General features: G+C 65.2%; 182 protein-coding genes and 1 other RNA gene (2 of these 183 cut by a window edge). 114 read left to right on the top strand and 69 right to left on the bottom strand.

From position 1 onward, the window contains the following. The 6 genes from CEY08_RS02255 to ltaE form a co-directional block, all read left to right on the top strand. Positions 1-1,200 carry the 3' portion of a propionate--CoA ligase gene (locus CEY08_RS02255; RefSeq protein WP_063641974.1) on the top strand. The gene continues 690 nt to the left of window position 1, outside the view, so 1,200 of the gene's 1,890 nt are visible here — the last part of the coding sequence; its start codon lies beyond the left edge, outside the window; its stop codon occupies positions 1,198-1,200. Then, positions 1,197-1,604, top strand: a complete 408-nt coding sequence (locus CEY08_RS02250) for a GlcG/HbpS family heme-binding protein (protein WP_042792413.1) — start codon at positions 1,197-1,199, stop codon at positions 1,602-1,604. The genes CEY08_RS02255 and CEY08_RS02250 overlap by 4 nt, the downstream gene beginning before the upstream one ends. Then, the gene (locus CEY08_RS02245) at positions 1,601-2,941 is read left to right on the top strand and encodes an MFS transporter (RefSeq protein ID WP_076815800.1); all 1,341 of its coding nucleotides are present in this window, start codon (positions 1,601-1,603) and stop codon (positions 2,939-2,941) included. Before CEY08_RS02250 ends, CEY08_RS02245 begins: the two co-directional genes overlap by 4 nt. Positions 2,942-3,166: 225 nt before the next feature. Then, positions 3,167-5,146 carry an acetate--CoA ligase gene (acs, locus tag CEY08_RS02240; RefSeq protein ID WP_063641970.1) on the top strand — a complete coding sequence of 660 codons (1,980 nt, stop codon included), beginning with the start codon at positions 3,167-3,169 and terminating at the stop codon, positions 5,144-5,146. 152 nt (positions 5,147-5,298) lie between these two features. Continuing rightward, a complete protein-coding gene (locus tag CEY08_RS02235; RefSeq protein ID WP_088607575.1) occupies positions 5,299-6,186 on the top strand; it encodes a DMT family transporter in 888 nt (295 codons plus the stop codon). A gap of 37 nt (positions 6,187-6,223) precedes the next feature. Then, positions 6,224-7,234, top strand: a complete 1,011-nt coding sequence (gene ltaE, locus CEY08_RS02230; protein WP_063641965.1) for a low-specificity L-threonine aldolase — start codon at positions 6,224-6,226, stop codon at positions 7,232-7,234. A 1-nt stretch (position 7,235) separates the two neighbouring features. On the opposite strand, the gene aptA is transcribed toward ltaE, so the two are convergent. Together aptA and CEY08_RS02220 are read right to left on the bottom strand one after the other, a co-directional pair. Then, positions 7,236-8,582, bottom strand: a complete 1,347-nt coding sequence (gene aptA, locus CEY08_RS02225; RefSeq protein ID WP_088607574.1) for an omega-aminotransferase AptA — start codon at positions 8,580-8,582, stop codon at positions 7,236-7,238. Between the two features lie 190 nt (positions 8,583-8,772). Next, positions 8,773-9,654, bottom strand: a complete 882-nt coding sequence (locus CEY08_RS02220; RefSeq protein ID WP_042792418.1) for a GntR family transcriptional regulator — start codon at positions 9,652-9,654, stop codon at positions 8,773-8,775. Positions 9,655-9,814: 160 nt separating this feature from the next. Between CEY08_RS02220 and CEY08_RS02215 the strand changes: the two genes are divergently transcribed. Genes CEY08_RS02215 through CEY08_RS02195 form a run of 5 tightly spaced genes read left to right on the top strand, consistent with a single transcriptional unit; the run spans position 9,815 to position 16,154 of the window. Further along, on the top strand, positions 9,815-10,921 hold the full coding sequence (locus CEY08_RS02215; protein WP_076815798.1) for a C45 family autoproteolytic acyltransferase/hydrolase: 1,107 nt from the start codon (positions 9,815-9,817) through the stop codon (positions 10,919-10,921). 49 nt (positions 10,922-10,970) lie between these two features. After that, positions 10,971-12,542 carry an ABC transporter substrate-binding protein gene (locus CEY08_RS02210; protein WP_076815796.1) on the top strand — a complete coding sequence of 524 codons (1,572 nt, stop codon included), beginning with the start codon at positions 10,971-10,973 and terminating at the stop codon, positions 12,540-12,542. 6 nt (positions 12,543-12,548) lie between these two features. Next, entirely contained in the window at positions 12,549-13,493 is a 945-nt protein-coding gene (locus tag CEY08_RS02205) for an ABC transporter permease (protein ID WP_063962438.1), read from the top strand. 7 nt (positions 13,494-13,500) lie between these two features. Beyond that, entirely contained in the window at positions 13,501-14,322 is an 822-nt protein-coding gene (locus tag CEY08_RS02200; protein ID WP_042792420.1) for an ABC transporter permease, read from the top strand. Continuing rightward, on the top strand, positions 14,319-16,154 hold the full coding sequence (locus CEY08_RS02195; protein WP_232033756.1) for an ABC transporter ATP-binding protein: 1,836 nt from the start codon (positions 14,319-14,321) through the stop codon (positions 16,152-16,154). The genes CEY08_RS02200 and CEY08_RS02195 overlap by 4 nt, the downstream gene beginning before the upstream one ends. A 9-nt stretch (positions 16,155-16,163) precedes the next feature. Here CEY08_RS02195 and CEY08_RS02190 read toward each other — a convergent pair whose 3' ends face one another. From CEY08_RS02190 to CEY08_RS02175, 4 genes are all read right to left on the bottom strand, one after another. Further along, on the bottom strand, positions 16,164-16,508 hold the full coding sequence (locus CEY08_RS02190; protein ID WP_042792421.1) for an antibiotic biosynthesis monooxygenase family protein: 345 nt from the start codon (positions 16,506-16,508) through the stop codon (positions 16,164-16,166). Then, entirely contained in the window at positions 16,505-17,653 is a 1,149-nt protein-coding gene (locus CEY08_RS02185; protein WP_126389655.1) for a cytochrome P450 family protein, read from the bottom strand. The genes CEY08_RS02190 and CEY08_RS02185 overlap by 4 nt, the downstream gene beginning before the upstream one ends. 18 nt (positions 17,654-17,671) lie before the next feature. Continuing rightward, positions 17,672-18,532, bottom strand: a complete 861-nt coding sequence (locus CEY08_RS02180; protein ID WP_088607573.1) for an NAD-dependent epimerase/dehydratase family protein — start codon at positions 18,530-18,532, stop codon at positions 17,672-17,674. Positions 18,533-18,607: 75 nt separating this feature from the next. Then, entirely contained in the window at positions 18,608-20,254 is a 1,647-nt protein-coding gene (locus CEY08_RS02175) for an electron transfer flavoprotein-ubiquinone oxidoreductase (protein WP_042792423.1), read from the bottom strand. 113 nt (positions 20,255-20,367) lie between these two features. Between CEY08_RS02175 and CEY08_RS02170 the strand changes: the two genes are divergently transcribed. From CEY08_RS02170 to CEY08_RS02160, 3 genes are all read left to right on the top strand, one after another. Further along, the gene (locus CEY08_RS02170; RefSeq protein WP_042792425.1) at positions 20,368-20,817 is read left to right on the top strand and encodes an acyl-CoA thioesterase; all 450 of its coding nucleotides are present in this window, start codon (positions 20,368-20,370) and stop codon (positions 20,815-20,817) included. Positions 20,818-21,013: 196 nt separating this feature from the next. After that, positions 21,014-21,712, top strand: a complete 699-nt coding sequence (locus CEY08_RS02165; RefSeq protein WP_076815792.1) for a CoA transferase subunit A — start codon at positions 21,014-21,016, stop codon at positions 21,710-21,712. Between the two features lie 11 nt (positions 21,713-21,723). Continuing rightward, positions 21,724-22,377, top strand: coding sequence for a CoA transferase subunit B (locus CEY08_RS02160; protein ID WP_042792427.1), 654 nt, complete (start codon positions 21,724-21,726; stop codon positions 22,375-22,377). A 45-nt stretch (positions 22,378-22,422) separates the two neighbouring features. Here CEY08_RS02160 and CEY08_RS02155 read toward each other — a convergent pair whose 3' ends face one another. Further along, a complete protein-coding gene (locus CEY08_RS02155) occupies positions 22,423-22,881 on the bottom strand; it encodes a GNAT family N-acetyltransferase (RefSeq protein WP_076815790.1) in 459 nt (152 codons plus the stop codon). A 216-nt stretch (positions 22,882-23,097) separates the two neighbouring features. Between CEY08_RS02155 and CEY08_RS02150 the strand changes: the two genes are divergently transcribed. The 9 genes from CEY08_RS02150 (at position 23,098) to CEY08_RS02110 (ending at position 34,343) form a co-directional block, all read left to right on the top strand. After that, the gene (locus CEY08_RS02150; protein ID WP_042792429.1) at positions 23,098-23,973 is read left to right on the top strand and encodes a MurR/RpiR family transcriptional regulator; all 876 of its coding nucleotides are present in this window, start codon (positions 23,098-23,100) and stop codon (positions 23,971-23,973) included. Then, on the top strand, positions 23,970-24,950 hold the full coding sequence (locus CEY08_RS02145) for an isoaspartyl peptidase/L-asparaginase family protein (protein WP_042792430.1): 981 nt from the start codon (positions 23,970-23,972) through the stop codon (positions 24,948-24,950). The genes CEY08_RS02150 and CEY08_RS02145 overlap by 4 nt, the downstream gene beginning before the upstream one ends. A gap of 44 nt (positions 24,951-24,994) precedes the next feature. Next, a complete protein-coding gene (locus CEY08_RS02140; RefSeq protein ID WP_076815788.1) occupies positions 24,995-26,881 on the top strand; it encodes a dipeptide ABC transporter ATP-binding protein in 1,887 nt (628 codons plus the stop codon). 66 nt (positions 26,882-26,947) lie between these two features. Then, the gene (gene gsiB / locus CEY08_RS02135) at positions 26,948-28,501 is read left to right on the top strand and encodes a glutathione ABC transporter substrate-binding protein GsiB (protein WP_042792432.1); all 1,554 of its coding nucleotides are present in this window, start codon (positions 26,948-26,950) and stop codon (positions 28,499-28,501) included. 89 nt (positions 28,502-28,590) lie between these two features. Beyond that, positions 28,591-29,511 (top strand): glutathione ABC transporter permease GsiC, encoded by a 921-nt coding sequence (gene gsiC, locus CEY08_RS02130; RefSeq protein ID WP_042792433.1) that lies wholly within the window; start codon positions 28,591-28,593, stop codon positions 29,509-29,511. Between the two features lie 7 nt (positions 29,512-29,518). Further along, positions 29,519-30,418: a glutathione ABC transporter permease GsiD gene (gene gsiD / locus CEY08_RS02125; protein WP_042792434.1), complete on the top strand. Its 900-nt coding sequence runs from the start codon at positions 29,519-29,521 to the stop codon at positions 30,416-30,418. A 78-nt stretch (positions 30,419-30,496) separates the two neighbouring features. Further along, positions 30,497-31,657, top strand: a complete 1,161-nt coding sequence (locus tag CEY08_RS02120; protein WP_076815786.1) for a DmpA family aminopeptidase — start codon at positions 30,497-30,499, stop codon at positions 31,655-31,657. A 20-nt stretch (positions 31,658-31,677) separates the two neighbouring features. Beyond that, positions 31,678-32,538, top strand: a complete 861-nt coding sequence (locus CEY08_RS02115) for a M55 family metallopeptidase (RefSeq protein WP_042792435.1) — start codon at positions 31,678-31,680, stop codon at positions 32,536-32,538. A gap of 14 nt (positions 32,539-32,552) precedes the next feature. Next, positions 32,553-34,343 (top strand): aminopeptidase P family protein, encoded by a 1,791-nt coding sequence (locus tag CEY08_RS02110; protein ID WP_076815784.1) that lies wholly within the window; start codon positions 32,553-32,555, stop codon positions 34,341-34,343. A 70-nt stretch (positions 34,344-34,413) separates the two neighbouring features. Here CEY08_RS02110 and CEY08_RS02105 read toward each other — a convergent pair whose 3' ends face one another. Continuing rightward, on the bottom strand, positions 34,414-35,415 hold the full coding sequence (locus CEY08_RS02105) for a hypothetical protein (protein WP_076815782.1): 1,002 nt from the start codon (positions 35,413-35,415) through the stop codon (positions 34,414-34,416). A gap of 241 nt (positions 35,416-35,656) precedes the next feature. On the opposite strand from CEY08_RS02105, the gene pyrG reads away from it, so the two are divergent. The 4 genes from pyrG to ftsB all read left to right on the top strand — a co-directional run bounded on the left by pyrG (position 35,657) and on the right by ftsB (position 39,570). Next, positions 35,657-37,309, top strand: a complete 1,653-nt coding sequence (gene pyrG, locus CEY08_RS02100) for a CTP synthase (RefSeq protein ID WP_063641916.1) — start codon at positions 35,657-35,659, stop codon at positions 37,307-37,309. A 203-nt stretch (positions 37,310-37,512) separates the two neighbouring features. Continuing rightward, a complete protein-coding gene (locus CEY08_RS02090; RefSeq protein WP_042792438.1) occupies positions 37,513-37,797 on the top strand; it encodes a DUF1330 domain-containing protein in 285 nt (94 codons plus the stop codon). Between the two features lie 4 nt (positions 37,798-37,801). Then, the gene (gene eno, locus CEY08_RS02085; protein ID WP_042792439.1) at positions 37,802-39,088 is read left to right on the top strand and encodes a phosphopyruvate hydratase; all 1,287 of its coding nucleotides are present in this window, start codon (positions 37,802-37,804) and stop codon (positions 39,086-39,088) included. Positions 39,089-39,156: 68 nt separating this feature from the next. Beyond that, positions 39,157-39,570, top strand: coding sequence for a cell division protein FtsB (ftsB, locus tag CEY08_RS02080; protein WP_063641914.1), 414 nt, complete (start codon positions 39,157-39,159; stop codon positions 39,568-39,570). Between the two features lie 36 nt (positions 39,571-39,606). Here the strand turns inward: ftsB and CEY08_RS02075 are convergent, their stop codons facing one another. The 14 genes from CEY08_RS02075 to CEY08_RS02010 form a co-directional block, all read right to left on the bottom strand. Further along, positions 39,607-40,341, bottom strand: a complete 735-nt coding sequence (locus tag CEY08_RS02075; protein WP_076815778.1) for a pilus assembly protein TadE — start codon at positions 40,339-40,341, stop codon at positions 39,607-39,609. Between the two features lie 91 nt (positions 40,342-40,432). Next, positions 40,433-41,362 carry an Hsp33 family molecular chaperone HslO gene (hslO, locus tag CEY08_RS02070; protein ID WP_063641910.1) on the bottom strand — a complete coding sequence of 310 codons (930 nt, stop codon included), beginning with the start codon at positions 41,360-41,362 and terminating at the stop codon, positions 40,433-40,435. Positions 41,363-41,435: 73 nt separating this feature from the next. After that, positions 41,436-41,957: a gamma carbonic anhydrase family protein gene (locus CEY08_RS02065; RefSeq protein ID WP_042792443.1), complete on the bottom strand. Its 522-nt coding sequence runs from the start codon at positions 41,955-41,957 to the stop codon at positions 41,436-41,438. A gap of 22 nt (positions 41,958-41,979) precedes the next feature. Next, on the bottom strand, positions 41,980-43,674 hold the full coding sequence (locus tag CEY08_RS02060) for an acetate--CoA ligase (protein WP_042792444.1): 1,695 nt from the start codon (positions 43,672-43,674) through the stop codon (positions 41,980-41,982). Positions 43,675-43,800: 126 nt separating this feature from the next. After that, positions 43,801-44,673, bottom strand: coding sequence for a UDP-2,3-diacylglucosamine diphosphatase (locus CEY08_RS02055; protein WP_088607571.1), 873 nt, complete (start codon positions 44,671-44,673; stop codon positions 43,801-43,803). 126 nt (positions 44,674-44,799) lie between these two features. Further along, entirely contained in the window at positions 44,800-45,708 is a 909-nt protein-coding gene (locus CEY08_RS02050; protein ID WP_076815776.1) for a DUF2167 domain-containing protein, read from the bottom strand. Positions 45,709-45,849: 141 nt separating this feature from the next. After that, a complete protein-coding gene (locus CEY08_RS02045; protein ID WP_042792446.1) occupies positions 45,850-46,365 on the bottom strand; it encodes an RDD family protein in 516 nt (171 codons plus the stop codon). 524 nt (positions 46,366-46,889) lie between these two features. Beyond that, the gene (locus CEY08_RS02040) at positions 46,890-47,078 is read right to left on the bottom strand and encodes a hypothetical protein (RefSeq protein WP_006389355.1); all 189 of its coding nucleotides are present in this window, start codon (positions 47,076-47,078) and stop codon (positions 46,890-46,892) included. A 259-nt stretch (positions 47,079-47,337) separates the two neighbouring features. Next, positions 47,338-49,053, bottom strand: a complete 1,716-nt coding sequence (locus CEY08_RS02035) for a THUMP domain-containing protein (RefSeq protein ID WP_084738610.1) — start codon at positions 49,051-49,053, stop codon at positions 47,338-47,340. A 36-nt stretch (positions 49,054-49,089) separates the two neighbouring features. Further along, complete coding sequence (locus CEY08_RS02030; RefSeq protein ID WP_170946302.1) at positions 49,090-49,518, bottom strand: CopD family protein; 429 nt, start codon at positions 49,516-49,518, stop codon at positions 49,090-49,092. 97 nt (positions 49,519-49,615) lie between these two features. Then, the gene (locus CEY08_RS02025) at positions 49,616-51,067 is read right to left on the bottom strand and encodes a bifunctional 2-methylcitrate dehydratase/aconitate hydratase (protein WP_076815774.1); all 1,452 of its coding nucleotides are present in this window, start codon (positions 51,065-51,067) and stop codon (positions 49,616-49,618) included. A gap of 69 nt (positions 51,068-51,136) precedes the next feature. Further along, positions 51,137-52,330 carry a bifunctional 2-methylcitrate synthase/citrate synthase gene (gene prpC / locus CEY08_RS02020; protein ID WP_076815772.1) on the bottom strand — a complete coding sequence of 398 codons (1,194 nt, stop codon included), beginning with the start codon at positions 52,328-52,330 and terminating at the stop codon, positions 51,137-51,139. 92 nt (positions 52,331-52,422) lie between these two features. Continuing rightward, positions 52,423-53,313, bottom strand: coding sequence for a methylisocitrate lyase (gene prpB / locus CEY08_RS02015; RefSeq protein WP_042792449.1), 891 nt, complete (start codon positions 53,311-53,313; stop codon positions 52,423-52,425). A gap of 251 nt (positions 53,314-53,564) precedes the next feature. Continuing rightward, positions 53,565-54,554 carry a malate dehydrogenase gene (locus CEY08_RS02010; RefSeq protein ID WP_063641901.1) on the bottom strand — a complete coding sequence of 330 codons (990 nt, stop codon included), beginning with the start codon at positions 54,552-54,554 and terminating at the stop codon, positions 53,565-53,567. A 391-nt stretch (positions 54,555-54,945) separates the two neighbouring features. Here CEY08_RS02010 and CEY08_RS02005 point away from each other — a divergent pair, with 391 nt between their 5' ends. The 8 genes from CEY08_RS02005 to CEY08_RS01970 all read left to right on the top strand — a co-directional run bounded on the left by CEY08_RS02005 (position 54,946) and on the right by CEY08_RS01970 (position 62,099). Beyond that, positions 54,946-55,725 (top strand): GntR family transcriptional regulator, encoded by a 780-nt coding sequence (locus CEY08_RS02005; RefSeq protein ID WP_042792450.1) that lies wholly within the window; start codon positions 54,946-54,948, stop codon positions 55,723-55,725. Positions 55,726-55,846: 121 nt separating this feature from the next. Next, positions 55,847-56,260: a succinate dehydrogenase, cytochrome b556 subunit gene (sdhC, locus tag CEY08_RS02000; protein WP_013392307.1), complete on the top strand. Its 414-nt coding sequence runs from the start codon at positions 55,847-55,849 to the stop codon at positions 56,258-56,260. Next, the gene (sdhD, locus tag CEY08_RS01995) at positions 56,260-56,643 is read left to right on the top strand and encodes a succinate dehydrogenase, hydrophobic membrane anchor protein (protein WP_013392308.1); all 384 of its coding nucleotides are present in this window, start codon (positions 56,260-56,262) and stop codon (positions 56,641-56,643) included. Before sdhC ends, sdhD begins: the two co-directional genes overlap by 1 nt. A gap of 15 nt (positions 56,644-56,658) precedes the next feature. Next, complete coding sequence (gene sdhA / locus CEY08_RS01990) at positions 56,659-58,425, top strand: succinate dehydrogenase flavoprotein subunit (RefSeq protein WP_208025194.1); 1,767 nt, start codon at positions 56,659-56,661, stop codon at positions 58,423-58,425. Positions 58,426-58,443: 18 nt separating this feature from the next. Further along, entirely contained in the window at positions 58,444-59,160 is a 717-nt protein-coding gene (locus CEY08_RS01985) for a succinate dehydrogenase iron-sulfur subunit (RefSeq protein ID WP_042792452.1), read from the top strand. 134 nt (positions 59,161-59,294) lie between these two features. Next, positions 59,295-59,555, top strand: coding sequence for a succinate dehydrogenase assembly factor 2 (locus CEY08_RS01980; RefSeq protein WP_042792453.1), 261 nt, complete (start codon positions 59,295-59,297; stop codon positions 59,553-59,555). 19 nt (positions 59,556-59,574) lie between these two features. Further along, positions 59,575-60,885 (top strand): citrate synthase, encoded by a 1,311-nt coding sequence (locus CEY08_RS01975; protein WP_042796842.1) that lies wholly within the window; start codon positions 59,575-59,577, stop codon positions 60,883-60,885. Between the two features lie 101 nt (positions 60,886-60,986). Further along, positions 60,987-62,099 (top strand): hypothetical protein, encoded by a 1,113-nt coding sequence (locus CEY08_RS01970; RefSeq protein ID WP_076815770.1) that lies wholly within the window; start codon positions 60,987-60,989, stop codon positions 62,097-62,099. Positions 62,100-62,122: 23 nt separating this feature from the next. Here the strand turns inward: CEY08_RS01970 and CEY08_RS01965 are convergent, their stop codons facing one another. The 3 genes from CEY08_RS01965 to mdeB all read right to left on the bottom strand — a co-directional run bounded on the left by CEY08_RS01965 (position 62,123) and on the right by mdeB (position 67,895). Next, positions 62,123-62,575: a DUF2214 family protein gene (locus CEY08_RS01965; RefSeq protein ID WP_063961443.1), complete on the bottom strand. Its 453-nt coding sequence runs from the start codon at positions 62,573-62,575 to the stop codon at positions 62,123-62,125. Between the two features lie 134 nt (positions 62,576-62,709). Further along, positions 62,710-65,007, bottom strand: coding sequence for an NADP-dependent malic enzyme (locus CEY08_RS01960; protein ID WP_063641896.1), 2,298 nt, complete (start codon positions 65,005-65,007; stop codon positions 62,710-62,712). Positions 65,008-65,213: 206 nt separating this feature from the next. Further along, positions 65,214-67,895, bottom strand: a complete 2,682-nt coding sequence (mdeB, locus tag CEY08_RS01955) for an alpha-ketoglutarate dehydrogenase (RefSeq protein WP_076817942.1) — start codon at positions 67,893-67,895, stop codon at positions 65,214-65,216. A 225-nt stretch (positions 67,896-68,120) separates the two neighbouring features. On the opposite strand from mdeB, the gene CEY08_RS01950 reads away from it, so the two are divergent. Further along, a complete protein-coding gene (locus CEY08_RS01950; RefSeq protein ID WP_042792456.1) occupies positions 68,121-70,169 on the top strand; it encodes an OPT family oligopeptide transporter in 2,049 nt (682 codons plus the stop codon). Between the two features lie 31 nt (positions 70,170-70,200). Here CEY08_RS01950 and CEY08_RS01945 read toward each other — a convergent pair whose 3' ends face one another. The 4 genes from CEY08_RS01945 to CEY08_RS01930 form a co-directional block, all read right to left on the bottom strand. Then, positions 70,201-71,433 carry a M20 family metallopeptidase gene (locus CEY08_RS01945; protein ID WP_076815768.1) on the bottom strand — a complete coding sequence of 411 codons (1,233 nt, stop codon included), beginning with the start codon at positions 71,431-71,433 and terminating at the stop codon, positions 70,201-70,203. A gap of 5 nt (positions 71,434-71,438) precedes the next feature. Continuing rightward, positions 71,439-73,208 carry a 2-oxo-4-hydroxy-4-carboxy-5-ureidoimidazoline decarboxylase gene (gene uraD / locus CEY08_RS01940; protein WP_076815766.1) on the bottom strand — a complete coding sequence of 590 codons (1,770 nt, stop codon included), beginning with the start codon at positions 73,206-73,208 and terminating at the stop codon, positions 71,439-71,441. Positions 73,209-73,219: 11 nt separating this feature from the next. Next, positions 73,220-74,164, bottom strand: coding sequence for an allantoinase PuuE (puuE, locus tag CEY08_RS01935; protein WP_076815763.1), 945 nt, complete (start codon positions 74,162-74,164; stop codon positions 73,220-73,222). 328 nt (positions 74,165-74,492) lie between these two features. Then, positions 74,493-75,509 (bottom strand): 1-aminocyclopropane-1-carboxylate deaminase, encoded by a 1,017-nt coding sequence (locus CEY08_RS01930; RefSeq protein ID WP_042792460.1) that lies wholly within the window; start codon positions 75,507-75,509, stop codon positions 74,493-74,495. Between the two features lie 182 nt (positions 75,510-75,691). Here CEY08_RS01930 and CEY08_RS01925 point away from each other — a divergent pair, with 182 nt between their 5' ends. The 13 genes from CEY08_RS01925 (at position 75,692) to CEY08_RS01865 (ending at position 92,016) form a co-directional block, all read left to right on the top strand. Continuing rightward, positions 75,692-76,162 (top strand): Lrp/AsnC family transcriptional regulator, encoded by a 471-nt coding sequence (locus CEY08_RS01925; protein ID WP_063641881.1) that lies wholly within the window; start codon positions 75,692-75,694, stop codon positions 76,160-76,162. A gap of 329 nt (positions 76,163-76,491) precedes the next feature. After that, on the top strand, positions 76,492-79,359 hold the full coding sequence (locus tag CEY08_RS01920; protein ID WP_063641879.1) for a 2-oxoglutarate dehydrogenase E1 component: 2,868 nt from the start codon (positions 76,492-76,494) through the stop codon (positions 79,357-79,359). A gap of 101 nt (positions 79,360-79,460) precedes the next feature. Further along, positions 79,461-80,690 (top strand): 2-oxoglutarate dehydrogenase complex dihydrolipoyllysine-residue succinyltransferase, encoded by a 1,230-nt coding sequence (gene odhB, locus CEY08_RS01915; protein ID WP_042792463.1) that lies wholly within the window; start codon positions 79,461-79,463, stop codon positions 80,688-80,690. A 117-nt stretch (positions 80,691-80,807) separates the two neighbouring features. After that, positions 80,808-82,235 (top strand): dihydrolipoyl dehydrogenase, encoded by a 1,428-nt coding sequence (lpdA, locus tag CEY08_RS01910; protein WP_042792464.1) that lies wholly within the window; start codon positions 80,808-80,810, stop codon positions 82,233-82,235. A 76-nt stretch (positions 82,236-82,311) separates the two neighbouring features. Next, positions 82,312-83,403, top strand: coding sequence for a cell division protein ZapE (zapE, locus tag CEY08_RS01905; protein ID WP_042792465.1), 1,092 nt, complete (start codon positions 82,312-82,314; stop codon positions 83,401-83,403). Positions 83,404-83,513: 110 nt separating this feature from the next. After that, the gene (locus CEY08_RS01900) at positions 83,514-84,047 is read left to right on the top strand and encodes a sigma-70 family RNA polymerase sigma factor (RefSeq protein WP_082884689.1); all 534 of its coding nucleotides are present in this window, start codon (positions 83,514-83,516) and stop codon (positions 84,045-84,047) included. Continuing rightward, entirely contained in the window at positions 84,040-84,984 is a 945-nt protein-coding gene (locus tag CEY08_RS01895) for a FecR domain-containing protein (protein ID WP_076815761.1), read from the top strand. Before CEY08_RS01900 ends, CEY08_RS01895 begins: the two co-directional genes overlap by 8 nt. A gap of 158 nt (positions 84,985-85,142) precedes the next feature. After that, complete coding sequence (locus tag CEY08_RS01890) at positions 85,143-87,578, top strand: TonB-dependent siderophore receptor (RefSeq protein WP_232033896.1); 2,436 nt, start codon at positions 85,143-85,145, stop codon at positions 87,576-87,578. A gap of 104 nt (positions 87,579-87,682) precedes the next feature. Then, entirely contained in the window at positions 87,683-88,315 is a 633-nt protein-coding gene (locus tag CEY08_RS01885; RefSeq protein ID WP_076815757.1) for a DUF4198 domain-containing protein, read from the top strand. Positions 88,316-88,338: 23 nt separating this feature from the next. Next, positions 88,339-88,620, top strand: coding sequence for a DUF3649 domain-containing protein (locus CEY08_RS01880; protein WP_042792470.1), 282 nt, complete (start codon positions 88,339-88,341; stop codon positions 88,618-88,620). Continuing rightward, the gene (locus CEY08_RS01875; RefSeq protein WP_076815756.1) at positions 88,617-90,290 is read left to right on the top strand and encodes a PepSY-associated TM helix domain-containing protein; all 1,674 of its coding nucleotides are present in this window, start codon (positions 88,617-88,619) and stop codon (positions 90,288-90,290) included. The genes CEY08_RS01880 and CEY08_RS01875 overlap by 4 nt, the downstream gene beginning before the upstream one ends. Next, positions 90,287-90,610 carry a DUF3325 domain-containing protein gene (locus tag CEY08_RS01870; protein WP_076815753.1) on the top strand — a complete coding sequence of 108 codons (324 nt, stop codon included), beginning with the start codon at positions 90,287-90,289 and terminating at the stop codon, positions 90,608-90,610. The genes CEY08_RS01875 and CEY08_RS01870 overlap by 4 nt, the downstream gene beginning before the upstream one ends. A gap of 56 nt (positions 90,611-90,666) precedes the next feature. Then, entirely contained in the window at positions 90,667-92,016 is a 1,350-nt protein-coding gene (locus CEY08_RS01865; RefSeq protein ID WP_076815751.1) for a tryptophan--tRNA ligase, read from the top strand. A gap of 29 nt (positions 92,017-92,045) precedes the next feature. Here the strand turns inward: CEY08_RS01865 and CEY08_RS01860 are convergent, their stop codons facing one another. Together CEY08_RS01860 and tex are read right to left on the bottom strand one after the other, a co-directional pair. Further along, a complete protein-coding gene (locus CEY08_RS01860; RefSeq protein WP_042792473.1) occupies positions 92,046-92,552 on the bottom strand; it encodes a hypothetical protein in 507 nt (168 codons plus the stop codon). Between the two features lie 278 nt (positions 92,553-92,830). Then, positions 92,831-95,200 (bottom strand): RNA-binding transcriptional accessory protein Tex, encoded by a 2,370-nt coding sequence (gene tex, locus CEY08_RS01855; RefSeq protein ID WP_063961355.1) that lies wholly within the window; start codon positions 95,198-95,200, stop codon positions 92,831-92,833. A 216-nt stretch (positions 95,201-95,416) separates the two neighbouring features. Here tex and yoaA point away from each other — a divergent pair, with 216 nt between their 5' ends. Further along, entirely contained in the window at positions 95,417-97,513 is a 2,097-nt protein-coding gene (gene yoaA, locus CEY08_RS01850; protein ID WP_076815749.1) for a DNA repair helicase YoaA, read from the top strand. Between the two features lie 37 nt (positions 97,514-97,550). Here yoaA and CEY08_RS01845 read toward each other — a convergent pair whose 3' ends face one another. Further along, complete coding sequence (locus CEY08_RS01845; RefSeq protein ID WP_076815747.1) at positions 97,551-98,762, bottom strand: MFS transporter; 1,212 nt, start codon at positions 98,760-98,762, stop codon at positions 97,551-97,553. Positions 98,763-98,860: 98 nt separating this feature from the next. On the opposite strand from CEY08_RS01845, the gene CEY08_RS01840 reads away from it, so the two are divergent. Beyond that, positions 98,861-99,802, top strand: coding sequence for a GlxA family transcriptional regulator (locus tag CEY08_RS01840; protein WP_063641856.1), 942 nt, complete (start codon positions 98,861-98,863; stop codon positions 99,800-99,802). A 46-nt stretch (positions 99,803-99,848) separates the two neighbouring features. Here CEY08_RS01840 and CEY08_RS01835 read toward each other — a convergent pair whose 3' ends face one another. Beyond that, positions 99,849-100,607 carry an outer membrane protein assembly factor BamD gene (locus tag CEY08_RS01835; protein WP_232033895.1) on the bottom strand — a complete coding sequence of 253 codons (759 nt, stop codon included), beginning with the start codon at positions 100,605-100,607 and terminating at the stop codon, positions 99,849-99,851. A 137-nt stretch (positions 100,608-100,744) separates the two neighbouring features. Between CEY08_RS01835 and CEY08_RS01830 the strand changes: the two genes are divergently transcribed. The 11 genes from CEY08_RS01830 to CEY08_RS01780 all read left to right on the top strand — a co-directional run bounded on the left by CEY08_RS01830 (position 100,745) and on the right by CEY08_RS01780 (position 111,286). Continuing rightward, positions 100,745-101,743 carry an RluA family pseudouridine synthase gene (locus CEY08_RS01830; protein ID WP_042792478.1) on the top strand — a complete coding sequence of 333 codons (999 nt, stop codon included), beginning with the start codon at positions 100,745-100,747 and terminating at the stop codon, positions 101,741-101,743. Next, positions 101,731-102,495, top strand: coding sequence for a peptidoglycan editing factor PgeF (gene pgeF / locus CEY08_RS01825; protein ID WP_076815745.1), 765 nt, complete (start codon positions 101,731-101,733; stop codon positions 102,493-102,495). Before CEY08_RS01830 ends, pgeF begins: the two co-directional genes overlap by 13 nt. A 124-nt stretch (positions 102,496-102,619) precedes the next feature. Then, on the top strand, positions 102,620-104,254 hold the full coding sequence (gene phaC, locus CEY08_RS01820; protein WP_063641841.1) for a class I poly(R)-hydroxyalkanoic acid synthase: 1,635 nt from the start codon (positions 102,620-102,622) through the stop codon (positions 104,252-104,254). A 75-nt stretch (positions 104,255-104,329) separates the two neighbouring features. Further along, positions 104,330-105,067 (top strand): 3-ketoacyl-ACP reductase, encoded by a 738-nt coding sequence (locus CEY08_RS01815; RefSeq protein WP_042792480.1) that lies wholly within the window; start codon positions 104,330-104,332, stop codon positions 105,065-105,067. A gap of 117 nt (positions 105,068-105,184) precedes the next feature. Next, positions 105,185-105,751, top strand: a complete 567-nt coding sequence (phaR, locus tag CEY08_RS01810) for a polyhydroxyalkanoate synthesis repressor PhaR (protein ID WP_042792481.1) — start codon at positions 105,185-105,187, stop codon at positions 105,749-105,751. 163 nt (positions 105,752-105,914) lie between these two features. Next, positions 105,915-106,970: a linear amide C-N hydrolase gene (locus CEY08_RS01805; protein WP_232033894.1), complete on the top strand. Its 1,056-nt coding sequence runs from the start codon at positions 105,915-105,917 to the stop codon at positions 106,968-106,970. A 167-nt stretch (positions 106,971-107,137) separates the two neighbouring features. Beyond that, positions 107,138-107,674: an iron transporter gene (locus tag CEY08_RS01800; RefSeq protein ID WP_042792482.1), complete on the top strand. Its 537-nt coding sequence runs from the start codon at positions 107,138-107,140 to the stop codon at positions 107,672-107,674. A 32-nt stretch (positions 107,675-107,706) separates the two neighbouring features. After that, a complete protein-coding gene (locus CEY08_RS01795; RefSeq protein ID WP_088607570.1) occupies positions 107,707-108,030 on the top strand; it encodes a cupredoxin domain-containing protein in 324 nt (107 codons plus the stop codon). Between the two features lie 14 nt (positions 108,031-108,044). Continuing rightward, the gene (locus CEY08_RS01790; protein WP_076815739.1) at positions 108,045-108,896 is read left to right on the top strand and encodes an FTR1 family iron permease; all 852 of its coding nucleotides are present in this window, start codon (positions 108,045-108,047) and stop codon (positions 108,894-108,896) included. 39 nt (positions 108,897-108,935) lie between these two features. Next, the gene (locus CEY08_RS01785) at positions 108,936-110,333 is read left to right on the top strand and encodes a 4Fe-4S binding protein (RefSeq protein WP_063961345.1); all 1,398 of its coding nucleotides are present in this window, start codon (positions 108,936-108,938) and stop codon (positions 110,331-110,333) included. Between the two features lie 80 nt (positions 110,334-110,413). Beyond that, complete coding sequence (locus CEY08_RS01780) at positions 110,414-111,286, top strand: PhzF family phenazine biosynthesis protein (RefSeq protein ID WP_076815737.1); 873 nt, start codon at positions 110,414-110,416, stop codon at positions 111,284-111,286. A gap of 103 nt (positions 111,287-111,389) precedes the next feature. On the opposite strand, the gene CEY08_RS01775 is transcribed toward CEY08_RS01780, so the two are convergent. From CEY08_RS01775 to cphA (CEY08_RS01755), 5 genes are all read right to left on the bottom strand, one after another. Further along, complete coding sequence (locus CEY08_RS01775) at positions 111,390-111,728, bottom strand: BON domain-containing protein (RefSeq protein ID WP_013392352.1); 339 nt, start codon at positions 111,726-111,728, stop codon at positions 111,390-111,392. Between the two features lie 69 nt (positions 111,729-111,797). After that, a complete protein-coding gene (locus CEY08_RS01770; RefSeq protein WP_006389411.1) occupies positions 111,798-111,962 on the bottom strand; it encodes a DUF1328 domain-containing protein in 165 nt (54 codons plus the stop codon). A gap of 27 nt (positions 111,963-111,989) precedes the next feature. Then, positions 111,990-112,190 (bottom strand): CsbD family protein, encoded by a 201-nt coding sequence (locus CEY08_RS01765; RefSeq protein WP_042792487.1) that lies wholly within the window; start codon positions 112,188-112,190, stop codon positions 111,990-111,992. 599 nt (positions 112,191-112,789) lie between these two features. After that, complete coding sequence (gene cphA / locus CEY08_RS01760; protein WP_063961343.1) at positions 112,790-115,360, bottom strand: cyanophycin synthetase; 2,571 nt, start codon at positions 115,358-115,360, stop codon at positions 112,790-112,792. A gap of 63 nt (positions 115,361-115,423) precedes the next feature. Then, a complete protein-coding gene (gene cphA, locus CEY08_RS01755) occupies positions 115,424-118,039 on the bottom strand; it encodes a cyanophycin synthetase (protein ID WP_076815735.1) in 2,616 nt (871 codons plus the stop codon). A gap of 262 nt (positions 118,040-118,301) precedes the next feature. Here cphA (CEY08_RS01755) and CEY08_RS01750 point away from each other — a divergent pair, with 262 nt between their 5' ends. Both CEY08_RS01750 and CEY08_RS01745 read left to right on the top strand, forming a co-directional pair. Further along, entirely contained in the window at positions 118,302-120,587 is a 2,286-nt protein-coding gene (locus CEY08_RS01750; protein ID WP_063641826.1) for a cyanophycin metabolism-associated ABC transporter, read from the top strand. Positions 120,588-120,608: 21 nt separating this feature from the next. Continuing rightward, positions 120,609-121,079: a cyanophycin metabolism-associated DUF1854 family protein gene (locus CEY08_RS01745; RefSeq protein ID WP_042792491.1), complete on the top strand. Its 471-nt coding sequence runs from the start codon at positions 120,609-120,611 to the stop codon at positions 121,077-121,079. Between the two features lie 3 nt (positions 121,080-121,082). Here CEY08_RS01745 and CEY08_RS01740 read toward each other — a convergent pair whose 3' ends face one another. Further along, the gene (locus tag CEY08_RS01740) at positions 121,083-122,219 is read right to left on the bottom strand and encodes a GNAT family N-acetyltransferase (protein ID WP_076815732.1); all 1,137 of its coding nucleotides are present in this window, start codon (positions 122,217-122,219) and stop codon (positions 121,083-121,085) included. Between the two features lie 98 nt (positions 122,220-122,317). On the opposite strand from CEY08_RS01740, the gene CEY08_RS01735 reads away from it, so the two are divergent. The 4 genes from CEY08_RS01735 to CEY08_RS01720 all read left to right on the top strand — a co-directional run bounded on the left by CEY08_RS01735 (position 122,318) and on the right by CEY08_RS01720 (position 125,936). Then, positions 122,318-123,139, top strand: a complete 822-nt coding sequence (locus tag CEY08_RS01735; protein ID WP_076815730.1) for a ferritin-like domain-containing protein — start codon at positions 122,318-122,320, stop codon at positions 123,137-123,139. A 9-nt stretch (positions 123,140-123,148) separates the two neighbouring features. Further along, entirely contained in the window at positions 123,149-124,393 is a 1,245-nt protein-coding gene (locus tag CEY08_RS01730; RefSeq protein WP_170946301.1) for a lytic murein transglycosylase, read from the top strand. Between the two features lie 116 nt (positions 124,394-124,509). Continuing rightward, positions 124,510-124,929, top strand: a complete 420-nt coding sequence (locus tag CEY08_RS01725; protein WP_076815728.1) for a YidB family protein — start codon at positions 124,510-124,512, stop codon at positions 124,927-124,929. A 20-nt stretch (positions 124,930-124,949) separates the two neighbouring features. Continuing rightward, complete coding sequence (locus tag CEY08_RS01720; RefSeq protein ID WP_076815726.1) at positions 124,950-125,936, top strand: DUF4434 domain-containing protein; 987 nt, start codon at positions 124,950-124,952, stop codon at positions 125,934-125,936. Between the two features lie 49 nt (positions 125,937-125,985). Here CEY08_RS01720 and CEY08_RS01715 read toward each other — a convergent pair whose 3' ends face one another. From CEY08_RS01715 to CEY08_RS01670, 10 genes are all read right to left on the bottom strand, one after another. Beyond that, positions 125,986-126,738 (bottom strand): SapC family protein, encoded by a 753-nt coding sequence (locus CEY08_RS01715; RefSeq protein WP_232033755.1) that lies wholly within the window; start codon positions 126,736-126,738, stop codon positions 125,986-125,988. A gap of 15 nt (positions 126,739-126,753) precedes the next feature. After that, positions 126,754-145,554 carry a filamentous hemagglutinin N-terminal domain-containing protein gene (locus tag CEY08_RS01710; RefSeq protein WP_076815722.1) on the bottom strand — a complete coding sequence of 6,267 codons (18,801 nt, stop codon included), beginning with the start codon at positions 145,552-145,554 and terminating at the stop codon, positions 126,754-126,756. A gap of 31 nt (positions 145,555-145,585) precedes the next feature. Next, a complete protein-coding gene (locus tag CEY08_RS01705) occupies positions 145,586-147,325 on the bottom strand; it encodes a ShlB/FhaC/HecB family hemolysin secretion/activation protein (protein ID WP_167380348.1) in 1,740 nt (579 codons plus the stop codon). Positions 147,326-147,713: 388 nt separating this feature from the next. Continuing rightward, a complete protein-coding gene (locus tag CEY08_RS01700; RefSeq protein WP_076815718.1) occupies positions 147,714-150,038 on the bottom strand; it encodes an NfrA family protein in 2,325 nt (774 codons plus the stop codon). After that, positions 150,035-151,738, bottom strand: coding sequence for a glycosyl transferase family protein (locus CEY08_RS01695; RefSeq protein ID WP_088607569.1), 1,704 nt, complete (start codon positions 151,736-151,738; stop codon positions 150,035-150,037). Before CEY08_RS01695 ends, CEY08_RS01700 begins: the two co-directional genes overlap by 4 nt. 18 nt (positions 151,739-151,756) lie before the next feature. Continuing rightward, positions 151,757-153,970 carry a cellulose biosynthesis cyclic di-GMP-binding regulatory protein BcsB gene (locus CEY08_RS01690; protein ID WP_088607568.1) on the bottom strand — a complete coding sequence of 738 codons (2,214 nt, stop codon included), beginning with the start codon at positions 153,968-153,970 and terminating at the stop codon, positions 151,757-151,759. 34 nt (positions 153,971-154,004) lie between these two features. Further along, on the bottom strand, positions 154,005-155,159 hold the full coding sequence (gene wecB / locus CEY08_RS01685) for a non-hydrolyzing UDP-N-acetylglucosamine 2-epimerase (RefSeq protein ID WP_042792497.1): 1,155 nt from the start codon (positions 155,157-155,159) through the stop codon (positions 154,005-154,007). Between the two features lie 146 nt (positions 155,160-155,305). Further along, entirely contained in the window at positions 155,306-156,010 is a 705-nt protein-coding gene (locus CEY08_RS01680) for an SDR family NAD(P)-dependent oxidoreductase (protein ID WP_063641794.1), read from the bottom strand. 30 nt (positions 156,011-156,040) lie between these two features. Further along, positions 156,041-157,366, bottom strand: a complete 1,326-nt coding sequence (locus tag CEY08_RS01675; RefSeq protein WP_076815716.1) for an MFS transporter — start codon at positions 157,364-157,366, stop codon at positions 156,041-156,043. Positions 157,367-157,453: 87 nt separating this feature from the next. Next, positions 157,454-159,067: an FAD-dependent monooxygenase gene (locus CEY08_RS01670; protein WP_076815714.1), complete on the bottom strand. Its 1,614-nt coding sequence runs from the start codon at positions 159,065-159,067 to the stop codon at positions 157,454-157,456. Positions 159,068-159,186: 119 nt separating this feature from the next. Between CEY08_RS01670 and CEY08_RS01665 the strand changes: the two genes are divergently transcribed. Then, positions 159,187-160,083: a LysR family transcriptional regulator gene (locus tag CEY08_RS01665; RefSeq protein WP_063959895.1), complete on the top strand. Its 897-nt coding sequence runs from the start codon at positions 159,187-159,189 to the stop codon at positions 160,081-160,083. A gap of 33 nt (positions 160,084-160,116) precedes the next feature. Here CEY08_RS01665 and CEY08_RS01660 read toward each other — a convergent pair whose 3' ends face one another. From CEY08_RS01660 to fabG, 8 genes are read right to left on the bottom strand one after another with little or no spacing between them, the layout of a single operon-like run. After that, positions 160,117-161,673, bottom strand: a complete 1,557-nt coding sequence (locus CEY08_RS01660) for a class I adenylate-forming enzyme family protein (protein WP_076815712.1) — start codon at positions 161,671-161,673, stop codon at positions 160,117-160,119. Positions 161,674-161,676: 3 nt separating this feature from the next. Beyond that, a complete protein-coding gene (locus CEY08_RS01655; protein ID WP_063641782.1) occupies positions 161,677-162,504 on the bottom strand; it encodes an enoyl-CoA hydratase/isomerase family protein in 828 nt (275 codons plus the stop codon). Positions 162,505-162,563: 59 nt separating this feature from the next. Then, entirely contained in the window at positions 162,564-163,694 is a 1,131-nt protein-coding gene (locus tag CEY08_RS01650; protein ID WP_063641780.1) for a CaiB/BaiF CoA transferase family protein, read from the bottom strand. 31 nt (positions 163,695-163,725) lie between these two features. Further along, positions 163,726-164,463, bottom strand: coding sequence for an IclR family transcriptional regulator (locus tag CEY08_RS01645; protein WP_042792504.1), 738 nt, complete (start codon positions 164,461-164,463; stop codon positions 163,726-163,728). A gap of 49 nt (positions 164,464-164,512) precedes the next feature. Next, positions 164,513-165,667 (bottom strand): acyl-CoA dehydrogenase family protein, encoded by a 1,155-nt coding sequence (locus tag CEY08_RS01640; protein ID WP_042792505.1) that lies wholly within the window; start codon positions 165,665-165,667, stop codon positions 164,513-164,515. A 45-nt stretch (positions 165,668-165,712) separates the two neighbouring features. Then, positions 165,713-167,845 carry an acetate--CoA ligase family protein gene (locus CEY08_RS01635; protein ID WP_076815710.1) on the bottom strand — a complete coding sequence of 711 codons (2,133 nt, stop codon included), beginning with the start codon at positions 167,843-167,845 and terminating at the stop codon, positions 165,713-165,715. Further along, on the bottom strand, positions 167,842-168,330 hold the full coding sequence (locus CEY08_RS01630; RefSeq protein WP_042792506.1) for a MaoC/PaaZ C-terminal domain-containing protein: 489 nt from the start codon (positions 168,328-168,330) through the stop codon (positions 167,842-167,844). The genes CEY08_RS01635 and CEY08_RS01630 overlap by 4 nt, the downstream gene beginning before the upstream one ends. Before the next feature lie 39 nt (positions 168,331-168,369). Then, entirely contained in the window at positions 168,370-169,122 is a 753-nt protein-coding gene (fabG, locus tag CEY08_RS01625; protein ID WP_042796847.1) for a 3-oxoacyl-ACP reductase FabG, read from the bottom strand. A 176-nt stretch (positions 169,123-169,298) separates the two neighbouring features. Here fabG and CEY08_RS01620 point away from each other — a divergent pair, with 176 nt between their 5' ends. From CEY08_RS01620 to CEY08_RS01590, 7 genes are all read left to right on the top strand, one after another. Then, positions 169,299-170,264, top strand: a complete 966-nt coding sequence (locus CEY08_RS01620; RefSeq protein WP_042792507.1) for a Bug family tripartite tricarboxylate transporter substrate binding protein — start codon at positions 169,299-169,301, stop codon at positions 170,262-170,264. 82 nt (positions 170,265-170,346) lie between these two features. Then, positions 170,347-171,330, top strand: a complete 984-nt coding sequence (locus tag CEY08_RS01615) for a Bug family tripartite tricarboxylate transporter substrate binding protein (RefSeq protein WP_076815708.1) — start codon at positions 170,347-170,349, stop codon at positions 171,328-171,330. Positions 171,331-171,384: 54 nt separating this feature from the next. After that, positions 171,385-172,245, top strand: coding sequence for a MaoC/PaaZ C-terminal domain-containing protein (locus tag CEY08_RS01610; protein ID WP_076815706.1), 861 nt, complete (start codon positions 171,385-171,387; stop codon positions 172,243-172,245). Between the two features lie 18 nt (positions 172,246-172,263). Further along, positions 172,264-173,793, top strand: coding sequence for an AMP-binding protein (locus CEY08_RS01605; RefSeq protein WP_076815703.1), 1,530 nt, complete (start codon positions 172,264-172,266; stop codon positions 173,791-173,793). 30 nt (positions 173,794-173,823) lie between these two features. Beyond that, on the top strand, positions 173,824-174,963 hold the full coding sequence (locus CEY08_RS01600; protein WP_088607567.1) for an acyl-CoA dehydrogenase family protein: 1,140 nt from the start codon (positions 173,824-173,826) through the stop codon (positions 174,961-174,963). 37 nt (positions 174,964-175,000) lie between these two features. Then, positions 175,001-176,158, top strand: coding sequence for an acetyl-CoA acetyltransferase (locus CEY08_RS01595; RefSeq protein ID WP_042792512.1), 1,158 nt, complete (start codon positions 175,001-175,003; stop codon positions 176,156-176,158). Between the two features lie 2 nt (positions 176,159-176,160). Continuing rightward, positions 176,161-176,571, top strand: a complete 411-nt coding sequence (locus CEY08_RS01590) for a Zn-ribbon domain-containing OB-fold protein (RefSeq protein ID WP_076815701.1) — start codon at positions 176,161-176,163, stop codon at positions 176,569-176,571. Positions 176,572-176,640: 69 nt separating this feature from the next. Here the strand turns inward: CEY08_RS01590 and ssrA are convergent. The 5 genes from ssrA to ompA form a co-directional block, all read right to left on the bottom strand. Then, positions 176,641-177,029: a transfer-messenger RNA gene (ssrA, locus tag CEY08_RS01585) on the bottom strand. Positions 177,030-177,118: 89 nt separating this feature from the next. Then, positions 177,119-178,297: an MFS transporter gene (locus CEY08_RS01580; RefSeq protein WP_076815699.1), complete on the bottom strand. Its 1,179-nt coding sequence runs from the start codon at positions 178,295-178,297 to the stop codon at positions 177,119-177,121. A 343-nt stretch (positions 178,298-178,640) separates the two neighbouring features. Continuing rightward, positions 178,641-179,315, bottom strand: a complete 675-nt coding sequence (locus CEY08_RS01575) for an HAD-IA family hydrolase (RefSeq protein WP_042792517.1) — start codon at positions 179,313-179,315, stop codon at positions 178,641-178,643. Then, positions 179,312-180,040, bottom strand: coding sequence for a bifunctional 2-polyprenyl-6-hydroxyphenol methylase/3-demethylubiquinol 3-O-methyltransferase UbiG (gene ubiG, locus CEY08_RS01570; RefSeq protein ID WP_063641766.1), 729 nt, complete (start codon positions 180,038-180,040; stop codon positions 179,312-179,314). Before ubiG ends, CEY08_RS01575 begins: the two co-directional genes overlap by 4 nt. A 156-nt stretch (positions 180,041-180,196) precedes the next feature. Continuing rightward, positions 180,197-180,778, bottom strand: coding sequence for an outer membrane protein OmpA (gene ompA, locus CEY08_RS01565; RefSeq protein ID WP_042792519.1), 582 nt, complete (start codon positions 180,776-180,778; stop codon positions 180,197-180,199). A gap of 414 nt (positions 180,779-181,192) precedes the next feature. Between ompA and gyrA the strand changes: the two genes are divergently transcribed. The 15 genes from gyrA (at position 181,193) to cysM (ending at position 197,730) form a co-directional block, all read left to right on the top strand. Further along, positions 181,193-183,862, top strand: a complete 2,670-nt coding sequence (gyrA, locus tag CEY08_RS01560; protein ID WP_042792520.1) for a DNA gyrase subunit A — start codon at positions 181,193-181,195, stop codon at positions 183,860-183,862. Next, on the top strand, positions 183,862-184,992 hold the full coding sequence (gene serC, locus CEY08_RS01555) for a 3-phosphoserine/phosphohydroxythreonine transaminase (protein ID WP_042792521.1): 1,131 nt from the start codon (positions 183,862-183,864) through the stop codon (positions 184,990-184,992). Before gyrA ends, serC begins: the two co-directional genes overlap by 1 nt. After that, positions 184,985-186,070, top strand: a complete 1,086-nt coding sequence (gene pheA / locus CEY08_RS01550; protein WP_042792522.1) for a prephenate dehydratase — start codon at positions 184,985-184,987, stop codon at positions 186,068-186,070. Before serC ends, pheA begins: the two co-directional genes overlap by 8 nt. Positions 186,071-186,081: 11 nt before the next feature. Beyond that, positions 186,082-187,203 carry a histidinol-phosphate transaminase gene (gene hisC / locus CEY08_RS01545; RefSeq protein ID WP_063959889.1) on the top strand — a complete coding sequence of 374 codons (1,122 nt, stop codon included), beginning with the start codon at positions 186,082-186,084 and terminating at the stop codon, positions 187,201-187,203. Continuing rightward, positions 187,200-188,102, top strand: coding sequence for a prephenate dehydrogenase (locus CEY08_RS01540; protein WP_042792524.1), 903 nt, complete (start codon positions 187,200-187,202; stop codon positions 188,100-188,102). Before hisC ends, CEY08_RS01540 begins: the two co-directional genes overlap by 4 nt. 5 nt (positions 188,103-188,107) lie before the next feature. Continuing rightward, the gene (aroA, locus tag CEY08_RS01535) at positions 188,108-189,430 is read left to right on the top strand and encodes a 3-phosphoshikimate 1-carboxyvinyltransferase (protein WP_076815697.1); all 1,323 of its coding nucleotides are present in this window, start codon (positions 188,108-188,110) and stop codon (positions 189,428-189,430) included. A 13-nt stretch (positions 189,431-189,443) separates the two neighbouring features. After that, entirely contained in the window at positions 189,444-190,133 is a 690-nt protein-coding gene (gene cmk / locus CEY08_RS01530) for a (d)CMP kinase (protein WP_076815695.1), read from the top strand. Positions 190,134-190,328: 195 nt separating this feature from the next. After that, on the top strand, positions 190,329-192,041 hold the full coding sequence (gene rpsA, locus CEY08_RS01525) for a 30S ribosomal protein S1 (RefSeq protein WP_026382780.1): 1,713 nt from the start codon (positions 190,329-190,331) through the stop codon (positions 192,039-192,041). A gap of 3 nt (positions 192,042-192,044) precedes the next feature. Next, the gene (locus tag CEY08_RS01520) at positions 192,045-192,404 is read left to right on the top strand and encodes an integration host factor subunit beta (protein ID WP_013392394.1); all 360 of its coding nucleotides are present in this window, start codon (positions 192,045-192,047) and stop codon (positions 192,402-192,404) included. A 139-nt stretch (positions 192,405-192,543) separates the two neighbouring features. After that, on the top strand, positions 192,544-192,858 hold the full coding sequence (locus tag CEY08_RS01515) for a LapA family protein (RefSeq protein WP_042792525.1): 315 nt from the start codon (positions 192,544-192,546) through the stop codon (positions 192,856-192,858). Positions 192,859-192,914: 56 nt separating this feature from the next. Continuing rightward, complete coding sequence (lapB, locus tag CEY08_RS01510; RefSeq protein ID WP_042792526.1) at positions 192,915-194,129, top strand: lipopolysaccharide assembly protein LapB; 1,215 nt, start codon at positions 192,915-192,917, stop codon at positions 194,127-194,129. Beyond that, positions 194,126-195,067 (top strand): D-glycero-beta-D-manno-heptose-7-phosphate kinase, encoded by a 942-nt coding sequence (gene rfaE1, locus CEY08_RS01505; RefSeq protein WP_076815693.1) that lies wholly within the window; start codon positions 194,126-194,128, stop codon positions 195,065-195,067. Before lapB ends, rfaE1 begins: the two co-directional genes overlap by 4 nt. Next, positions 195,064-196,053 carry an ADP-glyceromanno-heptose 6-epimerase gene (gene rfaD / locus CEY08_RS01500; RefSeq protein WP_076815691.1) on the top strand — a complete coding sequence of 330 codons (990 nt, stop codon included), beginning with the start codon at positions 195,064-195,066 and terminating at the stop codon, positions 196,051-196,053. Before rfaE1 ends, rfaD begins: the two co-directional genes overlap by 4 nt. 190 nt (positions 196,054-196,243) lie before the next feature. Continuing rightward, positions 196,244-196,738: a ComEA family DNA-binding protein gene (locus CEY08_RS01495; protein WP_076815689.1), complete on the top strand. Its 495-nt coding sequence runs from the start codon at positions 196,244-196,246 to the stop codon at positions 196,736-196,738. Positions 196,739-196,821: 83 nt separating this feature from the next. Next, positions 196,822-197,730: a cysteine synthase CysM gene (cysM, locus tag CEY08_RS01490; protein WP_042796849.1), complete on the top strand. Its 909-nt coding sequence runs from the start codon at positions 196,822-196,824 to the stop codon at positions 197,728-197,730. 103 nt (positions 197,731-197,833) lie between these two features. Here cysM and CEY08_RS01485 read toward each other — a convergent pair whose 3' ends face one another. After that, a complete protein-coding gene (locus CEY08_RS01485) occupies positions 197,834-198,814 on the bottom strand; it encodes a Bug family tripartite tricarboxylate transporter substrate binding protein (RefSeq protein WP_063959885.1) in 981 nt (326 codons plus the stop codon). Next, positions 198,811-199,587, bottom strand: a complete 777-nt coding sequence (locus CEY08_RS01480) for an IclR family transcriptional regulator (RefSeq protein WP_063641740.1) — start codon at positions 199,585-199,587, stop codon at positions 198,811-198,813. The genes CEY08_RS01485 and CEY08_RS01480 overlap by 4 nt, the downstream gene beginning before the upstream one ends. 67 nt (positions 199,588-199,654) lie before the next feature. On the opposite strand from CEY08_RS01480, the gene CEY08_RS01475 reads away from it, so the two are divergent. Further along, positions 199,655-200,704, top strand: coding sequence for a cyclase family protein (locus tag CEY08_RS01475; RefSeq protein ID WP_042792531.1), 1,050 nt, complete (start codon positions 199,655-199,657; stop codon positions 200,702-200,704). 40 nt (positions 200,705-200,744) lie between these two features. On the opposite strand, the gene mltB is transcribed toward CEY08_RS01475, so the two are convergent. Next, positions 200,745-201,899, bottom strand: coding sequence for a lytic murein transglycosylase B (mltB, locus tag CEY08_RS01470; protein ID WP_063641738.1), 1,155 nt, complete (start codon positions 201,897-201,899; stop codon positions 200,745-200,747). Positions 201,900-201,909: 10 nt separating this feature from the next. Here mltB and CEY08_RS01465 point away from each other — a divergent pair, with 10 nt between their 5' ends. The 6 genes from CEY08_RS01465 (at position 201,910) to aspT (CEY08_RS01440) (ending at position 210,143) form a co-directional block, all read left to right on the top strand. Next, the gene (locus CEY08_RS01465; RefSeq protein ID WP_082884687.1) at positions 201,910-202,833 is read left to right on the top strand and encodes a histone deacetylase family protein; all 924 of its coding nucleotides are present in this window, start codon (positions 201,910-201,912) and stop codon (positions 202,831-202,833) included. 71 nt (positions 202,834-202,904) lie between these two features. Continuing rightward, entirely contained in the window at positions 202,905-203,654 is a 750-nt protein-coding gene (locus CEY08_RS01460) for an electron transfer flavoprotein subunit beta/FixA family protein (RefSeq protein ID WP_076815687.1), read from the top strand. Positions 203,655-203,656: 2 nt separating this feature from the next. Continuing rightward, positions 203,657-204,586: an electron transfer flavoprotein subunit alpha/FixB family protein gene (locus tag CEY08_RS01455; RefSeq protein WP_042792534.1), complete on the top strand. Its 930-nt coding sequence runs from the start codon at positions 203,657-203,659 to the stop codon at positions 204,584-204,586. A 196-nt stretch (positions 204,587-204,782) separates the two neighbouring features. Beyond that, entirely contained in the window at positions 204,783-206,474 is a 1,692-nt protein-coding gene (aspT, locus tag CEY08_RS01450) for an aspartate-alanine antiporter (protein WP_076815685.1), read from the top strand. A gap of 109 nt (positions 206,475-206,583) precedes the next feature. Next, positions 206,584-208,416, top strand: coding sequence for a bifunctional aspartate transaminase/aspartate 4-decarboxylase (locus CEY08_RS01445; RefSeq protein WP_076815683.1), 1,833 nt, complete (start codon positions 206,584-206,586; stop codon positions 208,414-208,416). 26 nt (positions 208,417-208,442) lie between these two features. Then, the gene (gene aspT / locus CEY08_RS01440; protein WP_076815681.1) at positions 208,443-210,143 is read left to right on the top strand and encodes an aspartate-alanine antiporter; all 1,701 of its coding nucleotides are present in this window, start codon (positions 208,443-208,445) and stop codon (positions 210,141-210,143) included. Here the strand turns inward: aspT (CEY08_RS01440) and CEY08_RS01435 are convergent. Beyond that, positions 210,140-211,075, bottom strand: a complete 936-nt coding sequence (locus CEY08_RS01435) for a LysR substrate-binding domain-containing protein (RefSeq protein WP_042792538.1) — start codon at positions 211,073-211,075, stop codon at positions 210,140-210,142. The two genes, aspT (CEY08_RS01440) and CEY08_RS01435, sit on opposite strands and share 4 nt — an antisense overlap. 95 nt (positions 211,076-211,170) lie before the next feature. On the opposite strand from CEY08_RS01435, the gene CEY08_RS01430 reads away from it, so the two are divergent. The 14 genes from CEY08_RS01430 to CEY08_RS01365 all read left to right on the top strand — a co-directional run bounded on the left by CEY08_RS01430 (position 211,171) and on the right by CEY08_RS01365 (position 226,171). Beyond that, positions 211,171-212,376, top strand: a complete 1,206-nt coding sequence (locus tag CEY08_RS01430; protein ID WP_076815680.1) for a CaiB/BaiF CoA transferase family protein — start codon at positions 211,171-211,173, stop codon at positions 212,374-212,376. Next, positions 212,373-213,140 carry an enoyl-CoA hydratase/isomerase family protein gene (locus CEY08_RS01425; protein ID WP_076815678.1) on the top strand — a complete coding sequence of 256 codons (768 nt, stop codon included), beginning with the start codon at positions 212,373-212,375 and terminating at the stop codon, positions 213,138-213,140. Before CEY08_RS01430 ends, CEY08_RS01425 begins: the two co-directional genes overlap by 4 nt. A gap of 65 nt (positions 213,141-213,205) precedes the next feature. Further along, positions 213,206-214,180 carry a tripartite tricarboxylate transporter substrate-binding protein gene (locus CEY08_RS01420; protein ID WP_076815676.1) on the top strand — a complete coding sequence of 325 codons (975 nt, stop codon included), beginning with the start codon at positions 213,206-213,208 and terminating at the stop codon, positions 214,178-214,180. Between the two features lie 10 nt (positions 214,181-214,190). Next, the gene (locus CEY08_RS01415; protein ID WP_076815673.1) at positions 214,191-216,017 is read left to right on the top strand and encodes an acyl-CoA dehydrogenase; all 1,827 of its coding nucleotides are present in this window, start codon (positions 214,191-214,193) and stop codon (positions 216,015-216,017) included. 151 nt (positions 216,018-216,168) lie between these two features. Beyond that, positions 216,169-216,810, top strand: coding sequence for a peroxiredoxin (locus tag CEY08_RS01410; protein ID WP_076815671.1), 642 nt, complete (start codon positions 216,169-216,171; stop codon positions 216,808-216,810). Positions 216,811-217,082: 272 nt separating this feature from the next. Then, a complete protein-coding gene (locus CEY08_RS01405; RefSeq protein WP_223306523.1) occupies positions 217,083-218,063 on the top strand; it encodes a sulfate ABC transporter substrate-binding protein in 981 nt (326 codons plus the stop codon). A gap of 24 nt (positions 218,064-218,087) precedes the next feature. Beyond that, the gene (cysT, locus tag CEY08_RS01400) at positions 218,088-218,978 is read left to right on the top strand and encodes a sulfate ABC transporter permease subunit CysT (protein ID WP_076815669.1); all 891 of its coding nucleotides are present in this window, start codon (positions 218,088-218,090) and stop codon (positions 218,976-218,978) included. Continuing rightward, complete coding sequence (gene cysW / locus CEY08_RS01395) at positions 218,975-219,874, top strand: sulfate ABC transporter permease subunit CysW (protein ID WP_063641715.1); 900 nt, start codon at positions 218,975-218,977, stop codon at positions 219,872-219,874. The genes cysT and cysW overlap by 4 nt, the downstream gene beginning before the upstream one ends. A gap of 25 nt (positions 219,875-219,899) precedes the next feature. Further along, a complete protein-coding gene (locus CEY08_RS01390) occupies positions 219,900-220,964 on the top strand; it encodes a sulfate/molybdate ABC transporter ATP-binding protein (protein ID WP_076815667.1) in 1,065 nt (354 codons plus the stop codon). Then, the gene (locus CEY08_RS01385) at positions 220,961-221,704 is read left to right on the top strand and encodes a phosphoadenylyl-sulfate reductase (RefSeq protein WP_063641711.1); all 744 of its coding nucleotides are present in this window, start codon (positions 220,961-220,963) and stop codon (positions 221,702-221,704) included. Before CEY08_RS01390 ends, CEY08_RS01385 begins: the two co-directional genes overlap by 4 nt. A 41-nt stretch (positions 221,705-221,745) precedes the next feature. Next, positions 221,746-222,654 carry a sulfate adenylyltransferase subunit CysD gene (gene cysD, locus CEY08_RS01380; RefSeq protein ID WP_042792549.1) on the top strand — a complete coding sequence of 303 codons (909 nt, stop codon included), beginning with the start codon at positions 221,746-221,748 and terminating at the stop codon, positions 222,652-222,654. 41 nt (positions 222,655-222,695) lie between these two features. Next, positions 222,696-223,994, top strand: a complete 1,299-nt coding sequence (locus CEY08_RS01375; protein ID WP_076815665.1) for a sulfate adenylyltransferase subunit 1 — start codon at positions 222,696-222,698, stop codon at positions 223,992-223,994. A 209-nt stretch (positions 223,995-224,203) separates the two neighbouring features. Then, the gene (locus tag CEY08_RS01370; RefSeq protein WP_076815662.1) at positions 224,204-225,628 is read left to right on the top strand and encodes a PA0069 family radical SAM protein; all 1,425 of its coding nucleotides are present in this window, start codon (positions 224,204-224,206) and stop codon (positions 225,626-225,628) included. A 72-nt stretch (positions 225,629-225,700) separates the two neighbouring features. Next, complete coding sequence (locus CEY08_RS01365; protein WP_076815660.1) at positions 225,701-226,171, top strand: hypothetical protein; 471 nt, start codon at positions 225,701-225,703, stop codon at positions 226,169-226,171. A gap of 90 nt (positions 226,172-226,261) precedes the next feature. On the opposite strand, the gene CEY08_RS01360 is transcribed toward CEY08_RS01365, so the two are convergent. Continuing rightward, the gene (locus CEY08_RS01360; protein ID WP_063641705.1) at positions 226,262-227,134 is read right to left on the bottom strand and encodes a DMT family transporter; all 873 of its coding nucleotides are present in this window, start codon (positions 227,132-227,134) and stop codon (positions 226,262-226,264) included. Positions 227,135-227,431: 297 nt separating this feature from the next. Here CEY08_RS01360 and rplS point away from each other — a divergent pair, with 297 nt between their 5' ends. Beyond that, a complete protein-coding gene (gene rplS, locus CEY08_RS01355; protein ID WP_006218237.1) occupies positions 227,432-227,812 on the top strand; it encodes a 50S ribosomal protein L19 in 381 nt (126 codons plus the stop codon). A 123-nt stretch (positions 227,813-227,935) separates the two neighbouring features. Continuing rightward, complete coding sequence (locus tag CEY08_RS01350; protein ID WP_042792551.1) at positions 227,936-228,667, top strand: CoA pyrophosphatase; 732 nt, start codon at positions 227,936-227,938, stop codon at positions 228,665-228,667. A 73-nt stretch (positions 228,668-228,740) separates the two neighbouring features. On the opposite strand, the gene rsgA is transcribed toward CEY08_RS01350, so the two are convergent. Then, on the bottom strand, positions 228,741-229,655 hold the full coding sequence (gene rsgA, locus CEY08_RS01345; RefSeq protein WP_076815658.1) for a ribosome small subunit-dependent GTPase A: 915 nt from the start codon (positions 229,653-229,655) through the stop codon (positions 228,741-228,743). Continuing rightward, on the bottom strand, positions 229,652-230,686 hold the 3' portion of the coding sequence (locus CEY08_RS01340) for a M48 family metallopeptidase (RefSeq protein WP_042792553.1). Its footprint extends 216 nt past the window's final position; the window shows 1,035 of its 1,251 coding nt (coding positions 217-1,251); its start codon lies off the right edge, out of view; it ends in the stop codon at positions 229,652-229,654. The genes rsgA and CEY08_RS01340 overlap by 4 nt, the downstream gene beginning before the upstream one ends.

Here is a 230,686-nt window from a genome sequence, read left to right as displayed (position 1 = left end):
GAGTCCTCGGAGCCCAGCTATATCCTCTATACCTCCGGCACCACGGGCAAGCCCAAGGGCGTGCAGCGCGATACCGGCGGCTATGCCGTGGCGCTGGCTTCGTCCATGGAGTACCTGTTCGACGGGCGCGCCGGGGATACCTTTTTCTGCACCAGCGACATCGGCTGGGTGGTGGGGCATTCCTACATCATCTACGGTCCCTTGATCGGCGGGCAGGCGACGGTGCTGTATGAAGGCACGCCAGTGCGTCCGGACGGCGCCATCCTGTGGAAACTGGTGGAACAGTACGGGGTCAACACCCTGTTTTCGGCGCCGACCGCGGTGCGCGTGCTCAAGCGACAGGATCCCGAACTGCTCAAGCGCCACGACTTGTCCTCGCTGCGCGCCGTCTACCTGGCAGGCGAGCCGCTGGACGAGCCGACCGCGCAATGGATTTCCAACGGCCTGGGCAAGCCCATCATCGACAATTACTGGCAGACGGAATCGGGCTGGCCGATTCTGTCGGCCCAGCCGGGCGTGGAGAAGGTGCCGACCCGCTACGGCAGCCCGTCGTTTCCCGTCTATGGTTTTGACGCCCGCATCGTCAGCGAATCGACCGGCGAGGACCTGGGTCCCGACCAGAAGGGCGTGGTGGCGATCGTGCCGCCGTTGCCCCCGGGCGCCATGTCCACCATCTGGGGTGACGACGAGCGCTTCGTCCAGACGTATTTCACGTCCATACCCGGTCGCCAGGTGTACTCGACCTTCGATTGGGGGCTGGTGGACGCCGATGGATATTGGTTCATCCTGGGCCGCACGGACGATGTGATCAATGTGGCCGGCCACCGCCTGGGCACGCGCGAGATCGAGGAATCCGTGAACAGCCACAGCGCGATTGCCGAATGCGCGGTGGTGGGCGTAGCGGACTCGCTCAAGGGGCAGGTCGCGATGGCCTTCGCCGTGCTCAAGAATCCCGCCGGGGCGGAGACCGAAGAGGGGGCAAAGCGGCTGGAAGGCGATATCATGCGGCTGGTGGAAGATCAGCTGGGCGCCGTGGCAAGGCCCGCCAGGATCCGGTTCGTGGGCGCGCTGCCCAAGACCCGTTCGGGCAAGGTGCTGCGCCGCGCGATCGTCGCGGTATGTGAAGGACGCGACCCCGGGGATCTGACCACCATAGAAGACCCAACCGCCCTGGAACAAATAAAGGAGTCGCTGCAATGAATACCAAGCCCGTGCTGAGCGCCGAGGACGTCAAGAAGATTTTGGCCGCGGCCGAAGCACACGCCCTGCAGAACAAGTGGGCCGTCACGATCTCCGTGGTCGATGATGGCGGCCACCTGCTGGGCATGCTGCGCCTGGACGGCGCGGCTCCTATTTCGGCGCATATCGCTCCGGCCAAGGCCAAGACCGCGGCGCTTGGCCGCCGCGAGTCGCGCGTCTACGAGGAAATGATCAACAACGGCCGCTACTCGTTCCTGTCGGCCCCCTTGATCGATGGCCTGCTGGAAGGCGGCGTGCCGGTCGTGGCCGATGGCCACGTGGTGGGCGCGGTCGGCGTGTCGGGCGTCAAGTCGAGCGAAGATGTGCTGATCGCTCAAGCTGGCATCGCCGCGCTCGGCCTATGAGCCACGGCGAGCCGTCGGAAGCGCCTGCCGGCGCTTCCGCGCTGCGCGCCGGAGCTGGGGGCGACGGCCCCCTGAATCCCGGCGTGGCCAAGCGCGAAGTCTGGGCCTGGGCCATGTACGACTTCGCCAACTCGGGCTATACCACCGTGATTCTCACGGCGGTGTTCAGCACCTATTTCGTCGGCGTGGTGGGCGGACGTGCTCCGTGGGCCACGCTGGCTTGGACGGCGGCGCTGTCGCTGTCCTATCTGCTTATCATGCTGACCATGCCCACGCTGGGCGCCCGCGCGGATGCGCGCGCCAGCAAGCGGCGGCTGCTTTATACCAGCACGGCGGGCTGCGTGGCAGCCACGCTGGTGCTGACGCAGGCCGGGCCGGGGGATGTCTGGCTGGCGTTGGCGGCTATCGTCGTCTCCAACTATTGCTATTGCGTTGGGGAGTCCGTGGTCGCGGCCTTCCTGCCCGAACTTGCGCGGCCCGCGGCGCTCGGGCGCGTGTCGGGCTGGGGCTGGAGCTTTGGCTACTGCGGCGGCATGCTCACCCTGGGGCTGTCCCTGGCCGTCGTGACCATGGCCGAAGCGCGCGGTGAAACCGCCGAGCATTTCGTCCCGTGGGTCATTGTCGTTACCTGCACGGTGTTTGCGCTGGCGGCGCTGCCGTCGTTTTTCTTGCTGCGCGAACGCGCCAAACCGCAGGCCGGCAAGCAGGAAGCGCTGCACATGCTCAAGCGGCTGGCATATGCCTGGCGCGAAACCGGGCGGCACTTTCCGGAGTTCCGTCGGTTGCTGATGTGCATCGCCTGCTACCAGGCCGGCATCTCCGTGGTGATCACGCTGGCCGCGGTCTATGCCTCGGAGGTGATGGGTTTCACCACGCCGCAGATCATGCTGCTGGTGTTCACGGTGAACATCGGCGCGGCGGCCGGCGCGTTCTCGTTCGGCTATGTGCAGGATCGCATCGGCCACAAGCCGGCGCTGGCCGTGACGCTGTGCGGCTGGATTGTCATGGTGCTGGTGGCCTACGCCGCGGTGACGGCGCCCGTGTTCTGGGTCGCGGCCACGCTAGCCGGCCTGTGCATGGGCACCACGCAGAGCGCGGGCCGCGCCATGACCGGCGCGCTGGCTCCAGCCGGCCGGCTGGCCGAATTCTTCTCGTTATGGACCTTCGCGGTGCAACTGGCCGCCGTGATCGGTCCGCTTACCTATGGCCTGGTTACGTGGGCCACACACGGCAACCACCGGTTGGCCATCCTGGTGACCGGCCTGTTCTTCGTGGGCGGCCTCATTCTTTTGTCGCGCGTCGACATGAAACGCGGGCTGGCGCGGCGCGCCGCTTGAGGCGCGCGGTTCGCGCAGACCGCGCTGGCTGCTATCCTTATGGACTGTCCGGTGGCGTCGCCCTTGCGTAGCGGCGGCGCGCGTTGATTGCCCGGCACCGTCCTTGCGCCGCGGGCTCTGGCCCGCATTTTGCGTAAGGTGCCCGTAAGAGCGTGGCGATACGGTTGCGGTTGGGTAATGGAACAAGCGGCACAAACAACAGAATTACCGATTGGAGACAAGATCATGTCGAACGCTATTGAGTCCGTACTGGTGGAAACCCGGGTGTTCCCGCCGCCCGAGCGCGCAGCACAAGGCGCCGCGATCCCCAGCATGGATGCCTATAACGCGCTGTGCGCGCAGGTCGAGAACGATTTCGACGGATTCTGGGCCGGGCAGGCGCGCGACAACCTGCAATGGACCAAGCCGTTCACGCAGGTCCTGGACGAATCGGATGCGCCGTTCTATCGCTGGTTCGGCGACGGCGAACTGAACGTGTCGGCCAATTGCCTGGACGTGCACCTGACCAACGGCAATGCCGACAAGACCGCCATCATCTTCGAAAGCGACGACGGCAAAGTCAACAAGGTCAGCTACCGCGAACTGCTGGCGCGCGTGTGCCGCTTTGCCAATGGCCTGGCGGCGCTGGGCTACAAGAAGGGCGATCGCGCCATCATCTACATGCCGATGTCCATCGAAGCCGTCGTGGCCATGCAGGCCTGCGCGCGCCTGGGGGTGACGCATTCGGTGGTGTTTGGGGGCTTCTCGGCCAAGAGCCTGCAGGAGCGCATCGTGGACGTGGGCGCTTCGCTGGTCATCACGGCCGACGAGCAGGTGCGCGGAGGCAAGACCATTCCGCTCAAACCCGCCGTGGAGGAGGCCTTCACGATGGGCGGTTGCGAGGCCGTGACCAAGGTCGTCGTCTACCGCCGCACGGGCGGCAAGGTGCAGTGGAATGAAAGCCGCGACCTCTGGATGCATGACGTTGAAGCCGGCCAGCCCGACACCTGCGAGCCCGTGCCGGTCAACGCCGAGCATCCGCTCTTCATCCTCTATACCTCCGGGTCCACCGGCAAGCCCAAGGGTGTGCAGCATTCCTCGGCAGGTTATCTGTTGTGGGCGCTGTTGACGGTGAAATGGACCTTCGACGCCCGCAAGGATGACGTGTACTGGTGCACGGCCGACGTGGGCTGGGTCACTGGCCATACCTACATCACCTACGGCCCGCTGGCCGCCGGCCTGACGCAGATCGTCTTCGAAGGCGTGCCCACCTATCCGAACGCTGGGCGCTTCTGGGACATGATTGCGCGCCACAAGGTCACTACCTTCTACACCGCGCCCACCGCGATCCGTTCGCTGATCAAGGCCGCCGAAGCCGCGCCCGAAGCGCACCCGCAGAACTACGATCTGGACAGCCTGCGCATCATCGGCACGGTGGGCGAGCCCATCAACCCCGAAGCCTGGATGTGGTATCACAAGAATGTGGGCCGCGAACGTTGCCCCATCGTGGATACCTGGTGGCAGACCGAGACCGGCGGCCACATGATCACGCCGCTGCCGGGCGCCACGCCGACCAAGCCGGGCTCCTGCACCTTGCCGCTGCCGGGAATCGCCGCCGCCATCGTCGACGAGACGGGCGGCGATGTCGAACAGGGCAATGGCGGTTTCCTGGTCATCAAGCGTCCGTGGCCCGCCATGATCCGCAACATCTGGGGCGACCCGGAGCGCTTCAAGAAGAGCTATTTCCCGTCTGAACTGCGCGGCTACTACCTGGCCGGCGACGGTGCGCAGCGCGATGCCGACGGCTACTTCTGGATCATGGGCCGCATCGACGACGTGCTGAACGTGTCGGGCCATCGCCTGGGTACGATGGAAGTCGAGTCGGCTTTGGTGGCGCACGAACTGGTCGCGGAGGCCGCGGTGGTGGGTCGTCCGGATGACACTACCGGCGAGGCCGTGGTGGCCTTTGTGGTGCTCAAGCGCTCGCGCCCCGAAGGCGACGAGGCGCAAGCCATCGCCAAGGTGCTGCGCGACTGGGTCGCCAAGGAAATCGGCCCGATCGCCAAGCCCAAGGACATCCGCTTCGGCGACAACCTGCCCAAGACCCGCTCCGGCAAGATCATGCGCCGCTTGTTGCGCGTGGTCGCCAAGGGCGAGGAAATCACGCAGGACGTTTCCACGCTCGAGAATCCGGCCATCCTGGATCAGTTGGCAAAGTCCTTGTGATCGCCGCCGTCCGCGCCATGGACGGGAAAGGTCCGCCCATGGCCGCCGGGGGCGGCAAGGCAGGCGCATAATGTCATACGCCCGTATCGGAACCTCCGGTACGGGCGTATTTGCTTTTTTTGCGTCCAGATTTTTTCTACGGAGCCGTGCCAGTGAGCCGCAGCAGTTTCGATCGTGCAGGGCTAGCCCTGATGTTCAGCACCATCCTGGTCTGGGCGGGCAGCTGGATCGCGATGAAACTGATCGTCCCCTACATCGGCCCCTTTGATTTCGTGGCGCTGCGCTACGTGTCGGGCGGATTGGTGCTGTTCGCGCTGGCATCGGCCATGGGGCGCCCACTGGCGATGCCGCCCTGGAAGCTGACCCTGCTGATCGGTTTGACGCAGACGGCGGGGTTCCAGGGCTTTGTGCAGACGGCGCTGGTGTCGGGCGGCGTGGGCAAGGTTTCGCTCATGGCCTACACGATGCCTTTCTGGGTGATCCTGTTCGCGTGGTGGCTGCTGGGCGAGCGGCCCACGGCGCGCCACGGGCTGGGCATTGCGCTGGCGGCCATCGGCCTGGTTTGCTTCGTGGAGCCCTGGAACGGGCTGGGCGACATCCGTCCCGTGCTGCTCGGGCTGGGCAGCGGGCTCTGTTGGGGCGTGGGCACCGTCCTGTCCAAGCGCATGTTCGAGCGCCATGCGCCCGATGTGATGACCTTCACTGCCTGGCAGATGCTATTGGGCGGACTGGTGATGACGCCGGTCGCTTTTCTCGTTCCGCAGATGTCCGCGCAATGGGGCTGGCAACTCTGGACCGGCATGGCGTATATCGTGCTGATCGCGACGGCCGCGGGCTGGTTGCTGTGGCTGCTGGTGGTGCGGCTGGTGCCGGCTTCCATCGCGGGCCTGTCCAGCCTGGGCGTGCCTGTCGTGGCCATGCTGTTCGCCTGGGCGCTGTTGTCCGAACAGCCTTCGTCGGCCGAGCTGGGCGGCATGGCGCTGATTCTCGCTGGCATCTGGGTGGTGAGCCGCGCAGCGCCTGCGGCGCGCGCCGACTAGGCCTTTTCAGAATTCCTTTTCCATCCTGGGACTTTTCATGATCGATCTGCGTAGCGACACAGTCACTCGGCCCTCTGCGGCCATGCTGCAAGCGATGGTATCCGCGCCCCTCGGCGATGATGTCATGGGTGACGACCCCACCGTGATCCGCTTGCAGGAGGCGGTTGCCGAGCGCGCGGGCAAGGCGGCGGGCCTGTTCTTTCCGTCCGGCACGCAAAGCAATCTGGGCGCCCTGATGGCCCATTGCGAACGCGGCGACGAATATCTGGTGGGGCAGCTCGCGCACACCTACAAGTACGAGGGTGGCGGCGCGGCCGTGCTGGGCAGCATCCAACCGCAGCCCATCGAGCACGCGGCGGATGGCTCGCTGCCGCTGGAAAAGCTGGCCGCGGCGCTCAAGCCCGAAGGCGATCCACACTTCGCCCGCACTCGCCTGCTGGCGCTGGAAAACACCTTTCACGGCAAACTGATTCCCGCGGATTACGTGGCCGCCGCGACTGCCTGGGCGCGCCAGCATGGATTGGCCACCCACCTGGACGGCGCTCGCGTGTTCAATGCCGCCGTGGCCAGCGGCAAGCCGGTGGCGCACCTGTGCCAGCCATTTGATTCGGTGTCCATTTGCTTCTCGAAAGGCTTGGGGGCGCCGGTTGGGTCGGTGCTGGTGGGCAGCGTGGAGCTGATTGCGCGCGCTCGGCGGTGGCGCAAGATGCTGGGCGGCGGCCTGCGCCAGGCTGGCGTGTTGGCCGCGGCCTGCCTGTACGCGCTGGAGCACAACGTCGAACGCCTGGCCGAAGATCATGAGAACGCCCGCCTGCTGGCCGACGGCCTGCGCGCGATTCCAGGCGTCAAAGTCTTGAGCCAGGACACCAATATGGTGTTCGCCGAATTCGAACCCGCGCGCTGTGAGGAGCTGACGGCCAAGCTGGCCGTCGACGGCATCCAGATGCGCGCAGTCTATGGCGGGCCGACGCGCCTGGTCACGCACCTGGATGTGTCGGCCGCGGATGTGCAGCGGGTCATCCAGGCCGTGGCGCGGCATCTGGGATAGATCACGCCGACGCTGACGCGTCCGCGCGCAATACCTCCGACAGCACTGAGAACAATTCGTCGATCTGCGCGCGCTCGATGATGAGAGGGGGCGACAACAGCATGGTGTCGCCCGCCGAGCGGATCAGGCAGCCGCGTTCCAGGCAGGCCTGGTGCACGGCATAAGCCCGCTGGCCGGGCTTGCCGTCGAGGGGCTCCAGTTCAATGGCGGCCAGCAAGCCGATGTTGCGGATGTCCACCACGTGGGGAAGTCCTTTCAGGCTGTGCGCGGCGTCCTCCCAATAGCGCCAGAGTTCGCGGCTGCGCTGGAACAGGCCCTCGCGGCGGCAAATGTCCAGAGTCGCCAGGCCGGCGGCGCAGGCCACGGGATGGCCGGAATAGGTGTAGCCGTGGGACAGTTCGATGGCGCTGTCCGGTCCTTGCATGAAGGCCTCATAGACATGTTGCTGCACCAGCGTGGCGCCCATGGGAATGGCACCGTTGGTCAGCCCCTTGGCGCTGGTGATGATGTCTGGCGTGACGCCGAAGTGCGATGACGCGAAGGCGCCGTCGATGCGGCCGAAGGCGCAGATCACTTCGTCGAAGATCAGCAGGATGCCGTGCGCATCGCAAATCTGCCGCAACCTCTGCAGATAGCCCTTAGGGGGCACCAGCACGCCGGTGGACCCCGCCACGGGCTCCACGATGACGGCGGCGATGGTCGATGCGTCGTGCAGGGCGACGATGCGCTCCAGTGTGTCGGCCAGGTGGGCGCCCCAATCCGGTTGGCCGCGCGTGTAGGCCATCTGGCTACGGTCATAGGTGTGCGGCAGATGGTCCACGTAGGGCAGGAGATTGCCGAAAGGCTTGCGGTGGCCGGCGATGCCCGATACCGACAGGCCGCCGAAACCCACGCCGTGGTAAGAACGCTCGCGTCCGATCAGGCGCACCCGCTGCCCCTGTCCGCGCGCGCGGTGGTAGCCCAGCGCGATTTTCAATGCGGTGTCCACCGCTTCGGAGCCAGAGTTCGAGAAAAACACGTTCGAGAATCCCGGCGGCGCCTCCTGGCGCAGGGCTTCGGCCAGCTCGAACGCTAGCGGATGGCTCATCTGGAAAGACGGCGCGTAGTCCAGCTCGTGGGCGGTGCGGGCGATGGCATCGACGATTTCAGGCCGGCGGTGTCCGGCGTTCACGCACCACAGGCCCGCGATGCCATCCAGCACGCGGCGGCCGTCCGGGCGGATGTAGTGCATGCCCTCGGCGGCGCTGAACAGCACGGGCGCACGCTTGTAGCGCCGGTTGGCGGTGAAGGGCATCCAATAGGCTTCGGCGTTGAGGGCGGGGGCGGGGTGAGGCGCTGAGGAGGACATGGGAGATCCGGCTTGGAAAGATTTGGGCTTTCTATTTTGTATTAATCAAATAATAAATACAATACTGGTCGAGCCGATCGGGTGGCGGGGCTGCGTGGCTCCCCTTGTCGCGGGGGGAGCCTGAGGGAATAGGAGTCCGTCAGCGCAGCCCCGTTGAGGGGGGGCGCAGCAAGGGGGGGAGTCCTTCTTTTCAGGACACTTGCAGCGACGTCTTCAAGTGCCGGCGCATGAGCTGGGAAGCCCATTCCTGGTCGCCGGCTTCGAGGGCGTCGATGATCTGCAGGTGTTCGCTGCTGGAGTTCACGAAGCGCGCGTCGCGGTAGAACGCCGCATGTTCCTCCAGCCGGCGCAACTGATTTTGCTGCTGTACCGCCTGCAGGATGTAGCGATTGCCCGAGAAGCGCGCCAGCATCTCGTGGAATGAGGCATTCAGGTTGAAGAATTCGGTGGCGGAGATATCGGCGTCGCTACGCGCGGCAAGCGCTTCATGCGCGGCGCGCATGCGCGCCAGCGCCTCCCGGTCCAGGCGGAATGTGGGTTCCAGCAGGCCGGCGCATTCGATGGTCATCCGGAAGCGGTAGCTCTCGTTGAGCGCGTCGCGGTTCTCCAGCGACGGAGCGAACTGCCAGCCATGGCCTTTGCGTTTTTCGATCAGCCCGTCCGCCGACAGTTGCAGCAAAGTCTTGGCAAGCACGCTGCGCGGCGCCGGATAGCGTTGCTGCAGATCGCGCTCGGTGAAGGTTTCCGGCAGTTCGCGCGCGGCGCGGTCGTCGATCAGGCGACGGTACAGCTCGTCCTGCGTGGGGCCGGCCCCTTCGATGGCTGGGGGCGCCGCGACGGCATGGGCCGCCACCGTATAGCCGCTGTTGGGGCGATGCGTAATGAGGCCTTGTGCGGCCAACAATCTCAGCGCGCCCCGTACGGGTGTGCGCGATACCTCGTAGCTCGCCGCCAGCGTTTCTTCGGACAGGTGATCTCCGGGCGCATAACGCCGGGCCACGATGTCTTCCGCAATGTGGCGCGCCAGATCGACTTGCAGCGGGGTGGGGCGGGCGGGAGCGGCGTTGGGCATGGGCGAGCGGGCGCGATTGGCGACGGAGTCGGAATGGTACCGGAGAGCCTCTGGCGCACACGCGCCTGCAAAGCATTCGGGGAAACCCTTGTATTGAACTTTTCTATATATTAGTACAAAATTTGCCCGTCTTATGAATCTCGCGCCGGAGCCTTGAGCCGTGACTTTGCCTACCCCCTTCCCCCTGGTCGACGTACAGGGCAGTCCTTACGAGCGGGGCCGCCAGCACGGCGCCGCCGTCCCGGAGCGCGTAGCGCGCAGCGTGGCCCTTTATCGTGGCCAGCTGGAGCGCCGCGGCGTCGCCGCGGATCGCTTGAAGGCATTGGCGGCCGCCATGGTGCCCGTGGTGGGCGACTATGACGCAGCCTACCTGGAAGAGTTGCGCGGCATTGCCGACGGATCGGGTCAGGCGCTCGAAGATGTGGTGGTCATTAACTGCCGCACCGAAATGATGTTCGGCCATGCCGAGCTGGGCCGCGCCCGCAAAGGGCTGGACGATGGGTGCACGGGGCTGGTCGTGCTGCCCGAGGCCGCCGCCGGCGGCAAACTCATGCATGCCCACAACTGGGATTGGCGCGAGGAATGCGTGGATACCGGCATCGTGTTGCGCATGCGCCGCGAAGATGGTCCCGATCTGTTGATGTTCACGGAGGCGGGCAGCCTGGCGCGCCACGGCTTCAACAGCGCGGGCGTTTCCCTGTCCGGCAACTTCCTGTCATGCGAGCACGATTACCAGCGCCCCGCCGAGGTGCCGCTGGTGCTGGTACGGCGCAAGATGCTGGAAGCGACCAATATCTGCAACGCTATGAAGGTGCTGTGGGCGTCGCGGCGCTTTTGCTCCAACAATCTGATGCTGGCCCAGGCGCAGGGCGAGGCGGTCGATCTGGAGTGCTCTCCCGACGAGATCTTCTGGATCACGCCCGAAGACGGCTTGCTGGTCCACGCCAACCATTGGATCAGCCCGCCTGCGCGCGCCAAGCTGTTCGACCGTGGCCTGGCGGCCAATCCGGATTCGATCTATCGCCAACGCCGTGTGCAGGACATGCTCGCGCGTGCTTCGGGCAGCATCGATTGGGACGCCATCAAGCGCATCCTGGCCGACGACTTCGCCGCTCCGGACGGTGTACTGCGTTCGCCCAAGCCGGCCAGCTTCGACAGCATTTCGGCTACGGTGGCCACCACTTTGATGGAGCCGGCCAGCGGCGTGATGTGGATCGCGCGCAAGCCTTATGAAGGACGCAACTTCGCGGAGTACCGGCTCTTCTGAACCGGCCCCAGACCTGTATGCGGCGATTGCCGCTCCTGGAGTGATCCCTATGAATTCGCATGGTTCGCGCGTCAAGAGCGCGCTGCTGTTGTCCGCCGCGCTGGCCGGCGCCACGACCGGCTTGCCAGCCACGGTGTGGGCGCAGGCCGCCGCTCCCGAAATCCGCTACGCGGAAGGGTCCGGCACGCCCACCACGCTGCCGGGCGGACGGTCCCGCAACACGTCCACCGACAACGTGCTGGCGCACGTGGTGGAATCCCTGGTGGCGCTGCGCGCCGACATGAGCGTGGCGCCCATGCTGGCGGACAGCTGGACCCTGTCCGAGGACAAACGCGCCTATACCTTCAAGCTGCGCCAGGGCGTCACGTTCCATGACGGCGCGCCCATGACCTCGGCCGACGTGAAATGGACCTACGACTATCTCAATAGCGCCCAGTCCGAGTATTCCTGCAAAAACCTCTACGACGGCAGCAAAGGGGCAAAGGTCGTGGCGGTGGAGACGCCTTATCCGTCCACGGTGGTGTTCAGGCTGGATCAGCCCTACGCCTTGTTCCTGGATCAGATGGCCAGCGTACAGTGTCCGATGCCGGTGCTGAGCGCCAAGAGTGTCGACGCCGAGGGCAAATGGTCCAAGCCCATAGGCACCGGTCCCTATGTCCTGGCCGACTGGAAGAAGGAACAGTATGTGCTGTTGACGCCCTACGCCGGCTACAGGCCGCGTGAGGAAGCGCCCAGCGGCATGGCGGGCAGGAAGGTCGCGCAGGCCAACGTGCGCTTCGTCGTGATTCCGGATGCCGCGGCGCAGAAGGCAGCCTTGATGGCGGGCCAGGTCGATGCCTACAACGCGGACGAAGACAATCTTCCAGTGAAGGACCCGCGCTGGAACATCGTTACCGAACAGGGGCTGGATACCGTCAACCTGCTGATGCAGACGCGCGCGCCCTTGTTGTCGGACGTGAACATGCGTCGCGCCATTGCGCTGGCGCTCGATTTCCCCGGTATCGCCCGCGCCCTGAACAACGGCCAGGCCACCTATAACCCGTCGCTGGTGCCCGCGGCCAGCGTCTATTACTCGGACGCGGATCGCGCGGGCTACGAAAAGAACCTGCAGGAGGTCAAGCGCCTGCTCGATGCCGCCGGCTATCGCGGCGAGCCCCTCAAGTTGCAGGCCAACAAGCGCTATCCGTACCTCTACCGGGTCGCGGTCGTGACGCAGCAATTGCTGGGCAAGGCCGGCATCAAGGCCGAACTCGACATGCTGGAGTGGGGCACTCAGGTGACCAACTTCCGCGAAGGCAAGTTCCAATTGATGGCATTCGCCTATTCGGCGCGCACCGAACCGGCACTGATGTTCCGGGACGTGATCGGCGACAAGTCCAAGACGCCCATGGCCCAATGGGAAAGCCCCGAGGCGGCGGCCATCCTGGAAAGCATCGAAGCCGAGTCCGATCCCGCCGTACGCAAGCAGGCGTTCGACAAATTGCACTCTCTGATGCTGCGCGACACGCCACTGCTGATGTACTACAACAAGCCTGGCTATGTCGTGGTCTCCAGCAAGCTGCAAGGCTACACGGGCTGGCCGCTGCGCAAGCCGCGTTTTTTCAACGTGACGAAGAACTGAGGCGCCGTGCTGGGCTATCTACTCAAGCGCATCGCGGCGTCGGTGCCCACCGTGATCGTCGTCACGGTGCTTGTGTTCGCGCTGATACGCGCGATCCCGGGGGATCCGGCTTCGCTGATGCTGGGCGACATCGACAATCCGGCGCTGCTTGCTGAAATGCGCCACGCGTTGGGACTGGACCGTCCCGTGGGCGAGCAGTTCCTGATCTGGGTTGGGAATGCAATGCAGGGCGACCTCGGCATGTCCATCGCGCGGCGCGAACCCGTGATGCACCTGGTGTTGACGCATTTCGCGGTGACGGCTCAGGTGGTGTTGACCGCCACGCTGCTGGCCTGCCTGGTGGCGGTGCCCGCTGGCATGGTGGCCGCCTGGCGCCAGAACCGCCGCGCCGACACCGCGATCGTGTCGACTTCGATTCTGTTCGTGTCCATGCCCAGCTTCTGGGTCGGCATTCTCTTGATCTGGTTGTTCGGGGTCAAGCTGAACTGGTTGCCGGTATACGGCTTTGAATCCATCGCGCAAGGCGGCCTGGGGGCGGCTCGCTACCTGGTTCTGCCAGTGTGCGCCATTGTGTTGACCGAGATCGCCGCCATTACGCGCATGATGCGCGCCAGCACCATCGAAACCTTGCGACTGGAATACGTAGCGCATGCGCGCGCCAAGGGCCTGCCGGAAAAGCGCGTCATGTTGCGCCACGTGCTGCCGAACTCCTTCGGCCCCACCCTGACGGTGATCGGCCTGATGTTGGGCCATCTGCTGTCGGGTGCCGCGGTCATCGAGACGGTGTTCACGCTGCCGGGCATCGGCCGGCTGCTGGTGGAAAGCATCTATGCGCGGGACTACCCCGTGGTGCAGGGCTGCCTGCTGTTCATCGCGCTTTTGTACGTGGCGGTCAACCTGGTGGTGGACCTGCTGTATCCGCTGTTCGACCCGCGCGTGAAGCTTCAATAGGATCATCATGGGCTTGAAACATACCAATGCCGTGCTGGGCGGCGCGCTGGTCGGAGGCGTCGTGCTGCTGGCTCTGGTCGGGCTGGTGTATACGCCGCACGATCCGTTGGAAGGGGACCTGCTGGCGCGTTTTTCGCCACCGTCGGCGGAGTATTGGCTGGGCACGGATGAGTTCGGCCGCGACGTGCTGTCGCGGCTGATGGCGGGCGCGGGCGTCAGCGTGGCGGTCAGTGTGTTCTCGGTGTTGCTGGCGCTGCTGCTGGGCACGACGATAGGCGTCACCGCGGGCTATGCGGGCGGCTGGGTCGACCGTGGCATCACGGTGCTGGTGGAATCGCTGATGGCTTTCCCGGGTCTGCTGCTCGCACTGGGCATCATGACGGTGCTGGGGCCGTCCAAATGGGGCGTGGTGCTGGCGTTGGGGCTGGCCTATTCCCCGTCAGTGTCGCGCATCGCGCGCGGGGCCGCGTTGTCCTTGCGCCAACGCGATTTCGTCATCGCTTCGCGCGCCACCGGCCATAGCGGCTTATGGACGGTATTCCGCCACGTATTGCCCAATTGCCTGCCGCCTTTGCTGATCTTCGCGACGTCCATTTTCGGTTCCGCCTTGTTGGCGGAAAGCGCGCTGAGCTTCCTGGGCCTGGGCGTGCCGCCGCCGTTAGCCACTTGGGGGGGCATGCTGTCCGAAAGCCGCAACGCCATGGACCAGGCGATCTGGCTGGCCGTGTTCCCCGGCGCCATGATTTCGTTGAGCCTGCTGGGTATCAATCTGCTGGGCGATGCCGTGCGCGATCTGCTGGATCCGCGCATGCGGGGGGTGATGGCATGAACTCGCAAAATCCCATCAAGTACGAACGCCAGAGCGCGGGACATGCGGGCAATCCGGGCGCTACCGTGCAACCCCTGCTGTCCGTGCGAGACCTGGAGATCCGCTTTCCCGGCAAGCGGGATGCCGCGCCTGTCGTAAATCGTGTGTCGTTCGATCTGCACGCGGGTGAATCGCTGTCCATCGTCGGCGAATCCGGCAGTGGCAAGACGTTGATCGGAAAGACCCTGTTGGGCCTCTTGCCGGACTCGGCCCGCATTACCGGCGGGCAGGCGCTGTTCGACGGCCAGGACCTGCTGCGGCAGTCGCCACGCGATTGGTTGGCAATGCGCGGCACGGGCATTGGCATGGTGTTCCAGGAGCCGATGGTGTCGCTCAACCCGGCGTTCCGCGTCGGTGAGCAACTGATCGAGGCGCTGGTGCTGCGCCGGGGGATGGCGCGCCGCGAGGCCTGGGACGAGGCCGTACGCATGTTGGAACGGGTGCGCGTGCGCGACGCGCAAGATTGCATGAAGCGCTATCCGCATGAGTTTTCGGGTGGTATGCGACAGCGCATTCTGTTGGCCGGCGTGATGCTGCTCAAGCCGCGCCTGCTGATCGCGGACGAGCCCACGACGGCGCTGGATTGCGTGGTGCAGAAGGAAGTGCTGGACCTGATGTGCGAACTGACCCGCGAGCAGGGCACGGCGCTCATCTTCATCAGTCATAACCTGGCACTGGTGGCCGCTTACACGCAGCGCGTGCTGGTCATGTGCCGCGGACGGGCGGTCGAGACCGGCCCGGTGGCCCGGGTGCTGTCACGCCCCGCGGACCCTTACACGCTCAGCCTGCTGGATGCGCTGCCCAAGCGTGGCCCGGCCCGGGCCGCGGTGCAAGGTCCGCCCATCCTGCAGGTCGACGGACTGGCGATCGACTACTCCGTGCGTGAGGGCTGGTTCCGCAAACGCGCCGTGCGCGCGGTGCATCGCGCGACGTTCGCCGTGGCGCCCGGGGAAACGCTGGCCATCGTGGGTGAATCCGGCAGCGGCAAGACCACGGTCATGATGTCCATTCTTGGCCTTGTCCCGCAGGCGCAGGGACGCATCGAGCTGGATGGCCGGGCCTTGTCCGCGGGTGGCACTGGACAGGCTTGGCAAGCGGCGCGCCGGCGCGTGCAAATGGTGTTCCAGGATCCATATTCGTCGCTGGACCCTCGCATGACCATCGGCGACCTGGTGGGCGAGGGCCTGAGGCTGGAAGCCGGCATGACGGCCGACGCCCGGCGCAAGCGCGTGGCGGAGGCGTTGCGCGACGTGGGCCTGGGCGAGGACTACGCAGAGCGTTATGCCCACGAATTGTCCGGCGGGCAGCGTCAGCGTGTCGCCATCGCGCGGGCGCTGGTGCTGCGGCCCGAGGTCATCATCGCCGATGAGCCTGTGTCCGCGCTGGACGTCACGGTGCAGAAGCAGGTACTGGAGACCTTGATGGCGCTGCAACGCTCGTATGGTTTCGCGTGCTTGCTGATTTCGCATGACCTGGGCGTTGTCGAACAGATCGCGGACCGCGTGGTAGTTATGCTGCGCGGCCATATCGTCGAAGAGGGCACGCGCGACGAAGTGTTCGACCGGCCCACGCATCCCTATACGCGCCGCCTGCTGCAGGCAGTGCCGGAATTGCGCGGCGACCGGGCCGAGGGTTTTCGCGTGGAAGTGCGCGATCTGCCGGCGGGTTCCGAGCGCGACGAGGCCGATTACTTCGACCCATCGACCGCGCAGGGCTCGCCCGCGATGACCGCAGTCCTGGCGTCCGGCGCCACCCATAGGGTGGCATTGGCGGCCGCGGCGGCCGGGGCTTGAGACGCGGCCCTAGCCGTGCCGGTCGCGGCTGTCGGCGGGTGCCGCGTCGCGCTCGTTCATGCCGTAGTCGCGCAGCACCTGCGCCACGCGCAGGCGGTAGTTGGCGAAGACGCCGCCGCGCCCGGCTTCCTGGGCTCGGCGGTGTGACTCCAGCGTGCGCCAACGCTTGACCGCCTCCTCGTCCCGCCAGAACGACAGCGAAAGCAGCTTGCCCGGTGTGCTCAGGCTCTGGAAGCGTTCGACCGAGATGAAGCCGTCAATGGCTTTCAACTCGTCGATCAGGCCTGCGGCAATGTGCAGATAAGGGTTGGGGTCCCCGTGGGCGGGCTCGACTTCGAATATCACTGCGATCATGGTGTCTGTTCCTCGGGAAAATCAAATTGCGGCACGCGCGCGTTCGGCAGCGGCCGATAGCGGAATCGAGACGCCAGCACGCGGGTATCCAGGCCCGCGCGCAGCAGGTGGGTGAAGGCGCTCGCGGCGTGAGTGCGAGCGGTAGGCCGGCCGGGGCAGGCATGGCCGAACGCGCCGAACGTCCAGTGCGCTTCAGGCTGCACCGTGGCTGCCGCGGCCAGCACCAGCAGCACGGTCTGGCCGGCCTGGATGCGCTGGCCGCCGATGTCGATATCGGCGGCGAGAAATCGGCGCGTATTGTGTAGCGGCGGGTCCTTGCGTTCGACCTCATCCATCAGCGCCAGCGCGGTATCGTCCGTGACGTCCGCCGGCAGGCCGCGCCGCCCGGCCAGGACGATTGCATTGCCCAGCAGCCCCGCGCCCGCCTCGCAGGACTGGAACAGCAGGCCGGCCAGATTGGCGGCCAGCAGCTCGGGGGCTACGCCCTGGCGCGCGCCGTCTTCGCGCAGCTTGCGCAAGGCCGGCGCAGCATCTGGCGCGTGCAGGTGCGCCTCCATGCGGGTATGGAGGCGCAGCGCGGCCGCGTGACCCGCCTCGATGCGATCACTTGTGGCCAGCGCGGACAGAAAGCCCGCAATGTCCGTTGCGCAATCGGCATACAGCTGCCTAGGCAAACCCAGAAAGGCGGCTTGCGCATGCACTGGCGCGGCGCTCAGGTAGTGGTCGACCGCGGCGGCATCCAAAGCTCCGGGTTCTGGCCAGACGGGCGGACAGGCCTGCGCGCCTTGCTCGCGGATATAGCTGACCAGCAGGGATTTCACTTGCGAGTGCGCCGGGCTGTCGTTCATGCGCACGAAGCGGCCGAACAATTCGCCCGCAGGGCCGCCGCACAGTGCCTTGGGCACGGGTTCCGTGACCGGGCGCACGCGCGCGGCGGGATGCTGCATGACGGCGGCTATCGTGTCCGGGTGGCTGGCGACCCAGAGGTCCAGCGCTGCCTCGCGGTATAGCGGTTGCTCCCGCGCCAGCGCGGCGTAGTAGGGGTAGGGGTCAGGATGAGTGACCGCCTGCAGGGGGTGGACGGGATACATGGCGATGGCGGGTAGTGGATCTGGCCGCCAGTATCGGCCAGTCGTGCCTGCCATGATTCGATGCGCGTCGAACTATGCCTGCGGCACGTCCGCGCCATCGGATGCCGCGAGCAGCGCGGCATAACCCATCCGCGAGTCCGGCCATTGCAGGACGAAGCCGGTGGCGCGCAGTCGGGCGTTGCTGAGCTTCTTGCTGCCGACATTCGCAGGCGCCGGGGCTTCGGGAGGCGCGGGCGCGCCGATGAGGCCGGCCAGTTCGGCGTATAGCTCATGCAGGGGCAGAGGCGTATCGTCGCAGCCAATGTAAACCGGCGCTACGTCCTCGAGCAGCGCGAGGTGGACGACGGCCGCGGCGGCGTCGTCGATGTGAATGCGGTTGGCCCAGTGCGCGGGGGAGGCCGGCGCGCCGGCCGCGCCACGACGCAGGCGGTCGATCAATTGCAGGCGTCCGGGGCCATACAGGCCCGCCAACCGCAAGGCGGTGGACGGCAGGCCGCGCGCGGCCAGCGCAGTTTCCGCCTCGAGCAGCAGCCGGCCATTGACGCCCAGCGGCGCGGGTGGCGTGTCCTCGTCGACCCAGCCGCCTTCGTGTTCTCCGTAGACCGCACTGGAGGAGACGAACACGACGCGTTTGAGGTGCGAGCGATCCAGCGCGTCCAGTACATGCTTCATGCCGTCGACGAACACCGCGCGGTAGGCGCCGGCCTCGCGCGCGCCGGGCGCGGGCAGATGGATCAGGCGGGTGACGCCCTGGGGCAGGGTGGGCAGGGTGTCGCTGCGGGAGATATCGCCTTGCAGCCAGAGAATGCCGTCCGCGCCGCCTGCCGGGGGATTGCGCCGTAGCGCAATGACTTCGTCGCCACGTGCCAGGAAGCGCCGGGCTACCCGCTGACCCAGGTCGCCGCAGCCGATGAGAAGTACGCGTTCGGTCATGGAATGGTCCTGCCTGTCGAAAAAAAAGCGCCCCGCGGGGCGCCTTTGATGGCCGGGCGCTGGCGTCCGGTCGAATTACATGCCGCTGTAGACGGGGCCTTCGCCGCCTTGCGGGGCCACCCAGACGATGTTCTGGGTCGGGTCCTTGATGTCGCAGGTCTTGCAGTGCACGCAGTTCTGCGCGTTGATCTGCAGGCGGTCCTCGCCGTGGTCGTCCTTGACGAATTCGTACACGCCCGCCGGGCAGTAGCGCGATTCCGGACCGCCGTACTTCGCCAGGTTGACCTGCACGGGGATGGACGGATCCTTCAGTGTCAGGTGGATGGGCTCGTTTTCTTCATGGTTGGTGTTCGAGATGAACACCGAGCTGAGCTTGTCGAAGGTGAGCTTGCCGTCGGGCTTGGGGTAGTCGATGCGCGCGCACTGCGATGCCGGTTGCAGACAGGCATGGTCGGGCTTGTTGTGGCGCAGGGTCCAGGGCATCTTGCCCTTGAGCAGCAACTGTTCGACGCCGGTCATCACGGTGGCGATGGTGCGGCCCTTCTTGAACCACTGCTTGAAGTTGCGCGCCTTGTTCAGTTCGGCATGAAGCCAGGATGCCTCGAATGCAGCGGGGTAGGCGGCCAACTCGTCCTGGCGGCGATCCGCGAGCAGGGCATCGAAGGCTGCTTCGGCGGCCAGCTTGCCGGACTTGATGGCGGCGTGGCTGCCCTTGATGCGGGAGGCGTTGAGGAAGCCGGCCTCGCAGCCAACCAGCACGCCGCCCGGGAAGGTCAGCTTGGGCAGGGCCAGCAGCCCGCCCGCCGTAATGGCGCGCGCGCCGTAGGCGATGCGCTTGCCGCCTTCGAAGGTGCCGCGGATGGCGGGGTGCGTCTTGTAGCGCTGGAACTCGTCGAAGGGCGACAGCCAGGGATTGGCGTAATCCAGGCCCACGATCATGCCCACAGCCACCAGATTGTTGTCCAGGTGGTAGAGGAACGAGCCGCCGTAGGTGTCGGCATCCAGCGGCCAGCCGGCGGTATGGATGACCAGGCCTGGCTTGGACTGGGCCGGATCGACTTCCCACATTTCCTTGATGCCGATGCCGTAGGACTGCGGATTGCGGCCATCGTCCAGCTTGTAGCGTTCGATCAGTTGGCGGCCCAGCTGGCCGCGCGCGCCTTCGGCGAACACGGTGTAGCGGGCATGCAGTTCCATGCCGGGCTGGTAGTGGTCGGTATGCGAGCCGTCGCGGGCCACGCCCATGTCGCCCGTGGCCACGCCGCGGACGGCGCCATTTTCGTCGTACAGCAGCTCCACGGCCGCAAAGCCGGGGAAAATGTCCACGCCCAGCGCCTCGGCCTGTTCGCCCATCCACTTCACCACGTCGCCCAGGCGGACGATGTAGTTGCCTTCGTTGTGGAAACAGGGAGGAAGCAGCCAGTTGGGCGTGGTGCGGGCGCCGGTCTCGGACAGGAACATGAACTTGTCATGCGTGACCGGCACGTTCAGCGGGGCGCCTTTTTCTTTCCAGTCGGGGATGAGCTCGGTCAGCGCCAGCGGGTCCATGACAGCGCCGGACAGGATGTGCGCACCCAGTTCCGCGCCTTTCTCAAGTACGCAGACGCCGATTTCCTGATTCTTTTCAGCGGCCAGCTGCTTAAGACGGATAGCAGTGGACAGGCCGGCGGGTCCACCGCCAACCACGACCACGTCATATTCCATCGACTCGCGTTCAGACATTTGCAAAGCTCCCCGTATGTATTCCATATTTGGCTGGAAGTATTATCGGCGATTGTATTGCAGGCGGAGGCCATGTATGCCTTCGTATTTCTTTTAGCCATCAGGAGTAATTGGTGAACCCGGACAAAACGTCTGCGCGGACTCTGGCCGTGGGAGATACCCATCAGGTTGAATTGCCTTTGCGGTGGGGCGACTCCGACGCCCTGAATCATCTGAATAACGCGATGTATTTCCGGCTCATGGAAGAGGCCCGGATACAGATCCTCTATGGCGCAGGCTTCGCGCTGCCCTCCGACCAGGGCCTCATCCTGGCGCATGCGTCATGCGATTTCCTGCGTCCCTTGACCTATCCCGCCACGGTGCGCGTGACGCACAAGCTCACGCGCCTGGGCCGCTCGAGCGCGGAATTCGAGTTGCTGCTGGAGAAAACGGGTGATGCGGGCGGTCCTTATGCCCGTGCGCGCAACGTGCTAGTCTGGATGGACTATGTGGCCAATGCGTCCGCCCCGTGGCCGCAAGAGGTGCTGTCCAAGCTGGGTGCCATGTTCAAGCCCGCGGCTTGAACAGGCGCGATGGACGGCCCGGCCAAAATAGCGCGTGCTTTGGCCGGGCATGCCGGTAAAATCTAGCGCAAAATCAAAAAAAGCAATAAGGGCGCGCCACCCACGGCGCCAGCCGTCACAGGGCCCCCCACGGAGCTTCTGGAACGGCGCCGGCAGCCGCGCCCTCTTCAGTTGACCTTAACTAGGAGTTGGAGCGATGGACAAGGTTTTTGCAAGCGCCCAGGAGGCGCTGGCAGGCATCGTCAAGGACGGCCAGATGATCGCCGTGGGCGGTTTCGGCCTTTGCGGTATTCCGGAGGCCCTGATCGCCGCATTGCGCGATTCGGGCGTCAAGGACCTCACTTGCATCAGCAACAATGCGGGCGTCGACGGCTTCGGCCTCGGCCAGCTGCTCAACACGCGTCAGGTCCGCAAGATGATCGCGTCCTATGTGGGCGAGAACAAGGAATTCGAGCGCCAGTACCTGTCTGGCGAACTCGAGCTTGAGTTCACGCCCCAGGGCACGCTGGCCGAGAAGCTGCGCGCCGGCGGCGCCGGTATTCCGGCCTTCTTCACCCGCACCGGCGTGGGCACCATCGTGGCCGACGGCAAGGAAATCCGCGAGTTCGACGGCCAGCAGTACGTGATGGAGCGTTCGCTGGTGCCCGACGTTTCGCTGGTCAAGGCGCACATCGCCGACCGCAGCGGCAATCTGGTGTTCCGCAAGACCGCCCGCAACTTCAATCCGAACGTCGCCATGGCGGGCAAGTTCACGGTGGTCGAAGTCGAGGAAATCGTTGATACCGGCAGCCTGGAACCCGATCAGATCCATCTGCCCGGCATCTATGTGCATCGGATCGTGCTGAACGCCACGCCCGAAAAGCGCATCGAACAACGCACCACTCGCCCGGCCTAAGGAGAACAGACATGGCATGGTCCCGCGATGAAATGGCGGCGCGCGCCGCGCGCGAACTGCAAGACGGCTTTTATGTGAACCTGGGCATCGGCTTGCCGACCCTGGTGGCCAACCATGTGCCCAAGGGCATGGAAGTGTGGCTGCAATCCGAAAACGGCCTGTTGGGCATCGGCCCGTTCCCCACCGACGATGAAGTCGACGCCGACCTCATCAACGCCGGCAAGCAGACGGTCACGACGCTGCCTGGCTCCTCGATCTTCTCGTCGGCGGATTCGTTCGCGATGATCCGCGGCGGCAAGATCAACCTGGCCATCCTGGGCGCCATGCAGGTGTCCGAAAAAGGCGATCTGGCCAACTGGATGATCCCGGGCAAGATGGTCAAGGGCATGGGCGGCGCCATGGACCTGGTGGCGGGCGTGGGCCGCGTCGTGGTCCTGATGGAACACGTGGCCAAGAAGAAGGACGGCACCGAAGACATCAAGCTGCTGGCCGAATGCAACCTGCCGCTGACGGGCGTGGGCGTGGTCGATCTGATCATCACAGACCTGGGCGTGATGGAAGTCACCGAAAACGGCCTCAAGCTGCTGGAAACGGCGCCTGGCGTGACGGTGGACGAGATCAAGTCCAAGACGCAGGCCAAGCTGGACGTATCGGCGGTTCGGTAATCCGCCTGCCGCCCCAATCAAAAACGCCCCTGCAAGGGGCGTTTTTCATGCGCTTTCGTCAAGCCGCATCCCTATGTGCGGGATGCCGTCCTCGATGTATTCCTCGGTGACCTGCACGAATCCGTGTCCGCCGTAGTAATTGCGCAGGCGGGCCTGCGCGCCCAGGTACATGGCGCGGCCGGGCCAGCGCTGGCGCACTTCCTGCATCGCGCGGCGGATCAGCGCATGGCCCAGGCCCTGGCCGCGCGTCCAGGGCACGGTGATGACGCGCCCGATCTCGATCTGGCCGTCCTTCAGCGACGGATCGAGGATGCGGCAATAGGCCGCGAGCTTGCCGTCCTGCCAAGCCATCAAGTGAGCGGTCTGGCCGATCAGGTCCTTGCCATCCATGTCCTGGAAGATGCAATTCTGTTCAATCACAAAGACTTCCGTTCGCAGCCGCAGGATGGCGTAGATCTCATTGATGGTCAGTTCCTGGTGCGGCTTGCAGATCCAATCGGGCATGGCGTCTTTCCGGTGTGGCGGGAGTAGAGCCCCGGGGCGGGAGCCCGCTGGAGGGCCCTTCGGGTCGGGGCTTAGCGTAACGCAAACCGGCCCCGTTTTATTTGATGCACTGTTACATTTATTCAAGGGTATACCCTTGGTATGAAAATCTATTTTCTTCTCTAAAATTTGTTTGTAAACAGATTTACATAAACTCCCGCTACACCTCCCCACTCGATGACCAAGGCCGCACTTACGATTGCTGACCGGATCGCCCGGGCCCAGCCCGCGCTGAGCCGCACTCAGCACAAGATGGCCGAGTACGTGCTGGCGCACCAATTCCGGGCCGCCACCATGACCATCGATGAGTTCGCCGCCGCGGTCGGGGTGTCGGTGGCCTCCGCCAATCGCTTCGCGCGCGCCCTGGACCTGCCGGGCTATCCGCAGTTCCGCGCCGAGCTGGCGCGCGGCTTCGAGGCGGCGCTTGAGCCCGTGGAAAAGCTGCGTACCGAATTGGCGCACTCCGCCAGCGCCGTGCAGATCTTCGCCGCTACGCTGGAAGAAGATATCCGCAACGCGCAGCGCAATCTGCAATCGCTGGACGCGGCGGCCTGCGAGCAGGCGGTGGATGCCATCTTGTCCGCGGACCGCGTTTTCATTATCGGTTTCGGCGCCAGTGGCTTTCTGGCGGGTCTGTTGCAGCGTGGCCTTTGCATGCATCTGCATTCCGTCGAATCGCTGGCAGGCCCAGGCGGCGTGTCGCACGCGGCACGCCAGATGGCCCGCATGACGGCCAAGGACCTGGTGATTGCGATCGGCTTTCCCCGGTACCTGGCGGACACCGTGACCCTGGCCGGCGCGGCCAAGCAGGCTGGCGTGCCCGTACTGGTGCTGACCGACAAGCCCACGTCTCCGTTGGCGCCCACGGCCTCCGTGGTGTTGTACGCGTACTCCGCGCGCCAGTTGAGTCCCAATTCCGAAACCGCCGCCCTGGGGCTGATCGAAGCCCTGTCGGCTGCGGTGGCCTATCGGGCCAAGAATTCCGTCGCGGCCGCCGCTGGGGTGACCCAGTCCGTCATGCCGTGGCTCATCCATGGAGTAGGTAAACGATGATTCAACCCGTGATCGCGATTCACGGTGGCGCCGGCGCGATGTCCCGCGCGGCCATGTCGCCCGAAAAAGAACAGGAGTACCTGAGCGCGCTGGAGTCCATCCTGAGCGCCGGCCAGGCTGTGCTGGCCAAGGGCGGCAGCGCCCTGGACGCCGTGACCGAAGCCGTCCGCCTGCTGGAAGACTGTCCGCTGTTCAATGCCGGCCATGGCGCCGTTTTCACCAGCGCGGCCACGCATGAACTGGACGCCGCCATCATGGACGGCGCCACGCTGCGCTCGGGCGCCATCGCTGGCGTGCACCGTGTGCGCAATCCGGTTTTCGCCGCGCGCAAGGTCATGGAAAACAGCAAGCACGTGTTTTTCGTAGGGGAGGGCGCCGAAGCCTTCGCCAAGGAAGAAGGCGTGGAGCTGGTTGATCCGTCCTATTTCTCCACGGAAGCCCGTCGCGAGCAGTTGCTGCGTGTACAGCGCGAGACCCCGGAAGCCGCGGTCCTGGACCACGACGGCCAGGCCCTGGTCGCGCGCGGCCAGCCCGCGCCGGCGGATCCGCTGGACTCGGACAAGAAATTCGGCACGGTGGGTGCTGTTGCGGTGGACGCCCAGGGCAATCTGGCCGCGGCCACTTCGACCGGCGGCATCACCAACAAGCAGGTCGGCCGCGTGGGCGACGCGCCGCTGATCGGCGCCGGCACCTATGCCAGCAACAAGACCTGCGCGGTGTCCACGACCGGCACCGGCGAAATGTTCATCCGCATGGTCGCCGCCTATGACGTGGCGGCCCAGATGGAATATTGCGGCGCGTCGCTGGAAGCGGCCGCCGACCGCGTCGTGCATGAAAAGCTGCCCACCATTGGCGGCAAGGGCGGCCTGGTGGCCGTCGACGCCCAGGGCAATGTGGCCTTGCCGTTCAACACGGAAGGCATGTATCGGGGTTACGCCCGCGTCGGCGAGAAGCCGGTCACCGCTATCTACCGATAAGCGGCGGCGGGTTCGTTTTTTCAGTATTTGGGGAATCAAAAGAGATGGTTGATCGCGCAAACAGCCTGGCGCTGCCGGAAAACCGCGTGGTCCAGGTCGACGACCTGACAGTGCGCTTCGTGGGATCGGAGCGCACGGTCGAAGCCGTGCGCAATCTGTCGTTCCATGTGGACCGGGGCGAAACCCTGGCCATCGTGGGCGAATCGGGTTCGGGCAAATCGGTGACGTCCCTGGCGCTCATGCGTCTGGTGGAGCATGGCGGCGGGCGCATCGCCCAGGGCAGCATGGCCTTGCGGCGGCGCAACGGCTCCGTGATCGACTTGGTGGGATCCAGCCAACGCGAAATGCGCAATGTGCGCGGCGCGGACATGGCCATGATCTTCCAGGAGCCGATGACCTCCCTGAACCCGGTCTTCACCGCCGGCGACCAGATCGCCGAATCGATCCGCCAGCACCAGGGCAAGGACGCCGCCGCGGCGCGCGCCGAGGCGCTGCGCATGCTGGAGCAGGTCCGCATTCCGGAAGCCAGGTCGGTGCTGGACCGCTACCCGCACCAGTTGTCGGGCGGCATGCGCCAGCGCGTGATGATCGCCATGGCGCTGGCCTGCAAGCCCGCGCTGCTGATCGCCGACGAGCCCACCACCGCGCTGGACGTCACCATCCAGGCGCAGATCCTGCAGCTGATTCGCCAGTTGCAGGAAGAAATGCACATGGGTGTGGTGTTCATCACCCACGACATGGGCGTGGTCGCGGAAGTGGCCGATCGCGTGCTGGTCATGTACCGCGGCGATAAGGTCGAGGAAGGTCCCTCCGACCAGGTGTTCGCCGCGCCGCAGCACAGCTATACCAAGGCGCTGCTGTCGGCCGTGCCGAAGCTGGGCGCCATGCAGGGCACGGACCTGCCCGCGCGCTTTCCGCTGCTGCAGGCCGAAGGCCAGGCCCAGCCCGAGGCCGCAGCCGCTCCCGTCAGCGCGCCCACTGCCCCGGACGCCAATCGCGAGCCCATCCTGAGCGTGCGCAAGCTGGTCACCCGCTTCGATCTGCGTGGCGGCATCATGAGCCGTGTGCAGCGCCGCGTGCATGCCGTGGAGCAGGTCAGCTTCGACCTGTATCCCGGTGAAACGCTGTCGCTGGTGGGCGAATCCGGTTGCGGCAAGTCCACCACCGGCCGTTCGCTGCTGCGCCTGGTCGACAGCCAGGGCGGCGAGATCCGCTTCGGTGGCCGCGACATCGTGCGTCTGAAGAACACCGAACTGCAATCCCTGCGCCGCGACATCCAGTTCGTGTTCCAGGACCCGTTCGCCTCGCTGGACCCGCGCGTGACGGTCGGCTTTTCCATCATGGAGCCGCTGCTGGTGCACGGCGTGGCCAAAGGCCGCGATGCCGAGCGCCGCGTGGCCGAACTGCTGGAGCGCGTGGGCCTGCCGGCGGAAATGGCGCAGCGCTATCCGCACGAATTCTCGGGCGGCCAGCGCCAGCGTATCTGCATTGCGCGCGCCCTGGCCCTGAATCCCAAGGTCGTGATCGCGGACGAATCCGTGTCGGCGCTGGACGTGTCGATCCAGGCCCAGATCGTGAACCTGCTGATCGACCTGCAACGCGACATGGGCATTTCCTTCCTGTTCATTTCGCATGACATGGCCGTGGTCGAGCGTGTCAGCCACCGCGTCGCCGTCATGTACCTGGGCCAGATCGTGGAGATCGGCCCACGCCGCGCCATTTTCGAGAATCCGCAGCACCCTTACACCAAGAAGCTGATGTCCGCCGTGCCGATCGCCGATCCGGCCCGCCGCCACATGAAGCGCACGCTGTTGTCCGACGAAATCCCCAGCCCCATCCGCAAGCTCGGCGACGAGCCGGTGGTGCAGCCGCTGGTGCAGGTCGGAACGGATCACTTCGTCGCCCGTCATCCGGTCGGCGGAGCGTATTGAGTCAGTCGTCGTACTTGTTTTTCTTCCACCAAACCCCCTAATTCCTTTTTGGAACCAGGAGTTGCAATGATGAAAGTTCTGCGCCCCACCAAACTGATGGCCGCCGCTGCGCTGGCCTTCGGCGTGATCGCGTCGCCGCTGGCGCATGCCGCCAAGGACGTGACGTTCGCCGTCTCCATCGCGCTGGAAACGCTCGATCCGTACAACACCAACAGCACGCTGAACCAGGCGGCCGGCAAGGCCTACTACGAAGGCCTGTTCGAGTTCGACAAGGATCTGAAGGTCCAGAAGGTCCTGGCGACCGACTACACCGTCAGCGAAGACGGCCTGGTCTACACCTTCAAGCTGCGTCCCGGCGTGAAGTTCCATGACGGCACCGATTTCAACGCCGAAGCCGTCAAGATCAACTTCGACCGCCCGGCCAATCCGGACAACCGCCTGTCGCGCTACATCCAGTTCAGCGTCATCGACAAGACCGAAGTGGTTGACCCGATGACCGTCAAGATCACGCTGAAGAAGCCGTTCTCGGCCTTCATCAACGCGCTGGCCCACCCGGCCGCCATGATGATCTCGCCCGCCGCGCTGGCCAAGTACGGCAAGGAAATCGGCTTCCACCCCGTGGGTACCGGTCCCTTCGAATTCGTCGAATGGAAGCCGGCCGAATACCTGAAGGTCAAGAAGTTCGACGGCTACTGGAAGAAGGGCTACCCCAAGGTCGACACCCTGACTTTCCGCACCGTGACGGACAACAATACCCGCGCCGCCGTGGTGCAGACGGGTGAAGCGCAGTTCGCCTTCCCGGTGCCGTTCGAGCAGGCCGCCGTGCTGAAGAAGAACGACAAGCTGGACGTGGTCGATCACCAGAACTCGATCATGGCGCGCTACCTGTCGATGAACACGCAGCAAAAGCCGTTCGACAACGTCAAGGTGCGTGAAGCCATCAACTACGCCATCAACAAGGAAGCCCTGGCCAAGGTCGCTTTCTCGGGCTATGCCACCATCGTCGACGGCGTCGTGCCGCAAGGCGTGGACTACGCGCACAAGACCGGCCCGTGGCCGTACGACATCAAGAAGGCCAAGGCCCTGCTGGCAGAAGCCGGCTACCCCAACGGCTTCGAAAGCCAGCTGTGGTCCGCCTATAACGATGGCACCTCGGTGAAGGTGGTCCAATTCCTGCAGCAGCAACTGGCGCAAGTCGGCATCAAGGTGTCGGTCGAAGTGCTGGAGTCGGGTCAGCGCGTGCAGCGCGTCCAGCAGGTGCAGAAGCCTGAGGACGCCAAGGTCCGCATGTACTACGCCGGCTGGTCGTCCTCGACCGGCGAAGCCGACTGGGGCCTGCGTCCGCTGCTGACCACCGCTGCATTCCCGCCGGTGCTCAACAACGTGTCGTACTACTCGAACAAGTCGGTGGACGAAGGCATCCAGCAAGCCCTGGCCACGACCGACCGCGCCAAGAAGACCGAGATCTACAAGAACGTTCAGGAAACCATCTGGAAGGACGCCCCGTGGGCCTTCCTGGTGACCCAGAACAACCTGTACGTGAAGTCGAAGAACCTGTCGGGCGTGTACGTTGAGCCGGATACCTCGTTCTGGTTCGGCGACATCGATCTGAAGCAGTAAATCTGGCAGTAACTCTCGGGGCCTGCGCGCCCCTGTAAGGCCACATACGGCGGGGACGCGGTGTCCCCGCCGATGTTGCAGGAATTTCAATGCTGACCTACATCGTCAAACGTCTTCTGGGCATGATCCCCACGCTGCTGCTGGTAGCCGTGGTCGTGTTCCTGTTTGTGCACATGCTTCCGGGCGACCCGGCGCGACTGGCCGCGGGCCAGGAAGCCGACCAGCAAACCGTCGAGCTCGTGCGCAAGGAACTTGGACTGGATCTGCCCCTGCCGCAGCAGTTCGTGCGCTATTTCAGCCACATGCTGCAAGGCGACCTGGGTACCTCGCTGCGTACCAAGCGCCCCGTCTCGACCGAAATCGCCGACCGCTTCATGCCCACCCTTTGGCTCACGATAGCCAGCATGGTGTGGTCCGTGGTCTTCGGCATGGTTATCGGCATCGTGTCGGCGGTATGGCGCAATCGCTGGCCCGACCGTCTCGGCATGACGCTGGCGGTGTCCGGCATCTCGTTCCCCGCGTTCGCGCTGGGCATGATGCTGATGCAGATCTTTTCCGTGAATCTGGGCTGGCTGCCTACCGTGGGCGCCTCGACCTGGCAACACTACATTCTTCCGTCCATCACGCTGGGCGCCGCAGTGGCTGCCGTGATGGCGCGTTTCACCCGCGCCTCCTTCGTGGAGGTCGTGCAGGAAGACTTCGTGCGCACCGCCCGCGCCAAGGGGCTGTCCGAGCGCCGCGTCGTCATCAAGCATGCGCTGCGCAACGCGCTGATTCCCGTCGTCACCATGATGGGCCTGCAGTTCGGCTTCCTGCTGGGCGGCTCCATTGTGGTCGAAACGGTCTTCAACTGGCCCGGCCTCGGCCGTCTGCTGGTGGACGCCGTGACCCAGCGCGACTATCCGGTGATCCAGGGCCTGGTGCTGCTGTTCTCGCTGGAATTCATCCTGATCAACCTGATTGTCGACGTGCTCTATGGCGTCATCAATCCCAGCATCCGTTACAAGTGAGGCGGCCATGAGCAATACGACACCCGCCGCGACCATCGCCGCCGCTCCCAAGAGCGACGTGCGCACGCCCGCCACCGAGTTCTGGCGCAAATTCAAGAAGCAGAAGCTCGCCGTCGGCGCGGGCATCTTCGTCCTGCTGCTGGTCGTCGTCGCGATCTTCGCGCCGTGGATCGTGCCGTTCGACCCGGAGAACTTCTTCGACTACGACGCACTGAACGCCGGACCCTCCGCGACCCACTGGCTGGGCGTGGACTCGCTGGGCCGCGACATCTTCAGCCGCATCATCATGGGCGCGCGCATTTCGCTGGCCGCGGGTTTCCTGTCGGTTGCCATGGGCGCCATCGTCGGCACCTTCATGGGCCTGATGGCAGGCTATTACGAAGGCTGGTGGGAACGCATCACGATGCGTATCTCCGACGTGCTGCTGGCGTTCCCCGGCATGCTGCTGGCCATTGGCGTGGTTGCCATCCTGGGCTCCAGCATGGTCAACGTGATCGTGGCAGTGGCCGTGTTCAGCGTGCCGGCGTTTGCCCGCCTGGTGCGCGGCAACACCCTGTCGATCAAGCAGATGACCTACGTCGAGGCCGTCAAGAGCGTGGGCGCGTCCGATTGGACCATCATCATGCGCCATATACTGCCCGGCACGATCTCGCCCATCGTTGTGTACGGCACGATGCGTATCGGCACCTCCATCATCACCGCGGCCAGCCTGTCGTTCCTGGGCATGGGTGCGTCGCCTCCCACGCCTGAATGGGGCGCGATGCTGAACGAAGCGCGCGCCGACATGGTGATCGCTCCGCACGTGGCCATCTTCCCGGCGCTGGCGATCTTCCTGACGGTGCTGGCGTTCAACCTGCTGGGCGACGGCCTGCGCGACGCGCTCGATCCCAAGATCGATCGCAAGTAATCCTGCCGCCGGCCCTTCTCGGAAGGCCGGCGTGGAGGGCGATTTTCCGCCGCCGCCTCCGTCCGCCAAGCGCGCCATATGCGCGTGCCGCGGACCCCGGGCGGCGGCGTTTTGCATTCTGGAGCGTGGCAACACGTAGCGAACATGGACAAACAAGCGCTGGATATCCCTCACATCGGCGTAATGCCGTCGGGGCCGCTGGATTCGATCTGCGACGTGGGCGAGGTTACCGTCGGCCACTGCACGCTGGCCGAGGGCCCGCTGCAGACAGGCGTCACCGTCGTGCGTCCGCACGGCGGCGATCCCTATCTGGACAAGGTGCCGGCCGCCGCCACGGTGCTCAACGGCTTCGGCAAAAGCACGGGCCTGGTCCAGGTTCAGGAACTGGGCGTGCTGGAAACGCCCATCGGCCTGACGAACACCTTCGGCGTGGGCACCGTGGCCAATGCGCAGATCCGCGCCGCGGTCGCGGCCAACCCAGGCATCGGCCGGGGCATGGCCACCGTCAATCCGCTGGTCTTCGAATGCAACGACGGCTACCTGAACGACATCCAGGCGCTGGCGGTAGAAGAATCGCACTACGCCGCTGCGCTGGCAGCGGCCGCCAAGCAGTTCGAGCTGGGTGCCGTGGGCGCCGGACGCGGAATGTCCTGCTTTTCGTTCAAAGGCGGCATCGGGTCGGCTTCGCGCCTGGCTTCGGTCCAGCCGGGACTGCAGTACACGGTGGGAGCGCTGGTGCTGTCCAACTTCGGCCGTCTGCCGAACCTGACGGTGGCGGGCCGGCCTTTCGGCCGCCGGCTCGCGGAACAGTTGGATCGCGGCCTGGCGCAGGCAGGCGAGAACGCCGCCATCGTGCCGGAGAAGGGCTCGATCATCCTGCTGCTGGCCACCGACGCGCCCCTGGACTCGCGCCAGCTGCGCCGCCTGTCGCTGCGGGCAGGCGCGGGACTGGCGCGCACGGGCTCGGTGTTCGGCCATGGCAGCGGCGATATCGCGCTGGCGTTTTCCACGGCCTACACGGTTCCGCAATTGCCCGAGCAGCCCATGCCGGCAATCGCCATGCTGCATGAGGCCCGCATCGATCCCTTGTTCGAAGCGGCTGCCGAAGCCTGCGAACAGGCCATTGTTTCCGCGCTGTGGCACGCCGATGGCGTGACGGGGCGCGACGGCAACCACCGCGCTTCAATCCGTGACGCGGCGCCGCAGTGGCGCCAGTGGCTGTCCGACACCGCATTCTGAATTCATCGAAGGCTGACCCCATGAAGATCCTGATTTCCACCGATATCGAAGGCGTCGCCGGCGTCTTCCATTCCGAGCAAGTCCGCGCCGGCAATGGCGAATATGAGCGCGCCCGCGCCTGGATGACCGCCGAGGCCAACGCGGCCGTGCAGGGCGCGATCGCCGGCGGCGCCGAAGAAATCCTCGTCAACGATTCGCACGGCGGCTTTCGCAACCTGCTGCCGGACGGCCTGGACGAGCGCGCCCGCCTGGTACTGGGCAAGCCGCGCTACCTCGGCATGATGGGCGGCCTGGAAGAGGGCTGCGACGCCGTCTTCATGATCGGCTACCACTCGCGTTCGCAAGGCCGCGGCATCCTGGCCCACACCATCAACAGCTTCGCGTTCGCCCGTGTATTCATCAACGGCATGGAACTGGGCGAGGCCGGGCTCTACGGCGCGCTGGCGGGCGAGATGGGCGTGCCTGTCATCCTGGGCACCGGCGACGATGCCTTCATCGAGGAAACGCGCGACACGTTTCCGGGCGCCGAATGGGTACAGACCAAAGTGGCCCATGGGCAGGGCAGCGGGGTGACCCTGTCGCCGGCCGCCTCGCGGCGCGCGATTGCGGCAGCCGCCGAAACCGCCGTGAGAAATCTCAAAGGGGGCGTTTCTGCCTTGGGGCAGGCCGGCGGCAGAAAAGGCGTACCGGTTCCTTTCCGTATTCCCGCCCCTATAGAATGCCGGTTGCAGACGCAAAGCTCGGCTCTGGCCGACCTGTTCTGCATGTGGCCCACGCTGGAACGCGTGGACGGCGTGACCCTGCGATTCACCACGGATAGCATGCAGTCGGCCGTCCGCACGCTGAACAGCCTGGCCGCCATGTCTTTCATGTTGCGCTAAGGATCCCATCCCCCATGTCTAGCACCGACGCCCGTATCGCCCAATTGCGGCAGGCCATGAGCCGCCGCGGCCTATCCGCCTATGTCGTTCCTTCCTCGGACCCGCATCTGTCGGAGTACCTGCCCGCGCGCTGGCAAGGACGGCGCTGGCTGACCGGCTTCACGGGCTCGGTCGGCACGCTGGTGGTCACGGCGGATTTCGCCGGCCTGTGGGTGGACAGCCGCTACTGGGTACAGGCCGAGGCGCAATTGGCCGGCACTTGCGTGCAGTTGATGAAGATCGCGCTGGCCACGACGCCCGGTCACGTGGATTGGCTGGCCGCCAATACCGGGGCGGGCCAGATCATCGGAGTGGACGGGCAGGTGCTGGGCCTGGGCGCTTTCCGCGCGCTGTCGGCGGCGGCGGCTTCCGCCGGCGCCATCCTGGAGATTCGCGAGGACTTGCTGGAAGACATCTGGACGGACCGTGCCGGTCTGCCCGGTGCCGCCATCTATGAACACGTCGCGCCGCAGGCCTGCGTGACCCGCGCCGACAAGCTCGCGCAGGTGCGCGAGGCCATGCGGGCGCATGGCGCCGACGTGCATTTCCTCAGCACGTTGGACGACATCGCCTGGCTCTTCAACCTGCGCGGCGCGGACGTGGATTACAACCCGGTGTTCGTCGGCCACGCGCTGGTCGGCCTGGACCACGCCACGCTGTTCGTGGCCAATGGCAAGATCGACGCCGGCCTGCGCGCCGTACTGGCGGCCGATGGCGTCGAAGTGGCCGATTACGTCCAGGCGGCCGATGCCCTGGCTTCGCTGGAACTGGACCAGAAGCTGCTGATCGATCCGGCCCGTGTGACCTGCGGCGTATTCCATGCCATGGATCCGGCGGTGCCGCGCGTCGAGGCCATCAATCCGTCCACACTGCTGAAGTCCCGCAAGACCGACGCCGAATTGGCCAACGTGCGCCAGGCCATGGCGCAGGACGGCGCCGCTCTCTGTGAATTCTTCGCATGGTTCGAAGGCGCGCTGGGCAAGGAAACCATCACGGAACTGACCATCGACGAGCAGATCACCGCCGCCCGCGCACGCCGGCCCGCCTACGTCTGCCCCAGCTTTGCCACCATCGCGGGGTTCAACGCCAATGGCGCGATGCCGCACTACCGCGCCACCCCCGAGTCGCATGCCACCATTGAAGGCGACGGCCTGCTGTTGATCGACTCGGGCGGCCAGTACCTGGGCGGCACGACCGACATCACCCGCGTGGTCGCGGTGGGCACGCCCAACGCCGATCAGAAGGTCGACTTCACGCTGGTGCTCAAGGGCATGATCGCGTTGTCGCGCGCGTCGTTCCCGCGCGGCACGCCTTCGCCCATGCTGGATGCCATTGCGCGCGCGCCCATCTGGGAGGGCGGCGCGGAATACGGCCATGGCACCGGCCACGGCGTGGGTTACTTCCTGAACGTCCACGAAGGTCCGCAGGTCATTTCCTATCGCGCCGCGCCCGGCCCGCACACGGCCATGGAACCGGGCATGATCACCTCCAACGAACCGGGCATCTACCGTCCGGGCCGCTGGGGCGTGCGCATCGAAAACCTGGTCGCCAACCGTGCCTGGCTGACCTCGGAACTGGGCGAATTCCTGTGCTTTGAAACGCTGACGCTGTGCCCGATCGACACGCGCTGCATCGAGCCTTCGCTGATGCGCGCGGACGAGATCGCGTGGCTTAACGACTATCACAAGACGGTGTTCGAACGCCTGTCGCCGCTGGTCGAGGGCGAGGCGCTGGCTTGGCTGGAACGCCGTACGGCAGCGATCTGAACGGTGGCGCACGGCGCATGAAAAAGGCCGCGGGCGTGATGCCCGCGGCCTTTTCTTCTGGCCCGCCAGTTCAGGCCTGGCGCGATGGGGCGTTGGCGCCGCGGTACAAGGCAAGCTTGCCTGCCCAGCAACCCACGACCAGCAGCGCGCCGTACGCCAGCAGCAGGACGGCTACTGTCATTTGCGATTGCGCGACGCGGACCAGTTGGCTCCAGGTCATGGCCTTGATGCTCAGGTAGCCCAGGCCGATCCCCAGCCCCTGGGCGATCCAGAACGCCAGGGTGCCGTGGATCGCCGCCCGGCAAGGGCCGGCGCGGCCCGTGTCAGGCGGCAGGATTTTCAGGCAGGCCCGCGCGCAAAGTGCCAGCACGGCCGCCGGCATCACCAGATAGCCCAGCGCGTAGGCCAGTCCGCCCGCCTCGGGCGATTGCGCGTGCAGGTAGCCGCCCACGAGGGTCGAGGCGTTCAACTGCCAGATCAGCACGACCAGGCTGGCGATCCAGGCTGCATGCGACCTGCCATATTCCGGCCCGCCCGCGGGGCCCGCCGGCCGCACCGTCCAGGCGGCGATACGCACGACTGCCCACGCGCCGATGATGTCCGTGAGGATGGTCAGCAGCTTGATCAGTACATTCAGCGCGATCATCTTGCCGATGAAACTCTGGCCGAACCAGCCATCCAGCGCATCGCGATTGGCCAGCAGCCATTCCATCAATCGGGATTGCAGGATAGCGATGCCCGCCGACGAGGTCAGCGTGAAGAGCAGCAGCAGCGAAATGAAGGTGCCGTACAGCTTGCGCGGTTCGTCCACGGCCTGGGTCGCGTGGCGCGCGAGCCAGCGGTGCATGGTGCTCCAGACGACGAGCCCGACGACTGCGAGCGTGGCGACAGTGGTGGCCGCGAACTGCGCCAGGAACTGCGGGGTGCTCAATGCTTCCCGCATGGCGGCGCTTTGGGGCAGGCCGAACCAGGCATAGCCATGGGCCAGCAGCGTGTATGTCAGCTGAATCAGGACGGCTATGAGCGCCAGGCGTCGGGCGGGCAGAGCGGAAGATGGAGCAGCGGTCATCATCGATGTAGGAAGGGGCGAGTCCCTGGGAGATCGTGGTGTTGCGAAACAACAGTGCAGAAAAAATTAGGGATCGACCATAGCACGCGGCTCGGCCCCGCCGCGCAAGGGGATGGGCTCCGCGGCATTTGGAGTGCTGCCAAATGTTACGCCCCGGAGCTAGGGGAAAACCCAAATAACCTCCGCCGCCCGGCTATAATCCAAATTTCCCGCACGCGCCCGCTCGTCCCGGGTGCTCATTACGATGACCAAATACGTATTTGTCACCGGCGGTGTGGTGTCTTCCCTGGGCAAAGGCATCGCCGCTGCGTCGCTCGCCGCCATCCTCGAGTCGCGTGGCCTGCAAGTCACCATGCTGAAGCTCGACCCGTATATCAACGTCGATCCGGGCACGATGAGCCCGTTCCAGCATGGCGAGGTGTTCGTCACGGAAGACGGCGCCGAAACCGATCTGGACCTTGGCCACTACGAGCGCTTCATTTCGGCTCGCATGCACAAGGTGAACAACTTCACCACCGGCCAGATCTACGAATCCGTGCTCCGCAAGGAGCGCCGCGGCGACTACCTGGGCAAGACCGTCCAGGTCATCCCGCACATCACCAACGAAATCCAGGACTTCATCGCCCGCGGCGCCGAAGCCGCCTGGAACGGCAATACCGACGTCGCCATCGTTGAGATCGGCGGCACGGTCGGCGACATCGAGTCCCTGCCGTTCCTGGAGGCCGCCCGCCAGATGAGCCTCCGTATGGGGCGCAACAACGCCGCCTTCGTGCACTTGACCCTGGTGCCCTTCATCGCTTCGGCCGGCGAACTCAAGACCAAGCCGACCCAGCACTCGGTGCAGAAGCTGCGCGAAATCGGTATCTACCCGAACGTGCTCCTGTGCCGCGCCGACCGCCGCATCCCGGACGACGAGCGCGCCAAGATCTCCATGTTCTCCAACGTGCCCCTGGACGCGGTCATTTCCGTCTGGGACGCCGATTCGATCTACAAGATCCCGGCCATGCTGCACAAGCAGGGCGTGGACAACATCGTCTGCGAAGCCCTGGGCCTCACCCCGCCGCCCGCCGACCTGTCCATGTGGGACAACCTGGTCGAGGCGCTGGAACATCCGGAACACCAGCTCACCATCGGCATGGTCGGCAAGTACGTCGACCTGACTGAATCGTACAAGTCGCTGACGGAAGCCCTGGTCCACGCCGGCATCCACACGCGCTCGAAGATCAACATCGAGTACATCGACTCCGAAGACATCGAAACCCGCGGCACCGACCAGCTCAAGCACCTGGACGCCATCCTGGTTCCGGGCGGCTTCGGCAAGCGCGGCACCGAAGGCAAGATCGCCGCCATCCGCTACGCCCGTGAAAACGGCGTGCCTTACCTGGGCATCTGCCTGGGCATGCAGCTGGCGGTCATCGAGTTCGCGCGCCACGTCGCCGGCCTGGGCGGCGCCAACAGCACGGAATTCGATCCCTCGGCGCCGCACCCCGTGGTCGCCCTGATCACCGAATGGATGGACCGCGAGGGCAAGGTCGAAAAGCGCAACTCGTCGTCCGACCTGGGCGGCACGATGCGCAAGGGCGCGCAACGCGTGCCTATCAAGTCCGGCACGCGCGCTCAGGCCATCTACGGCGACGAAGTGAACGAACGTCACCGCCATCGCTACGAGGTCAATAACGTCTATGTGCCGCGCCTGGAAGAGGCCGGCATGGTGATCAGTGCCCGTACGCCGAGCGAAAACCTGCCGGAAATGATGGAATTGCCGGATCACCCGTGGTTCGTGGGCGTGCAGTTCCACCCCGAGTTCACGTCCACCCCGCGTGACGGCCACCCGTTGTTCACGAGCTATATCCGCGCCGCCATCGAGCAGAAGGCTCGCCGCGGCCAGGAGGCGTAATGCGCGCCTGCGGTCTGGAGTTCCGTAAGCGGATCTTCTGGACCGCGGGCCGCTGCCTCAGCGCCGCCCTGTACGGCGGCGCTTCTTTCGGATACAACCGATTAGCATCAGATATGCGTCGCCAGGCCGCCTTGCGCGACACTGGCGGCTTCGCCGTATCCGGTGCCAGACCGAAACCAACGCAACTGCTCTGAAGGAACCCCATGAGTGCCTACCTCATCGCCGACGTCTCAGTGACCAAGCCCGCGCAATACGAGGATTACAAGCGTCTGTCCACGCTCGCCATGCGCGCGTACGATGCGAAGATCCTGGTGCGTGGCGGCGAATCCAGGCACCTCGAGGGCCGTGAGCCTGGCCGTACCGTCGTCATGGAGTTCCCCTCCATGACCGCGGCCCAGGCTTTCTACGACTCCTGGCAGTACCGCCGCGCCCGCAATGCCCGCGAAGGCGCGGCCGTCATGAATATGTTTATCGTTCAGGGAATGTAAAGTCATGAGTGCAATCGTCGATATCATCGGCCGCGAGATTCTGGATTCGCGCGGCAACCCCACCGTGGAATGCGATGTGCTGCTGGAGTCCGGCGCCATGGGCCGCGCGGCCGTGCCGTCGGGCGCATCCACTGGCGCCCGCGAAGCCATCGAACTGCGCGACGGCGACAAGAGCCGTTATCTGGGCAAGGGCGTGCTGCGCGCCGTCGAGAACCTGAATACGGAAATCTCGGAAGCCTTGATGGGCCTGGACGCCCAGGAACAGACCTTCGTCGATCGCACCTTGATCGAACTGGACGGCACCGAATCCAAGGAACGCCTGGGCGCCAACGCCATCCTGGCCGCTTCCATGGCCGTGGCCCGCGCCGCCGCCGACGAGTCCGGGCTCTCCCTGTACCGCTATTTCGGCGGCAGCGGCCCCATGAGCATGCCCGTGCCGATGATGAACGTCATCAACGGCGGCGCGCACGCCAACAACACGCTGGACCTGCAGGAACTGATGATTCTGCCGGTGGGCGCGGGCAGCTTCCGCGAAGCCCTGCGCTGGGGCGCCGAAGTCTTCCACATGCTCAAGAAGCTGATCCACGGCCAGGGCATGTCCACGGCAGTGGGCGACGAGGGCGGTTTCGCGCCCAACGTGGCCAGCCACGAAGCCGCCATCCAGCTGATCCTGAAGGCCATCACCGAAGCCGGCTACGAGCCGGGCTCGCAGATCGCCTTGGGCCTGGATTGCGCCAGCTCCGAGTTCTACCGTGACGGCAAGTACACGCTGGCCGGCGAAGGCGGCATCTCGCTGTCCTCGCAGGAATTCACCAATCTGCTGGCCACCTGGTGCGACAAGTACCCGATCATTTCCATCGAAGACGGCATGGCCGAAAACGATTGGGAAGGCTGGAAGCTGCTGACCGACCAGTTGGGCAAGAAGGTGCAGCTGGTGGGCGACGACCTGTTCGTCACCAACACCAAGATCCTGCGCGAAGGCATCCAGAAGGGCGTCGCCAACTCGATCCTCATCAAGATCAACCAGATCGGCACCCTGACCGAGACTTTCGCCGCCATCGAAATGGCCAAGCGCGCCGGCTACACCGCTGTCGTGTCGCACCGTTCGGGCGAAACCGAGGACTCCACCATCGCCGACATCGCCGTGGCCACCAACGCCATGCAGATCAAGACGGGTTCGCTGTCTCGTTCGGACCGCATGGCCAAGTACAACCAGCTCCTGCGTATCGAGGAAGAGCTGGCCGAAGTCGCGTCGTACCCTGGCTTGGAAGCTTTTTACAACCTGCGTTGATGAGAAGCGCGGCTCCAGGAGTAATCCCGGGGCCGCATCCACGCCACGACTGCTGAGGGTTCCCGCGTATGCGCCTGTTGTTCCTGGTGCTGTTCGTGCTGCTAGGCCTGATCCAATACCCGCTGTGGCTGGGTAAGGGCGGGTGGTTCAAGGTCTGGGATCTGCAACGCCAGGTGGCGGAGCAACGCGAGACCAATGAAGGCCTGCGCGCGCGCAACGCCGCGCTTGAAGCGGAGGTGCGCGACCTCGAGGGTGGCTCCGGCGCCATTGAAGAGCGTGCCCGCGGCGAGCTGGGCATGATGCGCGAGGGCGAGGTGTTTGTGCACATTTTGCCGCAGAACACCCCGGCCCCGGCTGGGGGCGCGTCCCTGGCAGCGGACGCCGCGGCCAAGCCCGCCACGCCCGCGCGCGCCAGCGCGCCGGCCGCCCGCCCGGCTGCGGCCTCGCCCAGACCGGCCAATCAGACTAACGCCCGGCACTGAACGCCGGCCGCCGTTACTGTTCATTCCCCATTTCGTTCAGCCGCAGCGCAAGCTGCGGCACCCGCCGTATACGATGCCGTCGGGCTGGGGAGTCCTGCGCGCCCAATCCACCGGGTGCGAGTGCATCTCCGTTTCCAGTTCCATGCGCATGGGCAGCAGGCCTTTGGCCTGCGCGTTGCCCGCATAGCTGTTGCCGTCGTGGCTTAACGCGGCAAGCAGCCCGCGCAAGGGTGGCAGCAGCGGTTTGTGCAGATAGGTCAGGCGCAGTTTCAGCGTGTTGGCCTGGAAGATGGTCTGGCCGGCCGGCCCCGGCGGCCGGCGCGCATGCTGCAAGTCTTGATAGTTGTTGTCGATGGCGCGCATGCCCGCCGCCGCGGGTAACTGGAGTCCTGGGCGGGCATGCTCCCGGAACGACTGCTCGTCGGGCAGCAGGACCTCGATGCGCCAGGGATGCGTGCCCGAAATGGCGCTGAGTCCCGTTAGCTGGGCTTCCAGCCGGCGCCGAGCGCCAGCCAGGCCGTGCGCCCCGACGTAGCGTGGCAGCAGGGCCTGCAAAAATGCGGTCCGCATGCGCGCGGGGTTGCCGTGCGAGGTGGCGCCGGCGCGCCCGGCTTCCATCAGCGCGAGATAAGCCATCTGACGCACGCCTTGCCAGTGGGCCGCCTCGATCGAGAGCAGGCCCAGCAGCAGCACCAGCGTGGCCGCCACGGCGAATTCGAGGGCGGCCGCGCCGGCTTGGCGGCCGGAGGAGGCGTGAAAAAAGGCGGTCATGGCTGCACAGTCTGGCGCAGGCATGGCCGCCTGTCGATGAGGATAATCCGGCGTGACGGAAAGGTCCTGGCGGCTGGGCCGCCCGGACCGGTCAGTGGACCGTGGGAGGAGTGTCCGAAGCGGGCGCCGCGCCGGACGAGAACAAAGTGGCGCAGTCGACGGAATCAAACTTGTAGGGCTTGCCGCAGAAATCACAGGCGACATCGACCTGGCCGCGTTCGGCCAGAATGCTGTTGACCTCTTCCTGGCCCAGGGTGCGCAGCATGCTGGCCACGCGTTCCCGGGTGCAGGGGCAGTGCCAGCGCACCGACTGGGGATCGAACGCCACCAGGGTTTCTTCCCAGAACAGGCGGTGTATGAGCGTGTCGATGTCGGTGGCCAGCAGCTCGTCGTGCTTGATGGTGCCGGCCAGCGCGCAGGCGCGGTCCCACGTTTCGGCGGCGTTCTGCTCGGAGAGTTCCGGCGTGTCCGAACCGCCATGGTGCGGCAGGCGCTGGATCAGCATGCCCGCGGCATGCTCGGCATCGGCCGCCAGCCACAGGCGGGTGTCCAGTTGTTCAGAGGCCTTCATGTAATGTTGCAGCGCCTCGGCCACGGTGTCGCCTTCCAGCGGCACGACGCCCTGGTAGGCCTGTTGGCCCGGCAACTTGCGCTGCGGATCCAGCACCACGATGAAGCGGCCGTTGCCGCCCGGATTCAGCAGGCTTTGCATGTCGCCGCTGCTAGGCACTTCATGGCCTTCGCGCATCTTCACGGTCGCGCGCAGGCTCAGGTCGCTGCGGCACTCCACTACCAACAGGGCAATCGGGCCGTCGCCCTGGATCTGCAGTACCAGCGAGCCCTCGAACTTGATGTTGGCGGCCAACAGCGCGGACGCCGCCACCAGTTCGCCCAGCAGGTGGGTGATGGCGGGGGGATAGTCGTGATTGGCCTGTGTGGCCTTCCAGGTTGCGTCCAGGCGCACGGCCTGGATGCGGACGCTGCGGTCTTCGGTAAGGTATTTTTTGAGCTGATCAGTCATGGGGAGATGTTAGCCGATCAGCCCAGCCTATTCCCCCTGCCGTCAGCAGGGTTGGACTGCCGCCCGGGGGCGTTCAGCCGATCCGTTTCAGGGCGGTCTTGTAGTGTTGGCCCCGCGCCACGTAATGGGCGGTGTTCTTGTGCAGATTGGCGATTTCTTCGTCCGAGAGCTCGCGGACGATCTTGCCGATGCCGATGACCAGGGAATTGTCGGGAATGACACGGTCTTCGGGGATGATGGCGCCTGCCCCGATCAGGCAATTGCGGCCGATGACGGCGTTGTTCAGCACGATGGCCTGCATGCCCACGAGTGCGCCTTCATGGATGGTACAGCCGTGGAGCATGGCTTGATGACCCACGGTCACGTTGGGGCCGATGGTCATCGGACAGCCGTCGTCCACGTGCAGCACGCTGCCCTCCTGGATATTGGTGCCGCTCTTGATCAGGATGGCGTCGTTGTCGCCGCGGATCGACACGTTGGACCAGATGCTGACGCCTGCCTCCAGCGTTACGTTGCCGATGATGTCGGCGCTGTCGGCCACGTAGGCCGCCGGGTCGATGCGGGGAATCAGGTCGTCGAGCTGGTAGATGGGCATGCCTTGGTCTCCGGTTGCACTATCAGGCCTTGGGAGCCTGCAGCGCGTCTGTCTGGCCCGCGGCCGTCCGCGAGCGTTCTTCTTCGCGCAGGCGCAGGATGCGGCGCTGGATTTTACCGGTGGTCGTCATGGGCAGTTCGTCGACGAATTCGATCTCCTTCGGGTACTCATACGGAGCGAGGCGCTCGCGCACGTGCTCCTGCAGGTTCTCGATGATGTCGTTGCGATCGCGCTGCGCGAACTCGGGCGTCAGCACCACATAGGCCTTGACCAGGGCGCCGCGCTCCGCGTCCGGCTTGGGTACGACGGCGGCGTTGGCCACGGCCGGATGCCCAATGAGGCAGCTTTCGATTTCCCCGGGGCCAATCCGGTAGCCGGCGGACTTGAATACGTCATCCGCGCGACCCGCATACCAGAGGTAGCCATCGGCGTCGACCTTCGCCAGATCGCCGGTCAGGCACCAGTCGCCTTTGAACTTGGCCTGGGTGGCGGCTTCGTTGCGCCAGTAGCCCAGGAACATCACCGGGTCGGGGTAGCCATGGATATCGTGCCGGTTGACCGCGATTTCGCCGGTGCCGCCCGGTTCCACTGGCTTGCCGTCCTCGTCCAGCACCGCGACGTTGTGGCCTGGATAGGGGCGGCCCATGCTGCCCGGTTTGGCAGGCCAGCGCTTCTGGCTGTTGCCCACCACGTAGTTCATTTCCGTTTGACCGAACATTTCGTTGGGCGTCACGCCCAGCGCCGATTGGCACCATTCGAAAACGGTCTCGCCCACGCTTTCCCCGGCGCTCATGATGGAACGCAGGGCCAGCTGATAGCGGTTGCGCGGTTCCGGCACCGCTTTCATCATCATTTTGAGCGCGGTGGGGAAGAGAAACGTGTTGGTGACCTGATAGCGTTCCAGGAGCTCGAATGCGCGCTCGACCGAGAAGCGCCCGCGCGTGCCGACGATGGGATGGCCGAAGTAGAGCGTGGGCAGCAAGGCGTCCATCATGCCGCCGGTCCAGGCCCAGTCGGCGGGCGACCAGAACACGTCCGCGGGCTTGGGGAACCAGTCCTGCGACGCGACGAAGCCCGGCAGGTTGCCGATCAGCACGCTATGCGGGAGCAGGGCGCCCTTGGGTGCGCCAGTAGTGCCGGAGGTATAGAGCAGGATGGCAGGGTCCGACGAGCGGGTCTGGACCATTTTGAATTCGTTGGGCTGGCGCGCCAGCAGGCTGCGCCAGGGCAGCACGCGCTCGTCGGCAAAGCCGATGCCGATGATCTGTTGCAGGTTGGGGCAGTCGTCGCTGACGGCGAGCAGGTTGGCGCTGGATGCGTGATCGACGATGGCGACGCGGGTTTCGGAATCGCGCAGGCGGCTTTCCAGGGCTTCCGGCCCGAACAAGGCCGACAGGGGCAGCACCACGGCGCCCACGCTGTAGATGGCCATGTGGGCCACCACGGTTTCGGGGCGTTGTCCCAGCACCACACCGACGCGGTCGCCGCGGCCCACGCCCATTTTCACCAGGCCGTTGGCCAGCTGATTGGCCGCTTCCGCCAGGCGGGCATAGGTCCAGACCTCGCGGTTGCCGGATTCATCTTCGTAGTAGATGGCAATGCGCCGCGCATCCGGACTGCTGGATGCCCAGCGGTGGCAGCACGCTTCCGCGATGTTGAACTGGGTGGGTACCAGCCAGCGGAATGTTTGGTAGAGCGCCTGATATTGGTCGTTCATGGCCCTATGTTGTGAGCATGTTGCAGCGTGAACGGGTCAGTTCGCCCGTTGCCCCAGATGCAAGCATGACCTAGAGGGCCGTGAACTGCAACATCCCCGTTGCGTAACGGGGACGCATACGGGTTATCACGGGTGTTTGCTTTGGCGGCGTAGAGCAGACGGCAGGGCGGGCAGCGTCAGCGAGCGCGGTGCGCGCTTGCTTGGGTCGGCCTCGTGTTCCGCCATGACCGCGGCCCAATCCAGCAGCTGGAGCTGTCCGTCGTGTGTCTCGGCCAGGGCGGACAGGCTTTCCACCCAGTCGCCGTCATTGCAGTAGAGGATGTCGCCCACATGGCGCAGCTCGGCCTTGTGGATATGGCCGCAGACCACGCCGTCCAGGCCCCGGCGCCGGGCTTCGCCGGCCAAGGCTTCCTCGAAGTCCGTAATGAAGGAGACGGCGTTCTTGACCTTGTGCTTCAGATACTGCGACAGCGACCAGTAGTGCAGCCCCAGGCGATGGCGCAGCCGGTTGAAATGATGGTTGATCCACAACGCCAACTGGTAGAGCCCGTCGCCCAGGTGGGCGAGCCAGCGGCTGTGCTGGATGACGCCGTCGAACTGGTCGCCATGCAATACCAAGAGGCGCAGCCCCTTGGCGGTGACGTGCACGTCTTCGTCCAGGATTTCGATGTCGCCAAAGGCATAACCGGCGAACTCGCGCGCGAATTCATCATGGTTGCCAGGGATGAACACCACCCGGGTGCCGTTGCGCGCCTTGCGCAGAATGCGCTGGATGACGTCGTTGTGCGCCCGAGGCCAGTGCCAGTGTTTGCGCAGTTGCCAGCCGTCGACGATATCCCCCACCAGGTAAAGGGTGTCGGAATCGTTGTGGTCCAGGAAGTCGAGAAGGAATTCCGCCTTGCACCCGGCGGTGCCCAGGTGAATATCGGAAATCCAGAGGGCGCGCCAGTGCGCGGGGCGGATTTCGGTCACGGTCGCTTTCCCAGGGGCTGTGCTCATGCCTGGGAATGAAACCATCCGGCCATGACCGGAACGTGAATGCAGTATGACGCTGTTGTGACGGCGTGTCTTGCCACCGGCGGCGGCAGGCTGCCGCCGGTGGCAAGGCGTTATTCTGCCGGGCGATCAGGACTGCTGCTGGTTGGCTTTCTTGGCGCGCAGGCGTTTCCACAGGCCGCCGCCCAGCGCGGCTGCCGCCAGCACGCCGACCTTGGCGAACTTGGCCAGGAACGCGGCGATCACGGCGAACAGGCCCAGTTTCTTGGCAGCTACGCCGGCGACCAGGGCCGCCAGTCCATACTCAGCCACCTTGTCGGTCGACGAGTCGAAGTCCGCGTAGCGTTTGCCATCGACGTAGTTCAGGTTGTCCAGCAAGGTCAGCACAGCCGTCTTATCCTTGGGCACCATGTTTTTCTGCGTGATCAGGTCCAGCGTGATGTAGCCGTCGCGGCCCAGCGCATAGGTGTTGTAGTTGACGGTGGGGTTTTCCGTCGCGCTTTCGCCCTTGTGCTTGACGGCCACCGACCACACCAGCCGCTGCGTGTTGCTGTCGTACTTCGGCGCTTCGACCCAGCCGTCCATGATCAGCTCGGGAAAACCGCGCTTCTTGCGCTCTTCGTTGGATTCTTCGGTGCCTTCGCGCAGGCTGTCCAGCAGTTCGCTGACGTTCCAGTTCTTGGCGTCGTCGTCCTTGATGTAGCCGGCTTTGTCGAAATTGACGGTGATGACCCAGTCGTCATCATCGCTCTTGGGCATCACGACGCCCAGCAGCGAAGGATCCTTGCCATTCCCATAGGCTGCCATCAGGCGGTCCGCTTGCAGTCGCGGCACGAAGAACATCGATTCCGGCAGGCGTACAACGGCCTGGTCGCCCAGCTTGACGTCCGCGGGCCCTACCTGGGCGGCTGCGAAAGCGGCTTTCGTAGCTGCCTCGATTTCCTGTTGGGCCGCCGCATTCTGTGCATAGGCGCCGGCGGGCAGCAGGAACAGGGCGCTGGCGGCGGCCAGCGCAACTCGGGAAATGAAAGCGCGCATGATGGATTCTGAGGCGTCTGAAAAAAAGGGGCCCCATTGTCTTTGCGGTCGACTTTCAACTTTCTGAAAGCAAACAGCTAATTCGCCGCACGATGTTGCTGTTTGTCGCAGGATGTGTATGAGCCGGAAGCCGGATCACATCTAGCGGCCTTTCTTGCGTTGCGGCGCGTTGCGCAGGCGCGTGCCCAGGATGCGGTCGTGCAGGAACTGGCCGTCGGGATCAAACCAGGACCAGATGAAGATGGTGAAAGGCGCGGCGACGATGAACATGTCCATCGAAGGCCAGCCGGTGGCGCTGGCGGCTGCCCAGACCAGGGCTGCTCCGGCCAGGACCAGGGGCCAGGCGAGCACGTACCGCAGGACCAACCGGCCCGTGGACGGGGTGTTGCCGTCGCGGTCGACCAGACGGATGTTCCAGGTTTTCATGGGTAGCGTCTGGCCGCGGCGGCGCCAGCACAGAACGAAATACGCCCCAATGGCAAAGAACAACCATGCCTGCCGGGCACCGCGCAGTTCCAGCGCGTTTTTGCTCTGTGTGAGAGTGTCCAGGAGGTAGCCCGACAGAAACACCACGCCGAACAGCAGCACGGCTTCGTACATCATGCAGGCGAACCGGCGCAGCCGGTTGGGGGTCTGGTCGAGGAGGGCGTCGGTCATGGACGCGTATTATGCCCGGGAATGCCGGGCCTTCCCAAGGCGGGCCAGCCCCCTTGGGGGCAGCAAGCGCGCAACGCGCGCGCAGTCCGCCGGAGCGCTTGTTTGGTCCCCGCTAGAACAGCCGGCCCGCCGCCGGGCCGCCCCAAGGCGGGCCAGCCCCCTCGGGGGGCAGCAAGCGCGCAACGCGGAGCGGCTGTTGGTCCGGGCTAGAACAGCCGGCCCGCCGCCGGGCCGCCCCAAGGCGGGCCAGCCCCCTCGGGGGGCAGCAAGCGCGCAACGCGCGCGCAGCGTGGGGGCAAAAGCAACGCGCGCGCAGTCCGCCGGAGCGCTTGTTCGGTCCCCGCTAGAACAGCCGGCCCGCCGCCGGGCCGCCCCAAGGCGGGCCAGCCCCCTCGGGGGGCAGCAAGCGCGCAACGCGCGCGCAGCGTGGGGGCAAAAAAAACCCGCCGGTAAGGGCGGGTCTTAAAAGGGGCTGTGCAGCCCCCAAGGGGAAAACTGTTCAGGCCGAAAGCCTGGGGCCTTGCTTAGGCGGCGGAGTGCGCGTTCTTGGCGCTCGTCTTGCCAGCCAGGGCACGGATGCCGTGGGCCAGCTTACGCAGGCCGGCGGCCAAAGCCCGCATCGGATGCGGACGGAATTGTTCTTCAATAGCCTGGAGCATCAGTTGGCGCTCGAGTTCGTCGGTCAGGCGGATGGTGTTGTTCGGGTTGATCACAATAGCCTCCACGGGCTTGCACTGTTTGTTTAGCTACTAGGGATAACCCGAATTATAGGGGTTAACCCTGAACTTGTGCAAGTGGCCGGTGCATATTGGCAACACCCTGGTGCGATGATGCTCCCAAATGATGCGGGGGAACACCATAAGCAAAGATACGCCGCCCATGTTGCGGCGCTTTTACAACGGGCGGTGCCAAGTCGGCAGAGGGATGAGGGAGGCGCGTCCGTGGGGCGAGGGCCTCCCGGACGCGGCGCCCTCAGGCGTCGCGATAGCCGGCGGCGACCAGCTCGAAGCCGAACAGGCGGCAGTCCAACGAGCCGTTATGCAGGGGTACTCGGCGCTTGGGCTTCAGGCGCAGCTGATTGGGCAGCGTCAGATCGCTCGTGATGACGTGCAACTGCCAGCCGGCGAAATTGCGCTTCAGGCAGGTCGCCCAGTCGCGCCAAAGATCTGCATCTTGTTCCGTCCCCATACGCTCGCCATAGGGCGGGTTGGTTACGATCCAACCGTGCTCGGCGGGTGCCGATACGTGGCGGGCATCGCCGACCTCAAACCGGATGGAGTCTTCCGTCAGCCAGGCGCGCTCGGCGTTGTTGCGGGCGAACTCGATGGCGCGCGGGTCCAGGTCGTAGCCGACCAGCGGCGCGTCCAGTTGCGGCAGGATGCGTGAGCGGGCGTCGTCCTTCAGGTCGCGCCAGCGATAGGCATCGTGTCCGCGCAAGCGCTCGAAACCGAACGGACGCGAGATGCCCGGGGGCACGCCCAGCGCGATCCAGGCGGCCTCGATGAGTATGGTGCCGGATCCGCAGAATGGATCCAGCAGCGGCGCTGCCGGATCCCAGCCAGCCAAGGCCAGCATGCCGGCGGCAAGGTTCTCGCGCAGCGGCGCTTCGCCCTTGTCCAGGCGCCAGCCGCGCTTGAACAACGATTCACCCGAGGTGTCCAGGTACAGCGTGGCCGTATGTCCGGTCAGGAACAGGTGCACGCGAGCATCCGGACGCACCGTGTCGATGCTCGGGCGCTCGCCTTCCAGGTCGCGCAGGCGGTCGCAGATGCCGTCCTTGGCGCGCAGATTGCAGTACTGCAAGCTCTGCACCGGGCTCTTGATGGCGGAGGTGTCCACGCGCAGGGTCTGCTCGGCGCCGAACCAGCGCTCCCAGGGGGTGTCGCGGGCCAGATCCAGGATGTCGTCTTCGTGCGAAATCTCGGCATGCGCCACCTGTACCAGGATGCGGGTTGCCAGACGCGAATACAGGTTGGCGCGCTGGACTCCCGACCAGTCGGCGGTAAAGGAACAGCCGGCGCGGCCGGCCCGGGCATCCTCGAAGCCCAGCGCCTGCATTTCCGCCGTCAGCGCTTCTTCCAGCCCTTGCGGGCAGGGGGCGAAGATGGGAAACACTTCCGCCTGGCGGGTTTCGCGCGGCCGGCGGCTGCGAACCTCTACTGAGGGTTCGCGCTTGCCGCGGTGTTCGTCGCGGCCATGATCGGGGTAGCCGGCTTCGGCGGCGTCCGACTCCAGCGCGTGGTCGGATTCGGCGGGGAATTCGGGGGCAGGGCCGTCGTCTTCGAACGGGTCGTAGAAACGCCCCGCCGGCGTGGCTGGCGCGATGTACTGATCGTCGCGCAGGCGCGGCGCACGCTGAGGGACCCGGCCGGAGCGGCCGCCTGGCTCGGCTTCGCGCCGCGGGCCGTCAGGACGCTTGCGGCTCGCAGCCGGCCGGTCCGCTGCGTCGCGCGAGGGCTGGCCGCGGCTGGCGCCGCGCGGGCCTCGGGCTTCCTCGTCCTTGCGGCGCTGATAGGCGGCGGGATCCTTCTGGCGTTCGATGTTTTCCTTGGTGCGCTCTTGCTGCGCCACCAGGCGGGCGCGTGCGCCCGAGCGGGTGCGCTTGGGCGCCTCGGCGGCGTGGGCGTCACGCGCCGTTTTCTTGATCGTCAGCGTCTTGCGCGGGCGGTCCTGTTCATCAGAGGACATACGAATCCTGGCGAATGTGCAAAGGTAGAGGGGGTATCAGAAGGGTTTGACGACGACCAGCGCCACCACCACCAAGAGCAGCAAGACGGGAACTTCGTTGAACCAGCGATAGAACTTGTGGGAACGGGTGTTTTTACCCTGTTCGAATTTGCGCAGCATCAGGCCACAGGCGTGATGGTAGCCGATGACGAGCAGGACGAAAAAGAGCTTGGCGTGCATCCAGCCATTGCCGGGGCCGACTCCGATGCCGTAACCCAGGTACAGCCACATGCCGAAGACAACTGCGACGACGGCCAGGATGGTGGTGAAGCGGTACAGGCGGCGCGCCATGCCCAGCAGGGTGGTCTGGACCGCGGGGTCCGATTGCTGCGCCAGGTTCACGAAAATGCGCGGCAGATAGAACAGGCCGGCAAACCAGGAAGCGATAAAGACAATATGAAAGGTCTTGACCCAAAGCATGGCCATGGCGCGATCCAGTCGAGGAAAGCCGCATTGTAAGCTGCGCCCTCGCGCCAGGCGGCCTCAAGCAAAGCCCTGCGGGCAGGGCTTTGCCGGATAGGCCTCAGATCACGTACAGGTCGACGTATTCGTGGACGGGCATGGATTCCAACCGTTTCTGGTCAAGCGAGATCTGCAGGATGCGGTCCTGCTGGCGGACTGGGAACATGCGCGCCAGATTCGTGCGGAACTTGGCTTCCAGCAGCGGTATGCCCTCGGCACGGCGGCGCTTGTGGCCGATGGGGTACTCGCAGACGATTTCGTCCATGCGCGTGCCGTCCTTGAACTCCACTGTGAGCGCGTTGGCGATCGAGCGCTTGTCGGGGTCGTGATAATCCCGGGTATAGGCGGGATCTTCCACGCAGACGATCTTGTCACGCAGCGCGTCGATGCGCGGATCCCGCGCGACCTCATCTTCGTAGTCGGCCGCGGTCAGGCGGCCGAATAGCGTCGGCACCGCCACCATGTACTGGATGCAGTGGTCCCGGTCGGCCGGATTGGCCAGCGGTCCCTTCTTGTCGATGATGCGGATGCAGGCTTCGTGCGTGCGTATCGTGATTTTCGCGATGTCGTCGGCGCTTTTGCCGGCTGCTTCCAGCCGGCCATGGAGCTCCATGGCGCATTCCACGGCGGTCTGGGCGTGGAACTCGGCCGGGAACGAAATCTTGAACAGCACGTTCTCCATCACATAGCTGCCGTAGGGGCGCTGGAACCGGAACGGCTGGCCTTTGAACAGCACGTCGTAGAAGCCCCAGGTCTTGGCCGTCAGCACGGACGGATAGCCCATTTCGCCGGTCCTGGCGATGAGCGCCAGGCGCACGGCGCGGCTGGTGGCGTCGCCCGCCGCCCAGCTCTTGCGGCTGCCGGTATTGGGCGCGTGGCGATAGGTACGCAGGCTTTGGCCGTCGACCCAGGCCAGCGACACCGCGTTGATCACTTCCTCGCGGCTCAGGCCCAGCATTTGCGCCACCACGGCGGTGGAGGCAACTTTCACCAGAACGACGTGGTCCAGGCCGACCTTGTTGAAGGAGTTTTCGAGCGCGATGCAGCCCTGGATTTCATGCGCCTTGATCATGCCGGTCAGCACATCGCGCATCAGCAGGGGAGGCTTGCCCGCGGCGACCGCGGTGCGGGACAGCCAGTCGGCGGTCGCCAGGATGCCGCCCAGGTTGTCGGACGGGTGGCCCCATTCGGCGGCCAGCCAGGTGTCGTTGAAGTCCAGCCAGCGGATCATCGTGCCGATGTTGAACGCGGCCTGCACGGGATCGAGCTGGAATTGCGTGCCCGGCACCTTGGCGCCGTGGGGCACTGCCGTGCCGGGGACGATGGGCCCCAGCAGTTTCTTGCACGCGGGATACTCCAGCGCTTCCAGGCCGCAGCCCAGCGTGTCGATCAGGCAGTTGCGCGCCGTTTCGTACGCCAGGCCGCTCTGGATTTCATACTTCAGGACGTAGTCGGCGATATCGACCAGAACCAGGTCGGGATCGGGACGGACGTTGGAGATCGGGGCAGACATAGCGGTACCTCTCCATGGAATGAATACAGGTGGCCATGCCGTGCCTCGTCCGCGCCCTTGTGCCGTGGCTTACTTGCGCTTTTCCAGCGCCACGAACTTCTGGTCTTCCGGGCCCACGTAATTGGCGGTGGGGCGGATGATCTTGTTGTCGATGCGCTGCTCGATGATGTGGGCCGACCAGCCCGCCGTGCGCGCGATGACGAACAACGGCGTGAACATGGCGGTGGGGACTCCCATCATGTGGTAGCTGACAGCCGAGAACCAGTCCAGGTTGGGGAACATTTTCTTGATGTCCCACATGACCGTTTCCAAGCGTTCGGCGATGTCGAACATCTTGGTGCTGCCGGCCTTCTTGGACAGCTTCTTGGCCACTTCCTTGATGACCTTGTTGCGCGGGTCGGACACGGTATAGACCGGGTGGCCAAAGCCGATGATAACTTCCTTGGCTTCGACGCGGCGGCGGATGTCGGCCTCGGCCTCGTCCGGGGTTTCATAGCGCTTCTGCACGTCGAAGGCCACTTCGTTGGCGCCGCCGTGCTTGGGGCCGCGCAGCGCGCCGATGGCGCCCGAGATGGCGGAGAACATGTCCGAGCCGGTGCCGGCGATGACGCGGGCGGTGAACGTGGACGCATTGAACTCATGTTCGGCGTACAGGTTCAGCGAGATGTGCATGGCCTTGACCCACTCGTCGCTGGGCTTTTCGCCGTGCAGCAAGTGCAGGAAGTGGCCGCCGATGCTGTCGTCGTCCGTCTGCACGTCGATGATGCGGCCGTTGTGGCTGTAGTGGTACCAATACAGCAGGGCAGAACCCAGGTTGGCCATCAGGCGGTCGGCGATGTCGCGCGCGCCCGGGGTGTTGTGGTCGTCCTTTTCAGGCAGCACGCAGCCCAGCACCGACACGGCGGTGCGCATCACGTCCATCGGGTGGCTGGCGGCGGGCAGGGCTTCCAGCGCGGCTTGCAGCTGGGCGGGCAGGCCACGCAGGCTACGCAGCTTTTCCTTGTAGGCCTTCAGTTCGGCCTTGTTCGGCAGCTTGCCGTGGACGAGCAAGTGGGCGATTTCCTCGAACTCGCTGGCGTCGGCGATGTCCAGGATGTCGTAGCCGCGGTAGTGCAGGTCGTTGCCGCTGCGGCCGACCGTGCAAAGTGCGGTGTTGCCGGCGACGACGCCGGACAGCGCAACCGACTTCTTGGGCTTGAAGCCGGCTTTTTCTTCCGGCTGGGCGTCCGTCTTGGCCACTTGCTTCTTGGGAGCCGTGCTCATGTCTCTACTCCTTGCTTTCGCGATGGTCGTTGCTATGGGGTGGGCATGCAAGGCGCCGGGCAGCTGCCGCGGCGCCGGAAACAAGGGCTTGCTTAAGCCTTGCCTTTCTGGAAAAGCGCGTCCAGCCTGGACTCGAACTCGTGGTAGCCGATGCGGTCGTACAGTTCTTCGCGCGTCTGCATCAGGTCCACCACGTTCTTCTGGTGGCCGTCGCGGCGGATGGCCGTGTAGACCGCTTCGGCGGCCTTGTTCATGGCGCGGAAGGCCGACAGCGGGTAGAGCACCATGCCTACGCCCACGCTCTTCAGCTCTTCCACCGAGAACAGCGGCGTCTTGCCGAATTCGGTGATGTTGGCCAGCACCGGCACCTTGACCGCCTTGACGAAGCGGTCGTAGGTGGGCAGGTCGTAGGCGGCTTCAGCGAAGATCGCGTCGGCGCCCGCTTCCACGCAGGCCAGTGCGCGCTCGATGGCGGCATCCACGCCATGCGAGGCGATCGCGTCGGTGCGCGCGATCAGGTAGAAATCGGTGTCGGTGCGGGCGTCGGCCGCGGCCTTGACGCGGTCGGCCATTTCTTCCGTGGAGACGATTTCCTTGCCGGGACGATGGCCGCAGCGCTTGGCGCCGACCTGGTCTTCGATGTGGCAGGCGGCGGCGCCGAACTTGATCAGGCTCTTGACGCTGCGGGCGATGTTGAACGCCGACGGGCCGAAACCGGTGTCGATATCCACCACCAGCGGCACGTCGCAGACGTCGGTGATGCGGCGCACATCGGTCAGGACGTCATCCATCGTGTTGATGCCCAGGTCGGGCAGGCCCAGGGAGCCGGCCGCGACGCCGCCGCCGGACAGATAGATGGCGCGGTAGCCGGCGCGCTTGGCCAGCAGTGCGTGGTTGGCGTTGATGGCGCCGATGATCTGCAGGGGGCTTTCTTCGGCAAGTGCGCGGCGAAAGAGGGCGCCGGCGGATTCGGGTCTGGACATGGGTGGTCTCCGTAACTTGGACCGGGTGTTTTCATGGGCCCCGGATGGAACGACTGGACTGCGGACTGGCGGGCGGCAGGCCCGGACGGGACGTGTCCCGTCCTGGTTCCTGACCTTACCGCGGGCCCGGAAAATAAATCTGTCCCCTTCGCGACATTCCTTGCCGAGGGGCAAAGGGACAGGTTTATGTTTCGGTCTTGCTTAGGAATTGGGCCCGCGCAAACGGGCCCAATTCTTTACTCGTGCGCTGCTTACTTCAGCAGGTCCTTGACGCCGTCGCGCTCTTCGAGGAGCTCTTTCAGCGTGAAGTCCAGGCGCTCGCGCGAGAAGGCGTCGATTTCCAGGCCTTCGACGCGCTTGTATTCGCCGTTTTCGGTGATGACCGGCACGCCGTAGATGATGCCTTCGGGGATGCCGTAGGAGCCGTCGGACGGGATGCCCATCGTGACCCACTTGCCGTTGCTGCCCAGGACCCAGTCACGGACGTGGTCGATGGCGGCGTTGGCGGCCGAAGCGGCCGAGGACAGGCCGCGGGCTTCGATGATGGCGGCGCCGCGCTTGCCCACGGTGGGGATGAACGTGTCGCGGTTCCAGGCGTCGTCGTTGATCAGCTTGGACAGCGATTCGCCGCCGACGGTGGCGAAGCGATAGTCGGGGTACATCGTGGGCGAGTGGTTGCCCCACACGACCAGCTTTTCGATGTCGGCGACGGCCTTGCCGGACTTGGCGGCCAGTTGCGACAGGGCGCGGTTGTGGTCCAGGCGCAGCATGGCGGTGAAGTTCTTGGCGGGCAGGTCCGGCGCCGACTTCATGGCGATGTAGGCGTTGGTGTTGGCCGGGTTGCCGACGACCAGGACCTTGACGTTGCGGCTGGCGACGTCGTTCAGGGCCTTGCCCTGGGCCGTGAAGATCTGGGCGTTGACCGACAGCAGGTCCTTGCGTTCCATGCCGGGGCCGCGCGGGCGGGCGCCAACCAGCAGGGCCACGTCGGCGTCCTTGAATGCGGTGCGCGGGTCGCTGTGGGCGGTGACTTCTTGCAGCAGCGGGAAGGCGCAGTCATCCAGTTCCATGATGACGCCCTTCAGGGCCTTTTGCGCTTTCTCGTCGGGGATTTCCAGCAGTTGCAGGATGACGGGTTGATCTTTACCCAGCATTTCGCCCGAGGCGATGCGGAATAGCAGTGCGTAACCGATTTGGCCGGCGGCGCCGGTGACGGCGACACGCAAGGCAGGCTTGGACATGGACGTTCTCCGTAATGGTTTGGCGAGAAAAAATCTCACCAATCAGTGTAATCGTTGGGCGTGGAAATCGACGCGGGTGCAACGGTGTGCGCAGCGGCGTATTCAGCGGTGCGCACAGTGGCAGGCGCGGAGCCCGGGCAGCGTTGAATCCTAGATCGAATTTACGTGTCCGTCAATTGCTCTTCTATCTTATATAAGACATAAGACGTTGGACAGCCTCCCGGCCGATATGCCACAATAGAGCGTTTATTCGAATGCGCCGCAACCTGGTTTTAGTTGCGCGCCTGTATCAAGCCAGAACACCGGCGGCAGCAGCGCATTGCGGATGGGTTCGCTGCCTTGCGCCGCCTTCCCATTTCCCCGGATAAACATGACTCAATCAAAAAGATCCATGGCAGAGCCCCGGCCCGAAACCTCCTTACGCATTCGCGCCGCCCGTACGGCGGGCGAGGGGGCCGCTTTCAGTCCGCTCTACCGGCAAATCAAGGATCTGCTTGTCCAGAGCCTGGAACGCGGCGAATGGAAGCCCGGCGAACTCATCCCCAGCGAAATCGATCTGGCTGCCCGTTTCCAGGTGAGCCAGGGTACGGTGCGCAAGGCGGTCGATGAACTGGCCGCCGAGCACATGCTGCTGCGCCGCCAGGGCAAGGGCACTTTCGTCGCCACCCACCACGAAGCGCGCGTGCGCTACCGCTTCCTGCGCCTGGCCGCCGATGACGAAGGCGAAGCCGGCCGGGCCGAAAGCCGCATCCTGGAATGCCGGCGCCTGCGGGCGCCCGCGGAGATCGCGCGCGCCCTGGACCTGCGGGCCGGCGAAACCGTTGTCATGATCCGCCGCCTGCTGTCCATGGGGCAGACGCCCACCGTCGTGGACGACATCTGGCTGCCTGGATCCATCTTCCGTGGACTGACCCTGGAGCTGTTGACCGCCAACAAGGCGCCGCTCTACGGTCTGTTCGAATCCGAATTCGGCGTGAGCATGGTGCGCGCGGACGAAAAGCTGCGCGCGGTGATCGCCCCGGCCGAGGTCTGTCCGTTGCTTAATGTTCCCGCCGGGACGCCGTTGTTGCAGGTGGATAGGGTGTCTTATACGTATGGTGACCGCCCCATGGAAATTCGCCGGGGGTTGTACTTGACCGATCGATACCACTACCGCAATAGTCTGAATTGATGAGTTTTTTACCTACGATTTGATACCGACCCTATCTCTGGGCGAAAATACCGTGTTTGCCCGCAAGGGCTACGGCATTTCCGCCGTAACGATTCCCTAGTTCCGAAACACCGAGGCCGTCATGTCCGACACCGCTGCCAAGCCACGTCCGCAGTTTCGCAATATTGGTATTGCGCAACTCGCCAGCTACCGCCTGCCCCTGGCCGGCAAGCTGTCCATTCTGCACCGCGTCAGCGGCGCGCTGCTGTTCCTCTGTCTTCCCTTGGTCATTCTGCCGCTGTTCGCGGCCAGCGTGGCCGCGCCGCAGACGTTCGCAGCCGTGGCCGCGTACGCTGGCAACCCGATCGTCAAGCTTGTCTTCCTGGTCCTGATCTGGGGCTATCTGCACCACTTCTGTGCCGGCATCCGCTACCTGCTGCTGGACCTGCACATCGGCATCGACAAGCTGTCGGCCAAGAAGAGCGCCGGCGTGGTTTTCGGGGTGAGCCTGGCGCTGACCCTGGTGTTCGCCCTCAAACTGTTCGGAGTGCTGTAATGGCCGACGTCAAAAACTACGGACCCAAGCGTCTGGTCGTGGGCGCCCATTACGGCGTCATGGATTTCATCATCCAGCGCATCACCGCCGTCATCATGGCCGTGTACACGCTGGTGCTGCTCATCGGCATCCTGATGATGCCGGCCTTCACGTACGAGCACTGGACCGCGCTGTTCAATTTCTACGTGGGCGTTCTTCCGGTTGGCCAGATCCTGGCCACCCTTGCATTCATTGCGCTGGCCTGGCATGCCTGGATTGGTGTGCGCGACATCTGGATGGACTACGTCAAGTCGGTGGGCGTGCGCCTGCTGCTGCAAGTGCTGACGATCCTCTGGCTGGTCGGTTCGGTCGTTTACTTCGCGCAAATCCTCTGGAGCATTTAAGCCGTGGTCTCTGTCATGAAATCCCTGCCGCGCCGCCAGTTTGATGTGGTGGTCGTTGGCGCCGGTGGAGCCGGCATGCGTTGTTCGCTGCAACTGTCCCAAGCGGGCCTGTCCGTTGCAGTGCTGTCCAAGGTGTTCCCCACGCGTTCGCACACGGTTGCCGCACAGGGCGGCGTGAGCGCCTCGCTGGGCAACATGAGCGAAGACAACTGGTACTGGCACATGTACGACACCGTCAAGGGTTCGGACTGGCTGGGCGACCAGGACGCCATCGAATTCATGTGCCGCGAAGCGCCGAACGCCGTGTACGAGCTCGAGCACTTCGGCATGCCGTTCGACCGCAACCCCGACGGCACAATCTACCAGCGTCCGTTCGGCGGCCACACCGCCAACTTCGGTGAAAAGCCGGTCCAGCGCGCCTGTGCCGCTGCCGACCGTACCGGCCACGCGCTGCTGCACACCCTCTACCAGCGCAACGTCGCCGCACGCACCCAGTTCTTCGTCGAATGGATGGCGCTGGACCTGCTGCGCAACGAAGCGGGCGACGTCGTTGGCGTGACCGCCCTGGAAATGGAAACGGGCGAAATCTACATCCTGGAAGCCAAGACCACGGTGCTGGCCACCGGCGGCGCCGGCCGCATCTGGGCCGCTTCCACCAACGCCTTCATCAACACTGGTGACGGCCTGGGCATGGCCGCCCGCGCGGGCATCCCGCTGCAGGACATGGAATTCTGGCAATTCCACCCGACCGGCGTGGCCGGCGCCGGCGTGCTTATCACCGAAGGCGTGCGCGGTGAAGGCGGCATCCTGCTGAACAAGGATGGCGAACGCTTCATGGAGCGCTATGCGCCCACGCTGAAGGATCTGGCCCCGCGCGACTTCGTGTCCCGTTCGATGGACCAGGAAATCAAGGAAGGCCGCGGCTGCGGTCCGGACGGCAGCTACGTGGTCCTCAAGCTGGACCACCTGGGCGCCGACGTCATCAACAAGCGCCTGCCCTCGATCCGCGAAATCGCCATCAAATTCGGCAACGTGGACCCGATCAAGGAACCGATCCCCGTCGTTCCGACCATCCACTACCAGATGGGCGGCATCCCGGCCAACTACCACGGCCAGGTGCTGACGCGCGAAAACGGCGAGAACAAGATCGTCAACGGCCTGTACGCCATCGGCGAATGCGCCGCGGTGTCGGTGCACGGCGCCAACCGCCTGGGCACCAACTCGCTGCTGGACCTGATCGTGTTCGGCCGCGCCACCGGCAATCACATCGTCAATTCGCATCCGGAACGCCAGCACGCGCATCAGCCCGTGCCGCAGCAAGCCGTCGAATTCTCGATGGATCGCATCAACAAGCTGGAATCGCGCACCTCGGGCGAAAAGACCCAGGACATCGGCAATGCCATCCGCTTCTCGATGCAGCGTCACTGCGGCGTGTTCCGCACGCTGGAGCTGCTGAACGAAGGCGTGACCCAGATCGAGGATCTGGCCAAGCAAGCCGACAACATCTATTTCAAGGACAAGTCCAAGGTGTTCAACACCGCGCGCGTCGAGGCGCTGGAATTGGCGAACATGACCGAAGTGGCCCGCGCCACCATCAAGTCGGCCGCCAACCGCACCGAAAGCCGCGGCGCGCACGCGCTGGACGACCATCCGACGCGCGACGACGAAAACTGGCTGAAGCACACGCTGTGGTACTCCGAAGGCAGCCGCCTGGATTACAAGCCCGTGCAGATGAAGCCGCTGACGGTCGAGTCCTTCCCGCCCAAGGCGCGTACCTTCTAAGTCCGGATTGAGCCCACTATGAGCACCAAGAGAATCGTCAAGTTCGAAATCTACCGCTACGATCCGGACAAGGACGAGCGCCCCTACATGCAGAAGCTGGAAGTCGAACTCCAGCCGACCGACAAGATGCTGCTCGATGCGCTGGTGCGCATCAAGAACGACGTCGATGACAGCCTGGCCCTGCGCCGCTCGTGCCGTGAAGGCGTGTGCGGTTCGGACGCCATGAACATCAACGGCAAGAACGGCCTGGCGTGCACGACCAACCTGCGCGAACTGAAGGAACCCATCGTTCTGCGTCCGCTGCCGGGCCTGCCCGTCATCCGCGACCTGATCGTGGACATGACGCACTTCTTCAACCAGTACCACTCGATCCGCCCGTACCTCATCAACGACACGCCGCCGCCCGAAAAGGAACGCCTGCAGTCGCCCGAGGCGCGCGAAGAGCTGGATGGCCTGTACGAGTGCATTCTGTGCGCGTGCTGTTCCACTTCCTGCCCGTCGTTCTGGTGGAATCCGGACAAGTTCGTCGGCCCGGCCGGCCTGCTGCAAGCCTACCGCTTCATCGCCGACAGCCGCGACGAAGCCACGGGCAGCCGTCTGGACAGCCTGGATGATCCGTACCGCCTGTTCCGTTGCCACACCATCATGAACTGCGTCGACGTCTGTCCCAAGGGACTGAACCCGACCAAGGCGATTGGCAAGATCAAGGAACTGATGGTTCGCCGTACGGTCTAGTTTTTATTAAGCGCATTTTGCCTCCGGCGGCATTTTCTTGCCGCCGGGCCGTCCCAAGGCAAAAATGCCCCCTCGGGGGGCAGCAAGCCCGCGTAGCGGGTGCGGCGTGGGGGCTTTTATAGGTGCAAAGTAGGATGAGCAAGCTTACTGAATTGGAGCGGGCGCGTTTGCGTTGGCGGGCGCGCCGCGGCTTGCTCGAAAACGACTTGATCATCACCCGGTATCTGGACGCCCACGAGGGCGAACTCACCGATGATGACGTGGCGGCATTGACGCAGCTTTTCGAGATGGGAGACAACGACCTCCTCGACTTGCTGCTGGCCCGCAAAGAGCTTGAGGGCGCGCTCGACACGCCCAGGCTTCGGCGCATTATTGGCCAGATGCGCGCGCTCTGATTAATTGAGAGGAATGAACATGAACCTGTCTGACAAAAAAGCCACTCTATCCTTCTCGGATGGCAGCGCCCCTATTGAGTTCCCTGTTTACAAGGGTACGGTCGGTCCGGATGTGATCGACATCCGCAAGCTGTACGGCCAGACGGGCATGTTCACGTTTGACCCCGGCTTCATGTCCACCGCTGCCTGCGAATCGGGCATCACGTACATCGACGGCGACAAGGGCGAACTGCTGTACCGCGGCTACCCCATCGAGCAATTGGCCGTCAATTGCGACTTCATGGACATCTGCTACCTGATCCTGAACGGCGAACTGCCCAACAAGGACCAGAAGGCCGATTTCGATTCGCAAGTGACCCATCACACGATGGTGAACGAGCAGCTGCATTTCTTCCTGCGTGGCTTCCGCCGCGATGCGCACCCGATGGCCGTGCTGACGGGCCTGGTCGGCGCGCTGTCCGCGTTCTACCACGACTCCACCGACATCACGAACCCGCAGCATCGCCACATCTCGGCCATCCGCCTGATCGCCAAGATGCCGACGCTGGTCGCGATGGCTTATAAGTACTCGCAAGGCCAACCGTTCATCTACCCGCAGAATGACCTGTCCTACACGGGCAACTTCCTGCGCATGATGTTCGCCACGCCGTGCGAAGAATACAAGGTGAACGAAGTCGTCGAGCGCGCGCTGGACCGCATCTTCATCCTGCACGCCGACCACGAGCAGAACGCTTCGACCTCGACCGTCCGCCTGTGCGGTTCGTCGGGCACGAACCCGTTCGCCGCCATCTCGGCTGGCGTGGCTTGCCTGTGGGGCCCGGCTCACGGCGGCGCCAACGAAGCTTGCCTGCAAATGCTGGAAGAACTGCAAGCCAACGGCGGCATCGCCAAGGTTGGCGAGTTCATGGAGAAGGTCAAGGACAAGAACTCGGGCGTGCGCCTGATGGGCTTTGGCCACCGCGTCTACAAGAACTACGACCCGCGCGCCAAGCTGATGCAGGAAACCTGCAAGGAAGTGCTCTCGGCCCTGGGCCTGGAAAACGACCCGCTGTTCAAGCTGGCCATGGAACTGGAACGCATCGCCCTGGAAGACCCGTACTTCGTGCAGCGCAAGCTGTACCCGAACGTGGACTTCTACTCGGGTATCGTCCAGCGCGCCATCGGCATCCCGACCTCGCTGTTCACGGCCATCTTCGCGCTGGCCCGCACGGTGGGCTGGATCGCTCAGTGGAACGAAATGCTGTCGGATCCCGATTACAAGATCGGCCGTCCGCGCCAGCTGTTCACCGGTTCGGTCACGCGCGACGTGCCCCCGATGGACAAGCGTTGATACGCAGCCTCGCTTGAACAAGAAACCGCCTTCGGGCGGTTTTTTGTTGTCCGTTCGCCATGTGGCCGCGGCGCGATGGTTTGGCGTGTACCATCCTTGCCATGATTCCGATAGCGTTGCCTTCCGCTGGCTTTTACATTTTTGTTTCCCTTGGGTTTCTGGCCGGCCTGGTGCTGCTGGCCTGGGCCGTGGTCCTGGTCGCCAGTGGCGGCGCGCGCCGCACGGTGCGCAAGTACTGGAAGACCTCATCCCTGGTATTCGTCGTGCTGGCCGTGCCGTTTGCCTTCTATGCCTGGGTGCAGACGGTGATCTGGCAAATCGAGCGGGAAGGCGCCCGCGCCGAGGCAGCCCGCAATGTCACGCTGCAGGAAGCCACGACCGTCGGGGGCACCGCCATGCCCGCGGGCACACGGCTGAAGCTGCAGGACGAAGGGCAGCTGGAGACCTATGTCGAAGCGGAGTTTCCGCAGCCCGTGGCCATGTATGGCGTGCAGGCGTCGAGCGCACGGCGTTATCTCAATTCTGACTATGACGACGCAACCTACGCTTTGCGGGGCCGCTATCCGCGCAATGTCATCCTGCGCGGCGCGGGCACCCAGACGGTGCTGGGCTGGCAGTGCGACGCCACACAGGATATCGAGTTCGAGGTGGCGCGCGATGGCACGATGACGGCGTTCGACAAGTGCGTGCTGGGCCCGGGCAATCGCGCCGAAGCCCTGGACCTCGCGCCGGGGTCCATCGTCTATGGCTCCAGCGGCACGGTCTACACCGACGGTTCACGCGATCCGGACCGCTGGCGCATCGAGGTCAAGAATCCGATGGCCGTCCGGATATTCGGACTGCCCTTGAGCGAGCCGCGGCTGTACCTGGACGAGGCGCGGCGCCTGCTGCGGGTCAGCGACGCGGAACTTGCCTGCCCGACGCGGCTCGGCGGCGTGAGCTATGCCGCTGGCACGCAGGTGAAGTCGATGCGACGCGGCCGCGGCGATGCACGCGAACCGTATCCGGGCGTGCTGGTGCTGAGTCCCTGGAATGGCGAGGCCGCCAAGCGCGACGGCCAGGCCGATGTGCCGGAGGGCATGTCGGTGATGCAAACCTTGGCCGGCGAGGTCGTGGACGTGGTCCAGAACGACACGGTGGGCGTCTTCCACTTCGCCACCTTCGTTGTGGGCGACGAGGAACCCGAGCCTCGCCGCCGCGCATCCTGCCCTTGAGCGCAAGGGCCTCTTGGCGCGTGTTACGCGCCGATGCCGCGGGCCATCAGCACGGCGAACAGCGGCAGGAAGATGAACAGGTGCGATTCGATCATGACCCAGCGGCGGGCGCGCTTGATGTCGGCTGCCGCAGGCACGAAACCCGGCTGCTGGCGGGACTGCTTTGCCCATCGCAGGAAGGTCATCGTCGGGGGGATCGAACAGAGGCCGATGACGACAAACAGCGTGATCTTCGCGTGAAACCACGGGTTGCCCATGTAGAAGGCAGCGCCCTTGATGCCCAGGGTCAGGCGCAGCACGCCAGTAATGAGCACCACCACGGCGCTGGCCAGATAGAGGCGGTCGTAGATGGCCAGGCGCTTGACGCCATTGGCCGTGAGGTCGGGTCGTAGCAGCACGGCTTCGGCTGTCAGCACCACCACGAGCAGGAAAATGGCCAGGTAGTGAAACCAGGCATACAGGGCGTCGGCCAGCATGTGGACTCCAGAAAACAAGGTTGAACTTGGTTTTTACCATCAGCCCGGGTTGCCCGGCTATGCGATGAGCGGGCAGCGCACAATGAAAAAAGGGCGCCCCGAAGGGCGCCCTTGGCCTTGACGGCGGTCGTTGATCAACGACGCTTCTTGGCGGCCTCGGCGGCTTCCTGCTGAGCATCCACCACGGCCAGCGCCGTCATGTTGACGATGCGGCGCACCGTGGCGCTGGTGGTCAGGATGTGCACGGGGCGTGCCGCGCCCAGCAGGATCGGACCCATCGCGACGCCATTGCTGCCGGTCATCTTCAGCATGTTGTACGTGATGTTGCCGGTGTCCAGCGTGGGCATGACGAGCAGGTTGGCGCGACCCTTCAGCGTGCTGTCCGGGTAGGCCAGGACGCGGATCTTTTCCGACAGGGCGGCGTCGGCGTGCATTTCGCCGTCGACTTCCAGGTCGGGAGCGCGGTCCTGCACCATCTGGCGCGCGGCGGCCATCTTGCGCGACGAATCCGTGATGCGGCTGCCGAAGTTGGAGTGCGACAGCAGGGCGATCTTCGGCACCACGCCAAAGCGCAGCATTTCATCGGCGGCCTGGATGGTGATGCTGGCGACTTCCTCGGCCGTCGGGTTTTCGTTGACGTGGGTGTCGGTGACGAACAAGGTCTGGTCGGGCAGCATCAGCACGTTCAGGGCGGCATAGGTCTGGCCTTCCTTCTTGCCGATGATTTCGTCGATGTACTTGAGCTGGTTGTCGTACTTGCTGGCCACCCCGCAGAGCAGGGCGTCGGCATCGCCACGGCGCAGCAGCATCGCGCCGATCAGCGTGTTGTGCTTGCGGATCATCGCCTTGGCGATGGCCGGGGTCACGCCTTCGCGGCCCTTGAGCTGGTAGTACGCGTTCCAGGTTTCATTGAAGCGGCTGTCGTCTTCCGGATCCACGATCTCGAAGTCCTTGCCGGCCGCCAGGCGCAGGCCGAACTTCTTGATGCGCATTTCGATGACGGACGGGCGGCCGATCAGGATCGGGAACGCCAGCTTTTCATCGGCCACGGTCTGCACCGCGCGCAGCACGCGCTCGTCTTCGCCGTCGGCATAGATGACGCGCTTGGGCGCCTTCTTGGCCTGGGCGAACAGCGGACGCATCAACTGGCCCGAGTGGTACACGAAGCCCATGAGCTTTTGGCGGTAGGCTTCGATGTCCTCGATGGGGCGGGCGGCCACGCCGGAGTCGGCGGCAGCCTGGGCCACGGCCGGGGCGATCTGGACGATCAGGCGCGGGTCGAAGGGCTTGGGGATGATGTAGTCCGGGCCGAACGACAGTTCCTGGCCAGCGTAGGCGCGGGCCACTTCGTCGTTCTGTTCGGCTTGCGCCAGTTCGGCGATGGCCTTCACGCAAGCAAGCTTCATTTCTTCCGTGATGCGCGATGCGCCGGCGTCCATGGCGCCGCGGAAGATGAACGGGAAGCACAGCACGTTGTTGACCTGGTTCGGGTAGTCCGAACGGCCGGTGGCGATGATGCAGTCCGGGCGGGCGGCCTTGGCCACTTCGGGACGGATTTCCGGCTCGGGGTTGGCCAGAGCCAGGATCAGCGGGCTCGCGGCCATGGTCTTGACCATGTCGGCGGTCAGCACGCCTGCGGTCGAGCAGCCCAGGAACACGTCGGCGCCGTTGACCACGTCGGCCAGCGTGCGCGCGTCGGTCTTCTGCGCGTAGCGCTTCTTGTTGACCTCCATGTTTTCATCGCGGCCGTCCCAGATCACGCCACGCGAGTCCACCACGTAGATGTTCTCGCGCTTGACGCCCAGGTGGACCAGCAGATCCAGGCAGGCGATGGCGGCGGCGCCGGCACCCGAGCAGGCCAGCTTGACCGTGCCGATGTCCTTGCCCACGACCTTCAGGCCATTCAGGATGGCGGCCGACGAAATGATGGCGGTGCCGTGCTGGTCGTCATGGAAGACGGGGATCTTCATGCGCTCGCGCAGCTTCTTCTCGATGTAGAAGCACTCGGGCGCCTTGATGTCCTCGAGGTTGACGCCGCCCAGCGTGGGTTCCAGCGCCGCGATGATGTCGACCAGCTTGTCGGGGTCGTTTTCGGCCAGTTCGATGTCGAACACGTCGATGCCGGCGAACTTCTTGAACAGGCAGCCCTTGCCTTCCATGACGGGTTTTGCGGCCAGCGGGCCGATGTTGCCCAGGCCCAGCACGGCGGTACCGTTGGTGATCACGCCCACCAGGTTGCCGCGCGAGGTGTACTTCGAGGCTGCGTCATCGCCCTGGTCGAAGATGGCCATGCAGGCGGCCGCCACGCCGGGGGAGTAGGCCAGGGACAGGTCGTCCTGGTTGGCCAGCGTCTTGGTCGGGGTGACCGAGATTTTGCCGGGAGTGGGGTAGGCGTGGTAGTCCAACGCCATTTTGGTGAGAGTTTCGTCCATGGGATACAGGCCTTGCGGGCGCTAAATGGAAAGAAAGGAGGAAAGGAAGGAAAGCGGATTGCAAAAAGCGGGCTCGCGGCCCGCCGTATTTTCTTGGAAATGCTTGGGAACACCCGTATTTCAACAGAAAGCGCGGGTGCTTGGTTGTTGCGGTGCAGCGAATGGACGATTTTGCTCAAAACCTCGCCGCACCGCGGTTTGCAATCCTAGAGCTGCCAAGGGGGTGTCTGGCGGGCGCCGGCGTTCAGCCGGACACGCAGCCCCTTGGCGTCTTCCTCGCGGCCCAGGCTGTCCAGGGCATGCAGCACGATCCAGTCGGCGCTGACTTCGAAGAAGTCGCGCAGCTGGGCGCGGGTGTCGCTGCGGCCGAAACCGTCGGTGCCCAGCGTGCGATAGGGGGCAGGCACCCAGGCGCGGATCTGTTCGGGCACGGCCCGTATGTAGTCGCTCGCGGCCACTACCGGGGCGTCGCTGCCGCCCAGGCAGTGCCGCACCCAGTCGTCGCTGGCATCCAGCCCCAGCACGCGGGCGCGCTCGGCCTCGCGTCCGGCGCGGGCCAGTTCGGAAAAGCTGGTGACGCTCCAGACTTCGGCGTCCACGCCATAATCGGCCTGCAATCGTTGCGCGGCCATTTCGGCCTCGCGCAGCATGGGGCCGGCGCCCAGCAGGCGTACCTGGGCCTGTCCTCGGGCGGGCCGCAAGAGGTACATGCCGCGCAGGATGCCCTCCCGCACCGCTTCGCCCGGCGGCATGTCGGGTTGCGCCAGGTTTTCGTTGGTGACGGTCAGGTAGAAGAATTCGTCGCGTTGCTCGTCGAGCATGCGGCGCATGCCGTGTTCGACGATGACGGCGACCTCGAAGGCATAGGCCGGGTCGTAGGCGCGGCAGTTCGGCACGGCGGCGGCCATGATGTGGCTGGAGCCGTCCTGATGCTGCAAGCCTTCGCCGCCCAGGGTGGTGCGGCCAGAGGTGGCTCCGATGAGGAAGCCGCGCGTGCGCTGGTCGGCGGCGGCCCAGATCAGGTCGCCGATGCGCTGGAAGCCGAACATCGAGTAGTAGATATAGAAGGGCAGCATCGGCAACCCGTTGACCGAGTAGCTGGTGCCGGCAGCCGTCCAGGAGGAAATCGCGCCGGCCTCGGTGATGCCTTCTTCGAGGATCTGGCCGTCGCGGGCTTCGCGGTAGTACAGCACGGAGCCTATGTCTTCGGGTTCGTACAACTGGCCTTGCGCGGAATAGATGCCGATCTGGCGGAACAGGTTGGCCATGCCGAAAGTACGGGCCTCGTCCGCCACGATGGGCACGATGCGCGGCCCCACCGTGGCGTCCTTGAGCAGCGCGGTCAGCATGCGCACGATGGCCATGGTGGATGACATTTCCTTGCCATCCGCGGCCAGTGCAAAGCGCGCCCAATGTTCCGCTTGGGGGGGCGCCAGCTTGGGCGCCTCGATGTTGCGGCGGGGAATGTGCCCGCCGAGTGCGGCACGGCGCGCCTGCAAGTGGCGCAGTTCGGCGCTGTCCTCGGCGGGGCGGTAGAACTTCAGCGCCAGGCAATCGGCGTCCGAGATCGGCAGCGCGAAGCGGTCGCGGAAAGCCAGCAGGGCTACATCGTCCAGCTTTTTCTGCTGGTGCGTGGTCATCTTGCCCTGGCCGGCCGAGCCCATGCCGAAGCCCTTTTTGGTCTGCGCCAGGATTACCGTGGGCTGGCCTTGGTGGCGCACGGCGCGGTGGTAAGCGGCATGGATCTTCACCATGTCATGTCCGCCGCGGTGCAGCCGGTCGATGGCTTCGTCGCTCCAGTCTGCCACCAGCGCCGCCAGCTCGGGGTTCTGGTTGAAGAAGTGGGCGCGGTTGAAGGCGCCATCATTGGCTGCGAAGGTCTGGAATTGTCCGTCCACGGTATTGGCGAACGCGCGCGCCAGCGCACCTCCCGTGTCGCGCCGCAGGAGAGCGTCCCAGTCGCTGCCCCAGACAAGCTTGATGACGTTCCAGCCAGCGCCGGCATACAGCGTTTCCAGTTCATCGATGATGCGGCCGTTGCCGCGCACCGGGCCGTCCAGCCGCTGCAGGTTGCAATTGACCACGAACACCAGGTTGTCGAGCTTTTCGCGCGCGGCCAGTGTCAGCGCGGCGATGGATTCGGGTTCGTCCATTTCGCCGTCGCCGAAGATGCCCCAGACCTTGCGGTCGGCGCCGGGCATGAGCGAACGGTGCTCGAGGTAGCGCATGAAGCGCGCCTGGTAAATCGCGTTGATAGGGCCGATGCCCATCGAACCCGTGGGGAATTGCCAGAAGTCCGGCATCAGCCACGGATGCGGGTAAGACGACAAGCCGCGCAGGCCGTTCGCGGAGGCGGTGATTTCCTGCCGGAAATGCGCCAAGTCCGCTTCACTGAGGAAGCCCTCCAGATAGGCGCGGGCATAGACACCGGGGGCCGAGTGCGGCTGCATGTAGACCAGGTCTCCCGGGCCATCCTGGGTGCGCGCGCGAAAGAAATGGTTGAAGCCGACTTCGAACAGGTCGGCGGCCGACGCGTAGCTGGCGATGTGGCCGCCCAGTTCGCCATGCGCCTGGTTGGCGCGCACCACCATGGCCAGGGCGTTCCAGCGGTTGATGCGGGCGATGCGCTCTTCCACGGCCAGATTGCCGGGGAAGGGGGGCTCCTCGTCGGCGGGAATGGTGTTGAGGTACGCGGTGCGGGTCTGGCTGTTGGCGCGCAAGCCCAGCGACGCGGCGTGGCCGAGCAGGTTGTCCAGCACATAGCCCGCGCGCTCGGAACCTTCCGCCTGTACCAGTGCCTGCAGCGCATCGCGCCATTCGGCGGTTTCGGCGGGGTCGGAATCGTGCTGGATAGCTTGCCCGGGGCGGGCGGAACTGGCGTCGCGCATGGTCTTGTCGTCTCCTGGTTTGACGTCCATGCTAGACCCTAGCTTCAGGCATGGGTAATCAAAATTCTAGGGAGATTTCTGTAAATTCAGCATAATCTGTTGCAGGTTTTGTAGCTTGCGGCAGCTTCTGCCGAAGATGCGCCCGGCGACCGTCTTAGGGGATGTGGCCACTGGGTGGACGCGAAGGCGCTAGAATTCGCGGCTGGCAAGAAAGGAATGACTGCAATGACCCAACCCATCAGCGTCCCGGCAGAGGTCACGTTGCCCGAACTTACGTTCCGCGGCATCCTCCTGGGCGCAATCATCACCGTTATCTTCACGGCCTCCAACGTCTTCCTTGGACTGAAGGTGGGCCTGACGTTCTCATCGGCCATTCCGGCTGCGGTGATCTCGATGTCCGTCCTGCGCCTGTTCAAGGACGCAAACATCCTCGAAAACAATATGGTGCAGACCCAGGCCTCGGCGGCCGGGACCCTGTCGTCCATCATCTTCATCCTGCCGGCCCTGGTCATGATGGGGCACTGGCAAGGCTTCCCCTTCTGGCAGACGCTGGGCATCTGCGCGGCCGGCGGCATGTTGGGTGTGATGTTCACCATTCCGCTGCGCCACGTGATGGTGGTGCAGAGCGATCTGCCCTATCCGGAAGGCGTGGCCGCTGCTGAAATCCTGCGCGTGGGCAGCGCCGAGCGCGCGCAGGACGAGGCCGGGGACGACGGCCGGGCGCCGGCCAAGACCGAGACCGGCATGGGCGACATCGTGGCTGGCGGCCTGGTCGCCGCCGCGGTCAGTTTCGCGGCCAGCGGCCTGCGGGTGCTGGGTGACGGCATCAGTCGTTGGTTTGAAGTGGGCGGCGCGGTGTTCCGCCTGCCGATGGGCTTTTCACTGGCGCTCTTGGGCGCCGGCTACCTGATCGGCATCGTTGCGGGCCTGGCCATGCTGACCGGGTTGATCATTTCCTGGGGCATTGCCGTGCCCATCCTGAGCGCCATGGGCGATATGCCCGCAGGCCAGACCTTGGCGCAATACGCCACCGGGCTGTGGGCGTCCCAGGTGCGCTTCATCGGCGCCGGCGTGATCGGCGTGGGCGCCATCTGGACGCTGGCCACGCTGTTCATGCCGATGGCGCGCGGCGTCAAGGCATCGTTTGCCGCGTTGACCAAGGCGGGCGCCGCTCGCGCCGGGCAAGCGCGGCGCACGGAGCGCGACCTGTCGGCAGGCTGGATTTCGGCGGTGACGCTGGTGCTGGTGGCTGTTCTGGTGGTGACGTTCCAGGTCTTCCTGTCAGGCGCGCCGCTGTCGCCCGCCGGAATCTGGAAGCTGGTGGCCTATGCCGTGCTGTTCGCTTTCGTGTTTGGTTTCCTCGTGGCCGCGGCCTGCGGCTACATGGCGGGGCTGGTGGGATCTTCGACCAGCCCGATCTCCGGCGTGGGCATCGTCGCCATCGTGCTGGTGTCGCTGCTGATGCTGGCCCTGGGCGGCGAACTGCTGGGCGCGCAGAATGGCGTGCAGATGGCGATCGCCTTGTCGATCTTCAGCACCTCGGCGGTGGTGGCCGTGGCCTCCATTTCGAACGACAACCTGCAAGACTTGAAGACGGGTTGGCTGGTGGGCGCGACGCCGTGGCGCCAGCAGGTGGCCTTGCTGATCGGCTGCGTGGCCGGCGCGGCCGTGATTTCACCGGTGCTGGAACTGCTCTACAACGCTTATGGATTTGCCGACGCCATGCCGCGAGAAGGCATGGATCCGGCCCAGGCCCTTTCGGCGCCGCAAGCCACGCTGATGTTGGCGATCGCACGCGGCATCTTCACGCACCAGCTCAACTGGACCATGATCCTGATCGGCATGGCGGTCGGCGTGGGCCTGATCGTGGTGGACGAGATCATGAAGCGCACCTGCCGCGTGGCCCGTATTCCGGTGCTGGCGGTGGGTATCGGCATTTACCTGCCCCCGACCGTTGCCGCGCCCATCGTAGTCGGCGCGGTCCTGGCCTGGCTGCTGGAGGGGGCTTTGCGCCGCCGGGCGGCTGCGGTCGGCAAGCCCTACGAGCAATTTGCCGAGAGCGCCAATCGCCGAGGCGTGCTGATCGCCTCGGGACTGATCGTCGGCGAAAGCCTGGTCGGCGTGCTGATGGCCGGCATCATCGGCGCGTCCGGCACCGAGGCGCCGCTGGCGATCGCCGGCGAAGGCTTTGCGCAGACGGCGTCCTTCCTGGGCCTGGCCGTCTTCGTGGTGGTCGCAATCCTGTTCTGGCGCCGGGTAATGAAACTGGCGTGAGGCGCCAGGCCTGCCCTGCCGGGCGGCCGCGTCAGGCGGCGTCCAGCAGGTCGGCCAGTGTGCGTGCGATGACCTTGGTGGCGCGCCGCAAGTCTTCCAGCGCCACGCGCTCATCGTTGCGCTTGGCGTGAGATTCCAGCACGGTGCGCGGGCCAGCGCCGTAGATCACCCCGGGGATGCCCGCTTCGGCGTACAGGCGCACGTCGGTATAGAGCGGGGTACCCATGGCGGCGATAGGCTCGCCGAACACTTCCTCTCCATGTTTCTGGATGGCCCGCACCAGCGCTTGGTTGCCGGGCAGGGGGCGCATGGAATTCGCCAGCAGCAGGCGCTTGATGTCCACGCTGATGCCGGGCACCGATGCCGCGGATTCCTTGATGATGCGGCGGATGTCGGCTTCGACCTCTGCCGCGTTTTCTTCGGGAATCATGCGGCGGTCGAGCTTGAACACCACTTTGCCCGGCACTACGTTGGTATTGGTGCCACCTTCGATGCGGCCGACGTTCAGGTAAGGGTGGCTGATTCCCGGCACGTCGGAGCGGATCTCCCGATAGCGCGCGTTCTGCGCATACAGCGCATTGAGGACCGTGACCGCGCCTTGCAAGGCGTCCACGCCGCTGCTGGGAATGGCGGCATGCGCCATCTTGCCGTGTACCGTCACTTCCATTTGCAGGCAGCCGTTGTGCGCGGTGACGACCTCATAGCTGAAGCCCGCGGCGATAAGCAGGTCGGGTTTGGTCAGCCCTTGCGACAGCAGCCAGCCGGGGCCGAGCAATCCGCCGAACTCCTCGTCGTAGGTGAAGTGCAGTTCAACCGCGCCTCGGGTAGGCCGGGCAACGGCCTCCAGCGCGCGCAACGCGAACGTGAAGCTGGCGAAATCGCTCTTGCTGACGGCGGCGGCGCGGCCGTACAGGTTGCCATTGTCGATTTCGCCGCCGTAGGGATCATGTTCCCAGCCCTCGCCGGGCGGCACGACGTCGCCATGCGCATTGAGCGCCACGCGCAGCCCGCCCGCGCCGTACTCGCGGCGCACGATGAGGTTGGTGATCGATTGGAGTCCGTAATCTTGCACTTCCTGCGCAGGCACCGGATGGGCCTCGGCATCCAGGCCAAAGGCTTGCAGCAGCTCGGCCGTGCGTTCCGCGTGCGGGGCATTGTTGCCGGGAGGCGTGTCGGTGGGCACGCGCACCAGCTCCTGCAGGAAACGGACTTCTTCATCAAAATGGGCGTCAACCCAGGCGTCGAGTCGGGTGTGGTTGGTCATGGTCGCTATCGGGTTTCTTGGGCAAGGTCATCGAGCAGGCGCAGCATGGCCAGCACGGCCAGCTGGATATCGTCGCTGGAGGTGGATTCGCGCGGGTTGTGGCTGATGCCGGAGTTCTGGCCGCGCACGAAAAGCATGGCCTGGGGCATGACCTCATGCAGCTTCATGGCGTCGTGGCCGGCGCCGCTGGGCATGCAGTGCACGGGCAGGCCCAGCGCATCCACGGCACGCTCCCAGCGCTTTTGCCAGGCAGGATCGCTGGGCGCGGCGGCGGCGCGCATGGTTTCTTCCAGCGCGTAGCTCAGTCCGCGGCGCTGGCACACGGCTTCGAGCTCAGCCAGTACGTCTCGCGCCAGCGCATCGCGCTGGGAGTCGCTGGGCGCGCGCAGATCGAGGCTGAAACGGCATTCGCCCGGAACCACGTTGATCGAGCCGCCGGGCACTTCCAACATGCCCATCGTGCCCACGGAGTCGCCATCGCGGGCGGCGCGCCGCTCAACGTATAGCGCCAGTTCGGCGGTGGCGGTGGCGGCGTCGCGGCGGCGGTTCATGGGCGTGGTGCCGGCATGGCACGCGAGGCCGCTGATCCGGACCTGGTAGCGCACGCAGCCATTGATGGAAGTGACCACGGCCAGGGGCAGCCCCATCTCGTAGAGCACCGGCCCCTGCTCGATGTGGACCTCGACGAAGCCCAGGTAGCGGGAAGGATCGCGGCGCAGTCCCGGGATGGCCTCGCTGCGCAAGCCCGCTTGCGCCATCGCGTCGCGCATGCTGATGCCGTCGGCGTCCTGCTGGTCCAGCCATTCCGGCTTGAAATCGCCGATCAGCGCGCCCGAGCCGAGAAAAGTGGCGCGGTAGCGCTGGCCTTCTTCTTCCGCGAAGCCGATGACTTCCAGGTGATAGGGCAGGCGCTTGCCCTGGCGGTGCAGTTCGCGCACGCAGGCCATCGGCACGAAGATACCCAAACGGCCGTCGTACCTGCCGGCGTTGCGCACGGTGTCGTAATGGCTGCCGGTCATTAGCGTGAGGGCGTCGGGGCGGTCGGCCAGATAGCGGCCGACCACGTTGCCCACGGCGTCGATGCCAACTTCGTCGAAACCGCAATCGCGCATCCACTGCGACAGCAGCCGGGCGCAGGCGCGGTGGGCTTCGGTGAGGTAGGTGACGGTCAACTGGCCCTTTTCGGCATAGCCCGGGTCGCTGTGGGCGGCCAGTTGCTCGCTCCAGTCCCAGATGTCGTTGCCCATGGCGGGTTCGCCGCCAAACCGGTCGCGCAGGCGGAGTTCGGCGATGCGGTGCAGTTGCTGCATGGCCTCGTCGAATTCGAGATCGGGCGGGTTGTCCTTGCGGCGCATGAATTCGTCGATGACCTGCTGCCGCGTCATGCCCGCGCCACGCGGGCCGCGCACCGCGAGCACGAAGGGGAAGCCGAACCTGCTTTTGTAGGCGGTGTTCAGTTCCTGCAGGCGGGTCAGTTCGGCGGGCGAGCCTAGCGCCAGCCCGGCCAGGTCCTGTTCGCGCGCCGAGTCCGGATCCCGGGATGTGCCCGGCATGGCGCCGAGTTCGGGATGGGCATGCAACAACGCCGTGCGCGACGGCACGTCGGCTTGGCTGACGGCCTGGCGCAAGCGCTGTTCCAGGTCGGCCAGGGAGCGGAACGGCCGGGCGGCAAGCGCGCGCTCGGCGATCCAGGGCGCGTGCCCGTAGAGATTGTCGAGCATGGCAGCGGCGTCCGCGGGCGCCGCTGCATTGAGTTGGGCTAGGGTATGGGCCATGGCCGTCCTGTTCAGGCTTGAGGTGAGTAGGGGTGCGTGGCTTTCCAGTGGCGCGCAATATCGAGCCTGCGGCATATCCAGACGCGATCGTGGTTGGCGATATGGTCAAGAAAGCGCTGCAGCGCGGTGATGCGGCCGGGCCGTCCCAGCAAGCGGCAGTGCATGCCGATGCTCATCATCTTGGGCGCGTCCTCGCCTTCGGCGTAGAGCGCATCGAAGCTGTCCTTCAGGTACTGGAAGAAGGGGTCGGCGTGCGAATAGCCCTGCGGCAACGCGAAACGCATGTCGTTGCAATCCAGCGTGTAGGGCACGATGAGTTGCGGCACGACGCTGCCGTCCGTTTTTTGCACGCGCATCCAGAAAGGCAGGTCGTCGCCGTAATAGTCGCTGTCGTATTCGAAGCCACCGTAGTCAGCGACCAGGCGCCGCGTGCGGGGGCTGTCGCGGCCGGTGTACCAGCCCAGCGGACGAGCGCCAGTCAACTGCGTGATCGCGTCCATGGCCAGGCGCATGTGCTCGCGTTCCGTGGCCTCGTCGATGTGCTGGTAGTGGATCCAGCGCCAGCCATGGCAGGCGATCTCGTGCCCCAGCTCGACGAATGCGGCGCTCAGTTCGGGATGGCGCTGCAAGGCCATGCCGACGCCGAATACCGTCAGCGGCAGGCCGCGCTTTTCAAACTCCCTCAGGATGCGCCAGACGCCCGCGCGCGAGCCGTACTCATAGATGCTCTCCATGCTGAGATGGCGCTCGGGATAGCTGGCGGGGTTGAACATCTCCGACAGGAACTGTTCGGATCCGGCATCGCCATGCAGCACGCTGTTTTCGCCGCCTTCTTCGTAATTCAGCACGAACTGCACCGCGATGCGCGCCTGGCCCGGCCATTGCGCATGCGGCGGACGGCGGCCATAGCCGACCAGGTCGCGGGGGTAGGGGAGCGTGGAATCGTAGGTGGTCATGAACAGGCGGGCGGAGTGCGCCGGCGCGCGGCGGCCGGACGTGGGTTGGCGGACGACTTCCTGATGTGCTGCACCATAGCCGGAAATCTCAGTTTTGTATACAACTTATGTACATGATTTTTCGGGAAGGGCTGAGCCTTGCCCAGCGCTACCCGGGGCAAGGTGACGCGACGCGTAAAGCCCAGCCGGCGGATTCGCCGGCTGGGCTGCGTTTCCTGCATCCATCATGGGTGCTGACCGCCAGGGATGGCAAGCCCCGGGCCGCTGGGCGGGAACCTGCCATCAGCGCAGGTCGCCGCAAGGCCAGCCCACGGCGCCGTAGGCGCCTCTATCCGTTGCGGTAGAGAAAGCTGTAGGCGTTGATCGCCGGCACCCCTCCCAGGTGCGCATACAGCACTCGCGAGCCGGCGGGAATCTCGCCGCGGCGGACAATGTCCATCATGCCCTGCATGGATTTGCCCTCGTAGACCGGGTCGGTCATCATCCCTTCCAGCCTGGCGCAAAGGCGGATGGCCTCGTTGGTCTCGGCGGACGGCAAGCCATAGGCGGGATAGGCATAGCGGGTGTCCAGCACCACATCGCGCTCTTCGATGGCGCTGCCCAGCCCGACCATGTCGGCGGTGCGCCGCGCGATGCGCAGGATCTGCGCGCGAGTCTGTTCGGGCGTACCCGATGCGTCGATACCGATCACGCGGTCGGCGCGTCCGTCGGCCGCGAACCCCACCACCATGCCGGCTTGCGTGCTGCCGGTGACCGCGCACACGACGATATAGTCGAACTTGAATCCCAGCTCTGCCTCCTGGCGCCGAACCTCCTCGGCGAAGCCCACATAGCCCAGGCCTCCAAGTTCATGGTCCGACGCGCCTGCCGGAATCGCATAGGGCTTGCCGCCGCGTTTCCTGACGTCCTCCAGGGCTTCCTCCCAGCTGCGCCGAAAGCCGATGTCGAAACCCTGGTCCACCAGGCGCACGTCGGCGCCCATCAGGCGGCTCATCATGATGTTGCCCACCCGGTCATAGACGGCGTCCGAATAGTCCACCCAGTTTTCCTGCACCAGCACGCAGGCCAGCCCCAGCTTTGCGGCCACGGCGGCGACCATGCGTGTGTGGTTCGACTGGATGCCGCCGATGGTGACCAGCGTGTCGCAACCTTGTTCCAGCGCCTGCGGGATCAGGTATTCGAGCTTGCGCAGTTTGTTGCCGCCAAACGCCAAGCCGCTGTTGCAGTCTTCACGCTTGGCGTAGATCTCGACCTTGCCGCCCAGGTGCGCGGACAGGCGTTCGAGTTTTTCGATGGGGGTGTCGCCGAAAGTCAGGCGATGGCGTGGAAATCGTTGCAGATCCATAGGGGGCTCTCCTGTGCCGGCCGGATGGCGCGGATGGAAAAATCATAGAAAGCCCACGGATTTATCGTCAATTGCGTATTTTTTTGATTTGAAAGTGAAATAGTTGAATAATTTTCTTTGGTTCTATTTAATATTTTTCAATAAGATTAAAGAAAGAAATTTAATTTTCAGGGGCATATCAAATGCCAGCGATTTCCGGCCTGGACCGCATCGATCGCCAGATCCTGCGCTTCTTGCAGCAGGACGCCCAGATCACGAACCTGGAACTGAGCACGCGCGTCCACCTGAGCCCGGCCGCCTGTCTGCGCCGCGTGGAAAAGCTCAGGGCCGAGGGCATCATCCGCAAGACTGTCGCGCTGCTCGAACCCGCCGAGGTGGATATGTCCACGCTCGTCATCGTGGGGGTGGTGCTGGACCGTTCCACGCCCGAATCCTTCACGGATTTCGAGGCCGCGGCGCGCGGCATCAGCGGTTGCCTCGAGTGCCATCTGGTCGCGGGTGAATTCGACTACTTCCTGATGCTGCGCATCCGGGACCTGGAGCGCTTCAACAAGCTGCACGCGGGCGAGATCATCAAGCTGCCCGGTGTCCGCCAGATTCGCACCTTTTTCGTCCTGAAAGAGATCCTGTCGACGACCGAACTGCCGGTGTGAACGAGGCTAATGCGCAACACTGCCATTGCGGTGCTCGAAAATGATGCGTTGCGGCATTTTGGGATGGCGGAAATTGCTGGCGTGTAGACGGCGCAATGGAAGGGGTTGGCTGGACATTCCAATGCTGCATGACGGCATTCCGAATGCGCTTTTGCGTCACGCAAACGCAAGAAGACGGCTTTAAACTCAAAGGGCTATACTCTTGCACATACGGCTTTCAAGGCTTGTACGCGCCTTCTGCCCCTGCTATCCGCTTAACGGGAAGCCCGTGTCGCGGAAGGTTTTCCTGCATCGTAATCGAGTGAAGCACTCGTAAAGGTGAAGCGATTATGTCTTCGGAAATAGAATCCCTATCCACGTCTTACTTGTTTGGGGGAAACGCCCCCTACGTTGAGGAGCTTTACGAAGCCTACCTCGACAACCCCGGTTCGGTACCTGACAACTGGCGCGAATACTTCGACCAGCTGCAGCATGCTCCCGCTACCGACGGCCAGGAATCCACTCGCGACCAGGCCCACGCTCCCATCGTCGAATCGTTCGCCCAACGCGCCAAGGCCAATGCCTTCGTGCAACGCGCCGCCGAACCCGACCTGAGCGTGGCTTCCAAGCAAGTCTCGGTGCAATCCCTGATCGCCGCCTACCGCTCGCTGGGTTCGCGCTGGGCCGACCTGGATCCGCTCAAGCGCCAGGAACGTCCCCCGATTCCCGAACTCGATCCGGCCTTCTACGGCCTGACCGAAGCCGATCTGGACCAGACCTACTCGGCTACCAACACCTACTTCACGACCGCCAGCACGATGACGCTGCGCGACATCCTGAAGGCCTTGCGCGACACCTACTGCCGCAGCATCGGCGCCGAATTCACGCACATCTCCGACCCCGCCGCCAAGCGCTGGATCCAGGAACGCCTGGAAACCACCCTGGGCGCGCCCGCCTACTCGGCCGAAGAAAAGCGCCACATCCTGCAGCAACTGACCGAGTCCGAAGGCCTCGAGCGCTTCCTGCACACCAAGTACGTCGGCCAGAAGCGCTTCTCGCTGGAAGGCGGCGAAAGCTTCATCGCCTCGATGGATGAAGTGGTGAACCACGCCGGCGAAAACGGCGTCCAGGAAATCGTGGTCGGCATGGCCCACCGCGGCCGCCTGAACCTGCTCGTGAACATCATGGGCAAGATGCCCGGCGATCTGTTCGCCGAGTTCGAAGGCAAGCACGCCGAAGGCCTGACCGACGGCGACGTGAAGTACCACAACGGCTTCTCCAGCGACCTGTCCACCCGTGGCGGCCCGGTCCACCTGTCGCTCGCGTTCAACCCGTCCCACCTGGAAATCGTCAACCCCGTGGTCGAAGGCAGCGCGCGCGCTCGCCAGGAACGCCGCGGCGACACCGAAGGCAAGCAAGTGCTGCCGGTGCTGGTGCACGGTGACGCGGCCTTTGCCGGCCAAGGCGTGGTCATGGAAACCCTCAACCTGGCCCAGACCCGCGGCTACGGCACGGGCGGCACGCTGCATATCGTCATCAACAACCAGATCGGCTTCACCACGTCCGACCCGCGCGACTCGCGTTCGACGCTGTATTGCACCGACGTGGTCAAGATGATCGAAGCGCCGGTGTTCCACGTCAACGGCGACGATCCCGAAGCCGTCGTGTTCGTCACCAAGCTGGCTCTGGACTACCGCCTGCAATTCCGCCATGACGTGGTCGTAGACATCGTCTGCTTCCGCAAGCTGGGCCACAACGAGCAAGATACCCCGTCGCTGACGCAGCCCCTGATGTACAAGCGCATCGGCCACCACCCCGGCACGCGCAAGCTGTACGCCGACAAGCTGACCACGCAAGGCGTGCTGGCTGAAGGCGAAGCCGATCAGCTCGTGAAGGACTACCGCCAGCTGATGGAAGACGGCCAGCGCACCATCGAACCGGTGCTGACCGACTACAAGAGCAAGTACGCCATCGACTGGTCGCCGTTCCTGGGCGCCAAGTGGACCGACCAGGCCGACACCGCCGTGCCGCTGGCCGAACTCAAGCGCATTGGCGAACGCATCACCACCGTGCCGGAAGGCTTCACCGTGCACCCGCTGGTCGCCAAGCTGCTGAACGACCGCCGCACGATGGCCAAGGGCGAAATGAACCTGGACTGGGGCATGGGCGAGCACCTCGCCTTCGCGACCCTGGTGTCCTCGGGCTACGCCATCCGCATCACGGGCCAGGACTCGGGCCGTGGCACGTTCACGCACCGCCACGCCGTGCTGCATGACCAGAACCGCGAACGCTGGAACGACGGCACCTACATTCCGCTGCAGAACGTCTCGGAAGGCCAGGCTCCGTTCACCGTCATCGACTCCGTGCTGTCCGAAGAGGCTGTGCTGGGCTTTGAATACGGCTACTCCAGCGCGGAACCCAACACGCTGACCATCTGGGAAGGCCAGTTCGGCGACTTCGTCAACGGCGCCCAGGTCGTGATCGACCAGTTCATCAGCTCCGGCGAAGCCAAGTGGGGCCGCCAGTCGGGCTTGACCCTGATGCTGCCGCACGGCTACGAAGGCCAGGGCCCCGAGCACTCGTCGGGCCGCATCGAGCGTTTCCTGCAGCTGTGCGCCGACAACAACATGCAAGTGGTGCAGCCGACTTCGGCCTCGCAGATCTTCCACGTGCTGCGTCGCCAGATGATCCGTCCGTTCCGCAAGCCCCTGGTGCTGTTCACGCCCAAGTCGCTGCTGCGCAACAAGGATGCCGGCTCTCCGCTGACCGATCTGGCCGGCGGCAGCTTCCGTCCCGTGATCGGCGAAGTGGACGACACGATCGACGCCGCCAAGGTCAAGCGCGTGCTGGCTTGCTCGGGCAAGGTCTACTACGATCTGGTCAACGCCCGCCGCGAGCGTGGTGCCGACAATGTCGCCATCATCCGCGTCGAGCAGCTGTATCCCTTCGCGCACAAGTCGTTCGAAGCGGAGCTGCGCAAGTACCCGAAGGCAACCGAAGTGATCTGGGTTCAGGACGAACCGCAGAACCAGGGTGCCTGGTTCTACGTTCAGCATCATGTGTACGAAAACATGGTCGAAGGCCAGAAGCTGGGCTATGCCGGCCGCGCCGCGTCGGCATCGCCGGCCGTGGGCTACCTGGCCAAGCACCAGGAGCAGCAGAAGGCCCTGATCGAAACGGCTTTCGCGCCCAAGTTCAAGGTCATGTTGACGAAGTAACACTCGCTTGATGCACGCGCCGCGCGCGCAGGTTTCTGGAATTCCATTTCGGGGCTTGCCGCGCAGCGCGACCAGAACACAAACTTTACGGAACAAACAAAATGGCTATTACCGACGTCGTCGTCCCCCAACTCTCCGAATCCGTCTCCGAAGCGACGCTGCTGACCTGGAAGAAGCAGCCGGGCGCTGCCGTTGAAGCGGACGAAATCCTGATCGAAGTCGAAACCGACAAGGTCGTGCTGGAAGTGCCGGCTCCCGCCTCGGGCGTGCTGGCTGAAATCGTCAAGGGCGACGGCAGCACCGTCACCTCCGGCGAACTGCTGGCCCGTATCGACACCGCCGGCAAGGCTGCCGTTGCCGCCGCCGCGCCCGCCGCCGAAGCGCCCAAGGCCGCCGAGCAAGCCGCTGCCGCTCCGGCCGCCGCGCCTGCTTCGTCGGCTGCCGCCGGCGTGGCTTCGCCCGCCGCCGCCAAGATCCTGGCCGAGAAGGGCGTCGACGCCGCTTCCGTGGCCGGCACCGGCCGTGACGGCCGCGTGACCAAGGGCGACGCCCTGGCCGCCAGCGCGCCCGCCAAGGCCGCTCCCGCCAAGGCAGCCGCTCCGGTTGCTCCCCCGACGCTGTCGCTGGACGGCCGTCCGGAACAGCGCGTGCCGATGAGCCGCCTGCGTGCCCGTATCGCCGAGCGTCTGCTGCAATCGCAGCAGGAAAACGCGATCCTGACCACGTTCAACGAAGTGAACATGCAGGCCGTCATCGACCTGCGCAACAAGTACAAGGACAAGTTCGAGAAAGAGCACGGCATCAAGCTGGGCTTCATGTCGTTCTTCGTCAAGGCCGCCGTGGCCGCCCTGAAGAAGTTCCCGCTGATCAACGCCTCGATCGACGGCAAGGACATCATCTACCACGGTTACTTCGACATCGGTATCGCTGTCGGCAGCCCGCGCGGCCTGGTTGTGCCGATCCTGCGCAACGCCGACCAGCTGTCCATCGCCGACATCGAAAAGACCATTGCCGACTTTGGCCGCCGCGCGGCCGACGGCAAGCTGGGCATTGAAGAAATGACCGGCGGCACCTTCTCGATCTCCAACGGCGGCGTGTTCGGCTCGATGCTGTCGACCCCGATCATCAACCCGCCGCAATCGGCCATCCTGGGCGTGCACGCCACCAAGGATCGCCCCGTGGTGGAAAATGGCCAGATCGTCATCCGCCCGATGAACTACCTGGCCCTGTCCTACGACCACCGCATCATCGACGGCCGCGAAGCCGTGCTGGGCCTGGTCGCCATGAAGGACGCCCTGGAAGATCCGCAGCGCCTGTTGCTGGACCTGTAATCTCGACGCCCCGGCCCGGCGCCCAAGCGACCCAAGAGGTCCGCGGCGCCCCGGCCGGCTCTTCGCCGGCCAGCAGGGCGGGGCGTGTTCCACTCAATACCTCATCGCGAGAACACTATGTCCAAACAATTTGACGTCGTCGTCATCGGCGCGGGCCCCGGCGGCTATATCGCCGCGATCCGCGCTGCGCAGCTCGGCATGTCGGTGGCTTGCATCGACGCCTGGCAGAACGGCCAAGGCGGCCCGGCTCCTGGCGGCACCTGCACCAACGTCGGTTGCATCCCATCCAAGGCGCTGCTGCAATCGTCCGAACACTACGAGCAAGCCAACCACCACTTCGCCGAGCACGGCATCGAAGTCAAGGGCGTCAGCCTGAAGCTCGACACGCTGATCGGCCGCAAGAACACGGTGGTCAAGCAGAACAACGACGGCATCCTGTACCTGTTCAAGAAGAACAAGGTTACGTTCTTCCATGGCAAGGGCGCGTTCGCCGGCCAGGTGGACGGCGGCTGGGCCATCAAGGTCACCGGCACCGCCGAGGAAGACCTGGTTGCCAAGCACGTGGTGGTCGCCACCGGCTCGTCGGCACGTGAACTGCCGGGCCTGCCGTTCGACGAAAAGGTCGTGTTGTCCAACGACGGCGCGCTGAACATCGGCGCCGTGCCCAAGACGCTGGGCGTGATCGGCGCTGGCGTGATCGGCCTGGAAATGGGCAGCGTGTGGCGCCGCCTGGGCTCCGAAGTCACCATCCTGGAAGCCATGCCGGAATTCCTGGCCGCCGCTGACCAGCAAGTGGCCAAGGAAGCCCTCAAGGCTTTCACCAAGCAAGGCCTGAACATCCAGATGGGCGTCAAGATCGGCGAGATCAAGGCGACCGCCAAGTCCGTCACCGTGCCCTACGTCGACGCCAAGGGCGCCGAGCAGAAGCTGGTGGTCGACAAGCTGATCGTCTCGATCGGCCGCGTGCCCTACACCGGCGGCCTGAACGCCGACGCCGTGGGCCTGAAGCTGGACGAGCGCGGCTTCGTTGCCGTGGACGGCGACTGCAAGACCAACCTGCCGAATGTGTGGGCAGTGGGTGACGTGGTGCGCGGCCCGATGCTGGCGCACAAGGCCGAGGAAGAAGGCGTGGCGGTTGCCGAGCGCATCGCCGGCCAGCATGGCCACGTCAACTTCGACACCGTGCCGTGGGTGATCTACACCTCGCCGGAAATCGCCTGGGTGGGCAAGACCGAGCAGCAGCTCAAGGCCGAAGGCCGCGAGTACAAGGCCGGCAGCTTCCCCTTCCTGGCCAACGGCCGCGCCCGCGCGCTGGGCGACACCACCGGCTTTGCCAAGGTGATCGCCGATGCCAAGACCGACGAGGTCCTGGGCGTGCACATCGTGGGCCCGATGGCCTCGGAGCTGATCTCGGAAGCCGTGACCATCATGGAATTCCGTGGCGCTGCCGAAGACATCGCCCGCATCTGCCACGCGCACCCGACGCTGTCGGAAGCCGTGAAGGAAGCCGCATTGGCCGTGGACAAGCGCGCATTGAACTTCTGATACGCGCATAGCCGATGCAAGACGGGGGCGGGTTTACGGATCCGCCCTTTTTTCATTCTGCTTTACCTGCTCCCACATGAACGTCCGCGAATACTACGAACACGCCTTGGCCGAGCGCGGCTACAAGCCCGACGAAGCCCAGAAAAAGGCGATCGACCGGCTGCAGCGCTATTACGACGAATGGGTCAAGTTCAAGTCGATGCGCTCGAATGCGCTGAAGAAACTGCTGAACCGTCCCGACGTGCCGCGCGGTGTGTATCTGTGGGGCGGCGTGGGCCGGGGCAAGAGCTTCCTCATGGATGCCTTCTACGCCACCGTGCCCGTGGTGCGCAAGACGCGCCTGCATTTTCACGAGTTCATGCGCGGGGTGCATCGCGAGCTCGAAGAAGTGAAGGGCATGCAGGACCCGCTGGACGAAGTGGCCAGACGCGTGGCCAAGCGCTACCGCCTGATCTGCTTCGACGAGTTCCACGTATCCGACGTGGCGGACGCGATGATCCTGCACCGCCTGTTGTTCAAGCTGTTCGAATACGGTACGTCCTTCGTGATGACGTCCAATTACGAACCGTCGACTCTATATACCGACGGGCTGCACCGTGATCGCGTGCTCCCCGCCATCGAGTTGATCCAGGCGCGGATGGATGTCATGAACGTGGACGCCGGCGTGGACTATCGCCGCCGCTCGCTGGAGCAGGTGCAGTGCTATCACACGCCCCTGGATGATCACGCGCGCCAGGCGCTGCAAGATGCGTTCAACAGTCTGGCCGATACTCCGCCGCAGGAGCCCGTGCTGCATATCGAGCACCGCGAAATCCGCGCGCTGGCGCTTGCCGGTTCGGTGGTGTGGTTCGATTTCGCCACGCTTTGCGGCGGTCCGCGTTCCCAGAACGACTACTTGGAACTGGCCAACCGCTTCCATGCCGTGATCCTGTCCGACGTGCCCCGCATGGGGCCGCGCCAGGCTTCCGAGGCGCGCCGTTTCACTTGGCTGATCGACGTGTTTTATGACCATCGCGTCAAGCTCATCATGTCCGCGGAATGCCAGCCCGAGGAAATCTACACGGAAGGCGCGCTGGCCAATGAATTCCATCGCACCGTCTCGCGCATTCTGGAGATGCAGTCGCGCGAATACCTGGAGTCGGAACGCCGCCTGACCGTGACGTTGTAGCCCCGCCGCATCCGCCCGCATTTTTCGGGCGGATCGCATTTGAAATTGGTAATACAAGTCATTATCAATTAAGATTTGGAGACCTCTGGTCAAGCACCGCCGTCTCCAACGTGTCCTCCCCCCTCCTGTCCGCATCGGCCGCGCGCGCCGATGCTCCCGCCGCGCCCGTCGATGGCCTGTACCGCGATCACCGTCCCTGGCTGTTCGGATGGCTGCGCCGCAAGCTGGGGTGCGAGCATCGCGCCGAAGACTTGGCGCAGGATGTGTTCCTGCGGGTGATCCAGGGCCGCAAGGCGGTGAGGGCCGGCGATGCCCGCGCGCTGTTGACGACCATTGCCAAAGGACTGGTGGTGGACCATCAGCGGCATGCGGCGCTGGAGCGCGCGTATCTCGCCTATCTGACCGCCATCCCCGAGGCCTATGCGCCATCTCCGGAAGAACAGGCCGAGCAACTGCAATCGCTGGCGCGGCTGGATCGATTGCTGGACGGGCTGCCCCCGAAAGCGCGTTCCGCCTTCCTGCTGTCGCAGCTGGACGGACTGACCTATCCCGAGATCGCGCAACGGCTCGACGTTTCCCTGAGTTCAGTGCAGCAGTACATGGTGCGCGCCATGACGGCTTGCTATGCGGCGTTCGATGACTAGCGCCGTCGATTCCGTGGCGGCCCAGGCGATTTCCTGGTGGGTGCGGCTGCAGTCCGGCATGGCAGGCGTGGCGGAGCGGCAATCCTGCGAGGCCTGGCTGGCGCAGGATCCCGCGCATCGCCTGGCCTGGGAGCGTTTGCAGCGAATCAGCCAGGATGCGCGCCGTGTGCCGGCAGCCTTGGCGCATTCGGCGCTGTCCGCGCCCCGTTCGCATGGACGCCGCGCGGTGCTGTGTGGGCTGCTTGCCGTCGGCGGCACAGCCGTTACCGGCTGGGCGGGTTATCGCCACGCTCCGTGGCAGCGCCTGGCCGCCGACCTCAGCACCGACGTCGGCGAGCGGCTGGCGGTAGCCGTGGCTGATGGACTGCATATCACCCTGAACAGCGACACCGCGGTGCGCCTGCGTTTGCAGGGCGATGCTCGCGGCATAGACCTGCTGCGCGGTGAAATGCTGGTACGCGCGGAAACGCGGCCTGCCATGGCGGCGTTGCGCGTGGACACGGGCCATGGCGAACTGCGTGTCGAACGGGCGCGCTTTGACCTGCGCCGCACCGCCGAAGGCGCGCGCGTGGGAGTGTATGAAGGCAGCGTCCTGTTGCTGCGCGCTGGCGTCGCGACACATGCGGAGGCGGGCGAACGCCTGGAATTCTCGGAGCGGGGCGCGGTTAGCCGTTACGCGTCGGACCCCGACAGGCTGGCCTGGACCGACGGCCTGGTGGTGGCCAAGGACTGGCGCCTGGACGACTTTGCGCGACATCTGTCCCGGCAGCGCGAGGGCATGATCCGAGTGGACCCGGCGGTGGCAGGCCTCCGGCTGTCGGGCGTATTCCCGCTGGACGATGCCGAGCGCGCACTCAGAGCCCTGGAACCCGCCTTGCCCATCCGCGTGACGCGGCATACCCGGTACTGGCTGCAGGTCGGCCCGCGCGAGGCGTGAGCGTTACAAAATTTTCTTGCCTGCGCATTGCAGGTTTTCGGATCCCGTACGGAAGGCACGGATAGATACCACCGTACAGGGAGATTTTTGTGTCCGCTTCATCTCACTCGCGCTTGCGCGCCCCCTTGTCCGCCGGCCGCATCGCCGTGCTGGCCGCCATGTGGGCGGGCGGGCTCGCCGCCGGCATGCCGCAGGCCTGGGCTCAGTCGGCGTCCGCCTCAGGATACGCGCAACACAGCTACCAGATCGCTGCCGGCTCTTTGGCCGATGCCCTGACGCAATTCGCGCGCAGCGCCGGTGTTGTCCTGTCCTTCGACCCGGCATTGGTCCGCGGACGCCATTCCGATGGGTTGCAAGGCGCCTACTCGGTGGGCGCCGGCTTTGCCCGCATCCTGGCGGGCAGCGGCCTGCAGGCGCGCGCCCAATCGGGCAATACCTGGACGCTGGTGCAGGTGGCGGCGCCTGCGGGCGATACGCCCACGCTGGCGCCAGTGACGGTGTCGGGCATGTCCGATAGCGCCATAGCGACGGTCGGCTATGTGGCGACGGTGAGCGCCAGCGCCACCAAGACCGACACCCCATTGATCGAAACGCCGCAATCGATCTCCGTGGTCACGCGCGAGCAGATCACGGAGCAGGGCGCGCAGACCCTTAACCAGGTGTTGCGCTATACCGCGGGCGTCGCCACGGAGTCGCGCGGCGCCACCGCCACGCGCCTGGACCAGTTCAGCGTGCGCGGCTTCTCGGCGTCGACCTACCTGGACGGCCTGCGGGTCTTCGGCGGGCGGGACGCCTTGCCGCAGGTGGACGCCTATCGCCTGGAGCGCGTGGACGTGCTGAAGGGGCCTGCCTCGGTCATGTACGGCCAAGGCGGTCCGGGTGGCGTGGTCAACCAGGTCAGCAAGCGCCCGCTGGAAGAGACGCTGCGGGAAGTCGAGGTGCAGGTGGGCAACTATGACTACCGCCGCGCCAACTTCGATTTTGGTGGCCCCGTGGATGACGAGGGCAAGTTCCTGTATCGCCTGGTCGGTTCGGGGTACATGTCCGACGGCCAGGTGAAAGACACCAAGGAGCGCCGCTACTTTGTGTCGCCGGCCTTTACCTGGAAGCCCAGCGGCGACACGACGCTGACCGTGTTGACGAACTTCCAGCATGATCCCGATATGGGGTCCTATGGCAGCGTGTCGTCCATGCGCACGCTGCTTTCCGCGCCCGATGGCATCCGCCTGCCGGCGGACTATTACGACGGCGACGCCAACTTCGAGAAGAGCGACCGCAAGAGCTATTCGCTGGGCTATGTGCTGGACCACCGCTTCAACGATACCTTCAAGGCCTCGCAGAGCCTGCGCTGGACGCGTTCGGAAGCGAAGTACCGCAGCGTCTATGGCGCGATGACGAACAACTACGGCTACACCGACAATACCTACCGCTACCAGCAGCGCGCGTCGATCGCGACCGATGTGGACGTGGGGGCACTGACCCTGGACAACAATCTGCAGGCGCGCTTTAACACCGGCCGGTTCGCCCACACTGCGCTGCTGGGCTTTGACTACCAGCACGTCAAGACAGACACGCTGTCCGGCTTCGGAACCGCGCCCGCGCTGGACGTGTTGAATCCCGACAATCATCAGAACATTCCGACGCCGGCATTCTCGTCGGACGCGACGTCCAAGCAGTATCAGACCGGGTTGTACTTCCAGGATCAGATCAAGATCGACCGCCTTTCGGTATTGCTGGGCGGCCGCTACGACTGGTTGCGCACGGTGGGCGAGACCACTGCGCTTGCCACCGGGCGCGTCACGCCGTCTTCGCTGGATGCGGAGAAATTCTCTGGCCGCCTGGGCGTGATCTACAACTTCGACAATGGCGTGGCGCCGTACTTCAGCTATTCGGAATCGTTCGAGCCGCAGTCCGGAACCGGCTGGCAGAACAAGCCGTTCAAGCCCATCGAAGGCAATCAGTACGAGGTCGGCATCAAGTATCAACCGCCGGGCAGCGCTACGCTGCTGTCCGTCGCGGCATTCGACATCCGCCGCGAGAACATGACGACCACCGATCCGGATCCGACGCATATCTGCGGCACGGCCGGCGGGCGCTGCTCCATCCAGGCTGGCGAACTGCGCACGCAGGGCATCGAACTCGAAGCCAAGACCGAGCCCATGCGCGGGTTGACGCTGGTTGCGGCGTATTCGTTGATGGACAACGAGTATTCCAAAGCCTATCCCAACACCGCGGGCCTGAACCTGAAAGGCAAGACGCCCGTGGGCGTGCCTTCGCAACAGGCTTCCGCCTGGGCCCGTTACCAGCTGCAGGACGGTCCCTTGGCGGGCATGGGCGTGGGAGGCGGTGTGCGTTACATCGGATCGTCGTACGCGAACGAAACCAACACCCTGAAGGTGCCGTCGGTCACGCTGTTCGACTTGATGCTGGACTACGACCTGGGCCGCGCTTCGCCCTCGCTCAAGGGCATGCAGGTGGCGTTGAACGTGCAGAACCTGTTCGACAAGGAATACATCGCGTCGTGCTCGGGCGATTCCTGGTGCTGGTATGGCTATCAACGCTCGATCAAGGCGAGCTTGCGCTATCGCTGGTAAGACCTGGCGCTATTTCGAAGTGAGAATGGTTATAATTTAAAACCTCCGAATCGGGCCCTGGCCGCGGGGCGGGCTCCGATCCGGTCCTCTAAAGGAAATCAACAATGACATTCGCAAGAACCTTGGCCGCTCTTGCCCTTCTGGGTACGGCGGGCGCCGCGCAGGCGCATTTCGTTTGGCTGGAACGCAGCGCCGAGGGACCGGCCAAGGCGTATTTCGGGGAGTGGGCGGATGATCTGCGCGAAAAGCGCGACGGTCTGCTCGGCAAGATCATGGTCGCGCCGGTCGTCACCGGCGCCGACGGCAAGGCGCTGAAGGCATCGGGCGAGGGCGCGGATTTCCTCGAATTCGCGGCGGCGGGCAAAGGCGACGTGCGCCTGCGCCAGCCCTATCAGTTCAAGGACACGCTGGTGCAATACGGCGCCAAGGCTGGCCGCGCGGACACCGAGGGCAAGCTGGACCTTGAACTGGTGCCGGTCTCGGCCGGTGGCAACGCCTTCGTCCTGCAGTTCAAGGGCAAGCCGCTGGCGAAAACGGAAGTCACCGTGTTCGGCCCGCCCAAGTGGGAGAAGCGCTTCCACAGCGATGAGAACGGCCGCATCGAAATCACCACGCCGTGGCCCGGCCAGTACGTGCTGGAAGCCGCCCACGTCGAAGACAAGGCGGGTGAGGCCGATGGCAAGGCCTACGCCAAGATCCGTTACGTTTCCACCCTGACCTTCAACGTATCCCAGTGAAAGCTCCCGCAGCCGGCGCAGGCATGATGCGCTACCGTCTGGCCGTCTTTTCCAGGGCGACCGCCGCCATCCTGGGCGGCTATGTATTGGCGTCGGCCGCCGCCGCCTGCCTCGCGATCTGGCTGCCCTTGCGGCGGCCGGACGCCGTGGTCACGGCACAGATGCTGTCCTTCGTGTTCTACGCCTGCGGCGTGATCTGGGTCTTTGCCACCCGCAACGCCTGGCGCGCCTGGGCGGGCGTGCTGCTGCCCTCCGCGTTGCTGGGCGGCCTGTTCGCGATCGGCCGCGCCATGGGGGCGGCATGAAGGCAAAAGGGGAAAAGGCGCAAGGCGAAGAAGGCCTGCGCCAATCCATGTCCTGGCTGCATACGTGGTCGGGACTGATCTTCGGCTGGGTGCTGTTCGCGATGTTCCTGACCGGCACGCTGGCGTTCTTCCGACCCGAAATCACAAGCTGGATGCAGCCCGAGATCCAGACTCGGCCGGCGTCCGCGGCGCAATCCGTGGCCGCCGCACAGCGCTACCTGAGCGAGCATGCCTCCGATGCTACGCGCTGGTTCATTACGCCACCGTCCGACCGCGAACCGCTCATTCAATTGCTTTATCAGTCGCCCAAGCCCAAGCCGGGCGAGCGCGGCTTTGTGCGCGTGAAACTGGACCCGGCCACCGGCGAGGCCGTGACCGCGCGCCAGACGCGCGGCGGCGACTTTTTCTACCGTTTCCATTTCGAACTTGAAACCGCATTTCCCTGGGGGCGCTGGCTGGCCAGCATCGCGGGCATGTTCATGCTGGTGGCCATCATCAGCGGCATCATTACCCATAAGAAGATCTTCACGGACTTCTTCACTTTCCGGCCCAGGAAGGGCGGGCAGCGCGCCTGGATGGACGGCCACAATGCCTTGTCGGTGCTGGGGCTGCCGTTTCACCTGATGATTACCTTCAGCGGGTTGGTGCTGTTCATGGCCATGCTGATGCCGGCCGGTATCCTGGCCGTCTACGAGAATCCGCGCCAGTATTCCGACGACGTTTTCAAAGCCTTCAAAATCGCGCCCGCGCGCAACGAGCCCGCGCCGCTGGTTCCATTGGCGCCACTGGTGGCGCAGGCGCAGGAGCACTGGCAAGGCCGCGTGGGCCGCGTCACCGTCAATCATCCCGGCGACGCCGGCGCCACCGTGACCCTGGTGCGCGATGCGGCCGATGGCGTCTCCTATGGCCGCCTGGCGCCGTACATGCGCTTTGACGGGGTGACCGGCGGGCTGCAGGAAGGCGAGGACGAACTGAGCGCCACCGTGCGCACTGCGGGCGTGATAACCGGCCTGCATTTGGGCCTGTTTGCCGAACCGTTGCTGCGCTGGCTCTATTTCCTGGTCAGCCTGGCGGGCACGGGCATGGTAGGAACAGGCCTGGTCCTGTGGATCGCCAAGCGGCGCCAGAAGGCGCGGCCAGGCGCCCGCGAAGCGTTTTCGCTGCGCCTGGTGGACGCGCTCAATGCCGGAACCGTGGCGGGGCTGTTCATCTCTGTGGCCGCTTTCTTTTGGGCCAATCGCCTGCTGCCCGCCGACATGCCGGGCAGGCAGCTCTGGGAAACGCGCGCATTCTTTGCCGTCTGGGGCCTGTCGCTGGTTTATGCGTTCCTGTTTCAGCACCGCAAGTGGCGCGACTTGCTGGCTGCCGCGGCGGCCACGCTCGCGCTGGTGCCCGTGGTCAATGCCTTGACGACCTCGCGTCACCTGGGCGTGTCGCTGCCCGCGGGCGATTGGGTCATGGCGGGCTTTGATCTGACCTGCCTGGCCGGGGCGCTGCTGCTGGCCTGGATGGCCCGCAAGGCTGCGCGCGCAGCCAAGGCGCCCGCCAAGGGGCGCCCCGCAGCCAGGCCCGTGGCCAAACCTGCCGTCCAACAGGCAGTTCAATCCGTGGCCCAGTCCGACATGGGGCCGCGACAGGGCGCCTACGAACCAAGAGGGGATACGCCATGACGCTTGCCGCCTTCTGCCTGGCCTATGCCGGCTTCTCGGCGCTGTGCCTGGGAATGGACCGCCACTATGAAGACCTGTTCGACCGGGCCATGCCGCGCCGCCACCGGCTGCCATTGCGCCTGTTCGGCTGGATCGCTCTGGCCTTGTCCCTATGCGCCTCGGCGGCGGTCTGGGGATGGAGCTACGGCACCGTCGAGTGGATTGGCATTCTCAGCATCGCCGGGCTGCTGCTGATCTGGTTCCTGACGTTCCGGCCGCGCGCTGCGCTGACCGCCGGTGGCTTGTGTGCCCTGGCGGCTCCCGTCCTGGCGGTCCTGTAGGCGCGCGTCCGGCACGTTACACTGGACGTTTCTTCCAGCAAACGCCTCTGTCTCTCATGAATACCCGCGTCCTCACCGGCATCACCACTTCTGGAACTCCCCACCTTGGCAACTACGCGGGCGCAATCCGGCCCGCCGTTCAGGCCAGCGCGCAGCCCGGCGTGGACGCATTCTTCTTCATGGCGGATTACCACGCCCTCATCAAGTGCGACGACCCCGCGCGCGTGGCCCGTTCGCGCCTTGAAATCGCCGCGACCTGGCTGGCCGTGGGGCTGGACCACGAGCGCGTGACCTTCTACCGCCAGTCGGACATCCCCGAAATTCCCGAACTGACCTGGCTGCTGAATTGCGTCACCGCCAAGGGGTTGATGAACCGTGCGCACGCATACAAGGCGTCGGTGGACCAGAACACCGAGAAAGGCCTGGAGCCCGATGACGGGGTCACGATGGGTTTGTTCTCGTATCCCGTGCTGATGGCCGCGGACATCGTCATGTTCAATGCCAACAAGGTGCCCGTGGGCCGCGACCAGATCCAGCATCTGGAAATGGCACGCGACATCGCTCAACGCTTCAATCACCTGTACGGCCGCGATTACTTCACACTGCCGGAAGTCGTGATCGAAGAAGACGTGGCGACCTTGCCCGGCTTGGATGGCCGCAAGATGTCCAAGAGCTACAACAACACCATCCCGCTGTTCGAAGGTGGTGCCAGCGCGCTGCGCGCGGCAGTGATGCGCATCGTCACCGATTCGCGCGCGCCGGGCGAGCCCAAGGACGCCGAAAATTCGCACCTGTACACGATCTACCGCGCCTTCGCCACGCATGAACAGGCTGCCGCGCTGCGCAAGCAGCTCGAAGAGGGCATGGGCTGGGGCGAGGCCAAGCAGGCGCTGTACGACCACCTTGAGAATCTGCTGGCGCCCATGCGCGAAAAGTACTTCGACCTGATGGCCAACCCCGGCCGCATCGAAGACATCCTGCAGGCTGGCGCCGCCAAGGCGCGCAAGCTGGCAACCCCCTTCATGCAGGAGCTGCGCCAGGCCGTGGGCCTGCGCAACCTGCAGGCTGCGCAGACCCCGTCCGCGCAACCCAAGAAAGAAAAGGGCAAGGGCGCGCGTTTCGTCAGTTTCCGCGACGATGACGGCAGCTTCCGTTTCCGCCTGTTGGGCGCGGACGGCGAGGAATTGCTGCTGTCGCAGCGCTTCGCCGATCCCAAGGAGGCGGGCGCCCTGATGCGCCGCCTGCAATCTGAACCGGCGGAGACGGTGCTCCAGGCCGACGGGCAAGGTTATTCCGCCATGATCGACGGGGTGGCCGTGGCGACTGCGCCTGCGGGCGCCCAGGACGGCTCCGGCGCCTCGCTGGTGCGCGCGCGCGCGGCGCTGTCGTCGCTGTCGCAGGAATAGGCGGCGGCCGTAGCAGCCGGCCAGGCCGGTCAGGCGGCGCGGGCGTTTGCCACGATGCGCCCATCGCGCACGTGGAAGCGCTGCGCGCTGCCTTGGCCGGCGATTTCGAGCATGTCGCCTTCTGTGTAGCCCGTGACGTTGGGGCAATCCAGCCATTCCGGATTGATGAACGGAAAGTACTTCAGCGTGCCGCTGCCTTGGCTGGCGAAATCGAAGGTGGTGTTGGCCACCACTTCCGGGTCCCATTGGCTGGCATCGAAGGTCAGCGCGCAACCCGCGCCGATACGGTAGACGATGCTGGCGCCCATGCTCGCGAAGCCCAGCGCGCCCACATGCAACTGCGCGCCGTTTTGCAGCTCGATGATGCGACTGCCCAGCCTTTCCAGCGTGATGTGCTTGAAGGTCACTTCGGCGCCGTCGACAAGCAGATGCGAATACTGGCCCAGGGTAATTTCGCTGTAGACGCCGCTGGCACTGGCTTCCTTGGTGGTGATGGTTGCCGTTTCGTTGGCGGCAAGCGTGATGGAATTGGGCATGGCGGGGTGGATCTCCGGTCGGTCGGGGCGGGGCGCTGTTGTTCTTGTGCTGCTCCCGGGCAGGCGCTGGGCGCCATGGTTCGCCTGCTCATGGGCTTGTGTCGGCTTGGCGGCTGCGTACCGCGGGTTTTAGTATTTGGACACAATTGGATATTTTCTATCATTTTTACCCGTCATGGCTTGAGAGAACGCAAGCAAGGCCTCTCTTTACGGGTAAGCCCTAGGGAAAAAAAACGGCGCACGAGGCGCCGTTTTTTTTTGGGGCAAAGGCCTGGGGCCTAGCGCTTGAGCTTGGCGAAAGCATCCGCCATGGCGCTATTCATGCCGCCGCCGGCATTGCCACGGCCGCCATCGCCCTGCGGGCGGCGGTTGCGATCGCCGCCCTTTGGGGCGTCGCCGCTGCGCCGCGCAGGGGCCGCGGTATCGTTCAGGCGCATGGTCAGGGCGACACGCTTGCGCGCGACGTCCACTTCCAGCACCTTCACGCTGACCGTCTGGCCCACGCGCACGACGTCGCGGGGATCCTTTACGAACTTCTCGGCCAAAGCCGAAATGTGGACCAGGCCGTCCTGGTGCACGCCGATGTCGACGAACGCGCCGAAGTTGGCCACGTTGGTCACGACGCCTTCCAGCACCATGCCCGGATACAGGTCGTTCAGGGTTTCAACGCCTTCCTTGAATTGCGCCGTCTTGAACTCCGGGCGGGGATCACGGCCGGGCTTTTCGAGTTCGGCAAAGATGTCCCGCACCGTAGGCAGGCCGAAGCGTTCGTCGGTGAAGTCGGACGGCGACACGCCTTTGAGGGCTTCGCGCTGGCCGATGATCTGCTTCACCTCAGCCTTGATCTTGGCGACGATGCGTTCCACCACCGGATAGGCTTCCGGGTGGACCGACGAAGCGTCCAGCGGATTTTCGCCGTTGGGAATGCGCAGGAAGCCGGCGGCCTGTTCGAATGCCTTGTCGCCGAAGCGCGGCACCTTGCGCAGGAACTCACGGGTCGGGAAGGCGCCATTCTCGTCGCGCCAGGAGACGATGTTCTTGGCGAGCAACGAATTCAGGCCGGAAACACGGGCCAGCAGCGCCGCGGATGCGGTGTTCACGTCCACGCCCACGGCGTTCACGCAATCCTCGACCACGGCGTCCAGCGAACGCGCCAGCTCGCGCTGGTTGACGTCGTGCTGGTACTGACCCACGCCGATGGCCTTGGGATCGATCTTGACCAGTTCGGCCAGCGGATCCTGCAGGCGGCGCGCGATGGATACGGCGCCGCGCAGCGTCACGTCCAGGTCGGGGAATTCCTGCGCGGCGGTTTCAGAGGCGGAATAGACGGACGCGCCGGCTTCGGAGACCACCACGCGGGTGACCTTCAGGTCCGGGAAGCGTTCCATCATGTCGCCCACCAGCTTTTCGCTTTCGCGCGAAGCGGTGCCGTTGCCGATGGCGATCAGGTCGACCTTGTGGCGCGCGACCAGGGCGGCCAGCGTGTTGATGGTGCCGTCGCGGTCACGGCGGGGTTCGAACGGATAGACGGTGGTCGTGTCCACGACCTTGCCGGTCTGGTCGATCACGGCGACCTTGCAGCCGGTGCGGATGCCCGGATCCAGACCCAGCACGGCCTTGGGACCGGCGGGAGCGGCCAGCAGCAGGTCTTTCAGGTTGGCGGCGAACACGCGGATGGCTTCGGCTTCGCCGCTTTCGCGCAGGCGGCCGATCAGCTCGCTTTCAAACGCCGTCAGCAGCTTCACGCGCCAGGTCCAGCGGCAGACTTCGCCAAGCCAGCGGGCGCGCGGCGTGGCATCCAGTGCGAACAGCCCATTGCCCAGCTTCAGGAAGCTGGCGATGCGGGCCACGCAGGGATGCGGCGTCTGCGCTTCGAGCTCGGCTTCCAGGCCCAGGCGCAGTTCCAGCACGCCTTGCTGGCGGCCGCGCAACAGCGCCAGGATGCGGTGCGAGGGCAGGGTGCGCAGCGGCTCGTTGAAGTCGAACCAGTCGCGGAAGTTGGCGCCTTCGGTTTCCTTGCCTTCGACCATCTTGGAGTAGATCAGGCCGGTGGACCACAGATGTTCGCGCAGGTCGGCCAGGAGGTCCGCGTTTTCCGCGTAGCGCTCGGCGAGGATGTCGCGCGCGCCGTCGAGGGCGGCCTTGGCGTCGTTGATGGATGCTTCGGGATTCAGGTACTGCGCCGCCAGCGTGGCGGGATCGCAGCCCGGATCGGCCAGGATGCCGTCGGCCAGCGGCTCCAGTCCCGCTTCGCGGGCGATCTGGGCCCGCGTGCGGCGCTTGGGCTTGTAGGGCGCATACAGGTCTTCCAGGCGCTGCTTGGTGTCTGCCGCGCCGATTTCCTGTTGCAGCTCGGGCGTCAGCTTGCCCTGCTGCGAAATGGATTCAAGAATGGCTCCTCGGCGTTCTTCGAGTTCGCGCAGATAGCCCAGGCGCACTTCGAGATTGCGCAGCACGGTATCGTCCAGGCCGCCAGTGGCTTCCTTGCGATAGCGGGCGATGAACGGCACGGTGGCGCCGTCATCCAGCAGTTCCACCGCCGAAGCGATCTGGGAGGCGCGCGCGCCAAGCTCGGTAGCGAGCTGCGCGACGATGCGGGCGTTGTCGACGCCGGCGGCGACGTTCGTGATAGCGGAAGTTTCAGACATCTCGATACGACGACAAAAAGGAAAAACAAGGGGCGGATTGTGCCATAAGCCGCTGTTACAAAACGTGCCAGGGGTGGGCGGATATGTCCCCCTTGGAGCGCGATAGCGGCCAATCCGGAGCGAGGGCCTGCCGCGTAGCGGGTATCATTTGGTCCTTTCCCACACAAGTGTCTGGCGCCCGAACCGTAACCGGCACCGGTTCACCGTTGACTCGCTATGCTGGACCTGGATATCTCCGAATTCTTCGACGCGGACGGGCCATTGGCCACGGCCCTGCCCGGCTACAAGCCGCGACCCTCGCAGGTGGAACTCTCGCAGGCCATCGGCCAGGCCATCCAGGACCGCGCCACGCTGGTGGCCGAGGCGGGCACCGGCATCGGCAAGACCTGGGCCTATCTTGTACCCGCCTTCATCCAGGGCGGCAAGGTGCTGATTTCCACGGGTACCCGTACCCTGCAGGATCAGCTTTTCGCCCGCGACCTGCCGCGCGTGCGCGCGGCCTTGGCCGCGCCAGTGACCGCCGCGCTGCTCAAGGGGCGCGGCAACTATGTTTGTCATTACCACCTGGATCGCCTGCAGGGCGACGAGCGCGCCCTGAAGTCCCGCACCGAGATCCAGCAGCTGCGCCAGATCCAGGTATTTGCCGGCATTTCAAAGACCGGGGATCGCGGCGATCTCGCGCAGGTGCCTGAAGACGCCGACATCTGGCAGCGCGTTACGTCCACGCGCGAGAATTGCCTGGGCCAGGAGTGTCCGCGCATCCGCGATTGTTTCGTGGTGAAGGCTCGCCGCCAGGCACAGGAAGCCGACGTGGTCGTCGTCAACCACGCGCTGTTCATGGCGGACCTGGTGCTGCGCGAAGAGGGCGTGACCGACCTGCTGCCCGAAGCGGATACCGTGATTTTCGACGAAGCGCACCAGTTGCCCGACACTGCCACGCGCTTCCTGGGCAGCAGCGTGTCCACGCATCAACTGCTGGATTTCGGCCGCGCGATGGAAGCCGCCGGCCTGGCCTATGCCCGCGAGGCCGCCAAATGGAGCGACGTCAGCCGCCATGTGGAAACGGCGGCGCGCGAACTCCGCCTGGTCTGTGCTCCGCTGGACCGGATGCCGGGCCGCAAGGCCACCTTCGAAGCCATTCCCAATCCCGAGGAATTCGATGTGGCGCTGTTGGCGCTGCGCGAGGCCGTGGACAGCGCGGCAAAGGCGTTGGGCGCGGTAGCCGAAAAGCATCCGGACCTGATGGCGGCCGCGCGCAGCGGCGCCGAGATTTCGGTGCGGCTCAAGCGCTGGGCCACTCCCGGCCGCGCAGCCGCGGACCACTTCGATGAAGGCTGGGGCCGCGACGACCAGGCGCCCGAGCCCGCGGTGCAATCGGCGTTGGGAGACGGGTTGCCTACGCCCGCCGCCCTCCTGGAAGGCGCTGCCGCCGCGGATCAGTGGACGGGGCCGGCGGTGCGTTGGGTCGAACACGGTCAGCACCATGTGCGCCTGCATTCCGCGCCACTGTCGGTGGCCCAGGCTTTCTCCAAATACCGCAAGCCGGGCCAGGCCTGGATCATGACCTCGGCCACCTTGTCCGTGAACGGTGAATTCACGCACTTCACCAGCCAGCTGGGGCTGGACAAGGCGCGCACGGGCAAGTGGGAATCGCCCTTCGACTACCCCGAACAAGCCTTGCTGTTCGTGCCGCGCGGCATGCCCGAGCCGCAATCGCCGCAGTTCCTCGACCGTTTCGTCCAGGCGCTGATGCCGCTGCTGGAGGCGAGTCCGGGCGGCACGCTGGTACTGTGCACGACCCTGCGCGCGGTAGACAAGGTCGCGAATCTGCTGGCCGACGCCTTCGACGATGCCGGACACGAATGGCCCTTGCTGAAGCAGGGCGAGGGCACGCGCCGAGACCTGCTCGACCGTTTCTGCAAGCTGGAGCACCCGGTGCTGGTGGGCAGCGCCAGTTTCTGGGAAGGCATCGACCTGCCCGGCGACGTGCTGACGCTGGTGGCGATCGACAAGCTGCCGTTTGCTCCGCCCGATGACCCGGTCATCGAGGCGCGGTTGCGTGCATGCCGCGCGCACGGGGGCAATCCTTTTGCCGAATATCAGCTTCCGGAAGCGGCAATCTCGCTTAAGCAGGGCGCGGGCCGCCTGATCCGTACGGAATCGGACTGGGGCGTGCTGATGGTGGGTGACGCGCGCCTGGTCGAAAAACCTTATGGCAAGCGGCTGTGGCGGGGGCTGCCCCCGTTCGCGCGAACCCGCGAACTAGAAGAAGTGCTGGCCTTCTACCGGCGCAAGCAAGAGCCGCAGGACTGAACGCGGCCTTGTCTGGGCAGGTCTTGCATCGGTTTGTTCAGGCGACGGCTCGTTCGCCTCTGCGCGACAAGGCCCACCAGCCCGTCATGAGCGCGGCCAGGCCCACGATGGGCAGCATGGCGGCATTCAGCGTTTCCCAACCCATACGCGCCAGGGCCGGTCCGGCGGCCAGCGTGGCCAGCGCCGTGGTGGCATAGCGCAGCATTTCGGCGGCCCCTTGCACGCGGGCGCGCTCGGCGGGGCGGTAGGACTGGGCCAGCAATGTGGTGCCGCCGACGAACATGAAGTTCCAGCCGACTCCCAGACAGAACAGCGCCGCATGAAACGCGGCAAGCGAAGTCGATTGCATGGCGATCAACGAGCAGGCCGCGTTCAGCGCCATGCCCAGGCCGAGCACGCGCGGCAGCCCGAGCCGATTGATCAGCGCGCCCGCGAAGAAGGCCGGGGCATACATGCCGATGAGATGCCACTGCATGATGCTGGCTCCGTCCGCGATGCTGTGCTGGCAGGCGACGGCAGCCAGCGGCGCGGCCGTCATGATGAACATCATCGAGACCGAACCCACGACATTGTTGGCCAGGGCCGCCACGAAGATGGGTTGCCGCATGACCTCGCCCAAGGGACGGGCCGGCAGGCCCGTGCCCTGCGCATCGGCGGACTGGCCGCCATCGCCCTCCTGGTCCCGGTAGGCCACGAGCAGCAGCGCGCTGGCCGCTCCCAGCAGCCCCACCATCAGGTAGGCGCCGGAAAAGATCGCCGCGGGAAAGAGGTCCTTGGCCCAGGCCGCCAGGGCGGGCCCCGCGATCGCGGCGATGACGCCGCCCGTCAGCACTACGGAGATGGCGCGGCTTTTGGCTTCGGCAGGCACGGCATCGGCGGCGGCCAGGCGGTAATACTGAGCAAAGGCCTGGAACACGCCGACCAGCGCCGTGCCCAGGCAGAAGAGCCAGAAATCGCTGGCAAAGACCGCGGCCACGGAGATCAGCCCGCCGACCGCGCCGGCCAGCGAACCCAGCATGAAGCCCGCGCGGCGGCCGATGCGTTGCATGAGCAATGACGCATACCAGGTGACCGCGGCGCCCGCCACCGTTATCAGCGCAAAAGGCAGCGTCGCCAACGCCGGATGCGGCGCCAGCATCTGGCCCGTCAAGGCCGTCAACGTGAGGTCGATGGAGATGGCCGCGATGTACAGGCCTTGGCAGATGGCGAGGATGCGGGCATTGCGCAGGCCGCGCGAGGAGGAGGTCATGACGGTGAACGTCCGAAGGATTGACAGGCCCCACTCTAGCGTCGGAAACTCTGGCAGGAATGACTATTTTCCCTCGTTTCTTGCCATAGACCTCCGCTATGCCCCATCGCGTCTGCATCCTGCCCGTCCCTGACTTCCAGCTGCTGGATATGGCTGGGCCATTATCCGTCTTCCAGATCGCCGCCGAGCTGGTGCCGGGCGCTTATGAGGTAGCCGTGGCATCGGCCGAGGGCGGGCTGGTCCGGTGTTCGGCCGGCGTACCCGTGCTAACCCGCTCGTGGCGCGGCCTGCGCGCCGATACCGTGCTGGTGCCTGGCGGCCAGGGCGCGCGCGAGCCGCGGGCGGCGCCGGCCATGCTGGCCTATCTGCGTGCCGCGCATGCGCGCGGCCGGCGAGTCGCCAGCGTTTGCACGGGCGCTTTCGTGCTGGCGCAGGCCGGCATCCTGCACGGGCGCAGGGTGACCACCCACTGGCGTCATGCCACCGAGCTGCAGCAACGCCATCCGGCCCTGGCGGTGGAAGCGGATCGCATCTATGTCGAGGACGGGGCGGTGTGGACGTCGGCGGGAATTACGGCCGGCATAGACCTGGCGCTGGCCATGGTGCAGGCGGACCACGGCGAGGCCGTCGCCCGCGCCACGGCCCGCGAAATGGTGGTCTATCACCGGCGCACCGGCGGGCAGTCGCAGTTCTCGGCGCTGCAGGATCTGGCGCCGCCCAGCGGACGCATGCGCGAGGTATTGGCCCACGTGGGCCAGCACCTGGATGAAGTCCTGGACATCGAACGCCTGGCCGGCGTGGCCTGCCTGAGTCCGCGCCAGTTCTGCCGTCAGTTCAAGCAGGAAACCGGCCAGACGCCCGCCAAGGCGGTAGAGCGGGTGCGCGCCGAGGCGGCTCGCGAACTGGTGGAGGAGGGCGAGGCCGGCATGGACGCCATTGCGCGGCGCGTCGGCTTTGGCGATACGGAGCGCATGCGCCGAGCCTTTCTGCGCATCTACGGGCAGCCGCCCCAGGCCATGCGCCGCGGCGCGGCCCAATAAAAAAAGCCCCTGTCGCGCAGGGGCTTTTTCGGAAGGCAGCGGCGGTTCAGTCGAACGGATTCCACCAGCTGCGGTCGGCCTTCAGGCCCTTGGTCTTGAAGTCGCTGTTGGGGAAGTTCTTGTCGTACACGCGCTGCGAGTCGTTCTTCAGTTCGGTCAGGCCGAGCTTGTCGTAGGACTCGACCATCAGGTAGAGCGCTTCTTCGGTGGCGGGGGCGCCTTCGAAGTCGGTGATGACGGTCTGTGCGCGGTTGGCCGCGGCCACGTAGGCGCCGCGCTCGTAGTAGTAGCGGGCGACGTGCACTTCGTTCATGGCGATGGTGTTGACCAGCCAGGCGACGCGCTGTTCGGCGTCACGCGTGTACTTGCTGTCGGGGTAGCGCTTGATCAGCTCGTTGAATGCATCGTAGGACGCACGCAGCCCCTTGGGGTCGCGCTCGGCCGGGTCCTGGCCCGTGATGCTGCTCATGAAGGCGCTGGTCGGCGTGAAGTTGATCAGGCCCTTCAGGTAGAGCGCGTAATCGGTGCCGGGGTGGTTGGGGTAGAGCTGCTGGAAGCGGTCGATCGCGGCCAGGGCCTGTTCGTTTTCGCCGTCCTTCCAGTTGACGTAGGCAAGTTCAAGCAGGGCCTGCTGGGCATAGACGCCGAACGGATAGCGGCTTTCGATGGCGGTCAGCCGCTCGCGCGCTTCCTTCCAGCCGCCCGACGCCATTTCAGACTTGGCGTCCGCGTAGAGCTGTTCGGCGCTCCAGTTGGTGGTCTTGTCGTATTTGCTGTTGGTCGAGCCGCAACCGGCGATGACCATCACGGCAAAGAGCGCGATAACCACGCGCAAGACCGGCCCGCTTCGGGAGGCGGGATTCGAGGGAGCTGCGGAGTGGTGAATCACGAGAATCGTATCCTTGGTGTTAGCATGGCAGGCTGATTATATGATTTGTCTCCATGTCTGATACAGCCTCCGGCGCAGATCTCGTTTCCGACGACGAACTCCTGGGTATTTCCGAGGAAACTCCCCGGGGGGAGCCGCAATTTGTAACCGTACCTTCCAGTACCCGCGCCGACCGGCTTGACAAGGTGCTGGCGGGGTTGCTGCCAGAGCATTCCCGCAGCCGGCTGCAGGGTTGGATCGAGGCCGGCAACGTCCATGTGAATGGCGCGCCCGGCAAAGTCCGCCAGACGGTTGGCCCGGGCGACGAGCTCACCGTCTGGCCCCAGCCCGCCCCGGAAACCCTGGCCTTCGCGCCCGAACCGGTGGATTTCGCGGTAGTGGACGAGAGTCCCGACTGGATCGTGGTGAACAAGCCCGCAGGGCTGGTCACGCATCCCGGCGCCGGCAACTGGAGCGGCACGCTGCTCAACGGCCTGCTGTACCGCTACCCCGAACTGGCCCAGGTGGCCCGCGCCGGCATCGTGCACCGTCTGGACAAAGACACGTCCGGCCTGATGGTGGTGGCGCGCAACGAAACCGCCCAGACGCACCTGGTGCGCCAATTGCAGGCGCGCAGCATGGGCCGGGAGTACGTGGCCCTGGCGCATGGCTGGCTGGCCACGGCCGGCAAGGTCGACCGGCCCATCGGCCGCGATTCGCGCGTCCCGGTACGCATGAGCGTCGAGCGCCCGGTGGCGCCCAAACCGGCCATCACCCATTACACGCCCGCCCGCCGCGGCGAGGCGGATCCCGGCGGCCGCGTCACCGAAGTCGTTTGTCGCCTGGAAACCGGCCGGACCCACCAGATCCGGGTGCACATGGCCAGCCTGGGACATCCGCTGCTGGCCGACACGATATACGGCGGCAAGAACATCGCGGGCGCGCAACGGCAGATGCTGCATGCGCGCGCGCTGCATTTCGAAGATCCGGGCGGCCGTGGCGAAGTCGAGTTCGCCGCGGCCGTGCCTCCCGACATGAGCTTGGTCCAGGAAGAGATTGCATGGAACGCATAGTGGCAGGCCTGCCGGTGGTGACCGGACCCGAGTGGGCTGGCGTGAACTATTTCTGCACAACCCGGGCAGGGGGCGCGGGCGTCGCGCCGCACGACACCTTGAACCTGGGCCGTCGCGCAGGAGACGATCCGGACACCGTCACGGAAAACCGACGCCGAGTGCGCGCTGCGTTGCCGGCCGAACCCCTGTGGCTGCGCCAGATCCACGGCAGCGAGGTGGTGGACGCCGATCAGGCGGACTTGCCGGATGAACCTGCGGCCGACGCCAGCGTCACTGCGCGTGCGGGCCGCGTCCTGGCCGTCATGGTGGCGGACTGCCTGCCGGTAGTCATCGCGGATGCGCAAGGGACGGTGCTGGGCGCGGCGCATGCGGGTTGGCGCGGTCTTTCGGGTGGCGTGCTGGAAAACACCCTGGCGGTCATGCGCGCCAAGGCGCCGCAAGCCTCGGGTTGGCGAGCTTGGGTCGGGCCGGGCATTGGCCCGCAGGCGTTCGAGGTCGGCCAGGACGTACTGGACGCCTTCTCCAAGGACGATCCGGCAACCTTGCGCTACTTCACGCCGCGGCAGGGCATCTCCGGAAAATGGCTGGCGGATCTCGCCGGATTGGCCGATTTCCGCCTGCGCCGGGCCGGAGTACAAGAGGTGTCCTTGAGCGGGATGTGTACGGTGGCGGAATCGGTCCGATTCTTTTCGTACCGGCGCGACGGCGAAACCGGACGCATGGCCATGCTGGCCTGGCTCGGCCGGGTTTGATCTGGCGCAAGGCCGGCGGCCGGCCTTGCGGCATACCCTGTCAGGCCTCCTTGTATACCCGCATTGACAGCCCCCAACCCGGAATGCAACATCAATCGCGTAGTTTCGATAACAAGGTGTCGAAGTGAATGCCAATCTCTCCGCAGGGCCCATTCCGGTGAGCGTGGCACCGGAAGTCCTGGCCGACATCCAGGCCGAATTTTCCCGCGAGTGGCAACGCCTTTGCGATGACGCCCGCCGTGGCGCGCTTGCGCCGCCGCCAGACCGCCGCTTTTCCGGCGATGCCTGGGCCTCCAATCATTCGCATCTGTTGCTGGCGCATACTTATCTGCTGTCGGCCCGCGCCATGTCGCGCATGGTCGACGCCGCACAGGTCAGCGAACCCATGCGCGACCGCCTGCGCTTTTCCATCATGCAATGGGTCGACGCGCTGTCGCCGTCGAATTTCCTGGCGCTGAATCCTGATGCCCAGCAATCCATTGTTGAAAGCGCAGGACGTGCGCTCAATGAAGGGCTGGCCAATCTGCTGGGCGACGTCAAGAAAGGCCGCATCACGCAGACGGACGAGTCGCAGTTCGAAATCGGCCGCAACGTCGCGGTGACGCCGGGCGAAGTGGTGTTCGAAAACAGGCTGTTCCAGCTTATCCAGTACGCGCCATCGACCGCCACCGTGCACGAGCGGCCGCTGGTCATCGTGCCGCCGAACATCAACAAGTTCTACATCCTGGACCTGCAGCCCGAGAATTCCTTCGTCCGGCATGCGGTGGACCAGGGCTACACGGTATTCCTTATTTCGTGGCGTAATCCGGTGTCCAGCGATACCGATGGCGTGGACCGCGCGACCTGGTCCGAGTACCTGGACGATGCGGTGCTGCAGGCGCTGCGCGTGGCAAGCGACATCACCAAGCAGCCGCAAGTCAACGCGTTGGGCTTTTGCGTGGGGGGCACGATGCTGGCTTCCGCGCTGGCCTTGGCCGAGGCGCGCGGCGAGCACCCCGTGGCGTCGCTGACCTTGCTGACCTCGCTGCTCGATTTCCACGATACCGGCATCCTGAACGTCTTCGTCGACGAGGCCCACGCGCTGCTGCGCGACCACCAGCTGGGGCAGGGCGGGCTGATGCCTGGCCGCGACCTGGCCACCACGTTCTCGTTCCTGCGCCCCAATGAACTGGTCTGGAACTACGTGGTCGGCAACTATCTGAAAGGCCAGAAGCCGCCCGCGTTCGACCTGCTGTTCTGGAATGGCGACAGCACCAATCTGCCCGGGCCGTTCTTCTCCTGGTACTTCCGCAATACCTACCTGGAGAACAACCTCAAGGTGCCGGGACGCGCGCACGCGGCCGGCTTGCCGCTGGACCTGACGCGGCTGGAAATGCCTGCGTACATCTTCGGGTCACGCGAAGACCATATCGTGCCCTGGGTCTCGGCGTATGCCTCCACCCAGGTGCTGCGCGGACCGCAACGTTTCGTGCTGGGCGCGTCCGGCCACATCGCCGGCGTGGTGAATCCGCCGGCCAAGAAGCGCCGCAGTTATTGGGTGGCTGACAAGCTCGAGCAGTCTGGCCACCATCTGCCTGGAGATCCGAACGCCTGGTTCGCCCAGGCGGTGGAGATGCCGGGCAGCTGGTGGCCCGATTGGACCGGCTGGCTATCGGGCCATTCGGGCAAGCAGGTCAAGGCGCGTGCAAAGTTGGGCAATGCCAAGTACCGGCCGATAGAGCCGGCGCCTGGCAGGTATGTGAAAGTCCGGGCGGCCTGAGGCCGCGGCAGCGGTCAGGCCCGGATGGAAGAAAGTTAATTAACGAGGCGTCCGTCGCACACAGGAGGAAGTCCAATGAGCGGAAAACTGGCTTACGTAACAGGCGGGATGGGCGGTATCGGCACCTCTATTTGCCAACGCTTGGCCAAGGATGGCTTTCGCGTGGTGGCAGGTTGCGGCCCCAGCCGCAATTACCAGCAATGGCTGGATGAGCAGGCAGCGCAGGGCTATACGTTCTACGCGTCCGTGGGCAATGTGTCGGATTGGGACTCCACGGTAGAGGCCTTTGAACGGGTCACCAAGGAACTGGGTCCGGTCGACGTGCTGGTCAACAACGCGGGCATTACCCGCGATGGCCTGTTCCGCAAGATGAGCGCCGACGATTGGCGCGCGGTCATCGACACCAACCTGAACAGCTTGTTCAATGTGACCAAACAGGTGATCGACGGCATGGTCGAACGCCAGTGGGGGCGCATCATCAACATCAGCTCGGTTAACGGGCAGAAGGGCCAATTCGGCCAGACGAACTATTCGACGGCCAAGGCTGGCATCCATGGCTTCACCATGGCGCTGGCCCAGGAAGTGGCCAGCAAGGGCGTCACCGTCAACACGATTTCGCCCGGCTACATCGGCACGGACATGGTTCGCGCCATTCGCCCCGACGTGCTGGAAAAGATTGTCGCCACCATCCCGGTGCGCCGCCTGGGCACGCCGGAGGAAATCGCGTCCATCACGTCGTGGCTGGCCTCGGATGAGTCCGGTTTTTCGACGGGCGCGGACTTCTCGCTCAACGGCGGCCTGCATATGGGCTGACGCATCGCGGACCGCCAGCAGGCGGTTCGTCGGCGCCGGAGGGCCTTGGGGAGAAGGCCCTCCGGATTACACTAACCCTATCTGAAGCCTTAGAGATCGCCCGATCCGGGGACAACCATGACGCAAGCACAAACCGGCGCCAGCCTGCGCCTGATTAAAAAGTACCCCAACCGTCGCCTGTACGACACCCGGACCAGCACGTACATCACCCTGGCAGATGTCAAACAACTGGTCCTGGCCAATGAAGAATTCCAGGTCGTCGACGCCAAGAGCAGCGAAGACCTGACGCGCAGCATTCTCCTGCAGATCATTCTTGAAGAAGAAAGCGGCGGCATGCCCATGTTCTCGTCGAACATGCTGTCGCAGATCATCCGGTTCTACGGGCATGCCATGCAGGGCATCATGGGTTCCTACCTGGAAAAGAACATCCAGGCCTTCATGGAAATCCAGCAACGCATGGCGGAGCAGTCCAAGGGCCTGTATGGCAGCCAATTCGGTCCCGAGGCCTGGGCCCAGTTCATGAACGTGCAGACGCCCATGCTGCAGAACATGATGAACAACTACATCGACCAGAGCAAAAATCTGTTCGTGCAGATGCAGGACCAGATGCAGGATCAGACGCGCGCCATGTTCTCGACCTTTCCGTTCACGCCCGGCGGCACGCAAGGGCCCGGACGCAAGTAACGGCGTGGCCGCGCCAGGCGCGGCTTCATCGATCGTCAGCACCCCAAAAGCCGGACAGCGGTCCGGTTTCTTGGGGTGTTTTTTCATCACCGCTTGCAGGCTTCGACTTGGGCGGCAAGCGCAAGAACAGTCACCCGGGAGTGCAAGCATGAGACTGAACAAGATGTTTTCCCGCTTGGCCTGCTCGGTGTTAGCCGGACTGACGGTCCTGTCCGCATCGCCCGCCACCTGGGCCTGCACGCGCGTCGTCTTCCACGGAGCCGGCGATCAGGTGGTTACCGCGCGGTCCATGGACTGGAAGAACGACATCACCAGCAACCTGTGGGTGTTGCCGCGCGGCATGGCTCGCAGCGGCGAGGCCGGCCCGAACTCCCTGCACTGGACGTCGCGCTACGGCAGCGTGGTCACATCCGGCTATGACGTCTCGACCACCGACGGTGTGAACGAAGCGGGCTTGAGCGCCAATCTGCTGTGGCTGGCCGAATCGCAGTACCCGCAATTCGATGCTAAGAGCAAACCCGGCCTGACCATTGCCGCGTGGGCGCAGTACGTGCTGGACAACTACGCCACTGTCAAGGAAGCCGTGGAGGCATTGGGACAGGAACCCTACACCATCGTTTCGGACAACGTGCCGGGCGAGGACCGCCTGACGACGCTGCACCTGTCGATCTCGGACGCCAGCGGGGACAGCGCCATCATCGAATACATCGGCGGACGCCAGGTGATCCACCACAGCCGCGACTACCAGGTGATGACGAATTCGCCTCAATTCGAACAGCAACTGGCGCTCAATGCCTATTGGCAGCAGATCGGCGGCACCACCATGCTGCCGGGCACCAATCGCGCGGCCGACCGTTACGTGCGGGCATCGTTCTATATCAACGCCATCCCCAAGGACCCGGATCCCAACAAGGCGCTGGCCAGTGTCTTCAGCGTGATACGCAACGTCTCTGTGCCCTATGGCATCAGTACGCCTGGACAACCCAATATTTCGTCCACGCGCTGGCGCACTGTCTTCGACCACCGGCGCAAGTTGTATTTCTTCGAATCGGCCCTGACCCCCAACACATTTTGGGTGGATCTGAAGGCTCTGGACTTCAGTCCGGAAAGCGGCAAGGTGCTGAAGCTGGACCTGGGACCAGACCAGCGCCACACGTTTGCGGGCGATGCCACGCGCGCCTTCCAGCCGTCGGCGCCGTTCAAGTTTCTCGGGCTCTGAACCCAGGGGGGCGAGCCTTATTTACCACTTGATCAAACGCAATGATCCGCGGAATTTCCTGGCGCCAGGTTCAGGGTTCTGTCAGTTGATTTCGTTACATTAATGAAAACGGTTCTTGTTTGTGTTTTGAGAACCGTCGTCCCATTTGTGTTTCAAGGATTATGCACATGATCAAGAAAGCCTTGGCCCTGGCCATTGTCGCTCTGAGCGTTTCCGCCGCCAACGCGGCCGAATACCCTATCGGCAAACCGGTGGAAAAGGGCGGCATGGAAATCGGCGCGGTGTATCTGCAGCCGATCGAAATGGACCCCCCGGGAATGATGCGCCCGGCCAAGGATTCGGATGTGCACCTTGAAGCCGACATCCACGCCACTGCCGGCAACAAGACGGGCTTTCCCGAGGGCGAGTGGGTGCCTTATCTGGTCGTGAAGTACGAAATCCAGAAGGTCGGCAGCCAGAATGTGCAGAAGGGCACGTTCATGCCCATGGTCGCCAACGACGGTCCGCACTACGGCGAAAACGTCAAGCTGGAAGGTCCGGGCAAGTACAAGCTGAAGTACACGGTACTGCCGCCCACCGCGGACAAGATGAGCCACTTCGGCCGCCACGTCGACAAGGAAACGGGCGTGGGCCCGTGGTTCGAGCCCTTTGACCTGGAATATGAATTCGTCTACGCCGGTACGGGCAAGAAGGGCGGTTACTGATCGTGCGCAGCCTGCTTCGCCTTGCCGCCGCAATGCTGATCGGCCTGGCCGGACTGGCCGGCGGCGCGCCCGCGCAGGCTGACGAGCTGCCCACGTTCACGCTGAAGTTCAAGCCGGACGGCACCTTCGAACCCGCCACGCTGGAAGTGCCGGCGGGTCGTTTCAAGATCGAGCTCATCAACGAGAGCAACGAGCCGGTGGAATTCGAAAGCATTCCGCTGCGCAAGGAAAAGGTGCTGGGGCCGGGGGTGAAATCCTTCGTCGTGATCACCATTTCCCGCCCGGGCGAGTATCCCTTTTTTGACGATTTTCACCAGAGCGTGAAAGGCACCTTGGTCGTCAAGCCCAAGGAATGACGCGGTAGCACCATATGGAACAGGTACTTTTCATCGTCTGGCGCGAAAGCGTCGAAGCCATGCTGGTGGTGGGCATCCTGTACACCTGGCTGCGCGCGACGCCCGAGGGCAAGCGCGGCCTGACCTATTTGTGGGGCGGCGTGGCCGCGGGCCTTGCGCTGGCCGTGGCCTTGGCCCTGGTGCTGCTGGGCGTGTCCACCTGGCTCAGCGACGAAGGCCAGGAATGGTTCCAGGCCATCATGTCGCTTGCCGCCTGCGCGCTGGTGGTGCAGATGGTCGTCTGGATGAAGAAGCATGGTCGCAGGCTCAAGGGCGAACTCGAGAGCGGGGCGCGGGCTTCCGTCGCCAATGACAACTGGTGGGGCCTGTTCGTGCTTGTGGCCATCGCCGTGGCGCGCGAAGGCAGCGAGACCGTCGTGTTCCTGTACGGCACCGTGTCGGCGGGCGAGGGCGGCAGCGACATGCTGAAGCTGGCGCTGGCTGGCATTGCCGGCTTCGTCGTCGCGTTGCTGACGTTCTGGCTGTTGCAGCTGGGCGGCAAGCTCATCACCTGGCGCCGCTTCTTCCGCGTGACCGAGATCCTTTTGCTGTTGCTGGCCGGCGCATTGCTGGTGGGCGGCCTGGATCACCTGATTTCGCTGGACGTGCTGCCGACCATCGTGGACCCGGTGTGGGACAGTTCCTGGCTCTTGAGCGACAGCACCGGCGTGGGCAAGGTCTTGGCCGACTTCGCCGGCTACCGGGCCCTGCCTGCGCTGAGTTCGGTGCTGTTGTGGGTGGCTTACTGGATCGTCGTCTGGGCGCTGCTGCGCTGGGTGGGAGGCAAGCCCGCAGGGGCGACCGCCGCAGCCCGCAACGCTTCCTGAACCCGACTGTTGCCGGACTGAATATTTGAAGGTTTGACCATGGCAGCTGCACTCGGGAGGGCAACCTCCCGTATCGCCGACTTCCTTCGTGACCATGCCCCGCTGTTGCGCAAGCTGCAGTGGGGCATTGTTGCGATATACGCTTTCCTTTTGATCGTGCCCGCCATCCTGCCCTTGCCGGACAATGCGGCCTCGGTGTTCAACAACCTGACCATCGTCGCGCAGTTCGCGTTCTGGGGAGTGTGGTGGCCGTTCGTGCTGATTTCCATGCCCATTCTTGGCCGGGCCTGGTGCGGCTGGCTCTGCCCCGAAGGGATGCTGACGGAATGGGCCAGCGAGCGCGGCCAGGGGCATGCGATCCCGAAATGGATGCGCTGGGGAGGCTGGCCTTTTGTTGCCTTCGCGCTGACCACCGTCTACGGCCAGCTGGTCAGCGTGTACCAGTATCCGCTGGCGGTGCTGGCGGTGCTGGGCGGTTCCACCGTGGCGGCCATGATCGTCGGCTGGCGCTACGGCCGCAGCAAGCGCGTGTGGTGCAAATACCTGTGCCCGGTCAATGGCGTCTTCAACCTGCTGGCCAAGCTGGCGCCGTGGCATTTCAAGGTCGATGAAGAAAAGTGGCGCCATCCGGTCATCCGCATCGAACCCATCAACTGTGCGCCGCTGGTGCCGTTGCGCCATATGAAGGGCGCGGGCGATTGTCATGTCTGCGGACGTTGCAGCGGCTATCGCGGCGCGATCGCGCTGACGCCGCGTTCGCCCGAAGAAGAAATCGTGCATGTCACGCACGGCGATCCCTGGCAGACGGCGCTGCTGTGCTTCGGCCTGATGGGCATCGCGATCGGTGCCTTCCTCTGGAGCGCCAGCCCCTGGTACGTGACCGCCAAGCAGTGGGCCGCGACCTGGCTGGTCGAACACGACATCATGTGGCCGCTGATGGACAACGCGCCCTGGTTCATCCTGACGCATTACCCGGAAGTGAATGACAGCTTCTCGTGGCTGGATGGGGCCGGCATTCTGATGTTCGTGGTGGGCGCTACGGTCTGCGTCGGTGGGGCGACCTTCCTGTCGCTGTGGATTGCCGATCGCCTGGCGCCAGCCGTGCCCGTGCCGGACGAGCCGGCCACGCGCTGGGGCCGTCCCGGCCTGCATAAATTGGCCCAGGCATTGATTCCTTCGGCCGGCATCGGCGTGTTCCTGGGCCTGTCGGCCACCACCGTGAATCTGCTCAAGCATGAAGGCATGCAGGCCGCTTGGGCCGCGCCCGTGCGTTTTACGTTGCTGAGCCTGGCGGTGCTGTGGACGCTGCGGTTGTATGCGCGGCTGTTAAAGCCCCGTGTGGCGAGTGCATGGCGCAAAGGGCTGGCCTGGACGGTGCTGGCTGCGGGCCTGGCGCCGTTCTGTCTGGCGTGGGTGCTTTTCTTCGCGATCTGGTAGCAGGGCCCCGAGGCTTGCGATAAAGTGGGGCATTGCGCCGGCGTTGGCCGGCGCAACGCATTCAACCCCTTGCTACCGCCATGGCCTCTTACGCTTTCCGCCTGCTCAACGTTTTCGCTTCCTCCACTTTCAGCGGCAATCAGCTTTGCGTGTTTGAAGATGCGCGCGGCATGGACGACGCCACCATGCTTAACCTGGCGGCGCAGTTCAACTTGTCCGAAACCACTTTCATCCTGCCTTCGGACAAGGCCGCGGCGCGCGTGCGCATCTACACGCCGGGCTTCGAGATGAAGTTCGCTGGGCATCCGACGATAGGCACCTCGCAGGTGGTGCGGGACTTGCAGCAAACGGGCGATGAGCTGACCCTGGAGTTTGCCGCGGGGGTAGTGCCGGTGACCGCGCATGGCGATGCCTGGACCTTTACCGCGCCCTGTCCCGGCGGTGTGCAGACCGCCCCACCGGCGTTGGACCGCGCCGAAATCGCAAGTTTGCTCGGTCTGGATGCCGCCGATCTGCTGGGCGACCCGATCTGGGTGGATACGGGCGCCGACCAACTGTTGATTCCTGTCGCCAGCGTTCAAGCCGTGCGCCGCATCGCTCCCGATGCCTCCCGGCTGGACCGCTGGCAGGCCAACAGCCTGGGACGCAAAGTCATGTACGCCTTCGCCTTTGACGAAGGCCGCCAGCAGGACGGGCGGCAGGTCGTGGTGGCGCGCTACTTCTACGCCAAAGCGGGCGGTGGCTTGAACGAGGACGCCGGCACCGGTTCCGCCTGCGCCAACCTGGGCGGCTGGCTGCAGCATCGGAATCATGCCTTGCCCGCCCGCATCCTCGTGGAGCAGGGCGACCAGATCGGCAGGCCTTGCCGGTTGTTGCTGGACGTCCAGGCCGATGGCCGGATCCAGGTGGGCGGCCGAGCGCTCGAAATAGGGCGCGGGGTGGTCGATATCTGAATCGAGCGACACGACGGACTCTTGCCCAGAACAATGCAAAGCGGCGCCTGTGTATGACACAGGCGCCGCTTTGTTTTCTGGATAGGGCTGGCAAGCCCCCGCTTTACTTCTTGTTCTTGGCCGGGTCGACCTTGATGTTGTTCATCACCTGCTTGACGCCTTCGACGCCGCGCGCAACGGTGGCTGCATGATCAGCTTCGGCCGCTGTGCCGACGGTACCCGTCAGCTTGGTGACGCCCGCATTGGTTTCGACCGCGATATCCAGCGCGCTCAGCTGCTTGTCGGCCACGATGGCGGCCTTGACCTTGGTGGTCACGGTGGCGTCGGACGCGTATTCACCCACGGACTGTTTCGGCTTGCCGTCGTCGGCGGCAAAAGCCATGGAAGTGAAGACGGCGCCCGTGCCCAGTGCAGCGGCGGCGATCAGCTTGCGAAATTCCATAGTCATGCTCCTTGTTAGTGATTCAGCGCGTCGATACGCGAGGATGGCGAAGTATCTTGGGTACGAGTTCTATTTCTTGCGGAATGCGCCGCCGAGGATGGACAGCAGCGCCAGTACCAGGAAGACGAAGAACAGGATCTTGGCGATGCCCGCAGCGCCGGCGGCGATGCCGCCGAAGCCCAGGACAGCCGCGATGATGGCGATGACGAAGAAAACTACGGCGTAGTGCAGCATGTCAGCTTCTCCTGGTGGTTGGACGGATCAGGGATTCCGGTCGAAGAAGTCGCGGACTTCCTTTTCAGCTTCTTCGCGAGTCTTGCCATAACGCTCCTGGATCAGGCCTGCCAGCCGTTCGGCGTTGCCTTCGGTGCGGGTCAGCTCGTCGTCGGTGAGTTCACCCCAGGCGGCTTTGGCTTTGCCCGTCAGTTGCTTCCATTTGCCAGCGATGATGTCGTTGTTCATGGTGACCTCTCCTTTTGCTTGCGGCATCCGGTTTGCGGCCTGTAAACCGGAGTGCCGCGGTTGAATTGGACACTGATCAGCTAGGGCCTGTCGGTAAAAAGGTTTCCGTTCAGGCCATGCACTTACCGTACGAGCACGCGGCGCGGCCGTCAAACCTGGCTGTGGGTAAATGTAACAACGCGGAGGGCGGGAAAATAGCCGCCTTCCGGCGGGAAGAGGTTGCAGGCGCACTAGAAGCTGCAGTTACATTCCGGCAATGTCTTGTCCGCTTTTGAGGGAGGCTGGTAACTGGATTTGCGGGGGTGGACCGGGGCGTCCGCGGTTGGCTTGGGCGCGGGCGCAACGGTATAGTCATGGCGGAACCCGCAAGCAGGTTCGGCCTCAGAATAGGAAGAGGAATTCGCATGACGCAACGACTTTGCAGCGCAATCTTGCTGACGCTGGCCGCGATGACGGTAATGGGATGCACGCACGTGACCGACAGGTACCAGGCGGCTGTGCCTGCGGCGTCAAGCGCCAGTTGATCGGCCGCACGCCGATGCCAGACGCGAACGGGGCGCCCAAGGGCGCCCCGTTTCGCTACGAAGGCCGCGATCGGCTCAGGCTTGCGCGATGCGGCGCGCGATGTGATCCAGCGCTTCTTCGACCTGGTCGACCAGGATCAGGCAGAGGTCGCCAGCGCCCAGGCGCGCCAGCGCGGTGTCGATGGCGAGAAACTCGCCATGGATCTCTTCGACATGCTTGCTGCGGGTGGCGTTGACCAGGCCCTGCTGCAATAGCGCCAGCACTTCGCCGTCGGCGCGGCCGCGCTGGCATTGGTCCTGATACAGCAGCACGTCGTCGAATGCTTCTCCCAGGATCTCGGTCTGCATCCGGATGTCTTCATCGCGGCGGTCGCCCGCGCCGCTGATGACCACGGAGCGCCGCTTGGCGGGCATGGCGTCCACGGCCCGCACCAGCGCCAGGATGGCATCGGGATTGTGGCCGTAGTCGGCGATCACCGTGGCGCCGCGGTAATCGAACACGTTGAAGCGTCCGGGAGCGGTCTGGGCATCGTTGACGAAGGTCGCCAGGCCGCGGCGGATGATGTCCGTGTCCAGCCCCAGCGCCCAGGCGGCCGCGATCGACGCCATGGCGTTTTCCACCTGGAAGGTGATGGTGCCGTTGCGCGTGAGCGGAATGGAAGCCAAGGGGTAGCGGGTCTCGTCGGCACCTTGGGCGGTCACGATGGAGTCGCCGTCGCGGTAGACGCAGCGCAGGCCTTGCGCGCGGTGCGTCGCCAGCACGGGATGGTTGCGGTCTTCGGCGAAGTAGGTGATCGAGCCCGGGCAGCTCGCGGCCATTTCGGCCACGATGGGGTCCGCCGCGTTCAGGACCGCGGTGCCCGTGGGATGCACGTGCTGCACGATCACGCGCTTGACCACGGCTAGGTCTTCGACCGTACTGATGTAGCCCAGCCCCAGGTGGTCGCCCATGCCGATATTCGTGACGATGGCCACGTTGCACCGGTCGAAGGCCAGCCCTTCGCGCAGGATGCCGCCGCGCGCGGTCTCGAACACGGCTGCGTCCACGTCCGGGTGCATGAGCACGCTGCGCGCGCTGCGCGGACCGCTGCAATCGCCGGTGTCGATACGCAGGTTGTCCACGTAGACGCCGTCGGAATTCGTCATGCCTACGCGATTGCCGGCGACACCCAGGATATGGGCGGTCAGGCGCACGGTAGTGGTCTTGCCATTGGTGCCCGCCACGGCCACGACGGGGATGCGGCCGTCATCGCCGTCGGCGTACATGTTGGCGATGATGGCTTCGCCCACGGCGCGGCCCTTGCCGAAGGACGGGTTCAAGTGCATGCGCAGGCCTGGCGCGGCGTTCACTTCCACGACGCCGCCGTTCTGTTCCTCGAGCGGGTACAGCACGCTCTCCGCCACGACGTCCACGCCGCAGATGTCCAGCCCGATCATGCGGGCCGCCGACACCGCGCGCGCGGCCATCTCGGGATGCACTTCGTCGGTGACGTCGGTGGCTGAACCGCCGGTGCTCAGGTTGGCGTTGTTGCGCAAGAAGATCAGCGTGCCGGAGGGCGGCACGGAATCGGCATCGAAGCCTTGCTTCTTGAGGGTGGCGAGGGCGATGTCGTCGAAGCGGATCTTGGTGAGCGAGGTGGCATGGCCGTCGCCGCGCAGCGGGTCGGCGTTGACCTGATCCACCAATTGGCGGATGGTCTGCACGCCGTCTCCGGTGACCTGGGGCGGATCGCGCCGCGAAGCCGCGACCAGCGCGCCGCCCACCACCAGCAGACGGAAATCGTGGCCGGGAATGTAGCGCTCGACGATGACCTCGGAGCTGATCTCTTCGGCTACTTCAAAAGCCTGGATCACGCGTTCGCGCGTTTCAATGTTGACGGCGACGCCACGCCCCTGGCTGCCGTCGCGCGGCTTGACCACGACCGGGCCGCCCAGTTCTTCGGCGGCGGCCCAGGCTTCCTCGGCGGTGGTCACCGAACGGCCCATCGGCACTGGCACGCCGGCTGCGTCCAGCAGCATCTTCGTCAGGTCTTTGTCCTGCGCGATGGATTCGGAGATGGCGCTGGTCAGGTCGGTTTCGGCGGCCTGGATACGGCGCTGCTTGCTGCCCCAGCCGAACTGCACCATGCTGCCCTGGGTCAGGCGGCGATAGGGGATGTTGCGGGCCGTGGCGGCGTTGACGATGGAGCCGGTGCTGGGTCCCAGACGCACGTCTTCGTCCAGGTCGCGCAGGCGCTTGAGGGCATCGGCAAGATCGAAGGGCGTGTCGTCCAGCGCGGCGCGCACCAGCACTTGCGCCAGTTCCATCGCCAGCCGGCCGACTTCCTCTTCGCTGTATTCGACCACCACCTGGAACACGCCAGGCTCGATGGTGGAGGCGGTGCGGCCGAACGTGACGGGGCAGCCAGCGTGCGCCTGCATCGTCAGCGCCACGATCTGCAGCACGTGGGCGATGGAGACGGCACCTTGATGGCCTTCCGGACGTAGCAGGCCGGTCTGGGGCAGCCGCGCGCGCAGGCGCGCTTCGAAGTCAGGCAGGTTGTCGATGGAGCATTCGGCGTCGGCGCAGGAAACAATGGCCTCGATCGCGGTGTTCTTGCTCCACAGATTGGGACCGCGCAGTGCTCGGATACGGGAAACTTCCATGGCAGGTATTCCTGTCTAGCTTACGCGCGCCCGCCGCTCGGGCAAGGGCGCGCGCAGATATTGTCAGTATTGCTGAATCCAGCGGCGGACCAGGTCGATGGTGGGGCCGGAGAAGGCTTCGTCCGATTGCAGCAGGACGAAATCGCCCGCGGCGATGCCGTCGAGTTGGCTCTGGATGGCCTTGCCGTGGTCGGGTTCTTCCTGGATGTCCTTGACGCGGGCGCCTTGCGCCAGGCCCTGCCGCAGCAGCGCGCGCGCCTGGCCTTCGGGGCGTTTGCTACGCACGGTCAGGTCGTCGTAGAGCACCACGCGGTCGAAGGCGTCGCCCAGCAGCTTGCCCTGTTCGATCAGGTCCGCGTCGCGGCGGTCGGCGCCGGCCGAATAGACGGCGGCGCGCGTGGTCGCGGGGAACTGCTCGATGGCGGCGATGAGGGGGCGCAGCGCCGAGGCATTGTGCACGTCGTCGACCACCACGGTGCTGCCGTTGCGTTCGAACAGCGTGAACTGCCAGGGTGCGTCGGCCTGGTCGATGTCGAAGGTTTCGATGCCGGCGCGGATCAGTTCAACCGGAATATCCAGGGCCCAGGCCGCACCCACCGCGGCCAGCACGTTCTCGACCTGGAAAGCCACGCGTCCGCCATGGGTCAGCGGGATAGCGGCCACGGCGGCCAGGCGTTCCTGGCGGCTGCCTTGCGCAAGAACGATGCTGCCGTCGCGCACGAACACGGCGCGGCCATCCTGTTGCAAGTGCGCGGCAATGGCTGGCAGCGCGGGATCGATGCCGAAGAAAATCACCGAACCGTCGGACAGTTCCGCCATTTCCACCACGCGCGGATCGCGCGCGTTCAGCACGGCGGCGCCGCCGGGCAGTACCACGTCCACCTGTGTGCGGAACACGTTGAACATGCGTTCCGTTTCATTGATGTCGAAGTCGCCGAGATGGTCGGCATCGTCGATGTTGGTGACCACGCCCACCTGGCAGCGGTCGTAGGCCAGGCCCTGGCCCAGGATCACGCCGCTGTCGTTTTCGATGACGGCGGCATCCAGGTTGCGGTTCATCAGCAGGCGCGTGCCGGAGGCGAAATCGGCGCGGTCGCCTTTTTGGACCAGGCGGCGGTCCAGGTAGAGGCCTTCGCTGCAAGCCAGGCCGGTGCGCTTGCCCGACAGGCTCAGCAGGCGGGCGACCAGACGCGCCACCACGGTCTTGCCGTTAGTGCCCGTTACGCCCACGATGGGAATGCGGCCCGCATCGCCCTCGGGGAACAGATGGTCCACGATGGCGCGGCCCACCGGGCGCGGGGTGCCGTCGGCGGGCTTCAGGTGCATCAGCAGACCCGGGCCGGCATTGACTTCGACGATGGCGCCGCGTTGTTCATCCAGCGGGCGCGAAATGTCCTCGGCCACCAGGTCGACGCCGGCGATGTCCAGGCCCACGATGCGCGCGGCCAGGGTCACGGTCGCGGCGATGCTGGGGTGCACGCGGTCGGTGACATCGAAGGCGACGTTGCCGCTGCGTTGCACCAGCACGCGCTGGCCTTCGGGCGGCACGCTGTCTTCCGACAGGCCTTGGCGCGCGATCTCGAGCCGCGCGGCGGAATCGAGGCGCACCGGGTTCAGCGGGTGGTTCTCGGTGCGGCCGCGGCGGGGATCCGTGTTGATCTGGCTGTCGATGAGTTCGGAGATCGTGGATTTGCCATCGCCCGTGACCCAGGCGGGTTCGCCGGCGGCGGCGGCCACCATGCGATCGCCCACGACGAGCAGGCGATGTTCGTTGCCCAGCACGAAGCGTTCGACGATCACGCCGCTGCCTTCGTCCACCGCGACGCGATAGGCCGACACCACTTCCTCGCGGGTCGTCAGGTTGGTGAATACGCCGCGGCCATGGTTGCCGTCATAGGGCTTCACTACCACCGGCAGGCCGATGTCCTCGGCCGCTTCCCAGGCGTCGTCCTCGCTGCGCACGAGGCGGCCTTCGGGCACCGGCACGCCGCAGGTCGAAAGCAGTTCCTTGGTCAGGTCCTTGTCGCGCGAGATGCCTTCGGCGATTGCGCTGGTGCGGTCGGTTTCCGCCGTCCAGATGCGGCGCTGGGCCGAGCCGTAGCCGAACTGCACGAGGTTGCCTTCGAACAGGCGGATGTAGGGGATGTCGCGGTCGTCGGCGGCATCCACGATGCAGGCGGTGCTGGGGCCGAGACAATGCTTGTCGATCAGGCCGCGCAGCTTCGAGATGGCAGCGGGCACATCGAAGGGGCGGTCTTCGATGGCGGCCATGACCAGGTCGCGGGCTTCGTTCAGGGCGGTGCGCGTGACCTGTTCCTGCCAGGCGCGCACGACCACCTTGTAGACGCCGCGAGTGGAGGTTTCGCGGGCCTTGCCGAAACCGCCGCGCAAGCCGGCCAGGTTCTGCAATTCCAGGGTGACATGCTCAAGAATGTGGCCGGGCCACGTGCCTTCCTTCAGGCGCGACAGGAAGCCTCCCCGGACCCCCGGGCTGCAGCGGTGCTCGATCAACGTCGGCAGCCATTCGGTCAGCCGCTCGTAAAAGCCGGGAATGGTATTGGAGGGGTAATCCTCCAGCTCGCCGATATCCACCCACGCTTCAAGTACCGGACGGTACGTCCAAATGTTCGGGCCGCGCAAAGCCACGACATCGAGAAATTCAATGTCTTTCTTTTTCATGTTTTAATTTACGAGAGAAGCAGGTTGGCACGCGCGGACGCCCCTATGCAAGACCGCGAATTTATTGGGGTTGCGCCTTTAGAATAATGCCAACGAGTGGGGGATCCCAGATATTCCTAATTAGAAAAATCGGCTGATACTATACGACGCCTTCAAGGCGTGAACTCGTTGTGTTGTAAGGAAGGGACACGTTTGCCGCCGCCTGAGGTTGCGAACCGGTTGCCGCCTAGTAGGGCAGAGTCCTGGCCCGGTATGCGTTCCAATGAAAAAACCAAACCTGCTTTCCGGCCTTGCCGAAGCCTTTCCTGCCCGCTGGCGGGATGAAATCCGCGCCGAACTGGCGGATGGCGAAACCTTATTGGCCTGGGTCGAGATAGACCTGGACCAGCGCTTGAAGTTCCGGCCGGGGCTGATCGCCGCTACCGACCGCCGGCTGCTGGCCCGCCAGCCCGACGAGGCGGGCTGGGATTCCTGGGCATATGGCCCCCAATTAAAACTCAGCCTGACCGACCATGCCGGCGCCGCGGTGCTGGAATTGCACGACGACAGTTCCCGCCTGGGCGTGTGGCGTTTCACGCTGGCCCGCAACCCGGCCGCGCTGCGCTTGCTGGCGCAGTTCGAGACCCAGCAGGCGATCCGTCTGTCCGGTCATCAGGCGGAGGAGCCGGCAGAGCGCACCTGCACCATCTGTAATAACGTCATACCGGCAGGTGAGGAAGAGTGCCCAAGCTGCAACCAGGAACAGGCGGCGCCGTCCTCCACCTGGGCGCTGCTGCGCCTGTGGCGCTTTGCCCGGCCTTACCGCGGCCCGCTATTGGCGGGTTTCATATTGACGCTGCTGGGCACTGCCGCGACGCTGGTGCCGCCGTACCTGACCATGCCGCTGATGGACGACGTGCTGATTCCGTTCCAGAACGGCGCGCCCATCGATTACGACAAAGTGCGTCTTTACCTGGGCGGGCTGCTGGCCTCGGCCTTCCTGGCCTGGGGCCTGGGCTGGGCCAGGACCTACATCCTGGCATGGGTCAGCGAACGCATCGGCGCAGACCTGCGCACCACCACGTATGAGCACTTGCAGCAGTTGTCCCTGGAGTATTTCGGCGGCAAGCGCACGGGCGATCTGATCTCGCGCATCGGTAGCGAAACCGACCGCATTTGCGTGTTTCTGTCGCTGCATCTGCTGGACTTTGCAACCGATATCCTGATGATCTGCATGACCGCGGTCATCCTGGTGTCCATCAATCCGTGGCTGGCGCTGGTCACGCTGGTGCCGCTGCCCTTCATTATCTGGATGATCCACGCGGTGCGCGACCGTCTGCGCCACGGCTTTGAAAAGGTCGATCGCATCTGGTCGGAAATCACCAACGTGCTGGCCGACACCATACCGGGCATCCGCGTGGTCAAGGCTTTCGCCCAGGAAAAGCGCGAAGTCGCGCGCTTTCGCGAAGCCAATAATCGCAACCTGGAAGTCAACGACCGTGTGAACACCACCTGGTCGCTGTTCTCGCCCACGGTCACGCTGCTCACCGAAGTGGGGCTGCTGGTGGTGTGGATTTTCGGCATCTGGCAGGTGTCCCAAAAACAAATCACCGTCGGTGTGCTGGCCGCTTTCCTGGCCTATATCGGGCGGTTCTACATGCGCCTGGATTCGATGAGCCGTATTGTTTCGGTGACGCAAAAGGCCGCGGCCGGCGCCAAGCGCATTTTCGACATCCTGGACCACGTTTCCAGCGTGCCGGAACCGCAGAATCCGGCCAAACTGCCGCACATCAACGGCCGCATCGAATTGCGCGACGTGGGCTTTCGCTATGGCAACCGCCAAGTCATCCGCGGGCTGAACCTGAACATTGCCCCTGGCGAAATGATCGGCCTGGTGGGGCACAGCGGCTCGGGCAAGAGCACGCTGATCAACCTGATCTGCCGCTTCTATGATGTGTCCGAAGGCGCGGTGCTGGTGGACGGCGCCGACATCCGTTCGGTGCGCGTGGCGGACTACCGGCGCAACATCGGGTTGGTGCTGCAGGAGCCGTTCCTGTTCTTCGGCACCATTGCCGAAAACATCGCCTATGGCAAGCCGGACGCCACCCGGGATGAGATCGTAGCCGCCGCACGCGCCGCGCACGCGCACGAATTCATCCTGCGGCTGCCGCACGGCTACGACTCGCTGGTCGGCGAACGCGGCCAGGCGCTGTCCGGCGGCGAGCGCCAGCGTATCTCGATCGCGCGCGCATTGCTGATCGATCCGCGCATCCTGATCCTGGACGAAGCGACCTCGTCGGTGGATACGACCACCGAAAAGGAAATCCAGAAGGCGCTCGACAATCTGGTTCGCGGCCGCACTACCATCGCCATCGCCCACCGCCTGAGCACCTTGCGCAAGGCCGACCGTCTGGTGGTGCTGGATCGCGGCCAGATCGTGGAACAGGGGCCGCACGAAGAACTGATGGCCCGGGAGGGCGCCTACTACCGTCTGTACCAGGCGCAGGCGCGCCAGGCCGAGGCCGACGCGCAAGCGTCAGGCAGCGAAGACATGGCCGCCGTGGCCTGACGCGGAACCGGAATTATCGTCATGACCTTGCCGTCTTTTCAGTTGCGCCGCAATGCCTTCGGACGTCTGGAGTTCCAGTCCGCCGATGGCGAGATGCACGAAGGCGTGTTGCCCGTTCGCGCGTTTCCGATCAGCGAGGCGGATCGTGGCCTGTCGCTCGTGACCGTGGACGGGCACGAATTGCTCTGGATCGAACACCTGTCCGACGTGCCCGCCCCGCAGCGCGCCTTGATCGAAGAAGAGCTGGCGAGCCGGGAATTCATGCCCGAGATCCGCAAGCTGGCCAGCGTGTCCACGTTTGCCACCCCCAGCACCTGGCAGGTCGATACCGATCGCGGCCCGACGTCGTTTACGCTGCGGGGCGAAGAAGACATACGGCGGCTGAGTCCGCAGACCCTGCTGATCGCCGACAGCCACGGCATCTTCTATCTGGTGCGCAACATCCAGGCGCTGGACAAGCACAGCCGCAAGCTGCTGGACCGTTTCCTGTAGGCCTCAGTCTTCCCGCGGCCGCTTGAACGGAGAGTGCGTTTCCAGCTCTCCCAGATAGTCCGTCACCGCCGCGGTTTCTTCGTCCAGGAAGTTCTGGATCGCGTCCGCAAACCCCGGGTGCGCGACCCAGTGCGCGGACCACGTGGGCGTGGGCAGCAGCCCGCGCGCCATCTTATGTTCGCCTTGCGCGCCGCCTTCGAAGCGCGCGATGCCATGGGCGATGCAATAGGCGATGGACTGCATGTAGCAGGTCTCGAAGTGCAGGCCGGGCACGTACTCGGTCGCGCCCCAGTAGCGCCCGTAAAGCGCGTCGCCGCCTGCAAGGTTCAGCGCGGCCGCCACCGGTTGGCCGTCGCGCTGCGCCAGGATCAACACGAAAGCGTCCGCAAGTGCGCGATGCGCGCGGCGGAAGAACTCCTGGTTCAGGTAGGGCGGATTGCCATGGCTGAAGTAGGTGCGGCAATAGCATTCATAGAAGAAGTCCAGTTCGGCCGCGCCGATTTCGGCGCCACGCAGCCAGCGGTAGGACAGCCCGGCGGCGGCCACCTTCTTGCGGTCCTGGCGGATTTTCTTGCGCTTGTCATGGCTCATCGCGGCCAGGAACGCGTCGAAGTCCGCGTAGCCGGGATTGGTCCAGTGGAACTGCACGCTTTCGCGGATCATGAACCCGGCTTCGCGCAGCGCGCGCACGTCCGCATCCGCGGGAAACAGCAGATGCAGCGAAGAAACCTTGATCTCTTCGGCAAAGGCGATCAGCCCGCGCACCAGGGTGTCGCGGTCCTCGTCGTTGCGCGCCAGCAGCCGGGGGCCGGTCACCGGGGTGAATGGAATCGCGGACAGCAGCTTGGGGTAGTAGCGCAAGCCGTGGCGCTGGAAGGCGTCGGCCCACGCGTAGTCGAAAACATACTCACCGCGCGAGTGCGACTTCAGGTAGAGCGGGGCGGCGGCAGCCAGCGCATCGTCTCGCCACAGCGCAAGATAATGCGGCGCCCAGCCGGTGCCTGGCGCGGCGCAGCCGGTTTCATGCAGCGCGCACAGGAACGCATGGCGCAGGAAGGGCTGCTCGCCCGCCAGCGCGTCCCACTGCTGGGCGTCGATGCGGGACAGGTCGGTCTCTATGGTCAAGCGCAGGGAATCCATGGGTGAATGATAAAGTCTCCGTGTATGCGCGAGGCCTGCGGCCCCGGCGCTTTCACGGGATTTCGGGGCAGCTTGAGGCCGCCCGGCACAGAGAGAGTATGGACAGCACTACGACGCCCGCCGCGTTCGGGCACGGCCTGGACTGCCTGCGGGGGCAGGCGCTGGCAGCCTTGGCTGCCACGGCATGGCAGGACAAGCTGGCGGCGGTGCGCGCCATTTCGGATGAGGCCGCGCTGGATTGCGAGCGGGTGTACGCGCCTGTTGCGGGACTGCCCGGCCGTCCTTCGCTGCCGCAACTGGTGCCTCCCGCCCAGGTCAAGCATCGCTCAATGGCCACGCCGCAAGGGCGCGCGGCCCTGCTGCACGCCCTGGCGCATATCGAATTCAATGCCATCAACCTGGCGCTGGACATCATGTGGCGCTTTGCCGGCATGCCGGAAGCGTTCTATCGCGATTGGCTACGGGTGGCGCGCGAAGAGGCCTATCACTTCGATCTGCTCAGGCAGCGCCTGGCCGCCATGGGGCACGCCTATGGCGACTTTCCCGCCCACGACAGCTTGTGGGACATGGCGCAACGCACGCAGGAAGATCTGCTGGCCCGCCTGGCCCTGGTGCCGCGCACGCTGGAGGCGCGCGGCCTGGACGCTTCCCCCATGATTCGCGCCAAGCTGGCCGGGGCAGGAGACAGGGAAAGCGCGGCTATCGTCGACATCATCCTGGCCGACGAAATCGGTCACGTGGCTATCGGCAACCATTGGTACAAGCACCTGTGCGCGCTGGCGGGCAAGGATCCCGTCGCCTGCTATGCCGAACTGGCACAGCGCCACGATGCCCCGCGCCTGCGCGGTCCCTTCAACCTGGAGGCGCGCCGCGCCGCCGGATTCGACGATGCCGAACTTGCCGCGCTGCAATCCGGCTGACAGGACAACATGAGTACCGATCCTTCCATCAAGACACCGCAGGTTCGTCTGCTGCGCCCGCTGGCCATTGCCTTGGCGGGGGCTGCGCTCATTTCACTGGCGCCCGCCGCGTCAGCCGCCGACTCGTTCGCGGCGTGCCTGGCGCAATTGCGCGGCCCGGCGCTCAAGGCAGGTGTGTCGGGCGCCACGTTCGACACCCACACCGCGGGGCTCGCGCCCGATATGGCGGTGATCGATCTGCTGGACGCCCAGCCGGAGTTCAAGACGCCCATCTGGGACTACATGGCGGCCCTGGTCGACGATGAGCGCGTCTCCGACGGCCAGGCCGGCATGGCGCGCTGGCAGTCCGACCTGGACCGCGCCGCATCGCGCTATGGCGTGGACGCCGCCACCATCGCCGCCGTTTGGGGCGTGGAAAGCAACTACGGCCGCACCTTGGGCGGCCGGCCGCTGCTGACCTCCCTGTCCACGCTGTCCTGCTATGGCCGGCGCCAGGCCTATTTCCGGGGCGAGTTCTTTTCCACCCTCAAGATCATCCAGGACGAGCACATTGCGCCCGAGCGCCTGACGGGCTCCTGGGCGGGCGCCTTTGGCCAGACCCAGTTCATGCCGTCGACCTACTTGCGGCTGGCGGTGGATTTCGACGGCGACGGGCGCCGGGATCTGGTCGACAGCGTGCCGGACGCACTGGCCTCCACGGCCAATTTCCTCAAGCGCGCGGGCTGGAGCGCCGCGCTGCCGTGGGGCTTTGAAGTCCGGCTGCCGGCGGGCCTGGACACCTCGGGCGCCGGCAGGAAGAACAAGCGCGCGATGTCGTATTGGGCAGGAAGGGGCGTAACGCGCGCCGACGGCCAGCCGCTGCCGGCGGGCGACACGCCGGCGGGCCTGCTGCTGCCGGCGGGCCGCGGCGGCCCCGCCTTCCTGGTCACGCGCAACTTCGACGCCCTGTATTCCTACAACGCGGCGGAAAGCTACGCCTTGGCCATTGCCCACCTGTCCGACAGGCTGCGGGGCGGAGGTCCCTTGGCGCAAGCCTGGCCCACGGACGATCCGGGGCTGTCGCGGGCGCAGCGGCGGGAACTGCAACGGCTGTTGATTGCCCGCGGCTATGAGATCGGCGAACCCGATGGCATGATCGGTACCCGCACCCGGCAGGCCCTGCAGGAGGCGCAGCGCGAGCTGGGCCTGAAGCCGGATGGGCGCGCCGGCCTGAAGTCGCTGCAGGCTTTACAGGCAGGAAAGACGCCAAACTGAATTGCCTGGCCGGAATGGACAAGCTTTGTAAAGATGCCGGGAGTCATCCTTCAGATGACAGGCAGGGCGCCGGGCATGGGCCTATACTGATTCTCCGATTTTTCAGGAGCACGATGATGAGCCTATTGGATACCTTGGCCTCGATGGCCGGCGGCGGTCAACAAGGGGGCTCGGCTTCGCTGTTGCCCGCCCTGATCGAGCAACTGAACAAGTACCCGGGCGGCCTGTCCGGCTTGATCGCAAGCTTCCAGAAGGGCGGCTTGAGCGAAATCGTGGCCTCGTGGGTGGGCACGGGCCAGAACATGCCCGTCAGCGCAGACCAGCTCGGTTCCGTTCTGGATCCCGGCGTCGTCAACGAACTGGCGGCCAAGACCGGACAGGACACGGATTCGGTACTGGGCTCGCTGTCCTCGCTGCTGCCGCAACTGGTCGACCAGGCCACGCCGAACGGGGAAGTGCAAGGCGGCCAACAACAGTTCAACCCGGCCGAGCTGCTGGCGTCGTTGTCGGGCATTTTCGGCAATCGCGCAGGGTAGTTCCTATCGCCAGGCAAGCCATGCAGGCGTCAGCGCCTGCTTCCATCGACCGGCGGCGTTTGTTGCAGGGCCTGGGCCTGGGCGTGGCGGCGCTGGCCGCCAGCCTGCCCGCCTGCGCGCCGGCGTGGTCGGTGCAAAGCACCTTCTGGCAACTTTGGCCCAGCCATTTGGAATTGAATCCGCAGGCTTGGCGCGAGCGCATTGCGGCCATGCACGGGCTGGGCTTTCGCGAAATCATCATCCAGTGGGTCGGGGCTAGCGGGGGCGCGCAGCCCTGGCAATTGCCCGCGTCCACCCTGGCGCTGATATTCGAGGAAGCGGAACGGCTGGGCATTGGCCTGCAGCTGGGGCTGCCCTACGACGAGCGCTGGTGGCGGCAATTGGGCAATGCCGACGACGCCGCGCTCGCCGGTTTCCTGCAGGAGGCTCAAGCGCAAGCGCTGGCCTATGCGCGCGCTTCGACTATCGCCGGCCACGCGGCTTTCCGCGGCTGGTACATCCCTTACGAAATCGAGCAGTACAGTTGGGCCGCGCCCGAAAGGCAGTCACGCCTGGCGCGCTGGCTGCGCGAAATGTCGGATCCTCTTTTGCAACAGACCGGACGCGTACCCGCCATATCCACCTATCACAGCAAACTGCCGGGACCGTTGAGCCTGGCCGATCTTTGGAACGGGCTGCTGGATGCCGCGAGGCTGAGACCCATGCTGCAAGATGGGGTGGGGGTGTCCGGTATGGCAGCGTACGACGCGCTGGAGCCGCTGCACCGCATGTTGCTGGCGCGCCGCGTGCCGTTCGACCTGATCGTAGAACTGTTCGAGGAATTGCCGTCCGAGCGCCAGGACGGCACCACGTTCAACGCCCGCTCTGCCGATAGCGCGCGCGTGCGCCGGCAATTGCGCATCGCGCGGCGTTACCGCGCGCAAAGCGTCGTTGCCTTTGCCGCGGACCCCTGGCTGATCGGGCCCACCCCCGAGGCTGAGCGCCTCAGGCGGGACTGGCCGCTCTAATCGCACGCCGGCGGACCAATCAGGCCGGCGCCATGGCCGGCCATCGCGATCACGCCCCGGCGGCAGCTTCGTCGGCCGGGACGGACGGCTCCAGCTGATTGATCAGCGCGGGCCAGGTGTTGATAGACAGCAAATGGCAATAGACCAGCGGCAGCCAGCCGTTGGCGCGCCAGCGCAGGAATTCCGCTTCCGGCAGCTTGTTGAACTTGGCTTCGTCGATCACCTTGAAACCGGACATGGCCAGGCGCTGGCCGTCGGCCAGCGTGATGTCGGCACGGTTTTCGACCAGCAGTTCGGCTTCGGCCAAGGCGCGTGTGAACTCCATGGTGTAGGCGTGCTGGTTCTGGTAATCACGGCAGAACTCCAGAGCGCTGCGGGCCAGGTCCGTGGGTTCGCCGGCTTCGTCGAAGAACGGATTGTCGCGGCCCTCGACCACGGAGGCGGCCTTCTCGTCGACACACAGCGTGAATTGGCTGCGGTCTTCGTTCTCCATGAAGATAAAGGGGTAGCGGCGAATATAGGCCGGGATGTAGGTGCCGGCGCACCATTGGCCCTGGGCATCGACGAACAGATTTTCCTGGCCGCGCACGCCCAGCACGGCGACGGGCATGGGCTGGTCGCCATCGCTGAAAACGATGGGGAAGTGGCGGCATGCGGTCGGCAGTTCGGTGGCGACCAACGGCACGGCATTGGTCTTGGCAGCGTAGGCGAAACCCGTATTGCCGGCGAGGGACAGGTTGGCGTGCACGCCCGCAGCCAGCGGACGGGGTTGTTCGTAGAACAGGGGAAGCGAGGTCTGCATAGTCATCTTGTTGAATCAGAGAGTGCGGGATTGCGCGTCGTCGTCACGACGCTTGTCGTCCAAGACCTTGTTGTCTTCGACGGCGGATTGCTGCGGATGGTGGTTGAAAGATGGCAACTGCCAGGAAAAGCCGGCCGAGGCCACTTTCAGCACCTGCGGGTCGGTGTAGGCGTCCAGTGCGTCAGGACCATAGCCCTCGGGCGCGACCGTACCACGGAACAGCGGGTCGGCGGTGGGCGTCGTGGGAATGATCTGGCTGGGCGCCGTGACGGAGGACAGGCGATTGATCACCCCCGTCGGGCCCCAGGTGGCGCCGTTGAGGAAGTACGGCGAACCGACAAGCGAGCTCTTGACCATGGAGGCGGCCAGCGCGCCCGTCTTGCCGCCGATCGAACCCCAGATGTCGGCCGAACCGGCGGATGGCACCGAGAGATCGGCCACGTCGAGCTTGTTGTTCGCGGCTGCGTTGTTCAGGCCGATGCGCAGGGCGCCCAGCGGCCCGGCGGCCAGGGTGAGCGAGGTCTGCGGGCCGGACAGGCCGACGGCAGTGATGTTGCCGTTGGTGCTGATGGTTGCGGTCGAGCCTTGCAGCTTGGCCGGCGCGCCCAGGTTAATGGGTCCCTGGGTAACCAGCAGTTGCGCAGGCAATGTCAGGCCGGCGCCGCCAGTCTGGTTGAAGCCCGTGGCGGCCTTCACCGTGGTGGCGGCGGCGAAGGCCGTCGTGCCGGCGGCGTCAGTGTTGGCGATGTTGATCGCGCCCGCCTCCGCGGTGACGTCCTTGCCGAACGATGCGTTGCCGCCCGAGATATCGATCCCGCCGGGGCCCGAGGCACGCACCGCACCGTTGTAGCTGGCGGACTTGGCTTCCAGCTGCTGCACGCGGTAGGCGCTGACGTCGCCATTCAGCACGATGGTGTCGACGGCGCGCAGCGTCAGTGAACCGAGGCCGGTGGCGTTGCCTGCGACCTGCAGATTCTGGCCGGCGCTGATGGCGAGATTGTTGCCGTTGCCCCCGTCCAGCGTGCTGCCCAGCATGACCGAACCGGAGCTGCTGCTCAGTTGGCGATCTCCCGTCAAGGTCACCGCGCCGGCGTAGGTTTGGTCTCCCGTCGTGACGACCTTGCCGGACCCCATCGTGGTGGTGCCGTCTATGTCCAGGCCGCGCAGCGGCGTGGTGCCGCCGATGTCGCCCTGGATGTCGGCGTTGCCGGCGATGATCAGGCCCTGTTGGCCCGGATCCGTGCCGTCGACGCCGGCCTGCAGCCGGATGTCCGTGCCGCTGAGCGTGGTGTCCGCGCCGCCCAGGACCATATGCTGGCCATACTGCTGCGCTCCCGTGGTGTCGATGGAACCGCCATTGATCAGGAGGTCCCCCTGGCCGCTGGTCTGCACCGAGGCTGCGCGGACCGGACCGTTCAGGACGGTGTCTCCGGCAGCATGGATCCTAAAGTGTTCCAGGCGCGTACCCTGGCCCACCGGCCCGGCGAAGGCGACGTTGCCCGCTGCGGCGGATGCCGTCAGGTCATGGCCGCCATCGACCGAATCGCCAAAGCGGATATCGCCGTTGCGGCTGGTCAAGGCCGAGTCGCCGTCCAGGATGACTGCGCCCTGGTACGACTGGTCGCCCGAAGTGGCGATGCCGCCTGCGCCGAGCTTGGAATTCCCGGTGACAGTCAGGCTGGCCAGGGCTTCGTTAGCGCCGATCGGGCCCTTGAGCACTGCGTCGCCGTCGATGGTCAGTCCGTGGCTGCCGTCGCCGCCGCCCAGCAGGCTGACGGTGCTGCCCTTGAGCACGGTGTCCGCGCCCAGCATGGCAAGTTCCCCGTACGATTGCGCGCCAGTGGTGTCGACCAGGCTGCCATTGATGGCCAGGGTGCCGCCAGCGCTGGTGGTGACGGACGCCGCGTAGATGGGGCTGTCCAGCACGGTAGCGCCATTGCTGTTGACCGTGATGTCGCCCAGACGGGCTGCGCCGGCATCGCCGACCGCGCCCGAGAAGGTGACATTGCCGTTGCCGGTATCGATGGCCAGGCCATAGCCTGCGCCGGCGGCGCTGGCAACCTTGCCGCCGAAGACGACGTCGGCGTTGGCGGTGTCGCTTTGCAGGCTGGCGTTGAGCGTGACGTCGCCCTGGTAGGACTGTGCGCCCACGGTGTTGATGGCGCCGCCGCCCAGTTCTGCGTTGCCGCCGATGGCGAGCGAGGCCAGGCGGTTGTTGGCGCCCAAGGCGCCGTTGATCACCGCGTTGCCCGCGATGTTCAGGGCGTGGGTGCCGTCAGCGCCGCCCAGCAGGCTGACGGTGCTGCCCTTGAGCACGGTGTCCGCGCCCAGCGTGGCCAGCTCGCCATAGGACTGCGTGCCGGTGGTATCGACCCGGCCGCCATTGATAGCGAGCGAGCCGCCGGCGTTGGTGGTGACCGAGGCGGCGTAGACCGCGCCATCCAGCGCGGTGGCGCCGTTGCTGTTGACGGTGATGTCGCCCAGGCGCGCGGCCGCAGCGCCGACCGCGCCCGAGAAGGCGACGTTGCCGTTGCCGGCGTCGATCGTCAGCTGCTTGCCCGCGCCCGCTACCGTGCCACTGAAGCCGACGTTGCCATTGGCAGTGGCGATGTCCAGGCCGTCGGTCAGCGTGACCTGACCTTGGTAGGACTGTGCGCCCACGGTGTGGATGGCGCCGCCGCCCAGCTCGGCATTGCCGCCGATGGCGAGCGAAGCCAGGCGGTTGTTGGCGCCCAAGGCGCCGTTGATCACCGCATTGCCCGCGATGTTCAGGGCGTGGGCGCCGTCAGCGCCGCGCAGCAGGCTGACGGTGCTGCCCTTGAGCACGGTGTCCGCGCCCAGCGCGGCCAGTTCGCCATAGGACTGCGTGCCGCTGGTATCGACCCGGCCGCCATTGATGGCGAGCGTACCGCCGGCGTCGGTGGTGACCGAGGCGGCGTAGACCGCGCCATCCAGCGCGGTGGCGCCGTTGCTGTTGACGGTGATGTCGCCCAGGCGCGCGGCCGCAGCGCCGACCGCACCCGAGAAGGCGACATTGCCGTTACCGGTGTCGATCGTCAGCTGCTTGCCCGCGCCCGCTACCGTGCCACTGAAGCCGACGTTGCCATTGGCGGTGGTGATGTCCAGCCCGTCGGTCAGCGTGACCTGACCTTGGTAGGACTGTGCGCCCACGGTGTGGATGGCGCCGCCGCCCAGCTCTGCGTTGCCGTCGATGGCGAGCGAAGCCAGGCGGTTGTTGGCGCCCAAGGCGCCGTTGATCACCGCATTGCCCGCGATGTTCAGGGCGTGGGCGCCGTCAGCGCCGCGCAACAGGCTGACGGTGCTGCCCTTGAGTACGGTGTCCGCGCCCAGCGCGGCCAGTTCGCCATAGGACTGCGTGCCGCTGGTATCGACCCGGCCGCCATTGATGGCGAGCGTACCGCCGGCGTCGGTGGCGACCGAGGCGGCGTAGACCGCACCATCCAGCGCGGTGGCGCCGTTGCTGTTGACGGTGATGTCGCCCAGGCGCGCGGCCGCAGCGCCGACCGCGCCCGAGAAGGCGACGTTGCCGTTGCCGGCGTCGATCGTCAGCTGCTTGCCCGCGCCCGCTACCGTGCCACTGAAGCCGACATTGCCATTGGCAGTGGTGATGTCCAGCCCGTCGGTCAGCGTGACCTGACCTTGGTAGGACTGTGCGCCCACGGTGTGGATGGCGCCGCCGCCCAGCTCTGCATCGCCGCCGATGGCGAGCGAAGCCAGGCGGTTGTTGGCGCCCAAGGCGCCGTTGATCACCGCATTGCCCGCGATGTTCAGGGCGTGGGCGCCGTCAGCGCCGCGCAGCAGGCTGACGGTGCTGCCCTTGAGCACGGTGTCCGCGCCCAGCGCGGCCAGTTCGCCATAGGACTGCGTGCCGCTGGTATCGACCCGGCCGCCATTGATGGCGAGCGTACCGCCGGCGTTGGTGGTGACCGAGGCGGCGTAGACCGCGCCGTCCAGCATGGTGGCGCCGTTGCTGTTGACGGTGATGTCGCCCAGGCGCGCGGCGGCGGCGTCGCCGACCGCGCCAAAGAACGTGACGTTGCCGTTGCCCGTGCCGACGGTGAGGCTGCTGCCCGCGCCGGCAGCGCTGGCGACCGTGCCGCCGAAAACGACATTGCCATCGGCCGTGGTAATGCCCAGGTCATCGGACAGCGCAACGTTGCCTTGGTAGGACTGCGCCCCAACCGTCTTGATGGCTCCGGCATCCAGATTGGCCGTGCCGGTGATGGTCAGCGAGGCCAGGCGGGCATTGCTGCCTGTACCGATGGCGCCGTTGATCGCCGCGTTGCCGTCGATGGTCAGGCTCTGGGATTCGTCGGCCGAGCCCGCGCCTTGGTGCAGTGTGACATTGCTGCCCTTGAGCAGGGTGTCCGCGCCCAGCGTGGCCAGTTCACCGTAGGACTGCGTGGCCGTGGTGTCGACCCGGCCGCCGTTGATGGCGAGCGTGCCGCCGGCGTCGGTGGTGACCGAAGCGGCGTAGATGGCGCCGTCCAGCATGGTGGCGCCGCTGCTGTTGACCGTGATGTCGCCCAGGCGCGCGGCCGCAGCGCCAACCTCGCCCGAGAAGGCAACGTTGCCGTTGCCGGTCCCGATCGTCAATTGCATGCCCGCGCCCGCGACGTTGGCGCCGAAGCCGACAGCGCCATTGGCGGTCGCAAGGTCCAGGTCATCGGACAGCGTGACGTTGCCTTGGTAGGACTGCGCGCCGAGCGTGTTGATGACGCCGCCATTCAGATCGGCTGCGCCGGTGATGGTCAGCGAGGCCAGACGGGCATTGTTGCCCGCGCCGATGGCGCCGTTGATCGTCGCGTTGCCGTCGATGGTCAGGCCCTGGGTTTCGTTGGCCGAGTCCGCGCCTTGGTTCAGCGTGACGTTGCTGCCCTTGAGCGAGGTCTGCGCGCCCAGCACGGCGAGTTCGCCGTAGGACTGCGTGCCGGTGGTATCGACGCGGCCGCCATTAATGGCCAGTGTGCCGCCGGCGTCGGTGGTGACAGACGCTGCGTAGACGGCGCCGTCCAGCACGGTAGCGCCATCGCTGTTGACGGTGATATCGCCCAGGCGCGCGGCCGCAGCGCCGACCGCGCCCGAGAAGGCGACGTTGCCGTTGCCGGCATCGATCGTCAGCTGCTTGCCCGCGCCCGCTACCGTGCCACTGAAGCCGACATTGCCATTGGCAGTGGTGATGTCCAGGCCGTCGGTCAGCGTGGCCTGGCCTTGGTAGGACTGTGCGCCCACGGTGTTGATGGCGACGCCGCCCAGCTCGGAAGCTCCGGTGATGGTGAGCGAGGCCAGGCGGGCATTGCCGCCCGCGCCGACCGCTCCCTTGATCACGGCGTTGCCGGCTATCGTCAGGTCCTGGGATTCATTGACCGAGTCCGCGCCCTGGCTCAGCGTGACGGTGCTGCCCTTGAGCACGGTGTCCGCGCCCAGCGTGGCGAGTTCGCCATAGGACTGCGTGCCGGTGGTATCGATCCGGCCGCCATTGACGGCGAGCGTGCCGCCGGCATCGGTGGTGACCGCGGTGGCGTAAATCGCACCGCCCAGCGTGGTGGCGCCGTGGCTGTTGATTGTGATGTCGCCCAGGCGCGCCGCGGCGGCATCGCCGACCGCGCCAGCGAACGTGACGTTACCGTTGCCCGTGCCGACCGTGAGGCGGCTGCCGGCGCCGGGAGCGCTGGCGACGGTGCCTGCGAAGCCCACGTTGCCATTGGCCGTAGTGATCTCCAGGTCCTCGGACAGCGTGACATTGCCTTGGTAGGACTGCGCGCCGACCGTATCGATCGCGCCGCCATTCAGCTCGGCCGCTCCGGTGATGGTCAGCGAGGCCAGGCGGGCATTGCTGCCTGCGCCGATGGCGCCGTTGATCGTCGCGTTGCCGCCGATGGTCAGGTCCTGGGTTTCGTCGGTCGAGTCCGCGCCTTGGTTCAGCGTGATCTTGCTGCCCGTGAGCAGCGTGTCCGCGCCCAGCACGGCGAGTTCGCCGTAGGACTGCGTGGCCGTGGTGTCGACGCGGCCGCCATTGATGGCCAGCGTGCCGCCGGCATCGGTGGTGACCGACGCCGCGTAGACGGCGCCGTCCAGCGTGGCGGCGCCCTGGCTGTTGACCGTGAGCCCGCCCAGGCGCGCGGCGCCGGCATCGCCGACCGCGCCAGCGAACGTGACGTTGCCGCTGCCCGTGCCCACCGTCAGGTTGCTGCCCGCGCCCGCGGCGCTGGCGACCGTGCCGCCGAACCCGACATTGCCATTGGCGGTCGCAAGACTCAGATCGCCGGACAGCGTGACATTGCCTTGGTAGGACTGCGCGCCAATCGTATTGATGGCGCCGCCATTCAGCTCGGCCGCGCCCGTGATGGTCAGCGAGGCCAGGCGGGCATTGTTGCCCGCGCCGATGGCGCCGTTGATTGTGGCGTTGCCGTCGATGGTGAGGCTCTGTGTTTCGTCGGCCGAGTCTGCACCCTGATTCAGCGTGACGTTGCTGCCCTTGAGCGTGGCGTTCCGGGCCAGGGTGATCCGCTCGCCGTAGGACTGGGTGCCCGTGGTGTCGATGCTGGCGCTCTCGATGATCACACTGCCGGGAGCGTCGGTCTGTACCGATGCCGCCCGTACCGCGCCGTTGAAGGCGGTCGTGCCGGACGTGTTGGCCGTCAGCTTGTTCACGCGCGTGGCGCCACCAACGGCGCCGAAACTGATGTTGCCGCCCGAGGTCGAGCCGACGGTCAGGTCGCGCGCGCCATCCAGCGCATTGTCGAAGGCGACGCTGCCGATGGTGGTGTTCAGCGACTGGTCGCTGCCCAAGGTTACGGCGCCCTTGTAATGCTGGTTGCCTGTGGTGGAGATGCTGCTCGTATTCAGCGTGACGGGGCCGACGACGGTCAGGCTGGCGAGCCGGGTATTGGCGCCGATGGCACCTGCCAGCGCTGCAGTACCGTCGATCTCCAGCCCATGGGCGCCGTCCGCGCCATTGCGCAGGGTGAGGGTGGCGCCGGTCAGCGTCGCATCGTCGCCCAGTTGCACGCGGCCACTGTAGTCCTGCGCACCACTGGTGGTCACCATGCCTCCGTTGATCGCCACGACACCCGTGCCTGCCTGGTTCAAAGAGGCGATGTCGACGGCGCCGCCGTAGGTGGTGGCGCCGGTGCTGGTGACGGTCAGCGCGTTGGCACCCGACATGCCACCCGTGAAAGTGACCGCGCCGCTGCCGGTGGACACGGTAACGCCGCTGCCCAGGACGGTGGCGCCATCGACACCGAAGGCGCCGTTGTTTGTCGTATACGTGCCGCGCAGCGTGGTGGCGCCGTTGTACTGCTGGGCGCCAGTGGTGGCAACCTGCCGCAGGTCGATGCTGGCGCCATCGACGCTCAGGCTGGCCAGGTTGGTGGCGTTGCCGCCCAGCGTGACGTGGCCGCCAGTGGAGACAATGGCCGCCTCTTGGCCGGCGCCGTTCAGCAGGCCCGAGAGGCTGACATCGCCGTTGGCGGTCAGGGTGCGCTTGCCGCCTGCCAGCGTGGTGTTGCCGGTGATGTCGATGGCCGAGCCAGTGAGGTCGCCATTGAGGGTGACGTCGCCGGTATAGGCCTGGCGGCCCGCGGTGTTGGCGGCGGCCATTGAGATCCGCGTGCCGTTCACCACGAGTCCGTTGATGTCGCCGTTGGCAATGGCGTGGCTGATGGCGACATCGCCCGCGTCGGCCGTCAACGTCACGTTGCCGTTTGCGCCGCTGTTGCCGGCGGAAATGCCGACAGCGCTGGTCAGGTCGCCGTTGGCGTTGATGGCGATATTGCCGTCGGCCGTGGCGATGCGGCCCAGCGTCAGCGAGCCGGTGCCGTCCACAAAGATGTCGCCGGTGCCCAGGACGTTGGCCTTGAGATTGCGGGCCGAAGTCGAGAAGTGAGCATTCTCGGCGCCGATGCCGTTCTTGCTGGTCAGGTCGAGGTTGTTGGCTTGCAGGCTGCCGTCCAGGCCCGCCAGAGAGCCCTGAATGGCGCTCAGGATGATGGTGCCGTTGGCCGCGCCTGCGTTGACGGTGCCGATATCCACGTCGCCTTGCTGCGAGCTCAGGTCGATGCTGCGGTTGCTGCCGCTGGCCGTTGCCGACACGTTCAGCGTGCCGGTCGCGCTGGCGGTGATGTTGCCATTGGCCGTGTCAAGCAATGCCGCCAGCGCACCGGTATTGTTCAGCGCGAGGTTGGCCGCGGCCGCCGTGCCATTCAGGCGGACGTTGGCGGTACCTACCTGCGTCGTAAGCGTGGTGTTGCCTCCCGCGGCGCCGCTGCTGAAGTTCAGCGTATCCGCCTTGACCGCGATCGTGCGCGGCGTGGAGCCGTAGGCAACGATGTCGTTGCCGCCCGTCAGGGTGACGGTGTCGTTGGCTTGCACGCCGCCGCTGGCGACGGTCAACGTGCCGCCCGCAGCCAGCAGCAGGTTGTCCGCCGTGCTGGACAGGCCCGCGTGAGCGTCCAGGTCGCCGGCGGTGCGCAGATAGGCGGAACTGTGTTCGCCCGTCTGCGCGACGTTGCCACTGAGCGTAAGCTTGCGCGTGCCCACGTTGTCAAGGACGATAACCGCGCCGTCGGCGCCCGTCGCCAGGTTGCCCAGCGACGCGAGGTTGGTGCGCAGGGCGATGCCGCCCGAACCATCGGCCAGGTTCAGCGCCGAGCCGATGCTGCCGCCCGCCGTCGCGCTGAGGACGTTGCCGAAGATCAGGTTGCCTGGCAGCGCGCCCCGGATGGAGCCCGCTGCATCGAGAATGACGTTGCCCAGTTGCTTGGCGTCGATCGTGTTGATCGACAGGTCCCCGTTCGAGGTCGCGATCGAGATATTGTTTCCTGCCGAACTGGTGTTGCTGACGGCGTTCGCGACCAGCGTGGGGCCGGCAGTGGTGATGCCGATGGCGCCGTTCTGGGTGGTGATCGAATTCAGCGTGGTGCCGGCCGCGCGGTTGTCGTCCAAATAGATGGCGCCGGCGCCGGTGACTTCGGCCGTGATGCTGGCCGCGGTGGTCTGCAGTTTGTCGGCGGAACCCGCCGCGCCGCCGATGCCCGCGCCGGCCTTCAGCGCGACCGTACCGCCGATGATGCGGGTGGACGCCTCGCGGTCGTCGACGATGGTGCTGCCGGCCTTGCTGTAATCAATATTGACGGCGCCTGCGCCCGCGTCGATGTTGCCCGCCACGAGTTGGCTGTTTGTGCCGTTGCCGGTGATCTTGATCGTGCCGTTGTTCGACAGGGCATTGGCGATCTGCAAGTTGCCGGCAGCGGCGATGTCGATGATGTTGCCCGACAGATAGGAGTAGACGGAGTTATTGTCCGCCGCCAGGTACATGGCGCCGTTGGTGGTGACCTCGACGCGCTGGCCGGTCGCGTTGATGCGTCCGTTGCCGGTATTGATGCCCACGCCGACGGCGCCATTCAACGATACGCCGTAGGCCTTGACGCTGGCGCCGGCGCTGTCGGCCAGAATCATGCCGTTCTCGGCGCTGAGCGTGACCTGGCCGTTATTGGCGCCTGCCTGCACGTTCTTGGCCGTGATATTGCCCGCGCTGGTCTTGACCGAAATGTCATTGCCGACCGCGTCGGTGCCCGAGGCCATGCTGGTCAGCACCAGGTTGCCATTGCCGGTGATCCGGGTCTCGCCATTGGCGACCGAGGTCGTCAGGCCGCCCAGCAGGTTGCCGGTGCTGTCCAGATAGAGCGAGCCGTCGCCGGTGACGGTGGCCGATACCGGGCTGTTCGGGGCGGCGATCTTGATCGCCGCGTCGCGCGTGCCGATGCCGTTGCGGGCCGTCAGTGTGATGGGGCCGCCGCCCGCGCCCGAAAGCGTGCCGCCGCCGTGCAGGATACTGCCGGTCTGGGCGTTCAGGGTCAGGGCGTTGCCGGTGCCGTAGCTGACCGTGCCGACCTGGATGTCGCCAGTGGTGGTGGTGACCGACAGGTCGCCGCCGGCCCGCAGGTTGCCCAGGTTGATCGAACCGGTCTGCTTGAGCCAGATGCCGCCCGAGGCCGTAGCGGTGATGTTCTTGACCTGCGTGTTCAGGGTCTGGCCGGCCGAGCCGATGGTATTGGGCGTGTTGCCAGACGCGGTGGACAGCGCCAGGTCGCCCGCAACGATCTTCGCGGACGCGTTCATGCCCAGAATCGAGCCGCCCGTGTAGTAGTACGGGTTGGTCGACAGCGTCACCGAGCCGTTCTGCGTGACGTCGATGTCGTATATGTTGATCGCGCCGACGGCCTGGTATGTGAAGTTCAGGCCAGTGGTGTCGCGCACGATGGTCAGCGCGGTGGCGTTGCTGGTGTCGGCGCCGCTGAACGTCAGGTTCTGGGCGTCGATGGTCAGGAAGCCGCCGCTGCCCAGGTTCGAGCCCTGCGCGTTGTTGCGGATGATGGTCAGGTCGGAAAGGTCGGCCAGGTTGTCGACGTAGATGCTGCCCGGCGTGGCCATCGTCAGCTTCTCGGTGTTCAGGTGCAGGCGGGCCGAGTTCGAGCCGCCGATGGTGGCGGCCGTGCCGTAGTTGGCGGTCAGGCTGACGCTCTTGCCCGTGACCAGATTGCTGTTGTTGATGCCGGTGATGCTGCCGCGCGAGGTTGACAGCGCGACCGCGCCGTCGGTGGACGTGATGGTGCCCACGGTCAGATTGCGGCCGTTGTTGGCGGTGTCGGCGACCAGGGTGATGTTGCCCGGCGCGGTAACGGCGGTCGCCTGCAGGCCATAAGTCTCGGTCAGCGCGATGCTGCCGTCGGCGCGGTCGGTCTTGGTAGCGCTGAGCGTGACCGTGGTGGTGCCGCCATTCAGGGCATTGGTGCGGATGGCGCTCTTGTTGCCGATCGAGCCATTCGCCGTCAGGTCGACCGTGGTGGCGTTGTTGATCGTGCCGCTCAGGATAGAGCCGCCGGTGTTGTTGACGGTGAAGGCGTTGCCATTGGTGTTGACCGTGCCCAGCTCGATGTCGCCGACCGTGTTGCTGACCGCGCTGGCGCCCCTGGAGGTCAGGCTCGGCAGGCTGGTGTTACCTTCCACCGTGATGAACGCGCCGCCGTTGTCGGCCCTTCCGGACAGTGTGCTGACGCGGGTGTCGATGGCGTTGCCGGCGCCGGCGGCGCCGATCGCGTTGGTCGCGGTCAGGGTCAGGGCGGCCGCGTCGATCTTGCTGGCGGCATCGCCGTCGCCCAGCAGCGAACCGCGCGAGTAAAACACCACGTTGTCATAGCCGACGTTGACGGCGCCGACGGTGATGTTGCGGTCGCTGGTCACGCTCAGGTTCAGGCCGCCCTTGTCCTCGACTTTGGTCAGGACTAGTCCGGCGCTACTGGCGCTGCCGCCGTCCGCGGCCTCGAACACGATGTTTCCGCCGTCGCGCGTTGGCGAGGTGATGCCGTAGCTGCGGGCGCTGTTGCCCGTGGAGTACAGCGTCAGCGCGTCGATATGGGTATCGGAGTCGATGTACACATCGCCGCCGTTCTGGATGCTCAACAGCGGTGCCGACAGATTGATCTCGCGGCCCACGGCGCCGATGCTGCCCGAGCCCTGGGTCGTAATTGAAACTTGCGAGGCCGAGATGCGCTGACTGTCGTCGGCGCTGCCCAGGATGCTGTTGTTGCTGGACAGGCGCACGGTGCCAATCGGCGTCGTGTCGATGATACCGATGTCCTGGCCGACGTTGCTCGATAGCGTCAGGTTCAGTCCGGTGTCGTCGCGTACCTCGTTGACCTGCAGGCGGCTGCCGTTGTGGGCCACGTCGAACTTCAACTCGTTCGACTGGATCTGATAGGTGGCGGGCGCCACACCGGTGGCATACAGATACAGGCTGGCCAGGTCGCGGTCGTTGTCGACATAGACGTGGCTGCCGGCTGTCAGGTAAAGCTCGCTGGTGGTCGTGTGGATCGAGCCCGAGTTGTCGCCGGAGGCGACGCCGATCTGGCCGCTGGTTCCCAGGGTGACTACGTCGCCGGTGACGTGGGACGTTGGGGACAGGTTCAGGATATGCGCACCCGCGCCATACGCGCCCAGGCTCACGGTGTTGGCGGCGCCGACGTCGACATCGCCGACATACAGTGTGCGATCCCCCGTGAACGAGAAATTCAGGCCGGTCAGGTCGCTGACTTGGGCCATCGTATAGACGCCGGCGTCGGCGACATTGAATGTCAAGCCCTTGGCCGCCACTTGCAGCACATTGTCCACCGCGCTGTTGGCATGGTTGGCGGTAATGTTCAACGAGTACAGGTCGCTGGCATTGTTGACATACAGGTTGCCGCCGGACTGCGTGGTCAGCTGGCGCGTGTCGGTCTGTATCGCGTTGCCGGCTGCGCCGATCGACTGCGTGGCCGTCAGCGTCAATACGGGCGCGACATAACGTCCGGCGCCCTGCATGATCGAGCCATTGGTGACGCTTACCAGGGCCGAGCCGGCGGCGCTGTTGTCCAGCAGCGTCAGGCTCTTGTTGTTCGACACCGACAGGCTGCCGCGGATGTTGGATGACAGCGAGTCAACGCTGACGAACAGTGGCTGGCCGGTGGCATAGACGCCCGTGACCGAGCCGGCGTTCAGGGTCAGCGCGCCGGTGGTGATGTTGGGGGCGCTGGCACTGAAGCTGTTGCCATAGATGGTGCCGTTGCTGGCCAGCGTGACTGACCCTCCAGCGGCGGTGCTGACGTTGTTGACGGTCAGCGCGCGGTCCGACGAGATCGAGAGCGCCAGGTTGCCGGTGTTGGTGATGTTGTTCAGCGTCAGCCCGGCGAAGCCGGTCGAGTCGCTCAGCGAGAACGCGGTCATGCCGCTGGCGCTGATGTTGTAGGTATTGGTGAGAGCGCCGCTGGTGCTGCTGTGGTTGGCCGTCAGCGACAGCGACCCGAGCTGCTTGTTGTTGGCGACGGACACGTTGCCGGCCGAGGCCACCGCCAGGTTGGCGGTGCTGGTCTGGGCCGACACGCTACCGTTGGTGCCCAGCGCGCTCAGGCTGACGTTGTTGCCGGTGATCAGGCCCGAGCCGCCGATGCTCGGAGACAGGTCGGTGTTGGCGTAGCGTGACGTCAGCGATACCGAGCCGCCGCCAGTGTTGATGGTGTTCGATACGATGGCGGTGTCGGTATTGACCGCCAGGGCGGCGCCGTTCATGTTGGCGCCGATCGCCAGGGTCGTGCCGCCGGAGATGGACAGCGTCTGGCTGCCCAGGCCGCCGAAGGTATAGCTGTTGGTGTCGAAGTTGGTGACGCTGTAGGCATCACGCCGCGACAGGTGCAGATCCAGGCTGTTCAGCGTCAACCCGCCGTTGTGCAGGTTGATATCGCCGTTGTTGGTGATGGCCAGGTTGCTGGTGCTCAGGCGCAGGGCGCGGCCGCTTGCGCCGATGGCACCGGTATTGGCATCGCGCGCGGTGTAGCTGTCCGAGCCGGTGGCGGACAGCGTGACGCTGCCCGCCGCGATGCGGCCGCTGCCGCTGTCGCTGGTGATGCTGGAGTTGGCGCCGCCATTGGCGGTGGTCAGGCTGATGGAGTTGCTGGCGGTCAGCGTGCCGACCTGGATATTCTTGCGGCCGCTGAAGCTGAAGTCGGTCAGGCCGCCCGTGACCTGTTCCAGGTACTGGGTGGCACCGTCGTCGCTGATGCGGATGACTTGGCCGGCGCCGCCGGTGATGTCGAAGGTCGCGGCGCTGCCTGCATTCTTCAGGCTGTTGATAGCCAGGCTGCGCAGCACCGTGTCGCTGCCGACGTACATGTTGTTGCCGGCGGTCAGGTTGAGCGCCGAAGCACCCGTCAAGGCCAGCGCGCCACCTGGGATGGATGAGCCGATGGAACCGTTCGCGCCCGCCGTCAGGGCGACGGTCGAGGCGCGGATGGCGCCGGGGCTGGCCGGATTGTCGTTGCTGATGCTCAGGCCGGTTGCCAGGCTGACTTTGCCACTGGCGCCCGCGTCGATGTTGCCGACCAGCAGGTTCTTGCTGTCGGCGGCAAAGCCGAAGTCCAGGCCGCTCGAACTGGCGATGTCCGTCAGGTGGATGCCCAGGCCGTCATCCGTCACGGTGAAAGCCGTCAGGTTCGGCGCCGTGATGCTGTATGAGCCGTTGGCGGTTCCATTGCGCGTGATGTTCAGCCGAGCCAGGCCGGCGAGGTTGTCGACGGCAATGCCGGCGCCGCTGGCCAGGCTGACGTCGGGCGCCTGCAAGGCCAAGGCCGCACCGGGTGCTCCGATGGCGCCGCCCGCCGTCAAGGCGATGTGGGTGCCGCGAATGATGGTGGCGGCGTCGCCGTCGTCCACCAGCGATCCCCCCGAGTTGTTCAGCGTAACCGCGCCGCCTGCGCGCAGGTCGCCCAGTGTGGTATTGCCATACGATTGGAGGTAGCCGATCTGGCCCGTGCCGGCTTCCACGCGCGTCAACTGAATGCCAGTCGCGGTGCCGTTCAGGTAGATGTCGCTTCCGGCCAGCGCCTGCACATTGACCACGCCCGCGCCACTCACTCCGACATAGTTCAGATTCCCGCCGTACACGCCGCCGATCGCGCCTGCCGCTTTCAGCGAGACGTTGTTGCCGCCGGCGTACACGCCGCCGTAACCCGAGCCGAACAAGGATCCATTGGCGGCGTTCAGCGCCACGCTGCCAAAGCTGCTGCGCACCATGTTGGCCAGCAGCATGTCGCCTTGCCGCGCCTCGATTTGTACGTCGCCACTGGCCGTGATGTTGTTCAGTGTGACGACGCCGGCGGTGTTGGACGAGCCGGTGGGATTAGGCAGTTGCACATAGAAGCCGCCATCTCCAGCCCAGCCGCCCAGTAGGCCGGTCAGCACGTCCAGGTGGCCGGTGCCGGCGGCGCCGACGCCCTTGCTGCTCATCAGGTTGACCGAACTGGCCAGCAGCCGGGTCTGTTTGTTGCCGTCGTCGAGAATATTGCCTGTGGCGGTCAGCGCGATGCTGCCGCTGTATCCGGCATCGATGTTGCCGACCGTGATGTCGCGGTCACCGGTGAAGCTGAAGTTTACCCAGTTGCTGTCGCGGACTTCATGGATCGTGTGCCCGCCGACGTCGTCGGTGATGTTGAACAGCAGCGACGGTGCGCGCACGTCCAGCGCATAGCGGTCATCCGCGCCCTTGTGGCGCGCGTACACGGTCAACGAGAAGAGGTCGGCGATATCGGTGACGTAGAGGTCGCCGCGCGTGTCCAGCGTCAGGCCCTGCGCGTTGACGCCGACGAAACCGGAGCCGGTGCCGATATCCTGAGCGGCCCTGAGACTGACGTTGTTGGCGGTGACACGGGTATCGACGATGCCGTCGTCGAGGATGCTGCCCAGCGTGGAGCTCAGACCGATGCTGCTGCCGGCACGGATGTTGCCCAGCTTCAGGCTCTGGTCGCCGGTGAACGAGAACTGGCTCAGCAGCGAGCTGTATACCTGGCGCAGCTCGTAGGCGTTGCCCAGGTCGTCGTTGACGTCGAAATTCAGGAATGGCGCGGCGATTTGCAGCGTGTTGCGGCGGGCGGGATCCGCGTGGGAATTGCTGATGACCAGGTAGGTCAGCGTTTTTCCGGGGTTGTCGACGTAGATGTCACCGCCGCTGCCCAGCGTCAGGTTGGTCGTGGCCGTCAGGAGGTGGTCGCTGGCTGTGCCGATGTGTTGTTGGGCCTGGAGGGTGACGTTGTTGCCCGCCAGCGCGCTATTGGCATTGGCGCGCACGATGCTGCCGCCCTGCGCATTGAGCCAGAGCGTACCGGTGCCCGCATCCAGCATGTTGGCGCTCAGGTTCGTCACGCCGGTGACGTAGATGCCGTTGCTGGCCTTCAGGTCGTCCAGCAGCACCGAGCCCTGGGCCTGGTTGAGATAGATACTGCCACCCGTGGCGTTCAGGACGCCGGCGGCAGTGCGCAGGTGGGTGCCCGAGGTGCCCACCGTGTAGCTGGTGTTGGAGGCCGGGGCCAGCAGCGTGACGACGTTGCCGGTGATGAGCGAGGCCGAGGATCCTGTGATGCTGCCCGCGCGCGCGGTGAGCGTGACGTTGCCCGCGCCCGCGTTGACCTGACCGGCTGCGATACTGTTGCCGGTCAGGTTGATGGCGCCGCCGCCCGAGCCGACGTTATTGGCCGAGACGCTGCCCGCGCCGGTGATCGCGATCGGACCGCCATTGGCCTGTGCCTGCGTGATGTTCAGATTGGTGCTGGTGCTGTCCAAGTACACGCCGCCGGCGCCCGCGGTGGCGGACAAGTTGGAGGCGTTGGTCTTCAAGGCGCGTACGGAGCCACCGATGATGCCCTGCTGAGCCGACAGGCTTAGCGACGAGGTGGAGATGCTGGTGGCGTCGTTGCCATCATCCAGGATGCTGCCGAGCATCGAGGTCAGCGTCGCGCCGCCGCCCGCCTTGATGTCACCCAGCGTCAGTTGGGCGGTGATCTGGACGGCCAGACTGCCGGTGGTGTCGATCGCCTTCAGGTTCAGCGAACCCAGGCCGTTCACGTAGATGCCGCCGCTGCCGCTGGTGGCGGTCAGGGCGGCGGCCTGCGTGCGCAATGCTTGTGCCGAGGAACCGATAGCGCCATTGCGACCATTGCTGCCGGACGCGCTCAACGTGATCTGGTTGGCGTTCAGCAGGCCACCGAGAGTACCGAAGATATCGCCGGCCGTTGATGCCAGCGTCAGCGTGCCCGTGCCCAGGGCCACGTCCGCGACGGTGATGCTGCGATCGCCGGTAAACGAGAAGTTCAGCCCCGATTGGCTGATCGTGTTCAGTTGGTAGCCGCCGTTGTCCTGCAGCGCGAAGGCCAGGCCCGGCGAGGTCAGCTGGAAACTGTTGTTGACGCCGGATTGCGCATGGCGGCTGGTGATGTCCAGCGTAGTCAGCGTCTGGCGGTTGGCCACGGCGAGGTTGCCGCCGGTCGCCAACGATAGCAGCGACGTCTGGGTATTGACCGGCGCGGCCATATCGCCGATGTTGCCGCCGCTGGCGTCCAGGTGGACGGTCCTGCCCGCCACAACCTGGTTGGCGCCGCCCGTGTTGCGGATTGAGCCCGCGCTGGTGCGGATGAGCGCCGCGCCGTTGCCGGCGTCGATGATGTTGGCCAGGTTGATGTCGCCGGTGGCATTCAGAGTGATCGCGCCGCCGCGGCTGGTCAGCTTGCCGATGTTGTTCAGCGTGCTGCCCACCCCCAGCGCCTCCAGTGTGATGGAGCCGCCCTGGGTGCTGATCTCGGTGTTCGCGTTTTCGAAGCGGATGCCGCCCGTCTGGGTCGAACGCATCGTGAAGCTGTGGCCGGCGGCGGTCTGCAGGTTGATCGCCGACATGTCCGCCACCGTGATCTGGCCGGTGGCTTCCAGCTTGATGTTGGTGGTGCCCGCCAGGCTTTCGAGCAGGCCGCGCGACACGGTGTTGTTGGCGGCGTTGGCGTCGCCGCCGTTGATGGTGCCGTCGCCGGCATTGCCGTCTTGCGAGCCGCCAGTGGCCGAGTCGACGATGCGCAGATCGGTCGGATCGATCAGCAGCAGGCCGGTCTTGCCTTTGGGCGCGCGCAGGTCCGCCGTGCCGGTCAGGCCGATGTTCTTGTTGCTGGACACTTCGGCGAAGCCGCCGTCGCCGCCTTGCGCACCTCCACGGGCCGAAAGGGTGCCCCCGAAAGCGGTGGCGTCGTTGGACCACATCGTGACGTTGCCGCCCTTGCCGTCGACCAGCGCGTCGGCCTTGAGCGTTGCGCCTGCTGCCACTTTGACGGTGGACGATTTGCCGCTGAAGGCGGCCGAGCCGTCATCCGGCGTGACGCCCAGGCTGCCCAGTGCGATTTCGCCGCCGCCTGCCGCGCCGGATACGTCGATGGCGGCGCTGCGCGCCGCGTTCACGTGTTCGCCGGTCACCACGACCTTGCCGCCGCGCTCGCCGGTGCCGGTGCCGGTCGCGTCGACCGTGCCAGCGATCCTGACCGTTCCGGCGTCGCCGCCGGACAGCACGATCTTGCCGTTCTGCGTACCCACCGACTTGGCGCTGACGATGCCATCGGTATTGACGACATTGTCGATCACGCCCTTGACGGCGCGCGCCGTCATCAAGACCGTTCCGCCATCGGCGCGGATCACGCCGTTGTTGGCCACCAAGGCCGATACCGGCTTGCCGTCGGCATCCTTGGGCAGATCGGCGACCGCGGACGTGGCATCGAAGCTCAGCAGGCCGTCGCCATGAAAGTCGACCGTGACGGTCTTGGCGCCCGCCAGGGCCACGCGGCCCAGCTTGGCTTCGATCACGCCGGAGTTGCGCACCGCGGGCGCCACCAGCGCGGCCAGGCCGCTGTCCTTGATGCTGATCGTGCCTTCGTTGACGATCATGGCGCCGCGCTTGGAAGACGGCTGATTGAACTTGTAATTGCCGGCCAGGAAGTCTTTGTCGTTGATGTTCGCGGTGGTGGCCACCAGGCCGCCCACGTCGACGCGCGCGCCTTTGCCGAACACCACGCCGTTCGGATTGACCAGCATCACGGTGCCATTGGCGTTCAAGCGGCCGAAGATGGCCGAGGGGTCGTTGCCGACCACGCGGTTCAGCGTCACGCTGTTGCCGCCGGGCTGCCGGAAGTTGACCGTCTCGTTGGCGCCGATGCTGAAGTCTTTCCAGTTGATGATGGCCTTGCCGGTCGACTGGGTGATGTCCAGCGTGCCGTTGCCGCGATCCGAGATATTGGCCGAGCCGGCGATCACCTTGCCGCCGGTGGGATTGGCGTTTGCGCCGGTCGAGGCAAGCGAGCCTATCAGCACGGCCAGCGTGCTGAGCGCGGGGAGAGCGGCTTCCTTTTTCATGTTCAGGCGGCGGGCGGTCTTGGCAAGGCTGCGGGAATTGCGGGTCATGGTCGGTCTCTTCTTTCTTCTTGTTCGCTGCTTAGTACTGCGCCGAGATGCTGAAGAACACGCGGGGGTTCTTGTTGCCCTGGGTCAGGACGTCCGAGCTCGTGGGCTTGGCCACTTCAAGCGTGGCGTACAGGTTCTTGGCCAGATTGGCGCGCATGCCCGCGCCCAGAGAAGAAACCTTGGAACGCGTCAGGGGCGCGCTTTCGCTGCGAGACCAGATGCGGCCGCCGTCCACGAAGGAGTAGACATGCGCGCCTAGCGGCAGGAAGTTGTCGGAGGAAACCGCGTAACGCAGTTCCAGCGAGGCCGCCACGCCGGAATCGGCCGACATTTCGCCATCGTCGTAGCCGCGGCCGAAGTTCGGCCCGCCCAGGGCGAACTCTTCGCTGGCCAGCAGCGGGCTGGCGCTGTACTGTCCCGCGAACGTGGCCACCAGGCTGACGCGTTCCGACAGCTGTTGCAGGCGGGTCACTTCCGCGGTGAGCTTCAGGAAATCGGGGCGGCCATTGACGCGGGACGCCAAGTCGGATCCCTCTTGCGAGGCGCCCATGATTCCCAGGCCCTGGTGCACCGTGCCACGCACAGCGGTGATGCCGTTCCAGCTATCGGTGCGGTCGTAGCTCATGCCGGCGCGCAGGACGCGCAGCCGGTCGCGCGTGAAGGGAGCGCCGGTGATGTCGGACGTGACGTTGCGTACGTCGAACGTACCGAAGGCGCGCAGGTTCTCCAGACGCGAACGGATCAGGGGATATGTGACCGTGGCGGAGTAGGCCTGCACGTCGCTGGCGACGTTCAGCGGGGCCAGTTCGCGGCCCGGTTCGCTCTTGGCGTTGCTTGCAGCCAGTCCGAAGGTCATGCCGTCGTCGGAGACCAGCATGTTGTAGTTGGCGGCTACGGCCTTGCTCCGGTAGGCGGGAAAGCCCAGCGTGCCCGTCAGCGTCAGCGTGTCGGCCCGCGCACCGAAGGAATTCAGCGAGACCTGTCCGGTCATTTCGCTCCATCCCAGGTACGGGGAAGCGCGGTTGTCCATGCCCAGGCGCGCATCCACGGCTTTGCGCTCGCTGTGCACGACCAGTACCGATCCGCCTACCTCTTTGGGCGAGGCCTCCAGTGACGCTCGCACAGTCATGCCATTCAGGTCATTGGCCAGCAGCAGTTGCCGTTCGACCTCCGCCACGTTGATCGGGCGTACGCCACGCAGGCGCTGCACCAGCTTTTCGACCGCCGCCTGGGCCGGCCCTATGTCGCCGTCGTACTTCACGTCGGCGATGTAGCCCTCGATCACCACGATGCGGAAGCGGCCGCCTTCGATGGTCTGCTCCGGCACGATGACACGGGTCGTGACATAGCCGTCATTGCGATAGAGCAGCTCGATGTCATTGGCCACCTTGAAGGCATCGGCCACGGTGATCGTCTTGCCCAACAAGCTGTCGTACATCGGACGCACGGCGTCGGCGGGGTAGTGCGTGATGCCATCGACCTGCATCTGCGTCAGGGTGAAGCTCAGCTTCTCAGCCCCCGCGGGCGCCTCCGTCGCGCTGCCTTGCTGCACCTTCACCGCCGGTGCGGAGGGGGTGCTTTCCGGCATCACGGGTTGCGGTAGCGGGCGGCCCGGCTCGGCAGCGGACGGCAAATGCAGTTGGACCGGCAGGCTTTGGGCTATGGCCGGGGCGGTGCTCAGCGCCAGGGCCAAGGCGGCGAAGCCTGTATGCAAGGGGAAAAGGAACGGGGTGAAGACGGCAGGACGGCGAGATTGGGAGGGGCGCGGCATGGGCACTCGGACGGCGATTTTCTTACATTTGGAATCAGTTGACGCTATTTGATATATTTTTCAAGACCGAGTAAACAATATTCTTTTGGGTTGTTGTTTATGTCGTTTTATTGCCGAGTGTTCGATATTCTTCACACCCTATTGGCAAGAAGCGATCCGGTTAATTCCCTCGGATTCATGGGGAGACATGTCCGCAGACCGGACCAGGGACGAGGCCGGCTGCCGCCCTCGGAGCCTCGTCAGAACGATGAAACAATTTGATGAAATGTGCGGGTAAGCCCTGACAGCTACCAAGCCTTGGCTATATCTGTTTCTAAATATTTAGTCTCAGCCACTCGGCATCGATGGTCGCCCTGACCGCCGGCGTATCCGGCAAGCTCGCGACGCCTTAATACGACAGCGTCATATTCATGAACCAGCCCTTGGCGCGGTCGCTTTCACCCCCGCCCAGGCTGGCCCGGTACTGGACGCCGAAGTCCAGATAGGAGCGCGGCGCGTTGTAGTGGTCCTCGCGGAACCAATAGCGCACGTTGAATCCCGGCCCCACCCCCAGCGACCATGAGGAATCATGGTCGGACAGGACCACGGACTGGCTGCCGTAACCAGCCAGGTCGTCGAGCTTGGCCACGCTTTTCTGCCACAGCCAGTCGGCGCCAATGACGGCATACGGAAACAGGACCAGCTTGTCGCTGATGCTGGTGGCGCGGAAGCTGCGGCCCACGCGTAGTTCGCCGGACAGGAAAGCCTGGTCGCGCTTGAGGCGGCCCGACGAGCTGCCCAGTTCCTGCTGGCGTTGGCCTTTGGAGTCCACCGAGTAGGCCGTATAGCGGGCGCTGTTGTCATCCCAGGCGTAGCCGGCCTGGGCATAACCTTCGATGGTGAGCCAGCTCGGCACGTCCACGCGCAGTTCGCGGCCCTGGTAATAGCCGTAAGTCACGTAGGACATCCAGCCGCCGGCATTGCCATTGAGTTTGTAGCGCGCCACGGCGCTCTGGTCCTGCAGATTGGGATACGCGTTGTGAAAGGCCTGCTGGGCCGCGCACTGCACGGCGCTGGATTCGGGATAGGCATAGCCTTGGCGGGTGGCGGACCCCAGGAAGAAGCGCCGTTCTATGCCGAAGGTCACGCCGGTATCGGCCAGCAGATAGCGCAGGCCCAGAGCACCGATGGTGCTGGGAATGCCGGACGCCGTACTGTTGTTGCGGAAGCGTTCTTCGTTGGAGCGTTCGTCCGGCGTGCTTTCTCCAGTGCAGGGATCCACGTTGCGGCGCGACTCATACGTGCTGCCGCTGTCGTACAGCGTGTTGGAACTGCGCGCGTAGGCCTCGAGCATGCCCCAGCGGTTGTTCAGTTGGGGCGGGCGCCAGAAGATCTCCGCGGTGCTGAAGATGACGTCGCCCGGCGTGTTGATGGCGGCTCCGCCCAGGCTGGAACTGGCCGGCCTCGCGCCGCGATAGGAAGCGGAGAAGGAGCCGCCCCATTCGCGTGACAGGGCGCCGACCGCGCTGCGCGTGTTGTAGCGCTCAAGCGGCGTCAGGCCCAGTTGGCCCGCGTCGTCCATGTCGATGGCCTGCTTGAGCGAGTCCGTGGCGGCGCGATTGTCGCCCATCGCGGATTGCGCATAGGCCTGGTCCAGGATCAGGCGGGGCGGCGCCTGGCCGGTTGCGCGCGCGGCCGCGAAGTCGGACGCCGCGCCCGCGGGCTGGCCCAGGCGCTGGCGCGCATAACCGCGTTGCGCAAGCAACTGGGCCGAGTCCGGCTGGCGGGCGATTGCGTCGCTGAGCCGGGCTTGTGCTTCAGCGACTTGCGCGGTAGTGCCTGCGGCCAGCGTGGTCGTCAGGAGTTGGGCGTAGCTCTCGTTGTCCGGCGCCTCGGCCACCGCCTGGCGGGCGAGCACGATGGCTTCCTGGTAGGCGCCTTTGTCGTAGGCTGCATAGGCGCCCGCAGCGGCGGCGCTGCCCGGAGCGGGCGCGGCCGGCGCCTGGTTTGCCGCGAGCTGGCGTTCGAACGCCTGTTGCCTGGCCTGCAGCGCGGCCTTGTTAGGCGCGCCCAGCGCCAGCGCCGTGTCGACGGCCTGGCTGGCGTCCAGATAGCGTTGCTGCGCGCCCAGCGATTCGACCCACAGCAAGGCCCATTCGCCTTGCCTGGGGACAGCGCGGAAGGCGCGCTCGGCGCCCGCGGCTGCTGCGGCGTAATCCTGGCGCGCATAGTCCGCATAGGCGCGCGCCGCTACGGGATATGCCCGTTGATATGGAGTCTGCGGCGCGGGCTTGCGAGGCGTCGCGGGTGTTTGCGCGGCGGACGTTTGCGTGGGCGTTTGCGGAGGCGGCGGGGCGGCGGGGACGGCCACGGCTGTCGGGCGTTGCAGATTGGCCTTTGCCTGGCGCAGCTCGGCCGTGTCCAATCCTGCGGCTATCGCCGCGTCCGCGGCGCGCACGGCCTCCTGCCGCTTGCCCTGTTTTTCCAGGGTGTATACCAGCAGCAACCGCAGGCGGGCCACGTCCGGCCGCAGGCGGATGGCGTTCTCCGCCATGATTTGGGCGGTTTCGTAGTGGCCCGCATCGTATTGCTTGTAGGCCTGGTCGGCTAATTGGTAGGCGTCGCCTTCAAGGGGGCGCTCGGCGGCAGCCGCGGCTTGCCCGGCAGCTTCGGGCGCCGCCGCCGCGCACAGCAGCAAGGCGGAAAAAGCCAGCGAACGGGAAATGACGGTCATGGAGAAGTGGGCCTGTGCGATAGCGGATCCGCGGGGGGCTCGGTTTGCGTCGGGGCGCCTTGCTGGAATGACAGGGCTTCGTGCAGCGTTTTCTCGTCGAGCCAGCCGTGCTCCATCAGGATTTCGCCGAGCGGCCGCTTCTCGCGCGCCTGGATCTCCAGCGCCTGTTCCAGCATCTGGTGGTCGATCGCCTGCCAGGACAGCAGCAGGTCGCCCAGGCGCTGGCGCTGCTGCGCCAATTGGTCGGTGGAAGGGAAGTCATGCATGGTCTTGTCCCAGGCCAGCCGCTTGCCGGTGACGAGGTGGACGATGAACAGGCGCCACGCCCGCGCCGCCGCCATGGCATTGATGAAGTTGCCCACGATCATGCGGGGCATGGAGAGCAGGGCATGTTCCCAGCCATACATGCGGCCGACGAAATAAGCGCGTTGCACCACGCGCAGCAACAGGGCGCCCGCGTTCAGCCACATCAGCGTCACCAGCCAGCCGCCGGGGCGGAAGTAGGAAGGGTAGTAGACCTTCCACCAGCCGAAGCGGTCAGCCAGGTAGAAGAGGAAAAAGTTGGCCAGCAGCAGATAGGCCAGTATCGCGATGAACGAAGTGAACAGGCCCTTGCGGTCGCGGAACAATAGATACTTGGTGGCCAGCGATCCCGTCCATCCCACCTGCTGCCAGCCTTGCAGGCCGATGCCCAGCGTCCAGCGGGCCTTCTGCCGGTACGCCGTGCGGAAGGTGTTGGGAAAATATTCGCGCACGCCCAGCGGCATCTTGATGGTGGAGATTTTTTCCCGCCCCAGGCCGAACCAGGAGCGGCGGCGGGTCACGTACTCGACCTCGAACTTGCCGAAGATCTGGCGCATGCCGCGCTGGGCCAGGCGCGCGCCGATGTCATAGTCTTCGGTCAAGGTATCCGTATTGAAGGGCTGGTTGTTCGTTTCTGCCGCCAGCTCCTGCAGCGCGTGGCGCGAGAAGCAGGTGCCCACGCCGGCGGACGGCACCATCTTGGACAGGCTCTCGCGCACCACCAGATCTTTGGTGTGCCATTCCGCGAACTCATCCATGTAGGTGCCGGCAACCAATTCGTGCCATTCCCGCTCAAGCGAGGTCACCGGCAACTGGATGAAGTCGATGCGCGGCAGCAGGTAGTTGTAGTACTTCAGTTCCAGCGGGTGCAGCACGTCTTCGCTGTCGTGCAGGATCACGCCCGCGAAGGGCACGGGCTGCCGGGTGTCCTGCGCAAAGATGGCCTGCACGATCCAGTTCAGGCAGTCGGCCTTGCAGGTCGGCCCGTCATGCGGGACTTCCACGCGTATCAATTGGCGGTAGCGCCGCCGCATGCGCTCCACCTCTTTGATCGTGCGCTCGTCGTTCTGGTAAGTGCCCGCGAAGATCATGTAGTTCTTGTATTCCAGCGTGGACACCATGTTCTCGAGCATGGGCGCGATCACGTCGTACTCCAGCCACGCCGGCACCATGATTGCCAGCGGCTGTTCCGGCTTGGCGCGCAGTTGCTCCGCGGTCAGCGCCGCATACTGGCGCTTGACGGTCAGCCCGCGGCGCAGTTCGCGCAGCCAGAACCAGCCATCGATGAACAAGTCGTCCAGGCTGGACAGCAGGATGATGACGCCGACCACCGCCGTCACGATCTCCAGTCCGCGGTAGTAGTCGGCGATGAGGTAGGGCCAGTAAAGCGAGGACATGGCGCCAGCGCCTCCGGGTTACTTGCTTTCCTTGTTCTTCCTGCGGGTGATGCGCAACGCGGCGATCAGGATCAGGAGCAGCACCAGCAGGCCGACGCTCAGGGCCGGCACGCTCCATGACAGATAGCGGCGCCATTCGAAGAAGGCGCTGGCGCCCGCGCCCGGAGGCTGGCCGGCCCCGGGGTTGGCGCTGTCGATCCAGGCCAACGGGCCCGCCGCGCCGATGATGGCGATGTTGCCGCGGTTCAGCACGAAGGGCGCTTGCGGGATTGCCGGGCGCTGGCCCAGCGTGTGCCACAGCAGGCCGTCCTGGCCGCCCGCCCGGACGACCTCGGCCGTGCTCAGGTTGTCCAGCCCGGAAACGTCCAGCCAGGGCGCGCTCTTGCCGTCCACGGTCAGTTGCTTGCGATCCGTAACCTTGACGAGTGGCTTGGCGCCGTCCAGCGCCACTTCCATCGCCACGAAAGGCCCGCCGGGCTTGGCCGCCTGGCCTGCCGGCGTCAGCGACAGCGTCGCGCGCGTGGCCGACAGCCCGCTGGCCGCGGCGATCCCGATCACGCGCTGGATGCTGGCCGGCGCATCCGCCAGATAGGTGTCGGGGACGAGCAGTTGGGGGCTGCCGGCAAGCAGCGGCAACAGCCCCACGAAGGTGCCGTCCGGCTGCGCGCGGCCAGGCTTCACGTAGCTCGTGGGCAGCACGTTGACGGGATAGCCCTGCGGGATTTCGTTGCAGTCCACCGATACCGGCTGGCGCTGGAAGGTGACGCGCACCGCGTTGGTCGAGCCCAGGACGTAGCCGGGCACGCGCGCCGTCACGCGCTCGGGATGGCCGTCCGCGTCCATCTGCTTGGCGGCCAGCAGGATGCCGTTCCAGAACACCGAGGCGACGGGCCGGGTGGCGGAGGCGCCGGGCGCGGCGGCCAGGTCCATGACCAGCTCGTCGGGCATGCTGCCGTCCGCGGAGACGGCGGCCAGCGGAAATGTCGCGTTCCAGTCGCCGCGCGCGACGACGTCGAAGCTGGCGGATGATCCCCCCAGCGTCGTCAGGCGCATGCCGTCCTGGCCAAGCGACTGCGGCGGTTCGGCCGCCTTGACCTGCGCCTGACGGGTGACGAGGATGCGGCGCCAGGCGGTGTCGAAGGCGCCCGCGCCCTGTGCGCCGGCGTCGGCGGCGACCGCGATCACCGCCTGCCGGCCCAGCGGCGACAGGCGGATTTCCTTGGGCTGCAGGTCCTGGCCGGCCAAAGGCATGCGCCGCTGGCGCCATGCCTTGAAGGCCTCGGCAGCATCGGCGTCCTGCGCCAACTGAGCCTGCAAGGCGTCCAGCGCCTCGTTGTACCGGGCGCGCAGCGCGGCATCCGCGATGACCACGTCGCCGCTGACGGCGGGCGCGCCCATGACCAGCAACGCGCCGATCTCGGCGGGGCTGGCCAGTTTGTGCTTGTCATTGCCCACCAGGGCCGCAAATGCGGGCACCTGGCCGAGTCCGTTCGGGGCCTGCAGGCCCCGCGTGTCGATCTCGTCTCCCACCGAGGGGAAGGCCCGCACCGTGACGCGCTTGCCGCTGCGTTCGAGCGCCACGCCCATGCGCCAGGCGCTGTCGAACGCCTGTTGGTCGAGCTTTGTGCCCGCCACCATCAGCACGGCTTTGCCCGGCAGTATGCTCCAGGCCTCGTCCAGGCTGCCGATGGACGAGGGCGCGTAGCGATAGCTCAGGCGCGTCCGCGGCGAAACCATCAAGGCGTTTGCCGTGGCGCGGTTGCTCTCGCACTGGCGCTGCGCAACCTCCGATTGCCAGTCCACGGCCAGGCGCACGAAGCCGGTGTCGCGCACGCGCGGTTCCACGTTGAGCTTGCGCGTGGCGGAACCTTCGCCGTCGGCGACGCGTTGCGCGGTCTGGGGCACGCCGTCCACCCACAGCACCATGCTGGCGCGGCCTGGCTCGCCCTTGATGTACCGCGCATCGAAGTCCAGCGTGGCGTCGGCTATCGGCACGCCGCGGGGCACGGGCAGGTAGAACTCCTGGCGCGCATCGCTGTCGCTCAGCACCACGGGCTCGCGGATGCCCAGGTCTTCCAGGCTGGTGTCTCGCGTGACCCAATCGTCGCCCCCCAAGCGCCGCAAGGCATCGCCCGCAGGACTGGCCAGCGCTCCCAGCGGGAGCAGCAACCCCGCGGCGATCAAGGCGCGGCGCAGGGTGCGGGTTGCGTGCAAATGCGGGGCTTTGGGCATGAGGGCTCCGGAGATGGGATACGTAGGGCGGCCATTAACGGGCCGCGGCCGGTCCTGGCAATGAAAATTCGGATACCGCACGGCCGCAGAGCGCATCCACGATGCGCTGGCTGGCGTGGCCGTCGCCATACGGATTGATACGGCGGGAGAACGAGGCATGGAGATCCGGGTTGTCGAGCAGCCGGTTCACTTCCGCGAGGATGCGCCCGGTATCCGTGCCCACCAGCGTTACAGTGCCGGCTTGCACGGCTTCCGGGCGCTCCGTGACGTCGCGCATCACCAGCACTGGCTTGCCCAGGTAGGGCGCTTCTTCCTGTACGCCGCCGGAGTCGGTCAGGATCAGATAGGCGCGTTGCATGAACCAGACGAAGTCCAGGTAATCCAGCGGGGCTATCAGGTGCACGCGCGACAAGCCATCCAGCTGCGTCATCACCACGTTGCGCACCTGTGGATTCAAGTGCACGGGATAGACGATCTGCAGATCCTCGCGCCGCGCCAGTTCTGCCAGGGCGGCGCAGATGTTGCGGAAACCGTCGCCGAAGCTCTCGCGCCGGTGCCCGGTGACCAGCAGCAGCCGGCGCTGCGGATCCAGCCAGCCGTAACGCGCCGCCAGCTGCTGTGCAAGCGCGCCTTCCGGAGCGAGCTTGGCGCACGTCATGGCCAGCGCGTCGATCACGGTATTGCCGGTGACCGTGATGCGGCCCGCCAGGTTTTCACGCAGCAGGTTGCCGCGCGATTGCGCCGTGGGCGCGAACAGCCAGTCGCCCACCGCATCGACCACGCGGCGGTTCATTTCCTCGGGGAAGGGCTTGGCCAGGTCGCCGGTGCGCAGGCCTGCTTCGACGTGGCCGATGCGCGCGCGGCGATGGAACGAGGCCAGCGCGCAGGCCGATGCGGTGCTGGTGTCGCCATGGACGAGCACGCAGTCGGGCTGTTCCGCTTCCAGCACGCTGTCCACCCGGCTGATCAAGCGCGCGTACAGGCCGTTGAGCGTCTGGTTGGGCACCATGATGTCCAGGTCATGCTGCGCCCGCAGATCGAACAGCGCCATTACCTGGTCCAGCATCTCGCGATGCTGGCCCGTCACGCAGACGACACTCTGGATCTGGGGCTCGCCTTGCAGGGCGGACACCAGCGGCGCCATCTTGATTGCTTCGGGACGGGTCCCGAATATCGAAAGGACTTTCATCACAAGAGCGGGCCCCCTACGCCGGTGGCATTTTCTTGCGTAGATTATGGATTGAAAGTTTTCGTAATATGTGACAGTTTATTTCATTGGGGGCAGATTAGGACGGAATTTAGGGACAAACTGTTGCTGTCGCGCGATGTCCGGGATTATTTGCCCAGCGTCAGGCCTCCATCGATGGTGACGACGGAACCTGTCATGAACAGGAACGGCGGCTTGGTCAGCGCAATGATGGATGCCGCGATTTCCTGGGTGGTGGCAAGGCGATTCATGGGGTGCATGGCCGCCAGCCGCGCCTCGTCCAGTTCCCCGGCATCGATGGAATGCTGGATCAACGGCGTCTTGACGTAGCCGGGCGCGACCGCGATGACGCGGATGCCGTCCTCGGCCCATTCGTTGGCGAGCGAGCGCGTCAGCGTCGCCACGCCGGCTTTCGATACCGCGTAATGGGCGCGGCCTTTCATCATGACCATGCCGGCGACCGAAGCGATGTTGACGATGACGCCGCCGCGGGCACGCAGGCCGGGGTACAGGGCGTGCGCACAATGGAAGGTGCCGTTGAGGTTCACCGCCAGGACCTGGGCCCATTCCGCCGGGTCCTTGTCCGCGACGGGGGCGCGGCCGCCAGCTATCCCGGCGGCGTTGATCAGCAGATCGACGCCGTCCAGCTGCGCGGCTGCGCGGGCAACGCTGGCGTAGTCGGAAACATCGACGGCCACGCCGCCGTCCGCGGCGCTCCGATCCCACACGATGACCCGCCACCCCTCGGCGCGCAGTTGCCGCGCGCATTCCTGGCCGATGCCGCTGGCGCCGCCCGTGATGACCGCGGTTCTTGCTTGCGTATTCGCATTCATGTCTGACTCCCTATGCAGGTTGGATCGATTTCAGGTGCTGGACGCAGCGACCTGCGCGCCTCGCGCGGCGCCCCGGTTGCGCACGCACAGTATTGCCAGGCCAGCGCTTGCCAGCGTCGCCAGCGCGAACACCTGGGCCGCGAGTTCCCATTCGCCTCCACTGGCCTGCATGACGGCGCCCGTCAGGGTCGGGCCAAAGAAGCCTCCGAGCGAGCCTATGGTCGTAACGAGCGCAAGAGGGCCGGCGCTGGCGCCGATGTAGTTCTGCACGGCGGCATTGAGGGGGCCGTAGTACGCGATGGTGTAGCCCGTGATGACCGACACCACGGCCAGGAATGCCGCCAGTGATACCGTTGCCGCGCCGTGCAGCATCAGGAATCCGCCAGCGCCCACCAGGCAGACGACGGCCAGGTGCCAGCGGATGTCGCCCGTGCGTTCGCTGCTGCGCCCGATGACGTAGCTGAACACCAGCGCCACCACGTTGGGAATCATCAGCAGCGTGCCGATTTCCAGGGGCGTGATGCCGTACAACTGCTTGAGAATGGTGGGAAGGAAGTACGCCAGGGCGAAGGTTGCGGCGTAGGCCGCCAGCAGTATCAGCAGGATGCCCCATAGCATCGGCTGGCGGAAGACCGCGAATCCGCGCGTCCAGGACGCGGCCGGGGCGGCCGCGCGGGCGGGAGCCTCATGCTCCATGACCGCAAGCAAGCCCTGGCGCTGCTCATCGCTGAGCCATCGCGCCTCGCGCGGGGTGCCGGGCAGGTAGCGCAGGATCAGCAGGCCCAGCAGCATGGTCGGCAGGCCTTCGATGAGAAACAGCCAGCGCCAGCCTGGCATGCCGAATTCGATTTTGAGCAGCATGCCCGCCAGCGGACCGCCGAAGATCATCGCCAGCGGCAGCGCCATGATGAAGATCGAGTTGATCCGGCTGCGATAGCGCGGCGGTATCCAGGATGCAATATAGAAATTGACGGCGGGAATGAAGCCGCCCTCCGTCACCCCTAGCAGGAAGCGCAGCACGTAGAACGATTTCTCGCCATGCAGCGCCGCCATCAGGCAGGAAACCAGGCCCCAGGCGAGGAACATGAACGCCAGCCAGCGCCTGACGCCGAAGCGTTGCAGCGCCAGATTGGCCGGCACGCATACGCTGGCGTAGCCGATAAAGAACAGCCCCGCGCCGAATCCATAGGCCGCCAGGGAAATGCCCAGGTCGACGCCCATCTGCAATTGCGCGTAGCTGATGTTGGTTCGGTCCAGGAAGTTGAGCAGATATCCTGCGAACAGCAGGGGCAGGACGCGGTGGCGAAAGCCGGCGACAGCCCGTTCGGCGTTCGCCAGATCTTCATTGCGGATCATGGTTGGTCTCCAGTCGTCCACCTTCGTGGCGGATCTCGCTAGGCTTGGATTGGGACGGTGCCTGGCTGCGCACCGCCGGTCTTGGTTTCAGTGGCGCCCCGTGACCTGGGCGTACAAGTCAGCGTCCGGCCAGGTTGCGCCGCGCCAGGCGACGTGCTGGTCGGGCCGGATAAGGGTGAGCGGGGCAGGGTAGAGGTTGGCGATTCCGCCTTCGGTCGGACGGATCAACGTCAGCGGCACCCCTGCGGCTCGAGCCGCGAGTACGGCGGAATCGACGTCCCTCGCGGCTGCCGCAGGCAAGGCCAGCAATGTGAATCCCGGGCCGAAATGGTCATAGAGGGAGCTGCCGTCGTGCAGCCAGGCGTGGGGGGCGAGGGCGCCGGGATGGGACGAGGGCGTGTAGTTAATGAAGTCGCGGGCAGGCGCGGGGCTGCCATCCGGCACGATGACGGGGGAGTCCGCGTACCGATAGCCCAGCACCACGCCCAGCGTGGCGAACTCGCGCATTTTCGCTGCCTGGATGCGCGCGCCGGCTTCGTGGCGCGCCTGTTCGCCCGCCGCGCCGGCATCTTCAAGGTGCTCGGCCAGCAAGTGATTGCCGAGTATCGAATGGTTGTGCTCGGCTTCATCCAGCACCCACTGGTGTACCGGCCGACGTTCCAGTTCATAGCTGTCGAGCAGCGCGGGGCCGCCCCAGCCTTGCAGCACGGCGGCCAGCTTCCAGCCCAGGTCCACGCTATCGGCTACGCCCATGTTCATGCCGTAGCCGCCGAAAGGCGGGTGCAGATGGCAGGCGTCGCCAACCAGGAAGACGCGCGCCTGCCGGTAGCGGTTGCCCAGGAGTTTGCTCGCGGTCCACTCATCGCTGCTGAGCACCTCGTAGGGCAGGTCGATGCCGGTGGCGCGGGCGATCAGTGCGCGCGCGTCGATGTCGCTGGCTCGCTGTTGCGGATCTACGTGCGTGGGCATGAAGAACCAGGTGTCGCCGCCGTCCATCGGACCTATCAGGCTGGGCGCGTCGCCATTGACCTGCCAGTACATGATGGCGGGCCCGTGCTTATGCGCCTGTGCCAGGCCGGGCGCGCGGAACACGATGTTGTAGTTGCGGGACAGGCCGTGCCTGCCTTCCATGCGCGTGCCGATCAGGTCCCGTACCAGGCTGCGGGCGCCGTCGGCGCCTGCCAGGTAGTCCACTTCCAGTTCGACGTCGCGGCCCTGCGCCAGATCGCGCAAGCGGACGCGCACGCCGCTGGCATCCTGCGACAGGTCCAATAACTCGGTGCGGAACCGGATTTCAACGCCGGGCAGGGTGGCCGCATGCGAGCGCAGCACCTCTTCCACGGTGTATTGAGGAATCCATTGCGCATGTTCCGAGTACAGGGGATTGCGGCCGGGGGCGCAGTACATGGCGTTCTCATGCCGCCCGAGTTCGAAGCCCGCCAGGCGGGTGCAGAACACCACGTTTGAAGGGTAGTAGGCGCCCAGCGGCGATGCTGCCCGCAGGCGGTCGGCAATGCCCCAGCGCCGCAGGTGTTCACGCGTGCGCACGTTGGTTGTCTTCGCCCGTGGGGCGTATCCCACGCGGTCGTTGCGCTCGATGAGCAGGCACGGAATCTTCCTGTGCCCCAGTTCAATCGCCAGACTCAATCCGGCCGGTCCGGCGCCCACGATCAGCACGCGGGGCGAGGCTCGCTTTTCCACCTTAGGTCTCCTGGGTTGCCTGCTTTTTCCTGCAGGTTTTGGACGCATCCTAGGCCTATGCCTCCGATGCTTAAAGATGGCAGAATTAGCTTACTGATATCAAATTTGAATCGCTATCCATGAAGCTGAACACCCTGCGAGATTTCCTGGCGGTGGCCGAACGTGGCGGGGTCAGGGCTGCGGCTCGTCACCTGGACGCGCCGCAGCCTGCAATTTCCCGCAGCATCCGCGAACTCGAAAAAGAACTGGGATGCGTGCTGTTCGAACGGCACGCCAAGGGCGTGCGCCTGACGCCCATGGGCGAGGTTTTTCTCAGGCGGGCCAACGCCATACGCCACGAGCTTCAGCGTGCCCGCGACGAGATCGGCCAACTGAACGGCGAGTCCCGCGGGCGCGTCACGCTCTGCATGTCGACGGCGCCCCATCTGGGCCTGTTCGCCGAAGTGTTGCGGGAGTTCCGGGCGCGCTACCCGGATACTCATCTGGAAATCATCGATGGGGTTTATCCACGGGTGGAGTCGTCCCTGCTCGACGGTACCGTGGACTTCTACATCGGGCCGGTGCCTGCGCGCACGCCGGGTGAACTGCAGGTCGAAAAGCTCTTCGACAACATGCGCGTGATTGTCGGGCGCAAAGGGCATCCGCTTGCGCGCGCACGGTCCCTGCGCGACCTCGCGGGGGCGCAATGGATCACTACCTCCATCACGCACAAGGCCGAAGAGGAACTGGGGCCGCTTTTCGAGAAGCATGGCTTGCCGCCGCCTCACCTCGCCCTGAAAGCGCAGTCGGCGCTGACCTTCATCACGGCCCTGACCAATTCAGACTTGCTGATGATGCTGCCGGTGCAATGGTTGCAATATCCCCTATTGCAGGGGGTATTCCAGGAAATCCGCGTCAAGGAACCGCTGCCGGCGCCGCCGGTGTGCATCGTGCAGCGGGCCGGCTTGCCGCTGACACCTGCGGCCGATTACTACTGCACGCTGGCGCGGCGCGCCAGCGCGCGGGCGCAGGGCTAGCCGCGGGCCGGCCAGTCGCGATCGGGCGCCGGCCTACACGCGCCGGTCCCGGCCAGCCCAGTAGGGCTCGCGCAGTTGCTGCTTCAATACCTTGCCCACCTGGCTGCGCGGCAGCTCGTCGCGGAACTCCACCGACTTTGGCGTCTTCATGCCGTCCAGCCGCGCACGGCAATATGCGATGGCGTCTTCCGCATTCCACCGCGCGCCCGGTTTCAGTTCGATGATGGCCTTGACTGCCTCACCCCAATCTTCGTCCGGCACACCGATCACGGCGCAATCGTTCACCAGGGGATGCGCCCACAGAACTTGTTCGATTTCACCCGGCGAGATGTTGAAGCCGCCCGAGATGATCAAATCTTTCATGCGGTCGACGATGTAGAAAAAGCCGTCGGCGTCGCGATAGCCGACGTCCCCGGTGTGCAGCCAGCCGCCGCGCAAGGCTTGCGCGGTGCCTTCGGGGTTGTTGTAGTACCCGGCCATGACCAGGTCGCCCTGGACCACGATTTCGCCGCGTTCGCCGGGACCGAGCAGCCCGCCTTGCGGATCCATGATCTCCACTCGGACAAATGGGCCGGCCCGCCCGCAGCTGGCCAGCCGGTGTACCGTGTCCTGCCGCAGCGCGGCGACGTGATCCTCGGTGGTCATCGTGGTGCAGGTGAAGGGGGCCTCGGCCTGGCCGTAACACTGCACCATGACGGGACCGAAGACTTCCAGCGCCAGCTTCAGCTTGGCCGCCGACATGGGCGCGGCCGAATAGACGAAGTAGCGCAGCGCGTCGTAGCGCCAGCGGCGTACCTCCGGGTGAGCGAGCAGGCGGTAGATGACGGTGGGTGGGCAGAAAAGCTGGGTGACGCGATGCCGTTCCATGGCTTGCAGAATCGCTTCCGGGCGCGGCGATGGCAATACGATGTTCACGCCCCCATAGGCCAGCGTGGCAAAGGCCACCATGCCGGCCGCATGAGTCAGCGGCGCCACGACCAGATGCACGGGCGTTTCGCGGACCGGCATGGCGGCGAACCAGTTGGCGAGCAGGGTGGCGTACATGCGATGTGTGACCAGCACTCCCTTGGGCATGCCCGTGGTGCCGCCGGTGCCCCGGATCGCCACGATGTCATCGCCGCCGCCCTCGGAGGCCACGGGTGCCGCGCTCTGCGCGGCGGCCCATTGCTCCAGTCCCGGCGCTGCTCCTTGCGGGCCGTCGATGATGACCAGGCTCTTCAGGTCCGGCAGGGCGGCCCGGATCTTGTCCAGGTCGCCCGCGAAACTGCTGTGCAGGAACAGGAAGGCGCAGTGGCCACGCGCGAGTACGTGGAGGTTTTCCTCGATGCTGTTGCGTGCATTGACGGGCAGCCAGATGCCGCGGGACCGGACGATGCCGAGCACCGCGACGAAGGTCAGAAGATGGTTGGGGCTGAGCAAGCAGACCTTGTCGCCCGGGCCCACGCCCGCCGCGTGCAGGCCATTGGCGATGCGGTGGGACAGATCCGCCACCGTGCCGTAGTCCAGGACGCGGCCGCCGGGTTCCGCGAAGCAGGGCGCGCTTGCGGATATTCTCAGGCCGCGCTCGAAGAAATCGATCAGATGGGCCATGGCCTATACGGCATCGGCCGCCGGCCACTGGAAGCGCTGCGCCACCTTGTCGAGAAAGCGCCCGGCCGCCTCGCGGTGGTAGTCGGTGGAGCGGGCCACGCCCTGGCCGGCAGCCTCCAGGTCCAGCATGGTGTTCAAATCGCTGTTGAGCGAAGCGTTGAAAGCGCGTTTGGTGATCGCCAGCGCCGCCATGGGCAGTTCCGCCATCGACAGCGCGATCTGGCGGGCGCGCTGGTGGATCCGTTCCTGCGGCTGGATCTCGAACACGATGCCCATGTCACGGGCTTCCTGCGCCTGGAACTCGCGGGTGGAGAAGGCCAGTTCCTTGGCGCGCTGCAGTCCCACCATGCGCGGCAGGGTATACAGCGTGGCGCAATCCGGGATGGCCCCCAGCCGCAGGAACGACAGGCAGAAGCGCGCGCGCGGCGAGGCCAGGATCAGGTCGGCGGTCAGGGCCAGGCCCAGCCCGGCGCCATAGGCCGCGCCGTCGACCGCTGCGATGACCGGCCGGTCCAGCGTGATCAGGCCTTCGATTGTCACGAGCAGGCTGGCCATGCGTTCGTGCGCTTGCTCGGCGGAGCCGCCGCAGCCCATGGTGGAGATATCGCCGCCAGAACAGAAGGCGCCGCCGGCGCCGGCCAGGATCACCACGCGCACCCCGCGATCGCGCCGGATCTCGCCCACCAGGTGGGCCAGTTCTTCACGCATGGTCAGGTCCAGCGCGTTGCGCTGGGCGGGACGGTTCAGGGTGATGGTGGCGACGCCGCCTTCCACGGCATAGAGCACGGTCTTGAACTCGCTTGAGATGACTTGCATCGGGTAAGTCTCCATGTCTGCCTTCCATGATGGCCAGGCCGCATGCGGGCCCGGCCGCAAGCTGTCGCGGGCCGTCAGGCGATGGCGCCATGCTCGCGCAGGGACTGGATGTCGTCCTGGGTCAGCCCCAGTTCCCCCAGCAGCGCGTCCGTGTGCTCGCCCGGCGCTGGCACTGCGCGGGCCTGCCCCGGCGTGCGGGAAAAGCGCGGCGCGGGGGCGGGGTGGACAGTGCCGGCAGTTTCGATGAAGCTGCCTCGCGCCTGGTTGTGGGCATGCTGCGGGGCTTCCTCGAAATCGAGCACCGGCGCGAAGCAGGCGTCCGTGCCCTCAAGCAGCGCGCACCATTGTTCTCGAGTCCTGCCGGCGATAATGCCAGCGAGCTTGGCGCGCAATTGCGGCCACTGCGCGCGTTCCCATTGCTGCTGGAAATCCGGGTCGTCGATGCCGCAGCGCTCCAGCAGCAGGCGGTAGAACTGCGGTTCGATTGCGCCGATCGACACGTACTTGCCGTCCGCGCACGCATAGCAGCCATAAAAATGGGCGCCGCCGTCCAGCATGTTGGACTGGCGCTGGTTGATCCAGTCGCCGCTTCGCAGCTTGCCGTGATAGGCGCTGGCCAGCAGCGAGGCGCCGTCGCAGATCGCGGCGTCCACCACCTGGCCTTTACCGGTGCGGCCCGCTTCGAGCAAGCCGCACAGCACCCCGAAGGCCAACATCATGGCGCCGCCGCCCATGTCGCCGACCAGGTGCAGCGGCGGCGCCGGTGGTAGTTCGGCATGCCCCATGGCGTGCAGCGCGCCAGTGATGGCGATGTAGTTCAGGTCATGGCCGGCCGCTTGCGACAGCGGCCCGTCCTGCCCCCAACCCGTCATGCGTCCGTACACCAGGCGCGGATTGCGCGCCAGGCACTCGTCGGGCCCCAGCCCCAACCTTTCCATCACGCCGGGCCGAAACCCCTCCAGCAGCGCGTCCGCCTTGTCCAGCAGCCGCAGCACGATATCGGTCGCGCCGGGCTTCTTGAGGTCCAGCGCGATCGTGCGGCGGCCGCGGTCGATGATGGTGCCGCCTCCGCCCAGGAATCCCGGGGCCAGCCGGTCGATGCGGATCACGTCCGCGCCCATGTCCGCCAACATCATGGCGCAGAAGGGACCGGGCCCTATGCCAGCCATTTCCACGACGGTAAACCCGCTCAGGGGACCAGCCATGTCTATCGTCACTCCATGATGAAGCGGGTTCTCAGGATTCGAAGAATTCCGCGCGCGCGTCCAGGATGATCTGGGTGTACTTTTCCATGTTGGCGTCCATGCGGTGGGTCGGCCCCACGATGGAGAGAGCGGTCAATTGCCCGCCTACGCGTCCCGCAATGCCGACGGCGGAGACGCCTTCGTTGCCTTCGTCGCGGGTATGGAAGTACTTCTTTTCCAGTTGGGATTCGATCTGCGTGCGCAAGGTGCCAGGGTCGGTAATGCTGCTGGCCGTAACGTGTTCGAACGGCAGCGCGTCGATCAGCGCATTGCGTTCCTCGGCATCCATCTCGCCCAGCAAGGCCTTGCCCAGCGCCGCGACCTGCAGGTCGAAGGTGGTACCCGGCTGCACCACGTAGCGCAGGGCGCGCGGGCTTTCCTGGCTGGCGTAGATCTTCACCTTGTTGCCGTCGAGCAGGCCGCACATCGAGGACTCGCCAGACTGGCGCGTCAGGATCTCCAGCGCTTCGGAGGCAAATGCCTGCAGCGGGTCGGCCGCCGAGATGCCCTGGGCCACATCGAGCAGCCTGCCTGTCGGGTGGAAGTAGCGGGACTTCGGCGTGCGCAAAAGGTAGCCGGCCTGGCGCAGCGTGTAGAGCAGGTCCGAGCAGCTGCTGTCGGCCAGATCGAGAAAGCGCGCCATTTCCGAATTCGTCAGCGGACGGCGTTCGCGCGCATAGACTTCGAAGACTTGCAGCACGCGTTGCGCGGTAGGGAGGATTTGCGGCATAGGATGTCGGAGTTGAGTGGGGAGCCGGCCCGGGCTTTTACATCGTCGGTCATTTCAACGCGGAAATGCCTAATACGCTTTGCGCCATGAGGAGGGCCTGGATCTGGTTGGTGCCTTCGGCAATGCTCAGGTGGCGGGCGTCGCGGTAATGACGCTCGACGGGGAACAGCGTGGTGTAGCCAGCGCCGCCATGTACCTGCATGGACAGTTCGGCTACGCGCAGCACGGCATCGGTGGCATGGCGCTTGGCCATCGAACATAGCATCTGGCTGTCGGCGGCATTGCGGTCCAGCGCGTCGGCCGCGCGCCAGCAAAGCAGGCGCGAGGTTTCGACCAGCGTCATCATGTCGGCGATCATATGCTGCACCAGCTGGAAGCCGCCTATGGGCCGGCCGAACTGGACCCGGTCGCCGGCGTATTTTACCGCCGCCTCATACGCCGCTTCGGCGATGCCTAGCGCCGAAAACGCCACCACGCAACGGCCGATGTTGAGGTATTTCTTGGCCAACGCGAACCCCTTGCCCTCGGTGCCGATCAGGTTGGCCGCGGGGATCTCCACGTCTTCGAACAGCAGTTCGCCCAGCGGGCAGCTCAGCATGCCCATCTTGTGGATGGGGCTGGACGAGAAGCCTGCCATCGCGCGCTCGAACAGCAGGCACGAGACCCCACGTTCGCCGCTTTGCCGCTGGGTTTGCACGAACACTACGCCCAGCTCGCAGACCGTGCCCAGGCTGATGTAGAGCTTGCGGCCATTGACCCGCCAGCCCGTGGCGGTTTCCACCGCGCGCGTCTCGACGTTCGCGGCGTCGGAACCGATATTGGGTTCGCTCAACGCAAAGCTGGCGATGGCGTCGCCCGACAGGACGCGCGGCAGGTACTTTTCCTTGAGATAGGGCGAGCCCCCATCGCTCAGCACGGAGGCGGCAAGATTGCTGGTGCTGACGATGCTGCGCAGCGACGGCCAGACCCGCGCCAGCTCGGCGATCAGCAGGCCGTAGGTGGTCATCGGCAAACCGTAGCCGCCATCCTTCTCTTGCAACATGCCGCCCAGGAGACCGAAGTCGCGCATGGCGCGCACCATTTCCTGTGGCACCACGCGGCCTTCGGCTTCGTAGCGGTTGACGATGGGTGCGACTTCGGCCGCCAGGTAGCGGCGCAGCGAGTCGCGCAGTTCGGTCTGGGTGGAATCCAGTGAGAAGTCCATGCAAGTCCTAGGCAGATAGGGGCGGGAATGGGGATCTGGCTGTGTTCATGCCGGGCGCGGGTCCGAACTGGATTCCGCGGCTTGGCGCAGGCCGATCAGCGCGTCCAGCGGCACCGCGCCTTGTCCTTCGGCGCCGACCCAGACCGGATTGAGCTCCATTTCCTGCAGTGTGTCGCGGTGGCTCCAGGCAAAGTCGGAGACCCGCAGGACCAAGTCTTCCAGCGCGGCGAGATCGGCCGGCGCCTGGCCGCGCACGCCATCCAGCATTTCGGCATAACGGATCTCGGCCAGCAGCGCGCGCGCATCCTCGCGCGACAGCGGGACCATCCGGTGGGCCACGTCGCGAATGGTTTCGACGAAGATGCCGCCCAGGCCAAAGGTAAGCACCAGGCCGAAAGCCGCGTCGCTGTGCACGCCGACCAGCACCTCGCGTCCGCCGGGCGGTAGCATGCGCTCCACCAGGATGCCGTCCACGATCGCGCCAGGGCAACGCTGCGCGACCGATTCGTGGATGGCGGCATAGGCCTGGCGCGCCGCGCCGGCGCTCGCAATGCCGAGCTTGACGCCGCCTGCTTCCGTCTTGTGCGCGATCTGGGCGCTGACCACTTTCATCACCACCGGAAAGCCCAGATGCTCCGCTTCCCGGGCCGCCTGCTCAGCGCTCGTGACCACCCGGCCTTCTGGTATCGGCAGACCGGCTTCGCGCAGCATGGATTTGGCGTCGGCTTCGCTGAGCATGCGGGGCCCCCCGGTGGCGCCGTCGTCCCCATGTCGGGGCGCCGCGGCAGCCGCGCGAGCGGGGCGTTTCCACGGAATGGCCTTGGACAGGGCCGAGATTGCGTCCGACAGGGACAGGAACGGCAGCAAGCCCGCGGTTTCCAGCAACTGGAAGCCGCCGCCCAGGCGCCGGCTCATCCAGACGGGCACGATCAGGGTGTCGGTTTCGGCGGCAACCGTGGCGATGGCCTGGGCCATGCCGTCGGTAATGACGCCGTAATCCATGGGAATCGGGAACAGCACCGTGCCCACTGCGGAGTCGGCGCATATTGCGCGCAGGCATGCGGCCGAGGCTTCGGGGTTGCGCAGGATGTCGGCGGTGGTGTCGACCGGATTGTCCATGCTGGCGAAATCCGGCAGCAGCTTGCGCAGGGCGGCCTTGGTGTCCGGCGAGAATACCGCCATCGGCAGCCCGGCGGCGCCGGCGATGTCCGCGGCCAGCGCGGCGGTGCCGCCCGAAAAGGTGTAGATGCACAGCCCGTTGCCGCTCTTGGGCGTAATCCGGGTCAGCAGGCGCGAGGCGGCCAGGAGCTGGTCCAGGTCGTCCACCTCGATCGCGCCGAATTGGCGGAACACGGCGCTGTTGACGGCAGCCGTGCCAGCCACCGATGCCGTGTGCGACTGCGCCGCGCGCACGCCGGCTTCGGATCGGCCGACCTTCAGCACCACCACCGGCTTGTTGCGCGCGCGCGCCAGCTCAAGCGCGGCCGTCAGGCGCCGGCCGTTCTTGACGCCTTCCATCAACAAGGCGATGACGCTGATTTTCGGGTCGTTCGCCATGTGGGCGATGAAATCGGGAATCTCCAGATCGACCTCATTACCAGCGGAGAACCACAGGCCCACGCCCTCGCCAAACGACAGGCCCTGCAGCAAATTGCGGCCCAGCCCGCCGCCCTGCGTCGCCAGGCCGATCGAGCCGGCATTCAGATCGTCCTTGAACGCGGGTGAAAAGGTCATGCCCAGGCGATCGCGCACATTCACGAAACCCGGACAGTTCGGTCCATAGACGTGCAGGCCCGTGGTCTGGCACAGCTCGGCGATCTCGCGCTCCAGGCGCTGGCCTTCCGTGCCCGCTTCCGAGAACCCCGACGTCATGACCACTGCAAATGGAATCCCGCGCGCCACGCATTGCCGCAAGGCATCCAGCACCAGCGTGGCGTTGATCATGATCAGCGCCACGTCGATCTCGGCTTCGGGCAGCGCGCTGATGGACGGCCAGCACGGCCGGCCGCCGATCTCCTGATAGGCGGGATTGACCGCGTAGACCTCGCCAGGCACGGAGGAATGCAGCACCAGGTTGTCGTACAGGCGACGCCCCTGGCTGGATTCGCGGGCCGAAGCGCCGACTACGGCCACGTTGCGCGGATTGATAAAGCGGGTCAAGTCAGCGAAGGGCTTCATGCCGCGCCCTCCATGGACCGCAGCACCATCGCGAAGTCGGCCTGCACGACGACCTCGCCGCGCTGGTTGATGGCTTCGCGCCGGAACACCACCTTGTCCTTGCCGGGGCGGTATTGCCCCGTCTTTTCCGTCACTGTCACGCGAACGACGATGGTGTCGCCGATGAAAGTGGGCTTGGGAAAGCGGCAATTGATGTCGATCAGCGCCAGCACGTAGGGCTCCAGCTGGCGGTAGCCGCTGGACTGGGTGGTCAGGCCCGACAGCACGGACAGCACCAGCAGCCCGTGGGCGATGCGCTGGCCGAACGGGGTGGCGCTGGCGTATTCGTGGTCGACGTGCAGGCGGTTGAAATCGCCGGACAGGCAGGCGAAGTTGACGATGTCGCTTTCGGTGATGGTGCGGCCGGCAGACTCGAAGCTGTGGCCGACCTGCAGGGGCTGCTGGGGGGGAAGCGGGGACTGGCTGGCAGGGCTTGCGCTTTGCATGGCTGATCGGATTCCGTAAGGGGGCGCGGGAAGGGCGGTTTACGAAGCGTAGCGGCCGCCGGTCACGTGCAGCAGTTCGCCCGTGATGAACGAGGCGCGCTCCGAAGCCAGGAAGGCCACCGCGTTGGCGATGTCCTCGACCGCGCCCAGGCGCGGCACCGGCTGGCGCGCCAGCGCGTTGGTGCGCAGCGTCTCGTAGGTCGACAGCCCGCGCACCAGCGGCGTTTCGATCAGTCCCGGGGCGATGGCGTTGGCGGTGACGTTGAACTTACCCTGTTCCAGCGCGAGCGCGCGGGTAAAGCCGATCAGGCCCGCCTTGGCGGCCGAGTAGTTGGTCTGGCCGGGGTTGCCCCAGTGCGCGCGCGAGGCGATGTTGATGACGCGGCCCCACTTCCTTTCCATCATCGACGGCAGGGCGGCCTTGGTGCAGTAGTAGGCGCCCTTCAGGATGGTGTCCACCACCGAATCCCAATCTTCCACCGGCATCTTGAGCAAGTACTTGTCACGCGTGAAGCCGGCGTTATTGACCAGGATGTCGATGCCGCCGAACGCATGCGCCGCCAGATCGGCCATGGTCTGGACCTGTTCGGGATCGCAGACGTCCAGCACGGCGCCGATGGCTTCGTGGCCGGCCTGCTTCAGGCTGCCGACCGCTTGTTCCACCGATTCGGGGTTGATGTCCGTAATGACGATCCGGGCGCCTTCCTGCGCCAGGGCCAGCGCCGACGCGTAGCCGATGCCGCGGCCGGAACCCGTGATGACAGCGACTTTACCGGTGAGTTGCAGGTCCATCTCCATTCCCCTTCTGTAGCTGATGAGTGTCGAATTTATTCCGAGGTTCCGAACAAATATACACACCACCGGAAATATTGACAATTAATATCGGCACGTCGTTATACTGTTCGGCATGTCGGAATAAGTTGGCCCGGCATTCCCATATCTCTAAAAAAACGGAAGGAGATCGACTCATGGCAATGTTGAAGGGATTGTTGGCCGCGGTACTGAGCCTGGCTGCTGTCGGAGCAGCCAGCGGGGCCGACACTTATCCAGACAAGCCGGTGCGGGTGTACGTGGGCTTCGCGCCCGGCGGCGCCACCGACCTGCTTGCCCGCCTGTACGCCAAAAAGCTCGGCGAGCGGTTCGGCCAGACATTCATCGTGGAGAACCGCCCTGGCGCGGGAGGCAATATCGCGGTCCAGGCGCTGACGCAGGCCCCGGCCGACGGCTACACCATCGCGATGGCGGCCAACTACGTAGCAGCCAATGCCGCCATGAAGCGCAACCCTTATGACTGGGAGCGCGACCTCATGCCCATCGGCATGGTGGCGTCCACGCCCAATATCCTGGTGGTGCCGCCCGGCTCCAGCATCCAGAGCGTGGATGACCTGGTCCGCAAGGCCAAGGCAGGCGGCAACAAGCTGACCTTCGCGTCGGCGGGCATGGGCTCCTCCATCCATCTGGCGGGCGAGCTCTTCAAGGTCATGGCGGGGGTCGACATGACCCATGTGCCCTACAAGGGTGTGTCGCCGGCGGAAGTGGATCTGATGTCGGGCACGGTCGACATGATGTTCGGCAGCGTCTCCACCGCGATCCCCCTGGTGCAGTCCAAGAAGCTGAAGGCCCTGGCCGTCACCGGGCGCGAGCGCATGAAGGCAATGCCGGACCTGCCCACCATCGAGGAGGCGGGCCTTAAAGGCTATGACGTGGAAGCGGTGTACTTCATGGCGGCGCCCGCCAAGGTGCCGGCGCCGGTCCTGAAGACGCTGGCCGATGCCGTGGCCGACATCAACAAGCAGCCGGATGTGCAGGAATTCATGGACCGGATCTACGCCCGTCCATTGACGGGCGGCCCCGAAGAGGCCCGTGCCTTCCTGAAGACCGAAGTGAAGAAGTGGCAGGGCGTGGTCGACGCCACCGGCATGAAGGTGGACTGAGGCGCGGCACCGGGTCCGATCTCCGGATCCACGACAGCGGGCGCCACAAGCCCGCGGAACACAAGACTATCAGGAGACACACATGAACACACGCAGGCGAGTCGCGCTGGCAGTGCTGGCCGGCCTGATGACTACCTTGGCCGTGCCGCAGACCTCGCGCGCAGCCGATGGCTATCCAAACAAGCCCTTGCGCCTGATCGCGCCCAGTTCGCCGGGCGGAATCCTGGACATTACAAGCCGGGTGATAGGCAAGAAGCTGTCCGAACGGCTGGGCCAGCCGGTGGTGGTGGAGAACGTGCCCGGCGCGGCCGGCATTCTGGGCATGCAGAGTTTGCTGCGCGCGGAGCCCGACGGCTACACGATGATCATGGGCAGCAGCGGGCCGAACGCCGTGAACTACACGCTGTACAGCAAGCTGCCGTACGCCATGTCCGACTTCGCTCCGGTGGCGCGCATCATCACCATGCCGAACGCGCTGGTCGTCAATGCCAACGCGCCGGTCAAGACGCTGGCGGAATTCCGCGACTACGCCCGGAAGAAGCAAGGCAACCTGTCCATGGCCGTGTCCATGATCGGCACGTCCGGCCACCTGGGCGGAGAACTGTTGAAGAACCGCCTGGACTTTACCGCGGTCACCGTGCCGTACAAGGGCGCGGCGCCGGCAACCAACGACCTGGTCGCGGGCCAGGTCGATTTCACCGTCGAAAACGTGATCACCGTGGCCCCGCTCGTCAAGGCTGGCAGATTGCGGGCGCTGGCCGTCACCACCCGTGAACGTAGCCAGATCCTGCCCGACGCGCCTACGTTGGCCGAGCAAGGCTATCCCGACGTGGATGTCGGCGCGTGGCTGGGCGTGCTGGTCCCGGCGCGCACGCCGCCGGCCGTGGTCGCGCGCCTGAACACGGAGCTCAACGCAGTCCTGGCCGACGAAGAAGTGAAGAAGCAGCTGGCGCAGCAAGGGGGCATTCCGCTGGGCGGCACGCCGGCCGAGTTCGATAGCTTCATCCGGTCGGAAAAGGACCGCTGGGAAAAAATCATCAAGGCCGCCGGCATCAAGGCGGAATGACCAGCATGCCGGCGGCGGCAACGCGCCGCCGGCATGCGTAGGGAGACACGATCCATGGCAATTGATTATCAAAACCTGCGCAACTGGAAGTTCGACGACCGCGTCGACCGCTATACCGCGCGCGACTGCATGATCTATGCATTGGGCCTGGGCTACGGCAGCGATCCCGCCGACGAGGCCGAACTGCGCTATGTGCATGAAGACGGGACGGCCGTGGTGCCGACTTTCCTGGCCACCATCGGGGCGCCCAACGGTTGGGCGGCCGATCCGGCCACCGGCATCGACTGGGTGAAGATCCTGCATGGCGAACACCGCATGACCTTCCATGCGCCGTTGGCGGCCTCAGGCGCCGTGCGCAGCCAGACGCGGGTGACGCGAGTGGTGGACAAGGGCGCCAGCAAGGGCGCGCTGGTGGTGACCGTGCGCGACATTTCGGACGCCGATAGCGGCGCGCCCCTGGCCACGGTGGAGCATGTGTCGTTCTGCCGCGCCGACGGCGGTTTTGGCCAGGGCGACGAGCCGCCCGAAGCCTTGCCCGCGGTGCCCGAGCGTGACCCTGACCAGGTCGTGCTGCTGCCCACGCTGCCGCAGCAGGCCCTGCTTTACCGGCTGAACGGTGACCTCAACCCGGTGCATGCGTTGCCGAACATGGCGCGCGCCGCCGGCTTCGATCGGCCCATTCTGCATGGCCTGTGCACGTATGGCATGGCGGCGCGCGCCTTGCTGCAGGCCTGCGCGCCCGTTGCGCCACAACGGCTGGGCGGAATCGCCGCGCGTTTTTCCGCGCCGTTCTTCCCCGGCGAGACGCTGCGCGTGGAGCTGTGGCGCGACGGCGACAGCTTGCATTTCCGAGCCCTGGCCCACGAGCGCGGCACGGTGGTGTTGAGCAACGGCGTCGCCAACCTGGCCCATTGAGCTAACCCGAGGTGAACCATGTCTGCACTTGAAGTCCATGCCCGGGAGATGCCCGACCGCATCGCCTACCGCATGATTCCGTCCGGAACCACAGTGACGTGGCGCGAGCTGGAACTGCGCACCCGCAAATGCGCGGCGGCCTTGCTGGATGCCGGCCTGCAGGCCGGCGACGTGATCGCGGTTTTCCTGGAAAACCATCCGCGCTTTTTTGAACTGTTGTGGGCGGCGCACCGCATCGGCCTGTACTACACCACCATCAGCCGCCACCTCAAGCGCGACGAAGCGCGCTACATCATCGAGAATTGCGACGCCCGGGTCCTGTTCTATTCCGGCCACACGCAGGCTGAAACGGATGCGGACGGCCTGGACCGGCGCGGCGTGCTGCGCGTCTGCATGGACGGCGCCGATGCCGGCGCGATCCAATACGAAGCCTGGATCGGCCGCTATGCGGATGACGTAACGCTGCCTGAGACCCCGGAAGGCACGGACTTCCTCTATTCGTCGGGCACCACCGGCCTGCCCAAGGGAATCAAGCGTCCGCTAACGGTGGCCAATCGCTACTTCCGCGTGGGCGACGCGCCCAGCAGCGCCTGGAAGGCATTCGACCGCGACACGGTCTATCTGTCCACGGCGCCGTTCTATCACGCAGCCCCGGTGCGCTGGAACATGGCGGCGCTACGCGCGGGCGGCAGCTGCGTCATGATGGAAAAATTCGATGCGGAGGCGGCGCTCGAAGCCATCGAGACCTACGGCGTCACCCATTCGCAATGGGTGCCGACCATGTTCATCCGCCTGCTGCGCCTGCCGCAGGAAACGCGCCAGCGCCATGACCTGTCCACCCTGCGCTATGCCGTGCACGCGGCCGCGCCGTGCCCGGTCGATGTCAAAGAAGCCATGATCGCGTGGTGGGGGCCCATCCTGTACGAGTACTACAGCGGCACCGAACTGGTCGGGCGAACTTCTCTGGGGTCCAAGGAATGGCTGACGCACCGAGGTTCGGTCGGCAAGCCCGAGTTCGGCCAGGCGCACATCATGAGCGAGGACGGCCTGACCGAATTGCCCGCGGGCCAGCCCGGGGTCATTTACTTTTCGGGCGGCGGCTCCTTCGAATATCACAAGGATCCGGAGAAGACGCGCGGCGCCTACAACGCGCGCGGCTGGGCCACCTATGGCGATATCGGCTATCTGGATCAGGACGGCTATCTGTACCTGACCGACCGCCTGTCCAACATGATCGTGTCGGGCGGCGTCAATATCTATCCGCAGGAAGCCGAGAACCTGCTCTGCACGCATCCCGCCGTGGCCGACGTGGCGGTGGTCGGCGTGCCCAACGACGAGTTCGGCGAGGAGGTCAAGGCGGTTGTGCAATTGCGGGACCCGGCCGCGGCCAGCCCCGACCTGGCGCAGCAGCTGATCGCCTATTGCCGTGACCGCATCTCGCCCATCAAGTGTCCCAAGAGCGTGGACTTCTCCAGCGATATGCCGCGCACCGAGACCGGCAAGCTGCTCAAGCGCCTGGTCAAGCAGCGCTATTGGCCGCAAGCATAGGCGGCCCACCATGACAGACCAGGAGACGGCATGAACCGGCAGCGCAAGCTTTTCTCGGCGGACCATGAATTGTTCCGCGATACCGTGGCGCGCTTCATCGCGGATGAGATCACGCCCAACCACTACCAATGGGAACAGGAAGGACTGGTGCCGCGGGATCTCTGGCGCAAGGCCGGCGCGGCGGGCATTCTGTTGCCCAGTACACCCGAGGAATACGGCGGGGGCGGGGGGGATTTCCTGCATACCATCATCGTGGTGGAGGAAATCGCGCGCGCGTTGGCCACCGGTGTGACGGGCTTCACGACCCATTCCGACATCGTCGCGCCCTACCTGTTGAATTTCGGCACGGAACGCCAGAAGCAGCGCGACCTGCCCGGCATGGCGCAGGGCGACATCGTGGCGTCCATCGCCATGACCGAGCCGGGGGCGGGCAGCGATGTCAAGGCGATACGCACCGCGGCCGCGAAGGCGCAGGGCGGCTACGTCATCAATGGCCAGAAAACCTTCATCACCAACGGCTTTCATGCCGACCGCGTGCTGGTGGTGGCCAAGACCGATCCCGCCGCCGGCGCGCGCGGCATCAGCCTCTTCTGGGTCGACACCGCCACGCCAGGATTCACGCGCGGGCGTCTCCTGGACAAGGTCGGGCAAAAAGCGCAGGACACGGCGGAGCTCTTCTTCCAGGACATGTACGTGCCGGACGAGGACATGCTGGGCGAGCCCGGGCAGGGCTTTGGCTACCTCATGAAGGAACTGGTGCGAGAACGCCTGATGATCGCGGTGCGTTGCGCCATGGCGCTGGAGAGCGCGCTGCAATGGACCGTCGACTACACCAAGGAAAGGCGCGCCTTCGACAAAGCCCTGATCGACAACCAGCACATCCGCTTCAAGCTCGCCGACATCAAGACCCTGGCTGCAGCAACCCGCGCCTTCGTCGATGGCTGCGTGCAGCAATACCTGGACGGCGAGCTCGACGCGGGGGGCGCCGCCATGGCCAAGCTGTGGGGATCCGAAGCCACGAGCGCCATCGATGACCTGCTGCAGTTCCATGGCGGCTACGGGTACATGCGCGAATACCCCATTGCGCGCGCCTACACCGACGTGCGGCCCAACCGGATTTATGGCGGCGCCTCGGAGGTCATGCGCGAGCTGATCGCCCGGACGCTTTGACCCTTCTTTTTCGACCTCGACAGGAACAGATCCCTACATGACCAAGCATCTCTCGAAATCGGTCGCCATCGTCGGCGCCGCCGAATCGGACCTGGGGAAAGTGCCCGGGATGACCTCGCTGGACCTGCAGGCGCAGGCGTCTGCCCGCGCGCTGCGCGATGCCGGACTGACGCTCAATGACGTCGATGGCGTGTTCGCGCACGTGGACGACAAATTCGCCGGCCTGCATCTCGCCGAATACCTGGGCATTCGTCCGCGCTACGTGGATTCGACCAGCGTCGGCGGCATGTCCAGCGTCATGCACATCCGCCACGCCATGGCCGCCATCGAGGCCGGCATGTGCGAGGTGGCGCTGGTGGCCTATGGCAGCACCCAGCTCTCGGACGGCACGCGCAAGGTGGGCGGCACGCCCGAAGACATGCGCATGCCGCGCGGCCAGTTCATCACGCCGTATGGCCAACTGAGTCCCATCGGCTATTACGCGATGGTGGCGCAGTTGCACATGCAGCGCTACGGCACCACGCACAAGGATCTGGCCGAGGTGGCGGTGGCGGCGCGCAAGTGGGCGCAGCTCAACCCCAAGGCCTACCGGCGCGAGGACACCTCGATCGATGAAGTCATGGCGTCCAGGATGATCGCCGACCCCTTGCGGCAGCGCGATTGCTGCCTCGTGACCGACGCAGGCGGCGCGGTCATCATCACGTCTGCCGCGCGCGCCCGCGAACTCAAGCGTCCGCCAGTCTACGTGATGGGAATCGCAGAATCCTTCTCGCATCACTACACGCCATTCAACACGGCGGACTGGCTGGATACCAACGTGGCGCAGACGGCCGACGCCGCGCTCGCCATGGCCGGCGTTACGCGCGCCGACATCGACGTGGTGCAGATCTACGACCACTTCACCATCGGCGTGATCCAGTCGCTGGAAGAGCTGGGCTTCTGCAAGCGGGGCGAAGGCGGTGCTTTCGTGGCGGACGGGCGCTTGGCCCCCGGCGGCGACTTCCCGATCAACACCTCGGGCGGTGGCCTTTCATACAACCATCCCGGCCAGTTCGGAATGCTGCTGCTGCTGGAGGCCGTGCACCAATTGCGCAAGGAATGCGGCGAACGCCAACTGCCCCGCGCCGAGTTGGCCCTGGTGCATGCGCCCGGCCTGGTTTTTTCTTGCAACACCACCCTGATACTCGGAGTCTGACCATGGACCAAGCCCAACGCCCGCGGCCGCAACCGACCCGGATCACCCAGCCGTATTGGGACGCGGCCAGGCAAAACCGTCTGGTCGTCCAGCAATGCGGTTGCTGCAAGACGCGCCAGTTCTATCCGCGCGAATTTTGCACGGCCTGCCTGTCCGATAGCCTGGAGTGGATCGACTGCGGGGGCGGAGGAACCGTCTACACCTACACCATCAACCGGCGGCCGAGCAACGCCGCCTTGAGCGAAAAAGTCCCGTATGTCGTTGCCATGATCGACCTGGACGAAGGGGTGCGCATGATGGCCAACATCATCGACAGCCCACCCGAGGCCGTCAGGATAGGAAGCCGGGTGCGGGTCTGCTTCGAGCAGGTGTCGGAAGACATCACCTTGCCGCAGTTCCGGCTGGAAGGGTGATCGCGGCTTTGAGCCGGCAAATAAAAAGGCCGGTCCGATTGAAAGATCGGACCGGCCTACTGCGGTATTTGGTGGAGCCGGGGGGAATTGAACCCCCGTCCGCAAGCCCTCCGCAACCAGTTCTACATGCGTAGTCGATTTATTTGGTTTTAACCCTGGACTTAGCCAACCGACAGGCCGGACCAGAGCGATTCACGTAATTTAAATTTGAACCGTGTGACCCCAGTTCAAACCGATTCCTTGTGAATGTCGCTGCTGCGGTTCGAGGGTTGCCCCCCTAGGAAGTTGCCTTCCTCCGCCTGACCCAAGGACAGATCAGTGCAGCGGCTCACCGCTTAAGCGGCGAGAGCGAAACGCTCGTCGTTGGCGTTTGTAGTGTTCCAGTGGTTTAACGAGCGTACTGGTGCTCGGCATGCCCTGAGTTGTTTCGCGACCCACGTCGAATCCGGATCGGCCCCAAGAACTCCTATTGTACTGGTAAACGCCATAGCCTGCTGTATCGCCTGCGCGGCCTTGCCCTGGCGTGGCGCGGACGATACAGGCGGGATCAGGTTGCGTTGGCGCAGACCGTCTTGGATTCGCGGCTGGGGCGTGAAGCGGCCATCAATACGAAGGCCAGGCCCACGGACACGCCCACGATGGCGGCAGCCGCCCAACCCAGCGATGCCAACCCATAGTTGTCGATGACATGTCCGCCGACTACGGCGCCCAGGCCAATGCCGATGTTGGCGCCCGAAATATTCAGGGACGCGGCAAACGCGGGCGCCTCGGGCGCGGATTTCATCAGGCGCACGTGGCAGACGATGAAGAGCGCGGCTTGCGCGATCCCCCACACGCCCAGCGCCACCGCCAAAAGACCATGCGACTGCATCACGGGGGCAACCACCGCCAGTCCAGCCGCCATCAGCGCCGAGAACAGGGCGGTCGCGCCCAACGGACTGCGGTCCACCAGGCGGCCGCCCAGCGTGTTGCCGATCAGGCCGACGGCGCCAAACGCCATCATGGTCCAACCTACGATCTGGCCATTGAAGCCCGCCAGCCGCTCCAGCATGTCCGCCAAATAGGTATAGGCGGTAAACATGCCCGTGAAGACCAGCAGCGACAGCAACACATGGCCCACCACGATGGGGTTGCGCAGGATGCGCAGCTGCGTGATGAGCTTGACGCTGTCGGCGCGGATACGGGTGCTGGGGAAGGCGAACAGCAGCAGCACGGCCTTGGCGAACGCTACGACCGAGAGCACGCCAAAGGCGGCGCGCCAGCCGAAAGCGTCCGAGATCAGCACGCCGATGGGGATGCCGAACACCGTGGCCGCCACGATGCCGAATGCGACCATCGAGATGGCGCGGCCGGCGCGGGCCGGGCCGACCAACTCCACCGCCGTGGCGCTGGCCAGCGACCAGAACACCGGCAGGGCCAGGGCGGGGACGAAGCGGGCCACGGCCATGACCCAGATGTTGGGAGCGGCGGCGGCCAGGGCGTTGGACAGGCCGAACAGCACCAGCACGCCGATGAACAGGCGCTTGCGTTCGACATTGGCCATGAGCGCCGTAAGCAGCGGCCCCGTTGCCGCTACGGTGAACGCGAACAGAGTGACCAGCAGGCCCGCCTGGGAAACGGTGACGTGCAGGTCGCGGGCCAGGCCCGGCAGCAGTCCGACGATCAGGAACTCGGTCGTCAGGATGGTAAAGCCGGCGGCAGAAAGTAACAGGATTGGCAATAGCATAGGCATTCCTCTGGCGCGACGCTGGAGGGCGGCGCGCGGGCGGCGTTGTAAGTGGTCTAAAAAGGTCAGGGGTGCGCCGGCCTGAGTGCCGGGCAAGTGCATCGGGGCCGAAGGGCGCCGGTGCGCGGGATCAGTGGCGAAGGACGGTGGGGTCCGCGGCCTCCGGCATCAGCCGGAAAAGGCAATTGGGAAGCTCCCGAATGCCTTGCATGGATCACACTTTAAGTGACTTCGGATGCAGGATAAAGGCCCTGGCTTCGGAAAGATTGTTCGAGCAACTCAACTAATGGTTGGCGAACAATCGGAGGGGGAACGGGCCGCGGGGCGACCCGTCCGGCAAGGCTTAGCGCAGGTCGCTGGGCAGCAAGGGCTGGATGGCCGACCAGAGTTCCTCCGGGGAGTTGGCGCAGGTTTCCGCTTCCCAGGTGGTGATGTTGTCGTCTTCGCCGACGTAGCCATAGGCGGCCGCAACGGCGGGCATGCCCGCCGCGTGCGCGGCCTGGATGTCGCGCAGGTCGTCGCCCACGTAGACGCAGCGGTCGATGGCGAAGCCGGCTTCACGCGCGGCATGTTGCAGAGGCAAGGGGTGCGGCTTGGCGTGCGCGGTCGTGTCGCCGCAGACCAGGACCGCGCTATCGCGCGTCAGGTCCAGGTATTCCACGATGGGCAGGGTCAGATAGGTGACCTTGTTGGTCACGATGCCCCAAGACAGGCCGCGGCCGCGGATGTCCGCCAGCAGGGCCTCGATGCCGGGAAACAGCTTGCTGTGGACCGTCGAGCCGGCGGCGTAATCTTCCAGGAACTGCAGCCGGGTGGGTTCGTAATCGGCGTCGCCGGGCTTCAAGTCCAGCGCCACCCGCAGCAGCCCGCGAGCGCCTTGGGACGCAACCGGGCGCAAGGCCTCGTAAGGCATCGGTTCCAGGCCCTTGCGGGTGCGCTGGCGGTTTGCCGCGGCGGCCAGGTCGGGGGCGGTGTCGGCCAGCGTGCCGTCGAAGTCGAACAGAATCAGGGCGCTCATTTGCGGGTAGCCATCAGGTAATTGACCGAGGTATCGGACGACAGGGTATAGATCTGGGTAATCGGGTTGTATTCCATCCCGCGCATGCTCACCGGTTCGAGGTTGGCGCCGCGGGCGGCCGCCGACAGTTCGCTGGGTTTGATGAATTGGTCATAGCTGTGCGTGCCGCGCGGCAACAGGCGCAGGACGTACTCGGCACCCACGATGGCAAACAGGAAGGACTTGGGATTGCGGTTTAAGGTGGAAAAGAACACCCAGCCGCCGGGTTTGACCAGGGTCGAGCAGGCGCGCACGATCGAAGCCGGATCGGGCACGTGTTCCAGCATTTCCATGCAGGTCACCACGTCATAGTGACCTGGTTGTTCCGCCGCGAGTTCCTCGACGGGAACCTTGCGGTACTCGACTTTCACGCCCGATTCCAGGCCGTGCAGGCGAGCCACCTTCAGGGACTTGTCGGCTAGATCGATGCCGGTGACTTCCGCGCCGCCGCGCGCCATGGCTTCGGACAGGATGCCACCGCCGCAGCCCACGTCCAGCACCCGCTTGCCCGCCAGGCTGCCCGCGCATTCCTGGATCCATTCCAGCCGCAGCGGATTGATGGCATGCAGGGGCTTGAACTCGCTTTCGGGGTCCCACCAACGGCTGGCCAGGGCGCCGAACTTATCCAGTTCAGCCTGATCGGCGTTGATGGCGGGGCGGGCGGTGTCGTGAGTTTGCGTAGTCATGGGCAGGTTCAGCGTAAGGCGACTCTATGACTCTATATATAGAGGACCGTCGCGCCAGGCGAGGGGAGGGTCACGGCTCTGCACCGGTTTGGTGCGTGGCCGGCGAAAAAAAGGGCCTCGCTATGCGAGGCCCCCTTATTGTAGCTAGTCCAGCAATTACTTGCGGCTACCCACGATTTCGATCTCAACGCGACGGTTTTGGGCGCGGCCTTCCTTCGTCTTGTTGGAAGCGATCGGGTTCAGCTCACCCTTGCCTTCCGTGTAGATACGGTTCGGGTCGATACCCTTGCTGACCAGGTAGGACTTGACCGAAGCGGCGCGGCGCTCGGACAGCTTCTGGTTGTAGGCTTCGGTACCGATCGAGTCGGTGTGGCCCACAGCAATGATGGTTTCGAGGTCGATACCGCGAGCTTGCTGGGCGACTTGGTCCAGCAGCTGACGGCCTTCGGGCTTCAGCGTCGACTTGTCGAAGTCGAAGAACGTGTCAGCATTGAACACGACCTTGGCCGCCATCGGGGCCGGCTTCGCCTTCTGTTGTGCAACCGGAACGCCGTCGCAGCCGGGGATGCCGGTGGCCGGGGTCCAGAAAGCATCGCGCCAGCACAGTTCGTTCGTGCCGTTCTTCCAAACGTCACCGAACGGGTTGCGCCAGTTGTCCACGGTTTGCGCGGAAGCTACACCAGAGGCCGTGACGGCGGCGAAGGCGAGCGCCAGAGCGAATTTGGAGGGTTTGTTCATGTTTCTCCTCGTTGAGCTTGAAGCTGGATAAGTGACTCGCAGCGAACCCCCGCCGCATATCAGGAAAACGGGGCCAGTATAGCAACGCCAAGAGCTGGTTCAAAGGAATAGCTACTGGGTTTCCTGCGTGCTGGAAACAATCTTAAGGCATTTGGGGGGCTTTGGCTTCCCTGGAGAGGCGCATTGGTGCTGGATATGACGTTTTCGGCACTCCATCGGTTTTCCATGTTGGTTTTTGACAACAGGCCCGCAGGACGCGGCCGGGCGCAACGTCGGCCACCTCTTCATGTCTTTCGGTCCGGTCCGCCAAGCGGCCACTTCGGGAGGCCCTTCTGACCGCTCCGGGAATCGGATGATAGAATTTCCTGTTTACCCGGCCCGGGTTCCTCCTTACACGATTCTGTCGTTATATATATGGATTCCTTTGCCAAGGAGACGCTTCCGGTATCGCTGGAAGAAGAGATGCGCCGCAGTTACCTCGATTACGCAATGAGCGTGATCGTAGGGCGGGCGCTACCGGATGTGCGGGACGGCCTCAAGCCTGTCCACCGGCGCGTGCTCTACGCGATGCACGAACTGAACAACGACTGGAACCGCGCCTATAAGAAGTCCGCGCGTATCGTCGGGGACGTCATCGGTAAATACCACCCCCACGGCGACCAGTCCGTCTACGACACCATCGTCCGCATGGCGCAGGATTTCTCCATGCGCTACATGCTGGTCGACGGCCAGGGCAACTTCGGCTCGATCGACGGCGATAACGCCGCGGCGATGCGTTACACCGAAATCCGTCTGGCCAAGATCGCCCACGAACTGCTGGCCGACATCGACCAGGAAACGGTGGACTTCGGCCCCAACTACGACGGCAGCGAGCAAGAACCGCTGCTGCTGCCCTCGCGCCTGCCCAACCTGCTGGTCAACGGCAGCTCCGGGATCGCGGTGGGCATGGCCACCAACATTCCGCCCCACAACCTCCAGGAAGTGGTCGACGGCTGCCTGTACTGCCTGCGCAATCCGGGCTGCTCGGTCGATGAGCTCATGGAGCTCATCCCGGCCCCCGATTTCCCCACCGGCGGCGTCATTTACGGCATGTCCGGCGTGCGCGAAGGCTACCGCACCGGTCGTGGCCGCGTCATCATGCGCGCCAAGACCCACTTCGAGGACATGGAGAAGGGCAATCGCCAGGCCATCGTGGTCGACGCGATTCCCTACCAGGTCAACAAGAAGACGCTGCAGGAACGCATCGCCGAGCTGGTCAACGACAAGAAGATCGAAGGCATCTCCGATATCCGGGACGAGTCCGACAAGGACGGCATGCGCCTGGTCATCGAGCTCAAGCGCGGCGAAGTGCCCGAAGTGGTGCTGAATAACCTGTACAAGAATACCCAGCTGCAGGACACCTTCGGGATGAACCTGGTGGCGCTGGTCGATGGCCAGCCCCGCCTGCTCAACCTGAAGCAGATGATCGATTACTTCCTGCAGCACCGCAGGGAAGTGGTCACGCGCCGCACGGTGTTCCAGCTGCGCAAGGCCCGCGAACGCGGCCACGTGCTGGAAGGCCTGGCCGTCGCGCTGGCCAACATCGACGATTTCATCGCCATCATCAAGGCGGCGCCGACCCCGCCGGTCGCGCGCCAGGAACTGATGGCGAAGTCCTGGGACTCGTCGCTGGTACGCGAAATGCTGTCGCGCGCCGATGGCGACACGCCGGGAGGCCGCGCGGCCTTCCGTCCGGACGACCTGGGCGCCGAGTTTGGCCTCCAGGGCGACGGCATGTACCGCCTGAGCGATACCCAGGCCCAGGAAATCCTGAACATGCGCCTGCAACGCCTGACCGGGCTGGAGCAGGACAAGATCGTCGGCGAATACAAGGACATCATGTCCACCATCGCCGACCTGCTGGACATCCTGGCGCGCCCTGAGCGCATCACCACGATCATTGGCGAAGAGCTGCAGGCCATCAAGGCGGAGTTCTCCACCGGCGCCAAGGACACGCGCCGTTCGGAAATCGAACTCAACGCCACCGAGCTCGACACCGAAGACCTGATCACGCCGACCGACATGGTCGTGACGCTGTCGCACGGCGGCTACATCAAGAGCCAGCCCTTGTCCGAGTACCGTTCGCAGAAGCGCGGCGGACGCGGCAAGCAGGCCACGGCCATGAAGGAAAACGACTGGATCGACCAGTTGTTCATCGCCAACACGCACGACTTCCTGTTGTGCTTCTCCAACCGCGGCCGCGTCTACTGGCTCAAGGTCTGGGAAGTGCCGCAAGGCACGCGCAACTCGCGCGGCAAGCCCATCGTCAACATGTTCCCGTTGGCCGAAGGCGAGAAGATCACCGTGGTGTTGCCGGTCAAGGAATTCAGCGAAGACCACTACGTCTTCATGGCGACCTCGCGCGGCACGGTCAAGAAGACCCCGCTGTCCGACTTCTCCAATCCGCGCAAGGCCGGCATCATCGCCGTGGACCTGGACGATGGCGACTACCTGATCGGCGCCGACCTCACCGACGGCCAGCATGACGTCATGCTGTTCTCGGACGCAGGCAAGGCAGTGCGCTTCGACGAAAACGATGTGCGCCCGATGGGCCGCAACGCCCGCGGCGTGCGCGGCATGATGCTGGAAGACTCCCAGACCGTCATCGCGCTGCTCGTGGCTGGCGATGAAACGCAAAGCGTGCTGACGGCCACTGAAAACGGCTACGGCAAGCGCACCCCGATCACCGAGTACACGCGCCACGGCCGCGGCACCAAGGGCATGATCGCGATCCAGACCAGCTCGCGCAACGGCAAGGTCGTCGGCGCCGTGCTGGTCATGCCTTCGGACGAGATCATGCTGATCACGACCGGCGGCGTGCTGGTGCGCACCCGCGTCTCCGAAATCCGCGAAATGGGCCGCGCCACGCAAGGCGTCACGCTCATCAACGTCGACGACGGCAGCTCGCTGTCCGGCGTGCGCCGTGTCGTGGAAAGCGACGCGGACGATGACAGCGACCTGGGCGATGACGGCCAGGATGCGGATGGCGGCGACGACAACGGCGCAGCGGACTCGACGGATTCGACGGAACCTACGGAGCAATAATGGCCCGCCCCTGGAACTTCTCGGCAGGCCCCTCGGCCTTGCCCGAGGTGGTGCTGCAGCAAGCCGCTGCAGAAATGCTGGACTGGCACGGCAGCGGCATGTCCGTGATGGAAATGAGCCATCGCGGCAAGCATTTCGTGCAGATCTGCGATGAAGCCGAGTCCGACCTGCGCGACTTGCTGGGACTGCCGGCGGATTACGCCATCATGTTCATGCAAGGCGGCGGTTCCGGGGAAAACGCCATCGTTCCCATGAACCTCATGGGACGCCGCGGCACGCCGGCGGCTGATTTCGTCGTGACGGGCCATTGGTCCAAGCGTTCGTACAAGGAAGCCGGCCGCTACGGCAGCACCCATGTGGCAGCGAGCAGCGACCAAGCCATCCAGCTGGACGGCCGCGAGCAGGCGCCGCTGACCTGGGTGCCGCCCGTCGACTCCTGGCAGGTGCGGCCGGAATCGGCCTATCTGCACCTGTGCAGCAACGAAACCATCGGTGGCGTCGAGTTCATGGATTGGCCCGATACCGCCGCGCTGGGCGCGCCCGACGTGCCGCTGGTCGTCGATGCGTCCTCGCACTTCCTGTCGCGTCCCATGGACGTGACGCGTTGCGGCATGCTGTATGCCGGCGCGCAGAAGAACGCCGGCCCGGCGGGTGTGACCATGGTCATCGCGCGCCGCGATCTCATCGGCCACGCTTTGCCGATCTGCCCGTCCGCGTTCGATTACGCCAACGTGGCCGCGGAGCATTCGCGCTACAACACGCCCCCCACCTTTGCCATCTACGTCGCAGGACTGGTGTTCAAGTGGGTCAAGGCGAATGGCGGCGTCGCCGGCATGGAAGCGGCGAACAAGGCCAAGGCCGATCTGCTCTACGGCTACCTGGACAGCACCAGTTTCTACCGCAATCCCATCCACGCGCCCGTGCGCTCGCGCATGAACGTGCCGTTCGTGTTGCACGACGAATCGCTCAACGATGCCTTCCTGCAAGGCGCGGACGCGGCCGGCCTGACGCAGCTCAAGGGCCATAAGAGCGTGGGCGGCATGCGTGCCTCCATCTACAACGCCGTGCCCCTTGCTGGAGTCGCGGCGCTGGTCGAGTACCTCAAGGAATTCGAGCGTCGCTATGGATGACGATCTGCAGCGCAAGCTGCTTCCCCTGCGCCAGCGCATCGATGCGCTGGACGCTCAGATCCTCGACCTCCTGACGCAGCGCGCGAGCGCCGCGCTGGAAGTGGGCGAGGTCAAGCATGCCGCGAACGCCGACGGCCCGGTTCTGCGCCCCGAGCGCGAAGCCGACGTGATCCGCCGCCTGCAGCAGACCAATCCCGGCCCGTTTCCGAATGCCGGCGTGGCGGCGGTTTGGACCGAAATCATCTCCGCCTGCCGCGGCCTGGAACGCGGCATGACGGTCGCCTTCCTGGGGCCGCAAGGCTCGTTCTCGGAGCAGGCCGCGCAGGAGCATTTCGGCCACGCCGTGCAGAAACTGCCGTGCGCATCCTTTGATGAGGTCTTCCGCGCCGTCGAAGCGGGGCAGGCCGACGTGGGCATGGTCCCGGTCGAGAATTCCACCGAAGGCGCGGTCAACCGCAGCCTGGACCTGCTGCTGAATACGCCGCTGAAGATCCTGGGCGAGCGTTCGCTCGTCATCCGCCATTGCCTGATGTCGCAGTCCGGCAGCATGGACGGGATCAAGACGATTTCCGCGCACCCGCAGGCGCTGGCCCAATGCCAGGGCTGGCTCACGCGCAACTACCCCGACGTGGCGCGCGTGGCCGCGTCCAGCAATTCCGAGGCTGCTCGCGCGGCCGCGGCCGATCCGAGCATCGCGGCCATCGCCGGCGAGGTGGCGGCGCCCGCCTGGAACCTGCAGATTGTCGCCGCGGGCATCCAGGACGATCCGCACAACCGCACGCGCTTCCTGGCGATCGGCAACATCGAGCCGCTGGTCAGCGGCAAAGACAAGACCAGCCTGATCCTGGCGGTGCCCAACCGCGCGGGCGCCGTCTACGAAATGCTGGCGCCGCTGGCGGCCAACGGCGTGTCCATGACGCGCTTCGAGTCGCGGCCCGCCCGCACCGGCCAGTGGGAATACTATTTCTATGTGGACGTCCTGGGTCACCGCAATGATCCGAACGTCGAACGCGCCCTGGCCGCCTTGCAGGCGCAGGTTGCCTACCTGAAAGTGCTGGGTTCCTACCCGGCGCCGTGAGTCCCTCCGACATGACCACCGCATCCAAGCCCCTCGTTGCTCCCGCGCACGTCAGCGCCATTGCGCCTTACCAGGCGGGCAAGCCCATCGAAGAACTGGCCCGCGAATTCGGGCTGGATCCCGCCGGCATCGTCAAGCTGGCGTCCAACGAAAACCCGCTGGGCATGCCCAAGTCCGCGCGCGCAGCCATGCTGGCCGCGGCCGAGTCGCTGGCCCGCTATCCGGATCCCAATGGCTTTGATCTGAAGGCCGCGCTGGCCGAGCGCTACGGCGTGCCGATGAACTGGGTCACGCTGGGCAACGGCTCCAACGACATCCTGGAAATCGCGGCGCTGGCGCTGCTGGAGCCGGGCGTGTCGGCCGTCTACGCACAGCATTCGTTCGCCGTCTACCGCCTGGCCACGCAGGCGCGCGGCGCGCGCCACATCGTGGTGCCGGCCAAGGACTACGGCCATGACCTGGACGCGATGTTCGATGCCATCGCCGACGATACGCGGCTGCTGTTCATTGCCAACCCGAACAACCCGACGGGCACGTTCGTGCCGGGTGACCAGATCGCGGCCTTCCTGGAGCGCGTTCATGCCGCCCATGGCGATCGCGTGACGGTTGTGCTGGACGAGGCCTACAACGAATATCTCGATCCCGAGTTCCGCTTCGACAGCACCGCCCTGGTGCGCCGCTACCCGAACCTGATCGTGTCGCGCACGTTCTCCAAGGCTTATGGCCTGGCGGGCCTGCGTGTGGGCTTCGCGGTCGCGCAGCCTGCCCTGACCGACCTGCTGAACCGCGTGCGTCAGCCGTTCAACGTCAACACGCTGGCGCAGGCCGCGGCTATCGCCGCGCTGCGCGATGCGGCCTATCTGGAAGAGGCCTACGCCTCCAACAAGGCGGGCAAGGCGCAACTGTGCGCCGCGTTCGAACGCCTGAAGCTGCGCTACGTGCCCAGCTACGGCAATTTCGTGCTGGTGCATGTGGGCGACGCCCCGCGCATCAACCTTGAACTGCTCAAGCGAGGCGTGATCGTGCGTCCGGTCGCCGGCGACGGCTTGCCGGAGTGGCTGCGGGTCTCCATCGGGCTGCCGCAGGAAAACGAGCGATTCATCGACGCCTTGACTGCCATTCTTTCCGCATGAACGACGCGTCACCGAAATCCGATCAGGGGGCCGCTGGCCCCCTGATTCCTGTATTGGCCGTCGTGGGGGTGGGTCTGATCGGCGGATCCTTCGCCGCAGCCTTGCGCCGCGCCGGGCAGGTCGGCCGGGTGCTGGGGGTAGGGCGCAATGCGCAATCCCTGGCGCGCGCCATTGAGTTGGGCCTGATCGACGAGGCCGCGAGCGCCGAGGAAGCGGCCGCGCGCGCCGACCTAATCCTGCTGGCGACGCCGGTGGGCGGGCTGGCGGACGCGTTGGCACGCATGCGTGCGCATTTGCGTCCCGGTACCGTGCTGACCGATGCGGGCAGCACCAAGCTTGAAGTGGTTGCCGCGGCGCGGGCTGCCTTGGGCGACCGGGTCGCGCAGTTCGTGCCAGGCCATCCCATCGCGGGCGCCGAGCGCACCGGACCCGAAGCCGCCGATGCCGGCCTTTACCGCAAGCGCACGGTCATCCTGACGCCTCTGGGCGAGAATGCGCCGCCCTCGCTGGACCTGGTGCGCCGTGCCTGGCAGGCTTGCGAAGCGGATGTGATCGACATGGACGCCGACGCCCATGATCGGGTGCTGGCGTCGGTCAGCCACTTGCCGCATCTACTGTCGTCCGTTTATATGGCTCAGGTCGCCGAGGCCGCCGACGCGCCGACGCGCCTGGGGCTGGCCGGCAGCGGCTTTCGCGACTTCACGCGCATTGCCGCCGGTTCGCCGGAGATGTGGCGCGACATCTTTCTTTCCAACCGTGACGCAATGCTGGCCGAATTGGCTGACGTGCGCGCGGTGCTGGATCGTGCCGAGCGCGCCATTGCCGAGGGCGATGGCGCGGCGTTGCTGACGTTGCTGGACACGGCGGCCCGCGCCCGCCGCGGCTGGCGCAAGGAGTAGCTGACATGGGCGCTTTGCCTTATCTCGATCTGCCGCGCGTGCGGCAAGCGCGGGGCGTGATCGCCTTGCCTGGTTCCAAGAGCATTTCCAATCGCGTGCTGCTGCTCTCCGCCATCGCCGAGGGCAGCACGGTCATCACCGGATTGCTGGATTCCGACGACACCCGCGTCATGCTCGGCGCTCTGCGCCAGTTGGGCGTGCAGGTATCGGAACTGGAGGCGGGCAGCGTCACGGTGCAAGGCGTGCGGCGTTTTCCCGTGGAAAGCGCGGACCTGTTCATGGGCAATGCGGGCACCGCGATCCGTCCGCTGACCGCCGCGCTGGCGCTCATGGGCGGCGACTACCGTTTGTCCGGCGTGCCGCGCATGCACGAGCGCCCCATCGGTGATCTGGTCGACGCGCTGAAAGCCCTGGGCGCGCGCATCGATTACCTGGGCCAGCCCGGCTATCCGCCCCTGCGCATCGGCCGCGGAGACATCGCGGCGGACGCGGTCACGCGCGTGCAGGGCTCGGTATCCAGCCAGTTCCTGACCGCCTTGCTGATGGCCGCGCCGCTGCAAGCGGGCCGCAGCGGCAAGCCCGTCACCATCGAGGTGCTGGGCGAACTCATCTCCAAGCCCTATATCGAGATCACGCTGAACCTGATGGCGCGTTTCGGCGTGCAGGTCCGCCGCGACGGCTGGAGCCGCTTCGTCATCGAAGGCGGGGCGTCTTATCGCAGTCCGGGACGGATCGCGGTCGAGGGCGACGCCTCCACGGCGTCCTATTTCCTGGCGCTGGGTGCGATCGGCGGCGGACCGCTGCGCGTCACCGGCGTCGGGGCGGACAGCATCCAGGGCGACGTCGCCTTTGCCGGCACGCTGGCGGACATGGGCGCCACGGTGAGCTACGGCCCCGACTGGATCGAGGTGTCCGGCGCGCGGGTCGCCCAGGGCGAACGCCTGAAAGCCTTCGATACCGATTTCAACCTGATTCCGGACGCCGCCATGACCGCGGCCGCCCTGGCCCTGTACGCCGACGGGCCGTGCCGCCTACGCAATATCGGCAGTTGGCGCGTCAAGGAAACGGATCGCATCCATGCCATGCAAACCGAGCTCGAAAAGCTGGGCGCCCAGGTGGAATCGGGGCCGGATTGGCTGCGCGTGACGCCGCCGGCGCCGGACGCCTGGCGCGACGCCCACATCGGCACCTGGGACGACCACCGCATGGCCATGTGCTTCTCGCTTGCGGCTTTCGGGCCCGCGGCCGTGCGTATTCTCGATCCGGGCTGCGTCAGCAAGACCTTCCCGGGTTACTTTGATGTTTACGCGGGCCTGGTAGCGGCCTAGCGAAGAATTGCCCATGACTTCGATTCCCTCTGATATTTCCTCTGTCGTGCCTGTCATCACCATCGACGGCCCCACCGCGTCCGGCAAGGGCACGGTGGCCCACCGCGTCGCCAAGGCGCTGGGGTGGGCGGTGCTCGACAGCGGCGCCCTCTATCGCCTGACCGCCTTGGCGGCGCTCAACCGTGGCTTGTCCGCCGAAGACGAGCCCGCCGTGGCGCGCGTGGCCGAGACCCTCGATGTGCGATTCGAAGGTCCCCATGTCTACCTGGAGGGCGTGGATGTCGGCCATGAAATCCGCCGCGAAGAAGTCGGCAATTTCGCCTCGCGCGTGGCGGCCTTCCCGGGCGTGCGCCAGGCCCTGCTCGAGCGCCAGCGCGCCTTCCGGCTCGCGCCGGGGCTGGTGGCGGACGGCCGAGACATGGGCACGGTGGTGTTTCCCGATGCGCCCCTGAAAGTGTTCCTGGTGGCCGATGTGGTCGCGCGGGCGCAGAGGCGCTGTAAGCAGTTGATCGAAAAGGGAATTTCTGCTAATCTTGATGACCTTCTGCGGGATATGCGCGAGCGGGACGCCCGCGATATGGGGCGAACTACGGCTCCCTTGGCTCCCGCAGCAGATGCACACGTGCTGGATTCGTCCAATTTGACGGTTGCGGAAACGGTGCAGGCAATACTGGATTTCTGGAAGAACGCCGCCGCGGATTGACGTATAGGTCCCGGACTTTCCCCGCGAATCCTCCGCAGGTTTTCTATTTTTATCGGCCCTGTTCACGCCAGGCGCAGCCCCCACGGGACACCCCGCAAGGGTAAACCGGCAAGCAGGTATTTTGACTCCACTGTGGCGGGCAATCCGCTGCGGTGTGTTTTTAACGGCCATTTCGGCCCAATGGATTTCAACCCCATGTCTTCCGTTTCCACTACCGCCACCGGCGGCGAAAGCTTCGCCGACCTTTTCGCACAAAGCCTCAAGAGCCAGGACATGAAGTCCGGCGAGGTCATCAGCGCCGAAGTCGTGCGCGTCGACCACAATTTCGTCGTCGTCAACGCCGGCCTGAAGTCCGAAGCGCTGATCCCCCTGGAAGAGTTCCTGAACGACCAGGGCGAGCTCGAAGTGCAACCCGGCGATTTCGTCTCGGTGGCCATCGATTCCCTGGAAAACGGCTACGGCGACACCATCCTGTCGCGTGACCGCGCCAAGCGCCTGTCGGCCTGGCTGCAACTGGAAAAGGCCCTGGAAAACGGCGAGCTGGTTACCGGCACCATCACCGGCAAGGTGAAGGGCGGCCTGACCGTCATGACCAACGGCATCCGCGCGTTCCTGCCGGGTTCGCTGGTGGATCTGCGTCCGGTCAAGGACACCACCCCGTACGAAGGCAAGACCCTCGAATTCAAGGTCATCAAGCTCGACCGCAAGCGCAACAACGTCGTTCTGTCGCGTCGCCAGGTGCTGGAAGCCAGCATGGGCGAAGAGCGCCAGAAGCTGCTCGAAACCCTGCACGAAGGTGCTGTGGTCAAGGGCGTGGTCAAGAACATCACCGACTACGGCGCGTTCGTGGACCTGGGCGGCATCGACGGCCTGCTGCACATCACCGACATGGCCTGGCGCCGTGTGCGTCACCCCTCCGAAGTCCTGCAAGTGGGTCAGGAAGTCGAAGCCAAGGTGCTCAAGTTCGACCAGGAAAAGAGCCGCGTCTCCCTGGGCGTCAAGCAACTGGGCGAAGATCCGTGGGTGGGCCTGGCTCGCCGCTACCCGCAAGGCACCCGCCTGTTCGGCAAGGTCACCAACCTGACCGACTACGGCGCGTTCGTTGAAGTCGAAGCCGGCATCGAAGGCCTGGTGCACGTCTCCGAAATGGACTGGACCAACAAGAACGTCGATCCGCGCAAGGTCGTGACCCTGGGCGAAGAAGTCGAAGTCATGGTCCTGGAAATCGACGAAGACCGTCGTCGCATCTCGCTGGGCATGAAGCAATGCCGTCAGAACCCGTGGGAAGAGTTTGCCACCAACTTCAAGCGTGGTGACAAGGTCCGCGGCGCCATCAAGTCGATCACCGACTTCGGCGTGTTCGTCGGTCTGCCCGGCGGCATCGATGGCCTGGTTCACCTGTCCGACCTGTCGTGGACGGAAACCGGCGAAGAAGCCGTGCGCAACTTCAAGAAGGGCGACGAGATCGAAGCCGTGGTTCTGGGCATCGATACCGACAAGGAACGCATCTCGCTGGGCATCAAACAGCTGGAAGGCGACCCCTTCAACAACTTCGTTGCCACCTTCGACAAGGGCGCCGTTGTTCCGGGCACCATCAAGTCCGTCGAAGCCAAGGGCGCTGTTGTCACGCTGTCCGTGGACGTCGAAGGCTACCTGCGCGCTTCCGAGATCTCCTCGGGCCGCGTCGAAGATGCCACCACCGTTCTGACCGCCGGCGAGAACATCGAAGCCATGATCGTCAACATCGACCGCAAGACGCGTTCGATCCAGCTGTCGATCAAGGCTCGCGACAACGCCGAAACCGCCGAAACGATCCAGCGCATGTCCGACGCCAGCGCTTCGTCCGGCACCACCAACCTCGGCGCGCTGCTGAAGGCCAAGCTGGACCAACAGCGCAACGACGGTTAATTCGTGACCAAGTCGGAGCTGATCGCCGCCTTGGCGGCCCGCTATCCTCAGCTGGCCGCCCGCGACACCGATTACGCGGTCAAGACCGTGCTCGACGCAATGACCCAGGCCCTGGCCTCGGGTCAGCGCATCGAGATCCGCGGTTTTGGCAGCTTTTCGCTGTCGCAGCGGTCTCCCCGCATCGGTCGCAATCCGAAATCCGGCGAACAGGTGCTGGTGCCTGGAAAACAGGTGCCGCACTTCAAGGCGGGCAAGGAACTGCGCGAGCGGGTGGACTTGGCCGGCGGCAATGATGAGGACGCTCAATCCTCTGGATCGAGTGAACCGATGCCGTCGATGGTGAGTCTGCACGCCATGCATTGACGGCACGGCTGAAAGGCCGCCTTCGGGCGGATCGGACCGAAAACCTGGCCCCTTGAGCAATCAAGGGGCTTTGTTTTTTGGCGGCAGGCGGGATCCGTCGCTTACAATTGATAGTCTCGAATTCTTTGGAGCATGCGCCATGCGCTACCTTGTCTGGGCCCTGCGATTGCTCGTGTTTGTTGCAGTATTGATGTTTGCGTTGAAAAACACGGACCCGGTCGCCGTGAAGTTCTACGCCGATTACGTGGTGCAGGATGTTCCGCTCATCGTCGTGATGCTGGTCGTGTTCGTGTTGGGCGCCTTGTTCGGCTTGCTGCTGACCGTGCCTGCCGCCATGCGCCGCCGCCGTGAAGCCATGCGCCTGCGCCGCGAACTGGACCGCGTGCAGGCCGCCGTGAATGGCACCACGCCCGCCGTGCCGCCGGAGGCCGTTGCCCCGATGTCGCCGCTGTGATGTGCACGCGCCGGCCCTGAATCCTTTTCCGCACTGACACCGCAAGAGCCCGCATAGTGGATTTTGAACCTTGGTGGTTGATTTTCGTGCCGGTATTGTTCGCGCTGGGCTGGCTGGCCGCGCGCTTCGATATCCGGCAAATGCTGCGGGAAACCCGCAGCCTGCCCGACTCCTATTTCCGCGGGCTGAATTTCCTGCTCAACGAGGAGCCGGATCGCGCCATCGACGCCTTCGTCGAAGTGGCCAAGCTGGACCCCGAAACCACCGAGCTGCACTTTGCGCTTGGCAGCCTGTTCCGGCGCCGGGGCGAGATGGAGCGCGCGATTCGCGTGCACCAAAGCCTTCTGAACCGTTCCGATCTGCCTGCGGCCGAGCGCGAGCATGCGCAGCACGAGCTGGCGCAGGACTTCCTCAAAGCCGGCATGCTGGACCGCGCCGAAAGCGGCTTCGAACAGCTCAAGGACACCCGCTATGCCTTGCCCGCGCTGCGTTCGCTGATCCGCATCTATGAATCGGAACACGATTGGCCGCGCGCCATCGAAGCCGTGAAGACGCTGCAAGGCCTGGTCGACGAACCCGTGCCGCAGATCGTGCATTACTACTGCGAACAGGCGCAGACCGCATTGGCGGCCAAGCCCGCCGATATCGACGCAGCCCACAAGGCGCTGGATGCCGCCGACCATGCCCTGTCGACCATCGATCCCGGTTCGGGCAAGGGGGCCATGGTCCGCACCGCCATGCTGCGCGCCCGCCTGGCCTTGATCGAGCAGGATCCCAAGCGCGAGAGGCTGTATCTGGAGTCGATCATGACCGACGCTCCGGAGTATGCCGGCCTGGTGGCCGAACAGGTCCTGGCCAACTACCGCGCGGCCAACCAGGAGGAAGCCGGGCTCGACGTGTTGCAGAAGCAGTACGAGCGCCATGCCTCGCTGGACCTTTTCAATGTGCTGTTTCGCGAACTCCGCGTCCAGAAAGGCGCTTCGCCCTCGTGGGCGTTCGCCCGCAACGCATTGCGCAGCCACCCATCGCTCCTGGGGCTGGACCGCCTGCTGGAGGCCGAGCTGGCCAATTCGGAAGGCAGCGTCGAGCAAGGCCCCGTGCCCGGCGCCGACCTGACGCTGTTGCGCAGCCTGATCCACAAGCATACGCAGCGGCTGGACCGCTACGCATGCCGCAGTTGCGGTTTTCAGGCGCGTCGCTTTTACTGGCAATGTCCCGGCTGCAATGCCTGGGAAACCTATGCGCCGCGCCGTCTGGAAGAACTTGAATGAACTCTTTTCCCGCCGAAGCCATTTCGCATAGCCGTGTCCTCGTGGTGGGCGACGTCATGCTGGACCGTTACTGGTTCGGCGAAGTCGAACGCATTTCGCCAGAAGCGCCGGTTCCCGTGGTGCGCGTCGCGCGCCGCGAAGACCGTCTGGGAGGCGCCGCCAACGTCGCGCGCAACGTAGCGGCCCTGGGCGGCCACGTGACCCTGGTAGGCGTGCTGGGCGAAGACGAGGCAGGCGATAGCGTCAGGCGTTTGTCCACCGAAGCCAGCATACAGACCGAGCTGATCGCCGATCCGTCCCTGCACACCACGCTGAAAATGCGCGTGTTGGGCCGCCAGCAGCAGTTGTTGCGCGTGGATTTCGAGCAGCATCCCGCGCAGGCGGCGTTGGACAACGTGGATGCGGCCTTTGCCCGCCATCTGGCCAACCATGACATCGTCGTGCTGTCCGACTATGCCAAGGGTGTGCTGACGCGGGTCGAATCGCTGATTGCCCTGGCTCGTAGCGCCGGGGTCCCGGTGCTGGTGGATCCCAAGGGTCACGATTACACCCGTTATCGCGGCGCTACCCTGGTCACCCCCAATCGCTCGGAGATGCAGGAGGCCGTGGGCCGCTGGAATTCCGAGGCCGAACTTACCAGTCGGGCGCAGCGCCTGCGCGCCGACCTGGATCTGGAAGCCTTGCTCGTGACGCGGTCCGAGCAAGGCATGACTTTGTTTACCGACGCGGGGCGCGATCACATCGACGCGCAGGCGCATGAAGTGTTCGACGTGTCCGGCGCAGGCGACACCGTGCTGGCGACGCTGGCCGTATCGCGAGCCATCGACTTGCCGTGGGTCGACGCGATGGGCTGGGCCAATAAGGCCGGGGGCATCGCCGTGGGCAAGCTGGGCACCTCCATCGTCACCGCCGCGGAATTGGCAGGAGTATCCTCATGATCGTCGTTACCGGAGCCGCGGGCTTCATAGGCAGCAACCTGGTGCGCGGACTCAACCGTCGCGGTATCCAGGACATCATCGCAGTCGATGACCTCACCGAAGGCGACAAGTTCGTCAATCTGGTCGATTGCCAGATCGCGGACTACATGGACAAGGACGACTTCCGCCGCCGAATCCTTGACGGCAGCCTGCGCGAAGTGCGAGCCGTGCTGCATCAGGGCGCCTGCTCGGACACGACCGAGCGCAATGGCCGCTACATGCTCGATAACAACTACCGTGTCACGCTGGAGCTGTTCGAGTTTTGCCAGGCACGCCGCATTCCGTTCCTGTACGCCTCGTCGGCGGCGGTCTACGGCGGTTCGTCGATCTACGTGGAAGATCCGGCGAATGAAGGCCCGCTCAACGTCTACGGCTATTCCAAACTGCTGTTCGACCAGGTCCTGCGCCAGCGCATGGACAGCCTGACGGCACAAGTCGTGGGCTTGCGCTACTTCAACGTCTATGGCCCGCACGAACAGCACAAGGGCCGCATGGCCTCGGTGGCGTTCCACAATATGAACCAGTTCCTGGAGCACGGACACGTGCGCCTGTTCGCGGGCTGGGACGGTTATGTGGATGGCGGCCAGAGTCGCGACTTCATCTCCGTCGAGGACGTGGTGGCCGTCAACCTGCATTTCCTGGACCATCCGGAGCAGTCGGGCATTTTCAACTGCGGCACCGGCCGGGCGCAGCCGTTCAACGATGTGGCGGCTGGCGTAGTCAATGCGCTGCGCAGCGAGCGCGGCGAATCCGAGCTGACGCTTGCGCAATTGGTCGAGCTGGATCTCATCCGCTACATCCCGTTCCCGGACGACCTGAAAGGCCGCTACCAGAGCTATACGCAGGCCGATGTCACGCGCCTGCGCGCGGCGGGCTTCCAGGCACCGATGCGCGACGTGCGCACCGGGGTGACGGAGTACGTGCGCTATTGGCGCGCCCGCAAGTAAAGAGACGCGGGCGGCCGGCGCCGCGACAGCGCCGTTCCTGAAAAACCACCGGCCCCCGGTGGTTTTTTTTTGCCCTGTGGTTTGCCGGGGCGGACGTATACGTTCACTGCACGGACGCGGGCGGCAAGGTCCTCGGCATGATCTGGGCGTGGCGTGACAGCCGTTGCGCCAGACTCCAGGGAGACCTTCCATGAATCCATTTCTTCAATCCGCCACGGCGCGGCCTTCGTCCTATGCGCGGTGGCGCAGGCCGCGAGCGCCCATCGGTTCCGGCGCCGGCGCGCGTCCCTTGCGACAGGCGGTGGGCGCGCTATTGATGACCGCGGGGCTGGGTTTCGGGGCGTCGTCCGCGCATGCGGTGGACGTCAACCAGGCCAACCCGCAGCAGCTCGAAGGCGTTCGAGGCATTGGCCCGCGCATGGCGGAAATCATCGTGAAGGAGCGCGAGCGGGGAGGGAAGTTCGAGTCCCTGAACGATCTGGCTGAGCGGGTGCGCGGCATAGGCCCGAAAAGAGCGCAGGCCCTGCAGGAAGCCGGCCTGCAGATAGGCGGGGCGGCGTCACAGGCCGCGCCCGGCGAGCTCCGTGGCAAGCCTGCGCCGGGCAGGGCGGGGGCGGTCAAACCGGAAGCCAAGCCCGAAACGAAGGCGGTGGCGTCTCCGCCCACAGCCCGCGCCCGGCCCTGACGACGGCCGGCCAGTACGGGTAGCCCTGGCGGGAGCGCGGCTTTTGGCGCCGCGTGCCGCCAGGCAGAGTTATTATCGTCCGCATGACTACTACCTATCCCACTATCGAGCAAACCGTCGGCAACACGCCGCTGGTACGCCTGCAGCGCATCCCCGGGGCCGCGGGCGCTGCCCGAGGCAATGTCATCCTGGCCAAGCTGGAGGGCAACAACCCCGCCGGCTCCGTGAAGGATCGGCCGGCCCTGTCGATGATCGCGCGCGCGGAAGAGCGCGGCGACATCAAGCCCGGCGATACCCTCATCGAAGCGACCAGCGGCAATACCGGCATTGCATTGGCCATGGCGGCCGCCATGCGCGGCTATCGCATGATCCTGATCATGCCGGACAACCTGTCGGTGGAACGCCGCGCGGCCATGACGGCCTACGGCGCCGAACTGATCCTGACGCCTGCGGACAAGGGCGGCATGGAATATGCCCGCGATCTGGCGTCGGCCATGCAGGCCGACGGCCGTGGGCTGGTGCTGGATCAGTTCGCCAATCCCGACAACCCGCGTGCCCACATCGAGACTACCGGGCCGGAAATCTGGAATCAGACCGACGGGCGCGTCACCCACTTCGTGAGCGCCATGGGCACCACGGGCACCATCATGGGCGTGTCGACCTACCTGAAGTCGCGTAATCCCGCAGTGCAGGTGGTAGGCGCGCAGCCCGCCGAAGGGTCGTCCATCCCGGGCATCCGCAAGTGGCCCGAAGCCTACCTGCCCAAGATTTTTGATCGCAGCCGGGTGGACGCCTACGAATCCATCGAGCAGAAGGACGCCGAGCAAATGGCGCGCCGGCTGGCCGCGGAAGAGGGCATTTTCGGCGGGATTTCCTCGGCGGGCGCATTGGTTGCCGCGCTGCGCGTGGCGGAGCGCGTGAACGACGCCACCATCGTGTTCATCGTGTGCGACCGCGGGGACCGCTACCTGTCCACGGGCGTTTTCAACTGACTTTCGGTATCCGGGTCAAACAAAACCGCCATGCCGGGCTGGCCCCGGGCATGGCGGTTTTTCATTGGACGGGAGCAGCAGTCGCGCGCTCTCTCGTTGCCGCTTACTCGGGCTGGATGCCGGCGTCCTGCATCACCTTGATCCAGCGTTCGCTTTCCGCGAGATTGAAGGCTTCGGCCTCTTGGTAGCTCATGGCGCTGGGCATCGTGCCTTGCGATTTCAAGGCCTCCACCACCTTGGGCGATCGCGACGCTTCGATCATGACCTTGTTCAGCTTGGCGATGATGGGCTGCGGCGTATCTTTTGGCGCCCACATGCCGTACCAGGTGACGATGTCAAAGCCGGGCAGGACGCTTTCGGCGATCGTGGGCACGTCGGGCAGTTCGGCCAGCCGCGCCTTGGTGGTGACCGCGATCGGGCGGATCTTGCCGCTTTGGATGAGAGGCAAGGCCGGCGCCAGCGGCGCGTACATCAGGTCCACGTGGCCGCCCGCGACGTCGGTCAGCGCCGGGCTGCTGCCGCGGTAGCCGACGTGGGTGATCTTGGCCTTGGTGGAGGTATTGATCAGCTCGCCCGCCAGATGCGGCAAGGTGGCGACGCCGGGGGAGGCGAAGGTCAGCGAGCCAGGCTGTGCCTGGCCTTGCTTGATCAGGTCGCCGAAGGTCTTGAACTTGGAATCGGGCGGGACGACGGCCACCATCGGCACCGTGCCCAGCACGCCCACCATCCGGAAGTCCTTGATCGGATCGAAGCTCAGATTCTTGAATTGAGCGGGGTAGATGCCTTGCACCGAGGGATTCATCAGCAAGGTGTAGCCGTCGGCAGGCGCCTTGGCCACCTGGGCGGTGCCGATGGTGCCGCTGGCCCCCGCGCGGGTTTCGATCACCAGCGGCTGACCCAGTATCTCTCCCATCTGGACCGCGATCACGCGGCCGACCACGTCCGTCGGCCCGCCCGCGGCCCACGGCATGATCACGCGGATGGGCTTGTCCGGATAGTCCGCCTGCGCATAGGCATTTGCGGCCGGCAGGGCCGCCGTGGCAATCGCCGAGCATGCCGCGGCGAGGAAGGTGCGTTTGTTCATCTACTGTCTTCTCCTACAAAAGTGAGGTTGGCCGAGGGCAGCGCCGCGTGCAGCATTGCCTTGACCTCGGTCAGCTGTTTCCCCGTGGTGGCTTCATTCTTTTGCATTCGGCCTAGCGGGCCGGCCACCACAATGGCAAATGGTTGTTCATAGGCCCGAAACCCGAGCGAAATTGACATCACGTCCTCGACGTTCTCGCCCACCGATCGCTGCCAGCCGCGCGCCACGCCCGCTTCCAGGTCCCGGTCGAAGGCTTCCCGGCTGGTCAGCGTGCTGTCCGTGTAGGCGGCAAAACCGCTGTAGGCCTTGAACCATTTCTCTCGTTCGTCCTGGGACAGGACGGACAGGAGCGCCTTGCCGGAGCTGGTGGCGTGCACCGCCTTGAAGCCGCCCGGCTGATGAGAGAAGCGGATCGTCTGTTTCGATTCCGCGACGATCAGGTATACGACCTTGTCGTCGGCGAGCTTGGCCAGCAATGCGGTCTCTCCGGTCAGGTCGCGCACCTGGGCCAGCACGGGCTCGATGACTGCGTTGAGCGGGTCGCTGTGACAAATGAGCGTGGCCACGTGGATCAGTTTCTGCGTCGGGTAATAGCCATGTTTCTTGCCGATTTCATACAGATAGCCGCGCGCCACCATGGTCTTCAGGAGACCGTGGCAGCTCGAGAGCGGAATGCCCATCTGCGCGGCAATTTCGCTGTACAGCAAAGGCTTCTGCTCCTCGGCGAAGAGGTTCAGTACGTCCAGGACTCGGCCAGCAGTTTTCACATCCATGATGTTAGTATCCTATACGTGATAAATTTATGTCAAACAGCATTCAATCGCCAAGGAGTCGCTACGCATGAGATGGAAGAACCGTCCTGAGGGATCGAACTGGGGAGATTTCGGGCCTGACGACCAGCGAGGTTGCCTGAATTACATCACCCCCGCGAACGTGCTGAGCGGCATACGGGAAGTCCGCGAAGGACTGAGTTTCTGCCTGTCGCTGCCGCTGGATTACCCGGGCGGCAACGGGGTGAACGTCCGGCGCCATCCGCCGAAGCTGCGCCCCACCGAAAGGGACGGCGACCAGTACTTGAATTTTCCGCTTGGACGCCTGCGTCCCGGATGCGTCGACGTGTTGAGCGACGACATCGTGGAAATGAGCTTGCAGTACTCCACGCAATGGGATTCGCTGGCGCATGTGGGCGCGTTGTTCGACGCCAACGGCGACGGCCTGCCCGAGCGGGTTTACTACAACGGTTACCGGCCAAACGAGCACGTGGTGGGGCCGGTGGACTATGACGTGGACAATGGCTACGCCAAGACCGATCTGGGCCAAGGGCCGGCCTCCAATGCCAAGAAGCTGGATATCACGCAGTTGGCCGAGTCGTGCCTGCAGACCCGGGGCGTGATGGTCGACCTGGCGCGCCATTTCGGCCGAGAGCAGAAGTCGGTCGGCTATGACGATCTGATGCGGATACTGGAGGCGGACCGAATCGAGATCGAGCGCGGCGATATCGTGTTGTTCCACACGGAATTCGGCGATGCCTTGCTGGAGAAGAACCGCGAGCCCGACGCGCACACCCTGCACGAGATCTGCGCCGGCCTGGACGGCAGCGACGAGAAGCTGCTGCAGTGGATCACGGACTCCAAGGTGGCGGCCATGGCGTCGGACAACCATGCCCTGGAAATCTACCCCACCCAGAAGCCCAATGCCTGCTGCGCGGCGCTGCCGCTGCACCACCATTGCATCTTCAAGCTTGGCATGCCGATAGGTGAGATGTGGTATCTGGGCGCGCTTGCGCGCTGGCTTGCCAGCAATGGCCGCAGCCGCTTCCTGCTGACCGCGCCGCCGTTGAACCTGCCTGGCGCCGTGGGTTCGCCGGCGACGCCGGTCGCCACGGTTTAAGACAGGGCCGCGGCGGTCGGCGCCGCGGCCCCTGGTGCGCTCAGCGGCCCACGCGCGCTTCGATTTCGCTAGCCAGATCCGCGACCGAGGTTGCGTAGAAGTAGCTGCGGTTGTACTTGGTGAGCGCGAAGAAGTTCGGCGTGCCGACACGGTATTGCGCCGTGCCCCGGGCTTCTTCCACCAGGTCGACCACGCCCAGCGGCTGGCTGCTCCACCCGGCGGCAGATGCTCCTGGCTGCAGGCGCGCGCCGGCCGCGGTGAGCGTGCCCCAACTCTGCTTGGGTTCCAGTCCGCCGTCCACGAGCGGGGCCGGATCGCCAGGCAGCACCACCGGCGCGAACACGGGCAGGCCACGCTGCCAGCCATGCTGCGACAGGAAGCTGCCCACGGACATGATTGCGTCGCGGGTATTGTTGGTCAGATCGATATGGCCGTTGTCGTCGCCGTCCACGGCGTAATGCATCACGCTGGTGGGCATGAACTGCGGCATGCCGATGGCGCCGGCATAGGAGCCGCGGGTTTCCAGCTCCAGTTTGTCCTGCATGACCAGGGTCAGGAAGTCGGCGAGCTGGCCGCGAAACATGGTGGCGCGCTCGGGCTTGGCGGGGTCCGGGTAGTCGAAGGCCAGCGTGGTCAACGCGTCGAGCACGCGGAAATTGCCCATATTGCGGCCATAAAGCGTTTCGACGCCGATGATCGAGGCGATGATGGGCGCCGGCACGCCGAAGCGCTGCGCCGCCTGATTGAGCAAGTCGCGATTTTCGTTGTAGAAGTCCACGCCCCAGCCTATGCGCTTGGGTTCGACGAAGCGCGAGCGGTAGGTCAGCCAGCTGCGCCAGATCTTTTTACCCGGCGGGGATGGCGCGATCAGGCGCGCCACCGTGGCGTTGTAGCGTGATCCGGCCAGCGCTGCGACCATCGGGTCCAGCGGCAACTGGCGCTCGGCGGCCAGGTTTTCCACGAAGGAGCGGACTTCGGGTCGCAGTGCGCCGTTGGCGCCCAGCGCGGCCGGGGCGTCGTCCGCCAGCTCGGGGCCAGGTGTCGGCGCACTGGGTCCGATGCGGATGGGGGCCGGGGTTGAATCGGAGGCCGGCTGGCCGGCGGCGGTATTGGGGGCAGTGGGGGCGGTGGTGGAGCAGCCCGCCAGCAGGGCGGAGAGCGTTCCGAGTTGCAGTAATCGCCGACAGATGAACATAATCTTCCTTATGGAGACCATGTATCTTACCCACCCGGCATGCCGCTTGCATGAAATGGGCAGTTGGCATCCCGAAAGCCCCCAGAGGCTGGACGCCATTTCAGACCAGTTGCTTGCCAGCGGCTTGATGCCTTACCTGGATGACCGCCAGGCGCCGCAGGCATCGCGCCACGACATCTTGCGTGTGCATACTGTCCAGTATCTGAACAGTTTGAGCGAACATTTGCCGGAGCAAGGGTATTTCCCTATCGATCCGGATACCTTGATGAATCCGCACACCTATGAAGCCGCCCTGTACGCGGCGGGGGCGGGGGTGGCAGCGGTGGACGCGGTAATCGGTGGCGAAGCCCGCACGGCCTTTTGCGCAGTGCGGCCGCCGGGTCATCATGCCTGCCGTTCCCAGGCCATGGGATTCTGCTTTCTGAACAACGTCGCCATTGCAGCGCAGCATGCGCTGGACTTCCATGGCCTGTCGCGGGTGGCCATCGTCGATTTCGACGTGCACCATGGCAATGGCACGGAAGACATCTTTGCCGGGGACGACCGGGTGCTGATGTGCAGCTTCTTCCAGCATCCCTTCTTTCCCAATAGCGGCACCGAGAATCCGGCCACGAACATGCTGAACGTGCCCGTTGCCGCATATACCGGCGGGGCGGCGGTAAGAGGCATCGTCACCGACACCTGGCTGCCGGCGCTGGAAGCGCACCGGCCCGAGCTGATCCTGGTGTCGGCGGGCTTCGATGCGCATCGCGAGGACGACATGGGGCAGATGGGCCTGGTCGAGGCCGATTACGCCTGGATAACGGAGCAGCTCGTGGAGGTGGCCGAGCGCCACTGCCAGGGGCGGATCGTCAGTACCCTGGAGGGCGGTTACAACTTGTCAGCCCTGGGCCGTAGCGTGGTCGCCCATATACGAGCGCTGGCGAAGCTGTAGAATCAGGAAAAAATTGTGCAATGCGATCCCGGCGCATGCCGGGTAATTATTTTCCATTTGGAGGCAGCGGGATGAAGGTGTTGGTACCTGTCAAGCGCGTCGTTGACTACAACGTCAAGGTGCGCGTCAAGTCTGATCAAACCGGCGTGGATATCGCCAATGTGAAGATGTCCATGAACCCCTTTGACGAAATCGCCGTCGAGGAAGCGACCCGCCTGAAGGAGAAGGGTGCCGTTGCCGAAGTCGTGGCGATTTCTTGCGGCGTTGCGCAATGCCAGGAAACGCTGCGCACGGCCATGGCCATTGGCGCCGACCGCGGCGTGCTGGTGCAGACCGATGCCGAACTCCAGCCCCTGGCCGTGGCCAAGCTGCTGAAGGCGCTGGTCGACAAGGAACAGCCGCAACTGGTCATCCTGGGCAAGCAAGCCATCGATGACGACGCCAACCAGACTGGCCAGATGCTGGCCGCGCTGCTGGACTGGCCGCAAGCCACGTTCGCCAGCAAGGTTGAACTGGCCGACGGCAAGGCTACCGTGACGCGCGAAGTGGACGGCGGCCTGGAAACGCTGACCCTCAAGCTGCCGGCGATCGTCACCACCGACCTGCGCCTGAACGAGCCGCGCTACGTCACGCTGCCGAACATCATGAAGGCCAAGAAGAAGCAGCTGGACACCGTCACCCCTGAAGAACTGGGTGTGGATCCGGCTCCCCGCCTGAAGACGCTGAAGGTCAGCGAGCCGCCCGCCCGCAAGGCCGGCATCAAGGTGGCCGATGTCGCGGCCCTGGTGGACAAACTCAAGAATGAAGCGAAGGTGGTCTGAACATGACGACGCTGGTTATTGCCGAACACGATAACGCCCAGCTCAAGGGCGCAACCCTGAACGCCGTCGCCGCCGCCGCCAAGATCGGAGGCGACGTGCATGTGCTGGTCGCCGGCGCCAATGCACGCGCCGTGGCCGACCAGGCCGCCGCCGCCGCGGGTGTCGCCAAGGTCCTGCTGGCCGACGCGCCGCAGCTGGCCGACGGCCTGGCCGAGAACGTCGCCGCACAAGTGCTGGCCGTGGCCTCGGGCTACAGCCACATCCTGTTCCCCGCCACCGCATCGGGCAAGAACGTGGCCCCGCGCGTGGCTGCCAAGCTGGACGTGGCGCAGATCTCCGACATCATTGGCGTGGAATCCGCCGACACCTTCCAGCGCCCGATCTACGCCGGCAACGCGATTGCCACGGTGCAGTCGGCCGACGCCGTCAAGGTCATTACCGTGCGCACCACCGGCTTTGACGCCGTGGCCGCGCAAGGCGGTTCCGCCGCGGTGGAAGAAGTTGCCGCCGTTGCCGATTCGGGCCTGTCCACTTTCGTGGGCCGGGAAGTCGCCAAGAGCGATCGTCCGGAACTGGCGGGTGCTCGCGTGGTGGTGTCCGGTGGTCGTGGCCTGGGCAGCGCCGAGAACTTCAAGATCCTGGATCCGCTGGCCGATAAGCTCGGCGCCGCGCTCGGTGCTTCGCGCGCTGCGGTTGACGCTGGCTACGCGCCTAACGACTGGCAAGTCGGTCAGACCGGCAAGATCGTCGCGCCGCAGCTATACGTGGCGGTTGGTATCTCGGGTGCTATCCAGCACTTGGCCGGCATGAAGGATTCGAAGGTCATCGTCGCCATCAACAAAGATCCGGAAGCGCCGATTTTCGGCGTGGCGGATTATGGCCTGGTGGGCGATCTGTTCCAGGTCGTGCCTGAACTCACCGGCGCGCTGTAAGCCGCAAGACGCCGTTGTATGAAGGGCCCGCCAGCTTCGCGCTGGCGGGCTTTTCCGTTTTTGGAGACAGTGGTTTGAACTCTTTCAGTCCAGACTCTCCAAATCTTTTGCTTTATCGAAAGTTTCTGATAATGTGTTTCACGCGCAGCTCGATTCGCGCAAGTGCTTGGCCTGTACAGAACGAAGGAGATTCGGGATGGAATGGTTCTTTGACACTCTGCGAAAATATCCGGAACTTGCGATTTTCCTTACCCTGGGTCTCGGGTATTGGATAGGCGCCAAGAAGCTCTTCGGATTCAACCTCGGTGCAGTTACCGGCACGCTGTTGGTTGGTGTGCTGGTAGGGCAACTCAACATTACTATTGCTCCAATCGTAAAGCAGGTGTTCTTCCTGCTTTTTCTTTTTGGACTCGGCTACGGCGTCGGTCCTCAATTCTTCCGCGGCATGAAAAGCGATGGCCTACCTCAGGTCATTTTCGCGGTCATTATTTGCGTTATCTGCCTGTTGGTCACTTGGGCAACGGCGGTCGGGTTCGGCTTTGACGCCGGTACTGGCGCGGGCCTGCTGTCCGGCGCCCAAACCATTTCCGCAGTGATGGGCGTGGCGACGGACACGATCAACGGCTTGAACGTGGATGCGGCGACCAAGAAGAAATGGATCGACAGCATCCCGGTGGCCTACGCGGTCTGCTACATCTTCGGCACGGTTGGCAGCGCCTGGATCCTGGCCTCGCTTGGCCCGAAGCTGATGCGTGTGGACATCGTGAAAGAGTGCAAGGACTATGAGGCCAAAATGTCCGGTGGCGCCGACTCGATGGAGCTCTCCGGCTACCGCAAATTCACGGCCCGCGCCTATAAGTTGGATCACGCCGACCTCGTGGGCAAGACGGTGGGCGAGCTGGAGTCCCGGTTCGTCGAGGCCCGGGTCTTTGTCGAGCGCATCCGCCGTGGCGATCAGATCGTGGACTGCGATGCGAAGACCGTGCTGCAGGCGGGCGACGTGCTTGGAGTCACCGGCAGGCACGACGCCCTGGTCATCCAGGCTCCCGGCATCATCGGCGGCGAGGTCGAGGACCGCGACGTGATCAATCTGCCAGCCGAGATTGTCGAGGTCGTGCTCACCAACAAGAATCTGGCCGGCAAGACGGTCCAGGAAATCGCGCAACACGACAAAGTGCGTGAATTGGGGCGTGGCGTGTTCCTGCGCAAGGTCGTGCGCGGCGGCCACGAGATGCCGGTCAATTGGGGGCTGAAGCTGGACCGCGGCGACCGACTTTTCCTGCTGGGCGCCAAGCGCGACGTGGAGCGCGTGGTCGGCAAAGTGGGTTACGTGGACCGTGCCACCGATCAGACCGACATGGTGTTCGTTGGATTTGGCATCCTGTTGGGCGGGCTGTTCGGCTCGCTCGTGCTGACGGTGGGGGGAATACCGATCACGCTGTCCACCTCGGGCGGTTCGTTGATTGCCGGCTTGATCTTTGGTTATCTGCGTTCCGTGCATCCGACCTTCGGGCGTGTGCCGGAGCCGGTGCACTGGTTCCTGACTTCCGTCGGGCTGACGACATTCGTAGCAGTGGTCGGCATTTCGTCCGGACCGGGCTTCGTCCTGGGCTTTCAGCAACTGGGGGCAAAACTCTTCATTGCCGGCATCATCGCAACCAGCGTGCCCATGATCCTGGGCGTGTTCATCGCGCGGTATCTCTTCAAGTTCCATCCCGCCATCGCGCTGGGCGTGTGCGCAGGCGCCCGGACTACGACGGCCGCCATCGGACAGATTACCGAAACGGCGAAGAGCCAGGTACCCGCCCTGGGCTACACCGTGCCCTATGCGATTGGCAACACCCTGCTCATTATCTGGGGGATTGTCATCGTCATGCTCATGACCTAGCGGGCCCCCCCGCAGGCCGCCCGGCTTGCGGGCAGTACGAGATGGGCGGCGGACCTACCTGTCCCCGCCCGAAAGCGCCTGTCACAACACAAACCAGGAGTACTGAACGATGGCTTCCACCGCGCCTCTCACCGTCAGTTTGGCCTCGGCCTTGAAAACGACCCGCTCTCACCAACGAGAACTGGAGCAATTGTCTCCCTTCGAGCTGAAGGACTATTTGATCACCCTGGCCAAGGATAGCCAGCAAGTCGCGGCCGCGACCATGTTGAACGCGGGGCGCGGCAATCCCAACTGGATTGCGACCGAACCGCGCGACGCGTTTTTCCTGCTAGGCCAATTTGCCATGAAGGAGGCGCGCCGCGTGCATGATGAAGTCATCCTGGCCGGCATGCCTGCCAAGAAAGGATGCGCGGACCGGCTTCGCAAGTTCCTGTCCAAGCACAAAGGCCAGGATGGACACGATTTTCTGGTCGGCGTGCTGGAATATGGAGTAAAGGTCAAGGGATTCGACCCGGACGAGTGGATCTACGAACTGACCGACAGCATCATCGGCGACCACTATCCGGTGCCCCCTCGCGCCTTGGTGCACATCGAGCAGATCGTGCACGATTACCTGATCAAGGAAATGTGCGACGGCCGTCCTCCCAAGGGGAAGTTCGATCTGTTTCCGGTCGAAGGCGGCACGGCGGCCATGTGCTACATCTTCGATTCGCTGATGCAGAACGGCTTGTTGAAGCAGGGCGACACGATCGCGCTGTTCCTGCCCACGTTCACGCCCTACATCGAGATCGCGCACCTGGAGCGTTTCCAGTTCAAGATCGTCGCCATCAATGCGAACAGCATGCGTGCCGACGGCACGCATGATTGGCACTATCCGGCCTCCGAGATCGCCAAGCTCGAGAATCCGAAGATCAAGCTGGCGGTGACGGTCAATCCCAGCAACCCGCCGTCCGTGGCCTTCAGTCCGGTGGAAATGAAGCAGATCGTGCGCTTGATTCGGAAGAATCCCGATCTGGTGCTCGTGACGGACGACGTGTATGGCACCTTCGTCCCGAACTTCCGTTCATTGATGGCCGAGGTTCCGCACAACACGATTTGCGTGTATTCGTTCTCCAAGAATTTCGGTTGCACCGGCTGGCGCCTCGGGGTGATCGCGACGCACGAGACGAACACGATGGACCGTCGCATTGCCGAGTTGCCCGCCTCCTGGAAAAAGCGCCTGGACAAGCGTTATGGCGCCATGACGATGGAGCCCGAGAAACTCAAGTTCATCGACCGTATGGTCGCGGACAGCCGGAATGTGGCGCTGAACCATACTGCCGGCCTGTCCCTGCCGCAGCAAGTGCAGATGGGCTTTTTCGCTTTGGCTCATTTGCTGGACTTGAAGGACGCGTACAAGCATCTGACGATGGAGATCGTGCGGCGCAGGCGCGATTCCTTATGGCAGGGGCTCGGTATCCCCATGCCGCCGGATGATCCGATGCGTGGCTGGTACTACGTGGAACTGGACTTCATGGTCTGGGCCAAGGTGATGTATGGGGATGCGTTCTGCAAGTACATGGTCAGCAACTACGAGCCGGTCGACTTCCTGTTCCGTCTGGCCGAGAAATCGGGTGTGGTGCTGATGGACGGGGGAGGCTTTGGCGGTCCGCCGTGGTCCATCCGGATTTCGTTGGCCAACCTGGACGATGCCGATTACGCCAAGATCGGCAAGCACATGGTTGAAGCCGCGAGCGAGTACGTCGAAGCCTGGAAGGCATCCGAATTGGTGCGTTCCGGTCCGACCGCCGGCAAGGGACAGACCATCAAGGCCGCTGCGGCCAAGCGCGGAGGGACGGCCAAGAAGGCTGGCAAGACCGCTGCAAAGAAGGCGGTGAAGCAGGCAGTCAAGAAGGCCGATACCGCGGCGCGTTCTGCTAAAAAGTCGAAAGCGGGCAAGTAAGCCGCGCAAACGGGTGAAATGACGACATGACTTGCTCGGTCGGGTTTTTCAATAGCGTTCCCATCGCAGTGCTGTTCGTGACGGTGGGATTGGGATACCTGATCGGCAAGCTCAAAGTCGGGCCGATACAGCTGGGTGGCGTGTGCGGAACGCTCATCGTCGCCCTGCTGATCGGTCAGACGGGTTGCCAGATGCGAGGCGACCTGAAGGAAGTTGCATTCGCCTTGTTCATTTTCGCGATGGGGTATTCGGGCGGTCCACAGTTCTTCGCGAACTTGAACCGCTCCAGCCTGCGGTACATCGCGCTGCCTCTTATTGAAGCCTTGCTGGTGTTGACGATCGTGCTGGTGGCGGTGCCGCTGTTCGGTCTGGACGCCGGGACGGCCGCGGGCCTGGCGGCAGGCGCCGCCACCGAGTCGGCGGTGGTCGGTACCGCTGCCGAAGCACTCAAACACCTGGGGTTGGCGGATGCCGATGTTCAGCGCATGGAAGCCAACATCGCCACGGCCTATACGCTGACCTACCTTGTGGGTCTGATCAGCATCGTGTTCTTCACCAGCCAGATCGCGCCGGCGCTCTTGCGGATAAACCTGCGCGAAGCCTCCAAGGCGCTGGAGGAGAAGCTCGGGGTAGCGGCGGGTGAAGGCGAAGAATCGAACATGCCCACGCTGCCGCGGCTCGTGGGGCGCTCGCATGTGGTCAAGGACGCCGATGGCAAGAGTGTCGCCGAGATCGAAGCCGAACTTGGGGGCCGCACCGTCATCAGCCGTATCCTGCGCAATGGCGAAGCAGTGGACGCCACGCCTGACGACAGGCTGGCCACCGGCGACGTCGTCGTGGTGCTGGGCTTGCGGCGTTTTGCGCTGCGCGCGGGCTCCGTCATCGGACCCGAGATCCAGCTGCCGGAGGCGCATGCAGACGACCTGCAGCTGAGCGAGCTGGCCGTCATCGTGAACAAGAAGGCCGTCAACGGCCATACCGTCGGCGAATTGGCGAAGCGGCCGAATGCCCGCCGCGCGCGCGGCGTGTTCCTGCAATCGATCGTGCGCTCGGGCCACTCGCTGCCCATCACGCCGTCCACCGTGGTGCAGTACGGCGACCTGGTCACGCTGGTGGGCGCCGAGCCGGAACTGTCCCAGGCCGGCGCGGCGCTGGGCAACGAACTGCGCCGCAGCGGCGTGACCGATCTGGTGTTTCTGGCATTCGGCATTCTCGCCGGCCTGCTGATCGGCAGCCTGAGCGCGCGGCTCTGGGGCATTCCCGTCTCGCTGGGCAGCGGCGGCGGGGCGTTGGTCAGCGGTCTGGTCTGCGGCTGGATCAATGCCAAGCGGCCCTCGATCGGCCATATGCCGGAACATGCCGTGCAGCTGCTGAAGGATTTGGGGCTGGCGGTGTTCGTGGCTTGCGTCGGCCTGTCGGCGGGGCCGGAGGCCATTGCGCTGATCCGGGAGCACGGCGCGGTGCTGCCGCTCATCGGCCTGCTGGTGTCGTTGGGCCCGGCTTGCCTGTCGCTTTGGGTGGGTCACAAGATCCTGAAGATCGAGGGGCCGCTGCTGGTCGGTGCGATTGCGGGCCAGCATGTCAGCACGCCGGCCATCAGCGCCATCCTGACCTCCAGCGGCAGCTCCGTGCCGCTATTGGGCTACACAGTGACCTACGCCATCGCCAACGTGCTGCTGCCGGTGCTGGGCCCGATCATCGTGTCGCTCGCGCATCACTTGAGCTAGCGCCGATCCTGATTCAGCAGCGCGCATCCCCGCCACGCCTGATCGTTGATCAGGCGTTTTATTTCGTCCTTGCAGATTGCGATCACCTGGTCGACCGCAGGGGTTGGCGGCAGGCTCTCGCTGGCGCATAACACCAGTTCGCGCGATAGCGACTCGTCCAGCGCATGCGCCACGATGGATCCTTCCTCGATCTCGGGCTGCGCGGCTGAGCAGGGCAGGATAGTCGCGGCCATTGCGCTGCGCACTGCGGGCACCAGAATGGCCGAGGTGCTGGCCTCCGCAAACAGGTTGCAGGTCAGGCCCGCAGTCAGGAAAGCGTGGTCCAGGCGCGCGCGCAGCGTGTTGGGCAAGCTGGGAAGAACCAGGGGCAGTGGCGCAAAGTCCGCGATGGCCAGGGTGCGGCGGGGTAGTTTGACGCTGGCATGAGCCAACAGGAACAGGCTTTCCCGAAGGAGTGGCGTGCGCACCAGGCCCTGCATGGGTTGCTGGTCGGGAGACAGGGAAAAATCGATGCGGCCCTGCAGGACCAGCTTCGTCAGGTCCGCGCTGGGCACATCGACGATTTCCAGCACCACCGAAGGCAGCTCCGCCTTGGCCCGCCGCATCAGTGGCAACGCTAGCATGCGGGCGGTGCTGGAAGCCAGACCTATCGATACGGTCCCCGTGACTTGGTCCCCGGTCTTGGAAAGCAGGCTGCGCGTGCTGTCGACCTGGCGCAGGATGGTTTGCGCGTGCCGGTACAGCAACAGGCCTTCCGCGGTGGGCTGGACTCCCTTGACTCCGCGCACCAGCAATGCGACGCCCAGGCTTTCCTCCAACTGCGCCATCTGCTGGCTGAGCGCGGGTTGGGCCACATGCAGGCTTTCGGCGGCGCGGGTCATGTTGCGCATTTCAACGACACGGACAAAGTACTTGAGCTGTCGCAGATTCATGGAATAAGAGAATCTTATGGATGGATCGGAAAATAGTATTTTCGGGGCCTGTGATGCGCTGCCTAGAATGGGCTTCGTATCACGGGAGGACGACTATGAGTCTGCCGTTGGCAGGGCTGAAGGTGCTGGATCTGACTCGGGCTCTGTCCGGGCCGTTCTGCACAATGATTCTTGGAGACCTGGGCGCCGAGGTTGTGAAGGTGGAACCCATGCCCGCAGGCGAGATGGCGCGGCAGTGGGGCCCTTTCGATGATGACATAAGTGTTTATTATCTTAGCGCCAATCGCAGCAAACAAGGCATAGGCGTGGATTTTCGCAAGCCGGAGGGGCTGGCGCTGTTGCGCAAGATGGCTCTGGCTTCCGACATCGTGGTCGAAAACTTCAAGGTCGGGACGATGGATGCCATGGGCTTGGGATACGCGTCACTGGCCCAGGATCACCCGGGTTTGATCATGGCATCGATTTCCGGCTTTGGCAGCAAGGGACCGGCGCGGGACTGGGCCGGGTTTGACCAGGTGGCGCAAGGCTATTCCGGGTTCATGAGCCTGACGGGCACGCCGGAGTCCGGACCGACGCGCGTGGGCGTCGCCATCGGCGACCTGACCGCTGGCATGTGGCTGGTCATCGGCATCTTGTCCGCCGTGGCGCAACGCGCATCGACCGGGCGCGGGCAGCACGTGGAAACCTCGCTGCTGGCGGGCCTGATGGCGCTGCTCAGCGTGCAGGGCCAACGCTATCTCAGCAAGCACGAGGTGCCGGAGCCTTGCGGCAATGTGCACCCGGTGATTGCGCCCTACGGCACATTCGAGACGGCCGATGGGCCGCTCAACCTGGCGCCGGCGACCCAGGCCATGTGGGTGCGGCTCTGCGGCATTCTGGGCTTGTCCCATCTGGTGTCGGACGAGCGCTTCCTCACGAATGCGGAGCGCATGCAGCATCGCTACGAACTGAAGCTGGAACTGGAAGCGGGGCTCAAGCGCAAGACGCGCATGGAATGGACCGCCCTGATGATCGAAGGCGGCATTCCTGCAGGACCCATCAACACGCTGGAGGATGTGTTCGCCGATGCGCAGGTGCAGGCCTCTGGGCTGGTCCAGTCTTTGACGCACCCGGTGCTGGGCGAATTGCGTCAGGTGGGCCTGCCCATCGGGCTGAACGGCGCCGAGACGGCAAGCCGCCGCGCGCCGCCCGTGTTCGGTCAGCATACGCGAGAGGTCTTCGCGCGCTACGGCATGGCCGATGCCGAGATCGACCGGCTGCTGGCGGAGGGCGTGGCGCATCAGGCGGAGGCCCTGGCATGACGGACTTCGCGGAGACGCCCGATCTCTCCATCGACCAGCATATAGCGACCATTCGCCTGCGCCGGCCGGGCCATGCCAACCGGCTTGGGCCGCAGGATCTGGCGGCACTCAGGGATCATCTGGACAGGGTGAACGCGGACGACAACGTGCGGGTGCTGCGCTTCCTGTCCGGGGGCAAGTATTTTTGCAGCGGCTATGACATTTCGTCGCTAGCCTCGGACAGCGCGCCAAGCTCGCTCTATTTCGGCCAGACCATGGACCTGATCGAGGCGGCGCGTCCCGTGACGATCGCGGCCATCCAGGGCGGCGTTTATGGCGGCGGCACGGATCTGTGCCTGGCATGCGACTTCCGTATCGGCACGCCGCAGGCCGACATGTTCATGCCGGCCACGCGGCTCGGCCTGCATTTTTACGCGGGAGGCATGTCGCGCTATGTGACGCGGCTGGGCCTGGACCAGGCCAAGCGCCTGTTCCTGACGGCACAGAAGCTGCAGGCCGACGAAATGCTGCGCATCGGATTCCTGACGGAAATGGTGCCGGACGACATGCTGCCTTCCCGGCTGGACGCCTTGAGCCAACAGATCGCCGGGATGGCGCCGATACCGCTATTCGGCGTGAAGGCCCATCTGAACCGCATCGCGCGAGGGGAGGTCGATCTGGCCGCAATAGAAGAGGCGGTCCTGCGCTCCGAGCGGTCCCGCGACCTCGCCGAGGGCGCGAAGGCGTGGAAGGAAAAGCGCCCGCCGAATTTCACTGGCTGCTGAAGCGGCCGGTGCATGAACAGAGAGCCGCGCCACAAGCGGCTCCGATGCCATCAAAGGAGACACTGATGAAACCTGCTATTGCCGTCTGCGGCGCCTTGCTTGCTGTCATCGCGGCGTCCGCCACGCCCGGCGGCGCGTATGCCGCCGAGCCCTATCCCAGCAAACCCCTGACCTTGGTGATCGGATTTCCGCCTGGCGGCGGCGCCGATCAGGTGGGCCGAGTCTACGCGAATGCGCTGGCCCGGCAATTGAAGCAGCCTGTGGTCGTCGAGAACCGCCCCGGCGCCGGATCCACCATCGGCGCCAGCCTTGCGGCGCGCGCCGCAGCCGACGGCTATACGCTATACCTGGGGAATTCCAGCGTCATGGGCAGCGACAGCGCCTTGTACAAGGTGGATTACACGCCGGACAACTTCGTGCCCGTGGCGCAGCTGACCACCGGTCCCATGGTCTTGATCGCGAATGCCAAGCTGGGGCTCAAGAGCGTGCAGGACCTGATCGACCGCGCCAAGAGCAAGCCGGGCACCATTAACGTTGCATCGTCTGGCAATGGCGTCATTACGCATCTGGCGGCGGTTGAGTTCATGACGCTTACCGGCGTGAAGCTGATGCACATCCCCTTCAAGGGCGGCGCGGCGGCGGCGCAATCCGTGGCGGCGGGCGATACGGATATCTCGTTCGCCACGGCGCCCTCGGCCAAGTCGGTGATCGATACGGGCAAGGTCGTGGCGCTGGCGGTCACCTCTGGCCAGCCCTCGCGGCTCTTGCCCTATCCGCCCATTTCGCAAACTGTGCCTGGCTACGACCTTTCCAACTGGTGGGGCATCTTTGCTCCCAAGGACACTCCGCCTCAAGTGCTCGAAACCCTGTTCAAAGCCAGCAACGAGGTGCTGGCGCTGGCCGATGTGCAGCAGGGCATGGCGGCCGGATACGAGGAAGTGACCCCGTCCGCGTCCCTGGCCGCTTTCGGGGAGTACGCCCGCAAGGAAGGAAGCAAGGGTTTAAGATTGGCCAAAGAAAGCCTAGAGACTGCCAATTGACGGAGACCCCATGCCCTACGTAACCCCGCTGCAGGACTTCCGCTTTGCCTTGAAGGAGCTGGCCGGACTCGACGAGGTCCTGAAGCTGCCCGGCTTCGAAGAAGTCACGCCCGATCTGGTGGACGCCATCCTGGAAGAGAATGGCCGCTTCGTGGAACAGGCCGTCGCGCCGCTGAATGTGCCGGGCGATACGCAGCCGCCGGTCTGGAAAGACGGCCGGGTCACCACCACGCCGGGTTACGCGCAGGGGTTCAAGGACTATGCGGCGGGGGGCTGGCAGGGCTTGCAGCATCCCGCCGAGTGGGGCGGCCAGGGGCTGCCCAAGCTGGTTGCGGCGGCGCCGGGCGAGAACATCCAGGCGGCCAGTCTGGCGTTTTCCTTGTGCCCCATGCTGACGGACGGCGTGATCGAGGCCTTGCTCACGGTCGGATCGGACGCGCAGCGCAAGCAGTACGTGCCGCAGCTGATCGGCGGCAAATGGACTGGCACGATGAACCTCACCGAACCGCAAGCCGGTTCGGATCTGGCACAGGTGGCGACCCGCGCGGTGAAGCAGGACGACGGCAGCTACCGCCTGACCGGGCAAAAGATCTTCATCACCTATGGCGACCACGACCTGGCCGAGAACATCATTCACTTAGTGCTGGCGCGCACGCCGGACGCGCCGGCCGGCGTGAAGGGTATTTCACTGTTCATCGTGCCCAAGTTCCTGGTGCAGGCCGACGGCAGCCTGGGCAAGCGCAACGACGTGTGGTGCGCGTCGCTGGAACACAAGCTGGGTATCCATGGCAGTCCTACCGCCGTGCTCCTGTACGGTTCGGGCAAGGGCGAGGCAGGCGAGGGTGCCATCGGCTATCTGGTCGGTGAGCAGAACCGCGGCCTGGAATACATGTTCATCATGATGAATGCGGCCCGTTACTCGGTGGGGCAGCAGGGCATAGGCGTGTCCGAGCGTGCCTACCAGCATGCCCTGGCCTATGCGCGAGACCGCGTGCAGGGGCGCGCGGTGGAAGGATCGGCCGGGCCGGTGGCGATCGTGCGTCATCCAGACGTGCAGCGCATGCTGATGACCATGAAGGCGCTGACCGAGGCGGCCCGCGCCGTGTCCTACGTGACCGCGGCCGCGCACGACAAGGGCACGCATCATCCCGATCCGGAATTGCGCGCGCGCAACCGCGCCTTTTATGAATACATGGTGCCCATCGTAAAGGGCTACTCGACCGAGACCGCGGTCGAGGTCGCGTCACTGGGCCTGCAGGTGCATGGCGGCATGGGCTATATCGAGGAAACCGGGGCTGCGCAGTATTACCGCGATGCGCGCATCCTGCCCATCTACGAAGGCACGACCGCGATCCAGGCCAATGACCTGGTCAGCCGCAAGACGCAACGCGATGGTGGCGCCACGGCCCACGCAGCGATCTCGGCAATGCGGGAGACCCTGCGTGCCGTGGAAGCCGAGGTGACGCGCGCGTCCGCGGACGAGCGGGAGGGGCTGCGCCTGCTGCGCGACAACCTGGATAGCGCCATCCAGGCCTACGAGGCCGGAGTGGCGTTCATCCTGGAGCAATCGCCGACCAACATCCGGGCGGTCTATTCCAGCAGCGTGCCGTATCTGATGCTGGCCGGAGTGGTGCATGGCGGCTGGCAGATGGCGCGAGCCGTGCTGGCCTGCCGCCGTCATCTGGCGGCCGGGTCCTCCGATCCGTTCCATACAGGCAAATTGGCGACGGGATTGTTCTACGCTGCCCATATCCTGCCGCGCGCGCTGACCCTGTCCGCAGCCGTGCGTGCAGGGGCCGTCGCGGACGCCTGCGGCGCCAGCCTGAATATTGCATAAGGTTATATGACTTGCGTATTTCCTCGGCTAAAGGTTTGATGGAAGAATCGTTTCACAGGCGCTACGCTACGCCATGAAACGCTGTTCCTGCGCCGCCCTCCCAACGGGCGGCCAGCTCCCCCCAAACCTGCATCTGCACACAGGAGACACCATGAGTCATCTACGCCTGGGCGACACTGCCCCTGATTTCGAACAGGAATCCTCGGCTGGGCCGATCCGTTTCCATGAGTACCTGGGTAACAGTTGGGGGGTGCTGTTCTCGCACCCCGCCGATTTCACGCCTGTCTGCACGACCGAACTGGGCTACACCGCCAAGCTCGCCGACGAGTTCGCCAAGCGCAATGTGAAAGTGCTGGCCCTGTCGGTCGACGGCGCCGATTCGCACACCAAGTGGATCGAGGACATCAACGATACGCAGTCCACCAAGGTCAACTTTCCGATCCTGGCCGACAAGGACCGCAAGGTGTCCGAGCTCTACGACATGATCCACCCGAACGCCAACGCCACGCTGACCGTGCGTTCGGTGTTCATCATCGACCCCAACAAGAAGGTGCGCCTGACCATCACGTATCCGGCCAGCACCGGTCGCAACTTCAACGAAATCCTGCGCGTCATCGATTCCCTGCAACTGACGGACAGCCACAGCGTGGCCACGCCGGTGAACTGGGAAGACGGCGATGACGTGATCATCGTGCCGTCCCTGCAGGACGAGGCCGTGATCAAGCAGAAGTTCCCGAAGGGCTACAAGGCCGTGCGTCCGTATTTGCGCATCACGCCGCAACCGAATAAGTAAATTCGGAAATCGCGGGGGCGGCCCCCCGTACGCAACCGCCGTCTTCTCCTGGGGAAGACGGCGGTTTTTCATTGGGAGACGCGAGCGGAGCGGGCGATGTTCCCATTGCTGGGACTGCGGTCCTATATGCCTGCGAGCGATGAGCAACCAAATAATGATTCGTTCCGTTCAGAACGTCCAGCCAGCACACTTGCTCCCACATTGCCGAACACAGGGAGCAAGGGATGTCTTTCAGGAAAGCCGGATGGTTGGCCGCCTTGGCCGCAGTGACGATGTCGTTTGCCGCGATTGCGCCGGCCCAGGCGCAGCAGAAGCAGACACTCTTGAATGTCTCGTATGACCCGACCCGCGAGCTGTATCGCGCCATCGACGACGCATTCATCAAGGAATACAAGGCGAAGGCGAACGTCGACCTGACCATCCGCCAGTCGCACGGGGGCTCCGGCCGCCAGGCGCGGTCCGTCATCGATGGCCTGGAAGCCGACGTGGTGACGCTGGCCCTGGCCTATGACATCGACGCCGTTGCCGACCGCGGGTTGCTGCCCGCCGACTGGCAGGCTCGCCTGCCGCAGAACAGCTCGCCCTACACCTCTACCATCGTGTTCCTGGTGCGCAAGGGCAATCCCAAGCAGATCAAGGACTGGGACGATCTGGTCAAGGATGGCGTGCAGGTCATCACCCCCAACCCCAAGACCTCTGGCGGCGCGCGCTGGAACTACCTGGCCGCCTGGGCCTATGCGTTGGAGAAGAACGGCGGCAGCGAAGACAAGGCCCGCGCCTTCGTGGGTGATCTGCTCAAGCACGTGCCCGTGTTGGATACCGGCGCGCGCGGCGCCACCACCACCTTCGTGGAGCGCGGTGTGGGCGACGTGCTGCTGGCCTGGGAGAACGAGGCATTCCTGGCGCTTGAAGAACTGGGGCCGGACAAGTTCGACATCGTGGTGCCGTCGTTGTCCATCCTGGCCGAGCCGCCGGTGGCCGTGGTCGACAAGGTCGTGGACAAGAAGGGCACCCGCGCCGCGGCGCAGGCCTACCTGGAGTTCCTCTATACGCCCGCTGCGCAGGAAATCATTGCCAAGAACTACTACCGCCCTATCGACAAGACCGTGGCCGCCAAGTACGAAAGCAAGTTCCCCAAGGTCAAGCTCGTGACTATCGACGACAAGATCTTCGGCGGCTGGCGCAAGGCGCAGAAGGATCACTTCAGCGATGGCGGTACGTTCGACCAGATCTACCTGCCGCAAAAGAAATAAGCAAATAACGATCGGACGACGGCCATGACGATAGCCTCGAACCCGGTGGCAAGCGGCGCGCAAGCGCCTTTTGCCTTTCGGCGCAACAGCCCGGGTGTGCTGCCCGGATTCGGTATCTCGATGGGTTACGCGGTGCTGTACCTGAGCGTGCTTGTGCTCATTCCGCTGGCGGCATTGCCGATCAAGAGCGCCGGGCTGGGCTGGCAGGGCTTCTGGGATGCGGTGACCGCGCCTCGGGTGATGGCCTCGTACCGGCTGACCTTCGGGGCCTCGTTTATCGCGGCGCTGGTCAACCTGGTGTTCGGCACGGTGGTGGCCTGGGTCCTGGTGCGTTACCGCTTCCCGGGCAAGAAAATCCTGGACGCGCTGGTCGACCTGCCGTTCGCGCTGCCCACCGCCGTGGCGGGTATCGCGCTGACTTCGCTGTATTCGCAGAAGGGATGGCTGGGCGGGCCGTTGGCCGATTGGTTCGGCTGGAAGGTGGCGTTCACGCCGCTGGGCATCGTCATCGCCCTGATTTTCATCGGCGTGCCGTTCGTGGTGCGCACCGTGCAGCCCGTGCTGGAAGACGTGGAGCGCGAGATCGAAGAGGCCGCCGCCAGCCTGGGCGCCAATCGTTGGCAGACCATACGGCGGGTGCTGCTGCCCATCATCATGCCGGCCTTGATGACCGGCTTCGCACTCGCGTTTGCGCGCGCGGTGGGTGAATACGGTTCGGTCGTGTTCATCGCCGGCAACATGCCCATGGTGTCCGAGATCACGCCCCTCTTGATCATCGCCAAGCTCGAGGAATTCGACTACGCCGGCGCCGCTGCCATCGCCACGGTGATGCTGGTGCTGTCCTTTGTGCTGTTGCTCGTCATCAACCTGTTGCAGGGCTGGCAGGCCCGCCGCAATCTCGGGAGGCTCGCATGAGCGCCGCGGATCGTCCCGCCCATCTGACCGAGCCGCGCTGGGTGCGTGGCGTGCTGCTATTCGTCGCGCTGGGTTTCCTCGCTCTGTTCCTGCTGGTGCCGCTGGCGGCCGTATTTGCCGAGGCCTTCAAGAAAGGGTGGCAGCTGTACCTGGACGCCATCATCGAGCCGGACGCGCTCGCAGCCATCCGGTTGACGCTGCTGGTCGCGGCCATCGCGCTGCCGCTGAACCTGGTGTTCGGCGTGGCCGCGGCCTGGGCGATCACCAAGTTCCAGTTCCGCGGCAAGCAGTTCCTGATCACGCTGATCGATCTGCCGTTCTCGGTGTCGCCAGTGGTCGCGGGCCTGGTATTCGTGCTGTTGTTTGGCACCCAGGGGTGGTTCGGCGGATGGTTGCAGGCGCACGACATCAAGATCGTCTACGCCGTGCCCGGCATCGTGCTGGCGTCGCTATTCGTGACTTTTCCGTTCGTCGCGCGCGAGCTGATTCCCCTGATGCAGGCACAGGGCAGCGAGGAAGAACAGGCGGCGCTGACGCTGGGCGCGAGCGGCTGGCAGATCTTCTGGCGGGTGACCTTGCCGAACATCAAATGGGGCCTGCTTTACGGCGCCATCCTGTGCAACGCGCGCGCCATGGGCGAGTTCGGCGCCGTGTCGGTGGTGTCCGGGCAGATCCGGGGCCTGACCAACACCATGACGCTGCACGTCGAGATTCTCTACAACGAATACCAGTATTCCGCGGCGTTTGCCGTGGCGTCGTTGCTGGCCCTGCTGGCACTGGTGACGCTGGTGGCCAAGAACGTCGTGGAATGGCGCAATGCGCGCTTTCAGCAAGCCGCCGACCTGCCGGTCGAGTATCCCGGCCAGGCGGCCGCCATCAAGCCGGCCATAGCCTGAGGCGGCGGCCCGGAAGGAGACAAGCATGAGTATCGAAGTCCGCAATCTATCCAAGCGCTTCGGCCAGTTCCGAGCGCTGAACGACGTTTCGCTGCATATCGAAACGGGCGAGCTGGTGGCGCTGCTGGGCCCTTCGGGCTGCGGCAAGACGACGCTGCTGCGCATCATCGCGGGGCTGGAATCGGCCGATGCCGGTAGCGTGCTGTTCGCGGGCGAAGACGCGACCGCGGTGGATGTGCGCCAGCGCCAGGTCGGCTTCGTGTTCCAGCACTATGCACTGTTCAAGCATATGACGGTCTTCGAGAACGTGGCCTTTGGGTTGCGCGTCAAGCACCGTTCTCAACGCCCCTCGGAAGACGTTATCCAGCGCAAGGTGCATGACCTGTTGGGACTGGTGCAGCTGGACTGGTTGGCGGACCGCTATCCCGCTCAGCTCTCGGGTGGCCAACGCCAGCGCATCGCCCTGGCGCGCGCGTTGGCCGTGGAGCCGCGGGTGCTGCTGCTGGACGAGCCCTTCGGCGCCTTGGACGCCAAGGTGCGCAAGGAGCTGCGTCGCTGGTTGCGGCGTCTGCACGACGAACTGAACGTGGCCAGCGTGTTCGTCACGCATGACCAGGAGGAAGCGCTGGAAGTGTCGGACCGGGTGGTCCTGATGAACTCGGGCCGCATCGAGCAGGTGGGCACGCCGCGCGAAGTCTGGGAAGAACCGGCCACGCCGTTCGTCTATGGCTTCCTGGGCGACGTGAACCAGCTGCAGGGCTTTGCCACGCGAGGTGTCTGGAACGGGTCGGGCCTGTCCTTGCCCGCGCCGGAACTGGCGCAGGCCGAAGCCCAGCGCGCCACCGCCTATGTGCGGCCGCACGAGTTCGACGTCGAGCGCTATCGCGCCGGCGCGGACGGTATTCCCGTGCGCCTGGCACACGCCTATCTCGCGGGTCCCAGCGCCTACCTGGAGCTGGCCAGCGAGGAATCCGACGCCATCATCGAAGCCGAAGTCCCGGAGTCCCGTTACCGGGAGCTGGGCCTGCGGGATGGCGAAATCCTGTTGGCGCGTCCCCGCCGGGCGCGCATTTTCGCGACGCAATCATGAGCACGACCGATCTTACCCTTGACCTCGATGCGGGCCTGGCGGCGCGCTGGCGCGAGCTGGGCGCGCGCCTGGCCGATGTGCAGCAACGTTATCCGGACGCCGCGCTGGCGTCCTCGCTGGCGGCCGAGGACATGCTGCTGACGCACGCGATCTATAGCGCGGGCCTGGACCTGGAAGTTTTCACCCTGGACACGGGCCGTCTGCATGCCGAGACGCTGGGTGTGCTGGATGCCGTGCGCGAGCACTATGGCCGCGAGATCACCATCTACCGGCCAGTCGCAACCGCCGTCGAGCAACACGTTGCCGCCCACGGCGCCTATGCCTTCTACGAAAGCGTCGAGCTGCGCCGCGCCTGTTGCCAGATCCGCAAGGTCGAGCCGCTCAAGCGCGCGCTGGCCGGCCGTGGCGCCTGGATCACCGGCCAGCGGCGGGCGCAATCCACGACCCGCGGCGAACTGCCGCTGGAAGAGGATGACAAGACCTTCGGCCTCTACAAGTTCAATCCGCTGGCCGATTGGAGCGAAGAGGACGTCTGGTCCGTCATCCGCGCGCTCGGCATCCCATACAACCCGCTGCATGACCAGGGCTATCCGTCCATCGGCTGCGAGCCCTGTACCCGCGCCATCCGACCGGGCGAAGACCTCAGGGCAGGGCGCTGGTGGTGGGAGTCGTCGGACTCCAAGGAATGTGGCCTGCATGCGGGCAACCGGGTCATAAGCATTGCGGCGCGTGCCGATTGATGCGGCCCACGAATTCAAAATCTGTCTTAGGGGAAGTGCATATGTCTGCTGTGATCCAACGCAGCCACCTGGATTGGCTGGAATCGGAAGCAATATTCATCCTGCGCGAGGTGGCCGCCGAAAGCGAGAAGCCCGTGCTGCTGTTCTCGGGTGGCAAGGACTCGGTCGTGCTGTTGCGCCTGGCCGAAAAGGCCTTCCGGCCGGGACGGTTTCCGTTCCCGCTGATGCATATCGACACCGGCCACAACTTCGACGAAGTGATCGCCTTCCGGGATGCGCGCGCGGCTGAACTGGGCGAAACCCTGATTGTGCGCAGTGTGGAAGATTCGATTGCGCGCGGCAGCGTGGTGTTGCGCCGCGAAACCGATTCGCGCAATGCCGCCCAGGCCGTGACGCTGCTGGAGGCGATCGAGGAATTCGGCTTCGACGCCTGCATAGGCGGAGCGCGCCGCGACGAGGAAAAGGCTCGCGCCAAGGAACGCATCTTCTCGTTCCGCGATGAATTCGGCCAGTGGGATCCGAAGGCGCAGCGTCCGGAACTCTGGAACCTGTTCAACACGCGCGTGCATCGCGGCGAGAACATGCGCGTCTTTCCGATCTCGAACTGGACCGAGCTGGACGTCTGGCAGTACATCCAGCGCGAGCAACTTGAACTACCGTCCATTTACTACAGCCACGAGCGCGAGGTGGTGCGCCGCAAGGGCCTGCTGGTGCCGGTCACGCGGCTGACGCCGCCACAGGATGGCGAACAGGTCGAACGCCTGCAGGTGCGCTTCCGCACGGTGGGCGACATTTCCTGCACCTGCCCGGTGGCGTCCGATGCCGCCGACACCCGGGCCATCATCGCCGAGACCGCGGTGACCGACATTACCGAGCGCGGTGCCACGCGCATGGACGACCAGACTTCCGAGGCCTCGATGGAGCGCCGCAAGAAGGAAGGCTATTTCTGATCGCAGGAAGTGCCGGCGTTTGCCGGCGATGAGGGACGCACATGAACGCACTAAACGATTCTTTTCTTTCCGGCGCCGACACGGGCGTGCTGCGCCTGATCACGGCGGGTTCGGTGGACGACGGCAAGTCGACGCTGATCGGCCGCCTGCTGTACGACAGCAAGGGCGTGTTCGCTGACCAACTGGACGCGATCTCGCGCGCCAAGCACAAGCGGGTGGCCGGCGACGGCATCGATTTCTCGCTGCTGACCGATGGTTTGGAGGCAGAGCGGGAGCAGGGCATCACCATCGACGTGGCCTACCGCTATTTCTCCACGCCGGCGCGCAAGTTCATCATCGCCGATGCCCCGGGGCATGAGCAGTACACGCGCAACATGGTGACGGGAGCGTCGACGGCGGACGTGGCCGTCATCCTGATCGACGCCACTCGCGCCGCCGACGGCGTGCTGCTGCCGCAAACGAAGCGGCACAGCACCATTGCGCGCCTGCTGGGCATCCGCCACATCGTGGTGGCCGTCAACAAGATGGATTTGGTGGACTGGGATCGCGCGGTGTTCGAGCGCATCCGCGATGCGTACGGCGACCTGGCGCGCAAATTGGGCATCGAGCATTTCGATGCGCTGCCGCTGTCGGCGCTGAACGGCGACAACGTGGTGACGCTGTCGCCCCAGACGCCGTGGTACGAGGGACAGCCGTTGCTGGCCTTGCTGGAATCGCTGGACCTGGCCAGTGACGGCCGCGCCTTGCCGTTGCGCTTTCCGGTGCAGTGGGTGGCGCGCCACGATGGCAACCGCAAGGACGATTTTCGCGGCTACGCCGGCCGTGTGGCGAGCGGCGTGCTGCGTCCCGGCGACGAGATCGCCGTGCAGCCCTCCGGCGTGACGGCTGTGGTGCGGGAAGTGCGCGCCTTCGATCGAGCGCTGGATGAAGCGGTGGCGGGCGACTCGATTACATTGGTGCTGGACCGCGACGTGGACGTGTCGCGCGGCGACGTGATCGTGCACGTGTCTGCGCCCGCGCAGGTCGTGCGCGAGTTCGAGGCCGAGTTGTGCTGGCTCGATGCGCAGGCCCTGAATCCGGCTCGCAAGTATTTGCTGAAGTCGGGCACGCGCCTGACCTCGGCGAAGATCCGCGCGGTGCTGTCGCAACGTGACATCCACGAATTGCAGGAAGTGGAGAACACCGAAGGCACGCTGCGCATGAACGACATCGGACGCGTGACGCTGACCACGCGCGAGTCGCTGGCGGTCGATCGCTATGCGGATGTGCCCGCGACGGGCGCATTCATCCTCATCGACGAGGCTACCCACCAGACCGCGGCCGCCGGCATGTTGCGCTAGCGGTAGAGGCCGGAAAACAACGGATTTTTGGTGCGGCAGAGTCTGTTGTTTTTCCGCTAAATCCAATGTTGGCGCGGCTTTCCAGGCGATCTCGCCTGGTGAAATCGATTTGTCCGGACGGCGTCGGCGTCTTGCGGTAAAGTGGGGCTGTCTTACGAAAAGGCTTTTGGTGCTTGTCAAAACCACTGTGTTTTTGTACAGTAGTTTTCATGGCACGCACCGATCATTCTTTTCCCGCCGGTTCTGGGTCCCCGGCTGCCGCCCCCGCCGCCTTGCGCGGTCGGGGTGCGGTTACTAATGTTCGGCATCGCTTTCAGCGCGATGACCGCGTGCAGGTCGACGACGGCTGGTCTTCGTCGGGTCTGCCCGCCGATTACGTGGATCCGGCCTACGTAGATCCCGACTGCGCAGGCGCTCGTTGCACAGACGCTGCTTGCGCAGATTCAGTCCCCAATACAGATTCAATCCCCAATATTTTTCCCGAACCTGCCATCGGCGGTTCCGGTGCGCGGGTCATTCCCGTCCTGCCCGACGTCCGCGTCTCGCCCGTGGCCCCCAAGACCACGGTCACCGCCGAAGAAGCGCGCAAGATGCTGTCGCGCAACGATTCGCCCGACATTCCCTTCGACGTCGCGGTCAATCCGTACCGTGGCTGCGAGCATGGTTGCGTCTATTGCTACGCCCGGCCCACCCATTCCTACCTGGGGCTCTCGCCCGGGCTGGACTTCGAAACCCGCCTGGTGGCAAAGGCCAACGCGGTTCAGGCCTTGCGCGCCGAACTCAGCCGGCCTGGTTACAAGCCATCTCCCATCAACATCGGTTCCGCCACGGACGCCTATCAGCCCATCGAACGCGAATGGCGCCTGACCCGCGGCCTGCTGGAACTAATGCTGGAAACGCGCCATCCGCTCACCATCGTTACCAAGAACGCGCTGGTCGCCCGTGACCTGGACCTGCTGGCCGCGCTGGCCGAGCAGAAGCTGGTGGTCGTCTACATGAGCATCACCACGTTGGACGCCGGCATGGCCCGCACGCTGGAACCGCGCGCCGCCGCGCCGTGGCGCCGTCTGGAAGCCGTGCGCAGCCTGACGGACGCCGGCGTGCCGGTGGGCGTGCTGGTGGCGCCCATCATCCCGTTCATCAACGACGAATCCATGGAACACATCCTCCAGGAGTCCAAGGCGGCTGGGGCGCATTACGCCAGCTACACCGTCTTGCGCCTGCCCTGGGAGGTCAAGACCCTGTTCGAGGACTGGCTCAATGCCCATTTCCCGGACCGGGCCCAGCGCGTGCTGCATCGCATCGAAGACCTGCGCAATGGCCGCCGCAACGATCCAAATTTCGGGTCACGCATGCGAGGCACCGGCGTCTGGGCCGATCTGCTGCGTCAGCGCTTCACCATCGCCACGCGCAAACTGGGTCTGAATCGCCACCGTCTGGCGCTGGACTGCGACCGTTTCCTGCCCCCCGCCGCGGTTGCGGCGAAGGCTGCCGATTTTCTATCCCCGGCTGGCGTGCAAGCGCCTTCAGGGGTCCCTTTTCCTGCCGTATCGCCCGCAGCTGGCGGCGCGCAAGGGCGCGCCGCGCGCCGCTTGCAAGCCATGGCCGCAGGCCAGTTGTCATTGTTCGATTGACCGCCGGCTGCTGCCGCGGATGCATGCCGGGCGCTTCGCCCTGGCGCTGGACCGTCTTTCCAAGGAGTTCCCATGAACACCGCTGATATTTCCGTCTTGTCGGATGAGCTCGTCGTCACGCTGAACCCGCTGCGCCGCGGCACACATCGCGCCCGCGCCTGGTGCGCCAAGGTGGCTGGCCTGGCGATGCCCTGGAACACGGCTGCGGCCAACGCCGGATCGGGCCGTCGCGCCCGCCCAGGCTCGGCACCGGCCAGGTGGCCCTTTCCGCCCGCGCCGGCCGACACGCAAGCCTTGTCCGGCCGCGCCATGCCCCTGCCCATGCCGGTACCCGAGGCTGCCATTGGTGCCGCCGGGGCGCCGGCAGCGGTCGGGCCGATCGCCGCGCCTGCCGCGCGTGACCGCAGCCTGGGCAACGCCACGGTGGAACCGGTGACGGCTCAGGTCAGCGTCAAGGCCATGGTTATCGATGTCGTGATGGTGCTGGCCTGGGGAGCGATCATCCCTGGCCTGATGTGGCTGGGCGCGGCCGCTGGATTTTGAGCCTGCGCTCGAATAGCGTGCCGGCCCCGTGCCCGCACCTCGTACTCGAGCGCAGCAGTCGCGCCCCGTTGTCCGGCCTTAGCTGACCGGTCAGCTTGAGCCCAGCAGGATGACCCCTGCAAGAATGGACATGCAGCCCGCCAGGCGGCCAAGCCCGACCTTTTCACGCAGCAGGAACATGCCGGCCAGGGTGCCCAGCATCATGGACATTTCCCGGGCGGGCGCCACCAGGCTCAGCGGCGCGCCGTTGCGCAAGGCGTACAGCACCAGGATGTACCCCAGCGGGGACAACAGCCCGACCGCCAGCGCCAGATGCCAGTGCCCACGCATGGCCTCCCAGGCCTGGGGGCGTCGACGCAGCATATGCGGGGTCATCATCGCCGTGCGGGTCACGCAGGTAAACCAGTCGAACAGCACCGGGCTGATCAGCAGCACCTTGACACCGTAGGCATCGACGACGGTATACGCGGCGATGAACAGGCCGATCACCACGCCCCAGCGCACTCCCACCCAGGCCTGCGCCTGCTTGAAGATGGCCAGCCGGCCCTGGGTCGCGATGAGCAGCACACCGGCCACCACGCAAAGCATGCCGATGATGCCGGTGGTGGTGGCGGGTTCGCCCAGCAGCAAGAAAGCGCCAGTCGTGGATAGCAGCGGGCCGGTGCCGCGGGCAATCGGGTAGACCACGGACAGATCGGCCACCTGGTAACCCTTTTGCAGGCACAAGCTGTAGCCCAGGTGCAACAGGCTGGAGGTCAGGATGGCGCCGACCACGGGCCAGGTCCAGGTCATGCCGTCATGCAGCAACACCCAGATGACCCACGGCGCATACAGCACCGAAGCGCACAGGCCATAGGCGAAAACAAAGGGAGCGCCCACCATGGCCGCACGTTTGGCGAGCAGATTCCACGTGGCGTGGGCCATTGCCGCCAGGACGACCAGTATCAGGGACGAGTACGACATGAGGGAACAGCGTCAGATGACGTGTTTGTTACAGAAGACGGAAGGGTACTCCAAACCGGCAGCACGGGGGAGATGTTACCTCACGCCCAGAGCGATTTTTGGTGTAGAATCATTGGTTTGCCAAATCTCATCCTCTGCTTGCGGCACATGCAACAGGGGCTGGCCTTAGCGTCAGCCACCCGTGCCACGCGACGGATGCGGGCTCAGCGCATAGCGCTGTTTTCCGCGGAAACCGCGTGAACAACATCGAACGGCAAAAGTTTTAGTCCGCAAAGACATGATGATCTAGGAGTTCTCATGAACCTTATCGCTATCCTGGAACAGGAAGAAATTGCCCGTCTGACCGGCGGTCAAGCCAAGCCTGAATTTGCTCCTGGTGACACCGTCATCGTGAGCGTGAACGTCGTTGAAGGCACCCGCAAGCGCGTGCAGGCTTTCGAAGGCGTCGTGATCGCCAAGCGCAACCGCGGCCTGAACTCCGCGTTCACCGTGCGCAAGATTTCGTCGGGTGAAGCCGTGGAACGTACGTTCCAGCTGTACTCGCCGCAAATCGCCGGCATCGAAGTCAAGCGCCGCGGCGACGTGCGCCGCGCCAAGCTGTACTACCTGCGCAACCGCTCGGGCAAGTCGGCGCGTATCAAGGAAAAGCTGGTCAGCAAGCAAGCCTCGGCGGCTTGATCGCTTATCGGCACACGGCCCTACCAGTGTCGGACGTTCACGCCATCCCGCGTTTTCGTTCGGCACGGGTTTCCGGGTTAAAAAGGCACCTGCGAGGGTGCCTTTTTCTTTTTGCAGAGCCGTATGTCTGATTCCTCGTCTTCCCCGCGGCCCCGGCGGCCGCTGGCGCGTCCCGGCTTCGATCCGGCGACGCAACCCTGGGTCGTGGCCAACGAGTCCTTGCCGGCCGTGCCCGCCAGTCTGTTGACCCCGGATTCGCTGCGGGGCACGCTCAGCCAGCCATCCACCTGGACGCTGGAGCTCTCGCGCGATACCGATCTGCGCTATCCGGGCCGCGAAGGCGTGCCGGTCCCCGCGGCGGTGCTGATTCCGCTGGTGACTCGTGACAACGGCGTGCACATCATGCTGACTCAGCGCGCGGCGCACCTGCACGATCATGCGGGCCAGATCAGCTTTCCCGGCGGACGCATCGAAACCAGCGACTCCACGCCGGAGGCCGCGGCGCTGCGAGAAGCGCAGGAAGAAACCGGCTTGCCCGCCAATCACGTGGAGGTTCTGGGCAGCATGCCGCCCTACCTGACCGCGACGGGTTTTTCCATCATTCCGGTGGTGTCGTTGGTGCGCCCGGGTTTCGATCTGGCGCCTGACGCATTCGAAGTGGCGGAAGTATTCGAGGTGCCGCTGTCGTTTCTGATGGACCCCGCCAATCATCGGCTGTATGAAGCCCGGCTGGACGATGGCCGGGTGCGCCAGTATTACGGCATGCCTTACGGCAAGCATTTCATCTGGGGGGCCACCGCCGGGATGTTGCGCAACCTTTACCATCTGCTGCGCCACGGCTTTACGCCACGTTGAGGTCATTCGACCGCTGAAGCCTATGCATGACGGCCCCGGATGGGGCCGTCATGCATTGCGGGACGGCTCGGCGCTAGTAGCGCTGCTGGCCTGCCAGGTTTTCTTCGAGGATGCGTTGGTACAGGGCGTAGCGCGCCGGGTCGATAGCTCCGGCCTGCAAGGCCGCCACCACGCCGCAGCCGGGTTCCTGCCGATGGGTGCAGTTATAGAAACGGCACTCCTCGATGGGTTTGGTGAACTCCGGAAAGCCGCGGATGATGTCTTCGCGGCTCAGGTGCTGCAGGCCGAAGGCCTGAAAGCCCGGGGAATCGATCAGGTCGCCACCCGGAGCGGGAAGGTGATAGAGCCGGGTGCTGGTGGTGGTGTGCTTGCCCATGTCCAGCGCGGTGGAATGCTCGCGGGTGGGGGCGGCGGCGTCCGGCACCAGGGCGTTGAGGAGCGTGGACTTGCCCATGCCGCTTTGGCCCAGCAGCAAACTGGTGTGCCCGGCCAGACGGGGCGCAAGCAGCGTATGCACCTTCTCGGGTTCCAGCGCGCTGAGTTCAATGACGTCCACGCCCAGGGCGGCAATGGGTGCCAGCCGCGCGCGCGCCGCCGGCAACTCGTCAGTCAGGTCCGTCTTGTTCAAGATGATGATGGGCGCGATGCCCGCGCTCCAGGCGCCCGCCAGGGCGCGCCCGGTCAGGTCGTCCGAAAAAGTGGGTTGCACGGCGACAACAATCAGCAACTGGTCGACATTGGACGCGAACTGCTTGGAACGCATCTCGTCCGAGCGGTACAGCAGGTTGCGCCGCGGGAGGATGGCGTCGATGGCGCCTTCGTCCTTGCCCTGGGGCGTGATGCGCACGCGGTCGCCCACGGCGGCGCCAGCCTTCTTGCCACGCGGAAAACACTTGCGCAGCGTGCCGTCGGCAAGTTCCACGGTGTAATGGCGCCCGTGTGCGGCGATGATGCGCCCTTCATTGGGCCCGGCTGTAGTCGCGCTCATGCAGCGGCCGCCGTCAGGTGGCGGATGCGCACGGCGGCGGGCGGATGGCTGTCGTAAAAGGCTGAATGCACGGGATCGGGAGTCAAGGTGGCGGCGTTATCGTCGTAGAGTTTGACCAGCGCGGACACCAGGCGTTCCGGCGAACTCTGTTCGGCCGCATAGCGGTCCGCTTCGAATTCGTCGCGGCGCGAGTACCAGCTGGCCACGGGCGTGAGCATGAAAGTGAATACGGGGATGACCAGGAAGAACAGCAGCAGCGCCATCGCGTCGTTACGCCCGCCCAGCTGTGGCATGACGCCCAGGCCGACGTAAAACCACGGCTGTTGGGAAATCCAGCCCAGGATGGCGAAGAACACCAGCGCGGCGGCGAAACTGAACACAATGCGCTTGATGATATGGCGCTTGGCGAAATGGCCCAGCTCGTGCGCGAGCACGGCCTCGATCTCGTCGCCGTTCAGCCGCGCCAGCAGAGTGTCGAAGAACACGATCCGGCGCGAACGGCCGAATCCAGTGAAGTAGGCATTGCCGTGGGCTGACCGGCGCGAGCCGTCCATCACGAAAAGGCCATTGAGCGCAAAGCCGCAGCGTTGCGCCAGGCGCTGGATGCGTCCAGCCAGTTCCGGATCGGACAGCGGCGTGAACTTATTGAAGAGCGGTGCAATGAACATCGGGTAAATGATCAGGAGCGCCAGGTTGAACGCCGTCCATAGCGCCCAGGCCCACACCCACCAGTACGCGCCCGCGCTGCCCATCAGCCAGAGGACGGCGGCCGCCAGCGGCAAGCCGAGCACCGCGGCCACCAGCAGACCCTTGGCGGCGTCGGCGGCGAACAGCGCGGGCGTCATGCGGTTGAAGCCGAAACGCGCCTCGAGCTTGAACTGGCGCCAGAGCGTGAACGGCAGGCCCAGGACTCCCAGCAGCAGCGCCACGACGACCAGCAACAGCATCTGCCGCAGGAAGTCGTTGCTGGTAAGCTGGGCCACCATCAGGTCGATGAATTGCAGCCCCCCCATCAGGGTCAGGCAGACCAG

Source organism: Achromobacter insolitus (genome assembly GCF_002209555.1).
GTDB classification, from domain to species: Bacteria; Pseudomonadota; Gammaproteobacteria; order Burkholderiales; family Burkholderiaceae_B; genus Achromobacter; species Achromobacter insolitus.
Note: the sequence above shows the minus strand (reverse complement) of the source record. Positions and strands in the feature narration are given on the sequence as shown.

Excerpts from the sequence above, each read along its gene's own strand:
- pgeF (WP_076815745.1), top strand. The coding sequence starts at position 101,731 with ATGGAACGCATAGTGGCAGGCCTGCCGGTGGTGACCGGACCCGAGTGG.
- CEY08_RS01350 (WP_042792551.1), top strand. The coding sequence starts at position 227,936 with ATGTCTGATTCCTCGTCTTCCCCGCGGCCCCGGCGGCCGCTGGCGCGT.
- CEY08_RS01895 (WP_076815761.1), top strand. The coding sequence starts at position 84,040 with ATGACTAGCGCCGTCGATTCCGTGGCGGCCCAGGCGATTTCCTGGTGG.
- odhB (WP_042792463.1), top strand. The coding sequence starts at position 79,461 with ATGGCTATTACCGACGTCGTCGTCCCCCAACTCTCCGAATCCGTCTCC.
- CEY08_RS02065 (WP_042792443.1), bottom strand. The coding sequence starts at position 41,957 with ATGCCCATCTACCAGCTCGACGACCTGATTCCCCGCATCGACCCGGCG.
- CEY08_RS01615 (WP_076815708.1), top strand. The coding sequence starts at position 170,347 with ATGAACACACGCAGGCGAGTCGCGCTGGCAGTGCTGGCCGGCCTGATG.
- CEY08_RS02180 (WP_088607573.1), bottom strand. The coding sequence starts at position 18,532 with ATGACCGAACGCGTACTTCTCATCGGCTGCGGCGACCTGGGTCAGCGG.
- CEY08_RS01880 (WP_042792470.1), top strand. The coding sequence starts at position 88,339 with ATGATGCGCTACCGTCTGGCCGTCTTTTCCAGGGCGACCGCCGCCATC.
- CEY08_RS02035 (WP_084738610.1), bottom strand. The coding sequence starts at position 49,053 with ATGTCCTCTGATGAACAGGACCGCCCGCGCAAGACGCTGACGATCAAG.
- CEY08_RS01920 (WP_063641879.1), top strand. The coding sequence starts at position 76,492 with ATGTCTTCGGAAATAGAATCCCTATCCACGTCTTACTTGTTTGGGGGA.
- CEY08_RS01985 (WP_042792452.1), top strand. The coding sequence starts at position 58,444 with ATGAGCACCAAGAGAATCGTCAAGTTCGAAATCTACCGCTACGATCCG.
- CEY08_RS02185 (WP_126389655.1), bottom strand. The coding sequence starts at position 17,653 with ATGGCAGGCACGACTGGCCGATACTGGCGGCCAGATCCACTACCCGCC.
- CEY08_RS02210 (WP_076815796.1), top strand. The coding sequence starts at position 10,971 with ATGAATTCGCATGGTTCGCGCGTCAAGAGCGCGCTGCTGTTGTCCGCC.
- CEY08_RS01975 (WP_042796842.1), top strand. The coding sequence starts at position 59,575 with ATGAACCTGTCTGACAAAAAAGCCACTCTATCCTTCTCGGATGGCAGC.
- CEY08_RS01650 (WP_063641780.1), bottom strand. The coding sequence starts at position 163,694 with ATGGCTGGTCCCCTGAGCGGGTTTACCGTCGTGGAAATGGCTGGCATA.
- CEY08_RS01445 (WP_076815683.1), top strand. The coding sequence starts at position 206,584 with ATGGCTTCCACCGCGCCTCTCACCGTCAGTTTGGCCTCGGCCTTGAAA.
- CEY08_RS01800 (WP_042792482.1), top strand. The coding sequence starts at position 107,138 with ATGATCAAGAAAGCCTTGGCCCTGGCCATTGTCGCTCTGAGCGTTTCC.
- CEY08_RS01775 (WP_013392352.1), bottom strand. The coding sequence starts at position 111,728 with ATGGAATTTCGCAAGCTGATCGCCGCCGCTGCACTGGGCACGGGCGCC.
- ftsB (WP_063641914.1), top strand. The coding sequence starts at position 39,157 with ATGCGCCTGTTGTTCCTGGTGCTGTTCGTGCTGCTAGGCCTGATCCAA.
- CEY08_RS01420 (WP_076815676.1), top strand. The coding sequence starts at position 213,206 with ATGAAACCTGCTATTGCCGTCTGCGGCGCCTTGCTTGCTGTCATCGCG.
- uraD (WP_076815766.1), bottom strand. The coding sequence starts at position 73,208 with ATGGCCCATACCCTAGCCCAACTCAATGCAGCGGCGCCCGCGGACGCC.
- CEY08_RS02115 (WP_042792435.1), top strand. The coding sequence starts at position 31,678 with ATGAAGATCCTGATTTCCACCGATATCGAAGGCGTCGCCGGCGTCTTC.
- CEY08_RS01680 (WP_063641794.1), bottom strand. The coding sequence starts at position 156,010 with ATGAATGCGAATACGCAAGCAAGAACCGCGGTCATCACGGGCGGCGCC.
- CEY08_RS01730 (WP_170946301.1), top strand. The coding sequence starts at position 123,149 with ATGAGTACCGATCCTTCCATCAAGACACCGCAGGTTCGTCTGCTGCGC.
- CEY08_RS01385 (WP_063641711.1), top strand. The coding sequence starts at position 220,961 with ATGAGCACGACCGATCTTACCCTTGACCTCGATGCGGGCCTGGCGGCG.
- CEY08_RS01790 (WP_076815739.1), top strand. The coding sequence starts at position 108,045 with ATGGAACAGGTACTTTTCATCGTCTGGCGCGAAAGCGTCGAAGCCATG.
- CEY08_RS01965 (WP_063961443.1), bottom strand. The coding sequence starts at position 62,575 with ATGCTGGCCGACGCCCTGTATGCCTGGTTTCACTACCTGGCCATTTTC.
- ubiG (WP_063641766.1), bottom strand. The coding sequence starts at position 180,040 with ATGACTACGCAAACTCACGACACCGCCCGCCCCGCCATCAACGCCGAT.
- cphA (WP_076815735.1), bottom strand. The coding sequence starts at position 118,039 with ATGAAAAAGAAAGACATTGAATTTCTCGATGTCGTGGCTTTGCGCGGC.
- CEY08_RS01410 (WP_076815671.1), top strand. The coding sequence starts at position 216,169 with ATGAGTCATCTACGCCTGGGCGACACTGCCCCTGATTTCGAACAGGAA.
- CEY08_RS02010 (WP_063641901.1), bottom strand. The coding sequence starts at position 54,554 with ATGTCCAAGCCTGCCTTGCGTGTCGCCGTCACCGGCGCCGCCGGCCAA.
- cphA (WP_063961343.1), bottom strand. The coding sequence starts at position 115,360 with ATGGAAGTTTCCCGTATCCGAGCACTGCGCGGTCCCAATCTGTGGAGC.
- CEY08_RS01930 (WP_042792460.1), bottom strand. The coding sequence starts at position 75,509 with ATGGATCTGCAACGATTTCCACGCCATCGCCTGACTTTCGGCGACACC.
- CEY08_RS01540 (WP_042792524.1), top strand. The coding sequence starts at position 187,200 with ATGAACGACGCGTCACCGAAATCCGATCAGGGGGCCGCTGGCCCCCTG.
- CEY08_RS01455 (WP_042792534.1), top strand. The coding sequence starts at position 203,657 with ATGACGACGCTGGTTATTGCCGAACACGATAACGCCCAGCTCAAGGGC.
- CEY08_RS02090 (WP_042792438.1), top strand. The coding sequence starts at position 37,513 with ATGAGTGCCTACCTCATCGCCGACGTCTCAGTGACCAAGCCCGCGCAA.
- CEY08_RS02110 (WP_076815784.1), top strand. The coding sequence starts at position 32,553 with ATGTCTAGCACCGACGCCCGTATCGCCCAATTGCGGCAGGCCATGAGC.
- CEY08_RS01365 (WP_076815660.1), top strand. The coding sequence starts at position 225,701 with ATGAACACCGCTGATATTTCCGTCTTGTCGGATGAGCTCGTCGTCACG.
- CEY08_RS02005 (WP_042792450.1), top strand. The coding sequence starts at position 54,946 with ATGGCAGAGCCCCGGCCCGAAACCTCCTTACGCATTCGCGCCGCCCGT.
- CEY08_RS01460 (WP_076815687.1), top strand. The coding sequence starts at position 202,905 with ATGAAGGTGTTGGTACCTGTCAAGCGCGTCGTTGACTACAACGTCAAG.
- rfaE1 (WP_076815693.1), top strand. The coding sequence starts at position 194,126 with ATGAACTCTTTTCCCGCCGAAGCCATTTCGCATAGCCGTGTCCTCGTG.
- CEY08_RS01805 (WP_232033894.1), top strand. The coding sequence starts at position 105,915 with ATGTTTTCCCGCTTGGCCTGCTCGGTGTTAGCCGGACTGACGGTCCTG.
- CEY08_RS01980 (WP_042792453.1), top strand. The coding sequence starts at position 59,295 with ATGAGCAAGCTTACTGAATTGGAGCGGGCGCGTTTGCGTTGGCGGGCG.
- CEY08_RS01575 (WP_042792517.1), bottom strand. The coding sequence starts at position 179,315 with ATGAGCGCCCTGATTCTGTTCGACTTCGACGGCACGCTGGCCGACACC.
- CEY08_RS01415 (WP_076815673.1), top strand. The coding sequence starts at position 214,191 with ATGCCCTACGTAACCCCGCTGCAGGACTTCCGCTTTGCCTTGAAGGAG.
- CEY08_RS01485 (WP_063959885.1), bottom strand. The coding sequence starts at position 198,814 with ATGAACAAACGCACCTTCCTCGCCGCGGCATGCTCGGCGATTGCCACG.
- CEY08_RS01725 (WP_076815728.1), top strand. The coding sequence starts at position 124,510 with ATGAGCCTATTGGATACCTTGGCCTCGATGGCCGGCGGCGGTCAACAA.
- mdeB (WP_076817942.1), bottom strand. The coding sequence starts at position 67,895 with ATGCGCGACGCCAGTTCCGCCCGCCCCGGGCAAGCTATCCAGCACGAT.
- CEY08_RS01860 (WP_042792473.1), bottom strand. The coding sequence starts at position 92,552 with ATGCCCAATTCCATCACGCTTGCCGCCAACGAAACGGCAACCATCACC.
- prpB (WP_042792449.1), bottom strand. The coding sequence starts at position 53,313 with ATGTCCAGACCCGAATCCGCCGGCGCCCTCTTTCGCCGCGCACTTGCC.
- hisC (WP_063959889.1), top strand. The coding sequence starts at position 186,082 with ATGACCACCGCATCCAAGCCCCTCGTTGCTCCCGCGCACGTCAGCGCC.
- pheA (WP_042792522.1), top strand. The coding sequence starts at position 184,985 with ATGGATGACGATCTGCAGCGCAAGCTGCTTCCCCTGCGCCAGCGCATC.
- tex (WP_063961355.1), bottom strand. The coding sequence starts at position 95,200 with ATGTCTGAAACTTCCGCTATCACGAACGTCGCCGCCGGCGTCGACAAC.
- CEY08_RS01695 (WP_088607569.1), bottom strand. The coding sequence starts at position 151,738 with ATGTCCTCGCTTTACTGGCCCTACCTCATCGCCGACTACTACCGCGGA.
- CEY08_RS01705 (WP_167380348.1), bottom strand. The coding sequence starts at position 147,325 with ATGCCGCGCCCCTCCCAATCTCGCCGTCCTGCCGTCTTCACCCCGTTC.
- sdhC (WP_013392307.1), top strand. The coding sequence starts at position 55,847 with ATGTCCGACACCGCTGCCAAGCCACGTCCGCAGTTTCGCAATATTGGT.
- CEY08_RS01645 (WP_042792504.1), bottom strand. The coding sequence starts at position 164,463 with ATGCCGCAAATCCTCCCTACCGCGCAACGCGTGCTGCAAGTCTTCGAA.
- aspT (WP_076815681.1), top strand. The coding sequence starts at position 208,443 with ATGACTTGCTCGGTCGGGTTTTTCAATAGCGTTCCCATCGCAGTGCTG.
- acs (WP_063641970.1), top strand. The coding sequence starts at position 3,167 with ATGTCGAACGCTATTGAGTCCGTACTGGTGGAAACCCGGGTGTTCCCG.
- puuE (WP_076815763.1), bottom strand. The coding sequence starts at position 74,164 with ATGACCACCTACGATTCCACGCTCCCCTACCCCCGCGACCTGGTCGGC.
- CEY08_RS01795 (WP_088607570.1), top strand. The coding sequence starts at position 107,707 with ATGCTGATCGGCCTGGCCGGACTGGCCGGCGGCGCGCCCGCGCAGGCT.
- CEY08_RS01945 (WP_076815768.1), bottom strand. The coding sequence starts at position 71,433 with ATGACCAACCACACCCGACTCGACGCCTGGGTTGACGCCCATTTTGAT.
- CEY08_RS02030 (WP_170946302.1), bottom strand. The coding sequence starts at position 49,518 with ATGGCCATGCTTTGGGTCAAGACCTTTCATATTGTCTTTATCGCTTCC.
- CEY08_RS01620 (WP_042792507.1), top strand. The coding sequence starts at position 169,299 with ATGGCAATGTTGAAGGGATTGTTGGCCGCGGTACTGAGCCTGGCTGCT.
- CEY08_RS01590 (WP_076815701.1), top strand. The coding sequence starts at position 176,161 with ATGGACCAAGCCCAACGCCCGCGGCCGCAACCGACCCGGATCACCCAG.
- CEY08_RS01875 (WP_076815756.1), top strand. The coding sequence starts at position 88,617 with ATGAAGGCAAAAGGGGAAAAGGCGCAAGGCGAAGAAGGCCTGCGCCAA.
- CEY08_RS01885 (WP_076815757.1), top strand. The coding sequence starts at position 87,683 with ATGACATTCGCAAGAACCTTGGCCGCTCTTGCCCTTCTGGGTACGGCG.
- rpsA (WP_026382780.1), top strand. The coding sequence starts at position 190,329 with ATGTCTTCCGTTTCCACTACCGCCACCGGCGGCGAAAGCTTCGCCGAC.
- aspT (WP_076815685.1), top strand. The coding sequence starts at position 204,783 with ATGGAATGGTTCTTTGACACTCTGCGAAAATATCCGGAACTTGCGATT.
- CEY08_RS01690 (WP_088607568.1), bottom strand. The coding sequence starts at position 153,970 with ATGCCCAAAGCCCCGCATTTGCACGCAACCCGCACCCTGCGCCGCGCC.
- yoaA (WP_076815749.1), top strand. The coding sequence starts at position 95,417 with ATGCTGGACCTGGATATCTCCGAATTCTTCGACGCGGACGGGCCATTG.
- CEY08_RS01835 (WP_232033895.1), bottom strand. The coding sequence starts at position 100,607 with ATGGTCATCGCCGGTTGCGGCTCGACCAACAGCAAATACGACAAGACC.
- CEY08_RS01655 (WP_063641782.1), bottom strand. The coding sequence starts at position 162,504 with ATGGAGACTTACCCGATGCAAGTCATCTCAAGCGAGTTCAAGACCGTG.
- CEY08_RS01405 (WP_223306523.1), top strand. The coding sequence starts at position 217,083 with ATGTCGTTTGCCGCGATTGCGCCGGCCCAGGCGCAGCAGAAGCAGACA.
- CEY08_RS01640 (WP_042792505.1), bottom strand. The coding sequence starts at position 165,667 with ATGGACTTCTCACTGGATTCCACCCAGACCGAACTGCGCGACTCGCTG.
- CEY08_RS02025 (WP_076815774.1), bottom strand. The coding sequence starts at position 51,067 with ATGTCTGCCCCGATCTCCAACGTCCGTCCCGATCCCGACCTGGTTCTG.
- mltB (WP_063641738.1), bottom strand. The coding sequence starts at position 201,899 with ATGTTCATCTGTCGGCGATTACTGCAACTCGGAACGCTCTCCGCCCTG.
- CEY08_RS01425 (WP_076815678.1), top strand. The coding sequence starts at position 212,373 with ATGACGGACTTCGCGGAGACGCCCGATCTCTCCATCGACCAGCATATA.
- CEY08_RS02250 (WP_042792413.1), top strand. The coding sequence starts at position 1,197 with ATGAATACCAAGCCCGTGCTGAGCGCCGAGGACGTCAAGAAGATTTTG.
- CEY08_RS02120 (WP_076815786.1), top strand. The coding sequence starts at position 30,497 with ATGCGCGTGCCGCGGACCCCGGGCGGCGGCGTTTTGCATTCTGGAGCG.
- CEY08_RS02175 (WP_042792423.1), bottom strand. The coding sequence starts at position 20,254 with ATGTCTGAACGCGAGTCGATGGAATATGACGTGGTCGTGGTTGGCGGT.
- wecB (WP_042792497.1), bottom strand. The coding sequence starts at position 155,159 with ATGAAAGTCCTTTCGATATTCGGGACCCGTCCCGAAGCAATCAAGATG.
- CEY08_RS01710 (WP_076815722.1), bottom strand. The coding sequence starts at position 145,554 with ATGACCCGCAATTCCCGCAGCCTTGCCAAGACCGCCCGCCGCCTGAAC.
- CEY08_RS01635 (WP_076815710.1), bottom strand. The coding sequence starts at position 167,845 with ATGAAGCCCTTCGCTGACTTGACCCGCTTTATCAATCCGCGCAACGTG.
- CEY08_RS01780 (WP_076815737.1), top strand. The coding sequence starts at position 110,414 with ATGGCCTCTTACGCTTTCCGCCTGCTCAACGTTTTCGCTTCCTCCACT.
- CEY08_RS01715 (WP_232033755.1), bottom strand. The coding sequence starts at position 126,738 with ATGCAGACCTCGCTTCCCCTGTTCTACGAACAACCCCGTCCGCTGGCT.
- CEY08_RS01390 (WP_076815667.1), top strand. The coding sequence starts at position 219,900 with ATGAGTATCGAAGTCCGCAATCTATCCAAGCGCTTCGGCCAGTTCCGA.
- CEY08_RS02075 (WP_076815778.1), bottom strand. The coding sequence starts at position 40,341 with ATGACCGCCTTTTTTCACGCCTCCTCCGGCCGCCAAGCCGGCGCGGCC.
- CEY08_RS01375 (WP_076815665.1), top strand. The coding sequence starts at position 222,696 with ATGAACGCACTAAACGATTCTTTTCTTTCCGGCGCCGACACGGGCGTG.
- CEY08_RS01480 (WP_063641740.1), bottom strand. The coding sequence starts at position 199,587 with ATGGATGTGAAAACTGCTGGCCGAGTCCTGGACGTACTGAACCTCTTC.
- CEY08_RS02165 (WP_076815792.1), top strand. The coding sequence starts at position 21,014 with ATGGACAAGGTTTTTGCAAGCGCCCAGGAGGCGCTGGCAGGCATCGTC.
- cysM (WP_042796849.1), top strand. The coding sequence starts at position 196,822 with ATGACTACTACCTATCCCACTATCGAGCAAACCGTCGGCAACACGCCG.
- CEY08_RS01660 (WP_076815712.1), bottom strand. The coding sequence starts at position 161,673 with ATGGCCCATCTGATCGATTTCTTCGAGCGCGGCCTGAGAATATCCGCA.
- rsgA (WP_076815658.1), bottom strand. The coding sequence starts at position 229,655 with ATGAGCGCGACTACAGCCGGGCCCAATGAAGGGCGCATCATCGCCGCA.
- CEY08_RS01600 (WP_088607567.1), top strand. The coding sequence starts at position 173,824 with ATGAACCGGCAGCGCAAGCTTTTCTCGGCGGACCATGAATTGTTCCGC.
- rfaD (WP_076815691.1), top strand. The coding sequence starts at position 195,064 with ATGATCGTCGTTACCGGAGCCGCGGGCTTCATAGGCAGCAACCTGGTG.
- zapE (WP_042792465.1), top strand. The coding sequence starts at position 82,312 with ATGAACGTCCGCGAATACTACGAACACGCCTTGGCCGAGCGCGGCTAC.
- sdhA (WP_208025194.1), top strand. The coding sequence starts at position 56,659 with ATGAAATCCCTGCCGCGCCGCCAGTTTGATGTGGTGGTCGTTGGCGCC.
- CEY08_RS01745 (WP_042792491.1), top strand. The coding sequence starts at position 120,609 with ATGACCTTGCCGTCTTTTCAGTTGCGCCGCAATGCCTTCGGACGTCTG.
- CEY08_RS02105 (WP_076815782.1), bottom strand. The coding sequence starts at position 35,415 with ATGATGACCGCTGCTCCATCTTCCGCTCTGCCCGCCCGACGCCTGGCG.
- lpdA (WP_042792464.1), top strand. The coding sequence starts at position 80,808 with ATGTCCAAACAATTTGACGTCGTCGTCATCGGCGCGGGCCCCGGCGGC.
- CEY08_RS01950 (WP_042792456.1), top strand. The coding sequence starts at position 68,121 with ATGACCCAACCCATCAGCGTCCCGGCAGAGGTCACGTTGCCCGAACTT.
- CEY08_RS01845 (WP_076815747.1), bottom strand. The coding sequence starts at position 98,762 with ATGACCTCCTCCTCGCGCGGCCTGCGCAATGCCCGCATCCTCGCCATC.
- CEY08_RS01465 (WP_082884687.1), top strand. The coding sequence starts at position 201,910 with ATGGAGACCATGTATCTTACCCACCCGGCATGCCGCTTGCATGAAATG.
- CEY08_RS01890 (WP_232033896.1), top strand. The coding sequence starts at position 85,143 with ATGTGGGCGGGCGGGCTCGCCGCCGGCATGCCGCAGGCCTGGGCTCAG.
- CEY08_RS02060 (WP_042792444.1), bottom strand. The coding sequence starts at position 43,674 with ATGAACGACCAATATCAGGCGCTCTACCAAACATTCCGCTGGCTGGTA.
- prpC (WP_076815772.1), bottom strand. The coding sequence starts at position 52,330 with ATGAGCACGGCTCCCAAGAAGCAAGTGGCCAAGACGGACGCCCAGCCG.
- CEY08_RS01830 (WP_042792478.1), top strand. The coding sequence starts at position 100,745 with ATGTCTGATACAGCCTCCGGCGCAGATCTCGTTTCCGACGACGAACTC.
- CEY08_RS02220 (WP_042792418.1), bottom strand. The coding sequence starts at position 9,654 with ATGCCCAACGCCGCTCCCGCCCGCCCCACCCCGCTGCAAGTCGATCTG.
- hslO (WP_063641910.1), bottom strand. The coding sequence starts at position 41,362 with ATGACTGATCAGCTCAAAAAATACCTTACCGAAGACCGCAGCGTCCGC.
- CEY08_RS01960 (WP_063641896.1), bottom strand. The coding sequence starts at position 65,007 with ATGGACGAAACTCTCACCAAAATGGCGTTGGACTACCACGCCTACCCC.
- CEY08_RS01735 (WP_076815730.1), top strand. The coding sequence starts at position 122,318 with ATGGACAGCACTACGACGCCCGCCGCGTTCGGGCACGGCCTGGACTGC.
- CEY08_RS01675 (WP_076815716.1), bottom strand. The coding sequence starts at position 157,366 with ATGATCCGCAATGAAGATCTGGCGAACGCCGAACGGGCTGTCGCCGGC.
- CEY08_RS02245 (WP_076815800.1), top strand. The coding sequence starts at position 1,601 with ATGAGCCACGGCGAGCCGTCGGAAGCGCCTGCCGGCGCTTCCGCGCTG.
- fabG (WP_042796847.1), bottom strand. The coding sequence starts at position 169,122 with ATGGACCTGCAACTCACCGGTAAAGTCGCTGTCATCACGGGTTCCGGC.
- ompA (WP_042792519.1), bottom strand. The coding sequence starts at position 180,778 with ATGAACAAACCCTCCAAATTCGCTCTGGCGCTCGCCTTCGCCGCCGTC.
- CEY08_RS02145 (WP_042792430.1), top strand. The coding sequence starts at position 23,970 with ATGATTCAACCCGTGATCGCGATTCACGGTGGCGCCGGCGCGATGTCC.
- CEY08_RS01580 (WP_076815699.1), bottom strand. The coding sequence starts at position 178,297 with ATGCTATTGCCAATCCTGTTACTTTCTGCCGCCGGCTTTACCATCCTG.
- gsiC (WP_042792433.1), top strand. The coding sequence starts at position 28,591 with ATGCTGACCTACATCGTCAAACGTCTTCTGGGCATGATCCCCACGCTG.
- cysT (WP_076815669.1), top strand. The coding sequence starts at position 218,088 with ATGACGATAGCCTCGAACCCGGTGGCAAGCGGCGCGCAAGCGCCTTTT.
- CEY08_RS02155 (WP_076815790.1), bottom strand. The coding sequence starts at position 22,881 with ATGCCCGATTGGATCTGCAAGCCGCACCAGGAACTGACCATCAATGAG.
- CEY08_RS01840 (WP_063641856.1), top strand. The coding sequence starts at position 98,861 with ATGCCCCATCGCGTCTGCATCCTGCCCGTCCCTGACTTCCAGCTGCTG.
- CEY08_RS01610 (WP_076815706.1), top strand. The coding sequence starts at position 171,385 with ATGGCAATTGATTATCAAAACCTGCGCAACTGGAAGTTCGACGACCGC.
- CEY08_RS01740 (WP_076815732.1), bottom strand. The coding sequence starts at position 122,219 with ATGGATTCCCTGCGCTTGACCATAGAGACCGACCTGTCCCGCATCGAC.
- CEY08_RS01370 (WP_076815662.1), top strand. The coding sequence starts at position 224,204 with ATGGCACGCACCGATCATTCTTTTCCCGCCGGTTCTGGGTCCCCGGCT.
- CEY08_RS02190 (WP_042792421.1), bottom strand. The coding sequence starts at position 16,508 with ATGATCGCAGTGATATTCGAAGTCGAGCCCGCCCACGGGGACCCCAAC.
- CEY08_RS02045 (WP_042792446.1), bottom strand. The coding sequence starts at position 46,365 with ATGACCGACGCCCTCCTCGACCAGACCCCCAACCGGCTGCGCCGGTTC.
- CEY08_RS02200 (WP_042792420.1), top strand. The coding sequence starts at position 13,501 with ATGGGCTTGAAACATACCAATGCCGTGCTGGGCGGCGCGCTGGTCGGA.
- CEY08_RS01720 (WP_076815726.1), top strand. The coding sequence starts at position 124,950 with ATGCAGGCGTCAGCGCCTGCTTCCATCGACCGGCGGCGTTTGTTGCAG.
- aptA (WP_088607574.1), bottom strand. The coding sequence starts at position 8,582 with ATGTCCTCCTCAGCGCCTCACCCCGCCCCCGCCCTCAACGCCGAAGCC.
- CEY08_RS01765 (WP_042792487.1), bottom strand. The coding sequence starts at position 112,190 with ATGAACAACGACATCATCGCTGGCAAATGGAAGCAACTGACGGGCAAA.
- eno (WP_042792439.1), top strand. The coding sequence starts at position 37,802 with ATGAGTGCAATCGTCGATATCATCGGCCGCGAGATTCTGGATTCGCGC.
- cysW (WP_063641715.1), top strand. The coding sequence starts at position 218,975 with ATGAGCGCCGCGGATCGTCCCGCCCATCTGACCGAGCCGCGCTGGGTG.
- CEY08_RS01870 (WP_076815753.1), top strand. The coding sequence starts at position 90,287 with ATGACGCTTGCCGCCTTCTGCCTGGCCTATGCCGGCTTCTCGGCGCTG.
- CEY08_RS01970 (WP_076815770.1), top strand. The coding sequence starts at position 60,987 with ATGATTCCGATAGCGTTGCCTTCCGCTGGCTTTTACATTTTTGTTTCC.
- CEY08_RS01495 (WP_076815689.1), top strand. The coding sequence starts at position 196,244 with ATGAATCCATTTCTTCAATCCGCCACGGCGCGGCCTTCGTCCTATGCG.
- CEY08_RS01700 (WP_076815718.1), bottom strand. The coding sequence starts at position 150,038 with ATGACCGTCATTTCCCGTTCGCTGGCTTTTTCCGCCTTGCTGCTGTGC.
- CEY08_RS01475 (WP_042792531.1), top strand. The coding sequence starts at position 199,655 with ATGAGATGGAAGAACCGTCCTGAGGGATCGAACTGGGGAGATTTCGGG.
- cysD (WP_042792549.1), top strand. The coding sequence starts at position 221,746 with ATGTCTGCTGTGATCCAACGCAGCCACCTGGATTGGCTGGAATCGGAA.
- cmk (WP_076815695.1), top strand. The coding sequence starts at position 189,444 with ATGACTTCGATTCCCTCTGATATTTCCTCTGTCGTGCCTGTCATCACC.
- CEY08_RS01360 (WP_063641705.1), bottom strand. The coding sequence starts at position 227,134 with ATGTCGTACTCGTCCCTGATACTGGTCGTCCTGGCGGCAATGGCCCAC.
- CEY08_RS01750 (WP_063641826.1), top strand. The coding sequence starts at position 118,302 with ATGAAAAAACCAAACCTGCTTTCCGGCCTTGCCGAAGCCTTTCCTGCC.
- CEY08_RS02160 (WP_042792427.1), top strand. The coding sequence starts at position 21,724 with ATGGCATGGTCCCGCGATGAAATGGCGGCGCGCGCCGCGCGCGAACTG.
- serC (WP_042792521.1), top strand. The coding sequence starts at position 183,862 with ATGGCCCGCCCCTGGAACTTCTCGGCAGGCCCCTCGGCCTTGCCCGAG.
- CEY08_RS01435 (WP_042792538.1), bottom strand. The coding sequence starts at position 211,075 with ATGAATCTGCGACAGCTCAAGTACTTTGTCCGTGTCGTTGAAATGCGC.
- CEY08_RS01865 (WP_076815751.1), top strand. The coding sequence starts at position 90,667 with ATGAATACCCGCGTCCTCACCGGCATCACCACTTCTGGAACTCCCCAC.
- aroA (WP_076815697.1), top strand. The coding sequence starts at position 188,108 with ATGGGCGCTTTGCCTTATCTCGATCTGCCGCGCGTGCGGCAAGCGCGG.
- sdhD (WP_013392308.1), top strand. The coding sequence starts at position 56,260 with ATGGCCGACGTCAAAAACTACGGACCCAAGCGTCTGGTCGTGGGCGCC.
- CEY08_RS01770 (WP_006389411.1), bottom strand. The coding sequence starts at position 111,962 with ATGCTGCACTACGCCGTAGTTTTCTTCGTCATCGCCATCATCGCGGCT.
- CEY08_RS01815 (WP_042792480.1), top strand. The coding sequence starts at position 104,330 with ATGAGCGGAAAACTGGCTTACGTAACAGGCGGGATGGGCGGTATCGGC.
- CEY08_RS02150 (WP_042792429.1), top strand. The coding sequence starts at position 23,098 with ATGACCAAGGCCGCACTTACGATTGCTGACCGGATCGCCCGGGCCCAG.
- CEY08_RS02050 (WP_076815776.1), bottom strand. The coding sequence starts at position 45,708 with ATGCGCGCTTTCATTTCCCGAGTTGCGCTGGCCGCCGCCAGCGCCCTG.
- gsiD (WP_042792434.1), top strand. The coding sequence starts at position 29,519 with ATGAGCAATACGACACCCGCCGCGACCATCGCCGCCGCTCCCAAGAGC.
- CEY08_RS01925 (WP_063641881.1), top strand. The coding sequence starts at position 75,692 with ATGCCAGCGATTTCCGGCCTGGACCGCATCGATCGCCAGATCCTGCGC.
- CEY08_RS01595 (WP_042792512.1), top strand. The coding sequence starts at position 175,001 with ATGACCAAGCATCTCTCGAAATCGGTCGCCATCGTCGGCGCCGCCGAA.
- CEY08_RS01630 (WP_042792506.1), bottom strand. The coding sequence starts at position 168,330 with ATGCAAAGCGCAAGCCCTGCCAGCCAGTCCCCGCTTCCCCCCCAGCAG.
- CEY08_RS01785 (WP_063961345.1), top strand. The coding sequence starts at position 108,936 with ATGGCAGCTGCACTCGGGAGGGCAACCTCCCGTATCGCCGACTTCCTT.
- rplS (WP_006218237.1), top strand. The coding sequence starts at position 227,432 with ATGAACCTTATCGCTATCCTGGAACAGGAAGAAATTGCCCGTCTGACC.
- ltaE (WP_063641965.1), top strand. The coding sequence starts at position 6,224 with ATGATCGATCTGCGTAGCGACACAGTCACTCGGCCCTCTGCGGCCATG.
- CEY08_RS02140 (WP_076815788.1), top strand. The coding sequence starts at position 24,995 with ATGGTTGATCGCGCAAACAGCCTGGCGCTGCCGGAAAACCGCGTGGTC.
- CEY08_RS01665 (WP_063959895.1), top strand. The coding sequence starts at position 159,187 with ATGAAGCTGAACACCCTGCGAGATTTCCTGGCGGTGGCCGAACGTGGC.
- pyrG (WP_063641916.1), top strand. The coding sequence starts at position 35,657 with ATGACCAAATACGTATTTGTCACCGGCGGTGTGGTGTCTTCCCTGGGC.
- phaR (WP_042792481.1), top strand. The coding sequence starts at position 105,185 with ATGACGCAAGCACAAACCGGCGCCAGCCTGCGCCTGATTAAAAAGTAC.
- CEY08_RS01430 (WP_076815680.1), top strand. The coding sequence starts at position 211,171 with ATGAGTCTGCCGTTGGCAGGGCTGAAGGTGCTGGATCTGACTCGGGCT.
- gsiB (WP_042792432.1), top strand. The coding sequence starts at position 26,948 with ATGATGAAAGTTCTGCGCCCCACCAAACTGATGGCCGCCGCTGCGCTG.
- CEY08_RS02195 (WP_232033756.1), top strand. The coding sequence starts at position 14,319 with ATGAACTCGCAAAATCCCATCAAGTACGAACGCCAGAGCGCGGGACAT.
- CEY08_RS02055 (WP_088607571.1), bottom strand. The coding sequence starts at position 44,673 with ATGAGCACAGCCCCTGGGAAAGCGACCGTGACCGAAATCCGCCCCGCG.
- CEY08_RS01515 (WP_042792525.1), top strand. The coding sequence starts at position 192,544 with ATGCGCTACCTTGTCTGGGCCCTGCGATTGCTCGTGTTTGTTGCAGTA.
- gyrA (WP_042792520.1), top strand. The coding sequence starts at position 181,193 with ATGGATTCCTTTGCCAAGGAGACGCTTCCGGTATCGCTGGAAGAAGAG.
- CEY08_RS01605 (WP_076815703.1), top strand. The coding sequence starts at position 172,264 with ATGTCTGCACTTGAAGTCCATGCCCGGGAGATGCCCGACCGCATCGCC.